The organism is Fructilactobacillus lindneri DSM 20690 = JCM 11027 (genome assembly GCF_002907375.1).
GTDB lineage: Bacteria > Bacillota > Bacilli > Lactobacillales > Lactobacillaceae > Fructilactobacillus > Fructilactobacillus lindneri.
Window position 1 is genome coordinate 1 of the sequence record NZ_MIYK01000010.1, and the last position, 230,686, is coordinate 230,686.

The window sequence follows — 230,686 nt, forward strand, 5'->3', positions numbered from 1 at the left end:
TCTCCTTTGTATCTTGGTTTTGGTCGACTAAAGTATACAACGCAGGAGAGCTTGCGTTTATTTTTTTGCCAAAAAAGCCAATAACCACACGCCTTTGGCGTGATTATTAGCTTTCAAGTTTCAGTTATTTAAAATAATAAAAATTGTAAATTGAGGTTGGTTTTTATGAGGTTCAATGATATGATATTAAAAATTAACTTTTAGTTAATAAAAATTTAAGGAGATGAAGTTCAATGTGTAAATCCAAGTTAAAAACTGTCATGCAGTTTATGTTGTTAGTCGTTGTTGCGTTATGTGTAGGTAGTATTGCATCTCGACCAGCACATGCTGAGGATCAATCATTGAATCGAGTCAAACAGAAGGGGACTCTGGTCGTCGCAATCTCGCCCGACTATCCTCCTTATGAATTTCAAGTTAATCAGAATGGTAAACAGGTCGATCAGGGAATTGATGTCGATCTGGCTAAACAGATGGCTAAAGATTTACATGTAAAGCCAGTCTTTAAGAACATGAGTTTTGATTCTGTTTTAGTAGCCGTACAGACAGGTAAAGCCGATATGGCAATTGGAGGAATTAATCCGACTCCGGCACGTCGGCAGAATGCTGATTTTTCTAAAATTTATTATAATGGTGGTCAAGATTTTTTAGTTAACAAAAAAGATGCTGGGAAAATCAAAGATAAAAATAGTCTCAAAGGCCAAAAATTAGGAGTTCAGTCGGGAACACTACAAGCTCAATTAGCTAAGAAAAACATTCATGGTGCCCAAATTACTCAAATGTCCAAAACTCCTGATTTAGTTTTAGCGCTTAAAACTAATAAAGTTGATGCAGTTGGGTAGAAAAACCAGTTGCGGAAGCCTACGTAGCAAATGATAAAGATTTAGTAGCAGTTAAATCTGGTTATAAGTTAAGCAAAAATGAAACCGGTTCGGCAATTGCCTTTCAAAAGGGTAATAGTTCATTAGCAAAAGCAGCCAACCAAACGATTGATAAAGTTCATCGAGATGGTTTGATTAAGCAGTACATTAAAAATGCTGGAAAGTATATGAAAGTTAACGTCCAAAATACTTCCATGTTGCATTACTGGAAATACTTTGCCGACGGATTGAAATATACCTTGATTATTTCAATTGTCGGATCAATCATTGGGATTATTTTAGGAGTCTTACTTGCTTTAATGAGAATCAGCAAATTTAAACCATTTAGTTGGTTCTCAATTAGCTACACCGAGGTAGTGCGTGGTACACCAATGATGGTTCAAGTCTTGTTAGTCTACTTTGGACTAGGAGTATTAGTTAATATTCCTGCACTGACAGCTGGAATTATCGCAGTTTCACTGAATAGTGGTGCATATGTGAGTGAAATCATCCGAGGCGGAATTGCTTCCGTAGACAAAGGACAGTCTGAAGCAGCTAAAAGTTTAGGACTTTCGAAGAAAGATGCTATGGTATCTGTCATCTTGCCACAAGCCTTTAAAAACATCTGGCCAGCTTTAGGAAATGAATTTATTACCATCATCAAGGAAAGCTCAATCGTTTCAATCATCGGGGTTACTGATATCGTTTACGAACTGAATATCGTTCGAGCCGATACGTATCGGGGAGTTTCTCCAATCGTAGTCGCAATGGTAATGTACTTTGTACTCTCGTTTACGCTGACTAGAGTATTAAACTACTTTGAAAGGAAGATGAACCATGACTAAAACTGATGATAAAGTAATGATTCAAGTTAAAGACCTAAAGAAAAGTTTTGGCGATAACGAAGTTTTAAAAGGAATTGATGGAACAGTTAAATCCGGTCAGGTGATTTGTGTGATTGGTCCTTCAGGATCTGGAAAGAGTACCTTTCTTCGTTGTTTAAACTTATTAGAAAATCCCACTAGTGGAGAAGTTTTATTTGATGGCAAAGATATGACCAAGTTAACGCATAGTGAAATTGCTGGTTTGGGTGCTAGAATGGGAATGGTATTTCAGAATTTTAATCTCTTCCCTAATATGACAGTTTTAGAAAATTTGAAATTATCGCCTAAAAAAGTTAAACATCTAAGTGATGAAGATGCCACTAAAATTTCACTTGATTTGTTAGATCGGGTTGGTTTAAAAAACAAAGCAGATGTTTATCCTTCCAGTTTATCAGGTGGACAAGCACAACGGGTTGCAATGGCACGAGCATTAGCGATGAATCCTGAAGTCATGTTGTTTGATGAACCAACCAGTGCTTTGGATCCTGAAATGGTTGGAGAAGTTCTTAGCGTAATGCAAGAGCTGGCTAATGAGGGAATGACAATGGTAGTTGTGACACATGAAATGGGATTTGCTAAAAAAGTTGCCGATCAAGTGTGGTTTATGGCTGACGGTTATATTCAAGAAAAAAGTGATCCGGAAACGATGTTTGAAAATCCACAAACAGAACGGGCTCAAGACTTCATTAATAAAATTATTACAGATTAAAACCAAAAAAGCTCAATCACTATTTTTAAAGTGATTGAGTTTTTTTAATATTATGTAGAGGTATGATTTAAGTTAGCTTGAATTCACTTCTTTGAGAGTAGATAATTAAAGTTGAGTGTAAAAGTGGAGGTTAATCAATGTTTACATTAACTAATATTATTATTTTAGTGGTAACCAGTATCATTGCTGGAACTCTCAATGGAGTTGTTGGTATGGCAACTCTAGCATTGTATCCAGCCATGTTATATGTTGGAATTGAGCCAATTACAGCGAATGTGACCATTACGGTTGGATTATTATTTAGCGATGCTAGTGCTGTTTTGTCATCGCGTAAAGAGTTAAAAGCCGATGTTCCTGAAACGATTAAAGTTTCAGCCTTAGTAACGTTTGGATCGTTATTTGGATCGATTATTTTATTATATAGTTCCACAGAAAGTTTTAAAAAAGTTGTGCCTATTATTATTTTATTCTCGGGAATTTTAATGGCACTTCCTAAAAAACATAGTTCCGCAGGCAAAGTTAAAACCTGGGTGAAACTTGTCTCAATCATTGCATTGGCAGCTGTGGGAGTTTATGAAGGTTACTTTGGTGCTGGAACTGGAGTTTTATTGACAGCGGTATTATCTAGAATTACGACTGCTCCATATGCCGAATATAATGCAACCCGAAATATGGCAGCCTTATGTGCTGATATTTTATCGGTCATTATCTTTATTTTCACTATTCCAATTGATTGGTTAGTAGTACCAATTATTGCGGTTGGTTTGTTTTTGGGAGGGTATTTAGGACCGATAGTGGTTCGTTTTATTCCTTCCAAGGTAATGCAATACGGGATAAGTATTTTCGCTATTATTGTATCGTTATATTTAGGATATCAAGCTTTTTTCTAGGAATAAATAAAGAAACAATCACAGTTTAATTGTGATTGTTTTTTGTTAAAGAAAAATAATTGCAACGATAATGATGGCTAAAACTAAAATGATGGTTAAAAAGCATGGAACTAAATTTAAAATTTTTGTCATAAAGTGCTACCTCCGTTTAATCGTAATCGCCGTCATCATCATCGTCGCCAAAATCAAAGGAAATATGATTATTATTATGCGTATATGCTTTTTCAAAGCCTTTCATCTGACCGCCGCCATAGTACCCAGTTAATCCAATTGCTAACCCAAAAACTGTCAAAAGTAGACCAGTAATGAGGGTAATCTTCATAAATTTAACCATTGTTATCACTCCTAGTAGTTGATTTTTCTAGTTGGTTGCGTTTGAAAATTCGTTTTAATAGAGCTGATAAACCTTGAATGATAAAACGAATAATAAAGTAACAAAGCGGAATCAATGTAACGATAACCCCAATAATTAAAATTCCTAATCCTAAAGCTGCAAAGGCAATTAGTCCCTTTGAAGCAATGGTAGTAATTCCCATAGTGATTAACATTCCAGCAGATAACAAACTGAAGAAAAGTAAGATGCTAATTCCGAAAATTGCCATAACAATAAAGAACAGTAATCCAAGTGCAGCTGTTAGTAAAACAGGGGAAGCCAAGGCTAATAGAATAGTGACAATTAATTTAATATTTTGATTAACGCTTTTATGTTTAGCAACCGTTTGATTGGTTTCTTTTTCATCTTGAGAGATGGAATAATTAGCGGTAATTTGGCGTGCTAATTGACGCGGCGTTCCTAGATTATTAACGATTTTTTTATAGTCAGACAGGTTTCCATCTTCTAAGTATTCAGTATAATAATTTGTTGCTTCATCACGTTCCTTATTAGGTACGTTTTTTAAATAATATTTGAGCTCGGTGATATATTGTTGACTGTCGTTTGGCATCTTATTCACCTTCCTGTTTAGTATCGAAAATTTGATCTACGATTTTTTTATGTTCAATCCATTCGGCTTTAATCTGATTTAGCTGGGTTAATCCGGAATTTGTGATTTTGTAATACCGACGATTTCGTCCATCGAAGGGTCGATCATAAGTAGTAACCCAATCTTCTTTTTTTAATCTTCTTAAAATTGGATATAATGTCGAATTTGAAATTGGTATAAAATATTTAACGTCCTGAGTTAGAGAATAACCATAATAGTCTTGATGCGATAATAAGGCTAAGACCATTCCTTCCAAAACTTCAGAGCTAATTTGAATTGCAATAATAACCCACCCCTTTGCTTATATTAATATTATACAACGTATAATATAGATTTCAACATCAAATTAAAGCTGATTACTACTTTAGTTTGAATTTAATTAACGATTTTTTGGAAGCAAAAAGCCCGTAAAAATTATTTTTACGGACTTAATCGGCATTTATTTAAGTAAATTAGCATAGTGGGCAATATTAACTACTACATTTTTAATTGCTCTAGCATAATAATCTTGTTCTTTACGACTTAAATCATCTTTAAATTCTCCATTAGTTTCAAAGACATTTTGCACGCTTTTAATATGAAGATTATGGGGCAAGGTGATTAAGTTTAAGGCTTGATACACTGGAAGGAGAGCCATTGATGCTAACAAGCCGCCAAATCCACCCATTGAATAACTAATGCTTTGAATTGGTTTATTATTTACTCCGGAACCGAGATAATCTAAAGCATTTTTTAATGCTCCCGGAATGGAAAAATCATATTCTGGCAACAATAATAACAATCCATCTGCATTATAAACATCCGTTACCCATTTTTTGGCATTTTCAGGTAATGTATTGACATAATCAGGAGTATTAAATGGTGGTAATGGCTGATTATAGGCAGCTAAATGATAATCGGAAATGCGAATAAAGTTTAGATGAGCTTCACATTGCAGCTCTAATTCGTCTTGATGGTTTTCAAGATAAGTTAAAATTCTATTTCCCATAGATGGTTCGCGAACACTACCTAAAATTACATTAATTGTCGTCATAATTATTCTCCTTATTGTTATAGTAGTTAGTTTAGCACTAATTATTTGTAAGCGTAAGTAAGAATAAATTTATTTTTTTATTAGATATTGATGCAGATAGTAAACTGGGATTCCTGCTAGAGTGATTGCCAAACCAACCATTGCTAATTCTGTTTCATTAATTACCGTGGTTATTACGATAAACAGTGCACCAATAATAGCAATGATAGGTACTACTGGATACCACAACACACGGTAAGGACGTTCTAATTCGGGTTCTTTTTTACGCAGTACGAAGAGGGCAATAAAGAGTAAACAGTTAAAAATCCACATTACAAAGACCAGCATATCGGTCAAAAGATCAAAACTTCCTAATAAAATCATGATGATAGCAATAGTTAAAATAAACAGACTAGCGACATAGGGAGCTGCTGCTTTGTTTAATTTTTTAAATTGTTTACTAAATGGCAATAGATTTTTACTTGCTAAAGCATAAGGAATCCTAGCCCCAGTCATAGTATAACCATTTACAGTTCCAAATACTGACACTAAAATACCGATGGTAACTAGCTTACCGCCAAATTCACCAAATAATTTACCGGCGACTTCGGCAGCGGTATTGGTATTGCCAGCGATAGCATTGATTGGCATGTTTTTCAAAAAGATCCAGTTCACTAATACATAGATAACCATGATAAAAGTTAATCCTAATACCACAGCTTTAGGGATATCTTTTTTGGATTTTTCATTTCTCCAGCGATATCGCCAATATTAATCCAGCCTTCATAGGCAAACATAGTGGCTAATAAGCCTCCTGAAAAGGCTGTTAGAAGGTTAGCGTGGTTGGTAGGTGCGATTGGTACAAAAGTTACATCAACGTGACCAGGAATGATTAAACCCACTACTACAATTAAAAAAATTGGAATTAATTTAAAGATTAAACTGATTGATTGAACTGTTCCGCCAACTTTGGCACCCATGGTATTTAAAGCAGTAATAAATATGACAACTGCAATTGCAATTGGAACGGCTAATGCCATGTTTAAGTGGAGTAAAGTTGTGACTTGGGTTCCAAAAATGATAGCTAAGGCGGCCATATTAGCGGGAACATAGATTAACATTTCTGCCCAGCCTAGTAGAAATCCACTGAGCGGTCCGTAGGTATGTCGCATATATTGTACACTTCCTCCGGTTTCTGGGATTGCAGCTCCTAGTTCGGCTACGGTTAATCCTCCGCAAATAGTTAAAACTCCAGCTACTACCCAGGCTAGTAAGGTTAAACTAACTGAATGCGTTGCGTTTACAACACTAGCGGTTTTGAAAAAGACTCCGCCTCCAATTACAGTTCCCATTACTAATGCTAAAGCACTAAACGGTCCAATAGTTCGTTTTAATTTTTGTTCAGCCATTTTTCTATCCCCTTAATTTCAATTTTCTATTTTGTAAAAAAAGAGCCTAGTTAGTTTAACTAACTAGGCTCTTTTACTTAATTTGATAATCGTAGAATATAAACGAACATCAGATGACCTAGTTAGCAACTCAACGAGTATCTAACTAGGCGTCCCAAACTAACCATACTTAGATACATACTTACCAAGTAGAGTTAGAGGAGGAGTTGTTTTGTGTCATCATTTGTTTGTTCATTGTTATATCCCTTTCTGTCTTCGTTACTTATGATTAAACCATCAAAATTAAGGGAAGTCAATCTTTTTTTAGAGAAACTTAAAATTTAAACGAGTTATGCTTGAGTTTGGAGTTTTGTTACCCACTTTTGATAGGCAGATTCTTCATCAGTTGGCTGATAATCTGCCTTTGCAAAGTCATGATTTAGTAAGTCGGATTCATTGATGTTTAAATGACCTAAATTAGTAGCATTTGCAATTAATTGCAGATGATATTCGCCATTTTCACTCGTTACTTTGACTTTTACCATGCCGCCGGGATTATAGACGGTGATTGTTTTTGCAAAATCACCCTGATAATGGTTAAGGGCATAGGCAAGGCTGGTCGATGACATCCCGGTTCCACAAGCATTTGTAAAACCAACTCCGCGTTCAAAAGTTCGAACAAATAATGTATCAGGTCCGATAATTTGAGCGAAGTTAACGTTAACGCCATCTGTGAAATAAGGGTTTTCTCCGTTTAAATAAGTTCCTAAATCCTTGAGTTTGTCAGATTTTAAAACTGCTTTCGAAACAAAACTAATCAAGTGGGGATTAGGTACGGCAATTGCAGTAAATTTTAAATCTGGATCTAATTCGGGAACTTTTTGATCTCTAATCTGATCTGTTTTTAGATTAGAAAAGGGAAAATCTTGTTGATTGAAACGGATAGGGGAAATGGTAACCCCAAAACTCGGAACTTGGTCAGCTAAATCAGGATATTTTTCTACTGCTAAATCAGCGTCTCTCGTTTCCACTTTGAATTTAGTTTGACCATATTTATTGGCTAAATACCTTGAGACGGTTCGCAATCCATTGCCACACATGGAAGCAATGCTGCCATCAGCATTGACGACGGTCATTTTGCCCAAACAGTCAGCATGATCAGATTTATCAACCACTAAAATCCCGTCGATATTATTTAAATTTTTATAATCAGATTGTTTTAAAGCAACCGTTAAAGCAGAAATTTCGTTTAGTGTTGGTTTTTTAGAAAATTGAGTAACATCTAGAATGAAAAAGGTGTTTTCGGATCCGTGTATTTTCAGTAGTTTTATCATGGTAGTCCTTTCAATTTACGATACGATTATTATCAAAGAAGTGCTGATAAATTAGTTTAACCGATTTTTCAGCATCCGCGTCATCAGTTCCCAGCATTAAAGCAATCTTAGAAGCCCCTTGGTTAATCATATGGATTTTAATATCGTGGTCGGTGAGTGGACGAATAATATTTTCGATGGTAGCCGAACTTTTTTGCATCCCTTCACCGACTATCATGATAATAGCATAATTATCAATCCATTCCAGCTGGTCGGGATGTAAAGCAGCATTAATTTCAGCACAAATTTTTTCTTTTTTGGCAGGTGTAAGTTGCTTGTTGTCAAAAATAATGGTTAAATCGTCGATTCCAGAAGGCATATGTTCATATGAAACATCATATTTGTATAAGATCTGGAGAATTTTGAGTGTAAATCCGACTTCCTTATTTAACAGATATCGATGTAAATATAATGCCGAGAATCCTTTGGAACTGGCAACTCCAGTGATTAAGTTGGTCGGTTCGAACTCATTTTCAGGAATAATCATGGTACCTGGTAGCTCCGGATGACTGGTATTTTTAACGTTAATGGGGATTTTGGCTTCGATAGCCGGAATAATAGCTTCATCATGAAATACGGAAAAACCGGCATATGATAATTCACGCATTTCGCGATACGTCATCACGTGAATACTAGTTGGATCTTTAACAATGTGCGGGTCAACTGAATAAATTGCATTTACATCGGTAAAGTTTTCATACACGGATGCATTCAATCCCTTGGCCACAATTGATCCTGTAATGTCAGATCCACCACGAGAGAAGGTCGCAATCTGATTATCTTTCGTAATTCCAAAAAAGCCGGGGAAAATTAAATGAATATCGGTATTGGGGTATTTTTCCAAGTTATCGTATGTATCAGGTAAGACATGAGCATCTTGGGCTTTGTCGCTTACTAAGAAACCAATTTTTCGCGGATCCATAAATTTTGTTTTAATTCCGATTTGATTTAAAACTTGACTTAAAGTGTAGGCATTTAAATATTCGCCTTGGGCTTTAAAACCAGCCATCAAATAATCATCATTGGGATAATTTTGGAATGGTAGTTGTTTAATTGTTTGCGTAATTTTTGCTAAAATGCTGGAATCTAATTGAAAATGTTCCGTAATGTTTTGATAACGAGCAATAATTGCTTGTTGTAATTCTTGATAATCTTCGTTGGCTAACACGGCGTTAGCATATTGAATCAATAAATCAGTAACTTTTATATCACCTTTAAATCGAGTTCCTGGTGCTGAAACAACCACGGCTTTTCGTTCGGGATCAGCTTTGATAATTTTAATAATTTGTTCGAAATGGTTGCCATCAGCCAGGGAACTTCCACCAAATTTAACTACTTTCATTGTTAGTACCTCACGGAATTTTGTTAGTGTGAAATTACCACCATTTAATTAAATAAGCAAATAAAATTTAGTAAGAAAACGACACTTTTAATTACGATTATTATATAGTAATAATTAAATTTTCATTTGATATCTGTTGACTTATTAGTTTTTATTAGTTATGATTTTAACAAATCAAATAGAGGTCGCAAATAACAAAATTAGTTAGCGGAGTTTTCCATTCAGCAAAGAAACTAACGAAAGGGTTGTTTGCCGAAGTGCCAAGTAATGGAGCTTGGTTAACTGGGACATAACTTAAAAGGTTATGGACTGTCGGAATTTATTCCGGGGAGCTATGTATAATCGATTCTAAAAGTAATTAAGGGTCTTTTTTGACGGAGCTACCGGGCAAAAAGGACTCTTTTTTTATACAAAATTTGATTTTAATAAAACTACGGAGGAAACAAAATGCACGATGATATTGAAGTTCAAGATAACCAGTTAATGATTGGCGGAGTCCCCGCTACTAAATTAGCTGATGAATATGGGACGAACCTGCAGGTGTATGACGTCAGTAAAATTAGAGATCAAATTCGTGCATTCAAACGTGTTTTTGAAAAAAATAATCTCGAATATGCAGTAAGTTATGCTAGTAAAGCTTTTGCTTGTATCGCAATGTATCAAGTTTTGAAACAAGAGGATGCACATGCTGACATTGTTTCTGGCGGAGAACTTTACACGGCAATCAAAGCTGGATTTCCTATGGATCATGTTAGTTTTCATGGGAATAATAAGTCACGCGCAGAATTAGAAATGGCAGTTGATCATCATGTGGGGATGATCATTTTAGATAATTTCTATGAAATCCAATTATTAAATGAAGTTTTAGAAGCTAAAGATGCCACAGCAGATGTAATGCTTCGTGTTTCTCCAGCAGTTTCAGCTCATACTCATGAATTTATTCAAACTGGACAACAAGACAGTAAATTCGGCTTTGATATTTTAACTGGACAAGCTGATGAAGCTTTACAGCAAGTTTTGAATAGCGAGCGTATGAATCTCAAGGGAGTCCATTCCCATATCGGTTCGCAAATCTTTGAAACAAGCGGGTTTAAAATTGAAACTGAAAAATTAGTAAGATTGATGAAACATTGGCAAGATGAATTTGACTATACCCCTGAGATTGTCAATGTGGGTGGCGGCTTTGGAATTAAGTACACTGATGACGATCATCCTATCCGACCCGAAGATTTTGTACAGCAAATCATTACCACCATGCAGGAAGAAACCGAAAAGCTGGGAGTGAAAACTCCTGCAGTTTGGATTGAGCCTGGTCGTTCTATTTCTGGACCTGCCGGAGTTAGCTTATATCGAGCTGGTTCTAGCAAAACCATCCCCAATATTCGAAAATATGTCGCAGTTGATGGCGGTATGGGCGATAATATCCGTCCTGCCTTGTATGGGGCCAAGTATGATGCCGTAGTTGCCAATGATGTGGTTGATGATGAAACTGAACTGGTTACGTTAGCTGGTAAATATTGTGAATCCGGCGACATTTTGATTAAAGATATTGAGTTGCCAAAGATTAAGCCGGGCGATGTGATTGCGATTTTAGCAACCGGAGCTTATGGATATTCGATGGCATCTAATTATAATCGTAATCCACGACCCGCAGTGATTTTTGTTGAAGACGGTAAATCACAAGTAGCAATTAAGCGAGAAACTTTTGCAGACTTGGTTCATTTAGATCAAAACTTAGACATTTAAAGGAGAAAATCAGATGGCTGAATTAAACGCACAAGAAATTATTCAATATATTAGTAATGCAGAAAAGAAAACTAACGTAAAAGTTTATTTAAAAGGTGATTTAGCAAACGTTGAATTTCCCAAAGGGGTTAAAACTTTCATTAATGGCAACACTGGGGTCATTTTTGGTGACTGGGGAGTGATTCAACCATTATTAGAAAAATATCAGGAAGAAATTAGTGATTATGAAGTTGAAAATGATGGGCGTAATTCAGCAGTTCCATTATTGAACACTAAAAACATTGCAGCCCGGATTGAACCAGGAGCAATCATTCGTGACCAAGTTAAAATTGGTAAGGATGCTGTGATTATGATGGGGGCTTTGATTAATATCGGTGCTGAAATTGGTGATGAATCTATGATTGATATGGGTGCCGTTTTAGGTGGCCGTGCAATTGTAGGAAAACATTCTCATATTGGTGCCGGCGCTGTATTAGCCGGAGTAATTGAACCAGCGAGCGCACAACCGGTACGAATTGACGATGATGTTTTAGTCGGAGCTAATGCGGTTGTAATTGAAGGCGTTCACGTTGGTAAGGGAGCGGTAGTAGCCGCCGGAGCGGTAGTAACAGAAGATGTAGCTCCTTACACAGTCGTAGCCGGAATGCCAGCCCAAAAAATTAAAGACGTGAACCAAAAGACACTTGATAAAACTAAATTGGAAGATGATTTAAGAGGTTAAACATGGGAGAAGCTAAGACCGATTTATTAAAGATTTATCGAAATTTACATCAAATTCCAGAATTAGCACTTCATGAATTTCAGACTCATGACTATTTAATGAAGCAAATTAAACAAGATACGGCTGCGATTGATTATGCAGAAATTCAAGTTCCTAATGAATTACCAACTGCAATCTTGGTGTTATTACACGGAACCCAACCCAAACGGACTATCGGTTATCGGACTGATATCGATGCATTACCAGTTGCGGAAGATACCGGATTGGATTTCTCCTCAAAACACGATGGAGTGATGCATGCTTGCGGGCATGACATTCATATGACAGTTGCTTTAGGAGTTTTACAATATTTCACGCAACATCAGCCAACTGATAATTTGTTATTTTTCTTCCAACCAGCTGAAGAAAGCGAAAATGGCGGCAAGCTAGCTTATGAAGACGGCATTTTTACGGGGAAATGGAAACCTGATGAATTTTATGGGCTACACGATAATCCCCAACTTTCCGCTGGTGCGATTGGATGTCGGATGGGAACTTTATTTGCCGGAACAACCGAAGTAGATGTTGATTTTACGGGAACACAGGGACATGCAGCCTATCCGCAATTTGCTAACGATATGATTGTGGCAGCTAGTCAATTTATTAATCAGGTTCAGACGATTGTATCGCGAAGTGTTGATCCAATTGAAGGTGGTGTGATTACCTTTGGCCAATTCAATGCTGGCACTATTAGAAATGTGATCTCCGGCTCAGCTCATTTAAAAGGGACGATTCGCGGACTGACGCAGAAGATGATTGAACATATTGATGAACGGCTTCAAGCCGTCGCCAAAGGAATTGAAACTAGTTATGACTGCCAGGTTGATTTGAAATTGAATCAGGGTGGTTATCTGCCAGTTGAAAATAATGATAAACTAACAGCTGACTTTATTAATTATATGGAAGAAAATCCAAAAGTTGATTATGTAGAAACTGAACCTGCTATGACGGGGGAAGATTTTGGCTATTTGTTAGCTAAATTTCCCGGAACCATGTTTTGGTTGGGAATCGGCGACCCCAAGAATCAGTTGCATTCTAGTAAGCTGGTTCCTGATACTAACGCGATTCAGCCTGGGATTGATGCAATTACCGGATTCTTGCAACATCGAATGTTAGAAAAAGATTAGGAGAAAATATGTTTGAAAATACTGATATTATTACAGCTTTAGTCACTCCGTTTGATTGTCATAACCAGATTAATTATGATGCTTTACAAAAATTAGTTGATCGTTTATTACGCGAAGGTGGTAACGGATTTTTGATTGGGGGCACAACTGGGGAAACTCCAACTTTAACTCATGATGAAAAGATTAATCTTTACCAACACTTTGTCAAAATTGTGGCTGGACGAGCACCAATTATTGCTGGAACAGGTAGTAACAGTACGGCTGCTACAATTGAGTTTACTCAAGAAGTTAGCAAGATTGATGGGATTGATGCCGCTTTGGTCGTAGTTCCTTACTATAACAAGCCAGATCAAGTCGGGATGAAAGCTCACTTTAAAGCAGTTGCTGATGCTTCTGATTTACCCATCATTATGTACAATATACCCGGTCGAACCGGTGTAACGATGGACGTTGAAACCATTGTTGAATTGAGTCAATATCCTAATATTGTTGGAGTTAAACAATGTGGCACGATGCCAGAGTTTGAAGAATTAGTGGAAAAAACTCCGACTGATTTTCTGGTTTACACTGGTGAAGATCCACAAGCATTATTTACGCGAACAGTTGGTGGTAGTGGAGTTATTTCAGTTGCGTCTCATTTATATATGCCTGAAATGCGGGAAATGTTTGATGCAATGGGGCATTATTTAACTCGTGCTGGACAATTACAACGTTATTTAACGCCAAAAATGCAGGCCTTGTTCATGTACCCATCTCCATCCCCAGTTAAATTTATGCTGTCGCGAAATGGTTTGAATGTCGGTGGGTGTCGTTTACCAATCACTAATTTAAATGAATCAGAACAACATAAGTTATTGCAAGCACTTGGAGAAAAGGAGTTAATCAATGATTAAAGTATTAGTTTCCGGGTTTCGCGGGGCAATGGGCGCAAAAGCCGTTAAAATGATTACCGCTGATCCTGATTTAAAGTTAGTTAGTGTTTACAGTCCAAATGTTGATCCCCAAGATGGTGCTAAATATGATTTACCTAGTGATTGTAAAATTTTTAATCATTTAGATGAAATTGAACCGGATGCACAAGTCTGGGTTGATTTTTCTACTCCGGACGGAGCATTTGAAAATGCTAAATTTGCGTTAGAACATCATATGGTTCCTATTATTGGAACTAGTGGTTTAAGCGATCAAGCAGTGAGCGAATTACAAAAAATTGCCCAACAAAATCAGATGAATGGTTTAATTGTGCCAAACTTTGGCTTGTCAGCAGTTTTATTGATGCAATTTGCTAAACAAGCTGCCAAGTATTTCCCTGATGCAGAAATTATCGAAATGCATCATGCCGATAAAGCCGATTCACCTTCTGGAACGGCCATTAATACTGCTAAGCTGATTGTTGAGGGACGTGAAGCAGACGGTCAAAAAAACGAAAAAGAAATTGAAACAATGCCAGATGCACGTGGAGCTGATTATGAAGGAGTTCATATTCATGCAGTTCGGCTGCCAGGTTACGTTGCGCATGAGCAAGTATTATTTGGGGGAGCTGGCGAAGCCTTAACTATTCGTCAGGATTCATTTGATCGAGAATCGTTTATGCATGGTTTAAACATTGCCATTAAAAATGTTGATAAATTAGATGGTTTTGCAGTTGGTCTTGAAAACGTTTTATAAAAGAGGATAGTAATGAAAAAATATAATGTAGCAATTTTAGGTGCCACTGGTGCCGTTGGAACAAGAATGATTGAACAATTGGAACAATCTTCAATTCCAGTCAACCAAGTAAAATTATTGGCTTCGAAACGTTCGAGCGGTAAAGTTTTACAATATAATGGGAAAGATATTGTTGTTGAAGAAACCACTCCAGAATCTTTTGATGATGTTGATATCGTACTTGCATCTGCTGGTGGTGCTGTTTCAAAGAAATTCTTGCCCGAAGCAGTTAAACGTGGAGCTGTGGCCGTTGATAATACTAGTGCCTTTCGAATGGATCCCGAAGTTCCGTTAGTTGTTCCTGAAGTTAACGAACAAGCAGTTTACGATCATAAAGGAATTATTGCTAATCCTAACTGTTCTACCATTCAGATGGTAGTTGCGTTGCAGCCAATCAAGGAAGCAGCTGGATTAAAACAAGTTATTGTATCTACATATCAAGCTGGTTCTGGTGCTGGTCAAACTGCTATTCAGGAATTGGATGATGAAGCACAACAACATCTAGACGGTGAAAAAATGACCGCTGATATTTTCCCTGTCAAAGGCGAAAAGCATCATTATCCTTTAGCTTTTAATTTGTTACCACAAATTGATGTGTTTGAAGAAGATGGTTCAACGCATGAAGAATGGAAAATGGTGCATGAAACCAAGAAGATTATGGCAGGCGATATGAACTCTGATGCTATCAAAGTTAATGCAACCTGTGTGCGAGTTCCAGTTGTGATTGGTCATGGTGAATCAGTTTTCTTTGAAGTGGAAGATAATAGCAAATTAGACACTGCTAAAGTTCAAGAATTAATCAAGAATGGAGATGGATTAGTTTTACAAGACGATCCAGCCCAGCAATTATATCCACAACCAATTAACGCTGAAGGTCATACTGAAACTTTTGTGGGTCGAGTACGTGAAGATCCAGAAAATCGTGGTAGTTATAACATGTGGGTGGTTGCCGATAACTTGCTAAAGGGTGCAGCTGCTAATACGGTGCAAATTGCGGAAAAATTAGTAGAACATGATTTGGTTCGTGTACCTGAAGATTATTATGGTAAAGAATAAGTATATTTTTGACGTCATGATAGTATATATATAAACAATTAAAACTTTATCTATTTAATTACCCATAAAAGTAGATAAGGTTTTGCTTTTGATTTTTAAGCAACTATGTATATAAAATGTGTGAATTAGTTCGTTTTTTGTTGATTTTATAACATTTGTTTATGAATTTAGTTCATCACGTTCCGAATGATTTGTCTAAAAATTCAATTTAAAGGTTGACAAACCTCTGATTTCAATTTAGTATACAAATCAAAGATATGAACGAAAGAGTAACCGAATGCTGAATGCACAGAAAGTCACGAGAGTTGAAAAGTGACCATTCACTGAGGCGAACCACACTCGTGATGATCCAGTATATTCTAGAAAATACTCGGTTTGCTCCGTTAAGAGCTGTACCTTACTAATTAGTAAGGTACCTGAGTAGATAGTAGTAATGCTATCTAAAATAGAGGTGGAATCGCGAACGAATCGTCCTCAAGTTGTCATTTAATTGATAACTTGGGGACTTTTTTGTTTGATCCTAAAATAAAATTGAATTAAAAGGAGCTAATTATGGATTATATTTATCAAGTTTTACCGAGTCTGTTAGATGGACTCAAGATGACGCTAGGTGTATTTATTTTAACTTTACTTTTTTCTTTACCATTAGGAATAGTGGTTGCAATTTTACAAAAGTCTTCCTTACGAATTATTCGTTGGATTGTTGATGTTTACATCACGATTATGCGAGGTACCCCTTTATTACTACAAATTGTGTTTGTGTACTATGGGTTGAGTTTGGCGAACATTGTGACCTTACCCCGTTTTGAAGCAGCTGTTTTTACTTTCGTGTTAAATTATGCGGCTTACTTTGCCGAAATCTTTCGTGGCGGAATGCAGTCGGTTGCACAAGGACAATATGATGGTGCTAAAGTTTTGGGATTTAATCGCCTGCAGACCTTGCGTTACATCACCCTTCCCCAAGTAGTTAAAACCGTTATGCCATCCGTTGGAAACGAAGTAATTAATTTGGTAAAAGATACTTCTTTAGTTTACGTGATTGGACTTGGCGATATGATGCGTGCCGGCAACATTGCAGTGGCACGAGATGTTACCTTGATTCCATATCTGTTAGTTGGAGCAATGTATCTATTATTTACGATTATGTTAACTGTTGGAATGCGGTCCATCGAAAAACGACTCAACTATTATCGTTAGGAGGGAAAATCATGTTAACAATTAAAAATTTAAAGAAAACTTATAATCAGAAAACTATCTTTAAAAATTTGAATCTAACGGTTCCAAATGGGGGTATTTTAACTGTAGTCGGACCGTCTGGAATTGGTAAAACGACTTTTTTAAATATTTTAGCTGGTTTAACATCGGCCGATGCCGGTAAAATAATTTTAGATGGCAAGCAGTTAGAACTAGATCCGCGACGGAAAAGTACCGACGTGGGAGTTATTTTTCAGGATTTTAATCTTTTCCTCCAATATACAGTGACAGAAAATGTCACTTTGGCTCCCAAAGTTGTTAAAAAGGAGCGACCATCTCAATATCAAAAACAAAGTGATCAGTTACTTGCCGAACTGGATTTGAGTGATAAAAAAGATTCATATCCGTTTCAGCTTTCTGGAGGACAAAAACAACGAGTATCCATTGCTAGAGCATTAGCTATGAATCCAGGTATATTAGCTTATGACGAACCCACTTCCGGATTAGACAAAAAGGCGACGGAACGAGTAACCGAAGTCATTCAAAAACTCCAACAGCGCGGCGTAACTCAGATTGTAGTTACCCATGATTTACCTTTTGCCAAAAGTTTGACTGGAGAAGTTTTAGATTTTGGGAAAGACGTGGAGCGTTAGAAAGGAAACTTTGATGACTTCAAAACGAAAAAAATTACTTGGTAATCTTTTGGTTCTTGTTTTACTAGTATTAGTGGCTGGAACAATTTGGTATCGTTTTAATCATCGTACTGATAGTTGGAGCAGCCTGAAACATGAAAAAACGCTTAAGATTGGGATTGACGATACCTTTGTGCCGATGGGATTTCGGGATAAACATAACAAGTTGGTTGGTTATGATGTTGAAATGGCACAAGCAGCCTGTAAAAAGTTAGGCTTAAAACCAGAATTTCAGGTTATTGATTGGTCAATGAAGGAAACAGAATTAAATACTCACCATATTGATGCAATTTGGAATGGTTATACCGTTACGCCCGAGAGAAAGCAGCACGTTGCTTTTACAAATGGGTATCATCGTACAGGACAAGTCTTATTGACACGAGCTGATTCCGGAGTAAACAAATCAGAAGACATGCGCGGCAAACACCTGGGAGTTCAATCTGGATCATCAGGAGTCACTTTATTTCAACAAGATCCCAAGGTTTTGAAACAATATTTAACCAGTAAGCCAGTTCAGTATGATACTTTTGACAAGGCAATTAATGATGTCAAAGTTAAACGCTTGGGAGCAGTTCTGATTGACGAAGATTATGCTCGGTATTATCTAGCACACAACCAGCAAACGATTCCGTTAAAAATTGTGGAAACAACTTTTCCACCTGATGAAATGGCAGTTGGGGTTCGAAAAGAAGATAAGACCTTACGCCACAAATTAAATTGGGCAATCGCTGAACTTCGTCAGGATGGAACTGAACAACGCTTGGCACGGAAATATTTTGGAAAAACTGATTAATTTAACTATTAGAAAATTTAAGTAAAGAAAATCAACCATTGTTAGACTTATTTTATTTAAAGATGATTCACTAGAAATTTGAAATAGTTGGTTGAAATTTTACCTCAATAAAATAAGTAAGCGTATTATATTTCAAAAATGAAATATTTTACTATGATAATTAATCCTCATGTGGTATATTTAATTGTGCGCAATAATGTTTTACAAAATACATGTATTTTGGTTATTATCTATTAATTTATGAAAGAGGTATCTTTATGTTTAAACACACAAGAAAACTACAATACAATGCCAAACCTGATCGCCCAGACCCAATCATGGCAAGACGTTTGCAAGAAGCTCTTGGTGGACAATGGGGCGAAACAACCGGTATGTTATCTTATCTTTCTCAAGGTTGGGCATCAACTGGTGATGAAAAGTATAAAGATTTACTTTTAGATACTGGAACTGAAGAACTTGCCCACATTGAAATGATATCAACGATGATTGGTTATCCATTAGAAGATGCTCCATTTTATAAAAATGAAGAAACATTGAAAAAAGATCCTTCATTAGCTGCTACAATGGCTGGAATGGATCCAGAACATGCATTAGTTCACGGATTAAATGCTAGTTTAAATAATCCTAATGGAGTTGCTTGGAATGCTGGATACACTACTTCAAGCGGTAATTTGGTTGCTGATATGAGATTTAACGTAGTTCGAGAATCAGAAGCAAGATTACAAGTAAGTCGTCTTTATTCCATGACTGAAGATGAAGGTGTTCGTGATATGCTTAAATTTTTACTTGCTCGTGAAACTCAACATCAATTACAATTTATGAAAGCACAAGAAGAACTTGAGGAAAAATATGGCGTAGTTGTTCCTGGTGACATGAAAGATATTGAGCATAGTGAGTTTAGCCACGTTCTAATGAATTTCTCTGATGGAGATGGATCACGTGCTTTTGAAGGTCAAGTTGCTAAAGATGGTGAAAAATTCACTTATCAGGAAAATCCTGAAGCAATGGGTGGAATCCCTGAGGTTAAGCCTGCTGATCCACAATTACACAATGATCAAGGATAATTAATAAGAAAAATTATTTATCGTGATTTTATTATAATAAAACACCTTTTTAGAAAATTTCTAAGAAGGTGTTTTTGTTTTACAAATGTGATAATGAAAAATCAAATCTAGTAATTACATTTTTAAAAAACATCTTTAAATGAAACTTCCTTTTAATCGCTTACTCAACATAGTAATGATAATAAAATTGGCTAAAAGAAACACTTAGAAAAAGAATAAGAAATGCATTAAATTTATTATGTTATGTTACGATTGTTACGTAAAAAATAAATGATTATAAAGGAGATTCTAAGATGGCTTATAAATCAATTAATCCATTTAATAATAAAGTACTTGGTGAATATGATTTTGCTACCCAAGATCAATTAGATTTAGCATTGGAAGCAGCTAACGATTCATTTAAAGATATGAAAAAGCAAGATATTGAAGCACGTAGTAAAATTTTACAGAATGTTTCTAAAGTTTTAATAAAACATGAAGATGAACTTGCTGAAACATGTACGATGGAAATGGGAAAATTAATCATTGAATCACGAGGAGAAGTTGAATTATGTGCCCTAATCGCTGATTGGTTTTCTAAACACAGTAAAGAATTATTAAAACCAGATAGTATAGATACGATTGCTCCTGGTAAAGCCAAAGTTTATAAACGGGCATTAGGGGCTTTGATGATGGTTGAGCCTTGGAATTTCCCTTATTATCAAATAATGAGAGTATTTGCACCTAACTTTATGGTTGGAAATTCTATGATCTTAAAGCACGCTTCTAATACCCCGGCTTCTGCAGAACTATTTATAAAGATTATGCGAGAAGCTGGGGTACCTGAAGGTGCGATTACTAATATGTTTTTAACCTATGATCAAGTGACAAAAGCAATTGAAAGTCCAATTGTTCAAGGAGTTACATTAACAGGATCAATGCGTGGTGGTTCAGCAGTTGCAAGTGTTGCAGGTAAAAATGTAAAGAAGAGTACCATGGAATTAGGTGGAACAGATCCATTCATTGTATTGAGCGATGCCAATCTTGATGATGTAAAAAGTATTGCTGGTCGCAGTCGTTTATATGGTGCTGGACAAGTTTGTGCTTCTCCAAAACGTTTTATTGTAATGGATAATGTATATGATGATTTTATTGATGGATTAATTAGTAGTTTTAGTAAAGTTAAACCAGGGGACCCTTTAAATCCTAAAACTACCTTAGCTCCATTGCACAGTGAAAAGGCAAAAGAGAAGTTACAACAGCAAGTAAATGAAGCAATCGAACACGGTGCTAAAGTAATTTATGGTAATAAGGAAATTGATTTGCCTGGTCAATTCTTTATGCCAACTATTTTAACCAATATTTCAAAAGATAATCCAGCTTATGATACTGAATTTTTTGGTCCAGTCGCTGAAGTATATAAAGTTCATAGTGAACAAGAAGCAATTGACTTAGCCAATGATTCTTCATATGGTTTAGGTGGAGTTGTATTTTCTGGAAATGAAGATCATGGTGCTGAAGTTGCTGCTAAACTTGAAACCGGGATGGTATTTGTTAATAATGGATTAACTACTTTGCCAGAATTGCCATTTGGTGGAGTAAAAGGTTCTGGTTATGGCCGTGAATTAAGCAAATTGGGACAATTGGCTTTTGTTAATGAACAATTAATTGTAAAATCTGAAAAACCTGATTTGGATAATCCAGCTAGTGCTTTACTTGGACCTAATCCAGATGAAAAATAAAAGATTAGAATTAAATAAATTTGCTTAGTATTAATGGAATGTTCTATAAGTTAGTTAAAACTCTAATTTATGGAGCATTTTTTAGCAAAGTATTGAATTATAATTGAGCTTAAAAAATATAAATTTAGGAGTGTAATATAATGTATACGATTTCTGATTATTTATTAGATGTTTTGTATTACTTAAATGTTAAGGATATTTTAGGTGTTCCAGGAGACTACAATTTGTCTTTTTTGGATCATATTACTAAAAGAAATGATATGAAGTGGCGAGGAAATTCGAATGAATTAAATGCAGCTTATATGGCAGATGGATATGCTCGTCAAAATGGTTTTGCTGCTTTTGTAACTACTTTTGGAGTCGGTGAACTTAGCGCTATTAATGGTATTACTGGAAGTAAAGTTGAAAGAGTTCCAGTATTAGAAATTGTAGGTAGTCCTAGTACTCAAGTTCAAAATAATCATAAGTTAATGCACCATAGCTTGGGAGATGGTACATTTAATCATTTTAGAAAAGTACATCAAGATTTGGGAATTAAAACTGGTTATCTGACTAAAGATAATGCAGTAAGTACCATTAATGATGTTATTAAATATGTAATTGATAATAAACGACCTGCATATTTAAATTTTCCAAGTAATCTCGCAGATATGCCACTTAATCCAATTTTTAAAAAGATAATTCCACAACTTTTTGAAGATAAAAGTAATAGTAGTAATCAGGTGGATAATCAAACCGTTATTAATGAAATTAAAAACGCTAAAAGTCCTATTATAATTGTAGGTGAAGATATTGAACGATTTGGTCTATCAAGTGAAGTAAAAAAGTTAATTATTGATAACCAAATTCCTTTTGCGGATTTAATTGAAAGTAAAGGCACGATTGATGAATCTTTAGACCAATTTATTGGAACTTACAATGGTAAGTTGTCTAGTCCAGAAACAAATAAATTAATAGAAAATGCAGATTTAGTTTTATTATTAGGAACAGTGATTTTTGACACTAATATAGGTGGATTTGATCAGATTTTTAATAACCAGAATACAATTGATATTAATTCAAGTAGAATTGATTTTTATTCTGAAATATTTACATATTATCATGAAAATAGCTTTATAAAAGTAATTAAAGAAATTAGTAAATTAAAATTAGAAAATGTTAATCATAAAAAAATAAAATTTATTAATAAAATTTCCCAAATAAATTCTAAAGATCAATTATTGACTCAGAATTTTTATATAAATGCAATGCAAGACTTTATAAAATCAGGGGATACAGTGGTGGTTGACCAGGGGACCTCTACTTTTGGATTATCATTAGTCAAACTTCCAGCAGATGTTACTTTTATTTGTCAGCCTAGTTGGTCTTCAATCGGGTATTCATTTCCAGCAACCCTAGGGAGTGAACCAGCTGCTCCTAAGAGAAGAACAGTATTATCAGTTGGCGAAGGATCATTACTACTCACGATTCAAGAAATGGCATTTGCAATTAAAAACAATTTGAAACCCATCATTTTTATCTTGGATAATCGTGGTTATACAGTTGAAAGGGTAATTCATGGCATGACTGAACCATATAATGATGTTCCCCAATTAGATTACGCAGTAATTCCTCAGGCTTTTGGAGCATCAAAAGATCAGTATGAGTATTTTGATGTAAAAACTGAGAACGAATTAGTAGCTGCCATGAAAAAAATAAATTTAAGTGAAGAAAAATTGACTATTGTTAGAGTTTGTCTAGCAAAAGATGACGCTCCATCAAATTTAAAACAATTGGGTGAAACTTTATCTCAACAAAATAAGTAAATGAATGATATTAATACAATACTGAAAAGGTTAGATAACAAGTAAAGTTTTTTTAGGGTATTTCAGTGTCTTTTCTAAATTAGCGAATATTTTGTTATTTTCAAAGTCCTTAAAAGATATAGTTAGGTTGTGAAGCATATCAAATCTATTTCTGATAATAATAATATTTTATTAATATTTTTATTTTTCATAATTAATAGTTCATCCTTGTTAGTTTGTAATTATATAAATAATTCAAATAGAAAAATAAAAAGCCTACTGATTAATTTCAGTAGGTTTATCAATATAATTTGTATTTTTAAAAATTGAGTATCAGTAGCCCCGAAATCTTTTCCTAATATTATTAATTTATCTTACTAGACTATGTGAATATGTACTTGATAAATTTATTGATTTTAAATTAATTTACTGGACTGAAACTTCTTTTATTGTATTTATGAGATTTTTTTCTTCATCATTTAATTTATGTTTTTGTGGATAAATAATTGATAAAACAAAACTTGGTAATTCATTATTTTTAACTTTCAATGCAATTAATCCATTTTTAATGTCTTTTGTTAACCATTGGTTTAATGAAAATGAATAACCAATGTCTTTTTGGACTAATTGATTAATTAAATTAGGATCACCTGAACAAGAGATAACAGAAATAGAAGTTTCATATTTTTGTTCAAAATACTTAAATAAGTATTCTTTTAAACATTTATTTTGTGTTGTGATAAAGGGCATTTGTTTTAAATCGTTAAAATCAATATAAGCTTTAGAAGCCAAACTATTATTTTTACTTACAATGATATTAATTTGATCGGTTTCAACAATTTCAGCTTTAATTCCAGGTTCTCTAATAGGAGTGGTTGATTCAACTAATGCTAAATCTAAATCTCCAAGCTTCAAAGCTTTCAATAATTTTTTTTATCATTTTCGATTAAATTAATTTTTTCACTATTTAATTTATTTAATAAACTTGGAAAATAGCCATCACTAATCAAATGAGAAATTCCTAAATTGAGATCTTGTAAACTTCTATTTTCAATGCCAGTTTCAAGTTTTTCCCATTGTTGTAGAATTACTTTTGCATGTTTGTGTAAGTCTTTTCCGGCTTTAGTTAATTTTATATTACCAGTAGTTGGATTAATGATAAATAGTTGATCATTAAATTCAGATTGTAACCTTTTAATGTTCATTGAAACTGATGGTTGAGTAATGCCATAATACTTTGCTACTTCGCTATAATTTTTTAGTTCAATTAATTTTTCAAAATATTGTAAACTAGTTAATTTCATTATTATTACCTGCTTAAGTTTAAAAAAGTACTTATCACTATTATATAACTATAAACTATTTGATTAAATATAATGTTACACAACTTGCGATTTGTAATTACTAACTTTTATGAAAATGGTTTTATGAAATCATTAAAAATGATATATCAATTATAACCCAATTATCTCACAATACATTGAAGCTTTAAGCTTTTAATTGTGCAATAATGTTAATATTTTAAATAATTTTAGGGTTAAGTTTTAAATTTTTAATTGTTATGTTGAGAAGTATGCCTTGTTCATAACGAAAAATTATGACAGTAATAATGAAAAATGATATAGTTATAATAAGTTTTACAAAATCATGTTTTATTATAATTTGCACAACATGATGTTTAAAAATAGTATGATGATTATCTTTGACTTAATTTTTATAATAATTGCAAAAAAATGATAAAATGAGCAATTAAAATTTTACACTTTCAATAAGTGTCTACTATATAAAGATATAAATTTATTTTAGATAACCTAAAGAAAGTTGAATGATTTAAAATAGGAGATTAGAATGAATCTACAAAGTTTACAATACTTTGAAAAATTAATTGAACTACAAAATTACAGTAGTGTGGCTGATTATTTTAACGTCTATCAATCTACAGTTTCAATGGGAATTAAAAGACTAGAAAAAGATTTAGGGTGTCGTTTAGTTATTCATAATTTCAAACGTAATGAACTAATTTTAACCTCAGCTGGGAAAGCACTGCATAAATATGCCAAAGTGATGGTTGGTCAGTTACCATTAATTAATAATGATCTTAAAAAGTATCAGCAGCAATTAAATCTTGAATTAGGAATGCCACCAATGGTTGATAATACTTATTTTCCTAAAGTAGCTATGAATTTAAGCAATAGTATGTTGTTGAATTTAAAAATTGTTGATAGAACTTCCAAAGAATTATTAAGATTATTAAAAAGAGATGAACTTAATATGGCAGTTGTTGCATCAGTAAAGCCAATCAAATTAAAGGATTTTCATTCTGAAATTTTAGCTAAAGATAAGTTTAAATTAATAGTAAGTAAACAAAGTTCTTTAGTAAATAAGAAGAAAATTGAATTAAAGGATTTAGATTCCCAAAAAGTTATTCAAATGGACGATGGCTTTATTCAAGCAGATGTAATTAATGAAATTAAGAAAAAATATCCCGACGCTCTTGACGTTATTTATCGAACTAAAGATCCAGAGTTGATTAAGGAGTTAGTTTCTGCAAATGTTGGGATATCTATGATACTTGGTGAAGAGATAGATGAAAAAGATGATTTATTAACAATTGATTTGGATTGTTATAATATTCCTGATGTATACATATCATTAATTTGGCGTACAAGTCGTAAAATAAATGAACGAACACAGAAATTGATAAATACTGTCGTTGATTCAATTAAAGTAAGTTAATTTTTAAAATTGGTGATAATAAGTGTGTCTTAAAATTCACTAATATTAAATTATGTGAAAAGTGGATAGAATAAGCTTTGGAAAAACAGAACTTATGCAATGTAAGGTCTGTTTTTATTTTTAATTAATGAAATTTTTATGTATGTTAGTTAACAAACTTTTTTAGAAAAACTTACCATACTCGCATTTATAACTATATGGATAATATTCGTCAAAGTGACATGTATATTATATAATATAGTGTTACACGATTATATAATGAAAAAGAGATGACTTAGAATGAGATTACAAAGCTTACAATACTTTGAAAAATTAATTGAACTAAAAAATTATAGTAATGTGGCAGAGGCTTTTCATGTTTACAAATCAACTATTTCGAGAGAAATTAAACGTTTAGAAAACGAAGCTGGTTGTCGTTTAGTTGTTCATAACCCTAAACCGAATGAATTAATTTTAACATCTGCTGGGGAAAAGATGCATAAATATTCAAAAATAATTGTTGATCAATTGTCTATCCTTAATAATGAAACTAAAGAATGCCAAAAACGCTTAAAAATTAACTTAGGTATGCCACCAATGATTAATAACACTTATTTTCCTAAAGTTGCTGTACATTTAAATGATAAGACATTGATAAACCTAAATATTGTAGATGACAACTCGGTGGAATTGATAAAAATGTTAAAACGCGGAGATCTTAATATAACAATATTAGCTTCAATTGAGCCCATTAATTAAATGGATTTCAGTCTGAGATTTTAACCAAAGATAATTTTGAATTGATAGTAAACAAGCAAAATCATTTAGCCAATAAAAAGTTTGTCAATTTACAAGATTTAGATTCAGAAAAAGTCATTCAAATGACTGATGGCTTTATTCAAGCAAATGTGATTGATAATATTAAAAATAAACAGTTTAAAAAGCTTAATGTAGTTTATCGGACTAGAGATCCAGAGTTAATTGAGGAACTTGTTCAAAAGAATATTGGGATTTCTTTGTTACTTAGTAATGCTATTAAATTAAGGGATAAGATAGTTCCAATTAAATTAAATGATGATAAAATCCCTCAAGTATATATTTCATTAGTTTGGCGTAATGGGTATGAATTAAATACTAGATTGAACAATTTATTAGAAACAATAATAAATTCTATTAAAGTTAGTTGTTAAAAAATAATTTTACATCTCAAGTTATAATCTCTTTCCTTACAAAATTTTATAATTATTTACTTTATATTTAATTTTAGAAATAATAAAAAACCTTAAGTTAGACGACAAATCTAACTTAAGGTTTTTTGCCCTTGTAATTTTTGTTTATTTTAAAGCATCTTTTCGTTTATTCTTACGAATCTTAATCAAGTACAAGGCTCCAATCCAGATTAATGAACCAATCAAGGCAATCAAAGAACTTGTTTTAAAGAGTAATACAATTGCGACAAAGATTAGGAATGCTAAAACTAAGTAACTTGAGAAAGGATAAAGCGGCATTTTGAAAATCAATTTATCAGCTTTGCCAGCTTTATCAACTTGTTTCCGATATTTCATTTGCGCCAGAATAATCAATGACCACATGAATAAGAAGAGGGTGGTTGATATACTGGCGATAAACACGAACACTCCTTTTGGAATAATCACATTTAATAATGTAGCAATTCCAACTACCAAAATCGAAAAGGTAATTGCATTTTGCGGAATGCGACGTTTAGAAAGAGTTCCTAGTTTGTTAGCGAATTTGTTATTACTTCCATTAGTTAAGGAAAATAGCATCCGTCCCGTCGTATAAATTGAAGAGTTACAAGCAGATGTAGCGGCAGTTAGAACTACAAAGTTAACGATTCCAGCAGCGCCAGTAATTCCAATGTTTTTAAAGACTGCTACGAAAGGACTAGCATCTGGAGAAATGGATTGCCAAGGAATTACACACATGATGGCAGCTAAAGCCCCGATATAGAATAAAATGATTCTGAAAGGAACCGCATCAATAGCTTTAGGAATGACGTGGACCGGGTCTTTGGTTTCTCCAGCAGTCATTCCAATCATCTCAACTCCTGTCAATGAGAAAACTACCATTTGAAATGATAGGGCAAACCCTTGCCAGCCATGTCCAAAGAACTTGTGACTGTATAAGTTGCTGACGGAGGCGTGACCAGTAGGAGTTTTGTAGTTGATTAATACTAAAACTACCCCAATTGCAATAATGGCGATGATTGCCAGCACTTTAATTAAAGCAAACCAGAATTCGTTTTCCCCATACGCTGCCACGTTAATCGTGTTGAGAGCATAGATTAAACATAGAATTACTAACCCAGTTAGCCAAGACGGAATATTTGGAAACCAAAAATTAATATAGATCCCCGCCGCAGTTACTTCAGCAATTGCTCCAATAATCCAACACATCCAATACGTCCAACCGGCAACAAAGCCAGTAGTCGTTCCTAGAAAGTGAGCAATTGGTTCAATAAATGAATTTGCTTCTAAATCAGATAATAATAAAGTACCTAAAGCTCGCATGATTAAGAAACAAATTACTCCGGTGATGGTATACGCTAATAAAATAGAAGGTCCGGTTAAACTGATAGATTCACCAGACCCTAAGAACAGTCCGGTTCCAATGGTACCACCGAGGGCAATCAACTGAATATGTCGATTTTTTAATCCCCGTACCATTTTACGATCATTTTTTTGTGCCATACTTGTTCCCCTTTAAATATTCATAAAATTATATTTGGCTTTTTATTATACTTTTAATTTTATCATGCACCGATATTTTATGTTAGATATTCTGAAACTAAAGCAAAAAAAGTTGCTCTCAACTTTGATTGAGAACAACTTTAATAATTAATTTATTAACACATATCCATGCCCATCTTTTTGTATGATTCCATACTTTTAATAACAAGTTGGTCGGGAAGACAATGACGTTCTTCAGCGAGAGCATCTAATAAAGTCTTCATATCCATTAATTTGTATTTCTTATGTGGATCATCTTTAGTCCAAACTTGCATTTGGGCCATCATCCCGCCATCTTCATGTTCGATGATATGACAGTGATACATAAAGATTCCAGGATAGTTAAATCGCATTTTAACTCGAACAGTTTCACCGGCATTCACGCCAATCGTATCTTTATAACCATGTTCATTTGGATAAGGAGCTTTTCCATTACGAGAAATCACCTTAAATTGACCGCCGTGAGTATGGTAAGGATGAATCATTCCACCACAACAATCGTTAGTGTTAGTAATATCCCAATATTCTGTTTTGCCAAGTTCTTGACGATCATCGATTCTCATCATACCGAATTTTTTACCATTAATTTCGACTTCTTCATCTGTTCCAGACATTACCACTTGGTGAACCGGAGCAGATGGATCAACTTCAGGATAATCAATCTTGGTTAGTTGGTCTGGAATTTCGGTATTGTCAGGAGCAAATGCATGAATTTTGAATTTTAAAATTGGAGTATCGTCTGAATAAAGGGTAACTTCATCTCCAGGTTTATATTTACCGAAGTCTAAGATAACTTCAGCACGTTCAGCACAAGTAATCATGAGTTTAGTCATGTAGACTGGTTCTGGTAAAATACCGCCATCAGATGCTACTTGAGTCATCACGAGGTCGTCACTTAAATGTAAGCGCCATTCACGACGGTTAGAACCGTCTAAGAAACGAAGTCGAACTTTTTGGGTTGTAACATCAAAGTAGGGGTTGACCGTTCCATTAATTAGAGCGGTTTTTCCTTCAGTTCCATCAGGATCGTAATCCTTATCGTAATTCCATTGATTATTTTCATCAAAGGTTCGATCTTGTAAAATCACAGGAATATCATCCACTCCATAATTACGTGGCAATGGTAACTTGGCTTCTTCCTGATCTTTAACAATTACAGGAGCAGCTAATCCATGCCAAACATCCCATCCAGTTAATGGACATGGGTGAGCATGTAACCATAAAGTAGCAGCGGGTTGGTCGACTTTAAAGTTGATTTCACTAGGTTTGCCTGGGAAGACGGGAGCATGACAGCCACCGTCAACGTAAGGACCTGGAACATCAAGACCATGCCAGTGAAAAGTAGTTAATTCAGGCAAAGTATTTTTTAAAGTAACGTGGTAGTTTTTGCCACTTTCATAAATAATGGTTTTACCTAAGAGACTTTGATTATAGCCCCAAGTTTTAGTTTTTTTACCAGGTAGAATTTGAGTTTCACCCGGTTGTGCTTCAACTGTATACCAAATATCGGTATCAGTTTCCTTATCAGGTTTTAGCACTTCAGGAATGTTTAATTTGCTTTCTGGTGCGTCGGATACTTCTAATGGAATATAGCCGCCATCATGATAATCATAAGCGGATTCATTAAAGAAATAGTTATTGTAAACTTTATGCTCTTTGTCAGTCATTGGTTTGACTTCTCTTCTTATTTACTACTTTTAGTTTACTACAATTATAATGTACGCTGAAAAATTTGACTTGTAAATAGGGAATACTTAATCATTCGTATATATTAAAGAAGGGAGAAACGGACATTGTTTTTTTGTGTTACAATGTAATACAAAAGAGAGGAGCTGTTGTTAATGGCTACAATTACTGTGAGAGTATCCACTGAAGAAAAGGAATGGTTACAAGAAATGGCTGATTTTTATGGAATTTCATTATCAGAACTAGTTAAAAATTATTCAATTGAACAAATTGAAGATGAATATGATCGACAAACGGCAGTGACGGCTCACAAATTATGGTTGAAAGATAATAAAAAATCAGAACCAATTGAAAAAGTCATGAGGGATTTAGATTTGTTAGACAAATAAATTATTTTTTTACTTACCTATATTATTAGTGAGATCAAACAAAGGTAGGTTAATAATCAATGGAAAGAAAGCATTATAAATTAAGAATTTCATCAGTTTCAAAAAAGCAGTTAAAAAAGATGGATAAACATCAAGCTAAATTAATTTTACAATGGCTGCTTAACAATGTTGATGGTATTGATAATCCACGTCGAATTGGCAAGGGATTGACTAGTAATCAAAGTTGGAAATGGCGTTATCGGATTGGAAATTATCGAGCAATTTGCGAAATTGAAGATCAATATTTAGTTGTTACGGCAATCAATATTGGTCATCGCCGAACGATGTATGATTAATATTTAAACTAATATAATTACTAAGACTATTAATCATTGCAACTTTTATTTTAATTATACGAGGTGTAAAAATGTTTACTGATTCTGACTTTTTGGTTTTTACTGATCCAACTTTATCGGGGCGAATGGAAAAGATTAGAGCAACTATTGATCCTAAATTTGAAAAAATGGCAGTACCAATGTTAAGAGTTCTGGAAGCAGCAACTGGTGAAGCGTGGTTTGATCACGTTGCCAAACATCGGATGCGGACAACCAATGCCCCTGACACTACCTGGGTTGCCTTTTCAACTAATAAGCGAGGATATAAAATGCTTCCTCATTTTGAGCTTGGATTTTGGCATGATAATCTTTATTTATATTTAGCGGTGGAAAGTAATATGAAACCTAAGCAAACGGATGTAATTTATCCTAAATTGAAAGCCCTAGGAAAACTAGTTGAACAATTACCTAGTTACTTTGTCCTTAGTCAAAATCATATGGTTAATCAAACGCTGCCATTATCCGAATATTCTCAGGTTGTAGAACAATTTAAGAAAGTAAAAGCACTCGACGTTTTAATCGGTATTAAAATTGAACGCGGTGATAAGCGTTTTGGAACCAGTGCACTTGATGATGATTTAGAACAAACTTTAAAGACATTGCTGCCACTATATGAAAAGTTGGTATAATAATTATCCTAAATAAAAAAGAATCGACATATGTCGATTCTTTTTTATATTCTTGATAGAATAATTTCTACTGTTCTTCGTACCATGGGTAATGGAAGTTACCTGGACGGTCAGTACGTTCATAAGTGTGAGCACCGAAGTAATCACGTTGAGCTTGTAATAAGTTAGCGGGAAGAACTTCTGCACGATATGAATCAAAGTATGAAACAGCAGCTGCCAATGAAGGAACTGGAATACCGTATTCAGTAGCAAAGGCTACGATACGACGAGCTGAGTCTTGGTACTTGTTAGCAATGTCACCAAAGAATGGATCCATTAACAAGTTCTTAAGATCAGGGTTCTTTTCAAAGGCTTTAGTAATTTCGTCTAAGAATTGAGCACGGATGATACATCCTTCACGCCAGATTTGAGCTAATTCACCATACTTAAGGTTCCAGTCATAGTTATCTGAAGCCATACGCATTTGTTCAAAACCTTGAGCGTAACTCATGATTTTACCGAAGTATAATGCTTGACGCATATCTTCAACAATATCATCGCTACCAAACTTAGGTTTCTTAGCTGGGCCATGAAGTACTTTAGAAGCAGCAACACGTTCGTCTTTTAACATTGAAACGAAACGTGCGTAAACTGATTCAGTAATAACTGATTGAGGAGCACCTTCGTCAAGAGCATCTTCTGAAGACCATTTACCAGTACCTTTGTTAGCACCACGGTCAAGAATAGCATCAACGATAGGTTTGTTCTTGTCATCGCCAAGATCATCTTTTCTAGTTAAGATGTCAGCAGTGATTTCGATTAAGTAACTGTTAAGTTCGCCTTTGTTCCAATCTTTGAAGATTTTAGCAAGGTCGTCAACTGAGTAGCCAGCAGCATTTCTAAGAATGTTGTAACTTTCGTCGATTAACTCTTCGTCACCATATTCGATACCGTTATGAACCATTTTTACATAGTGACCAGCACCGTTAGGGCCGATGTAGACAACACATGGTTTGCCATCTTCAGCTTTTGCAGCAATCTTTTCCAAGATAGGTGCAACACGATCATAAGCTTCTTTTTGACCACCAGGCATAAGTGAAGGACCTTGTAAGGCACCAAGTTCACCACCAGATACACCCATTCCGATGAAGTTAACACCAGATTTAGCAAGTTCTTCGTTTCTTGCCATGGTGTCATGGAAGTTAGTGTTACCACCATCAATAAGAGTATCACCCTTATCAAGAAGTGGGAGAATTTCGTTAATAACTGCATCAGTTGGTTTACCAGCTTTAACCATCATTAAGATAGTACGTGGTTTTTCAATTGATTCAACAAAATCTTTAAGATTATATGCAGGAAGCAAGTGCTTGTCAGCATGATCCTTCATTACTTGTTCAGTCTTTGATGCGCTACGGTTGTAGATAGCTACGGTGTAACCGCGGCTTTCAATGTTAAGGGCAAGGTTTTTACCCATAACAGCCATACCAACAACTCCGATGTTTGCTTTTTTGTCAGCCATAATATACCTTCCTTTTTGTATACATGTTTTGTATTTCTGCTACACACATAGTTTATCATTACATTTTAAAATTGTGAAATAGATTTACCCATTTTTTGAAAACGCTTTATTATCTTACGTTAGGGTAATACCAAGAGTTTCCATCACGTGCCAAGAGATCATCGGCCGCTTTAGGACCCATTGAACCTGGTTTGTAGTTAGGGAAGTCTGGTTGAGTAGCATCCCAAAGATGTTGAATAGGGTCAACGAACTTCCAAGCAGCAGCGACTTCTGGCCAGCTAGCAAAGTAAGTTCCGTCGCCATTTAAGATGTCATGGAAAAGACGTTCATATGGAAGAGGAACTTCAGCAGCCCGTTCTGGAGATTGAACGTAATCTAAATCAACGGTTTCAGTATGGAAACCTTGTTCAGAGTTTTTGGTATTGATGTTCAAAACAATCCCGACTTTAGGATCAATCAATAATGATAAGACATTTGATTGTAATTCTTGGGGTTGTTTAGTTCCCTTGGCAAAAATATCAACTAACGGTTTCTTGAACTCAATATCAATTCGACCTTGTTTAGCAGCTAATTTTTTACCAGAGCGAACGTAGAAAGGTGTTTTACCCCAGCGTGGATTGTTGAAAACAATCTTCCCGGCAGCGTACGTATCATTGTTAGAATCCTTTGGAACGCCTGGTTCGTCACGATAGGCTGGAGAGCCATCACCTGCGCCATATTGACCACGGACAAAGTTTTGTTTAACACCTTCAGCATCATAAATCTCCATGCTTTCTAATGCTTTAACTTTTTCTTTCCGAATCTCTGTATCAACAAAAGTATTAGGTTCGTCCATTGCTAAATAACTAACAATTTGGAGGGCATGGTTTTGAATCATGTCGCGAAGGGCACCAGCTGTATCATAATATCCAGCTCGATCTTCGACACCTAAACTTTCAGCAAGAGTTACCTGAACATTTTTAATGAAGTTTTGGTTCCAAACTGATTCAATGATTGGATTGCCAAAACGAATCACAGGAATTGCCTGAGTTGTTTCTTTACCTAAATAATGATCAATTCGGTAAATTTGGTTTTCATTAAAAGCACTCGTTAATTCATCGTTTAATTTTTTAGCTGATTCGTAATCGCGACCAAATGGTTTTTCGATTACTAAACGGTTGAAACCGCCGTTTTCAGATAAAACATGCTGATCCTTTAAATTCTTGGCAACAATACCAAAAAATTGTGGGGCCATGGAAACGTAGAAAACACGATTTCCTTCAAGTTCGTATTTTTTATCAAGTTCATCAGCAATTGTGCGTAATTCTGCATAATGACCAAGGTTATTTACATCGTGTGACTTCCAGTAGAAGTGACTTGCAAATTCTTCAGCTTGTGCTTTGTCATCGGTTTCGGATGCAATGGAATCAATAATTTTTGCTCTGAATTCGTCATCGGTTAATTCTTTTCGAGAGAGACCTACTAGTGCAAAATGCTTGCTCAAACTACCCTTTTTATAAAGGTTAAAGATAGCAGGGTATAACTTTCGCAAAGCAAGATCACCGGTACCACCGAAAAGCATAAATAATGCTCGTGTTGGTGTTTCAGTTGCCATAACATTCACTCCTTTTATAAAATTCTATACATACTAAAGAATATACCAAATTCTAACATAATAAAAGGGGTTTGTTCCCTTGAAGTGTCTAAATGTAACCGCTATCTTATATGGTGATAAAATGAGGGCAAAAACAACTGCTTAATTTTAAGTGATGGCTATTTTTCATTAAAATTGCAGTTGTTTTTTGTTAAAATGATAATCTAACTAAATTATCACAAATAAAGGAGGTCAACATGTCAAAGCAATATGAAACAAACTTTCAAGCTATACCAGAGGATAATAAGTATTGGTGGAAGGATGAAGTGATTTACCAAATTTATCCACGTTCATTTCAAGATTCAAATGGCGATGGGATTGGTGATATTCAGGGAATTATTTCTCGTTTGGATTATATTCAGAACTTAGGAGTAACAGCGATTTGGATTTCACCAATCTATAAATCACCGATGGTTGATATGGGATACGATATTACTGATTATCAACAAATCGACCCTGTTTTTGGGACTATGGATGATGTTGATGAATTAATCAGAAAGGCTCGTGACCGAGGAATTAAGATTATTATGGATTTGGTTGCCAACCATACCTCTGATCAAAATGAATGGTTTCAGAAGGCTTTGCATGATCCTCAAAGTAAATATCGTGATTATTACATTTTTAAACATACAGATGATGGCAAAGCGCCGAATAATTGGCGGGGGACATTTGGTGGTTCAACATGGACTCCAGTTCCAGGAGAACCAGGAACATATTATTTCCATACTTTTGCAGCTGAACAACCTGATTTAAATTGGGAAAATCCTAAATTACGCCAAGATATGTACAAAATTATCAACTGGTGGTTGGAAAAAGGGATTGCTGGATTCCGATTGGATGCCATTACCCAACTGAAAAAAGACTTAGACTGGGCTAGTCTGCCAGCTGATGGGCGTGACGGTTTAGTTAATGTAGAACGTAAAGGACTTAATCGTCCAGGTCTTGGTAAATTTTTACGTGAACTACGTGATGAAACTTTTGCAAAGTATAATGCAGTTACAATCGGGGAAGCGTACGGGGTTAAACCAGAAGATTTGTCTGAGTTTGTTGGACCAAATGGTTATTTCTCGATGATTTTTGATTTTAGTTATTTGAATATTGATGTGGCTGATCCGAATGAATGGTATCGGAAAAATGATTGGCAAGTAGCTGATTTAGCGCATACAATGTTTTCAAGTCAACAATCAATCAAGGAAGCAAATGGTAATTTTGCAAATGTGATTGAAAATCATGATCAAAATCGGGCATTGACAAAATTCATTCAAGATCCAAACAGTAGAACCCCAGCAGCTGCTAAAGCTTTGGCAGCAATGTATTTCTTTTTACCTGGTGTTCCAATCATTTATCAAGGTCAAGAATTGGGAATGAAGAATTTTGAACGGACTAGTATTGATCAATTTAATGATGTTTCTTCATTAAATAACTATCAACGTGCATTAAATAACGGGTATTCTGAAAAGGAAGCACTTAAATTTGTTAATTGGCGTTCACGAGATAATGCCAGAGTACCAATGCAATGGGATGATAGTGAGACTGCCGGATTTTCAACCCATAAACCTTGGCTTAATCCAGGGAATCATCGTGCTGGAATCAATGTATTTAATGAAGAAACTGATCCAAAATCTATTTTGAACTTTTACAAGAGGATTTTGCAGATTCGGCAAGACCCACAATATAAGTCTTTATTTATAGAAGGGAATTTACAACCACTTCCATTAGCTGATAAGGATATCATTGGATATCAGCGTGAGTATCAAGAACAAAAGATCACTATTTTAGTTAATTTAAATAATCAATTAGTTGATTTAGGACATCAATTCATAGGAGAAGTGATTGTTGATTCTCTTTATAACCATGATGATCATCAAGTGAATGTTGATAAATTAGCACCGTTTCAAGCAGTAGTATTAAAATCAGAATAAGATAAATTGCGTGTTTAGGTTCTTGAAATGAATCTAAGCACGTTTTTTTGTTGCAAAATTCAGCTTAATCATGAGTTAAGTTACAAAATGTGTACGCTGTATTACATAATTACAAAAAACCGTTTTTTTTTAAACTGTCTGTAATCTGTTTGTAATGTGGAGTCTTTAACATGGGTATTGTTGATTGATTGACGAAATCAACATCAAACAAAAAAATAAAATAATTAAGAAGAAAACAAAAAGGAGAGTAATATATATATGAAGTCAAAAGGTCTTAAGTCTATCGTTGCATTAAGTGCTGTATCACTAGGTGTTTTATTTGCTGGAGCAAACAGTGCTAACGCTTCTACTAAAGTAACTGTTCAATCAGGTGACACTCTTTCAAAGATTGCCAAAACTTACAATGTTTCAATCCAAAGCTTGCAAGAAGCTAACAAAATTCAAGACATTAACAGAATTTATGCTGGTGAAACATTTATCATTGGTAACGATGGCGATGTTCAAGTAGCTGCTTCAAGTGCTCAAACTGCACCTACTACTGTTAAGGCACCAGTTGCAGCACCTGCACAACAAACACAACCAGTTCAAGCACAACAAGCTGCAAAACCAGCAACAACAACTCCTGCAGCACAACCAGCTAAACCAGCTCAAGTTGCAGCACCTGCACAACAAACACAACCAGCTGCAAAACCTGCAGCACAACCAGTTCAAACTGTAAAACCAGCTGCTACTCAACAGCCAGTACAAAAACAACAAACAACTCAAGCAGTTGCACAACCAGCCCAAGCAGCTGCTCCTGCTAAAGCAACTACTACTAACAATTCAGCTGCTACAAACAACGATGGCTCATTAGATTCAATTGCTGCCGTTGAATCAGGTAACAACTACAAAGCTCGTAATGGACAATACATTGGTAAATACCAATTATTATCATCATACTTAAATGGTGATTACTCACCAGCTAACCAGGAAGCCGTTGCACGTCAATACGCAATTAGTCGTTATGGTTCAGTTGCTAATGCCGTAGCTTACCGTAGCTCACATAATTACTGGTAGGATTAAGTTTTAAACAATAAAGTTTAATAATAGAAAGGCCGAGATGGATTTTATTCATCTCGGCCTTTTTGTATTTAATAATTTTTTGAACCTTATTCAAATTTTTTGAACTAAAATTATCGCTATAAATATGACAATGGTTTTATGACTGTATTATCTAACGAGATATTATAAATGTTGAAATATTATATTTTTTGGATGTTGTAGTTGAACTAATACCATCAAAGCAATCTTTTATAACTATTGATTTATTTCATATTTAATTTTAGATATAAGAAAAACCCCTCAAGCTAGATTTATTTTCCAACCCCAAGTGGTTCATATCATTTAAATCATATTATATTGTTTTTATTATTTACGTGATTAAAAATTAAGTTTTGTGAAAATCAAATTTAAATAAAATTTTGAAAATAAAATATGTAAAAAATTAGTTTTGAAAGTGATGTAATTTTATATAATTATAAAATTGGTATTTATGAATATCGTAATGATGTAAAACCATGTCACCAATCTATTACTTACTAGAAAAATCAGCTATCTAATTAAAGTCACTGAATACGATGTTTAGTGTTTAAAGTAATTAATTTAGTTTCGTTTTATTATTTTGTATAAAAGATATTTATGATTTTATTCTACAAAAGTGATGATTATCATTGCTGTGACAACGTTTAAGGTCTTCAGAGATGTAAACAATATTTATTTACATCACAAATATTGATGATATAATTATATATATGGCCTAATTATAATTTTTTTAATTAATATTAATGATTAATTATTGTGGGAAGAAGCATTATTCCAATCAAAATAATTGCAATTAAACCAATAGTAATTTTTAAGATAATATCTCTAATATTTGTTTTTTCAGGCTTTGGATGTTGTCTATCTAATTTTTTGAAACGTTTTTCCAAATCTTTATCAAGTAATTTTTTGTTTTTTTTCATAATGTTTTTATTATATATCTTATAAAAATAATAATCAATTAATAGTATTTATTTGGAAAGGCGGTGATTTTTATCAGCTTATTGCAAAAACAAAAATATCAACAGACAGTTAAAAAGATTCAATCATTAGCTCCTAAATATCATCAAATGAATGATGATGAGTTACAACAACAAACTCAACAATTACGCAAAGTTGTTCGTGATAATCCCCAAAAATTAAAAAGTATTCTGCCTCAGGCATATGCAGTTGTATGTGAAGCTTGTGAGCGCGTTTTAGGAATGCGACCCTTTCCAGTTCAGATATTAGGAGCTGTTGACATGGAAGATGGCAATATTGTTGAAATGAAGACTGGTGAAGGAAAAACTTTGACTGCTACTATGCCAATGTATCTCCATGGATTATTAGGATCAGGTAATTTTTTAATTACAGCCAATGAATATTTAGCTGATCGAGATGCTAAAGATATGGGAAAAGTATATCGTTGGCTGGGTCTAACTGTGGGCCAGTGCAGTACCAGAACTTGGCAGCAAGCCAGAAGATCGTGATTTAGATGAAATTTATGGGTCTGATATTGTTTATACCACGAATAGTACTTTGGGATTTGACTATTTATTCGACAACCTTGCTAAGTCGATTAGTGATCAGCATTTACGTGATTTGAATTTTGCCTTAATTGATGAAGCTGATTCAGTATTATTAGATACTGCTCAGACCCCATTAGTCATTTCTGGAGTTCCAAGAGTTCAGTCAAATTACTATCAAACTGCCGATCAGGTCGTGAGATTATTAAAAAAAGACACTGATTATGAAACTAGTGATGACTTAAAGAATGCCTGGTTTACTCCTGTTGGAATTGTAAAGATGGAGCAATACTTAGATGTCGACAATCTACTTTCAAAAGAATGGAAAGATCTTTATCGACATTTGGTCTTAGCTTTAAGGGCTAATTATATACAGAATCGAGATCAAAATTACATTGTTAAAGATAATGAAATAGTTTTAATTGATGCAGAAAACGGACGTGAACTCCCAGGAATGAAAATGCAGGCGGGGATGCATCAAGCTTTGGAAGCTAAAGAACAATTACCAATTTCAGTTGAACAACGAACCATGGCTACAATTACATATCAAAATTTGTTTCGCATGTTTCATCAATTGGCTGGAATGACAGGGACTGCTGCTACTGATAAAAAGGAATTTTTGGAAGTTTATAATTTATCAGTTTTTAAAGTTCCAACTAACAAACCTAATATTAGAAAAGATTTACCCGACCACCTATTTATTGGGAATCGAGCTAAATTAATGGCAACTTTAGATGTGGTTAAAAAGGCTCATGAACAGGGACGACCTGTTTTGGTTGAAACGGGATCATTAGAACTATCGGTTCTTTATTCTAATTTATTGTTAAAAGAGCGAATTCCTCATAGCTTGTTGAATGCTAGAAGCGAGGTTAAAGAAGCTGACATTATTAAACATGCTGGTGAACTTGGTGCTGTAACTGTAGCAACTTCAATGGCTGGTCGAGGAACTGACATTCAAATTGATAAAGAAGTTGAAAAATTAGGTGGATTGTTGGTTTTAGGAACCGAACGGATGCAGAATCGTAGAATTGATAATCAATTGCGAGGAAGGGCTGGACGACAAGGAGCACCTGGTGAGAGTGTTTTCTACGTTTCACTAGAAGATAAAGTTGTCACAGAAAATGCTTCTAAACACGTTCGTAAGTTTGCATATCGAAACGCTGATAATAAAAAACAGGAATTAAATAATAAGGGACGTTTTCGTAATGCCATTGATGCTTCTCAAAAGAATTTGACTAACCAGGAACGGAACGCTAGATTTGATACGCTGCAATATGGTGAAATCTCTCGTTTACAGCGTGATAGTGTTTATCGAGAACGAAACTTAATTATGCAATCTCAAAATTTAGCTCCAGTAGTTGAACTTTGTTTTAAAAAGGTTGCACATCAGTTTGCTTATGAAAAAGAGAAATTACCTAATCCTGACAGTTCACTTTTAGAGTTTATTTATCAAAATATTGATTCTGCATTTCATGCAGATCAAGATTTAAACAGTTTGTCTAATAAAGAACAAGAAAATTTACTGTTTCAGGTGATGCACAATCGGGTAAAAGCAATGCACAAAAAGCTGCCACATAAAGATCAATGGTTATACTTTGAAAGACTGGCAACTTTGCGATCGGTTGATCAAGGATGGGTAGATCAAGTAGATCAGCTTTACATGTTAATGCGGGTTACTAAGAGCCGTTCAATTGCACAGGTTAATCCGATTTTTGAGTTCCAAAAGGAAGCACAAAAATCTTATCAAGGAATGCGAGATGCAATTTTTCTGCAAGTAGTGAAAAATATCACTAATTCTGATGTAATTCCCCAAGACGATGGAACTGTAGATATTGAATTTCCATAAAGAAAAGGAAGTTACCAATTAAAATGAAATTTTTGCGAACACATACATTACTATCACGAACGCTCTGGATGCTATTTTTCTTGACTATTCTTTTGTTAGGACAAGCAGTTACATTGCCTGGAATTGATCCAACGGTTGCTCACGTAGCTTTAGAGAAACAAACTTATTTACAATTTTTAGGAGTAGCAGTAGGTGGACAATTAAGTGTGCCGACCCTTTTCTCACTTGGATTGGGTCCATATATGACTGGGTTAATCGTTTGGCAGGCGGTGACATCATTAGATTTAGAGTCGGTTAATCGTATGTCAATTAATCAAGCAGGATATATTCAAAAATTCATTACTTTGATTATTGCGTTTTTGCAAGGATATCCGGTTTTACAATACGTTCAACCAGCTCTTGAACCGATTTATATAGGGAACACACAGGTACCAACTTCAATAATTAGTTTTGGCGCTGTTTTAGTATTAGTCGCAGGAGCTATGTTTACAGTGTTTTTAGGTAATCTAAACAATGATAAAGGTTTGGGCGGTATTTCGATGATGATTTTGCCAGGAGTGCTGATGGGATTGCCCAAAACTTTACAAGTTGGTTGGGGGTCATTTGATTATAAGTTAACTGCAATTAATTTAATAATTGCTGGAATTGTGATGATTCTAGTCATTATAATTTTAGTTATGTTGTTGCAAATCGAACTTCGTATTCCACTACAAAAGCCATTAATGGAAGGAAGTGGCAGCAAATCCTATCTTCCATTTAAATTGTTAATCGCTGTTGCAATGCCATTTATGTTTTCATCTACATTATTTATGTTGCCTAGAAACTTAGTTCAAGGTAATTACGATTTTAGTCAGACTGGATTAGGAAAATTTATTTTGCTTATGACAAATCAGCAAACAGGATTAGGAATTGTTAATTATGGGATTATTATCATGTTGTTGACGTATGCATTCGGTTTTATTACAGTACAGCCATTACGTTTGACTAAACAAATGAAAGAAAATAATGAATACATTTTTGGCGTTTTCTCAGGTTCAGATAATAGTAAATATTTGTTAGATCGTTTTTTCACGATGGCAACCTTCGGAGGATTATGTTTTGTTATTATGGCAGTCATTCCTTTGATAATTGGTCTGAAATATCCAGGGATTGCCAATTACACTCTCTATATCGGAAGCGTAGCTATCTTGGTTACTTTAATTCAGGTTTTGTGGGATCAAATTCGCGCACTTTACAGTAAGAATCATTATCGTATTTTTTAAGGAGGGACGTAATTGAGCTTAATTATTCCAAACTTTAAAGATTGTCAGGATAAAGCACTGGCTGATTTGCCAGAAGTAGTTTTGGCACAAATGTTGCAAAGTGATCATAACCAACATGTTCAATTGGCTTTTTTACAGCAGTCTTATACCTTGAATCGTGATTTGCAGGAGACGGGATTACAAAATGTCCCTTATTGGAATGCGTTTGATGATATACAACAAGTAAAGGATCGAAACGGATTGCCACTTACTATTTATGATTTTTCGCTTTCAGATGGTACGGAACCAATTTTTAACAATGGTAATAATCAAATATGGTTATATCAAAATAACAAGTTAAAAATGGAAGTACAACTTCATAATCAAATTGAAATTGAACAAGTGACTCACTTTTTAGACGATGGTTGTATTCGAATTGATAATTACGATGATCGAGGTTTTCTTAGCACATCTAAATGGCTTACACATGAAAAAGAAATGAGCAAAATGAAATGGTTTACTCCATTTCATGAAGCAGTAGCAGAAATGAATGCTAAAAATAAGGTAACAATTAGCACTCATTTTCGAAAGTTTTTTAAAAAAATAGCTATGCTGATGTTAATCAATTAATAGAAGAGATTTATAGGAAAAGATTCAAACTTCCTTCAGTTGCAATTGCGGCATTTCGTTCGGGGGCTGATCTGCAAAATCAATTTTACTTACAACTCCCTGCCGTTCGTAAAATTGCTTTATTAGATCAGGATGTTTCATTAGCTAAAGTTAGAGATAAAGTTTCATCTAATCAAAAAGTAAAATGGATTTTTCCTAGTCAAATTTTAGAGAAGCAATTTACAAAAAGTGAAACTAGTCATCATAAAAAACTTGATACTACTGCAATCGAGCCTTATCCGACTGATTTTAATTTAGGTGCTAGTAATGAATTTGAAGATCAAATTGTTTATTGGCAGTTTAAACAGCAGTCTAACGAAACGATCGAAAAAAGCTTGACGAACATCCTTCCTATGGTGTTAAAAAATGAAAAAATAATTTTATTGATGGATGCGCCAACAGCGCAACAAAATTTGATTAAATCTTTAGCAAAACAATGGATAAAAAGTATCACAACCGTTGATCCCGATGGTAGTGATTATCAAAAATATTTTGAGATTGGGAAACCACAATCATTTAGTACAGAAGCTGAATGGATAGATTATTTAGATGAACATTTAGAAGACGAGCCAGAATTTCTGGGGAGTGAACAAATTCATCAGTTTTATCGTGTTGGTAATTTTCTTTCTAGGATTAAGTTTGTAACTGAGAAGGACGATATCAATGAAATTTTTAGTAAAATTCGACTTTTTATTGATCAAGGGGTTCAGGCGGATTTGCGTAAACAAATTTTAGCAATCTCGACAGGAGTTCCAATTATAAGTTTTGCTGTAACTGATTTGGTTAATCAAGGTGGTAATGGATTCCAAAAAACCACTAGTGGTCAATTGCTTGAACAGGTTAATTATTTTTTACAGGATTTACATCATTGGAATCAGGGATTAGTTGATAGTGTTAGTTTAATAGAAGAATATGAACCAGATAAACTATTAAAGCGCTGGAAGGTGGTGATGACGGATGGCTAAACCAAAGATTATAACCCCAGTAATTCAATTTGGTGATCGAGATTGGACGACTTATTCTGATTATTTAAGTGACGATTTTCAATACTATCAATCAGATCAGCCAGACCTTCATCAACAATTTGTGGCCAACAAACCGTTATTTAAAACGAACGGGAAGTTAAATTCTGCATATCGAAATGCAGTGTTTATTCTAGATGAAGGATTTCCTTGGTTCGAAGATTTAGATATTTTAAAAAAATTACCGGCTAATGAGTTGTTAGTTAATTCAGCTGTAAAGTTAAGCGATGAAAGTAAACATATTTTAGAGCTTAAGGGAGCATTTTTTTTTGATGCTGATACCAAACCACAACAAATGATGAGTGACATTCAACATTATTTTTACTATGATCCAGATGGTTATCGATTAGATGCACGTGGATGGCACATTAATAAAAAGTCAGTTAAATCGATATCGCAGCGTGGAGAGGTTTATCGCGAATTAGAGTTAAAACCAAGTGATGATTGGAAACTATTGATGACTCCCAATAATTCTACTTATATTCCTGAAAAGATGGGCGATAAGATTTCCCTTGATTATCAAGAAGGAGAACAAAGTAGTATTGGAATGAAAATCACAAAAATTGATGCTAAGACTCATGAATTAATTCAATCCGTTTTTTTACAAGGTAAACAACTCCAAAAAAGTTTTGCCATTTCTAGCGATGAGAGATCAACTTTTTTTCAAATTTTAATTTATGGGAAAGGTCAAGGAACTGTTAAAGTTGGGGACCTTCACGTTCGGCGTTCTCGAGGACCATATGGTGAAATGATGCCAAATGATCAAGTGATTTCAGATGAAAATTTACATGGGAATGTCGGTATTTATTTTGATGCTGGTGACTTAAAGCCGCCACTTAATGTTTATTTTGCTGGATATAGAACTAAAGAGGGCTATGAAGGACGCCGGATGATGCAAAATTTTGGGGCACCATTTCTTTTGATTTCTGATTGGCGTTTGGAAGGTGGAGCTTTTTATCTTGGCGATGATGCATTTGAAAAGCAAATCATTCAAGTTATCAAGGACACCTTAAAAAAATTACATTTTAAAGATAACGATTTAATCTTATCTGGGATGTCAATGGGAACCTTTGGAGCTTTGTATTATGGTGCCAAACTAAATCCTAGTGGAATCGTAGTTGGGAAGCCGTTAGCGGAAATAGGAACAATTGCTCAAAATGGACGAGTTAAACGACCAAATGATTTTCGCACTAGTGAAGATATACAGCTTTATTTTGAAAACGATTTGTCTGAAAATTCGAGTCAAAAATTAGATTATCGATTTTGGTCTAATTTAGAAAATGGCTCATTGAGTCAGACTACGTTAGCAATCGCCTATATGTTTCAAGATGACTATAATCGTGATGCTTATCAAGGAATCCGTAAACGTTTTGAAATTTTAAATCCAACTGGAAAGCTATTAGCAAAAGGATTTGAAGGTCGTCATAATGACCAGACTGGTCAGGTGGTTGCTTGGTTTCAGCGTCATTATTGGCATCTACTAGAACAATATGGTCGAAAACGCCCTCCCAAGAAAAAGAAGAGGAAGAAAAAATAAATGGAAACAATGTACGTTTTGCATTGGGACTCAGATGATACCAATACTGATACTTATGGTTCGCAGATTAATTATCAAAATAATGGAACTGTTCACTATCAAAATGAACTTCAGCCGGCTGGGAAAAAAATTCATTGGTGGGAAACACATTATTATGGTGATCCGGATCCACTTAATGATACTCGGTATGGAAGTAAAAGATTGCCACAACTGCCAAGAAATCAAACATTTTCGCTTTCTTTTAGTGGATCAGCAGAGCCTGAAAACTCAGTTGGTCTAACTGTAATGAGTTTTGATGAAAGTGGACAGCTGTTAAATCAAAAGATGACGTTAGAATCGGAACTTAATTTTGATTTGGATGATGACGAAAAAGAATATGAAATTGCGCTGGTAAAATTTAATAATACTAAACTTCTTTTCCGAGGATTATTAACGATTCCTGAATCTATGTTGGAAAATTATCAGATTAAATCTCATTTAGAACAGGGATTTATTGATTTTATTCCACGAAATACGGATAAAACAGATACTGTTGAAATCATGGTACGTACTTTTCATCGAATAATAGATGCCATTGAACTTCCAGAGAGGAAGCTAAATGTTCCTGTTCGAGTAGTTTTGATTAATGACAGCTGGAATTCAAAACAGCTACAACATGTTGGTAATGATTTTCAAAAACAATTTCAACAGAAACGAGTTAAATGGATGGCCAATGATTTAAAGGCTCAAAATCTGCTTAACTCTGTAGATATGAATTTGAAAAGAAAGTAGGGATTTTATGAATTTTTTCATCAATCAAGCAATGGGAATGGGAAACTCCGGAGTTGAACATGCAGAATTCTATCGAGCACGACGTTTTAAACAAGAAAGTATCCCATATAGATTTTTATTTTTAAATTTAGTTCCTGAATTACATCAAGCTATGGACCGCTGGGGATTGAAAGACAATGAGGTCTTAAATATATGGGAATATTTTGTTTTAGGCGGTAATTATCTAAAAACAGGGCTTGTTAATAGAATCAATCCTAATAAAGGTACTATGATAGTTGATTCTACGAATACTAACCGGAAGCGTGAATTTGTTACTGATTCTGGTATGCGGGTTGTGCAACATTTTTATAAAGGCCCAGACAAACAACATCCCGATAACAAAGTTTTACAAGTTGGGATCTCACGGGTTGAATTGTTTAAGTCATCAACCGGAGAACGCAAAGTGATGTATGAAATTGAAAATGATACACACCGCGGCGCAAACATCGTTAACATTCATCTTTTTGATGAAAATGGACAACATATGTTTTTCCGTAATCTGCATGGATTACATCGTTATTTCTTTGAACAAGTTGATAAAGCATACGGTGGTAACAGTAATTTTATTATTGATCGGGGAGAGTTTGCAGATGATGTTTTGATGCGGAATCGAATTCCTAACTCAAAGATTATTTACATCGTGCATGCTGACCAATTGTCTAATCGGGATGATAAAAAGTATCCATTATGGAACGACCATTATGAGTTCTTATTGGAGGATTTACATAAGGCTGACAAAGTCATTACTGCAACTAAATTACAACGTGAGGATATGCTGGTTGATGATCCAACTGCCGACGATATTGTAACTGCTATACCTGTTGGTGGTGTGCGAGATGGTATTGCTAAGCAGAAGAATCGTAATCCACACAAACCATTCCGTTTTATTACAGCATCACGTTTAGCAGCTGAAAAACATATTGATATTGCAATTAAGGCCATCGCAAATCTTCATAATCAAGGTATTGAAGTTATGTTTGATATTTATGGTCAAGGAGAAGAACAAAACAAATTGGAACAAACCATTAAAGATGTTCATGCAGAGAATTATATTCATCTCAAGGGCCTTTCAAATGATTTAGAGCATGTTTACCCTGAATATGATGCATTTGTTTCAACTTCATTTTCAGAAGGATTTGGGCTGACTTATATTGAAGCTTTGAATTCTGGCTTGCCAGTCATTACTTTTAATGCTCGTTTTGGAGCACAAGAATTAGTTCATGATGGTGTAAATGGCTATCTTGCAGATTTACATCGTGGTGATGACAAATACAATGTAAAACAAATTGAGACTGCTATGAATAAACTGTTATCTGGTAATTATCATAAGATACAAGATTATACTGCTGAGTCAGTAGCTGATTTCCAAGATCATATTATCGCTAAGAAATGGAGGATGCTGTTGGATGGATTACGTACTAGTAAATAACGTTGTTTCTGATAATCAATGGAAAAAAATCAAATCTGAGTTTAAAGATGGTGAGAATCCAAATGTCATTTCATTGGTTTCTGCACCTAAAATTGGAGCGTATTTTGGTGAAGCAAATGTTAATGGATATAACGTTTTGGATCATTTGACGCATCGAAAATATCATTTTGGAAAATATCGGTTCTTTAATGATGTTCCAGTTCCTTCCTGGTCAAAGATTTTTGTAAATCGAGATGGTAGTATTTCGATTTTAGATCGTTGCGAAGAGATTGGAAAAGAATATTTGTATCCGAATACTAGACGAGCAGTTCAAGATGTTCGTTATTCTAATGAAGATGGCAGTCTAGATTATATTGAAGAATATGCTTTCGATGGAACATTATTTAGTAATCTTTTCTATGCTGAAAACGAGATGTTGGAAATGGTCTTTTATGATCAAAAACAACGACCCGTTGTTCGCTATTACCTTTATGAGGGGGTGATTAATTACATTACGGTTGAAGATCCAAAAACACAAGAAGTTATCGAACATTACGATAATTTGCCAGACTTTTACAATGATCAGGTTAAGCGTATGGTAACTGATCAAGATACAGTGATTATTTATTATATGGGAGTTGAATTGTCTTCTTTGCGTGGAACAAAGTCGCATAATGTTTTACGTTTAAGTGAAAGCCCATTAGATGATAATCAAAAAGTAAGAGCTAATCTTGTAAATATATTGTATGACCGTATATCTACTATTCAAACTGTACAAGTTACACAAGTTGATTATGATACTTTGAAAATGAAGCATATGCCTCTTGAAAAAGTAGAAATAATTGATATTTAAGTTATTTCACTTGTTTATTTTTATTTAGTGAGATAGCTGACAATAGATTATATATAAAAAAGGAGGGATTTTATGAGTAGATTTAATGAAAAAAGGCGTGAAGCACTTTTTGAAAACAACAAAAAAGTTCGTTATCGAATGTATAAGGCCGGGAAACAATGGCTTGTTTCTGGAACAGCAACTGTTACTGGAATTGTTGCCAGTTTATTTTTAGGTGCTCCGACCACATTAGCAGATGCCACGCAACAAATTGCAAAACAAGCAGAGAATCAAAATAATTTATTGGTAAATAAGCAACAAGAAACGATTCCTGCCACCTCTGAATCAACTAGTTCTCAGTCAACTAGTGATTCATCTACAAGTACCGATTCACACTCTTCAGATGAAGATAAAGTCGCTCCTTCTAAAAGTACGTCAGTCTCACAATCTCAAAGTTTTAGTGAACACGATAATGGGAAATCAACTAATGATTTACAAACAGATAACAATGTTGAAGAGAGCAAATTTGTTAAATCAAATTTAGATAGTGAATCTTTTAATGACTCGGATGCTCCTGACAGAAATACGTCATTTCGTAAATCAAGTATCGATAAAATTGATACAGCAGTTAAACAACCAATTTCAACTAATCAAAGTGTTTCTAGTGCTGATAGTGATAATTTAAGTGATGATAATAACAGTACTTCTGCTAAATCAAATCAAGATAGTCACTCAGATTCAGTAATTGAAAATCGTTTGTTTGCTCAATCTAATAATGAATCAAATACTCAAAGTGATTCCAATGCTGATAGAAATGCTTCAATTAGTGAAAGTAGTAGTCAATTAGCAGACAGTCAATTGCAAGTATCACAACAATCTTCAATGTCTGAACAAATACAACAAAGTCTTTCAGCACAACAATCAACTTCAATTAGTGAAGATTCACAAAATCAATTGGAAAATGCTGTTACTAATTTTGCGGCTCAACCTCAACAATTTAACTCTGATCCTAATGTTGATCCTGAAACTGGAGAAACACTCATCAATAAGGATAATTTTTTAGATTATTTTAACCTTAATGGTAGTGCTAAATATGACCCTGATACTGGGACGGTCACTATTACTGAAGCTGAAAATGGTCAAGTTGGAAGCTTTTCATTAAAAACTGCTATTAATGTTAATCAAAGTTTTACATTAGATGGAGAAGTTTATTTTGGTTTAGGAGCAGATGGAATGGGATTTGCATTCCATCCCGGCAATATTGATGAACTTGGAGACAGTGGTCAAGGACTTGGGATTGCAGGTCTTTTAGATGCTTTTGGGTTTAAGTTGGATGGATATTACAATGGTGCAGATAAACCTGATGAACCACCTGCTGATGCGAATGGAAACCCAATAGGATATGGAACCATTAATAAACCTTATGGTGGATTTGTAAATACTAATTCTAAAGGTGATCCTACTCTTGATCAAAATAGTGTTCAATGGTTAAACAAACCATGGCAAACATTACCGTTTCATCTTGCTTATAATGTAACAAATCGAGAAATGACGATTGAATATAATGGACTTACATGGAGTAAAATAGTTGATACTTCTTTATCAGTCTTTAGCATTTTCAGTAAGTGCTTCTGAAGGCAGTGTTTCAACTAGTATTTCAAATTCTGACGAATCAGATAGTGCTAGTGAAAGTACTTCAAATAGTACCTCAAGTAGTATATCTAATTCTGACGCTTCTACTAGTTCTAGTGAGAGTACCTCAACTAGTTCATCTATAAGTGCTTCAACGAATAAAAGTGAAAGTGACTCAATCTCTGAAAGTGGATCTGGAACAAACTCACAAAGTACTTCTCAATCAGCTTCAACAAGTACAAGTGAAAGTGATTCAAGCAATAGCGAATCAAGTTCTGTCAGCGATAGTGACTCAGCCTCCACAAGTGCATCTGAGAGTGCATCAGCATCAGATAGTACTAGCAATTCAGCAGCGAAATCGGAAAGTAACTCGGCAGCTAGCGATAGTGAATCAACGAGTGCTTCAAGTTCTAATGCTTCTACAAGTGCTAGTGATAGTGCTTCAACGAGTGATTCAACTAGCACCTCAACCAGTACTTCAAGCTCCAATGCCTCGAAGAGTGCGAGCGACAGTGCTTCCATAAGTACCTCTATCAGTGATTCTACCAAGAAGAGTGATAGTGACTCAGCTTCTATGAGTGGCTCAGGTACAGATTCAGAAAGTGCCAGCAAGTCAGCTTCCACGAGTGCGAGTGCTAGTGATTCTGCAGCCAAGAGTACAAGTGATTCAGTAAGTACTTCAGCATCTGGAAAAGACAGTAATGGCTCAACTAGTTCATCAGCTTCAGCCTCAACGAGTTCATCTGAAGCCAAGAGTACAAGTGATAGTGAATCCACTGTAAATAGTGGATCAGAATCAGCAAGTACTTCAGCTTCAAGCTCTGACAGTGCTTCAAGCAGTAAGTCAGCATCAGACCATGGGTCTGAATCAACGACTGAATCGGCTAGTGCTTCAACCAGTATTTCAGATAGCGAAAGTACTTCGAAGAGTGAATCAGCAAGTGCTTCAACTAGTAGAGCATCACAGTCAGATAGTGAATCACAAGCTAGTGAAAGTGATACAAGCAGCAGTGAATCAAGTTCTGTCAGCGATAGTGCGTCAGCTTCCACAAGTGTATCTGATAGTGCATCAGCATCAGATAGTACTAGCAATTCGGCAGCAAAATCGGAAAGTAACTCCGAAGCTAGTGATAGTGCTTCAACGAGTGCTTCTAGTTCCAATGCATCGAAGAGTGCCAGCGTTTCAACTAGTTTCTCAGCTTCAACTTCCACGAGTGCTAGTGCCTCAGCTTCTATGAGTTTATCTAATAGTGAATTAATGAGTACTTCAAGTTCTAATGATTCAACTTCAATTATTGTTTCTGATAGTGCTTCCACTAGTAATTTAAGTTCAAATACTACTAGTACAAACACTAACGAATCAGAATCAAAATCTTCTGCAACTATTGCTAGTAGTGGAGTAGTAAATACTTCTGCAACTCAATCAGCTCAAAATTCATCAGCAAATGGTAATGAATTGAACTCAACAAGTTCTAACAAGTCTGCTAAGAATCAAAAGACTAATTTACCACAAACTGGACAAGATTCATCAACTGGATTTATGAGTTCTATTGGTTCTATGATTATTTCAATCATGGCTCTCTTAGGCCTAGGAAGACTAAGAAAGAAAAAGGAAGATAAATAATATTGATAAATAAGTAGTATTTTATTGATTTACAAAAGCGTCTGAATTCTTTATGAATTCAGACGCTTTTTGCTTTATATATTTTAAATAATTTATATTTGTACAGTTATATTGTTATAAATGTAAAATGATATTTCATTTAATTATGCTTTAATTTTAAACCAATTAAAAATAGATCGAATTCATTTCTGAATTCGATCTATTTATTTTGTTATTAACTTACAAAAATAGAATTTAATTCTATTTTTATTCGTAAATAATTGCAAATCCACCAGGACCAACATGGGTCATAATAATTGGACTGGTTAAACGAACTAGAACTTGAATATCTGGACGTTCTTTATTAATTTTAGCAGCAATTTCTTTCACATCTTTATCTGAATCAACATAGGATAAACCAACACGTTTGACTGATTTGTCAGCAATTAATTGATCAGTAATCTCATCTATAAATTTAGTTAGTTTTTTTGAACCACGACATTTAGCTGCAAAAACTAATTTATCATCTTTCATTTGTAAAACTGGTTTCAGTTTGATTAAAGATGAAATAAAACCTACTGCACGATTGGCACGCCCACCTTTCACTAAATAGTCTAGACTGTTAACAAAGACGTAGAGAGTAATTTGTGGAATAAATGCTTTTACATCTTCTTCAACTTCATCCAAGTTTTTACCAGCTTTAATTAATTCTCCAGCTTTTAAAATTTCAAAAGCTAGTCCACGGTCAGTTGATTGACTATCAATAACTCGAATATCTCCTTCAACTTGTTGGGCAGCTGTATTAGCTGTTTCAACGGTTCCGCTCAAAATATGAGAAAGATGAATTGAGATAATCGATCCGTTTGGATCATCTTTTAAAATATCTTCGTAGGTTTTGATAAATTGTCCTAAAGAAGGCTGACTAGTTTGGGGAAATTCGGTTTCATCATCACTTAACATTTCAGAAAATTGTTGTCTAGTAATATCAACGTTGTCTTTGTAAGTCTTTCCTTCAAAAGTGATTTGAAGTGGGACAATATGAACGTCATTTTCTTTGATTTCTTCTGGAGTTAATTGCGCGGTTGAATCTGTAACAATATGAATCATAATTTGGGTCCTTTCAGTTAATTAAGTTAGTCGATTATGTATACATTGATTATAGTAGAAACTGACTGAGATTAATACTAATGGTTGACACAATTATCTTTTTAAAAGGGATTAATTGTGCGAAAATGAAAGTATCGAAGTATATTACTTTAGGAGATGATTGATTGAAATTGAAAAAACGTTCGGAAATCAGTTTGACTGCGGTTTTAGTATATTCACTATTACTAAATTCCGGAGCATCGCTGATGTGGCCGTTAACAACTGTCTACATGCATGATACTTTACATGAGTCACTAACAGTTGCAGGAATTGTGTTATTTATCATGTCGTGTTTTATGGTTTTAGGAAACTATCTTGGCGGGATTTTATTTGATCGTTGGTCTCCGTATAAAACAGCACTGATTAGTATCTTTATTTCGCTAATAGCTTTAGTGGTTTTAATATTTTCACATGGCTGGCCGATATTTGCCATCATGCTCTTTATTTACGGATTAGGAGAGGGATCTAGTCTGACCTTGTTGAATTCATATGCTTCCAAAGTTCAGTCTACTAGCACTCGTCATGTCTTTAATTCTCTTTATATTGGTATCAATTTGGGAGTTGTGATTGGAACAGCAGCAGTGGGCTATTTGTTAAAATTTGGAATTTCCACAGTTTTCACAGTTGCCACATCATTTTACGTTATTCTATTAATAATGACTATTTTTGAGTTTAATGTAGATTTTCAAAAATCACAATCTACGATTAACCAAAATAGTCAGAGCGATGTAGATATGGGCCCGCAAAAGCCTGCCAATCCAAAGCTGATCTGGTTAATCTGTACCATGGTATTTTTTATTTATATGAGTTACACATTGTGGGAAAGTGTAATGCCAGTTCATATGGGACAGCTCTATATTTCTTTTGAAAAATATAGTATGATTTGGCCTATCAATGGGTTGTTGATTGTCTTTGGACAGCCAATCATTAATCGAATTGGGACCAATTTTAAAATGGTACGGCAGATTAGTTTTGGAGTTGTTGTGTTTGCCTTGACCTTTTTTATGTTGATTTGGGCCAAACAATATGTATCATTTATTATTATTATGGTGATTTTAACTTTTGGCGAGATGAATGGTTTGCCAGCAATTCCTGCCTGGATTGATAGTTTGGCTGATGCCAAGCAAAAGGGTAAATATCAAGGAATGTTCAATATTTTTATGTCGTTTGGCCGAGCAGTTGGACCATTATTTGGTGGTATTATGGTTGAATGGTTTAACTATCCGATTTTATTTGCAGTTTCCGGTTCTTTAATCCTTCTTTCCATGGCAGCAGTAATGATTGAGAATCGCAAGAAATTTTTGGCACAGGATTAGCAAGGAGTTTTTAAAATGGAAGATAATTATTATCGCAATCAGATTGAAGTCGCAGATGCACACCAAAATAACTTGAAACACGTGGACATCAAATTACCCAAACATGAAATCACCGTTTTTTTAGGTGAATCAGGTTCTGGTAAATCATCATTGGTATTCGATACAATTGCAGCTATGTCACGACGGGAACTAAATGAAACCTTCCCTAGTTTTAGTCAGCAGTACTTACCTAAATACGGTCAGCCGGATGTGGGCGATATTAAAAATCTCCCAGTTGCCATCGCGATTGAACAAAAGCAGCTGATTGGAAATTCTCGGTCAACGCTTGCAACATATACTGGAGTTTATTCGCTGCTGCGATTGCTTTTTTCACGAATTGGGGATCGTTTCGTTGGATATTCTGAAGTTTTTTCATTTAATTTACCCCAAGGAATGTGTCCGCATTGTCAAGGTTTAGGCTATGTAGATGACATTGATGAAAGTAAATTAGTTGATCCTAATAAATCATTAAATACCGGAGCCTTAACCTTTGTTAGTTTCAAACCAAAAAGCTGGCGTTGGCGTAGATATGGAGATTCTGGCTTATTTGATAATGACAAGTTAATTAAAGATTATACCCCGGAAGAATATGAATTATTGATGCATGCTCCCAAACAACCATTTCCACATTCACCAAAAGAATTTAAGAGTTCTGATTATGAAGGAGTAGTTACACGAATTGTTCGTTCAATTTTGCATAGTTCTGAAGGAAAACATCATAAAGCAGCCATTGAAGAAGTTTTTTCACAACGTGAATGTCCCGTTTGTCACGGTGCCCGTCTTAACCAACGTGCTTTAAGTGTCAAAATCAAGGATGTTAATATTGATCAAGCTTCGAAGATGAACCTAGTTCAATTTTTAGATTTCTTAGAGTCCATTACTGACAGATTAGGTGATGAGATTGTTCGAAGTTTGGAAACTAAGATTCAGCCATTAGTTGACATTGGTTTAGGCTATTTGACTTTGGATCGAACAACCAGCACGTTATCTGGGGGAGAAGTGCAACGAATTAAGATTGCCAAGCATTTAACGAATGCATTGTCAGACATTTTGTATGTCTTTGACGAACCCAGTGTGGGACTACATCCTCATGATATTCAATTAATCAAAAAAGCTTTGATTAGTTTAAAAGAAAAAGGAAATACTATTTTTGTGGTTGATCATAATCCTGAAATCTTTTCAATTGCCGACCATGTGGTAGAAGTTGGTCCCAAATCTGGTTCTGAGGGTGGTAAAATCACTTTCCAAGGTACTTTCCCCGCACTAAAGGATTCTGATACGTTAACTGGTGAATGGCTGCGTAAAAAGCATTTCTTTGCTAAACCTAAGCAACCTAAGAAATTTATCTCGTTGGAACACGTTAACCTGCATAATATTCAAGATGTAAGTGTTAAAGTTCCAATGGGAATTATGACGGTCTTTTCCGGAGTTGCTGGTTCCGGTAAAAGTTCGCTAGCAACAGCTTTGAAAAACAAGATGAATGGTAATTATGTTGATTTGACACAAAAACAGGCTGGGATTAGCATCCGATCTACTCCAGTCACATATTTGGGTATTTTAAATCCAATTCGTCGTTTATTTGCAAAGCAAAACGATGTTTCAACGCAGCTCTTCAGTTATAATGGCAAAGGTGCCTGTCCTCGTTGTAAAGGAAAGGGTGTCACGATTACTGATATGGCTTTCATGGATCCGGTTGAACAAGTTTGTGAGCTGTGTGGTGGTAAACGCTATAGTCAAGAAGCTTTGCAGTATAAATATAATGGCAAGGATATTGCTGATGTGTTGGCACTTTCAGTCGATGACGCTCAAAAATTCTTCTCAGACGAACCTGATATTGCTCAACCATTAGAACGGATGCGCGAAGTTGGATTAGGTTATTTAGGTCTAGACCAAGCATTAACTACGGTTTCTGGTGGTGAATTGCAACGACTTCGACTAGCACAAACGTTAGGCGAAAAGTCGCAGACTTATTTCTTAGATGAACCGACGGCCGGATTGCATATGAAAGATACGCAGCGGTTAGTTGATTTGTTCCACCGAATGGTTAAGAACGGTGATAGTTTGATTTTGGTTGAACATAATCTTGAGGTCATTAGCCAGTCAGACTGGTTAATTGATATGGGACCAGGTGCTGGAATCTACGGTGGAAATGTCTTATATAGTGGTGTTCCTGAAGGATCTGAAAAAGAGCTCGATTCCTTTACTGGGCGCGCTTTAATTGATTACATGAAAGAAAATCGTTGAAAATAATTATAAAAATGTCGTTTCCAACTGGAAACGGCATTTTTTAGATAATTAATATTTACAAAATATATGAATAATAGTATCATTCCTTATATACGAACGTATGTTTGGTAACGGAGATGATACGCATGGATTATTCAAATGAACCGCACGGAGTGTATTTCTTTATTGATAATAAGTCGTTTTATGCTAGTTGTGAGAGCGTTGAACGCAAATTAAATCCACTGAAGTCAATTTTAGTGGTGATGTCGCAACAAGCTAATACAGGCGGGGGATTAGTTTTGGCATCCTCGCCGCGAGCTAAAGAGTTATTTGGAATTAGTAATGTTACTCGTCAATATGATTTACCAAAAGATAAACGCTTGCTGATTGTCCCACCCCGGATGAATTTATACATAAAACGCAATTTACAGATTAATCAAATTTTTGCTGAATTTGCAGCTGAAAAAGATATTCTGCCCTATTCAATTGATGAATCGTTGATTGATATGACCCATTCGTGGAAGCTATTTGGGAAGTCGGTTCGGGAAGTTGCTCGAAAAATTCAGCTAACTGTACGAAATCGCCTTGGATTATATACAACTGTCGGAATTGGGGATAATCCGATGCAGGCGAAGTTAGCCTTAGATATTTATGCAAAGCACAATCACGAACTAATGGGCGAGATTCATTACGATTCAGTGCCGCAAAAAATCTGGTCGATTAAACATTTAACTGATATTTGTGGGATTGGAAAACACATGGAATTACGACTGAACTCGTTAGGAATTTATACAGTTAATGATATAGCCCATGCTAATCCATATTTATTGAAGGATAAATTAGGCGTGATTGGAACTCAGATATTTGCGACTGCTTGGGGAATTGATCGTAGTAACATGAAACAGCAGTTAAAACCACAAGAACGTAGTTACAGCAACGGGCAAGTGCTACCACGCGATTATTTTAAGCAGGCAGAGAGTGAAGTCATGATTAAAGAAATGGCTGAACAAGTGGCATTGCGGATTCGTTTTCATGGATTGCAAACGTCATGGATTAGTTTGGCGATTGGTTTTTCCTTTGCTCAAAAAGAAAAAAGCGGTGCACGTGGATTTGCTCATTCCATGAAGATAGAAGCTACAGATGATGGATTATTGATTGCTAATCGATTGGTAAAAATGTTTCGTGAATATTGGCATGGTGAAACGATTCGAAACGTGATGATTGATTATGGGAAGTTACGTCCCAAGTGTGGCAACCAGTTGAATTTATTCGTGGATAATAAAGCCATTATCAAACGTAATCGGCTGAACCAAGTCAAAGATCAGATTATCCAGAAGTTCGGAACAACATCATTAGTTTACGCTGATAGTTTAGAGAGTGGTGCAACTGCCATCCAGAGGGCCGGATTAGTTGGTGGTCATCGAGGTGGAAATAGTTATGAATAGTGATTAGCAAAGAAGGGATTTTGTTGGAAGAGAAAGCTGTGGCAGCATTTTTTAAACATGATTATCATGATCGGGGATTAAAAAAGTGGCAGGGATATTTTTTGTCGGATCATACGCAACGGATTAATGTAATTAGAAAACGACGCCACGAAAATAAAACTCGGCAGTTACATGAACAAATGAATGCGACAGCAATTAGTGAGGTAGTCAGTCGGGCAATGACTAAACAACAGCAGGTTTGCGTGCAAATTTGTGAATATCGCGATGGGGAGTTGAAAATTAATGATTTAGTAGGCAAGATTACTGGACTAGATGGCAATTTTTTGCGACTTGACAATCGTTTGCTATTAACTTCTATGATTGTCAGTGTTGCATTAGTCGATAAAAAAAGCCGCCCAATTTGAACAAATAATGTTCAAATGTGACGACTTAATTGATAAATTTAGAATCCTTGAAAGAAAGCTTGAATTCGTGCAGTAATCATACTGAAACCATCTTGAATGGCAGCAGTGATTTGTTGCAGCATATTGCTATTATTTTGGTCAATATGTTGTTCAATTTGTTGTTTAGCATTGTCAATGGCATGTTGTGCTTGTTGATTATCCGAATTATTACTATTGCTATCGTTATTACCATTACTAGAATTACTATTGCCATTATTATTACTAGGTTTAGTATTATAGTTTTTCACAACAACTGGATTTTGTTTAACTTGTTGTTGCGCATTTTTACCAGCGTTATATAATCCCCAGACACTCAAGATGATAATTATTAAAAGAATGATAACGATCCAACGAAACCAGTGATGTTTTTGTTTACGAGGAGCAGCGGCAGCTTGGTATTGAGTTTGTTGTTGTTGGACAGGATTAGGATTAATCGGCTGTGCTTGGACATAAGGAGCATAAACTAGATTATAAGTTAATGTTCCTCTGCCAAATGTTCCAGCAGCGGTACCGTTAGGAGATACTGCAACTACACTTCCCAAATTAGCTGGGTAACTGACATTTCTTTTAAAAGAAGCATCAGTTAGATAACTAAGCGTGGTTGAATCGCCACTTAATCCTTGAACTATGTATCCATTTAAATCAGGAACATCAATGTAAAAAGCAGTTCCTGGCATTCCCTGATATTCTTCTGGTGGAGTTAATATTTGACCGTTTTTATCAACCACGTTGACGATTACTTTACCGACATTATTTCCAGTTCGGCTTCCAACTGTTTCGTTGTTCATTTATTAGTGCTCCTTTAATTAATTTATGTGTTAGATATATATAATAACATTATCTCTCACATGTTGAAAACTTTCATTAAATGACGAACATAAATCGATAATTTTTATATTATTATAAGAAAATCAGGGTATAATTTTTTATTAATGAATTAACCAAAAGAAATGGAGATATTTTATGACAGAGATTAAAGCAGCTGTGGTAACTGATTTTAATCATTATCCAAAACTAACTAATTTCACAGCACCAACACCAGCAGCTAATGAAAAATTAATTAATGTTGAAGCTACAGCTGTTTATAACTTGGTTCGGGGACGGGCAAACGGATCACACTATTCTAGTACAACTAAGTTTCCCTTTATTCCAGGTGTCGATGGAGTTGGTCGTTTGACTGATGGCAACCCAGTCTACTTTTTTAATTTTGACGGTAAACACGGTTCTATTGCCGAGCAAACTGCAGCACCTACTAATCAAATTGTAGCATTGCCTAGTAATATTACACATCAGCAGATGGTTAAAGTAGCAGCTGGAATGAATCCAGCAATGTCGTCATGGATGGCATTAGTTTTACGAGTTGGTGATTTAACCGGTAAAGATGTTCTAATTATGGGTGTAACTGGCGAAGCAGGTAAGATGGCGGTACAAATTGCTAAGCATTTAGGTTCCAAGCAAATTATTGGAGTAGGGAGAAATCGAGAAAAATTAGCAGATGTTAAAAAGCTTGGTGCTACAAAAGTTATTTCTTTATTGGACGATCCCGAAATATTAAAGCCTGCATTATTAAAAACAGCTAATGTCGATGTAGTTTTAGATTATTTGTGGGGTGATGTTACCCAAAATTATTTGCAAAATATTTTGCCAGCACGATTTGATCATAGTAAAGAGTTAACTTGGATTGAGATTGGAAATATGGCAGGACGCAGTTTAGATTTGCCAGGAGCGGTTTTACGTTCGATTAATCTTTTGTTAGTTGGAAGTGGCTTAGGCAGTTTTTCAAACACAGCTTATGCAACCCAATTTAAAAAATTAGCTGAGTTGATTGCTCATGGTGAATTAACCATCAAGCCTAAAGAGGTTCCATTAAGTGAATTGAACGAAAAAAATTGGCTAGATAATTCGCAAAGAACCGTTTATACCATGAAAAAATAAGCTAATAAATTGCGTCCTACTTTTGAAAAGAGCTATAATTATATACTAACTTTAAATAAGTAAATAGAAAGTGTGGAGTTATGGTTAAAATTGATATTTGGTCAGATGTAATTTGTCCTTTTTGTTATCTTGGTGCAGCACGTTTAGAAGCCGCGATTAAAAAGACGCATCACGAACAGGATGTTGAGTTACATTTGCATTCCTTTGAACTAGATCCTAATGCTCCTAAGTATCAGCCTGGAGATGATACTCTGGTACAAATGGTAGCACATAAGTATCATGTTCCGGAAGAACAAGCAGCAGCGAGTCAAGAAAAATTGGCAGCTAGTTTAAAACAAGTCGGTTTGAATTTTGACTGGAAACAAGCTAAACCTACGAATACCTTTATGGCGCATCGCTTAATTCATTATGCTCAGAAGTTTAATCTTGATTTGGCATTGGATAAGAATCTAAAGACTGCTTATTTAAGCGAAGGTGAAGATGTGTCTGATCCAGATGTTTTAAAACGTCATGCACAAGCAGTCGGACTTACTAATACAGATGAGATTGATAAGGTATTGAGTTCTGATGAATATGGCGATGCAGTTCGAGCAGACGAAGCAAGAGCACACCAACTTGGTATTACTGGAGTTCCTTTTTATCTAATTAATGATAAATATACGATTTCAGGTGCTCAGCCAGTTGAATTATTTGAACAAGCCCTTAACCAAGTTTATGATGAACAGCAAAATATTAAACCTCAACCTTTAGATCAAGCTGGTCAAGGTAAGAGCTGCGATGGCGATGGTTGTTCGATTTAGATTTATAGTTGCATTAATTTTCACTAGATAATCATGATATAACATAAAATCCTTAACTACCACCAGTAGTTAAGGATTTTTTTAGGTTCATTATTTATTACTTACTTACTGTTACTTTTCCAATCATATGGCCATCTTCGACTAATGCAGTAGCTTTCCGTAAGTTTTCAGCATTTATAGGAGTGAATGATTTGGTTAATGTATTTTTTAATTTTCCTTCATCAAGTAAATTACTGATTTTATCAAGAATTTCGTGTTGTGTAATCATATTAGGTGTTTCAAAATATGATTTGGCAAACATCCATTCCCAAGCAAATATGACTGCTTTTTGTTTCAATGGGGCAAAATTCATATCTTTACCACTGCCAGTGATAGAAGCAATGTGACCAAAAGGAGCAATTAATTTTGTAATAATTGACCAGTAAGCATCCAAATTTTTTAAATCTAAGATATAATCAACAGTTTCAAAACCAAGCTGATGAATTTGTTTGATTAAATCATGATGATAATCAACTACGTGTTTAGCACCATGTTCCAGTTCCCATTTCTTTGATTTTTCATTTCCAGCGGTAGCGATGACTTGTAAACCCGCTAGGTTAGCTAGTTGGGTAGCAACTGAACCAACACCACCGGAGCCGTTGATAATTAAAATACTTTTAGATTGATTATTTTGATAAGCATTAAAATCAATTTCAAGCTGTTCAAAAAGACATTCCCAGGCAGTTAAACTAGTGAGCGGCATTGCTGCACTTTCTTTGGGAGTAAGACTTTTTGGAGCATGTCCCACAATTCGTTCGTCGACTAATTGGTATTCACTATCGCTGCCGGGACGAATATATGATCCAGCATAAAAAACACGATCTCCTTTTTGAAACAGACTGGTTTCTGTACCAACTGCTTCAACGGTTCCACAAGCATCATAGCCGATTACCTTTGGTTCGGGTAAAGTTGTTTTTTGACTGCGACGAGTAAAAATATCAACGGGATTAACTGAAACTGCTTCGACTTTCACAACTAAATCATGTGGTTGCGGTGTTTTTAATTCCGTTTCGAAACTAAATAAACTTTTTGCGTCTGAGATAGGTAAGTATTTTGTGTAACCAATAGCATTCATTTTTTGTGACATAATCTAATCTCCCTTGTTATTTGATTAACTAAACTATAAGCCGTTTTGACAATCATAAATGTGTCTATTATTCATTTTGATATTTCCTTACATAAAGTAATTATATTAACTCTAGTATAGTAGAAGTTTACTTTAATGGATAGAAAACCGTTTATGTGATTGGTATAATGATGAAATGAATTAGGGGGATTGTGATGTTATATTTAACCGCTAGTATTTTCGGCTTTATTATCGGTGTTTTTATCATGTGGTTTTTGTATCGAAAAAAAGCAACTGGGGTTTTTCCAGTCACTTTTGTGATTACTTTTGCTATTTTTTTAGCTGTCATTTTATTAGTTACCTTGTTTTTATGGTTTGAGTTGCCTAATGAATCAGATTGGATTGATTATGCGGGCGAAATTATTGGAGCAGTTACTGGATCTTTGATTGCTGCTTCAATTTCTTATTATGTAACGGTTGGCACGCAAACTAATTTGGACCGACAAAAAGCAATTAATCACTATATTTTGGATTGGCAACTGAATAATAAAAAAGATCTTTATAATGATTTTAAAAGTTCGGAAGCAACAGTGAGTGCGATTACGGATGCTGGTAATCAGTTAGGAGCTTTATTTAGTGAAAATAATGGTGATACTCGGATTGCAGCTGCGCAAATCAAAGCCATTAATTTGAGCTTAAAAACTAATCTTACTAACTTTAAAAATCAGTTGAATTATATTGATGACAAATATAAACCAACTTTTGATTTTGTAACCAAGATGAGTTATAAAGGAACGTCAATTCAGGATTGTTTAAACGTTATTAATCAGGATTTAGATGGTTTATCGTCATTTGAAACATCGTTAACAAATTTATTGCAGACTTATCAAAATGATGATGCAAGTCAGACAGCTAACTTGTATCATCAAGCACAACTTGACTTTGTAAACGCAAAAAATAGTTTTCAGCTAGAAAAACCATTTTCTGAAATGCTGAATATCTTAATTGAATTTCCAAATTAAACAAGCCAGTTCTCAATGTTTGAGAGCTGACTTGTTTTTGTTTTATTTCAATTTTTTAATAATATAATATGCTACAAACGCTAAGATAGCAAAAGTTATAATGACATAAATAAATCTCATTAAATATCCTTGTGCAGGGAATAAAATAATTAAAATCATAACGAAAACGCAAATTATTAATGCAGTTTTTTTCTTATCCATCATTTTCTCCTTTTTTGTTTATTTATCTTAAAATTATTGTATTGTAGAATAAATAACAAGCTATGATATTAAGACATTACGAAATTTTTGTCGTAAAATCTTTACCAAGTAGTTAAGAACGTTATTATTATGAGGATATTATGAACTTATCAAATCAATTAAAAAAATATAGACAAAAGCAAAAAATAACGCAAGAAATGTTGTCTAACCATTTACATGTTTCGAGAAAAACAATTTCTAACTGGGAAACGGGAAGAAGTACTCCAGATTATGAAACCTTATTAGCTGTCAGTGATTTTTTTAATGTTAGTATCGATGAATTATTGGGGAATGATATTAAGCAAACTGATGAGTTTAATTTTACATCACAAAATCGCAAAAATTTATTTTGGTTTTCCTATTATTTAAACATAATTTTATTAGGATTAAGTTATTTAAACTTTCTTCGTTTATTTATATTTCCGCTCATTTCTCTTGTTTTAGTGGTTAATCTTATTTTTCTGCTTTTATTGGGGGGAAAAGTAAAGTTACATTTTAAACAAAAGTCACATTTGCTTAATTTATTTATATTAGTGGGAGTTCATACTTTTGTTAATATATTATTATTAAATGTTGTTAGAAATTTTAAAGCTATTTTTGCTTTTCATACTTTGATTTATAATATTGGCTCAATTACTGGTAACATAGTCTTATTAACTATCATGGGAACAAGTTTTTTGTTGACATTATTGATGTTTAATAAGTAATTATTATAATTACAGTTATTACGGAATCAAAAGTTGAATAACACTATTTTTATACTTAATGCAAAAGAATAATTATCATAATACTGAAACTTACCAGATAACAAAAAAGGATTCATTCGATTAAATATCGGAATGAATCCTTAGAAAACGTATATTTTTAATTAGAATCTAGATGATTTTCATTTAGAGATTATCTATTTTAAATAGTTATAAACTTCTTTGGGTTGTCCCAAACTTAAATCTGCAACGATATCGGTACCACCAACAATTTCTTTTACTGGTAAATCTGCTACTGGTGCATGTACATGTTCAAATAATTGTAAACGAACAGGACTATTCCAAGCTGACTTAACTTTAATGTCATTAATTGTACTTTCAGTTAATTCGCAGATTCGTAAAGAACCATCATAATTGCGCATAATATTTAAACGATAACTAGGCTGTGTAATGATATCAGTTGCTTTTTGTAAATTCATTGGTTGATAACGATATCCCATTGTTCCTTGAGCTACCCGTAAAGAACCATAATCAAGTTTTCCTACGATTGTATCTCCATCGACATAGACTTCAGGTTTCGCTAATTTTTTAGGGAAAGATGCCATTTCACGTCCAGAAGCAATCGCTCCAAAATTATCAACATACATGGCTAACGTAAATTCACCAACTTTTCCATTAAAAGTACATGGGATTACCTGACCAGCTTCAGTATAATTACCTAATCCTGTTGCGTCTGGCATCTTAATAAATTCAAATTTAACCTGATTGTCAATTGGCTCCAATGGTTCTGGAAGAAGCTTTCTCAAGGCTTTTCCATCTGTTTTGTAGACAAAATTTACAAATTCACGATTATAAAATTTAACTTTTGCAGGTGGAAATGCGGGATCATTAATTGGAGTTGTCACTTGTTTTAATAGGTCTTCTTTTTTCATGATTAATTACCTCTTTAGTTTTCTTTAGTTAATAGTGCAGAAAATTTTTGCATAGTATCATTAAATTCAGGTAATTTACCCGTATTTTGTGATTTGGTAACAATTTCAATTACTAAATCATTAAATGGGGTAGGGATATCATGCTTTTTGCCAGTTTCAGCAATAATGCCATTAATATCATTAATTTCAGTTTGTCTTCCTTTTTCTAAGTCTTGTAACATACTAGCTTTTAAGTTTTTACTATTTTGCATGATCTTATTTAAAAATACTAACTGCTTTTTTTCATCATTTTGAGAGTTAATTGCAAAAGAATTCAAATCTAAACTACTCATCTTAGCAAACACAACTCCATCAGCTTTGCCAGCTTTTAGTCCTTCGTTGATAATGTTCAAAGCACTTTCAATTCCAACTTTATCATCAGCAATTTGTCCAAAAGTAGCATTGCTAGCAGCTGATAATCCGCTAAACGAAGCATTAATTAACAACTTAGACCACTTCGTTCCAAGTAAATTGTCAGAAATTTCAGTACCACCAACATTACTTAAAACTTCTTTGATTTTTTTAATTCTTGGAGTAGTTTTACCATCTAATTCGCCAATTTGGAATGCTAATTTGTTAAATAATGGTAGTTCTGTAGTTAATTCCGATTCAACATTATTTAATAAAGTCCCACCAAATTCTACTGATCCTGCGACAACGTTTTTAGGATTAATTTGTTTAATTATTTTGACCTCTGGAACTCCATTTTGTAATGATACCAAAGTTCCATCTGGCTTTAGAATTTTTTTAATTTTCTTTAAAACCTCATTATTATGTGTCTGTTTTGTCAAAAGTAAAACAATATCATAATCTTGATTTTTCAATTCTTCTGGAGTTTTTGCTGAAACGGGGACAGAAAAGTCGACTGAACCAGTCACATGAGCTCCTTTATCATTTAAATCTTGAATATGTTGTTTTCCATGTGCAATTAAATCAACACTGTTCTTACCATATTCTTTAGTTAAGTATGCCCCAATAATTGTTCCTAAAGAACCTGCACCATATACTGCAATTTTCATTAAAATACCTACTTTCTAATTTTAAAAACCAATAATAATCAATAGGAAACTATAGTCTTTGAAAAATAAAAAAGCAAAATATCTGATTAGTTTATTGTTATTATTTGATAAATAACTGATAATTTTAAATATTAAAATAGCCTTAACTTATTTTAATAAGTTAAGGCTACAAGATTATTCCTAGTTAAATTTTGGATTGTAACAGTTTTCGACGTATCTTTCCGTTATTCGTTTTTGGTAATTCATCTATTAAAATAAACTGTTTTGGAACTTTATATTTAGCCATTTTAGAGGTTAAATAATCGGAAAGTTGTTGTAAATTGATAACTTTATTTGTGACTATAAACGCTACTGGGACGGAACCCCACGTTGAATTTTGTTTACCAATAACCGCTGATTCAACTATTCCGGGAAATTGATTAATTACGTTTTCTACTTCACGAGGATAGATATTTTCTCCACCAGAAATGATTAATTCTGATAAACGACTTTTAAGATAGAGAAAGCCATCTGAATCCAAGTAACCCAAATCACCTGTCTTAAACCAGCCTTCAGAAGTAAATTGATTGTGGTTAGTTTCATTGAGATAACCAGGTGAAATATTAGCGGCTTTTAATAAGACTTGACCAACTTGATTTAGAGCTATACTATCAGCAATTTTTAAACTAACCGGAAATAAGGGCTTCCCAACGGAACCGATTTTATTGATAGCATCGATTGGATTTAACGCTACTACTTGCGAAGCAGTTTCCGTCATTCCATATGATTGAATAACATTGATTTGTTCATCACGACAAGCTTGTAAAGTTGCAATGTCAATCTCTCCACCACCAAGCAGCATATAAGAAAAGTAAGAACTATATGGTTCGCTTTTTTTTGACAATAATTTTTTGAGCATATAAGGGACAACTGAGATAATGGTTCCAACTCCTGTAATTAAGTCATGGTTAATTGATTCCTCATCAAAATGATCATAAAGGCGAACACTCATACCGTAAATTAAGCTACGCATCATAATTGAAAATCCACTAATGTGAAATAACGGAACGGCACAAATCCAGGTATCTTTCGCCGTTACTGGTAAATTCAAATTAGCACCAATTGCGCTAGACCAATGATTACGATAAGTTTGTAAAACACCTTTGGGCTTGCCAGTTGTTCCAGACGTGTACATAATGCTAGTAACTTGGTTTAAATCAAATTCCGATTTAATAAAGTCAGCTGCATCACTGGTTTTTGCTCTCATTAAATTATTTAATGATATTAAAGTTACTGAGGCTAATTTTTGTAGTTTGTTTTGAAACTCATCTGCATAAATTAATAAACTGATTTGAGCGTCTTGAAGCTGATAATGAATTTCAGGCAGTGCCAAATTTTTATTAATAAAAACAATCTCGATGCCCAATTGTTGCAGAGCTAAAATGGTGAAATAAAGTTGAGGAGTGTTATTTCCTAAAATAGCTACTCGTTGTAATTTTTGGATGTTACTTCCTACTAAATGGTTACAAACCTTAATAACTTGTTGTTTTAATTCTGTAAAATTCCAGCTTTGTTGTTTAAAAGAAAGTGCCATTCGTTTTGGGGTTAATAAAGCTCGTTTTTGCAGCCAATTATCCATTTAACAAACCTTCTTTAAGGAAACTTAGGGAATTGATCGAAGTTAGGATCACGTTTTTCCATGAAAGCATCTCGGCCTTCTTTGGCTTCATCACTGGTGTAGTAAAGTAAGGTAGAATCACCGGCTAATTGTTGAATTCCAGCTAAACCATCGGTAGCGGCATTCATAGAAGCTTTGATTAAACGAAGCGACATTGGCGAACGTTTCAACATTGTATCGCACCATTCCAATGTTTCTTTTTCAACATCAGCTAAAGGAACGACTTTATTAATCCAGCCCATATCATAAGCTTCTTTGGCAGTATAAGTTTTACACATAAACCAGACTTCTTTAGCTCGTTTCATACCAATGGTATCCGCTAATAAACCAGCCCCGTAACCCCCATCAAAACTACCAACTTTAGGACCGGACTGTGCAAATTTACCATTGTCAGCCGAAATTGTGATGTCACAAACTAGCTGCAACACGTTTCCGCCACCAACTGACCAGCCACGAACCATCGCAATCACTGGCTTAGGAATGATACGAATTAAGTGTTGTAAATCAAGTACATTTAAGCGGGGAATGCGGTCTTTACCAACGTAACCACCATTGCCACGAACGCCTTGGTCGCCACCGGAACAAAAGGCAAGGTCTCCTTGTCCAGTTAAAATAATTGCACCAATAGTCGAATCATCACGACAACGTGCAAAGGCATCAATCATTTCTTCCACTGCCACGGGCGTGAAAGCATTTCTGACTTCCGGACGATTGATGGTGATTTTGGCAATTTTTCCAGTTCTTTCAAATAAAATATCTTGGTAATCGTTTTTGATTGTTTCCCATTTTCTAGTCATAATGACCTCCAAATTGATTGTGATAATATGCTTAGTATAAGATTAATTAAAAAAGATTGTTAGCGGAAGGGATTAACTTGTGAATTTAATCGATTTATTTAACATAAAAACTGAACTATTAACTCCAGCAAAAGTAATTTTAACGATGGAAATCAAATCAGAACATCAGCAACCGTATGGTTTAATGCATGGCGGCATTAGTTGTGTTCTAGCTGAAACTGCAGCTAGTTTAGGTGCTAATCAGAATCTTGATTCTAGCAAACAAGTGGCAGTTGGACTGGATATTCAGACTACACATTTAAGACCAATGAAGCTGGGACAACTCAACGTCACAGCTATCCCAGTGAAAATTGGACAACAAGTTCAAACTTGGCAGGTTAAAATTTTCCATCATGATCGACAAATAAGTGAATCAAATGTAAATCTTTTTAATCAAATGATTTAAACTAATCATGCATTACTAATTATAACGATATATTTAATTGAAATATGAAAAAAGTCTTAACTTATTTGATAAGTTAAGACTAAAAGTTAATAATTATTGATTTGTTCCAGTTAAAGTTATAAATATCTAATCTTCAGTCAAATTCAATCAATATTCTCCCGTTTTTGCCATGATCTGCTAAATGTTTTTGCGCAGTTTTGATATTTTTAAAATTATAAATAAATTATTTCTTATTTAATTTCAAAATGATTTTAAAGTATAATATGATTAAAAGTTATTGACTAATATTTTATAACATGTTTAAATATTATTAACATTTAATTAAGAGAGGAGGAAGAATTAATGACTACTTTTATGAACGCTTATCAATCAAACTGCTGCTGTACTTGTTGCATGATATAGGGAGCGTTCGTAAACTTGTTTGGATACGGATGTTGCCACATCTGTATCTAAGTGGAGTAGTTGTCATATCCGGTTAGATACAACTTGATTGTTAGTCTAGCTGGGATTGTATGTTAAAAGTGTTTTTAACATACTTTAATTCTTTTTCTGAATTACGTTTAGAAAATAAAAAGCCAGTTAGACTAATGATTGTTAGTTTAACTGGCTTTTTTGTTTTCTTGAATTTAATAATCAGATTGGAGTAGAAAAAATGAAGAAAAAATTACCATTAATTTTAATGCTGGGTTTGATCACATTGGTTTTAGCTGCTTGTGGGAATCAAAACTCAGAGACTAAAGAAAAAGGAACTTTAACGATTGGATTAGAAGGAACATATCCTCCATATGCTTATCGCCAAAATGGAAAATTAACTGGTTTTGAAGTTGAATTGGCAAAAGACACTGCTAAAAAAATGGGTCTAAAACCTAAGTTTGTGACGACTGGCTGGGATTCTTTAATTCAAGGAATCAACTCACAAAGTTACGATGTAGTTTTTAATAATTTGGCAGAAAATCCAAAACGTAAAAAGCAGTTTAGATTTTCAAAACCATATGCATATTCTAAAGCAATTATTATTACTAAAAAAGATTCGCCAATTAAAAATTATAAAGACCTAAAGGGTAAAAAAGTAGCCGAGGGAACTGGAACTGATAATTGGAATAACGCTGTTAAACTAGGAGCTAAGCCGGTTGCTTCACCAGAGTTTCAAACTTCGATGGATATGATTGATGATGGACGGGTTCAAGCAGCAGTTAATTCCAAAGAAGATTTTGTTTATTGGCAAAAAAATCATCCCAAAACTGATTTAACTTATCAAGTAATTCCTAGTAATGTGATTACTCCTGCTGCAATTGCTCCAATGATGAATAAAAATTCGAAAGAATTAAACCAAAAAATGAATAAAGCATTAGATGAAGAACGACGCGATGGAACTATGAAACGTTTGTCAATCAAGTACTTTGGAACTGACATTACGAACAAGTAGGATTCAAAGGAGATAAAAAATGAAAAAATTTTGGAAATGGGCTGCTGGGATTGTAGTGGTTTTAGCAATCGGATTTGGTTTTTATCACACATTTATTGGTAATCACCAAGAAAATAATAGTTCTAAAACCATTACGATTGGTTCTTATGGTCCAGATACTGAAGTTTGGGAACACATTGCTAAATTACCAGAAACGAAAAAAGCTGGTCTTAATTTAAAAGTACAAGATTTTTCTGATGGAGTTTCACTAAATAAAGCTACATTGAATGGGGAAGTTGACGTAAATGCCTTTCAAATGTATGGATATTTGAAATATTTTAACAATGAAAGTAAAAATGGCAAACTTGCTCCTTTAGGAACCACTTATCTAGAACCAATGGGAATTTATTCTAAGCGTTACAAATCTGTAAAAGATCTGCCAAAAGGTGCAACAATTGCGATTTCTAGTAATCCTGCCAACACTTCACGAAGCTTAAAATTATTACAAAGTGCTGGTTTGATTAAGTTAAAAGGCAAGCCAAACGGTGGTTTGTATAAGCCGGAAAATGTTGCTGATAATCATAAAGATTTGAAATTTCAAGAAGTTGATGATCACACTGGACCACGTTTGTTAAATGATAAAAATGTAGCCGCTGTGGTGATTGGTAATACGATGGCCTTACAAAGTCATTTGAACGTTAAACACGATTCGATTTATCATGAAAAGATGGATCAATCTACTAAGAACAACATTAACGTCTTAGCAACCAACGAGAAAAATAAGAATAATCCGCAATACAAAAAACTAGTTAAGCTCTATCATAGTAAAGCCGCACAAGATTACATCAATAAGAAATTTAAAGGAACTAAGATTGATGTTGATAAGCCAGTTAGTTATTTGGAAAATTAAACAATAAGGGATGATAAAAATGAAGATTGGGATTACGGCTAATGTGAATCTAAAAAATCCAGATGATATCAATTTGAATTTTTCTAATTACACGGCGCGTGTTTTTTTACAATTGTTAACAGCACATGAGATAATGCCGCTTATTATTCCAGTGGTGCCATCGTCCTTAATAAAAGAATATGTTGATTTGGTTGATGGAGTTTTAATTCCAGGCGGGCAAGACGTTGATCCAGAATTATTTCATGAAAAACCAATTTCAGAATTAGGAAAAACTTATCAGCCTCATGATCAACTGGAAATGCAGGTATTACAAGAAGCAATCAGACAACACAAACCAGTCTTCGGAATTTGTCGCGGGTATCAAGTAATTAATGTCGCTTTGGGCGGAATTTTGTATCAGGATTTAACCACTCAAATAACTAGTAAAACCTTAAAACACAATCAGCCAGAAGAGATTGCAACAGCAACTCATACAGTTCAAGTAGCCGAGAATAGCAACTTAGCAAAAGCGGTTGGAGTCCGCCCAACCGTTAATTCCAAGCATCACCAAGGAATTAAGCAGGTTGCTCCGGGATTACGAGCAGTTGCACGAGCAGATGATGGAGTGATTGAAGCGATTGAAAATGAAGACGCCAGTGTAGCAGGGGTGCAATGGCATCCAGAATATTTGTGGCAGCATGATGCCATTCAAGAACAGTTATTTTTAGATTTCTTTCAACGAGTAAAAAATGGTTAAAATAAAATCAGCAGTGAATTGAGAAATTCACTGCTGATTTTTTTAATTATTTCTAGTTTGGACTTTATCTAAAATCATTCTTGCAATTGGTCCGACAATAATTAATTGCAGGGGCAATGCTAAAATGAAATTTCTAATCCAGGTAATTCCAAAGTTACCCAAAGTAGGACTAGAAAATCCATTTTCAATTACGATTCCAAATACAGACATACAAGTTACCATCCCTAATACCATTAATGTTGAAATACCAAGGGCAATCAAATAAGGTTTTTCTTCCATCTTAGGATTAAATATTAATTTGAAAAATATTCCTTTGGCAATGGGACCAACTAATAATAAATCAAATAAAGCTGCGACTAAGAGAGCTAATGGATAGCCCATAATCACTTTTAGAAAAAGTGATCCATTGACACCAGTGCTAATCGCAATATTATATGTTTCCATTACTAGAACCATCATTCCGGCCATTAAGCCAGTAAATAATAATTCTTCTTTAAAATTATTGGGCAAATTTACATCTCCTTTTCATAAGTATTGATTAATTTAACACAAAAAAATTTTTTTCGTAAGTTTTATTATTTTAAGCTTGAATAGGGTTATTTGTTTTCCAATCTTCATTAATATCCATTGTAATTAATTTATCTGATTGAGAGTTTAAGGTTACCTTAGTTAACGTTAAACAAGTGGGGATTTGTAAGTACAAAGTCCGATTTTTAATGTCATATCCAGACCAATATTGAGTGTAATCCGTTAGATTATGATTATTAGGATATCTACCCATTCCCTTTGGAATCATAACTGGTTTAAAGACATTATATAAAGTTGGGATGGCTTCTTCATCTGAAAAATCATTAATGTTATTGGCAATATACATGGAACGAACAAATCTAGATGGTGAAGTATAATCGCCTGGCAATCCGAATAAGCCATATCCAGTTCCTTTTTCAATTGGTTCTAAGGGAAGTTTTCCACCGATATTACCACTAGTAATGTTCATATCATTTAAAGAAATATAATTGCGAATGTTATTCGTATGATATGAATATTCTGGACTGTTGGTCATAACTCCAACACTGTCATAGATTTTAAAAGCACCATTGTCGGTTGGCTCTAAAACAACGGCTGCCCCAGATTCTTCCATAAAAGTATAATGGGGGCTTAATGAAAGTTCATGATTTTTTAAATGATATTTTTGATCTAAAAGTCCTAGTTTACTTGTTAGTTCTTTTACTTCAGTAATATTTTTGCATTGCGATAAAATATATGTGAAAAATTCTTCGCCTAAAACGGGCTTTAAATTACGAGATTCTAAGGAGTCCAAAGAAGCATGAGTTGCTTCCGTTAAAATCTGAATATCTCCTACCAATCCTTTCTCGTTAATTCCATCGTATAAAATTTCAGAGTTTTTAAGACCTACTCCCATAATTGCATACTTGCTTTTCCAATTTTCTAATTCAGAGTGAATTTCATAATTAGCAGGAATGTTGATAATTTGCGATGGAATTATAGCAGGTTCATTAGGAGTATCAAAAAATTGAGGAACAAAATCCATTGTTCTTCCCCAATATGGATTTCCTGATTTTGATTTAATAATAATTGAAGTACACATAAAAAGTCTCCTTAAATAAAATATCTTCTGTGGTAGTTGTCAGTTATAATGGTTACGTAAAATTTACTATAATTATATACCTTGTTTATTAATCTTAAAAAATATTCAGTAACTAACTTAATGTAAGCGATATGTTATAATTAGTATAAATGTACCTGCCATCATTGTTACAACAATAATAAAAATAAATAGTTAGTTAAAAGGGGATATTCTTATGGATAAAATGAAAGCAGCAGAATTTATTAAACCTGGAGAAGTTCAAACAGTTGAGGTACCGAAACCAAAGATTGAACAACCAGGAGACGCAATTATTAAAATTGTACGTGCTAGTGTTTGTGGCTCGGATTTATGGTGGTTCAGAGGTTTATCAGACCGTCCTGCTCATTCACGAATTGGTCATGAAGCGATTGGGATTGTAGAAGAAGTAGGCTCGGATGTTACTGATGTAAAACCAGGTGATTTTGTAATTGCTCCATTTACGCACGGATGTGGTCATTGTGCTGCATGTCTAGCTGGATTTGACGGAAACTGTTTTAACAAAGAAACTGGTGGTAATACTGGTTATCAAGCTGAATACCTTCGTTTTTACAATGCTAATTGGGCTTTGGTAAAAATTCCCGGCAATCCAGAAGATTATTCAGATGAAATGTTGAATTCTTTTGTTACTTTATCTGACGTTATGGCAACGGGTTATCATGCCGCTGCTAGTGCCGAAGTAAAACCTGGTGATACTGTTGTAGTAATGGGTGATGGTGCTGTAGGACTTAGTGGAGTAATTGCGGCAAAATTACGCGGTGCTAAACGAATTATTGCTATGAGTCGTCATGAAGATCGGCAAAAGTTAGCTAAAGAGTTTGGCGCTACTGATATTGTACCGGAACGTGGTGATGAAGCAGTTAAACATGTGATGGAATTAACTGATAATGCTGGGGCTGATGCTATTCTTGAATGCGTTGGAACGGAACAATCAGTTGATACAGCTACTAAGGTTGCTCGTCCTGGTGCTATTATCGGTCGGGTTGGAATTCCGCAAAAGGCAGAAATGAATACAAACCAACTTTTCTTTAATAACACTGGTTTACGCGGTGGAATCGCGTCAGTTACCACTTATGATAAAAAAGAATTACTTCAAGCTGTCTTGGATGGTAAGATTAATCCCGGTAAAGTATTCACAAAACAATTTGACCTTGATCATATTCAAGATGCATATGAAGCAATGGATAAACGTGAAGCAATTAAATCGCTTTTAATTATGGATAAGTAAAAATATAACTCAAAAAGGGAGAATATTAATTTTTCTCCCTTTTTAACTAGTTTGATAAATATTTCTAATTTAATTTTGGTTATTTCTGTTCTGTGAATTTGATGATAGAATACCAATTCTAAACTGAAGTGTAAATGAAATCGATTAATGATAAGATAGGATAGTCAAATGAAATTGCAAAATTTACAGTATTTTGAAAAACTGATTGAACTTAAAAATTATAGTGATGTAGCAAATTATTTTAATGTTGGGCAGTCAACAGTTTCTATGGGTATCAAGCGATTGGAACAAGATATTGGCTATAATCTAATTGTCCATAAATCAAAATATAATGAGGTGATATTGATGCCAGCTGGAAAAGAATTTCATAAACATTCAAAAGAAATCGTGGTACATGTTGCTTTACTTGAAAAAGAAGTTGAAAGACAGTTACAACAGTTAATTTAAAAGGTTTCCAATTTTGATCAAAGACAAATTTAAATTAATAGTAATTAAATAAAATGATTTAGTTGACATTAATCTTGATTGCAATAATATTCCAGATGTATATATTTCGCTGGTTTGGCGTAAAAATTATGAAACAAATGAGCGAGAAGAAAATTTAGTAAATACCATTATAAACTCAATTAAATAAAGTTATTTTAATAATTAGCATCTTTTGCCAAAAATAGACTGAATAGATTAATTAATCTATTCAGTCTATTTTTGTTTTTATTTTTTGGGATCATGTTCTTGATGCCAGGCATTAATTTGGTCTAAACGTTTAGCGAAAATACTTTCTTTTCCTTGATCAGAAGGGTAGTAATATCGATGTCCTTTTAAATTTTCGGGCATCGTATTCATTGTAGTTAATTTATCTTTTTCTCTTTGCGCAAATTTATACCCTTTTCCATAATGCAAATCTTTCATGAGTTTGGTTGGAGCATTTCGAATCTGCAAGGGTACTGGTTCATTACGAGAATTTTTAACATCATGACTAGCCTTTTGTTCTGCTTTATCAATCGCATTAGATTTAGGTGCAAGTGCTAAGTAAGCAGTTGCTTCAATTACAGCATCGGCACAGTCAGGCATTCCCACAAATTTACAGGCTTCAGTAGCATTGATAGTTACATTTAAAGCATTTGGATCAGCCAATCCAACATCTTCGCTGGCAAAACGAACCAGACGACGCATGATATATAAAGGATCTTCACCGCTATCAAGCATGCGAGAAACCCAATAAATTGCGGCATCAACATCACTATTCCGCATTGATTTGTGAACAGCCGAGATTAAATTGTAATGTTCTTCACCATTTTTATCATATAAAAGTGATTTACGTGTGACAAGCTGTTTTAAATCATTTAAAGGAATTTCGACTGTATCGCCTTTCTTTTTGCCATTGGCAACAGCACTTTCTAAAATATTGAGAGCCACTCTCGCATCACCATTGGCAAATTCGGCAATGGAACGTAAATTTTCAGTGGTAATTTTTACTTTTAACTTACCAAAACCGTTGGGATTTTTGATTGCATTTTCTAGTAATTTAACAATGTCATCGGTGCCTAAAGCTTTTAAAACAAAGACTTTACTTCTAGATAACAACGCTGAATTAATTTCAAACGAAGGATTTTCAGTAGTTGCACCAACTAAAATGATACTGCCATCTTCAACATAAGGTAAAAAAGCATCTTGTTGAGCTTTATTAAAACGGTGTATTTCATCGACAAAGACAATTGTTTTTAAACCCATTTTGCGATTGGCAGCGGCATTTTCCATAATTTTTCGTACTTTAGTAATACTAGTATTAACGGCACTGACGGTAATGAATTCAGCTTGGGTCATTTGGGCAATGATTCTAGCCAAAGTAGTTTTTCCGGTTCCAGGGGGACCCCAAAGAATCAATGATGAGATTTGATCATGTTCAATCAGGCCACGCAAAATTTTTCCTTGACCGACTAATTGTTCTTGTCCTACAAATTCTTCTAAGGTTTGAGGACGAACACGTTCTGCTAAAGGTGTGTTATTTGCATTGCTTTTTGCATTAAACAACGATTCTTGTTTCATAGTTAACCTCCTTATTAAATATTTATCTGAATTTTTTATAAAATCGTGTGTTTCTATACGTTAGTGATTTTACCACAATTATTTATTGTGCTGATACTTAGCGTTTTTAAATGAAAATGGAACAAACTCAAAATGAGTTTGTTCCATAAAAGTAAAAGTAATTTAGTTATTTAGTTTCTTTTTTATTTTTGAAACCATTTAATCCAAAGATTCCGAAAACTGAAAGTAAGATTGCACCAATTATACTTAATAAACGATTATCTTTGCTTTGACCAGTTTGTGGTAAAGTAGTTGTTTTATTAGTTTTATGCGTTGCTGTTTCATTTACTGAACTTGTAGAGGTAGAAATAATAGTTTCAGTTACAGTCTTTGGTAAATTATTATTACTAGTAGTTACAGTTTTATTAGTTTGACCATCATGGTCTGATGAAAGGACGTGATGCATATTTCCATCAGTTTCTGTAGTTTCAGGTGTTACTTCACTAGTTTGATTATGAGATTTAGTTGAAGTACTAGTTCCTTTACTATCAGTCGAAGTCTTTGGTTCAGAGGGAGTCTGCGAACCATGTTCTTCATTGTTGGTTGGTTTTGTAGGTTCATAAGGCGTCTGTGAACTATTACCATCGTTATTTGTAGGAGTGGTTGGCTCGGAAGGAGTCGAATTCTTACTATAAACGATTTGAATTGTCTTAGTTCCTGGTTCAAAAATGCCACTTACCATAATTTGCTTTGCCGTGTATCCTGCAACTATCGGGCTGACAATATTGTACTGACTGTTAATGTCTCCACTTTCTATTGCGGAATCAGCTAGTTTATTTCCATTCTCGTCAACGTAGTTAATTATTACTTGACCAGTCTTAACAGGAGTTTCGTCTTTAGCAATAATAACAGTAACGATTTGATTCATATTAGCGTTAAAAGTATAACTTTCAGGACCAGTTACATAGTGATAACCATTAGGAACACTAGCTAGAGTATTTCTTTGATTGCCATATTTACCATTAATTTGTGTACTTGAAATAATAAGTCCATCACTTGTTGTGTAATTTATGGTAGCTGTTTCATCATTAGCAGTATAAGTAACAATTTTATCGTTATTCTTGCCAGCAGTAAGATTGTCAGTGACGATTTGTTCGTCAGCAGTATAACCTGTAATTGATGGTGAATCAATGCTTACGTTAATAGTTGCTGGAGACCAATCATTCCAGGCAACATTTCCAGTTACTTGATCTTTAGTTCCACTTCTAGAGAAATCAACTTGCTTAGTAACTGTATCAGCAGTAGCTTTTCCATCATCGTATTGATAATGGACAGTTAACGATCCAGTTGTTGAATCATTTACTTGTTCGGTAGCGTGCTTAAAGCGAACTGAATAAGTTGGTATTTCGCCATCAAAGTCAAAGATATTAGGGACATTTGAACTTACATATTGATAACCTTGATTTTCTAAGTTTTTGATTTCAGCAGCAACTGTCGATTTATCAACTGCTTGGCCATATTTACCGGTTAAGGCAGTATCAGCTACACCATCAATTGTTTTTCCAGTTGTATCATCAATGTACTGAACTTTGGCTGTTTCATCATTGGCGGTGTAAATAACAATAATTGTTTCGTTTTGTCCCGCTGTTAGAGAAGTGGAAACAGTTTGTGGGTTAGGTTTATATCCTTTAATGATAGGAGAATTGACACTAACGCTTGTTGTTGCTGGAGACCATTCACCATAGCTAATTACAGCTCCAGTTGTATCGTCAACAACATTAGTACGTTGAAAAGTTGCGGATTTGGTTACAGTAGTTGCTGCAGTCGTGCCATCTGAATATTGATATTCAACGTTAACTAATCCAGTCCCGGTTTCGGTAACAGTTTTAGTTCCTTTAACAGTTACTACACAAGTAAAGGTTTTATAATACCATTTGTTACCTTGATAAGCATAATTGGGACTACCGTACCAGTTATAAATAACGTTGTATTTACCTGGTGTAGTTCTCAAGATATCTTCATTAACTTGTTTTCCATTTTCAGTTTCATATTGAACTGTTAATATTCCGTCTGAAATGGCTTGTTGGATTTGTTCTTTATTTATCGTTTGAGAACCATCTGGATTGGTTAATGATTTAATTTCATCTTCAGGAGTCCAATTCTTAGCTTTTTCAGAATTGGCATACCAAGCATCAGTGGGTTTTCCATCTATTGCAATTAAATCAACTGCCCAAACCCAAGTTCCTGCATGAGACTGTCTGTCCGTTAAAGTATAAGCGTTTAAACTTTGACCATTAGGGGAATAGTTATCACTATATGTGATATATGGGGCACTAGGCAACTCACCTGTACCAAGTTCTTGCCATAAACCAGAAGCAGTCAAATCAATTGTTGGTGGGATAAGTGTTCCAGTCACAATGTCAGTTAAACCAACTGTATTATTTAATATTGTATCTTTACCTAAAATTAGTTGCCATAATCCAAAGCTAACAATATTTTGGTTGTCATCATAAGTTAATACAACTGTGTTCCCTAGCATATTGGTCATATCAGTTACGTTACGAGTATTAAAATTACTTAAATTTAGAGAATTTAATAAATTATCAGTAAAAAACATCTCTTTCATATTAGTAACTTTATCGGTATTAAAATTTTCCAAATTTAAATTAGGAACATAAACAAATTTAAACATAGCTTCCATATTAATAACGTTTTCTGTATTGAAATTACTTACATTTAAATTATCTAATAACTGGTCTCCATTAAACATAAATGACATATCAGTAACATTATGGGTATCCAGTTCTTCAATTCCTGTAATTTTTGTAAGTCCTATACGTGGGATATTAGGACCATCAAAGGGACTTCCGGAAGTAAATAAACCACAAAACATATAACTCATATTTGTAACATTGCCAGTATTTTTGCCAAACTTTCCGCCTACGTTTAAATATTCCAAACTACCACAACTTTGAAAAATTCTGCTCATACTGGTGACCTTACTAGTATCCCAGTTGCTAACATCTAGATTTGTAAGTTTATAATCGTTATAGAACATAGCATTCATATTTGTGACAGCACTTGAATCAAATTTATCCAAACCATTAATAGAAGTTAAGACAGGTAATGTCGTAAACAAATTAGAACTATCTGATGGCAATTTTATTTGTGCGTTAACGTCAATTTCTTTAACATTTTGCACAATTTTTTGATTGGTAAATGGACTACCTGTTTCATCTCTTGTTCCAAGAGTACCAGAAGTATTGAGACTTAATTTATTGTTTTCATTATCGTATGACCAGTTGACAGTTCCCCAGGTTCCAGTTAAAGCATCAGTATTATTAGGGTTTTCAGCTGCCAAAAATACATTTTTATTTCTTTGGTCGTCAGCACTCACATCAGTATTAGCAATGTTGATATTTGTTGGTGTAGTAATCTTTAAAGCATCATTAGGAAGATTATTATCATTTTCAACCGCAGTTGCATCAGCTTCTGGTTGGCTATTAGTTGTACTTTTAGTAGTCTGGTCACTATTGTTACGTTGATTGTTTTCAGTTGAGGTAGTAATTGGAGCATTGGGAATTACATTTGCTTGGTCATTATTAGTTATAACTGGAGTTGGATTAACAGGAACTTGTTTAGAAGTCTCACCCGTTTGATTAGAAGCAGTAGTGTCAGTAGTTGCTTTAGCAGATTGGCTGCTTTCTGCTTGCACTTTGTCATTTGGTAAATTATTTTTTGAATCTTTATTTACGTCAGGAGTGTTAATTGGCTGTTTTTGATTATTTTGATTTGACTCATAAGCTTTAACTTGCTGATCATTTGAAATTTCGCTAGGTTGAGTAACCTCTTTATTTTCAGTATCATCCTGCGAATTGGATTGTTTAGTAGTAATACTTGAGTCGGGATTGGTTAACTTATTATTTTCAGAAGCATCAGGATCAGGTGTAGTTGTAGCAACATCCTTTTGATTTAATTCAGTTATTTTATTATTGTTTGAGTTTTGCGGTTTGTCATTGTTATTAGCTTCATCATTTTTAATCGTTGTAGTTGATTGATCGGTTGTATTATTGCTGGTAGTTTGTAGTTTATCATTACTATTTTGATTATCGGCAGCGACTATAGTATTATCACTAGCACTTACATTTGGACTTATGATTAAACCAGTTCCGACTGCTAAAGTAGCAATTGAAGAAAAAAACCAGAATTTGCCAGCTTTATACATTTTGTAATGTAATCTAGTTTCATCCTTTTTTTGTTTTCTTAACATAATTCCTCCTTTTTAAACTTTACATTATTATACTAACTTTAAGGTTTTATTATAGATGGTATTTTAAGGTAGTCAAGAATTAAGAATAATAAAAAAGGAAGCTGGAGATTAAATCAGCAGTTTCCCATTAATTATTCATTTTCATTCTTATAGTCATTTAACAGAATTGTTTCTTCATAATTTACATTTTGTCTCAAGCGTAATCCCATACTTTTTGGAATATGATGATTATCAATTAAAGTATCAATTGCTTTTCGTTCTGCTTCAAGTGCCTGAGTTTTTAATTCTAAGACTTGAGCTTCATATTGCTGTTCTTCAAGCTCCGAGTCACCGAATGATTTAGCTTCTTGAATTTGATTTTGGTAGTAGACAATCAAGAAATGGACAGTTTGAGCAGAAAAGTCTTTTTTATTGATATCGTCTCTGTTAAGAAATTTTTTGATGGCGTCAATTGCAGCTTGTGAACCAACTTTTTGAATCAGGCGTAAATCAGCTTTTGTCTTTTTACTCTCGGATTCATTCCATTGCCAAATCTTGATTAAGCGAATCAAACGATCAATCAAGTTTAAATGCGGCATATTTCTTTGGGTTTGTTTGTCGCCATTGATTTGTGAAATTTTGTATTCAGTATGATTTAAGCGGCGACTGGCAATCCAAAAGGCGTCTTTATTAATCAGCTTTTGCTTGTAGAGGTTGTTAATAGCATCCCGTTTTCCGTTTAAAGCAACCCGTTGTAAAGCTAGTGTTTCATTCATTTTTTTATTAAAGGTAGCTTTATCATGAAAACGACGCTGATATTTGCGAATTGCCACTTCATAATCCATGATTATATCAAAAACTGCTCGTTGATTAGCTTCTGTTCGATTGGATTCGAGATAAGCAATTGCTGAATTCATCATGTAAAGACGGGCAACGTCAAAACTAACATAATGATGTTCTTCATCGGGTTCGTCTTCATCGTCGTCAGATTCTTCGTCCTGAATTAAAGTAGCTCGCGTTTGCACGGTTCCCTGTCCAGGAGCAATTAATGGTAATGTAATGGAAGCTGCTAATAAACTGATGATAATGACACAGGCTGCGATGAACAGCATCAAGGAACGATCAGGGAAGGGTGCTCCATTTCCAACGAATGCTGGGACTGATAAGACTCCGGCCATCGTAATTGCTCCACGAACTCCAGACAAGCCGGCCGACAAAGCCACACTAAATTTAGGCTTTTTAGTTTCTTTCTTAGTAATATAGTAGGAAAAAGATTGATAACCTAAAATCCAGATAATCCGAATCACTAAAATCATGAACCAAATCACAAATGCATACCAGATGGATTTAATGGTTCCGTATCGGGTGCTCTTAAAGACAGCAGTCATTGCTACTGGTAGTTCAATTCCTAAAATTAAGAAAACAACTCCATTTAGACAGTAGACAATTACATCCCATGTTCGATTAGTTAATAAAGTAATCTCAGGTGTCTGTCCAGCAACTCGTTTAGTTTGCACGTGATCTAAAATCCCAGCCGTTACTACGGCAATTACACCCGAAGCGTGTAGAAAGTCTTCGGCAACGACATACACTAAAAATGGGGTCAAAATTTGGAGTACCACATTAAAAATGGCATCGTGAAAATGTACGTTATACAACTGATTTCTAACCCAGATTAACAGATACATAATCACGGCTCCAACTAAAAAGCCGACAATCGACATGTAAACAAAATCTCCAGCTGCTTTTGAAATTGAAAAGTAGCCAGTCACAACCGCAGCAACCGCATATTTAAAGGCAATCAAACCACTGGCATCATTGATTAGACTTTCACCGCTAACCAGATGCAGAATGCTTTTAGGTAAATTAACTCGTTTGGAAATTGATTGTACAGCGACCGGATCGGTAGGCGACAGAATCGCAATTAAGGCGAAACTAACAGCCAACGGCATCGTAGGAACTAGCCAATTAACAAAGAATCCGCCAATAATAGTGGTAATAAAGACCAGCAGAATGGCATTTTCAAAAATTGGTCCACGTAGTTCCCACAGTTCTTTTTTGGGGAAGTCTCGTCCGTCATTGAATAACAGCGGGGCAATGAATAGTAATAAGAACCAGGTTGTATCTAGTTCGATTTTAAATTTAAAAAAGACGGCAATTAAGACACCCAGGGCGACCTGAATTAAACTTACCGGCACAATCTTAATATAATGACTTGCCACATTTGAAACTAAAACTAAGCCAAGCAAGACTAACACAGCTTCTAAAATGGTCATCGATGAGTTCCTCCTAATTATTGGTTAGTTTAATTATACCGAAAAAAATTGGTTTTATAAAATTTTGTTTAGAATAAAAAAGAGAGACCCAAAAGTCTCTCTTAATTTTTAATATTTTAAAGGTTTTCTTCAATCTCATCATCACTAGGAGAATCAATATCAGAGTTAGCATGTTTCATTCCGTAAGCAAAGTAGATGATGACACCAATTAAGAACCAAACTGCTGAATAAATCTTAGCTTGAACATCAAGTCCCATGAAGATGGTAAATGAACCAATGAAACCAAGGGCAGGCAAGATTGGATAAAATGGTTCTTTGTAAGCAGCTTTAGGCAATGATTTACCTTCACGTTTCCGCAATGGGTACATTGCTAGTGAAACAGCCATAAAGGCAATCAAAGTTCCAGCAGAGATTAGTTGTGCCAAGAAAGTGAAGGGGAAGATAGCTCCCAAAACAACTCCGGCAATGGTAATCATCCAAAGTGCATTGCTAGGAATTTTCTTTTTGTTCAATTTACCAACGGATTTTGGTAACATTTTGTCACGACCGAATGAGTAAATCAAACGAGAACCAGCCATCATCATTCCAATCAAAGCTACCAACATTCCGGCAACAGCAACAGCTTGAACTACACTGGCAATGATAACATGGCCGCCTTGACGCAATGCCCAGCCAACTGGTTCAGCATTGTTAGCGTACATTGTGTATTTGAACATTCCAACCATTACAAGGGAAACACAAACGAAGAAAATGGTTGCGATAACTAGTGAGCCAATGATTCCACGAGGCATGGTTTTTTGGGGATTTTTAGCTTCGGCAGAGTTAGAAGCAATTGAATCAAATCCAATATATGAAAGGAAGATTGTTGAGATACCAGCATAGATCCCTTGCCAGCCACCGAAAGTAGTTCCGTCGGCATTAGGATGACTCTTAGGGAAAAATGGTACATAGTTTTGCATTTTGATGGCTGTGGCACCAACCACGATAAAGGTAATGATAGCAAGCAGTTTCAAAACAACCAAAATATTTGAAATTTTAGTGGTCTGACGATCACCGCGCAAGAGGATGTAGGTAACTAATGCAACCACAATCACTGCAATAATATCAATTACCCCACCATTAGTTCCTAGCGGCGAAGCAATTGCTTTTGGCAGGGCGATTCCTAGCGGCGAAATCAATCCTTGTACATTCGAGGAAAGACCGGCAGCAACGAATGCTACCGCAATCAGATATTCGGCTAAGAGAGCCCATCCAACAATCCATCCCCAGAATTTACCGAAAAGAACGGAAATCCAAGAATAAGCTGATCCGGCAAACGGTAGTACGGATGCCATTTCAGCATGGTTCATGGCAACTAGTCCAGCAACCACAGCTGCTAGAATAAATGAAACAACAACCGCAGGACCAGTGTATTTTGCAGCTACAATCCCAGGTAAAGTAAAAATGGAAGTTGACAGAATCGTTCCGAGACCAAGAGCCAAGAAATCTTTTACGGTCATGGTTTTTTCCAAGCTTTTATCCTTGGACATGTAAAAATGAAAATCCACTTTTTCATTCATTTTTTTGAAAATATTTTTCATTGTTTTAAAACTCCTTTATTTTACCAACCCATGTTGGTAGGGGATTTAGTTAACTTTCCTTCGTTTAATTCCTGCATTGCTTGTTCAATCATTGCAAATGCTTTTTTTAAATCAGATTCTTTGATAACGAGCGGTGGCTGAAACCGCAAAATGTTGCCGCGAACTGTAATCATTAGAGCACCAAGTTCGAAGATGCGACAGATAAGTTTGGTAGCAGCCTCACTATCCGGCTTGCCAGTTTCTGGATTCACAATATCAATTCCACCGTTTAAACCATAAATGCGGACGTCACCAACAAAAGAAAACTTATTTTTCATTTTATCAAAAAATTGGTGTGCCTGCTTGCCTAATTTTGCACTTCGCTGAACTAAATTTTCATCTTCAATGACATCAAGAGTGGCGTTGGCAGCAGCAGTCGTTACTGGATTACCAGCAGTAGTGTAGACATTACCAGGTGCATCAAGCGCATCCAGAACTTCTTTGCGACCTAAAACGGCACTCAGCGGTAAACCTGAAGCAATTGATTTGCCTACCGCAACCAGGTCGGGATGGACATCTGGGAAGTGATCAATCGACCACATCTTGCCGCTCCGACCCAAACCTTGATTAACTTCATCAATCGCAAATAAAATTCCATGTGCTTGGGCAAATTGATAAACTTGGTTTAAAAATTTTTCAGGTGCTTTGACAAAACCACCATCGCCTTGAATGGCTTCAATCTCAATCACCGCAGTTTCATCGGCAGGGAGATAAGTTTCAAATGGTAATTTAAATGCAGCAAACATTCGATCGCTAAAGTCGTCATCGCTTTCATGAGGAAGTTTGTACCAAGGGCTAGGGAATGGGACTTTAACTACTCCTGGTAATAATGGTCCAATCTTACGGGTCATATTGAGACTGACTCCCGAAGTACTAATGGAGCCATAAGTTGAACCATGGTAGGCACCAGTAAAACTTACGATGTACTGACGACCAGTGTACGCTCTGGCAAATTTGATAATTGCATCGTTAGCATCAGACCCCGAGTTTCCAAATGCCACTTTGACTGGTCCTTCAATCGGTGCTAATGCAGCTACACGCGGAGTTAACTCGGCTTCAGGTGTTGTGGCAAAGTAGGCAGGCGTGTATTGAATCAGCTGATTTGCCTGATCTTGAATCGCTTTAACCACGTGGGGATGAGAATGACCAGTGTTGGTTGATGAGGCACTTGATAATAAATCAATGTACTTATTGTCATCTTCATCTGTTAAAATAGCGCCTTTCCCAGATTTGATTACGATATCAAAATATTTAATTCGAGCGGCTTTGGCATAATGCTGCTGTTCTTTATCCAGCATTTTCTGATTAGACATTTGAAACACTCCTTTAATTTAATAAATCTAATTGCTGGCAATCACTCCTTTAGGTAATAAAAAAGTCCTCCAGTTTGTTTAAACTGCAGGACGGAAACTTTCCCCCACAGCTTAAGTTGAGAAAACTGCGAGGATTATAAGAAGAAATTAGCTTTGACGAAAAAGCATCTTATTATCCACACAATTTTTAATAATTAATGCGACTAACACGACTAATAAAATGCTAATAATGTAAAATGCTACATTTGTCATTGCTAAAAACTTCCTTTCTTTAATATTTTTTTAAATTATAAATTAAAAAAAGAGGTTTGTCAATGCCTTTTTTAATAAAATCTTAATGAAATGCAAAATAAAAGCTGTAATCGTGGTTTAATCACGAAGTTACAGCTTTTATTTTTGTGTTATTTAAATGATTTACGAACTATTCGTAAGTTGATAAAAATTATACATTACCTATGGTTTGGTTTTAGAATTGTATAAGATTTTCCTACAAAATTTTAAACTTTTGGGGAATCTGTCAAAATACAATTTTAAAATCAAAATAACCAATCATTAAACTTTATACTTTAATAATTATTATTTTTATAAAATATTCCTGTTTTATAATCTATTGTAAATCCTGGTTGATTATTATAAATAAAACAATCTTTTTCTACCATTGGGATGTCGTTGTACATTACTTGTATAAAAATCCCTTTAGCAACTAAATCATTTTTACACTGATAATAAAGATTAACGCTATATATAATTTTATTGTTATTTTCAAGTTCCTTAGTAATTCCATCTTCTATATGTTTCATTACATTCAAATTGCTGTTGGATGTTTGAGTAAAAATGTTTTTACGATTATCCCACGTACCCGTTTTTCCATTTTCATAATTACCATTATCATTAATGTTATTTAGAAAATGAAATGCAATTATATGACCTCTATTATAAAATTTTTGTTTATAATTTATGTGTCCATTTTGCCATCCAGATGGCTTATATTTTGAAGTTCTTCTTTTTTTATAAAGTAAATTATCTTTTGTTAAATAGGCTGTGGCACCTCTGGGTCGATTAAATTTATCTAATTCTTTAAAATCTACGTATCCCTTTTTTAAGTTTTTACATTTTAAATGCGTATACAAGTTTTCTTTTTTCATCAAATCAACAAAATCCATTTTGAACCTCAATTCTAGTTAAAATAAGAATCAAATTATGATTTTCCACTTTATATAACAATAACCAATCTGATTGAATATGCAACTCATAATATTCTTTTAAATTACCACTTAACTTATGGGCTTTTAATTGCTTTAATTTATTATTATCTTGTTTAGTAATAGCTGTAATTGCAATCTGAAACTTTTCCATATCAAAATGTTTTCGCTTGATTTTCTTTAAGTCTCTTTCAAATTGTTTTGTAACTTTTACTTTCAAAGGTTATCTACCCATTCCATAACTTCATCAACACTATTACCAATATATTTAGTTGTACCTTCTCTAACATCACTATTTGCTTGATCTGTTTTAATTTTATTAATAGACGTTTCAACATGTAAGGAATTAGTCATAACAGATTGTTGCAAAAACATATTAATAGCTGTACTCATATCTAATCCTAAAGCATTATAAATATGGTTAGCTTTTTCTTTTATTTTAGGATCAACTCTAACTGCAATAGTAGCTGTTTTTGCTCCCATATCATTTACCCTTTTTTAACGTTTGTATAACTTATTGTGTACAAAGTATAACAAAATTTCATAATATCAACATAAATATTTATAGTACAAAAAAACAGTTGAAATATAAAAAAATTCAACTGCTTTTGCCTTATAAAGGTCCACTTAAACTAATTTACTTAACTTAATGCCTATGTAAATGCTTTAAAAGCGCTGTATTCTAGGGAATGTATTTATTAGTTACTATCCATATTCAATCGTTGCTGGTGATTTAAAAATAGCTCGAAATAAACTTACAATCTGTCATATTTTAAAATAACAATTATAATCTTTTTAATATTTTAATTTTCGATGTTTCACAGATATCTATATTATTAGATAATGCTAAAAATTCTACGGCTTTACGATGAGTTTTCATTTTATATTGTAATGTATACATATATTTATTATTTGAAAAATCATATAAATTTATTAAATCAGGAACAGAATCATATGTTAAAACCCAATTAGTTTTTAATTTATTTATTTTTTTTGCTATAATTTCATGTTCTTTCATTGATTTAATGGGTAAATACAATCTTTTACCTTGATTAACATATGGGGGATCAATAAATATTAATGTTTCTTTATCTGTGAAATTTTCAATTAAATTTAGAAAGGTTTTTTTAGAACTTATAATATCGATATTTTTAACAGAAATTTCATTAGAATATTTTCCAATTTCTTCTATTAAAGGACGCAGTCTGCTTTTATTATATTCATAATTAATTTTCCATTTTCCATTTTGTTTCATTCCACCAACAGGTGTTGCTCCTCTTAGTATGCCTGAAAAATTTGTTCTATTTAAAAAAAATGTTGAAAAACCTAAGTCTAATAGTTCAAAGTCATTTAGGTTATGTTTATTTTCAAGGTTATTGAATATATCTTTTTGCTTTTTCCATTCATTTATGTTTATTTCTGTATTGTCAAATTTTTTTAAAAATTTTTTATTATATTTGGTAATTGAAATCCAAAATGAATATATTGCCAAATCTAAATCATTTAGTGTAATATGTTTTACTTTTTTATTTAGTAATAAATATATACCAATTCCTGCTCCACCTGCAAATGGTTCAACATAGTTATTAATATTATATTTAGAAACAATATCTTCAATAAGTGGTGCTAATTTTAGTTTTCCTCCTGGGTATCGTAAAGGAGATCTCCATGGACTCAAAACTTCACCCCCTGATTTTAAGTTAATTATGTTGTTTTTCTTTTACTTTTTTAATTTCTTCAATTAAGTCATCGGAAAAGTATTTTTTAGATGTAAGTTCATTAGAATTAATATTACTTCCAGCTACTTTATCAATTATATCAATCATTTTTTGCATTAAATTTTTACATCTTTCATTATCCCATAAAATCTTATTAATCTTATTACATTCACGTTCGGTTTCTTTTGAAGAAGAAGGTTTTTTGATATTTCCAGTTATATAAAAGTTAATCATGAACAGTATAAAATATTTAAATTTTGCATATTTTCTTTCAAAAATTGAATTTCGAATATAAAAATTATACTTATAAAGTGCGTAAGAAGATGTGTAAAAAGCAATTTTAGGATTTTTAATATCAAAGACTTTTTCAGAAAAGTCTTTATAGAGTCTTCCATAGTATCTACTTGCATAGTGAGGAATTCCTAGGAACATTGAACTATAAGAACGTAAGGCAATAGCCATTGGGACAATTCTCACCTTTTCAAGGCCTTCACTGGAATTATATTGATTTGATCTACGCTCATAAAATAATCTTTTATTTTTATCATCTTTAAAAGTATTAAAGTATGACTCTAACTCTTTTTGTACCTCTGTTAAAGCAAGTAATGATTCCTCTTTAACAGCAGTTTGTCTATTATTACTAATTGTTATTTTTGTAGAAATAGATGGACTAGTTGGTACAATAATCTTTACAGGAACGTATATATTAGAATTTTCATTTATTTTATCTCTATTTTGATACATAACGTAAGATGTTTGACAACCATTGACAATCTGGTAGTTTTCAAGTACTAAATCACTTCGAACAGTTTTTGCATTATCTGCAACAATGGTTATTCCATTATTTAAAATAGACATGTCTTCAGGGTTATCAGAATTTATTGTTTCCTTAATCGCATTGTTTGTTTTTGTTTCTCCTTGGAAGTCTCTAACATTATCGTAAAAAAGTGATCGACGTAAATCTCCATTATCATCAACAATTAGTTTAATTAATTCTTTACCATTTAAAAATCCAAGCCAACCGTCTTTAACACCTGATACATCTGGTATTACTACTTTTTTATCAAAATTTATTTGTTTTTTTACTTTTGAATTAGATTCCTTAAAATATTCTCTTAGTTGTGATGCGTCGATAGGTTTAAATTCGAAATTGTCAAAAACATTTAAATTATCGATTTCACTTTTTATATTAGAAATTTTAGATTTTAAATTTTTATCCTCTTGGAACCATTTTCCTGTAGTTACATAATATGCTCGTCCTTTAAATTCATTGACTGAAGAACTAAAATTATTTATTATTTCATTTGTCATTTCCCATTTTTCTTTAAGTTCGTTATTTTGAATTAGGGATGGTTTTTCTTTTAGAATATCAGATATACCATCGCCAAAAGTTCTCATTTTGCTTCCTTCAAACTTTGGGCTTATCTTAGATTGTATTAAAATCATAAGTATATTTAGCTTTTGATTTTTGTTAGCTAAAATATCATCTAATTCTTGTTTGTTATTAATGAATTCACCATTTATTAGGAAACCTACAGTATCTATACCGCCATCGTTTCCACCATCAATTATCATGTTATCGATATCATCATAACTAAAATCATTATCCATTAGTTTAGAAATTATACAATACGTTGAAAATGATTCAAATAATGACTCTTCACTCAAAGAATTTTTTAATTCCATTTTTTCTTTAAATTGGTTCATTAAGCTTTTAATTATTCTATTATTCAAAAAGACCTCCAATAATAATCACTATTTTTAAAGTTTATTCGTATTCAATCGTTGCTGGTGGCTTACCAGTAATATCATATAATACCCGGTTAACTCCAGCGACTTCATCAACAATTCGTTTGGAAACCTTACCTAAAACTTCCCAAGGAACTTCTGCATATTCAGCAGTCATTCCATCGACAGAGGTTACGGCACGAATCGTGATGGCTTCGTCATAAGTTCGTTCGTCACCCATGACTCCAACACTGCGAATCCCGGGAAGGGCAGTGAAGTATTGCCAAATTGTTTTATCTAGGCCAGCTTTGGCAAATTCATCACGCAAGATAGCATCCGAATCACGTACCATGCGTAAACGTTCGGGAGTTACTTCCCCAATAATTCTGATTGCTAAACCAGGACCAGGGAAGGGCTGACGCCAAACGAGTTCTTTAGGCATGCCAAGTTTTTCTCCCAGTTCTCTAACTTCGTCTTTAAAGAGTTTGTTTAAAGGTTCGATTAGTTTAAATTGTAAGTCGTCGGGTAATCCGCCAACGTTATGATGCGATTTGATTGTTTGGGCAGTGTCGGTTCCTGATTCAATTACATCAGTATAGAGCGTTCCTTGTGCAAGAAAGTCAACATCATCGAATTTACGGGCTTCTTCTGAGAAAGTATCAATAAATTCTTTACCAATGATTTTTCGTTTCTTTTCAGGATCGGTAACGTCTTTTAGTTTGCCTAAGAATAACTTGCCAGCATCAACAAAATCAATATTTAAACCAAAGTCATCACCTAGCGAATGCAAAACTTGTTGTGCTTCGTCTTTTCGCAACAAACCATGATCTACAAAGACTGAGACTAATTGATCACCAATAGCACGATGCAGTAAAACAGCGACAACTGAGGAATCAACTCCACCGGATAATCCTAGTAAGACGCGCTTGTCGCCTACTTTTTCACGAATGGTTTCAATTGCATCATTAATAAAGTCTTCCATGGACCAGTTGGCTTCAGCACCCGCAATATCGAAGACAAAGTGGCGGAGCATCTCGCGACCTTCGTCAGTTAAGTTAACTTCAGGGTGGAATTGAACAGCATAAAAACCGCGTTCTGGATCAGCCATTGCTGAGATTGGACATGAACCGCTGGTTGCGGTAATTTCAAAGCCATCTGGAACTTTGGTAACAAAATCACCATGACTCATTAAGACAGTTTGGTCGGGTTTCAAATCCTGGAAAATTTTAGATTTTTTATCAGTAATTTCAATTTTAGCCTGACCATATTCACTATTGTCAGCGGTAGTAGTTTCACCACCTGGCAGGTCATGTGCCATTAATTGCATTCCATAACAGATTCCTAAAATGGGAATCCCAAGTTTAAAAATTTCTGGATCAACATCTAATGCATTTTCTCCGTTAACACTATTAGGACCACCGGAAAAGATAATGGCTTTCGGGTTCATGTCTTTAATCTGAGCGGCAGTGATAGTGTGTGGTTTTAATTCTGAATAAACACCCATTTCACGAATGCGGCGGGTGATTAGCTGATTATATTGACTCCCGAAGTCTAAAACGACTACGGAATCATAATCACGAATGGTTTTTGCCATTAGTATTCCTCCTATTTTTGATAATTAGGTGCGCTCTTAGTGATGAGAACATCATGAGGATGAGATTCGCGTAATCCGGCATTAGAAATGCGGACAAACTGAGCGTTGTGTAAATCATCAATGGTACGCGAACCGGTGTAGCCCATTCCTGCTCGTAAACCACCCATCATTTGATAGATAATGTCGGAAACGTCGCCTTTGTAAGCAGTTTTTCCTTCGATACCTTCGGGAACTAGTTTCTTTTCAGCTTTGACTTTTCCTTGGAAGTAACGATCTGATGAACCATTTTCCATAGCAGGAATTGACCCCATGCCACGATAGACTTTAAATTGTTTGCCATCGGCACTTTCTAAGATTTTACCTGGAGCTTCGGTAGTACCAGCAAGCATACTACCAAGCATTACAGCATTTCCTCCGGCAGCAAGGGCTTTGGCGATATCACCAGAGTATTGCAAACCACCATCAACGATGATTTGTTTGCCGTATTGTTCGGCAACTGCAGCACAGTCAAAAGCAGCTGTGATTTGTGGAACTCCGACACCGGCAACCACTCGCGTAGTACAAATTGAACCAGGACCAATTCCAACTTTCACAACATCTGCGCCAGCTTCAAAAAGATCTTTGGTAGCAGCGGCAGTAGCCACATTTCCAGCAATTAAAGTTTTATCTGGAAATTTAGCTCTGATTTCAGTAATTTTATCAAGGACGCCTTTAGAATGTCCATGAGCAGAGTCAAGCACGATGGCATCTGCACCAGCATCGAAGAGACTCTTAGCGCGGATGAAAGTTTCTTCATTAATTCCCACTGCAGCAGCTACAAGGTAGCGACCATTTTCGTCAACGGCGGCTAAGTCGCCTTCAACAGCGGCATTTTTAACGTTTTCAACTTCTGCGGCTTGTTGTTCCGGCGACATATTTTTATGTACTACACCAAGTCCGCCGTTTTTAGCCATTTCGATAGCCATTGGTGCTTCTGTGACAGTATCCATTGCGGCACTTAAGACCGGAATGTTTAAGAGAAGATTATTGCCTAATTTTGTTTTTAAGCTGACTTGGTAGGGAAGCACATCACTTGCTGCCGGAACCAAAAGTACATCATCATAGGTTAATGCTTGATGTTTGCCAAACTTGTTTTCCCAATTATCCATTATAATTCTCCTATTATTAAGTTGTAGTTGTTAATATAATAGATTAGCAGATATTTTCGTTAAAATCAACGCTAATAACGAACACTAATGAAAGAAAAAGAAAATAACGTACGTAACCGAATTATTGCTGAATAAATTAAATTAATGGTCGGAAATCAGTGCTGATTTCAAAAAAATGCAGCTTAATTTAAGTGAATTTACTAACTTGATTTAATTGGTACAATCTCTGCTAATAATGGTAAAATTTAAGTAAATTGAGTAATAAGAAAGTTGGGTTTAAAATGGACGAAAAATTTAAAAGTGTACGAGGAATGGAAGACATTCTTCCCGGAACAACCAGCGTTTGGCAACGGATTGAAGGAACTGCTCGTGAAGTATTTGCCCGTTATAACTATGCTGAAATGAGAACGCCAATGGTCGAAAAGACAGACGTTTTTAGTCGCACATCGGGAGATTCATCAGATATTGTAACGAAACAAATGTATACCTTTGAAGATAAAGGTGATCGAAGTATTACGCTCCGTCCAGAAGGAACTGCCGGAATTGTACGTTCTTTTGTAGAAAACAAATTATTTGGACCAGAACATCCAAAGCCGGTCAAAGTTTACTACATGGGACCAATGTTTCGTTATGAACGTCCAGGTGCTACGCATAACCGCCAGTTTTATCAAATTGGGTGTGAATCAATCGGAGCAGTTAGTCCGCAAATTGATGCCGAAGTTATCAAATTAGCTCTCGATATTTTCCATGGCTTAGATATTGATGATTTACGCGTTGAATTAAATACCCTTGGTGATGACGAGAGTCGAAATGCTTATCGAGAAACATTAGTAGAATACTTTGCACAATTCAAAGATGAGTTAAGTTCTGATTCACAACGTCGTTTGGAACAAAACCCCCTACGGATTTTAGATAGTAAGGATCGTGGCGACCAAAAAATTGTGGCTAATGCACCTAAATTAGAAGATAGTCTCAATGATCGTTCGAAAAAGTATTTCCACGATTTATTACAAGCCCTTGATATTTTAGGCGTTGACTATGTAATTGATGACCGTTTGGTTCGTGGACTGGATTATTACACCGACACTGTCTTTGAAATTCAAGCTAAGGCACCCGAGTTTGGCGACGACTATACCACTATTTGTGCTGGTGGTCGTTACAATAATATGGTACAAGAATTTGGCGGTCCTGAAATGGGTGGAGTTGGGTTTGCCTTTGGGGAAGATCGGTTGGCCACAGTGGTTCAATCTGAAGAAACTGAAGATGTACTGGATTACTTTATTTGTACTGATACTAAAGGTAAATCAGAAGATGAAATTAACACTATCTTTGACCAAGCTTTGAAGAAAGCAGAGGAACTTCGTGATCAAGGCAATTCAGTGGAAGTTAATTTCCAACCACGTAGTATGAAGAGCCAAAAGAAAGAGGCCTTTAAACTTAACAGTCAAAATACGATTGTAATTGAATAATAATTTCCAGATAAAAACCGCTCATCGAAATGATGAACGGCTTTTTTATTCATGAGTAGTTAAATCTTTTAACTGTTGATAAATATAACCAAAATTATTTTTATGAACCAGCACAATCAGAATGTCGCCAGGATGAATCTTAGTCGTCGGCTGGGGAATGATAGTTAAATTTCCGCGTTTAATCGTAATTAAAAGAGAATGCCCCGGCCAATCAACGTCTTTGACAAATTCATGAGCAATTGGACTGAATTCAAACACAGGGACTTTGACTAAATCAGTTGCCTCTCTTGAATCAAGATAACGCTTGACCTTCGTTAAGCGTTCGGCAAGAGCTTGATAAATTGGCTGACTGCCTAATGAATCAGCAACTAGGTAAGAAACTAGTACGACAATCGCTAACGACATAAAATTATGCGTGTTTCCCACTAGTTCGGTAATTAGAATCATCGAAGTAAATGGAGCTTTGCTGACCGCCGTAAAGTAGCCGGCCATCCCAAAAATCAAGAAGTTATTGAGCAGACCGTTATTAACCAAGCCTAATTTAGTGGATACGTCTCCATAGACTGCTCCAATTAATGCACCAACTGCCAAAATCGGCATAAAGAATCCACCGGGAATGCCGGCTCCATATGAGATTAGCCCGAATACCATTCGTAAGATTAAAAAGAGAATCAGCATTTGCAACGGAAAACTTTTCGTAGAGGCCAGCATAATGATTTTGCTTCCGCCGCCAATAGTATCAGGAAAGAAAATTCCAATTGGAATTACGAGAATGATAGGAATGATACACATAAAATACCAGGGAATAAATTTGATTTTAGCAAACCACAGCGGTAAATCTAGTAATCCAGCATTATAAACGTATCCCAAGACTCCTAAAATAATGCCAAAGGGAATTAATTGCCAATAACTAGATGGTTGTAAATCGTGACTGTAAAAAATGGGCAAGACAGGTTGCAGTCCAAAGACATTGATCGAAACAAAATTGGCGGTGATGGCTCCAGTTAAAGACGAAAGCCAGATTAATGGTTGGAAATTGCGATAAATTCCTTCCATTACAAAGAAAGTTCCAGCTAATGGGGCACTAAAGGTTGCAGACAAACCAGCAGCTGCCCCTGTCGCAATTAGAAGTCGGCGTTTTGATCCATACATATTTAGTCCATAAGCAACTCCTTGACCAACTGCACCACCTAGTTGAATCGATGGACCTTCACGACCCATGTAAACTCCAGTTCCATCGGTTAAGACGCCAGCAATAAATTTGCGCCATAGCACGGAAAACCAGTTCATCTCCAAGTTTCCGGCTAGTTGAGCTTCGACTTGGGGAATTCCCGAACCACGGATGCTGGGGTTACCTTTCATTAGCAATCCTACAACTATTGCAATCAAAATAAATACTGGAATAATGATCCACAAAACGTTGATATTATGCCAGACTGCTTGATAGGCATTTAAACTATATTGAATGCCGTTTTCAATTAGAATTCGAAACGCAGAAATAACAATCCCCGTTAGAGTTCCAATAATGGCACTGATTCCCACAAATTTTAAATTAGTAAAATCAAATGGAAGTTTTTTACTCACAATTTTCATCTCCAAATTAATGTTTTAATTATATCATTTTCCAAAAAAATGCACATTTTATGGTAAAATGATACAAATATAACAACGAAAAAGGAGTAATATATGAATTCAAACGCTTTATTATCGAAGGTTAACACGTTATACTTAATTACGTTGATTGCAGCTATTATTGAATCAGTTTTGCTGATTCCGGTCATTGGCGGAGTAATTGTCGTGTCAACACTTTGGTTTCCTTTAATTGCTTTGATTGGATTATATATTGCCGGTTTGGTGATAGTTAGTCAGGCAGAAACCACTGGTGGATCTGATCGGTATGCAACAGAATTATCAACTGCAAAAACCAAGTATATTGTTGGAATTGCTTGTGCTGCGATTGCTTTCATCCCCTTCATCGGCTGGATTTTGCACATTGTGATGGCTGTGATGATGTGGTTGCAGTTTGTAACTTGGACCAATATCAAAGAAAAATTAAGCAAAGATAACATCATTGCTGACGTAAAAGCCGAAGACGTAAAATCTGATGATGACAAAGAAGCTAAATAATTTATAATTTCTGAGATGTCCATAGCAATTGGGCATTTTTTTATTCGATTTGAGATGATGATAATGAAAAAGAAGCGAACGGAACAAAAAACAAAACAGAAAAAACAAAAAGAAAAACGAGTCTGGACGAGAGTGATTTTAAGCCTGCTGGTGATTTTAATCATTGTCGGCGGCTTTGTCATGTACTTATTATTTAACTACGCGTTTGAACGTGGTGGTTTCAGCACGCAGCTGGGAACAAATGTTAATACTGAGTGGTATGATAATACGCCATCGCAAACCTGGACACAGAAGACTAAGGACGGCTTGACGCTAAAAGCTCACTATATCCCTGCCAAGGAGCCAACGAATAAAACGGTTTTGGTAGTGCATGGTTATGGGGGATCTGCGCAACGCATGAGTACTTATATTCGGATGCTTCATAAAGATGGTTACAATGTGCTGGCTCCTGATAATCGGGCCTTTGGTCAAAGTGGCGGTAAGTACATCGGTTACGGTTGGAAGGATCGAACTGATTTGACGAACTGGATGCATCAGATTAATGAATATAATCCACATTCCGAGATTGGAATGTATGGGATTAGTATGGGTGCTTCCGCTGTCATGTTTACATTGCCAAAAGCACCCCATAATGTGAAGTGGGCAATTGCTGATTGTGGTTATTCGAGTATTTATGAAGAATTAAAATATGAGTTAAAAAACTTATTCCATCTGCCTGCTAATCCAATTTTGCCAATTGCGACGGTTTATTCCAAAGTGTTAGCTGGTTATAACTTTGAAGATGGGGATACGAAGCAGACCTTGAAACATAACGAGATTCCATTGTTTATTATTCATGGGGATGCTGATACCTTTGTTCCAACGAAATTTGCCTATGAGAATTATCGGAATAATCATGGAAAAGAAAAACAGCTGTGTATTGTCAAAGGGGCTTCGCATGCTCATTCTAAACATGTTGAACCTGAACAATATCAAGAAAAAACAGCTGCTTTTGCTAGTAAATATTTTAATTAAAATAAATCCATCACGTAAAGTGGTGGATTTTTTAGTTTAAATTCAAAATAATATTGTAAAATTTAGTCAAAAATGGGTTAATAAAATAATAAGGATATTTTTAGAGAGACTTAATCTGGGATTGGAGTATTTGCTATGAAGCACAATGGTTTAACATTTTTGACCAAATGGTTTAATAAGACGATTATCATACTTTTTACCGGGTGGATGCCTTTGATATTATTGGGGGCTTTGAATGATCAAAATTTGAATCCATGGGGATTAACTCCACTAATCTTGAAGTTGGTGATTACTGGAATCATTATGTATTTAGTGATTTTTAAAACACCATTGAAACATTGGGTGGTACGTTATCGCTTCTGGCTAGTAAGTTTATTAACTATTACAGCCATTATTTGGCAATTTATGCTGGTATTTAACATATCCGCGCCAATTGGATTTGATGTTGGAACAATTCATCAATCTTTAGTGAATCATAAAGTTGCCAGTGGATATTTGTCGCTTAATCCAAATAATTTTTTCTTATTCTATTTTCAACATACAATTTTAAATTTATTTAATTTAAGTCCGAGTTGGATCAACGTTAATTTGCTTAACCTAGTGTGTTTAGACTTGTCATTGGGGTTAAATGCAGTGAGTATTTATGTACTTAATCATCGAGCTTTGCTGCCATTATTAATTTTACAAGATATATTGATGTTGTTATTGGTTCAAGTAATCGTGCCATATTCTGATGTGATGGTACTGCCGTTTGTTTCATTGATGATTTTGGGCTTTGTGATTGCTGAAAAAGGTAAAAATACTTTTTTAAAATATTATGGAGTGGTGGTTTGTGCAATTGGAGCATTATCAACGTATCTCATGAAGCCGTCTTCCATCATTTTTATACTAGCTGTGTTGTTATGGATGTTGTTTAATTTTTCTGCTGTTGCAATGACACGAAAAAAAGTAATGAACTACGTCATAGCGGCGGGATTGTTTGGAATCATCTTTTTCGGTGGAGTTAGTAGTTTTAAGCATTTTGAGTATCATGACAAATTAGTTAATGTGACTAAAGACCAGGGTGAGCCCGCTACGCATTTTATGGCGATGGGGGTTTCTGATCGAGGCGGCTGGAATGCTGAACAGGTTGCTAAAACACAGGCGATGAAAACCAATAAAGAACGATCCGACTATTCGCAAAAAATTATTCAGCAACGATTTAAAGAGTACGGAATAATTGGCTTTATACAGTTTTTTATTAATAAGAATTACGCTAATACTTCAGATGGAACGTTTGGCTGGTATCACGGTGATGAACCCTACATTGTTAAACCCGCTAAAACTAAACTTCAAAGTATTTTTTATGAACAAGGAACTCATTTTCACGATTATCAATTTTTAGCACAGATTTTTTGGATTATGAATATCTTATTGTTAGGACTTGGTTTTGCAATGGTTGATAAATATACGCAAATTTTTCGGTTAGCAATCATGGGTGGATTATTATTCCTATTATTATTTGAAGGTGGTCGAAGTCGTTATTTGATTCAGTTTTTACCTTTAATGCTAATGCTGAATGCTTTAACGTTTGCTGCAGCTAAGGAAAAATTAAAGCAACTGAAGATGGTGTTTAGTTCTCAATAAAACTAAAAAAGTTATCTTAATTAAAATTTAATTGAGATAACTTTTTTTATTCAAATAAATCAGATAAAGCTATTTTAGCTTCTTTAAGAGCTTTTTTTATCTAATGTTTCGCTTATTGTCCCATTTCGTGCAAAAAAATCGTAACCTAGAATTTGAGCGACGGCATATCCTTTTATTTTAGGCGTATTAATTTTTATTGATGGAGAAAATTTTGGTTCTTTGTGAGTTATTGGGAATCCTGCTATCATTCCAGTTCCTAAATTATAGTAATTTCCACTAAGTACTAGAAATGGTCTTCTAATATTTTTGTTAATTTCATTGTGACCGCCATATTCATGTCCAGAATGAGGTTCTGCATCTATAAAAATGATGTCACCTTGTTTTGGTCTATTAATCCCAGACATTTTCTTTTCCTACAGTATGAAAATTATCATTAAGACTTAACTTTTGTCTTTCGTTTTGAATTTCAGATGGATTACAATTTTCATAAATATTTTGATGAGCTGGTTTAAAAGAAATAACCCCATCTTTACTTACTTCAGGTGTATATTCCATATTTTCTTTAATTCCTAAACTAGATGGAATAGTTATCATTATTGAATTACCTTGCTTTCGAGTTTTAACCACCATTAATATCACCTCATAAATTTTTTGTTTTATAGTAATTATATATGTAATTACAAATATTGCAAATTTAAGCATTAATATTCTCAATAAAAATAAAAAAGACTTCAAGCAGTTAATTCAAACTGATTGAAGTCTTTTCAATTATAATTTTAAAGTTTAACCATTACCGTTTTGGAATGAAGGGTAAAGAGTCATTCCACCATCAATGTAAAGTGAGATTCCAGTAACATAACTTGCTTGATCAGATGCTAACCAAGCAGCACCGGCAGCTACTTCAGAAGGTTTACCAATCCGACCCATTGGAACCATTGAAACAGTTTCTTCGTAAGTCTTTGGATCAGAAAATTTCTTAGCATTGATAGGAGTGTTAATGGCACCTGGACAAATTTGGTTAATCCGGATGTTCTTCTTAGCGTATTCCATTGCAGTGGTTTCAGAGAATAGCTTAACGCCACCTTTACTTGATGCATAACTTGCAAAAGTAGGCCATGGAATTTGTTGGTGAACTGAAGAAGTATTAACAATTACACCTTTTTTATTGTTAGCAATCCAGTAATCTAAGGCAGCTTTAGTACCTAGAAAAGTACCAGTTAAATTAACTGAAATAACAGCATTCCATTGATCTAAAGTTACTTGATCAGTAGGACATTTCTTTTCTAAACCAGCATTGTTGTAGAAGACATCTAAACCGCCAAATGAATCAACAGCAGTTTGAACCAATCTATTAGCGCTAGCTTCGTCACTAATATCTCCTTGTTCAATAACAGCTTTTCCACCATTTTTTTCAACAATGGCTTTTGTTTCATTAGCAGAATCGACATTTTTGTGATAATTAATAACAACGTTCATGTGTTCTTCACCTAAACGCGCTGCGATAGCAGCTCCAATACCAGAATCACCACCAGTGATTACGGCAGTTTTTCCTTCAAGATCTTTGTACATAACCATAATATTACCTCTTTCTTATCATTTACATTGCACTATAAGAATAACATAATCATAAATTATACAATAGGATAATGTCTGTTTAAGTTGTGTACAATATTATTGCATTATAAAAAAGGGCATGTTATGATAAGTCTGTAAGTTATATATGAGGAGGAATAAATCATGGAACTAACAATTACAGATCCAGCAATGGACTATATTAAAAAGAGATTACCAAACGCTAAATATTATTTATTAGCTACTGATGATGGTTCAAACCAATACTCTAAAGGTGGCGGATCATGTACCGTTGGCGATACTTTCCAAGTAGTAGGGGTTAATAAATTAGCTGCACCTTACGACATTAAAATGGAAAATAATCAGGATGTTCCTTTCTATACGAGTAAAAATGATGAATCATTCTTTGATAAGGGAATGAAGATTGATTTTAAGAATAACTGGTTACAATTGAAAAATGATGGTGAACTAATGGATGGTCAAATGACTACCAACGACGCTACTAAAGGCGTTGAAGATAATGGCATGGATGGCGTTATTGGTTGCTAATTAAATATTAATGAAAAGAGTACGTAAACATTTCGTTTACGTACTCTTTTTGAGTTAAATTTTTATTTATTTCATAAAAAAAGAACCCACCATAGTGAGTTCTTTTTTAGATTACCATCTTAAGATAGCAGCAACTTTTTTGTCAGTTGGCATGTCAGAAGCAGGAAGCATAGTAACGTCACCATCAAGACCTAATACAGTAAGTGCTAAAGTATTAAGTTCGTTAGCAGGACGTGATCCTTCGGTGTTAACTTCAACAGTTTCACCGTTGTCTTTGCTTTCAACGTAAGCGTCATCTTGAATAATCAAGTTAGCAATACGATCTTCTTCAGCAGCTTTCATGATAGTATCGAAGTCGTCAGTAGCTTTCTTAGCTCCATCGGCTTTATCATATTCGCCTTTGATAGCTTTTTTACCATCAGCAACGAATTGGTCATGAATAGTTTGAGCAATATCTTGGGCATTTTCACCAGCGTTTTTAACAGCACCGTCAATTTCAACAGATTTATCAGTAACGAGGTAAGGGTTATGCGAAGCTTTTTTGAAACGACCTTCATCTTCGGCGTTAGCAACAAGTACTAATGGGTTATGGTCTTTGTCTGAGTAACGTTTTTGTACGTACTTATCAACCATTTCGAAGTATTTGTGTGTATCCCATTCGGCATCGTTAGTCTTAGGGTTTTTGATAGTTTCTGTTTCAGTCTTGTCGCTATCAAATGGATCTTGGGTATCATTATCAGGTTGAGTAACGTCAAGATCTTTAACGTTGTCTAACTTGTATGAATCACGTTGCAAGAACAACATATCAAAGTCGGGAACAAACTCTAATTGTTTTACGATTGGGAAAATTTGAAGTTTGTCGCTGAATGAGAATGCTGGTTCTGGAGCATAATTTAATTTAACGGCTTTTAATGAGTCGTTAGTTACATAAAGAACTACACCTTTAGCGATTGAAGCGTTAGGTTTTAAAGTCTTCAAGTAGTTCTTAATGTGAAATTCGTAAGCGTTCCAAAGATCTGGTTTGTAGATTTTTTGGAATGCATCCTTAGCTGAATCAATTAAACTGTCAGTTTGGATTTTATCTAATCTAGTATCATCTAGTTTAGGATTCAATGGAATAGTAATAGTTACGACTGGGCCGTTTTCGGCTTCCAAGTCAAGTAAGTCTTTAATTTGACCTTTTTGATCATGTTTAGACATGTAAAAAAACCTCCGTTTTATTGAGTACTACTTATATTTTAACATTTTACGAGTAAATTAACACGTTATATTTTATCTGTAACTAGCATTTTTAGCAACCAATTTGCGGCGAATAAGAATAAAACAATGATGATTAATAAAATAATCACTTGCAATAGGCTACCTTTTAAGATGGTATTTCCACCTAAGGCATAGATTAATGCTACTGGGAAAGTACCTAAGACGGCAGTTAGCATTACGATTTTGGGACTATACTTCTTTTCTTCAGCAGCGGCTTCCAGACTGACTAGATAGGAAGGAATCATGGGGATAGAATAACCAACGAGCAATTGAGTCAGGGGATTCTTAATTCTTTTAAGATGTCTGCTGTATTTATTGTTTTTATACTTTTTTTCAGCATCTTTTTTAAAGAAAGAAATGAGCTTAATCGAAGCAATGTTTCCCGCTCCAATTGAAATCACGTTGATTAAGGTTCCCCAGAAAACGCCAAAACAAAGTCCTGAAAGGACAGCAATCGGCATGACAGGGATTCCTGGTACTGAGGTACCAATGTACAGTAACAACATTAAAAGTACTACATCGACTAAACCTTGGCTTCTAATGGCATGGATAGCAGCAGGTCGTTCTTTAGGATTAAACAACATCTCAATTTGTGGCTGGTAATCCTTAAAAAGAATGTAAAGCAGTAGGACTCCAATTAAGGCAGCTGCAATTTTGAAAATAGTAATGCGATGAGTTTTAATAAAATTCATGAATACAATCCTTAATTATTTATTAGCGTTCTTTAAAACATTTTGCGCAATAAATGAAGCGTATTTTGGTGCTCCTTCAGTGTTATGGTGAGCTTGATCAGAGTAAAGCCATTCAGGATGCTTTTCAACATAGCCGTTCCAATCAATTATGTGGAGATTTTTGTATTTTCCAGCAGCCTTGTTAAGGGTGTCATTAACTTGATTTTGCCATGGCTGCGTAGGTACATGGGCATTAATCCAAAAGGCTTGCCGCTTGGAGCCGACAGTACTCATAATCTGCTTGACCGTCTCAGGAGAAACGTTTCCGTTGGTTCCTAATCCAATAATGACATTGTTACCAAGGAGACCTTTTTTATCAAGACTACGGATTTCTGGAACAGCTGAGGCAGATTGGCGAGAAACTTGGGCGTCAATGTAGAGACGAGGAAAAATCTTTTGTAGGTCATCACGTCCAGCTAGCATGACAGAATCACCCACTGCGCTTCCAGAAAGGTTTTGCGCTTCTTTCAGTTGAGCAGCTGACAGACCATCTTTTTTAATCTGAGCTTCATCTTTGGCAGACCGTTTGACCTTTTTGCCGCTTTTAATATTTTTAGCTAAGTTTTTGTTATAGCTTTTAGCTTCTTTGGCATTTTCCTGAATATGATTAGCTAATTTAGTATGGTTAGCCTGCTTGGGATTAATAATAGTAGACTGGAAAATACCTAAAGTTCCAAGTAACATGATTAAACCAAAGATGATACCACGAAGTCGAATCTTTGAAAGAAGAGATAATATCTTTGAAAAAATCGATTTGTAATTATACTTGGCAAAAGGATTACCGACAAAACGATAAGAAAGTTCTGAAATGACTACAATCAAAATGATTTCAATGATTCCGTATAAAAGTTGATGATCAGCTACATCTTTGAATTTATCGCCGAAAAAGACAAAAACAGGTAATTGATAAACATAGATTTCGTAACTACGTGAACCGATCCAATCAAACACAGGGTTGGTCATAAGGTTATTCCAATGACTAGCATTAGAAACGATGGCCCACATGGCTAAGACTGTAAAACAGGAAAATAAAAACATACCGCCATGGTAGAGAAAGGTTGATTGAGCCCCAACAGTGAAGACAATCACTAGCATTCCAATCATTCCCAACAAACCAGTGATATCAAAAAAACGTGTCTGGTTTTGGTTGGGACGTTTGATAACACGATTACTTGGCCAAATAACAGCTAAAGCAGCTCCAAGTAAAATAGAAAACATTCGAGTATCTGTTCCATAGTAAACACGACTAGGATCAGCACCTGGTTTGAAAAGAACTGCCATCAAAATCACTGAAAGCAGCGAAAGTCCAATAGCAACGTAAAAAACACTGCGCTTATTTAGGGATCCATGTTTTCGTTTGTTAAAGATACTCAATAATAATACTGTGATTAATGGCCAAATGAGGTAAAATTGACCTTCAATTGCCAATGTCCATAAATGTGTAAAGGGTGACATGGAGCCAGCAAAGTTTTGAAAATATGATTGACCGTTGGCAATTTCGTACCAGTTATAAACATATGTAAGGTTAGTAACGACACTTTGCCATAAATTAGCCAATAAATTGCGTTGAAATAACGTGATATATGCTGCAGTTACAAATAACATCACAATCAGCGTTGGGTAAAGACGTTTTAAACGTTTATACCAAAAGTGACCATAGGAAAAATTTCCAGTGGCACTATATTCACTAATTAAATGATCAGTAACTAAATATCCTGAAAGAGTCAGGAAAACTGGAACTCCTAAATAGCCCCCGCTAAAAAGGTTAGGATTAAAGTGATAGAGAATTACACAAATGACTGCTAAGGCTCTAAGACCTGTGAATCCGGTAATGAATCGATGCTTTGTTGGCTGACTAACCATAATCGTTCCCTCTTAGTTTTTTAAATTTTTTACCAGTCTTAATAGTACAACTGAAAAGGGCTGTGATACAACCGAAAGCAATAAAAAATTGCAGAATTAAATTTTAATCCTGCAATTTAAAAATAATTCATTAGATTCATTTAAAATCCAAGTAAAAAATTTTAATAAACAAAAAATAGAACCCATCCAAAGCGGATGAGTTCTATTAATTTAAATTGAATTATTTAGCAGCTTTTTTATCAGCAGCCTTATCTTTGTTTTCTTCAATTACAATTGTACCGTCCTTAAGAACAGCCTTAAGATTTTTAACATCTTGGTGATCTAAGTAGTACATAGCAATCTTGTCACGTAATTGTTGTTCAATTACACGACGGAGTGGACGAGCACCCATTGCTTCGTCATAACCTTGTTCCATCAACCAGTCTTTAACATCTTGGGGAATGGTAATAGTCATGTCTTTTCTAGCTAAGGTATAGTTCAAGTTTTGAATCATCAAATCAACAATCTCGCTTAAGTCTTCCTTAGTCAAGTGAGTAAATTCAACAATTGCATTGAAACGGTTCAAAAATTCAGGTCTGAAGAATGGTGCCAAACGGTCCATAATCTTCATATCTTCTTTTTGGTTCTTAGTCATTTGGTTGTCACCGAATCCGGCATTTGAAGTAGCAATGATAATAGTGTTCTTAAAGTTAACCACGTTACCTTGTCCATCAGTCAAACGACCATCATCCATAACTTGAAGTAATAAAGTAACCACTTGTGGATTAGCTTTTTCAATTTCATCAAGTAATACGATTGAGTAAGGATTTCTTCTTACACGTTCAGTTAAGGTGTTACCGTTATCGTTGTAACCAACATATCCGGCAGTAGCACCGATCATCTTAGAAACAGCAGTTTCATCTTGGTATTCTGACATATCAAGTCTGATGATTGAATCTTCATCGTTAAACATGTCTTTAGCTAATTGTTTAACTAATTCAGTTTTACCAACACCAGTAGGTCCAACGAATAAGAATGAACCGATAGGACGGTTACCTTCGTCAAATCCGGCACGGTTACGACGAATGGCATCAACAACAGCGTCAACAGCTTCGTCTTGACCAATGATATGTGATTTAAGACGTGAACCCATGCCTTTCAATCTTTCCATATCGTTAGTACTCATCTTAGCAACTGGAATACCAGTTAAACGTTCAACTGATTCTGCGATGTCTTCAGGCTTAGCAACTGGTTCTTCAGATTTGTCTGATTGGTTGTTAAGTTTCTTTTCGATTTCAGCAATCTTAGCTTTATCTTTAGCAGCTTCTTCGAATTTTTCAGCTTTAGCATTTGCAGCTTTTTGAGCTTTAGCAGCTTTAAGGTCTTTTTCAAGACTAACCTTGTCAGTAACAGGGTGTTTAGCAGCTAAATGAGCAGCAGTCATATCTACAAGGTCAATAGCCTTATCAGGTAATGATCTTTGTGGAATGTATTGATCTGAATATTCAACAGCTGCTTTTAAAACATCGTCAGGTAATTTAACTTGGTGATGTTTTTCGTAAGCGCCACGAATCCCTTGTAAAATCTTCAAAGTAGTTTCTTTACTTGGAGCATTTACAGTAACATCATTGAAACGACGTGCTAAAGCAGCATCTTTCATAATAGTGTTACGGTATTCATCTTGAGTAGTAGCACCAATGATTGAGATTTCACCACGTGAAAGAGCAGGTTTCAAGATATCTGATAAACCTTTTCCACCAGTTTCGTCACCAGAAGCACCGGCACCAACGATTTGATGAATTTCATCAAAGAAGATAATAACGTTTTTACGTTCTTCAACTTCTTTAACTAATTTTTGAATATTCTTTTCATATGAACCACGGTATTGAGTACCGGCTTCAAGAGAAGATAAATCAATTGAAATAATTTGTTTGTCTTTAATAGTTGCAGGAACGTCACCATTGACAATCTTTTGTGCTAAGCCTTCAACGATGGCTGTTTTACCAACACCAGCGTCACCAACTAAGATAGGATTGTTTTTGATACGGCGACTCAAGATTTCTGCTGTTTCTTGGATTTCTTTATCACGGCCGATAACTGGATCAAGAAAACCTTGCTTAGCTTCATCAGTTAAATTACGACCAACTTTGTCTAAATAACTTTCAGCTTGTTGCTGTTGTTGACCATTTTGTGCGCCACCAGCAGCATTATGACTGCCTTGTTGGCCAGGAATTTGTCCTGTTCTTCTCATTTCAGCAACTTGTTCAGGAGTTAACTCATGTCCGTTAACCATGTAACGTGCATTTGCGTCTCCATTTCCCATGTTGCCAAATAAACTACCGAAAATGTCATCCATTCCGCTTCCGCCGAATGGGTCGTTTCCAAAACCATTGTTTGCCATAAATAATCCTTCTTTCTATAAAATAGAGGCAAAGTTGTTCCTAACTTTTGCTTACATTATAAACATTTATTAAGAATTATTACAGTATTTTGCTCAAAAAATACAAAAAAGGTTAAAAATAGTCAAAATTAAATAAATTTTTGAATTAATTGCTTAACTTTAACTATAATTTTTCATTTCATTTATTATGTCTTTCTTAAAAAAAGTTTAAAAATAACTTTTCTTTTGATAAACTGGTATTATTGTGGTTGATTGAATTATAAACAAAATAAAAAGGGGAATAAAGATGGACGAAAGTCGTATGCAAAAAGACGAACCTGAAAAAAAGTCACATAAAACCCGCAATAGTATTATTGTAGTGATTTTACTTATCTTGTTGGCTGCCGTTGGTTTTGGTTCATATAAATATATGTCGATAAAAAACGCTGTTGACAAGTCTTATAAAAGTGCCGGTATACATAAAGAAAGAGATACAGCAAAACTTCTAAAAGATAAAAAACCAATCTCAATCTTGTTAATGGGAACTGATACAGGTGAATTAGGTCGTGATTATAAAGGTCGTACCGATACAATGATGGTCGTTACTATTAACCCTCGGACTAATAAAACGTTGGTTACTAGTATCCCTCGAGATACAGCTGTTAATATTCCTGGTTATGCTAGTGATTCTCCAGCAAAAATCAATGCTGCCTACGCATATGGTAGCGCTAAGACGTCAATTGAAACCGTTCAACAAATGTTGAATATTCCAATTGATTACTACGCAGTTATTAATATGCATGGTTTAGAACAGATTGTTAACCAAGTTGGCGGAGTAACAATTAAACCAGAATTAACGTTTGATTATGAGGGCTACCATTTTGAAAAAGGCAAATCAACACAAATGAATGGTAAAAAGTCCTTGGCATATTCCCGAATGAGATACAGCGATCCTCGTGGTGATTTTGGTCGTGAACAACGTCAGCGTCAGTTGTTAGAAGCAGTTGTCCAAAAGAGTGGATCAGTTTCTTCATTATTAAATAAAGGCTTTATTGATTCAATTTCTAAATCAACTCAAACTGATATGAATTTTTCTGATTTGACATCAATTGCCGAACATTATCTTGGCGCTCGTAAAAACATGGAAAATACTTACTTACAAGGTCAACAAGGCGAAATGATTGATGGACAAAGTATGGAAGTTACACCAAAATCAGAATTACAAAAGACAACTAATAATATTAGAACTAGTCTAGATCTCCCTTATAAAGAAACAGGAAGCATTGCATTACATTAGACGACACATTGAAAAAGGAGTTTTGAAAATTGGAATATACGAAACTTAATTATTTGTTATTTAAGATGGGTAATTTATTTAATAGTAAATTGTTTATGATTGTTGTTGCGTTGGTAATTATAATTGGTGTTACATTGTTTTTTGTTTATGATTATAAAAATGATGGACCTGTTTTATCACGCCCTAATGATCATAACGAACAAAAGGGTAAGCATTCCAAAAAAAGAAATGGGAAAACTGAAATTTGGTTGGCAGTAATTCCAGTTATCATTTTGCTTGTTTTGTTTGGAACAAGAATGGCACTTTCTCATGCTTCTGCTCCAGATACTATTGTTCCTAGTAAAACAGAGAAAAAGGTAGCTACTGGTAAAGTTGTTTGGGTAAATAACAGTACTGGTAAAGTTGGGATAACAACTAAAGATCGTAAAGATGATAATCCAATTGTTGCTAGAGTAAACAACATTCCTGTAACCCCTGACACACCACTAATCTCTTCTTATGCGGGAACAAGTATTAGTAATAAGCAGTTTTTAAGCTTGACCGTTGGGGATAATGTGAAAATTAACGTACATCCATATGAATGGCTATATAAAAATCATGATGAATATGGTAACGATGAACATGCTTCACATGTTATTAGTATGTTAAATCAAGCTAAAGTAAATGGAGAAGTCATCAAAATTAAAGCTGATTCACATACTAAAAAAAATTCAAACAAAAATTTAAAATTAAATCGAGCTAAAGCACAAAATGCAACTTATTCAAGTGGGTTAGGATATTAAAATTAGTTTTCAATAAATTTTTAAGTATAGAAACGATTTGAGGAAGTTAATTAATGATAAATAATTATATAAAAATGTTGAATAATGATTCATTTCAAAACATTAGAAGTAAATTAGTATGTACATTTTTTGGGGTTTATACTTTCTTGATGTTTTCTACTCTGCTTTATGCTTATTGGCTACCCCAATATGGAATATTTTTTGGTGTAATTCAAAAAGTTGCATCTTTAGTACTTATTTTGGGTTGCATCGAAAGTTTGGTTTTAAGGAAACCTAATTCATCATACCTAATTTATGTTTTATTAATTATATTAGGGGTTATCGTTAAACATTCCTCTACTATTGCTTTTCCACTTTGGTTTTTTGTTGTTTTATTTATGATAAGTGGGATTGATTTCAGAAAAATTGTTAAGATATTTTTCTATATAACTGGAATTTTGACTTTTATAACAGTTTTTTTAGGATTTTTAGGATTAATTCCCACTTTTTCAGCACCACGTGGGACATCTCCAGATGGAAGTGTATTATTACGTCAGGCACTTGGGTTTAATTGGGTAACGCTGTCTTCTCAATTATTTTTCTATTTAGTACTTTGTTATATTTTTTTGAAAAAAGGAAAGATAACCTTAAAACCATTAATCATTATTTTTATTATCAGTGTTTTTCTTTACGAAGAAACTAATACAAGAAATGCTTTTATTCTTGAAATTCTTTTAGTTTTAATTTTTGGACTAATGAATACAAATTTAAAAGAAGTTGTTTTAAGAATAGTTGAAAGCAAATTTATTGGTGCATTATCCATCATAATTTTTCCAGTCGCCACATTTATTTCTATGCTATCGGCATTTTTAGGTAATAATAGTTCGTTCATGACCAAACTTGATGTATTGATGTCAGGAAGAATAAATTTATCCCATATTGGATTAGAAAGATATGGTTTAAGCATGTTTGGAACCAAAATAACCTATAATACTTTTAATACTAGGTATGGTTTAAAAGGAATATATTTTTATTTGGATAATTCTTATATACAATATTGGTTAAATTTTGGGACTATTTTTATCTTAGTACTAATCACTCTTATAACTATTACGTTAATTTGGGAATATAAGCAAAAGCGTTGGTATATTTCTCTTATATTTATATTTATTGCACTTCATAGTTTGGGTGATCCACAGCTTATTTATTTACAGTATTCGCCATTTGTTTTAATTGTTGACCAAATGATTGATAAATTTCGTATAAATAAACTTTTTTTAAAATGAGGGATAATTATAAATGGACATTAAAATATTAGTTGCATCTCATAAAGATTCTCCAATGCCTAAAGATAAGATGTACCTACCTGTTTTAGTTGGAGCAGATAAAAATTATAATGGTCAAAAAGGATTTCAACCTGATAATCAGGGAAATGACATTTCTTCAAAAAACCCCAATTACAATGAGTTAACTGCTATTTATTGGGCATGGAAAAATTTACACAATGTAGATGCTATTGGTCTTGTACATTATCGTCGCTTATTTAGTAAAGGGCATGCTCGATTATTAGAAAATGTTTTGACGGAAAACCAAGTTATCAAAATGTTAGAAAAAGCACCTGTTATTTTGCCACGAAAACGTCATTATTTTGTAGAAACTATTAAGTCACATTATATTCATTCACATTATCAAGAACCCCTTGATGTCACACGAGAAGTTATAAAAAAAGACTTTCCAGATTATTTATGTTCTTTTGATAATGTCATGAAAAGCCGTTCAGCACATATGTTTAATATGTTTATTATGAAAACAGATTATTTCGATGACTATTGTGAATGGTTGTTTTCAATTTTAAACAAAGTAGAAAGTAAAATTGATATTTCGGAATATTCAGTTCAAGAAGCAAGAGTTTTTGGCTATCTTTCTGAACTATTAATGGATGTTTGGATTCAAAAAAACAATGTTAAATATACTGAATGTAATTGGATTCAAATTGGTGATCGTCATTTGATAAAAAAAGCATTTGGATTTATTAAACGTAAATTATCAAGTAATGTTGGCAAGGATGAAACTCATTATTAATTAAGAAAGGACATTTTCAAAATGAAAGATTATGACATTAGTGTGATAATGCCAAGCTACAATTCTGAAAAAACAATTGGTAGCGCAATTGATTCTATTCTTAATCAAGAAACAGAATATAATTTTGAAATCTTGATAATTGATGATGGGTCTTCTGATAAAACTATTGATATAGTAAAGAGACGAATGGCTGTTAATGATAACATTCGTCTCTTTTTTCAAGAACATAAATTTCAAGCTGAAGCACGTAATAAAGGTATAAAAAATTCAAATAGTAAGTATATTATGTTTTCTGATGATGATGATTTGTATAAACCGGATTTTATTGAAAATATGGGGAAATCAATTCAAACTAAAAAATTAGTAATAGCTGGTATTGAAAAGCGATTTTCTGATAATCATATAGAAATTGAAGATCACTCAATTCTTGAAACTGCACAAGACGATTCTCAATTAATCGGTAATTATCTAACTAAGAATCAAGAAATGGATGTAGGTTTATGGAACAAGATTTTTGTTAAAAAAGTTATTGATGATAATGAGATAAAAATGAGCAATGAAAATTTTTTCGAAGATAGTTTATTCGTACTGCAATATCTTATGTCCATTAACATTAATGAAATATTTTATATACATAAACCTATGTATATCTTAAATAAGCATAGAGGCTCTACTACGAATTCATACGATTCAAATTTGCTAAACAAATGTAATAAATATATAAATGAAGTTGAAAATGTGCTTAAATCTAACCAAAATTTAAATAAATATGCTGATTCATTTCGAGCAAGAATTTATTTATTTTATGTACATCGTAGTATCTTGAATGATAAATTATGGAATAAGCAAAAACAAAAACATATTTTGAAAACATGTTTGTCATTTAGTACTTTTAAATATTTAAATTATAAATATAATTTAGCAATTTTAATGGCTTACTTTTTTCCTAATACATACATTAGGTTATATTCAAAAAAATAAAAAAAATAATATGAAAGGATTTTTAGATGAAAATTAAATCTTTTTTTTATAAAGCTATAAATGACATTGTATATATACCAATATATTATTTATTATATCGCAATGAATTTCAGTCAATTGACATTAAAACAATTGAGGAAACAATTGATAGTGTCACTGAAAAGGGCATTTCAATTAGTCGTTTTGGAGATGGTGAATTTAAATGGATAGATATGACTGGTCAAAAATCTTTTGAGAAAGACTCTAAAGAATTAAGCAGTAAACTTTTAGAAGTTCTTAATTCTGATGATAAGCAGGTAGCAATTGCTTTACCACAAGCATTTAAGGATCCGTCAATATTAACGGCTAATAAATATTGGGAAAGAGAAATGGGGAAATATGGTAAGCAATGGTTAAATGATATAAATTTGAATTCACATTATTATAACGTTAACATTACTAGACCATATATGGACCTTAGAGATAAGAAAATAGCTAACTATGTTTTTGATAAATTTAAAGAATTTATGGAAAACAAAGATATTTTAATTATAGAAGGAACCGAAACGCATTTTGGCGAGGGTAATGATTTATTAAAAAATGTTAATTCTATAAAAAGAGTTGAATGTCCAGCACATAATGCTTTTGAAAGTTATGATAATATCTATAATCAATCAGTTGATGCTATTAATAAATGGAACCCAGATGTAGTATTAACTGCTTTGGGGCCAACTGCTACGGTTCTGACATTTGATTTAACCAAAAAAACTAAAAAACAGGTTATTGATATTGGTCATTTTGATATTGAATATGAATGGTATCTAAAAAAGGATAACAAAAGAGAACCTATTTCTGGTAAAGCGGTTAATGAAATAAAAGATAAATAATATATTAAGTGTAAGTATTCGGAGAAATAAAATTGAAGAAAAAAGTTACAGTTATTAGTAATGGTCTTAGTGGTAAGGGTGGGACTGAAACAGTACTTTCTCACCTTGGTAACAGTGAATCAATTAATGCTGTTTTTGAATTGGATCTTTTTATATTTAGTAAGGTTAGATATTCAAAATGGTTAAAAAGTTGTGGATATAATCGTGTATATTCAACAAAAATGAATAGTAAAATTTTACGTTTAATTAAACTAATTTTATTTTTGATTAAATTTAATGGTGAAGCTCTGATAGTGACTGATCAAAAAATATTACCTGTTACTAGTATTATTAAGTCAGTATTTCATAAAAAATATGAAGTTATTTTTTGGAGTCATTATGCTCTAGATAATGATACTCTTAAAGATAATGAAAATGGAGTATATATTGATTTTGGAAAAATAAAAAAAGCGGATTATTTTTTTGCCATTTCAACTGGGATAAAAAGAGAGTTGATTGCTGCCGGTGTATCTCCAAATAAAATAAAAGTCATATATAATCCAATTAGTAAGAAACAAAAAACTATATTTCCTGATAAAAATGAATGTAAATTTATATATATAGCAAGGATACAATTAAAAGGACAAAAAAATTTTGGTGGTCTACTAGATTGCTTAAAAAAATTACCTGGAAATTGGAGTTTAGATGTTTATGGTGCAGGTGATGATTTGTTTAAAGCTGAAAAATTTGTTGAAAGTAACGATAATCTAAGAAATAAAGTTAATTTCAAAGGATGGATTGACAATCCTTGGCCAAAAATCAAAGAAGCTAACGCACTTTTACTTAATTCAGAATTTGAAGGATTACCAATGGTTTTAGCCGAAGCACTTAGTTATGGTATTCCCGTAGTGTCAAGTGATTGTCCTACAGGTCCAGAAGATTTAGTTAAATCTGGGGAAAATGGATATCTATATAAGGTACGAGATTATCAAGAACTATTAGTAATTCTTGAAAAATTTGTCGATAAAAATATTTCTTTTAATATTGATACTATTAAAAACTCGGTTAGTTTTATGTATAATTCAAATTATGATAAAAGATTTATTGAAAATATAAATGATATAATTAAATAATTTATAAACTTATTTGAAAGGTGACTATTTATGACCGACAAAACAGTAGCGTTGATTATGGTTACATATAATCGATTAGAGTTGCTCAAAGGAGCAATGGATACTATTTTTAATCAAACAAATAAATTAGATGGAATATTTATCATCAACAATAATAGCACCGATGAAACTGAAAAATATTTGGATACTATAACTAAGTCGCATTCTAATGTTCATGTTAAAAATCTCAAGAAAAATATTGGTGGTGCTGGAGGATTTAATGAGGGCATCAAATTTGCCTATCAATTTAACGACTATGATTTTTATTGGTTAATGGATGATGATACTTATCCTAAGGAAGATGCTTTAAACAATTTGTTGAAAGCTGATTTAAATATAGATAATTTAGGATTTCTTTCAAGTAATGTTTTGTGGACGGATGGGAATCCTGTGGTTATGAATGTTCCAACTGTTAGTGCAGTTTGGAATTCTAAAGTTAAAGATGGACTAGTTGGGTTAAGTTCAGCGTCATTTGTCTCAATGTTAATCAGTAAAGAAGCAATACATAAGTGTGGTCTTCCAATCAAAGAATTTTTCATTTGGGGCGATGATGTAGAGTATTCTAATAGAATTTCAAAGATATTTTCTTGTTATTTTGTTTCTGAAAGTACAGTTATTCATCATATGAAAGCTAATAGTGGTGTTGATATTTTAACTGAAAATGGAGACAGAGTTAGTCGTCATTATTATGACACTAGAAATAGATTTTATATGGCAAAGCAAGAAGGAACTAAGGCGTCACTTAAATATGTCTTGAATAGAATATCTATGATGTTTAAGATATTATTCTCTGACAGTCAGAATAAATTTAAAAAGATTAAGGTTATGATTCATGGATTATGGTCAGGAATGTTTTTTAATCCAAATGTTGAATATTTGAAAAATACAGACCAAAATTAATTTAATTAGGAAATAATATTTATGAAACCAAAAGTCGAATTTGTTGGATCAGTTGCTGGACGTGGTGGAATAGAAACTGTTTTAACGCACGTTCTTAATAGTAAGATTATTAATGATAATTTAGATGTTTCTCTTTTTTTAGTAAGGAAACCTAAATATAATGACTTTTATAAAAGTCTTAATGATAATGTTATTGTTAGTAAAACAAATTATTTAAATAATTTTAAATGTTTAATTAGATTTGTTAATTTTTTAGTTAGTTATGATGGTGATGCATTAATCATAATGGGATCTAAAGAAGTGTTAATTGCTCATTTTATAAAAAGAATGTTTTTTAAAAAGTATAAAGTGATTTCTTGGATGCATAACTCTAAAGAAGATAGGACTCTTAATTTTTCCTTATTAAGGTATGCAGATGCTAATTTAGCAATTTCAAACGAAATCAAAGATGATATTGTTGAAGAAGGAGTTAATCCAGAAAAAATAAAAGTTGTTTATAATCCAATTAAGAAAAAAAGTAAGGTTATATCTCCAAACAAGGAAAAATGTACTTTTATTTATGTTAGTAGAATTATTCTTGATGGACAAAAGAATTTTAGAGGACTTTTGAAAAGTTTGAAAGATCTTAGTGGAAATTGGGAATTAAATGTTTATGGTGCTGGGCAAGATTTTGAGAAAGCAAAAAAGATTGCTTCTGAAAATGAAAATCTAAGAAAAAAAATTAATTTTAAAGGCTGGGTAAATAATCCTTGGGATGAAATGAAAAAAGCTAATGCTCTAATTTTGAATTCTAACTACGAGGGATTTGGAATGGTTATTGCAGAGGCAATGAGTTATGGAATCCCTGGAATTTCTTCAAATTGTAAGGCTGGTCCAAGTGATATAATTAAACAAGGTGAAAACGGATATCTCTATCCAGTAGGAGATTATCATTTATTAAATGAGTATTTGCAAAATTTTATTGAAAATAAAAATGTATTTAATCCAAATTTAATAAAAGAATCTATAAACTTTTTGTATGATGATGAATATGATAAAAGGCTAGTAAATGACATTAAGTATTTTATTGAAAAATAAATTATTAAATATTTAAAATATAGGGAGATTATATTAATGACTGATTATTTAGTAGTTGGTTCAGGTTTATTTGGATCAACATTTGCACATGAAGCAGCCAAACGTGGTCATCACGTAGAAGTTATTGAAAAACGTGATCATGTTGCTGGTAATATTTACACCAAAGAAGTTGAAGGAATTCAAGTTCATGAGTTTGGTGCTCACATTTTTCATACAAAAATGAAAAATATTTGGGACTATGTTCAACAATTTGCTAAATTTAATAACTACATAAATAGCCCAATTGCTAATTACAATGGTGAGATTTATAATTTACCATTTAATATGAACACATTTAACAAACTTTGGGGCGTTGTAACTCCTGAAGAAGCCAAAACAAAAATTGAGGAACAAAAAGAAACTGCAGATGTTCCTGAAAAACCAACTAACTTGGAAGAACAAGCTATTTCGTTAGTTGGACCTGACATTTATCAAAAATTAATTAAAGGTTATACAGAAAAACAATGGGGAAGAAAAGCAACTGACCTTCCTGCCTTTATTATTAGAAGAATCCCAGTTCGTTTTATTTACGATAATAACTACTTCAGTGATCCATACCAAGGTATTCCAATTGGTGGATACACACAAATCATTGAGAAAATGTTAGATAATGATTTGATTGATGTAAAACTTAATACTGATTTCTTTGATCACAAGGATGAATATTTGAATTCTGGGAAACGTATTATATTTACTGGGATGATTGACCAATTCTTTGATTACAAACTAGGTGAATTAGAATATCGTAGTCTTCGATTTGAAAGTGAAATTAAAGATGTTGATAACTACCAAGGTAATGCTGTTGTTAACTACACAGATGATAAAACACCATATACTCGGGTAATTGAGCATAAACATTTTGAATTTGGTAAAGGTAATAAAAACAAAACTGTTATTACACATGAATATCCTAAAAATTGGAGTCGTGGTGATGAACCCTACTATCCAATTGAGGATAAGAAAAACCGTTCATTATACAAAGAATATACAGAACTAGCCGATAAGGATGCTAAAAATGTTGTATTTGGTGGACGTTTAGGACAGTATCGTTATTACAATATGGATCAAACAATTATGTCAGCATTACGTTTGGTTAAAAGCGAATTCGGTGAATAATAAATGAAAGTTGTTAAAAACTATTTATATAATGCATCTTATCAAATTTTCATTTTATTAGTTCCACTGATTACTACTCCTTATTTGTCAAGAGTGCTTGGACCAAAAGGAATAGGAATTAATGGTTTTACTAATGCCAATATGCAGTATTTTATTATTTTTGGAAGTATTGGTGTAGCATTATATGGTAATAGGCAAATTGCTTATGTAAGAAATAATAAAGAAAAATTAACTGATACTTTTTATGAGATTTTTTTCATGCGTATTATAACGATTGGTATAGCATATATAGCATTTTTTATTTTTTTGGCTGTAATACATCGTTATCAGACATATTATCTTGCACAATCATTTTCTTTATTAGCTGCTGCTTTTGATATTTCTTGGTTTTTTCAAGGTGTTGAGAATTTTGGAGTAACAGTTCTTAGAAACTTTGTTGTTAAAATCATTACTTTAATTAGTATTTTTGCTTTCGTTAAATCTTATGATGATTTAGGTCTTTATATTTTGATTCTTTCCTTATCACTCCTGTTTGGTAATTTAACTCTTTTTCCTAGTCTACGAAGATATATAGGCAAACCAAATTGGAAAGATTTCCATTTATTTCAACATTTTTTGCCGTCCATGGTACTATTTATTCCTGAAATAGCAACTCAAATTTATTTATATGTAAATAAAACAATGTTAGGTCTAATGACAAATATGAATCAATCAGGTTATTTTGATCAATCTGATAAAATAATTAAAATGTCATTAGCTGTAGTAACAGCTACAGGAATGGTAATGTTACCCCACGTTGCTAATGCTTTTAAAAATGGTGAAAATGAAAAAGTTAGAAAGTATTTATATACTACCTTTGAATTTGTTACTGCAATTTCAATACCACTAATGTTTGGGATTGCTGCTGTAGCTCATACGTTTGTACCATTATTTTTCTCTCCAAAATTTACTCCAGTAATTCCCTTGATGATGCTTGAATCAGTTGTAGTTCTTTTAATTGCTTGGAGTAATGCAATTGGAGTGCAATATTTAGTCCCAACTGGACAAAATAAATCTTATAATTATTCGGTAATTATTGGAGCGGTAGTTAATATTTTTGCAAATATTCCTTTAATCCTGCTGTGGGGTGCAGTTGGTACTGCACTTGCAACAGTTTTATCTGAAGCATTTGTAACAATATATCAAATTTATTCGATTAGAAAACAAATTAGTTTAAAACAAATGTTTGCTGGGTACTATAAATATTTGTTTGCAGGAATAGTAATGTTTTTTGTAGTGTTTGGATTAAACCTATATCTTCGTATTTCATGGTCAATGTTAATTATTGAAGTTTTTGCTGGAATGATTTCTTATGCATTTATGTTATTAATTTTGCGTCCAAATTTAATTAAAGATTCATTAAAAAAATTGAAAATAAAATTTTCTAAGCAAAATTAAAAAAGAATCATAATTAATATGATTCTTTTTTAATTTAAATTATGAATAATATAATTAACCAATTTTTGAAATTGCTGATTTCTTTGGTATAATACTCTTAGTTTGCATTTTAAGTTTTATAAAAAATGATTATTTAATAAAGAGTAGGTGATTGAAATTGACAAGTACTACTTCCGGAAAAGAGGTATGGCTTAATCCCAAAAGTGTTCAAAATAGACCCGTTTATTTTGCAATAAAAAGAATTACAGATGTTCTTTTTAGTTCATTGGGTTTAATTGTTCTTAGTCCTCTCTTTTTAACATTGAGTTTATTAGTAAAATTTGATGGCTCTCGTGGTAACGTGTTTTATGTACAGGAACGTGTTGGTAAAAATGGAAAGCACTTCAATATGTATAAATTTAGATCAATGATTCCTAACGCTGATGCAGAACTTGATAAATTAAAAAGTTATAATGAAGTTGATGGTGCCATGTTTAAAATGAAAGATGACCCTCGTATTACTAAAATAGGTAAATTCATTAGAAAATACAGTCTTGATGAACTGCCGCAATTAATTAATGTGATTGCTGGTCAAATGTCTTTAGTTGGTCCCCGCCCTCCAATCCCAAGTGAAGTTGCTGAATATACTAAATATGATATGCAAAGATTATTAGTAGTTCCTGGGTGTACGGGATTATGGCAAGTTACAGATCGTAACAATACTGATTTTAATGGCGCAGTTAAGTTGGATATTAAATATATTCAAAAAAGCTGTTTTACTTATGATATGAAGATAATGTTTGAAACTGTGTTAGTTATGATAAAGCCTAATGCTGCCTATTAATAATTTGCTGGAAGTGAATTAAATCTCAATTGCATATTTTTATGTATGCTTATGAGTTAGTTCGCTTTTTTATTTTTAAAAGAAAACGGAAGGTCGTTGTTTAATGAAAAAAAGATTAACTTATGTTGATTTAATTAATGTTCTAGCGATAATTTTTGTTTTAATTATTCATTCATCGTGGGATGAGTCTAGCACGGCATTAGGAATTTATGATTCAATTATTAGAGCGATTTGTGCTCCAGCTGTATTTTTATTTTTAATGAATTCGGGCGCTACTTTAATTGGCTATCGACGAAAATACACTACTAAGACGTTTTTGAATAAACGTATAAATCGAGTAGTATTTCCACTTATATTATGGAGCATTATTTATTATATTGTAGATTCTTTTGTAAAGAAACCATTACCAGATGTAACATTCAAAATAGATAATCCAAGTATTGGTAATTTTTTTGTTTCTTTTTTATCAGGTAATATTAATGGTGCTTTTTGGTTTTTCTATTGTGTGATTGCACTTTATCTTATTACGCCAATTATTTCTGTTTTAGTTAAAAATCATAAAAACATATTATTTTACATAGTGATTTTAGATTTCTTTTTTAGTTTTATAGTTATATATTTTAATAATAATTTGTTTCATTTAGAGTTGAGTCCATATTTAATTCCAATGTCCGGAACATGTTATATTGGTTTTTTTGTGATGGGATATTTAATTAAAGTTGGATATTTTACCAAAAAAGGTCTTAACGTAATTAAAATATTGGGAATTATTTCATTTATAGCTGCCATTTTAATTCCAGCCTTTAAATTTAAAATTTCTCTTCCTGTTATTCAAAATTTAATTGAATATGGCGGGCCACTTAACTTTTTATATACGATTGGTCTATATGTATTTATTAAGCAACTGGTTGAAGATGACACATTATTTCAAAATGTTAAAATGCAAAAATGCTTGGCTGTTTTAGCTTCTCTTAGTTTAGGAATTTATATTCTTCATCCATTTTTCTTGAAAATATTTATGAAGATGACTGGAACTGAATTTTCAAGTTGGCTTGATATTTTAGTAATGCCAATTTTTGTTTATATTACTTGTGGATTAACTGTTTATATTCTGAAAAGAATTCCATTTGTAAATAAGATATTGCCATAAATTTTCCAAAGACTACGCAGCCTACAAACTGTGTAGTCTTTTTCTAATTTCTTGCCAATTTCTCTGAAAATCCTTTATAATTAAAATATCGAGCTAAATAGGAGAATGAATATGTTTAAAATAACAATTTACAGTGTACGTAAAGTGGAACGTCCGCTTTTTGAAAAATTAAATAAATATGATTTTGATTTAAACTTAGTTTCAGAACGACTTACGATTGATAATGTTGACAAAGCTGAGGGATCAGATGCAGTTTTAATCAGTGGGTTTGATGACTGTGATGGTGAAATCATCAAAAAACTACACGAATTTGGGATTAATTATGTTTATACTCGAGTTGTGGGTGTTGATAATATTGATTTTACTGCGATTGACGGTTACGGCATGCAGGTTGCCAATGCTCCGGGATATTCGCCACGAGCAGTTGCTGAATTAGCTTTCATTTTAGGGATGACGTTATTCCGTCACGTTTCTCCAGCCACTTACAACACGCACATGGCTAACTTCGCTTTATTACCATCTTACTTTGCCAATGAGATTCACAATGCCACCATTGGAATTGTAGGAGCTGGAACGTTAGGAACTGCTGAAGCCAAGTTATATGGTGCTCTTGGTGCTAAAGTTTTAGCTTACCAGCGTCACCCTGACCCAGAAAACAAAGCGGTTGAATTTACCGATATGGATACTTTATTAAAGGAATCTGATATTGTTTCCATGCACATTCCTTACATTCCAGGTAAGACTGGCAACTTCATCGGTAAAGAAGAAATCGATAAGATGAAAGACGGGGCTATCCTAGTTAACACTGCCAGAGGACCAGTTGTTGATAATCAAGCCGTTTCTTATGCTGTTCGCAACTTTAAACTTGGTGGTTACGGAACTGATGTGTTGCTTGATGAAGATAAAATCATGGGAAAACAATTTGATTCGCTTGATGACCTGCCAAACGATATTGACAAAGATTTGATGTTAAATTACCCCAACGTGATTGTGACACCGCACATGGGCTTTTACACTGAAAAAGCTGTTGAAGATATGATTAATATCAGTTTTGAAAACTTCGATAGTATGTTAAAGACTGGTAAACCAACTCACTTAGTAAATAAATAAGAGGTATTATTGTGGCTAAAATTACAATTTATAATGTAAAAGATTATGAGAAACCTTTTTACGAAGATTTAAATAAATATGACTTCGATTTGAACTTTGTAACTGGGCCCTTAACAGCTGAAAATACTAACATGGCTGAAGGTTCAGTTGGAGTTTTGATTGATGGATCCACCAATGCAGACGCTGATATTTTTGCTGCTATGAAGAATTTAGGGGTTAAATATGTCTTCACACGTTTTGTTGGTTATAACAACATCGATTTAAAGGCTGCGAGTGCTCGTGATATTACGGTTGCCCGCGTTCCTAGTTATTCACCTTATTCAGTTGCTGAATTAGCACTGACCATGGGAGTTACTTTAACTCGCCACGTTGCTCAGGCAACTACCAATACTCACTTAGGAAATTTCATGATTTTGCCAAGTTATTTTGCAAAAGAAATTGATCAGTTAACGGTTGGTATCATTGGTGTTGGGCACATGGGAGCTGCCGAAGCTAAACTTTATCATAACTTAGGAGCTAAAGTCCTTGGTTACCAGCGTCATCCCAATGATAATCCGGATGTTTCTTTTGTTGATGAAACAGAATTATTGGCCAGTTCCGACATTGTTTCTATCCATGTGCCTTATTTCCCTGGTGAAAATGACATGATGATTGGGGCAACCGAGATTGGTTCTATGAAAGATGACGCTATCTTAGTCAATACTGCTCGTGGAGAATTAGTTAATACTGGGGCAGTTACGGCCGCCTTAGATGACGGAACTTTAGGTGGTTATGCAGCTGATGTGGTTCCAGATGAAAATCAAATCTTTGGCAAACAATTCGACAGTTTGGATGATTTACCGGATCAGGAACTTTTGGATTTGATGAAGAAATATCCCAATGTTATTATTACACCACACATGGGCTACGATACTGAACCAGCCTTAGAAGATATGATTAAAGTTAGTTACGAAAACTTTCATGATGTCTTAACTAAGGGCGAAACAGAAAATCAGATTAAGTAAGAGGTCATTATGGATACACAATTATTAGATTTAATGAAAAAACGTCGGACAATTTATGCCTTGGGCAAGAACGTTTCCATTCCACAAGACGAATTGTACAAATACATTAAAGAAGTCGTTAAATATACACCGTCGGCTTTTAACAGCCAGCCGGTTCGTGCGGTTGTTTTGTTTAATGAACAACATGATAAGTTATGGGATATGGTTTCAGACGCCTTACAGGACAATATTGCGCCTGATGCATTCTTAAGAACAAAAGCCAAGATTAGTACTTTTAAAAATGCTTTTGGCTCAGTTCTATTTTATACTGATATGGACGTTGTGAAAGCTTATGCTGACAATCCTAAGCTGGCTACGTACCAGTATCAAGAATACAATTGGTCTGAAGAGGCTCAGGGAAATGCTCAATTTGCTGTGTGGACTGGATTAGAAGAAAATGGGTTAGGAGTAAATATTCAACACTATGATCCGCTAATTGATCCTTTGGTAAATTCTGAATTTAAGATTCCTGCTAGCTGGCAATTACGGGCTGAAATGAACTTTGGCTCAATTGAAAACCCAGCAGGTGACAAAGATTTTATGGATGATGCAAAACGATTTAAGCTATATAAATAATTTAATGAAGGGAATGCTGCCTAATGAATGAAAAAGAAATTATTGATAGGAAATTGCTAAAGCTACGCCGTTTCGCTAATTTCATTATCACGCCGCTGTGTGTGGCGTTAATTTGTGCTTATTTTATTCAGAAAAGTGTTACCCCATTAGTTATTATTTTAGCTTTGTTAGTAGTTTTTACCTATCTTCCTTATGGTTGTGTCGTGCTATACTATGCGGTTAAACGACGTAAACTAACCAAAAATAATCAATAAAAAAAATTAGCGCTTACTCTAAATTAATGGAGTTAAGCGCTATTTTATTGTACAATGGTTAATGTTGCTTAATAATGAACAAGGGGGAAGTTTGAATTGAAACAGGCTTTAAAAGACAAACGTAATCTAGTATCTTTAGCGGTGATTTTTGCCGCTATTTTGATGATGCTATCGCTCCAATTTTTTTCTAAAAATGTGATTATTGGATACGATACCTTTTTTCATTTTAATCGGATTTATGATGCTGCAATGCAGATTCAGCATCATAACTTTAGTTATTTTATGTCTAACTATGGTTATCACCAGTCCGGTCAGATTGTTAGTGCGGTGTATGGTCCATATATGACTTATGCTCTCGGTTTTATTTTATTTCTGACTCACAGCTGGTTCTGGTTTGAAATGATTGTTGATTTTATCATTTTAACGGTATCTGCTCTTGGTGCCTACATGTTATTTCGTTGGCTTAAAATTAATCACACTTTAGCAGTTTCTGGTGCGATTATCTATATGTCGCAAAATTTCATTACATACTGGATTACCAGTTCCGCTTTTTTGGACTGGGGGGCCATGATTCTACCATACTCAGTGATGGTAGCGCTTGATTTGCTATATGGTTCACCAAAAAAAGTTCATTACACGTTAGCGATTGTGGTTGCGTTACTACTAGAAATGCACGTTTTGAGTGCTGTGATTACGATTGTAATGTTTCTACCGTTTTTCTTGATTGGATTTACTCGTTCGCACGAAAAACTAAAATATTTTATTAAGGTATGTTTAAATGCAGTGTTAGCTACGATTTTAAGTGCAAATTACTTTGCTGCATTTTATGATGTCTTTTTACATAATAAATTAATCCCGCCATTTAGTATTGAAAACTTAAGTCGGGGAGCGATGAAGTTTGTTAGACCGAACTTGACCCAGAGTGAAGTGGGTGTGGTCTTTATGATTATTATTGTCGCTCAGGTAGCATTTATCATTTTCAACTTTAAACGGTCTCGTTTAAACCTTGGAATTACAATGATTGGATTATTGTTCTTTATTTTATCCTCTCAGTATTTCCCTTGGGATCAAGCTGGACATATTTTTCCTTTCTTTCAAGATTTCTTGCAGTTTCCATCGCGGTTCTTCTCATTTGCTGCCATGTTAATACTGACTGGTTTCTTGATGTCGTTAAATCAGTTTATTGATTCAACTAATTATCATCCGCTTAAGTATTCATATTATGCATTTGTAGTTCTTTTAGCGATTATGGCTTTGATGCTCGGGATGAAAAACATTAAGATTCAGATGGTTAACGATTGGGAACTAAATAACCAACCGCCCCAAGTCGGAGTATATGCCGGACATCTGCGTCCTTATGGCTATTATCCGGAAGGAGTAACCCAGACGAAGCTGAAGGATGATTTCAAGAGTCGTGATTTATCGAAGCCGTTGAATGATGTCATTCGTTCTGTCACAGATTATTTACCTAATGAAAGCGGCGGTCCAACTCCAGGTCACTTACAACATAAATATCGTCATCAGATTACTTACAATAATCATCGTTATCATAAACAGGTCTTGGATAACGGAAGTGTTGATGTTACTTGGAATAGTCGTCAAGCGGTAACAGCTCGAATCCCGATGTTTGCCTATAATGACACTGTCTTAAAACTAAATGGTAAAACTTTACAAAAATCAGATGATTCCACGATTAAAAAACATGTTCTTCATCATGGAAAATATCAAGTATCAGATATTGGTGGAATTTACGTTCCAGCTAAGCAGGGGAACAACAAATTAAACGTTAGTTATCAAGCACCATGGTACTTTACGCTGTCGCTGATTTGCTCTGTGATTGCATGGATTGCAGTTCTTGGTTACGAACTGGTTCGAAAAGTCAGAAAAACATTTTTTTCATAGAATTTAACCAAAAACGAACGTAGGTGTAAATTTACGTTCGTTTTAGTTTTTAAGCTAGATTATATGGTAAAATACTGACAATGGTTTAACGAAACGAGGATAATTGTATGGAACGACTATATTGGGATGCGATTAATGTATATGATCGTAAAATATTTTATACCGTAACAGAAAAAGGATTAAATTTTGTGGGATCGCCTGAACATGGAGTTTCCCAGGTTTTGGATTTTTATGATAATGATCAGTTTGAATATGTACATGCTCATAGTCAGACTGATCATTATCGAAAATCATTAAAACGTTATCTAAAAGGTAAAAGAGATCATCTAGAGTTTAAGGTTGATTATTTAGTTGATGGAACCCCACAACAAGAAACAGTCTGGCGAAAAATTACAACGATTCCTTATGGAGAAACTCGAAGTTTAGCTACTTTAGCAGCTGAATTGGACTTAGGTTCTGACGAGGTGCTTGATGCCATGAAAAAATGCCCGGTTTGGATTGCAATTCCATTACATCGAGTGGTTGATCGCGGCGAAACTAATGGATTTCGTACCGATGTCAGGATGCAGCAATACTTACGCGAGATTGAGCAAAAGCCTAAATCTGATTTAAAAGAATTATTGTGATTTTATTTGTCGGTAATTTTAATTAAGAAACACTTGAAGGGAACATTAATCTATGAAAAAACGTCAACTAACGCCATTATCATTGGTCCTGATGGTTTTCACCTCCATCTTTAACTTTGTTAATATTCCACGAGCTTTTTATTTGATGGGATATGCAGCGATTCCTTGGTATATTTTAGCAGCTGTTTGTTTCTTTTTACCTTTTGCATTTATGGTTGCCGAATTTGGTTCAGCCTATCCGGATGCACAGGGGGGAATTTATACGTGGATGGCTGAGTCAGTCAATCCACGCTTTGCTTTTATTGGCATTATCATGTGGTATTCATCTTTTATCACATGGATGTTAAATACGAGTTCAATTATTTGGATTCCAATTTCAACGGCAATTTTTGGAGTTGATAAAACCCAATCATGGCACTTGTTTGGACTAAGTGATGTGCAAACGCTAGGAATTTTAGCTGCTATTCTAGTAATTGTGATTACGTTTGTAGCCAGTCGAGGATTGGGTCGTTTTAAGCTGATTACTTCGATTGGTGGCTCTGCCATGTTATTGGCTAGCTTTATTTTGATTGTTGGCGGATCAATTATTTTGCTGTTAAATGGTCATCCATTACAACCGCTTAGTTTTTTAAGTTTAATTAAATCACCTAATCCGCAATACGCTACGGGGATTTCAGTTTTGAGTTTCTCGGTCTATGCAATCTTTGCCTTTGGCGGGATTGAGATTATTAGTGGATTAGTGGATCAAACGAAGAATCCAAAGAAAACTTTTCCGCGTGGAGTAGCCATTAGTGCTATCTTGATTACACTGGTTTACGCTCTAGGAATTTTTGTAACCGGGATGTTTACAAACTGGGACAAAGTCTTTAATGTAGCCGATGGTTCTAAAGTTAACTTGGGAAATGAAGCATTTATTGCCATGAATAACTTTGGGTATCAACTAGGTCTGGCATTACATTTTTCCCATGGGGTTGCGACTCAGATGGGACTTTGGACGGGACGCTATATTGGAATTTCGATGTTTTTGGCTCTGATTGGAGCCTTTACAACGGTAGTCTTTTCGCCAGTAAAGCAGTTGGTAGAAGGAACTCCTAAAGAAATATGGCCTAAATATCTACGTAAGATTAAAAATGATTTACCTGTCAATGCGATGAAAGTACAAGTTTTGCTAGTAATTTTGTTTATTTTATTAGTTGCATTTGGAGGTCAAAATGCCAAAATTTTCTTCCAAGTTGTAATTTCAATGACTAACGTGGCCATGTCATTGCCATACTTGTTTATTGCTTATGCATTTTGGCAATTCCGCAAAAAAGGTAAGATTAAACAATCATTTACATTCTATAAGGGTTATAGTTCGGCTCGCTTAGCTGCCATTGTTGTGTTATTGACGGTTGGTCTAGCCAATGTCTTTACCTTAATTTCGCCTGTCTTGCAGGGACAATGGATGACAACGGTTTGGATGATCGTTGGTCCGATTGTATTTGCTGTAATTGGTTTAGTCTTATATAGAAGATATGAGAAAAAAATTTAAAATAAAAGTAGGCAGCAATTTAATTTGCTGCCTACTTTTTTAATAGATTATTTATAGTGTCCTTTGACAGAAAAGATAGTTACTAATTTTTCTTCTGAATTAATTTTATATACAATTCTATCTTGAATATTTATTCGACGTGAATAATAACCATCGCCAGGTGGCATTAATTTTTCAAAAGAATTGGTTGGTTCATATGGATTATTATGAATTGTTTTTAGAATTTCATTAATAGTATTTACATAAGGAGTCCCACGATATTTTTTTAAGTCTTTTTTAGCTTGTTTTATTAAAATGATTTTATAACTCATAAATCATCCCAATTGATTCCATTTGTAATGTCAATAAAATCTTCTTTTTTGGCATTTTTAGATCTATCTAATGATTCTTGCAATTGTCCATTATTAATTACGTGCATTGTTTCAAGCATACGTTTGTAGTCATTCTTACTCATTATAACCATATCTTGATTTGGTTTTCTAACATTATTTACACTTATAACATTATGATTGTTGTTCACATCGGAAGCAATTTTAAATAAATTTTTTCGTGCTTGAGTGGGAGTACAATTGTCCATTTTAAATAATCCTCCTAGCTTATCCTAATTTGTTATGTACATTATAACGTACATATGAAAAAACACAATAAAAAAATTTAATTAATAAATTTCTCTTATTGTGTTAAAAAAATACGTTAAATATACTTTATATGTTCCCCTAAAACTTAATTACTTCTGGTTCCCCTTGAAATGATTCAATTAAAGCCGATTTCAAAGTGATAGTTAAGACGCATTGACCTTCCAAAGTAGGATTGTATTGTGTCATTGCTGGATAAGGTTTGGCAATTTCCTGCATGGTTTTTACATCAGTAGTGATGGTTGCAAAAGCTTCATTTGAAGTTAATCGGTCGCCATTTTTGTGATCATACCAAGTTGCGATTGCAACTTGAGGATGATTGGCAATATCTAAAGCTCTTTTGGAAGCAGGATCAGTTACTACGTAAAAAACATTTGGCTGATCCTTATCCTGGTTAGCTGTGATAATTGAGCCAGCGAGTTCTCGTTCTTCATTACAAGTAGCCAGAAAAATATTATTCTCGTTTTCATTTAAAACTGTTTGATATCTTTTTAAACTTGCTTCATCTGCCATAGTAATCTCTCCTTTGTTTTCTATACCGTTATCTTACACCATATATAGGGTAGTTTCTTGTACTTGGTACTTAAAAGATGTTTGTGATTTAATTTTAGTTGTTTTAAATAAATAACTATTTGGAACTTTGGTTTAAAGATTAATAAGAAACTAAAAGGCCACTGCCAATATAATTTGTAAAGATACTGGCAGTAGCTTTTTAGTTATTTTTAAAATCTTGGCAAACTTAGTAAATTGTCATCTAAAGTTCCGTCATGCATGGTACGGATGTAAGGCATTTTTCCTTCAGGACGAACAACTTCAACATCAGCAATTGCTTTTGAAGCAGTTGTGTAGAAAAATTTGGTACCAGAATCAATGTAAGAAATGATTAACTCAATCGAAACAACTCCGCCATTAAGCAATTGAACCGATGTGATATCACTTTCCTTGTCTGAATCCGGATTGTCTAAATGAACTTTAATAATTTCATCATTCATGATAATCACCACCTTTAAAGTCAGTATAACAACATATAGTTAATAAAAGTATGATTTAGTAGTTAACACGAAAAATAATGTAGTTTATTAACCAATGAAATGGGAAATTGTACCATTTTGCACTAAATCAGAAATCCCTAAATAAAGATAAATCACTGCTGCTAAATAATGCCCATAGCGGTTAAGTAATTGTTCAATTTTTTTATTATGACCAATTGCAATTGATCCTGCAAAAAAACTGAGTGCCATTAACATCATTATCATATAGCTAACTAGTAGTTCAAGATTCGTTTTATGAATGAAAATGGGGATATAAACGGCAATATTGTCAGCACCACAGCCTGTAATAGTCAAAATAGTGGTATTGAAAATGATTTTGAGACTTGAATTTAAGTTAGGTTCTGTTTCATTAATGGCAGGGGTTTTATTTGGAAATAAAGCTTTAATCCCAAAGAAAATTGGAAAAATCCCCAGTAACCCGATTAGCCACATTTTTGGCACTTCTCCTAATAACTTGGCAATTATCATAGGTAAGATGATTAAAACGGATGTACCAATTAAATCCCCGATTAAAATTAGCCTTGGTCGTCGATAAGTTCCTAATAATAAAACTAGTAGGAGAATATAATCTAAATTAGTTGAAAAGTAGGCGATGATTGAAGTAATTATAATTTCAATCATTGGGTTGCTCCTCCTTACGGCTTTATTTTAAAAATAAGTTTCAAAAAAGCGCTTGAATTAGATAAAATGCTAATTCAAGCGTTTTTGTATAATTGGTTAAATCAAATATTTAGGCTTCTTGGTAAGCAAATCTTTGACTTGGTCTGACAAGCTGGGTAACGGCTGACCTAATACATTTTCTAAAGCATTTTCATTTTCGGTGTTATTTTTTAGAATTTCTTCGTGTGACATTCCAAATTTAACTGCACTTTTTCCAATTCGTTCGTTTAAAGCACCAGAACGAATCAATTTTTGAATTGCAACTTTAAAAGCAATTACATCAGCAGGGAGCTTTTCTTGTTCCAAATCCGCTTGATATTCAGCTAAATCAACTGATTTAACCGGGAAATCTTTTCCAGTCACTTCATGGATTGCTTTAGCAAGTTCGTGATAAGTATGTTGTGCACCGTGAAATTCATAAACTTCTAAAGGAGTGGTTTCAATCATTGAAAGAACACGGGCAGCCCCTTCAGCATAGTAAATTTCTTCTGCCCAACCGACCGTTTCGTCTCCGGAAGCATCAATCAACGGGCTACCATTAACAACTTGCTTGATTAAATCCATTTCATTTTCCAAATACCAGTTATTGCGTAAAAAAGCATGAGGCAAACGAGCGTCAATAATCATTTTTTCAGTTTTCCGATGGTCTTGAGCTAGTGGTGCTTCACTGACATTGGCATGCGGGAAGCTCGTATAAGCTATGAACTTAACACCAGCTTTAGCCGCAGCTGTAACAACCTTTTGGTGTTGATCAAGTCGTGGATGTTTAGGATCTGGTTGTGAGGAAACGAATAAAACTCGATCAATGTCTTTAAACGCTTTTTCCATTGATTTTTCATCATTATAGTCTCCCTGACGAATCTCCAGACCAGCAGGAAACATTTTTTTGGCTTTTTCAGTGTCGCGTGCAATCACGACAATGTCATAAAATGGAACTAGAGTCACTAATTTCAAAATGGCTCGTTCACCAAAGCGACCTGTTCCAGCAGTAACTGCATATTTCATAATTTAAGGACTCCTTTGCTAACATTTTAGCATAAAAAAAGAACATGGAAAGATTCCATGTTCTGAATTGTTTTACTTAGAATGAACGAACAATTAATAAAATACCGAAGAACATGAAGTAGAAGGCTACTAAGAATAGACCAACACTAACTGCCATGCCAGGGCTGAATAAAAGGATAAATCCTAAGATAACACCTAAGACACCAAGAATCACGTCAAACCAAAAGTAACCCTTGTGTTGTTTACTAATGAAACGACTTGCCCAGAGTTCAAAGAATGAATCAAATATGAACCAAAGTGCAAGGACGATCCAAATGTAAACTGTTCCAAGTTCGGGTTTGATAAAAATCATAACACCCAAAATCAAATCGATTACGGCACTAAAAATCAACCAGCCAGAACTCATTCCTAAGGTTTTATCAATCATTGAAGTATCAGCTAGTTTGATAACTCCTTCAACAACTAATGCAATCGCAATTACATAAATCAATACTTTTAATGAGCCAAGCGGATTTCTTAAGATTACCATTGACATAATTGCAAATAAGACTCCAAGTACTAATGTAAATGGATCAAATTTTCTTTCTGAACTAAACATAATATTTTCCTCCTTCGATTTCTTTATACAATCTTAATTATATCACAGATTAGTTTTTTTATTATCGCTTGCTAGTGAAATCAAGTGTTTTATAGTAAACTTAAAAAGAAAATGTCGGGTGTTAACTTACGAAAAGAGTTGTTGATTCAACATGAAAAAATTTTTACACACCGCTAAATATTATTTAGCAGCGTTTATCATTCCAATAATTGTGATTTTGGTGGCATTTGCCTTTCGTGGTATTGAACCATTTGGGAGTCATAATTTATTGGTGAGCGATTTGGCGACGCAATATCTGCCTTTTTTTGACTTTTTGCGCAGTCAGTTAGTGCATCATACTTTTAGTACTTATTCATTCATGTTATCGCTGGGTGATAACGCCATTCCTATTTATACTTACTATTTGATGAGTCCATTGAATTTGTTAGTAGTATTTGTAAAAGCTGCGAACGTTCCGTTATTAATGGAAGCCATCATTGTGATGAAGATTGGCTTGATTAGTTTATCAATGGAATTTTTCCTGAATGTTAAGTATCATCGTCAGGATATTCAACAAGTATTAGCTGCCATTGCCTATGGATTATGCGGCTTTGTGGCGATGTATTTTTATGATTTTATGTGGCTAGAAGCTTTAATGCTGCTTCCTTTGGTAACATTGAGTCTAGAACGTTTATTTACTAAAGGAAAATGGGGCTGTTATGTTGTTACCCTAGCAGTTGCTATTATTTTGAATTATTACATGGGTTACATGATGTGCATTTATTCGGTCATTTACTTCATCTATTTAGTATTATTGCACCGACCTGCAGGAACTAAATTTTGGCATTATTTGCGTGAACACGGGGAAATGACTTGTAAGTATGTAATTAGTTCAATTTTAGCTGCGATGCTGTCATGTTTCATGTTGATTCCCACGATTGTTGGAATGCTTTCAACAGGAAAGGGAAGTCTTAGTTTGGTTAGTTTCTTACCTACGTTGCGGTTTTTGCCTTCAGCATTTGTGAGTTTAGGCGTTGGGGCAACCAACTTTGTAGGAAGATTGAATCACGAACCGTCTTTCTTTATCGGGTCGTTATTTGAAATTGGTCTCTTTGTTTTCTGGTTATCCAAACGAGTTAGTAAAAAAGAAAAACATGCTTCTTATTGGTTAGTAGGAGCAATTTTTTTTGGAATGTTGATTTCAACTTTTGATACAATTTGGCACATGTTTCAAATGCCGGCTGGATTTCCTTTCCGAGAAGTTTATATGCTGAGTTTTGTGGTAATTATGCTTGGGTATGAAGCTTATCTAAAAGGAGCGTTTCAAAATAATCAAATAGTCGTTAAAGCTGGAGTAATTGTAGCTGCACTGGTATCTTTGGGTTATGTTTCAGCTGTTATCGAATATTTCATAGCAGGCAAGTTCGGCTGGTCGACTCCATTTTACGTTGCAAGTTATTGGCATTTGGTTTGGGCCTTATTATTTATTTTGGCAACTATCCTAATGCTGATCGCTATTAACCGATATGGAAATAAGCTTTGGTGGTTAATGTTGGCATTAGTGGCTTTAGAAATGGGTACAAATGCTTGGATGTCACTAGGCGGAACGCATGAGTATGGCAGCCAGAGCAAGTTTGCTCATGCCTTTGAGCAGTCGACCAAAATTATTAAGACACAGCAAACCGGTAAGCATCAATTTGGGCGTTCTAACATCAATAATCAACTTTATGGTAAGAGTTTTAACATTAACTACAATCAATACAATGATTCGCTTTTGTATAATTTCTTTGGTGTTAATAGTTATACGTCTTCCCTAAATGTTCATACGCATGATTCGTTGTCTAAACTAGGTTTATACAGTCGTAATGAACGACGAATTAGCGTTAATGGCTCGATGCCGGTCACTAATCAATTATTAAACATTGATAATCATGTTCAGATTAACCGGCATGGGAAATATCATACCCATCGTGATTATCGCTTTAGCGGACTGGGTTATGCTGTTTCTGATAAGATTAACGGATTACACCTGGATTCAAATAATGTGTTTAAAAACTTGAATTCATTGGTTCAAAAAGAAGCGGGGAACCAGACAAATTATTTTGTGGCGAACCAAATCAACCATGTTCAAGTTAAAGAACATCGTCATGGTTATCAATATAAAGTTAAAACTACCCCGCAAATGAATGGTATTCAATACTTTGATTCACCAACGACTAGTCCTAATCAATTTTTGCAGATTAAGGTTGATGGGAAACCTTTAAAAACTGCTTATCATCAGCTTGGAGCAGAGATTATCAGAGTGGGACGTTATCAAAAAGGTCAATCATACACGATTACTTTTAATTCAAATCAGAAAATTAAGCATTTAAATCGTGATTTAGCAGGATTTGATGAAAATAAATTCAATCAATTTGTAAAAGATACTCAGCCATATAGGCTACAAGTTAAAAATCCACAAAACTTGAAATTTAAGGGAAATCATTTTGTCGGTTTTGTTAGAACTACTAAACAACGTCCACAATTATTGATTAGTATTCCTTATGATAAGGGATGGCAGGTTACCGATAATGGAAAACCTGTTAAACTTAAGAAAGTAATTAATGGATTAACTGGAATTAAGTTAAAACCCGGAAAGCATAAATTAGAATTCACATACCATATTCCCGGTTTGGTAGCAGGTATTATTTTAACAGTGCTTGGAATAGTTGGAATTGGCGGTGAACTAATTTACTTTAGAAGAAAAGACAAAAATAGGGGGAAATAAAATGGGAGTTACAGCTTATTTAGTTCGTCACGGACAAACATACTTAAACCTTTATAACAAAGTTCAAGGTTGGATTGATTCACCTTTGACTCAAAAAGGAATTAACGATGCCAAAGAAGCGGGGCGTCGTTTATCTGTTCTTCCTTTTGATGCTGCTTTTACCAGTGATTCTGGTCGAGCAGTTGAAACTGGACGTCAAATTTTAAAAGAAAATCCGAATGGATTAAACATTATTACTTACCAATATCCTGAATTACGAGAACAGTTCCACGGTTATTTTGAAGGCGATAACTTGGAACAAATGTGGCAGTTTGTTGGAGAACAAGTTAAAATCACTAATGAAAAAGGTGTTTTAGAACACTTTGGACTGGAACGTGCTCGTGATTTGATTGCCAAAGCTGATTTATATCATGATGCTGAAGACAATCAACAATTTTGGACGCGGATTGATCGTGGCTTTGATCGTATTCGAGAGAATACTAAAGATGGTGAAGTAATCTTGATTGTATCGCACGGAATGACGATTCGTTCGATTGTTGATCGTTACGCTCCTGAACTTGATCAGGGTCAACCAGCCAAAAATGGTAGTATTACAAAGTTAAATATTCTTCCTGACACGATTAAGGTTGAATATTACAATAAACTGGATGATAACATCTAATTTAACCCTAAAATAGGGTAATTATGCTAAACTAAAAGCAATCAAATAAGAAGTTGGGGTGCCTTGAGCTGAGATTATACCCATTGAACCTGATATAGTTCGGACTATCGCAGGAAACTTATCTTAATTTATGCAGGACAATTTGTCTTTTAAATTAAACAACTTTTTCGAGTTCTCAGCTCAGCGCTGAGGACTTTTTATTTTGGATTAAATTATGAAACGAGGAGTGTGGTTTATATGAAACAACAATTTTCAGAAGCATTAACGATTGCTGGAACTGATTCTGGCGGTGGAGCCGGGATTGAAGCTGACATTAAAACTATGCAGGCTTGTCAAACCTTTAGCACCAATGTAGTAGTTGGAGTAACAGCTCAGAATACGCTAGGGGTACAAGGACAGTATCCGTTGCCACGCGGAATTGTGAACGAGCAGTTTAAATCAGTTTTGGCTAATTTTGCGATTAAGGCCGCTAAAACAGGAGCATTGTTTGATGCCGAACATGTATCCATGGTGGCAGATAACTTAGCACATTATCAGTTACAGAATGTAGTGGTTGATCCGGTAATGGTAGCCAAAGGCGGTGCTCATTTATTAACCGAGCAGGGAATTAAAACTCTCAAAGAAAAATTATTACCGCAAGCTGATGTAGTAACCCCTAACTTGCCGGAAGCAGAAATTTTAGCTGGACAAAAAATTAATAGTGAGTCAGATGTAAAACAGGCTGCTATAAAGATTCAGCAGCTTGGGAGTCCGAATGTAATTATTAAAGGCGGGCATGCTCAGGACGCAACCGTTTCTGATTACGTTAGATTAGCAGATGGAACTGATTATTGGCTGACAAGTCCCCGCATTAATACTGAAAGAACGCATGGAACTGGCGATACTTTATCAGCAGCCATAGTAGCATATTTAGCTCAAGGTGCTGATCTTAAAACGGCCATTAATAAAGCGCATAAATATTTAGCTGATATTATTCAACATCCCTTGTACATTGGGAATGGTCACGGACCGTTGAATCATGGCAGCTGGAAGGATGATAATGATGAAATTTAATCCACAGATGCTACAGGTTTATTTAGTAATTGGCACGCAAAATACCAATAATGATCCCCAACGTTTGTTGAAAATTGTCAAAGAAGCACTTGCTGCAGGAGTAACAGCGGTGCAGTATCGTGAAAAAGACGGAACAACTTTAACAAAAGCTGAAAAAGTTGCTTTAGGACGGCAGTTACATCAAATTACTCAAGCAAAACAAGTTCCGTTATTTGTCGATGATGACTATGAATTAGCTCGTACAATTGGTGCAGAAGGAATCCATGTTGGACAAAGTGACACGCGAGCTGACGTAATTCACCAGCTAGCACCTGATTTAATGATGGGATTGTCAGTTCATAACTTAGAAGAACTAGAACGCAGCCGGTCTTTATTGCCAGTTGTTGATTATCTTGGAGTTGGACCGATTTTTGCAACCGCTAGCAAAATTAAGGTTAAAGATCCGATTGGGATGCAAGGATTAGACGATGTAATAACACAAACTAGCAAACCAGTCGTTGCTATCGGTGGAATTCATGAAAACAATGTAACTGATTTTAAAACTGAAAAAGTTACAGGTGTTGCTGTGATATCAGCGATTACTAAAAGTTCAGATATTAAAAATACCGTTCAAATTTTAAAACAGCGAGGAAAATAACATGAAACAAAATTTTATTCAGCAAATTAGAGCTAAAAGTCCGATTGTCTTAAACATTGCCAACTTTATTACTCCCCAACATGTTGCAGATGGAATTAACTATGTGGGCGGTTCTCCGATGATGGTAGCTGACCCGCTTGAAGTTAAAGACTTAGCAAAGCTAGCTAACGCCGTTACTATCAACATTGGCTCAACTAATCCAGCTGCACAACTCTGTGCTTTAAGTGCAGGAGAACAAGCTAATACGATGGACACTCCGGTAATCTTAGATCCAGTAGCGGTTGGTGCGACTGCTTTGCGAAAAGAACGAGTGCAGCAGATTTTGCAAAATGTAAAGATTGATACCATTCGCGGAAATATTGGCGAGATTGCAGCATTGTCAGGCATAAATTGGCAAAGTCATGGGATTGATGCTGGAAGCGGAGCTGGTGATTCAATTGAAATTGCCAAAAAGGCCGCACAAACATTACAAACTAAAATTGTGATTTCTGGATCTACTGATATTGTGACAGATGGAAAGACTGTTTATCTGATAAACAATAACGCCCCCATGTTAAAAACAAATGTGGGGATGGGAGACGTTTTAGATGGTATTTTAGGAACTGGTCTGAGTCTAGATAATTCATTAGAAACGCTTGCTTATACGACCGGAATTCTACCAGTGGCAGCAGAATTAGCTACTGTAGATAATAAAAATGCAGCAACCTTTTTACAACATACGTATGATAATTTAGCTAGTTTAGACGATGAAACTTTTTTTAAACGCCTTAAAATTGAAAAAAGATAAAAACAAAAATCCATCTCATAATGAGGTGGATTTTTTGTAACTTTAAAATTATTTTTAACTGTTGAAATTATCCTTAAAAGGGTTAACATATATTTTAGTTGTTTTAAATTTTAGAGAGTTTGAACGATTTTAAAGATGAGGTGAACTAGGATGGATCATAAAATGACAGATGACGATTACGCACAACTCCCTGTTGCCGAACTAGTGAAGGATTTAGGTTCATCAGTTACTGATGGATTAACCAACACTGAGGTTCAGCAAAAGCTGAAGACTGTGGGGAAGAATGTCATTGAAAAGGGACAGAAAGAAAATGGATTCTGGAATTTTATTAAGAATTTTACTTCCTTGATGGCTTGTCTCTTGTGGGTTTCAGGTGTGATTGCTATTTTGGCAGGAACTCCTGAACTTGGGATTGCGATTTGGGCGGTTAACATCATCAACGGGTTGTTTTCTTATTGGGAAGAACACGCTGCTAAAAAAGCCACGGATGCTTTAAGTAAAATGTTACCTACATATGTAAGTGTGATTCGAGATGGAAAAAAGATTCAGGTTATAGCTGAAGATTTAGTTCCTGGAGACTTAGTGGTCTTGCAAGCAGGAGATGCAATTCCAGCTGATGCGAGAGTTTTAAGCTCATCTTCGCTGCAAGTTGATGAATCAGCTTTAACCGGTGAATCTGTCCCTGTCGATAAATTTGCCGATTATAAACATGGCGATGGAAAATTTGCAATTGATAATATTGTTTTCGCTGGAACGGTTGTTACTAGTGGAACTGCTACCGTAATGGTAGTCGAAACGGGTATGAATACTGAATTTGGTCAAATTGCCAAGTTGACACAAAATCAAAAAGGAACCGTATCGCCTTTAACTAAAGAATTAAACCGACTTACACGTCAGCTTTCTGTACTTGCTTTAGTAATTGGACTTGGATTCTTTGTGTTAGCTATTTTCTTTGTGCATTATCCAATTGCCAAATCATTTATTTTTGCATTAGGAATGATTGTGGCCTTTATTCCTGAAGGACTGTTGCCAACAGTTACTTTGTCATTGGCACATGGAACGAAAGTTATGGCTAAAAAACATGCGTTATTGAAAAACTTGGATAGTGTGGAAACATTGGGTGAAACTAACGTGATTTGTTCTGATAAAACAGGAACGTTAACGCAAAACCAAATGACGGTTAATCACATTTGGTTGCCTGATAAGGAATACACGGTTACCGGAACAGGTTATTTTAACAATGGAAAAATCCAGTTTAATCAACAAGATGTTAATTTAAAAAATGAAAAAGACTTATCTCTGCTGCTAGATATTGCACTTTTAAATAATGATACGAAAGTTCAAGGCGGCGAAGAAGGTAAAACCGCACCTAAAATTTTAGGAACGCCGACTGAAGCCGGCTTAAACATTTTAACAGCAAAAGGCGGGTTGGATTTAGACCAACGCATGCAAGCTACTCCTCGTTTGAAAGAATTACCATTTGATTCGACTAGAAGACGGATGACAACTTTGCAGCAAGAATCCGACGGCAAAGTTGCTGTGTATGTCAAAGGGGCTTTATCGAATATGATGCAGGTCTGTGACCGAATTTTAATTAATGGCGAAGTCCGTCCTATGACCAATGCTGATAAAACTAAAATCGATCAAGCTAATCAAGATTATGCAGCCCAAGGATTACGCTCATTGGCTTTTGCTTACAATACAATTGCAGCCGACGATGTTTCTAGTGCTATGATTGAAAATACAGAACAGCATCTGATTTTTGTGGGATTAGCTGTTATGCAGGATCCGCCTCGAGAAGAAATTTATGATGCTGTGAAAAAGTGTCATAGTGCTGATATTAAAATCATTATGGTAACTGGAGATAGTTCTTTAACCGCTAAAAGTATTGCAGTTAAGATTGGGATTGTTTCTGACAAAGCCCGTGTAATTACTGGTGCCGAATTAAATCAGATGAGTGATGATGAATTACGTCAAGCAGTCAAAGGCGAAGTGATTTTTGCACGAGTTGCTCCAGAAGATAAATATCGAATTGTGTCAATGTGTCAGGCTAATGGTGAGATTGTCGCAGCCACTGGTGATGGAGTAAATGATGCACCGGCCTTGAAAAAAGCTAACATTGGGATTGCCATGGGAGTAACAGGTACTGATGTTGCTAAAGAAGCTGCCGATATGATTTTAACTGATGATAATTTTGCTTCAATCGTATCCGCAATTGAAGAAGGACGAACGGTTTACAGTAATATCCAGAAATTTTTGGTATATATCTTTAACAGTAATTTGTCTGAAGCATTTCCATCCTTACTATTTATTATTTCAGGCGGTTTAATTCCGCTTGCCTTAACGGTAATGCAGATTTTAACCGTTGATTTAGGAACTGATATGTTGCCAGCTCTAGGTTTAGGAGCTGAAAAAAGTGAACCGGGGATTATGGATCGACCACCACGCAAACGGGATGCCCATTTGCTAAATAAAGGAATTTTATTAAAGAGTTTCTGTTATTATGGGTTGATTGGATCGCTGGTTTCAGCAGATGCGTACTTCTTTGTCAACTGGCAATATGGTTGGCCAAGTGTATCATTAGCTCATGGCGGTTATGTATATGCGGCTGCTACTACTATGACTTTGGCAGCAATTGTCTTTTGTCAGGTAGCTACTGTGTTAAATTGTCGAACGGAAACCACATCATTGTTTAAGATTGGAATTTTTTCTAATCATCGAATTATGTGGGGAATCGTCTTTGAAATTTGTTTGTTGACATTTTTAATCTACGTGCCTTTTGTCCACGGACTTTTTGGAACTGCCCCAATTAATTTGCTAGATTGGATTTATTTATTATGTATTCCGGTTCCACTGATTTTAATTGATGAAGCACGTAAATGGTTTATCAGAAAATATATGAATAAGAAAAAAGCAGCATAACAATACAAAAAAGTCCAAGTAATTAAATTTTTAATTACTTGGACTTTTTGCATGTAATATTTTAATTATTAAGAACCATTGGCTTTATTAACTGCTTGGTTAACGGCATTTCTAAAACCGTTTTGATCTAAGGCAACGACACCCTTAATCGTTGAACCGCCAGGAGAAGTTACCTGATCTTTTAAGATGGCTGGATTAGTTTTGGTATCAAGAGCTAACTTAGCACTACCAAACACCATGCTGGAAGCCACTTCATATGAAGTTTCACGATCTAAGCCATTTTGCACGGCTGCATCAGAGAGGGCACTTAAAAAGACATCTACAAATGCTGGACCGCATCCTGCGACTGTTCCTACAATACCAAGATCTTTTTCTGCAACAGGAACCAATGTACCAAGTGATTTCAAGATGGAATCAGCAGTTTCCTGATCTTTTTCAGTCGCAGTGTCAGATTTAGCCATGGCAATACAACCAGCATTAACTGCAACTGGAATATTAGGAACGATTGCAACTACTGAATTATCTGGAAAGACTTCTTTAAGTGAATCAGGAGAAACACCTTGAGCAGCTGAAATAATGATTGTAGAAGGTTTTAACTTCACACTGTCCAAGATGTTGATGGTAATAGCAGCTGGAGTGGTAATGAACAACACATCCAAATTACTTAAATCGTCGTTTTTTGAAATTTGGAAACCGATTTCTTTTTGGAAATTTAAGAGACGTTCGTTTACATGGTGACCTTTTACAAAAATATTATTTACATCATATTTGTTGGCTAAGCCGCGAATGATGGCACTGCCCATGTGTCCAGCACCTAAGATACCAATATTCATAAATAAAACTCCTTTTGATTAATATTATTTTCCCAAGTATAACATGCACAATGCAATTTTTTGAAGGAATTACGAATTGAATCAGTTAGTAGGGGTTGTTGCTAAAGCCTGATCAAGATCGTCATTAGTAATGTTAGTTAAATCTTCAGTGCTAGGTTCGTCTTTTTGAAATGCAACTCGACGAGCCTGTGCTTGCAACATTGCTTGATAGACATTTCTGGCCCAGCGAGCATTTCCAGTTGGCTGATGTTTTTCAATAAAGTTTTTAATTGTTTCTTGGAAATATTTTTCGTCACTTAGTTTGACAATTTCGTCATGAGTAATCATTTTAAATAGGATTTGGACTAATTCGTCAGTAGAATAATCAGCAAAGAAAATTCGATTAGGAATTCGGGATCTTAATCCGGGATTATCGTTTAGGAATTCTTCCATTTCATTGGTATAACCAGCGAGAATTACGATTAAATCTTTTCGGTGATTTTCCATTCCAATAATCAACTGATCAATGGCTTCATGACCAAAATCAGTTGGGCTATCGGGATGGGAAAGCTGATAGGCTTCATCAATGAAAAGAACACCACCAAGCGAACTTTGAATGACCTTTTTAGTCCGATCAGCAGTAGTTCCGGTATAGTGGCCGACTAAATCGGAACGGTCTGTATTAACGAACTTGCTATCCTTGATGATGCCATTTTGATAGAGAATGGTTGCAAACAACTTTGCAACCGTTGTTTTACCAGTCCCGGGATCTCCGACAAAGACCATATGTTTACTAATGCCGGCAGGAACTTTGAGACCGTGTTTTTCCCGAAGATTGTTTACTTTAGCAATCGCAATCATATCAGTGATTTGTTTTTTGGCACTCTCTAGCCCAGTTAAATTTTCTAATTCTTTTAAGGCATCGATGGAAGTATCTAATTTCTCGATGTTAAGGTTTAAATCATCACTGGATTGCTCGTTATTGTCACTATTAGAATCGGTGGTTTTGTTTTTAATATCAGTTAAATTAGATAAGTCTAAATCAGCAAGCGGCTGATTATCGTAGAGTCCGGCAGCGTATTCATAACGATCGTTGAATTTCGAAATATCGACTGTGGCAATATTGGAACTATCATCTTGTTCTAAACTGATTAGATCAACGAGGGGCAAAGCCTGATTTAGTTTTTCAGCAGTGGTTTTTTGTTTTAAAGGAAAGTACAAATACATTTCACGTTTTTTAAAGTTAAAATTATAGCCGAAAGTATCTCCAATCACTGGACTAAGCAAGTTGTATAAAGTGACCATATTGTCAGTCCAGTCGGTAAAACCACCTTCATCATTTTGTACATGTTGATTGGACTTGATGTTTTTTATTTTAAAAGTTTTGGTTTCTAGATTACTGTCTAATTTATAGTTAGAGCGGTAAAACAACTGACCATATTCTTTTAATTCTTCAAAAGTCATAAATACACTCCCTTACTTATATGTCTAACCTATTTATTTTATAAGTAAGCGGGCAAAAAGTAAACAAAAATAAAAGACGATTGCTCGTCTTTTTTGGAAACTTATTTATTTTTGTAATAATTCGTTGTCAATTGCTTTGACATAACTTTGTAAACGTTGTTTGGCAGCTTCAGCTGTATCAGCTTTTATTCCGACATAAAATTTAATTTTAGGTTCGGTTCCAGAAGGTCTGATTGCCAACCAGGTTCCATCTGCTAACCAGTATTTCAAAACGTTGGATTGAGGTAAATTGATTTTGGTTTGATGTCCATCTGCATCCGTTTTTTCAGAAGTTTGAAAATCTTCTAAGGCGGTTACTTTCACGCCATTAAATGAAGTTAATGGATGATTTCTGAAGTTCTTCATCAAATCAGCCATTTTCTTTTGACCATCAACTCCGTCAAATTCTTCTGAAATAGTTTTTTCTTCAAAATAGCCATATTCTTTGTATAATTCTTGCAAACCGTCATACAATGTCATACCGCGCTTTTTGTAATAAGCGGCAACCTCTGCCAATAACATGGTAGACTGAATGGCATCTTTATCACGGACGAATGGTTTAATTAAGTAACCAAAACTTTCTTCAAAACCAAAGAGGAAGGTGTGATCGTGATTTTCTTCAAAGTTTTTAATTTGTTCGGCAATAAATTTAAAACCAGTCAAAACGTTTCGCATTTCAATGCCATAACTTTTAGCAATATCAGTAGCTAATTCGGTTGAAACAATTGATTTAACTACCATTCCGTCAGCAGGAAGTGTTCCAGCATCTTTTTTAGCTTGTAAAATGTAGTGCAATAATACGCTGGCGATTTGATTACCGCTCATTAAAGTGTATTCGCCATCAGGCTGACGTACTGCTGCCCCGAGCCGATCAGCATCAGGGTCGGTGGCGATTAAAACATCGGCATTTTCTTTTTTGCCTAATTTGATAGCTAAATCAAACGTTTGGGCAAATTCTGGATTAGGGAATGGGGTAGTTGGGAATTCTGGATCAGCAATAGTTTGTTCAATCACTGCATCGTAATTTTTGAAACCAGCATCTGATAATGCTCGTCTAGCAATGATTTTTCCTGTTCCATGTAAAGGTGTGTATATAAATTTTAAGTCTTTCCCGACTTCTTTGATTAAATCATGATTGACATTGACAGTTTTCGCTTCTTTCAAGTAATCAACATCAACATTTTCACCGACGATACTCATTAATTTTTCGTGACGCAGTTCTTTTTCATCTGCAACCGGAATTGCAAAGAGATCGTCAACTTTACGAACATATGAAGTCATCAAGTCTGATTCTTTAGGTGGCATTTGTCCACCATCGGCACCATAAATTTTATAACCGTTGTATTGTTTAGGGTTATGGCTGGCAGTAATCATAATACCAGCATAGGTATGTAAATTGCGGACAGCAAATGAAAGTTCAGGTGTGGGGCGAATGTCATCAAAAACAAAAGTTTTGATACCATGAGCACCCAGTACGCGGGCAGCTTCATGTGCAAATAATTGAGAATTATAACGGGGATCAAAACTAATGGCAACCCCGCGATCCCTTTCGGCTGGATCAAGTGTTTCCATTAGCTTAGCGAGTCCTTCGGTGGCTTGTCGAACCGTATAAATGTTCATTCGGTTAGTCCCAGCACCTAGCAACCCACGCATTCCAGCGGTTCCAAATGACAATGAAGTACTAAAAGCATCTTCTTTAGCAGCGTCATCGTCTTTAATTTTTTCTAAATCTCTTTTTAGTTCAGCTGGCATGTCTGCTGCATTTATCCACGCGTTATATTTTTGATCAATTTCTGTTTTGTTCATTAAATAGTCTCCTATAAAATTGTTCCATAAGTATTAATGCTATGCCAAATTATAGTTATTAATCTTAGTTACGTCAATTAAACTCGGATTTATTAGGATGATTTGGTACCTTATCTAGTTATGTTACAATATATATAAATTGAGTGGGGTGACTAAAGATGAAATTTGATTTTGAACCCGGACGTTTTTATGCAAATGACGAACAAGGAAATTTGGTTGCAGAAGTTAGTTTTACGGTTGAGGATGAGACTATTTTTATTAACCATACTTTTGTAAATCCTGATTACCGTGGTCGAGGATTAGCTGGTAAATTAATGTTGGTGATGATTGATTATGCTGAAAAGCAACATCAGCAGATTGTTCCGGTTTGTTCTTTTGCACAGACGTTTTTTGCACGCAATACCAAATATAATCATTTATTAAGGAGAAATTAAAATGGCAGTTTTAGTTGCTGGAGGGGCTGGATACATCGGCTCTCACATGGTAGATCGATTAGTTAATGAAGGTTATGACGTCGTTGTAGCTGATAACTTATCAACTGGTCATAAAAAAGCCATCAATCCTAAAGCTAAGTTTTATGAAGGCGATACTCGGGATGGCGAATTTTTAGACAATTTATTTGCAAATGAAGATATTGATACAGTGATTCATATGGATGCTTTTTCATTAGTATCAGAATCAATGAAAAATCCATTAAAATACTTTGATAATAACGTAGTGGGTATGATTGTACTTTTAGAAGCAATGAAAAAGGCAGGCGTTAAAAACATTGTCTTTTCTTCAACGGCCGCTACTTACGGTAATCCAGAACGGATTCCCATTCACGAAAAAGATCATAAAGAACCAATCAACCCTTATGGTGAAAGTAAGCTAATCATGGAACACATCATGAAATGGGTTGATAAAGCTGATGGAATTCACTCCGTCGCTTTACGTTACTTTAATGCTGCTGGTGCTAAACAAGATGGATCAATTGGAGAAGACCATCATCCAGAAACTCACTTGATTCCAATTGTGTTAAAGGTGGCTGCTGGTCAGCAAGATAAACTAAAAATCTTTGGTGATGATTATGATACTCCAGATGGAACTAACGTTCGTGATTACGTTCATATCTTAGACTTGGCGGATGCCCATATCCTAGCAATGGAATATCTTAAAAAAGGTAATCCTAGCAATGTCTTTAATTTAGGTTCATCAACTGGATTCTCAAACAAGGAAATTGTGGAAGCTGCTAGAAAAGTTACTGGTAAAAAAATTCCAGCTGAAGTTGCTACTCGTCGTGGCGGTGATCCCGATACTTTAGTAGCTGATAGTACTAAGGCTCGTGAAGTTTTAGGCTGGAAGCCAAAATTTGATAACATCGAAGATATCATTAGTACCGCTTGGACTTGGAAACAAAAACATCCAAATGGTTATGAAGACCAACAAGGCTAGTCAATGAAGAAAAATAAAACTTATTTAGGAGTTATCTTGGCAATCTCTGGAGCACTTATGTGGGGAATTCAAGGACCGGTTTCTCAATTTCTGTTTCAAGATAAGAGTTTTTCAACTGAATGGTTAATGGGAATTAAGATGTCGATAGCCGGCATCTTAATTTTGCTTTTTACCAAGTTTGTGCAAAAAAACTCTTTAATCACGATTTGGAAACAGAAAACCGCTTGGCTACGTTTGCTTTGTTATGCTGTTTTTGGTTTAGCCGGCGTCCAGTATTTTTTCCTGCTAACGGTCCGTGCTAGTAATTCAGCAACTGCTACGATTATGCAAAGTCTTGGAACTGTGATGATTGTGATTTTAACTGCGCTTATTTATCATCAATTACCATCCAAACCACAAGGAATAGCGGTATTGGTTGCTTTAGTTGGAACGTGGCTGTTAGTTACCAAAGGTGATTTGACCACCATTGCAATTGGTCCTAGGGCATTTGGATTAGGGTTAACCGTTGCTCTTGCTGGAGCTTTGCAAACCATGTTACCGGTAAAGTTAATTAAGAAGTTTAGTACGTTTGTCGTTGTGGGCTGGGCGATGGTAATTGGCGGATTGATTTTCACTTGTATTCATCCTTTTTGGATGAACGCTCCTCATTTATCGCTGGCTGGAATATTTGGAGTAGCTTTTATTGTAATTTTTGGAACAATGTTGTCGTTTCTCTGTTTTACTTCCAGCCTTCATTATATTTCTCCTACTACCGCTGGTTTATTAGATACTTTTGAGCCTTTATCGGCAACAATTGGGACAGTTGTCTTTTTTAACACTAGTTTTAATATATATGAAATAATTGGTGGAATTTTAGTCCTTAGTACGGTCTTTATTCTAGCAATCAAACCTAAAAAACAATCCTAAGTGATTGTTTTTTTATTAATCTAATTGAACACCATGTTGACTTAATAATAAAATAGATTAAAATAAAACTAAGAAAAAAAGAGGTGGAAAAATTGGTAAAGCAACTGCGAAAAACAAATACCGTTGCCGAGATAAAAAATGCTTTTGTGGACTTAATTTATTCCAAAGGTTTTCGGTCTATGAATGTAACAGACATTACCCGAGCTGCGGGAATCGGTAGAGGAACATTTTATACTCATTACACTGATAAGTATGATCTTTTAGAAAAGATTGAAGATGAGTTGCTTGATCAATTGCAGTCTGATTTAAAAAACGTGATGCCAAATGCGATGCAATGGCTGATTGTGGATAAAAACGCTGCAACACCAGCACCATTTATTTTGGAAACGTTAAATAATTTTTATCAAAATCGGCGTTTGATTGCAGCATTATTGAGTGAAAAGGGAGATCCACATTTTATTGGCAAAGTAAAAAAAATTATTTTTGCTGATTTAGATAGTTCTTTAACGAAACTTGATAAGCAAGTTACGGTTGCTGATAAAATACCCGAAGATTATGCCCGCGAGTTTACGATTGATGAAGTTATGGGTGTAATTGTATATTGGATTTCCAAAGCTCATCCGGAAGAACCAGCTGAAGTTGCTCAAATTATTACTAAGTTACAAAATGAAGCACCAATGCAATTATTTTCCATGAAAAAGGATAAAGAAAGGAAGTCCAAGCATGAATAAATTTGTGAAAAAGTATACAGTGGTTGCCATTTTATGGATAGTAGCAGTAATAGCAGCTATTTTATTCTTACCTAACATTAACAACTTGGAAGCACAAAAGGGTCAAACTAAAATCCCTAGTGATATGCAGAGTCAAGTGGCAGAAAATATGCAAAAACACTGGGGTCATCATATTAGCAACACACGTCAAGTAGTGTTGGTCTATCATAATGACAAAAAGATTAATGCTAGCGATCAAGCTAAAATTAATCATCAGCTTCATCAATTAACTAAAAAGTCCGATTATTATGGGATTAAAGGGGTTACTTCTGTTCAAAATACCCCAGTTGCAAAAAAACAACTGATATCAAAAGATAAGACAACTGAATTAGTGCAGTTAAATATTTCTAAGCAGGATTCAGTTGAAACAATTAATAATAAATTACAAAAGGGTGCCCGAATTAACGGACTTCAATCATATGTCACTGGTTCAGACATTTTGAATAATGATATGCGGGTATCGATGGTAGATGGGATTAAAAAAACAGAAATTATTGCGACTGTCTTTATTCTGATTGTCTTGATTATTGTTTTCAGATCGCCAATTGTGCCGTTGATTTCCATTTTGACGGTCGGAGTTTCGTTTATTACGTCGCTGAGTTTAGTCATGAATTTGGTAAAATACTTTAATTTTCCACTTTCAAACTTTACCCAAGTCTTTATGGTAGTAGTTCTTTTTGGAATCGGGACCGATTACAACATTTTACTGTATGATCAGTTTAAGGATGATTTGGCAGATGGAATGGATAAAGTGGCAGCTACCATGCATGCCCGTAAGCTAGCTGGAAAAACAATTCTTGATAGTGGAATCTCAGTTTTAATCGGATTCGCTGCATTAGGGTTAGCTAATTTCTCAATTTATCGTTCTGGAGTTGCAGTCGCTATCGGGGTAATTTTATTACTTTTGGTATTGTTAACGTTAAATCCATTTTTTATGTTGACTTTAGGCGGAAAGATGTTTTGGCCAGTCAAACGGTTGGAAACACAAAAGCAACGTAGCAGATTATGGGGGTTTCTTTCATCAAAAGCAGTTCAATTTTCAGTGCCAGCTATTTTACTAGTTCTAGTAGTTGTGCTGCCATTGGTAGTGATGGGTCATGGCAAATTGAACTATGATGATGCTGTTGAATTAAATAATAAAATTCCTTCTAAACAAGGGTTAAATATTGTACAAAAACACTTTTCTAAAGGAACTGCTGAGCCAGCTACCATTTACATTAAAGCAAATCATAGCTTAAATAATGAAAAGAGTTTGATGACAATCGATCGGATTACGCGACAACTAGCTAAAAGAAACGATGTGAAGACCGTTGCTTCAGTTACGGAACCAAGCGGACAGCCCATCAAACAATTATATTTAAATGATCAATTAAAAACACTGACTGGTAAAATGAGTCAAGCTAATAGCGGACTAAGTAAAATTCAAGCTGGTGCTGCTAATCAGTCGTTTAATGGCAGCCAATTAAAGGCAATTGGTGAATCCGCTCAATCCATCGGACAACATTTACAAAATATTCAAAGTACAGCTGGCGGAAGTAATATGACTGCAGGACAACAGGTAGTGGCCTTGATTCAACAAAAAGCAACCGCAATGGGTTCTCCATTGAATCAAGCTCAATTACAAGTTGTAACTGGTGCATTACAACAAGCCGGTGCACAAGCTCAGGCTAAACAAAGTGGTATGAGTAATGATTTAAATGGGATAGCAAGTGATACACAAAATATTGGAAATAATACGCAGTCCATGGCTAATCAATTACAAGCTCTGCAAGGACAACTAGCTGCTGCTAACGAGGGACTCGGTAAAATTTCACAAGGAAGCGCTGCAGCTAATGATTATCTGAGTGCCTTGCAAAGTTCTGCTGTTTCTAACGATACTTTCTATATTCCTAATCAAGTTCTGCAAAGCAAGGAATTTAAACAAGCATTAAATAATTATCTTTCAGAAAATCAAAAAATTACCAAGCTTACAGTAGTATTGAAAGATAATCCTTCAAGTTCTCAAGCAATGAAGTCGATTAATAACATTCAATCTCAAGTAAAACAAAACATTGGCGGAACCAGTTTAAATGGATCCACTGTTGCTATTAGTGGTCAAACGGCTACTATGTCTGATACACATGAGATTGCTACTAAAGATTTCTTACGAACTGCCATTATTATGTTAATTGGGATTTTGTTGGCTTTGATGTTTGTGACAAAATCAATCTTACAACCACTTTATATTGAAGGAACCTTGCTGTTGGCTTATCTTTCTTCATTAACGATTACTAAACTAATTAGTACTGTCATTTTGGGGCAAAAAATGCTGACTTGGAATACGCCATTCTTTGCTTTTATTATGATTATTGCTTTAGGAGTCGATTACAGCATTTTCTTGATGCGTAAATATCAAACGATTGATCCTGAAGCGGAACCAGCCGAGCGAATTGTAGAGGCATCGAAGTTCATAGGGGTGGTTGTGTTATCATCTGCCTTGATTTTAGGCGGAACCTTTGCTGCTTTGATTCCATCTGGTGTCTTAACACTGATTCAAGTTGCAATTGCGGTGGTAGTTGGATTATTGATTTTGATTATCATCTTGCCAATTCTACTTTCAGCTGCTATTAATTTAACGTATGGTGATCAGCGAAACTCAGAACGCAAACGAAGAATTAAATAAACAATTAAAAAAGTCTAGAGTCTTTCTAGGCTTTTTTGATTAGTTAAAATATTTTAAGTTTAAGATTATTTACGCTATCGTTTGTATAAGAGTATTATTAAACTGTTGAGAAAAATTTAAAATTATTTTTGAGGTGAATTGTATGGGTGCCACGAAAAAGGGAATACACGGAAATATTATGAAAGGAATTTTATGGGCAGCTTTGGCGTCTGCCTTTTGGGGTGTTTCTGGAACAATTCTTCAATTTGTTTCACAAAATGCTAAAATTCCAGCTGGCTGGTTTTTATCAGTTCGGACTTTATTTTCTGGGATTATTTTATTAGTGATTAGTGCAATTATATATAAAGGTAATATTTTTAATGTTTTCAAAACTTGGAAATCGATTTTGTTAATTTTTGGGTATGCAATTTTAGGCTTAGGTGCTAATTTACTATCATTCTTCTTAAGTGTACAGACTGGTAATGCAGCTTCTGCAACTATTTTGCAATATTTGGCGCCTTTATTTATTTTATTGGGAAGCTTTATCTTTATGCATAAAAAACCAAATAAAATTGATTTGATTGTTTTTTTAATTGCTCTTGTCGGAGTTGTTCTTTCTATTACGAAGGGTGATATTAGTCAGCTTTCAATTCCACCAATTTCATTATTTTGGGGAATTATTTCCGGGATTACGGCTGCATTTTACGTAGTCATTCCGAGACCTTTAATGCAGGATAACTCACCACTCACAGTTTTAGGCTGGGGAACTTTGATTGCTGGATTCTTCTTTAATATTCATCAACCGGTATGGGTTGGGGTACCACAACTGACATCTGGAGGGACAATTGGAATTGGCGCCATTATCATTTTTGGAACAGTTCTTCCATTTGCTTGTTTATTACATAGTATGCATTTTGCGAGTTCAGAGGATGTTAGTTTGGTCGATGCAGTTCAGCCGGTAATGACATTTGTTTTGAGTGTGATATTTTTACACACGCAAATTAGTTTTATGGAGATTGTGGGTTCAGCTCTGGTAATTTTAGCAATTTATATTTTGCAAAATTATAAACGAAAAGTAGTTGAAACTGAAATTGATAAAATGAAACTTTGATGGTGAACTATGACAGAAAAATATGAAGTATTGAGGTTTATTGGAGTGCCTGTTGAACAAGATGATTCTGGCAACTATCAAATTAAGTTGGATGCCAACGGTGATTTCAAATTGCATGAATGGAGAATCGGGAAACATACCAAAGGTAAATTTCGAAATATCGGACAGGTTTTTTTGACTGAGAATCAGATGCGGGTTGCAATTATAGCTTCTTTTAAGGTATCCTTTAAAAAACGCCATCACTTTACCCCAATGGCACGATTCTTGAGCGATGATGTCGACTCGGAGGTTGTGAAACGAGCTAAGGTTAAGCTAACAGGCGATAAATGAGGAGTTAAAATAATGTTTGAAAGAATCAAAAATATGAGTAATACCGCTAAAGGAATTATTCTTGCGGGATCAGCTTCTGTTTCTTGGGGAATTGCTGGGGTTATTACTCAATTTGTTTCACAAAATGAATCAATTCCAGCTTCCTGGTTTTTATCTGCCAGAACTTCTGGAGCAGGGTTAATCTTGTTAGCAGTTAGTGCTTTAGTTTATCGTGGTCGAATTTTTAATATTTTCAAAAGTTGGAAATCAATTATGATTTTGATTGCTTATGGATTATTTGGATTAGCTGCAAATATGGGTAGTTTCTATGTAAGTATCCAAAATGGTAATGCAGCTGCAACTACAATTTTGCAATACTTAGCACCACTATTCATTGTGTTAGGAAGTTTTATTTTTCAACATAAAAAACCAGTGAAAATGGATTTGGTGGTTTTCGTAATTGCCATTGTGGGAGTTTTCTTGTCAATTACGAAAGGCGATATTAGTCAATTATCAATTCCAATGGATTCATTTATTTGGGGGTTGATTTCAGGGGTAACTGCTGCTTTGTACGTTGTTCTTCCTCGTTCTTTAGGAAAAGATAATCCGCCAATTGTGGTCATGGGTTGGGGAACTTTAATTGCAAGTATTGCCTTTAACCTTAACCATCCGGTTTGGACTAATGTACCGCATCTTACTAGCGGAGCAATTTTGGGTGTTTTAGGAATTATTTTCTTTGGGACTTTATTAACTTTTTCAACTTTAATTTATGCTTCCCGTTTTACTTCTTCTGAAGTTATTAGTTTAATGGATGCATTACAGCCAGTTTCAACTTTTATCTTAAGTGTTATTTTCTTTCATGCAGCTTTGAGCTTGGCAGAAGTAGTTGGAGCAATCTTAGTTATTCTGGCGATTTATCTCTTACAGTATTCGCAACGCAATGATCCAACTAAATTAAATTTATAAAAGTAAACTAAAGTAAAGACCTTCACGGCTTAGTGAAGGTCTTTATTATCGTTTTTAAATAGGAGTTTGAAACTAATAATGGAAAGGATGAATTGATAATAATGAATAATAACAAAGGGGTATCGCTGCTAGGTCTTACGATGCTGGTGATTAGTGCATCGATTGGAGCTGGAATTTATAATGCCAGTGAACAATTAGCCGCGGTCTCGACTCCTGGTCCTGCCCTTTTATCGTGGTTAATTACAGGGATTGGAATTTTTGGATTAGCACTGAGTTTAAAATCACTGAGTGAAACCAATCCAGATTTAAATGGAATGGCTGAATATGCTCAAGCAGGTTTTGGTAACTTTGTTGGTTTTATATCAGGCTGGGGTTATTGGTTATCGTCGTGGGTTGGGAGCGTAGCATTTGCGACCATGATGATGTCAGCCGTTGGTTATTTTTTGCCAGCTTTTCGGTCGGGAAATTCAATTCCAGCGATTGTGGTAGCATCGATTATTTCATGGTTATTAACGTTTTTGGTAATTAATGGAGTTGAAAATGCAGCATTTATCAATGTTTTTATTACCGTAATTAAGTTAATTCCATTAGCGGCCTTTGTATTGTTAGGGATTGTGATGTTTAAAGCCCATGTTTTTACAGCTCATTTTTGGCAAAATTTCACAACTAATTTTACATATACTAAAGCAACCCCAAAAGGGATTTTTGACCAAATCAAAGGATGCTTAATTACCATGATGTGGGTTTTTGTTGGGATTGAAGGAGCTACGATGATGGCTGGCAGAGCACGTAAACGGTCAGATGCGAGTCGTGCTACTATCATTAGCTTTATATCATTGTTGATTATTAATGTTGTCATTTCAATGCTGCCATATGGATATTTAGATCAAGCCCAGTTAGCACATGTTAGTAATCCCGCTTTGACATATGTAGTTGAAGATATGATTGGGCCAATTGGAGGAACATTGGTCAGCATTTCATTAATTATTACTATTTTTGGATCGTGGCTATCATGGACGATGCCGCCTGTAATTGCGACATCGCAAATGGCAGAAAAAGGGATGTTGCCACATTGGTTTGGTCATTTGAACCACAAAAATTCACCTTCACATTCACTTTTTTTAACTCAAATTTTGTTGCAGTTGTTTTTAATTTCGTTAGCATTTTCTGATCAGGCTTATAATTTTGCAATTTCATTGTGTACAGCAGCCATGGTAATTTGTTATTCGCTAGTAGCAGCTTATCAAATCAAGGTTGGGCATCATCATCATTCTTTTAAAATGATGTTACCGGGAATAATTGCTCTCGTTTTTGAAGTTGTAGGGATTACATTTGCTGGACTCCAATATCTTTGGTTATGCTCAATTGCTTACGTTTTAGGGTTTGTTTTTTACATTAAGGCTGCTAAAGAAAATCAACGTCCCATTAACAAAAAAGAATGGTTGTTGATGATTTTAGTAACCGTGATTGCAATCATGGCAGTCGTTGAGCTAGCACTGGGGAAAATCAGTTTGTCTTAGTAAGTTTTTAGCTCTAAATGAAAAAAGTGCTGTATACTTGATAACAATAAATTGTTAAGGATGCTTTTATCATGAAAACAAACAAGAAATATCGGAAATGGATTATTGCGGCACTTATAAATTTGTTGTTGATAGGTTTATTAATTCTATTTGGTTTTAATTTATATAGTTTAAATAAAAATCAGCAAAAATTGAGTAATGTACAAACTAAATATAGTATGTTAAAAGATTCATACGATGGGATGAACACTAATGATGTGACCTACCAAGAAAATTTAACTTATCAAAATATGAAAACAATTGCTAAAACCAACAATGATTCATTAACTGATAGTATGAAAATTATTTTTGGTAATTATCCGACGGTTGCTAAGAACGAAGCAGCCGTTACTAAATTGACTAAAAATTATATGACAAAAGCTGATGCGCAAGCCTTGATTGGTTCAGTAAATCACTATACACGGTTACATGACATTAAAATTTATAACTATAGTGATGAAATGTCACAAAAGGAACATTATTATTACTCCAATGTCACGGTTACTTATTATGAGAGACGAGGGAATCATCTTCATACCAACCATTATCTCTTTAAGGTTACTTTGAATCATCAAGATTTGAATTCTGATAAGATTTGGTTCCACTTAATTAGAAGTTTTAGAGGTGATCGACATGCTAGATAAAATTAAAATTATATTAAAAAAAAATAATTTAATTATTACCATTCCAATTATTCTGATTGTTATTTTAACAGTTGGGAATGGCTATTTAATCTACCAAAACAATCAAGTTACCCAAAAAATCACTATGCAAAACAAGGCAATTGCTAAGACAAGTAAAGATTTTACTAAAAAGTATAAAAAAGTTGCTAAAAATGCAAAACAAGAATTTAAAGCAAAGCATACTAACCCGTTAAATCAATAAAGTTTGTACAAATTATAAATTTATATTATAATTTTAACAATTAATTGGTTCAGAGAATCCAAATTGAATTAAATATGAATTTAATTGAAATGGATCATTCTCTAGAGCAGGGGATGGTTCATTTTTTAATAAGTAATTAATATACGGAGGTAATAATGGAAAAACCGCTGATGATTGCATTAGATTTTCCTGATTTAGATCAAGTGCGCCAATTTTTAGCTCAATTTGAGCAGACAGATCAATTAACTGTCAAAATTGGAATGGAATTGTTTTATCATTATGGACCAGCTGTGGTAACTACCATCAAACAAGCCGACTGTGATATTTTTTTGGATTTAAAATTATTTGATATTCCTCATACTGTTGAAAAAGCAATGGAACAATTAGGTGCATTAGGAGTTGATTATGTAACCGTACATACTTTGGGTGGTTTTCAAATGCTGCAGGCAGCTAAAAAAGGTTTATCTGATGGAGCTAAGCGTGCCGGTTTGCCTAAACCACATTTATTAGGTGTCACTGAATTAACTTCAATTTCAGAACAAGTTTTAAAAGAGCAGCAAAATTGTCGTTTAGATATGAATAATCAGGTCGTTTCCTTAGCTAAATTAGCCAAAGATTCCGGTTGCGACGGTGTGATTACTTCTGCTTTAGAGTTATCGGATTTAGTGAAAAGTGTGGGAACTGATTTTGAATATGTAGTTCCAGGAATTCGAATGCACCAGGATGCAGCCGGTGACCAGAATCGAGTTGCTACTCCAAAAGATGCTCGAAAAGACGGAGCTTCTGCCATTGTAGTGGGACGCCCGATTACTCAGAGCAATGATCCAGAGCATACTTATCAACGTTACTTAAAGAGTTGGACACTGAAATAAAATCAAGGAGTAAAAAATGAATAAGATAGAAAGTCAAATCTTACACCAATTAGTTGAAAATCAAATCGTCAAGTTAAATTCTAAACAAAACTTTCAATTTGCTAGTGGCATTAAGTCACCCATTTATACTGATTTACGTTTGACAGTTTCATATCCAAAATTGCGGACGATGATTGCTAAGGCGCTTACAGAATTAATTAAACAAAAGTATCCAGATGCAACCGTGATTGGTGGAGTTGCCACTGCTGGAATACCTCACGCAACGTTAGTTGCAAATAATCTGGAGCTTCCAATGGTCTATGTCAGATCGAAGCCAAAGGACCACGGAACTGGGAAACAAATTGAGGGAATTATTAATTCAACTGATAAAGTAGTTTTAATTGATGATTTGATTTCAACTGGTGGTAGCGTGATTCAAGCAGCTCAAGCGGTCCAAAAAGAAGGATTTAATGTTGCTGGAATTGTTTCAATTTTTTCTTATGGATTTAGGGATGCGGATAACAATTTTAAACAAGCCGAATTGCAGTTTGAACCACTTTTAACTTATGCTAAATTAATCAAAGAATTATTAGATTCAGATGTAATTAATCAAGAAAAATATGATTATTTAAGTAATTGGCATCAAGATCCGTGGGCTTGGAAATAGATTGTCATTTGACAATTTATTAAAGTAAAAAGAAAAATTGTCAAGATGTTGCTATTTTGTAAACTAGATGTAACAATCTTGTGCTATTATAAAGGTGTTTAAAACTTAAAAAATGATTAAATTTTGAATTTCTATAATTCTATAAAAAGGGGATTTTAATATATGAACAAGTTTACTAAAGCGCATAATAAAATGGCTCTAGCAACTGGCGAAACTAAAACCAGAACCAAATTGACAAAGTCAAAACATGGCTGGCTTAAAATCGCAATGGGGATTACATTTGCTTCAACTTCATTATTTGCAGTTGGACATACTACCCATGCTGAAACACAACCAAGTGTTCAAGCTAATGTTGCTAGTACCACAACTAATAATAATGACAATAAAACTGTAGATGCACCTAAGACTAATACTATTCAAGATACAGCAGATCAAGCAACTGATGCTTCAGCTGTAAAGGATGATGCAGTAAAAACTACTGACGCTAATAAAGCTAATGATAGTCAAACAGCTCCTGTTAAGACTGACGATAATCAAGTAAACACAGATGCAGCAAAGACTGTTACTAGTGATAGTGCAGCAGATAAAATTGCTGATGCAGCTAAACCAGCAGAAACCAATCAATCGGCAGCCTCTGTTCAAACTGACCAATCAAGTCAATCTGTTGACAGTCCTGCTAAGACAGATGCACCTGTTAAAACTACTGACGATAGTCAAGATGTTGCTCCAGTAGCACAAACTACTGATCCAGCTTCTAAAGCAGCAATTCAAACTACCGATGCAAAGGCTGACGATAGCGACAAAGTTTCATCAGACAAACAAACATCTGAAACTAAAGCAGCTAAAGTTAGTGATGATGTAGCAACTGATAAGGCTGCTGACAACACTAAAGCAGATGACAGTCAAAAATCAGATGTTAAAGCTACAGATACCAAAGCTGACGATAGCGACAAAGTTTCATCAGACAAACAAACGGCTGAAACTAAAGCAGCTAAAGCTAGCGATGATGTAGCAACTGACAAGACTGCTGATAACACTAAAGCAGATGACAGTCAAAAATCAGATGTTAAAGCTACAGATACGAAGACTGACGATAGCGATAAGGTTTCATCAGACAAACAAACAGTAGATGACATTAAAGCAGATGATGTAGCAACTGACAAGACTGCTGACGCTACTAAAGCAGACGACAGTCAAAAATCAGATGATCAAAGTAATGACAATGCAGATGATAATGATGAATATCAAATTACTGATCGTCTCGGTGATGAATCAGACGAAGATAATTCTGCTGCAATGGCATCAGCTCAAGCTGCACTTGCAAGTTTGAAGAGCCAAAGTCCATTTATGGTATTGGTTGCAAACAACAGTAATACTGCTGGTATGACTCCCGCTTCCGGTACATATACGCTTTCAGGGACTCAAAATGTTCGTGACGGTGCAGGAACTAATTACAATATTACTGGACAATTAAATGCTGGCGATTCTATCAATTATGATGGAACTAAAAATGCTGATGGGTATACATGGGTTCATTACCAAAACTACGAAGGTTTAGACCGTTGGGTAGCTCAAATTGCTAGTGCAAATACTAGTCATCAGGCTTTTATTAGTTCACTTTCTGCCGGAGCAATCGAAACTTGGAAAAAGTATGGTGTACTTCCAAGTGTTTCAATCGCACAAGCTATCGTTGAAAGTGCTTGGGGTCAATCTGCTCCCGGTAACAACTTATTTGGTATTAAGGGGAGTTACCAAGGACAATCAACTACACAAAAAACACAAGAATATCTTAATGGACATTATGTAACTATTTATGATCAATTTAGAGCATATCCTAGTTATACTGAAAGTATCCTTGATCATGGTAGTTTTTTAGCCGTTAATTCACGTTATGCTAACTTGATTGGTAGCCGTGATTATGCACAAGTATGTTCAATGCTTCAAAGTGATGGATATGCAACATCACCAACTTATGCTAGTACATTAATTAGTGTGATTAGATCAAATAATTTGAGTCAATATGACCAAAATCTTGATAATCCAACTCAAGGAGCAAACAATCCTGATAATGGAAGTACTAATGTTGTTCCAGCCAATGGTACTTGGACATTTAGTACTGATACCAATGTAAGAACAGCTCCAAGTCTTTCCGGATCTGTAGTTGGTATGGAAAATACTGGTACTAAAATTACTTATGATGGATTAGCTGATAATAACGGCTACACTTGGATGCGCTTTAAGGATGGTTCTGGTGCAGAACGTTATGCGGCACAAATTGGTGCAAATGCTGATGTTCCTGCAACTCCAGCTCCAGAGACACCAACTGCCCCTGCAGCAAATAATAATGGCGGCGCAACAACTAACAATAGTGGTTCATATACACTGCCAAATACTCAAAATGTTCGTAATGATGCTAGTTTAAATGCTGGAATTACTGGACAATTAGAACCAGGTTACACAGTAAATTATGATGGAACAAAAGATGCTGACGGTTACACATGGTTGCACTATAACAACTATGCAGGCGCTGATCGTTGGGTAGCTAATATGGGAAGTACTGCACCTGCAGCAACTCCAGCTCCAGAAACACCAACTGCACCTGTAGTAAATAATAATGACGGTGCAACAACTAATAATAGCGGTTCATACACACTTGCAGGAACACAAAATGTTCGTGACGGCGCTAGCTTGAATGCTGGAATTACTGGACAATTAGAACCAGGTTACACAGTAAACTATGATGGAACCAAAGAAGCAGATGGATACACATGGTTACACTACACAAACTATGCTGGTGCAACTCGCTGGGTAGCACAAATCGGAGCATCAACTGCTGCTCCTGCAGCACCTGTAGCAACAACTAACAATAGCGGTTCATACACACTTGCAGGTGACCAAAATGTCCGTGATGGTGCTAGTTTAAATGCTGGGGTTACCGGTCAATTACATGCTGGTGATACAGTAAACTATGATGGCACTAAAGAAGCAGATGGATACATATGGTTACACTACACAAACTATGCTGGTGCAACTCGCTGGGTAGCTCAAATTAATGCTACTCCTGCTGCAACTCCAGCCCCCGCTGCTACAGTAAATAACCAGGGTGGAAATTACACACTTAGTGGTGACCAAAATGTTCGTAGTAGTGCTAATGTTGGTAATAATGTAACCGGTCAATTACATGCCGGTGACACAATTGCTTACGATAAAACACAACAATCCGATGGATACACATGGTTACATTACAATAATTATGCTGGACAAGATCGTTGGATTGCCCAAATGGACAGTATTCCTGCCACAACTGAATTAGCAGTTTCTAATGGTTCTGTTTCACAACAAGCTCTTAAGATTGCTACTTCATTAGCTGGGACTAAGTATGTTTATGGTGGAAGTAATCCACAAACTGGTTTTGATTGTTCTGGATTGATTTACTATGCTTATCAAAAAGCTGGTAAGACTTTGCCTAGACATGCAGCTGGTCAATATGGAGCAACTACTCGTATTAGCAAAGCCCAAGCTCGACCTGGCGATTTAGTATTTTTCCAAGATGGTTCAGGAATTTATCATGATGGATTCTACCTTGGAAATGATAAAATGTTAGACGCCCAAAACAGAGGTGTCGTATATAACGACTTACTTTCATACTTCAGTGGTAGTGTTTACTTCGGTCGTGTAAACTAAAATTAAATTAAAAATTATATTTTAATTGAAAAAGGGAGAATCTACTTAAATTGGCGACAATTTGAGTGGATTCTTTTTTTGAAAATAATTTTAACAAGGGATAAAACATCGGTATAATGGAAATATAAACTTTTCGATGGAAGGATCTAGAATGAAAGAATCCGATTATCATATTGATATACCAACTAAAGTAGTTGAATATTTGAATTTAAAACCCAATGAACCAATGAATTTAATTGTAGAAAAAGATGGCATATCTTTGGAAAAGGCTGATACTGCTCAATCAATGAGTTGGGATTTTTCTAGTTTATGGAGTATTGTTCCAACAATTTTGACTAGTATTATCTTTTTTATTTATTTTTCATTGGAAAAAAGAAGTTCAATAAAACTAACTGGAAACCATTCAATTGCTACTGCTACAATTGTCCTAGGTCTTATTTCCGGAACTATTTTATTTACAATTTTTTTAATTAAAGCTCGCAAAAGTTCTGTAAATCTTACCTATCGGAATATTTATTGGCGTAATTTTCCAACAATTATTATTTCTTTTGCAGCGATTCTGTTAATTTTCCTGCTAGGTATTTTTTGGGTATTTGTAAGAGTATTCATGGGAGTTACTTTTGGAATTTATACTTCTACAATGATTTTTTTAATTTTTGATTTAATTATTAATACTTTTATGATTAATATTGCAGATAATATTACACCAACAGTATTGGTAGATTTATTGGCAGTAACTATTATTGGTGGGTTGATTATTTCAATGCTTGCTAATAGTAATCGACATTGGTGGCGTCATAACATTAGTTTTTTGGGAACTGCTAAGGCAACTGATAGCTGGCAGTTTAATTTAACTTTTATTTTTGCAGCGTTGTTAATGGTAGCGTTGGTTGATTATCTTTTTGTATCGATTAAGCCGCTGCATCGTCCTAAAGTGCCAACCTTTATCTTACGAGTTTTATTAACCTTGATGGCGCTTGATGCACTTGGAGTTGGATTAATTGCTAATAATCGTAAAATCCCTTGGATGCATGTATGGCATGATCGTTTTGCGTGGGCAATGGCTTTTGATATTATTATTTTAATTTTTAGTATTAAATGGCTTTGGCCAGGGATTTCTCGTCGATTTTTGCGAGCTTCCAACTTAATGGGGATAATGATTATTATAGCGAGCGTGTTATTTAAAAACATTCATTACTTCTCTTTGACTGCTTATGAGATTTTTGCTTCGGCTTTAGCATTTTCCTGGATTATGATGTTATTTCAGTATATTTTAAAAGAGATTAATCAAGGAACACATCAATTTATTGTAAAAGTAAAAATTAATAAACCAATCAAATGAAATTAAATGGCACAAGATTTATAATACAGTTGGAGGTGTTACTATGAGTCTTAATGTAAAATCAACTGTAAAATTAAATAATGGTGTAGATATGCCACGTTTTGGACTTGGCGTTTGGAAGAGCGATAACGCTACTGCTACTCAATCTGTTCGCTGGGCTTTAGCCCATGGATACAAGGCAATTGATACTGCTAAACAGTATGGGAATGAAGCAGGAGTTGGCGAAGGACTTACCAAAGGTTTAGCTGAAAATGGACTAAAACGTGAGGATGTCTTTTTAACTACTAAAATTTTTAATGGTGATGAGGGTTATCAATCAACATTAGATGCTTTTGAAGGACAACTAAAACGACTCCAAACAGACTATGTTGACTTAGTGTTAATTCACTGGCCTGTTACTGATAAATATAATGAAACTTGGCGTGCATTAGAAAAAATTTATCGTGAAGGTAAAGCTCGTGCCATCGGGGTTTCGAACTTTGATATTAACCGTTTGCGTGATTTGATGAAACATGCTTCAATTAAACCGGTTTTAAATCAAATGGAATTTAATCCATTAGAACAAGAAACGGATATTCGTGCATTTTGTTCTAAACATAATATTGAATTAGAGGCTTGGTCTCCACTTGGTCATGGTGAAGCTTTAACTAATCCTCAAATTGAAAACTTGGCCAAGAAATATAATAAATCAACTGCTCAAGTTATTATTCGTTGGGAATTACAAAGTGGTATTATTACGATTCCTAAGTCGACTCATGAACAATATATTATTGAAAATGCCGATGTTTATGATTTCGAACTATCTGATGATGATATTGCTTTAATTAATGGATTGAATCTTGATAAACGTTCAATCTGGTATGGAGATTTTCAATGGAATGGTAATCATGATGGTAATGTAGATGCTGTTGATCAATGGGATAACTAATTTTTATGAAATGAAGAGTGCTTCAATTATGAAGTGCTTTTTCTTTTAGTTTAATAGTGATTAAATTTTTGTTAAAATTGAAAAGAATGGTTTATATCGCAGAAGGAGGAATGTTTTATGATAATGAAAGCGTTAAAAGATGGCTACGAAAGCGTTAAAAAGCATTTTGGCGTAATTTTAGGAATGTGGCTACCAGTTTTAATTGTTTCGTTGTTTGGTGAAGGATTATTAAATTCAGCTGGTAGTGGATTTCTCTCTATGACTAATCCTGGTTTTTATCTTTTTTTAACTTGTGTCACTTTGATTTTGGGAACTTTGTTTACAGTTTCATTTCAATATGGTTTGCTTAAGAGTGATCAAGACGGAAAGTTTGAATTTAAGCGTGCTTTTGTGGCATTTGATGGTTTAACTTGGATTGGAATTATTGTGATTTCATTCTTAGTAGGTCTGATCGGCTTTTTATTTATCTTTTTCTTTGGATTACTAGCTGGGGGCTTTCTTTTCTCAGCAGTTACTGAAATGAATTATGCCATGATTGCTGTAGCAGCTGTGATTACCATCATTGGTGGATTAGCATATCTTTTCATTGCGTTAAGTCTTTACTTTGTTTTCTTTACGTACTTTACTGATACCAAAGGAACTGACGATGGAATTTTCAAAGCTTTTCCAAAAACTTGGAAGTTAATGAAAGGACACAGATGGCAATTACTTGGTTTATTAGTAATTGAATGGTTAATTGAACTAGTGGTTGCAATTGTGTTGGCAATGTTATCCGCAATTGTCATTTGGCTGGTATTAATGATTACTTCCTTTGGAATTAAAGTAGCAGTTGGAGCCATTTTAGGCTTAGTTGTCTTTGTAATCGGACTTGTTGCTTTTGTTTCTTTGACATTATGGTTCAGTATGACAAGTGTTAAATTTTTCGAAGCATTGAATAAATGAACCTCAAAACTTACCTAATGGGTAAGTTTTTTTGATTTTAGTAGTAAGATTATAATGTTAAGATTATTGATAATGTGATAAAATTAACTGGTATTGTATTGATTATTAATTTATGGAGTGATAAAAATGGCTGAAAAAGCAAACAAAGAACAAATTTTAACAGAAATCAAAGAAATTGTGGAAGATCAAACAGATATTGATCCTAACAAAATAACTTTAGATGCTAGTTTTAAGGATAACTTAGAATTAGATAGTTTAGATATTTTTGAAATTGTAGATGCTCTTGAAGACAAATATGATATCGAAATCGATGGCGATGAAAACATGCAAACTGTTCAAGATTTAGTTGATTTTGTTGCCCAAAAGATTGATGAAAATTAGTTTTATTTGATTGGAGGAGTCACACTTGCTTAAATTTAAGAGTGGAAGACTCACTGATTTACAATATCAGCCATATTATCAAGCACGTGGGATTGAAGATCAACCTAAGAAACAGCAGACAATTGTTGGGAAGATGCTACTCGCTAAGTTATTAGAGTTACCGATTGAACAAGTACTTGAAAATGATGGTATTGATTTTGGGAAACATGGGAAACCATATTTTAAAGATCAAAATATTTATTTTAATATTTCTCATTCTAATAATTTAGTTTTGGTTGCCATTTCGGATCAACCATTAGGCATTGATTTAGAAAAAATCAAACCACTTTCTTTAGATCGATTGAGTAATGCGTTTACTGTTGGTGAACTTGCTTATCTTAATAAATTCAAAGAGCCACGAAAGTCAGAACAAATTTTGCGGCTTTGGACGATAAAAGAAGCAGTTTTAAAAGATTTAGGGATAGGTTTATCTGGGAAACCCAAATCAATCGCTGTTACTGTCCCAAGAATGGATGTGGCAGAACGTGATGGTCAGCAATTTAAAATTGATTTTTTAGGTGTTGATCCGCAATACATTGGCACGATGGCTAGTAAAATTTAATCAAATTAAAAGAGACTTTCAAAATTCATTTGAGAGTCTCTTTTTCGTTTAATTATCTTTTGTGGGTTTGTTCGCGATCAGGTCCAACAGAATACCAGTCAATTGGAACGTTAACTAATTTTTCTACCGTTTTAATGTAGTTTTGAGCATTTTGAGGAAGTTGTTCAAAAATTGTACATTCTGTGGTACTTACTTTCCACCCAGGCAATTCTTGGTAAATTGGTTTACATTGATCTAAGACATCTAAATTAGCAGGATAGTAATCAATAATTTTACCGTTTAGTTCATATCCAGTACAAACTTTGATAGTATCAAGCTCATCTAATACGTCGACACAATTCATAGCCAAACTGGTTAATCCCGAAACACGTGCAGCATGACGTAAAGCTACTGTATCAAGCCACCCAATTCGACGGGGACGTTTAGTAACCGTTCCGTATTCATGAGCAGTATCACGAATATGATTTCCAATTTCATTTAATAACTCAGTTGGGAAGGGACCTTCACCAACTCGAGATGTATAGGCTTTACAAACTCCGATTACATCTGTGATTTTAGTCGGTCCGATTCCAGCACCAACTGCAGCACCGCCAGCAACTGGATTAGAAGAAGTAACGTATGGATAAGTTCCATGATCAATATCTAGCATAATTCCTTGGGCGCCTTCAAATAAGACGTTTTTATTATCAGCCATCTCATTGATAATCATTGAAGTATCAGTGACATATTTTTTCATTTGCTGACCGTAATTTTTATATTCTTCGTACATTGTTTCAAAATCAAGTGGTTTTACACCATATAACTTGGTTAATAGTTGGTTTTTTTGTCTTAAGGTTTCTGACAGAATTTTTTTCAAACTCTCAGGATGAATTAAATCTGCAACTCGAATTCCTACTCGAGCAATTTTATCCATATAAGCGGGACCGATTCCTTTTTTAGTTGTCCCAATTTTATTAGTTCGATCTTTTTCACTTAGTTCATCTAATAAAATATGATATGGCATAATTACTTGAGCTCGAGAAGAAATGCGAAGATTATCAGTTGTGACCCCATTATCGTTTAAATATTTCATTTCTTTAAATAAAGATTTGGGATTTAAAACAACACCATTTCCGATTATTGCTAATTTATCAGAATAGAAAATACCAGAAGGTAAAAGCTGCAGACTAAATTTGTGGTCATTGAAAACAATAGTATGACCAGCATTATCGCCACCTTGGTATCTTGCAATTACATCTGAATCTTTACTGAGGTAATCAACAATTTTTCCTTTGCCTTCATCACCCCATTGACTACCAACTACAACTGTTACTGACATATATGCACCTCGTTAATTTTTTTTACCACATGCAAGTTTAACAATCTTATGCACTTAAATCAAGAACTTAAGTAAATTTATTTTAAACAAAGTTCGTGTTTTGAGAATTAGTATTTTAACCTGTTTCTAATGTTAGATTTATTGACAAAAAACCCGAACGGTCGGTAAAATAAGAGTTAATTGACTAGTAAAATCAAAAAATGGGTGGATGAAATGTTGTTAATTAAACAAGTACATATCGAAAATAATGTAACTAAAAAGGATATTTTAGTTGCAGATGGTAAAATCAAAGCAATTTCTGAACATATTGATGAAAAACAGGCCGATGATGTCTTAGATTTGGATGGCAAATTGGTTATTCCACCATTTGTTGATTCGCATGTACATTTAGATTCTACATTGACGGCTGGAGAACCAGAATGGAATGAATCTGGTACTTTATTTGATGGAATTAACATTTGGTCTAAAAGAAAGCAAATGCTGACGCAAGCAGATGTTAAAAATCGTGCCATTAAAACTTTGAAAAAGCAGGCAAGTCATGGAATTCAGTTTGTTAGAAGTCACGTGGATGTGACTGATCCGACTTTTACAGCTCTAAAAGCTTTACTAGAAGTACGAGCAGAAGTTGCTGATTTTATTGATTTACAGTTAGTTGCTTTTCCTCAAGAGGGAATTTTATCTTTTCCAAATGGTAAAGAGTTAATGGAAGAAGCAGCTAAAATGGGTGTGGATGCAATTATTACGGTCGTGATTCTTTAACTTTTTTAATGAATCTGGCAAAAAAATATAATAAATTAGTCGATGTTCATTGTGATGAAATAGATGATCCAAATGCACGTAATTTAGAAGTTTTGGCTACCTTGGCATATGAATCAGGAATGAAAGATAAAGTAACTGCTAGTCATACCGTGTCGTTAGCTAGTGTTAATGATGCCTATGCGTACAAATTAATGCGGTTGCTAGAAATGTCTCAGATTAACATGGTAGCTAATCCATTAGTTAACATGCACTTAGGCGGTCGCTTTGATACTTATCCGAAACGACGCGGCTTAACTCGAGTAAAAGAATTATTAGAAAACCACGTTAATGTTTCCTTTGGTGAAGATGATGTGAAAGATCCGTGGTATCCAATGGGAAATGGTAACATGCTGGATGTATTATATGTTGGTATTTTAGCAAGCGGATTAATGGGATATCATCAAATTTTAGACTCTTATCAACTGATTGGGGCTAATGGGGCTAAAACGCTGCATGTGAATGATAAATACGGAATTGAAGTGGGAAAACCAGCTAGTTTTTTGGTGTTTGATACCGATAATTTCTATAATGAATTAAATGAACGTAAAACAATGTTATATTCCATTAAAGATGGAAAAGTACTAGTTAAAAACCATCCAGAAATGGCTGAAACTCATTTAAAATTAAAGTAATAATTTAAGTTTCTTATTTGAAAAGGAGACACACTATGACAAACGATTATCGAATTGAAAGCGATACGCTGGGAGAAGTGAAAGTTCCTAAAAAGGCTTTGTGGGGTCCACAAACCGAACGGAGTCGTCATAATTTTCCAACTGGTCATTGATACCGGAATTATTAATTAGAGCGCTTATCAGCATTAAAAGCTGTGCGGCACATGTGAATGCTGAAGAGGGAATACTTGATCCAGCAAAAGCAAAATTAATTGAAAAAGCCGCTCAATATTTATTAGATTTGCCAACTTCACAACTAATGAAAGACTTTCCTTTACATGTTTATCAAACGGGTTCTGGTACGCAGACTAACATGAATGTTAATGAAGTAATTTCTCATGTTGCACATCAAATAAACGATAAGATTACGATTATTCCAAATGATGATGTTAATGAATCGCAAAGTTCAAACGATACATTTCCAACGGCGATGAACATTGCAGGAATTGAAGCCATTAACCAGTTAATCCCAGAGTTAAATCATTTGATTCAGGTATTAGAAAAATTAGAAAAGAAATATTGGGATGTGGTTAAAATTGGGAGAACGCATCTCCAAGATGCAACGCCGATTACTTTTGGCCAAGAAATGTCTGGATGGGTTAGTACCATTAAACATGATCTAGAGTTTATTCAGTTAAATGCTAAAGGACTCTTAGAACTTCCAATTGGTGGTACCGCAGTCGGGACGGGATTGAATACACACCCAGGTTTTGATCAGGAAATGGTAACCGCTTTAAGTGAAAAGTATGACTGTGATTTTAAAGTAGAAAATAAGTTTTATGGATTAGCATCTCATTCTGCGCTAGTGGTCACACATGGAGCAATTCGAACGTTAGCGACTGATTTAATGAAAATTTCAAATGATATCCGCTTTTTAGCTAGCGATCCGCGAGCTGGATATGGTGAAATCACGATTCCGGCTAATGAACCTGGTTCTTCGATCATGCCTGGAAAAGTTAATCCAACGCAAACTGAGGCAATGACAATGGCAGATGCTAAAATTATGGGAAATGACACCACTATTGAGATTGCAAATAGCCAAGGTAATTTTGAGATGAATGTTTATAAGCCACTAATTATTAGTACCTTTTTAGAATCAGTCGAATTATTAACAGGTTTATTGCCAAATTATACTGATAAAATGATTAGTGGAATCAAAGTAAATCAACAGGAGATGAAAAAAACTAGTTGATGAATCATTAATGACAGTGACGGCTTTATCGCCACACATTGGCTATCATAATTCGGCTAAAATTGCGCAACAAGCGTTAAAAAATAAAACTGATTTACGAACTGCTGCGATTAAATCCGGTTACTTAACTGGTACTGAATTTGATGAATGGGTCGATCCTTTGAAAATGACTAATAATCAACAAAATTAAAAAATAAACTACCGAATTACTTCGGTAGTTTATTTTTTGCTTATTATTTATTTATCATTATTATGGATGTCTTCAGATGATTTATCGAGTTGGCCACGTTTGTCACGTTTAACCATTTCAGCAACTAACATCCGATAACGAGTACGATACATATTGTATTCTTTTTGTGATCTTTGCATGTTATGTTCAGTATCTTGAATTTGTTTAATTAATTCTTTGTTAGTATAACCAGCCAAATGCATTTGAAAATCCAAGGTGGAATTATAAGCGTTGGATAACGATTGATATCCGTGTTTAGTAGCCTTAGTAACTCCACTAGCAAGATTTTTGAATGATGGGTGATCACTAAGTTCACTAATGTAATCCATTAATGGATTACTAATGGTACGGTTCCAGTATGAAATTAGAGGACCATCAAAGAAAGCTACCACAATAGAAGCAATACCAACGGGTCCATGAACAATTACTGCTAAGATTAAGAAACACATATCCTGAGCTACCCGGGCAGTTTTGTACTTACAGTGTAAACGAGTGGAAGCAATTGGAGCAATTGCATCATAAGGTGCAACTCCTAAATCGGGTGCCATATAAAGCGAACTACCGGCTGTAAATAAAAGTAATCCAATAATTAAATTGGCAATTAAAACAATCGCAGTTGCTTTTCCAGGGAAAAGTTGATGGTAGATTGTAGAAAACCATTGAATTTCAAATCCAACCAGTACCATGTTCATAATGGTTCCAATCCCAATCTTTTTTCGGTCTAAAAAGAAAATAAAAACGAAAATTACAAAGTTGGCTGCTAATTGATAAAGACCAAGTGACGTATGTAAAATAGCAGCCATTCCAACGTTAACAGCTGTAAAGGGATCAAGTCCTAAAATAGGAGAAGTTTTTAAAGCTGCTGCTCCCATTGATAGGATAGCAATTCCTAAAAACGACATCAGTGTTCGTAACGAAATGTTAACTGTCTTACCTAATAGCGAAAGATTTTGTGGTTGCTGTGCTGTCTGGTTATCAGTATCATTTTGTTGTTTATCCATAATTAATAATTCCTTTCGATAAAGTTACATCAATGCTTTATATTATATCATAATATAAAGCGAAATTTATTTTATACTAATATCAGTTTTTAATTATTTTATGCATAATAAAAACATCTCCGACTTTAATTTATTCGTTTAGGAAAAATTATCGAAGGTGCTTTTACGTTGTAATTGAATTTGAAAGTTAATTATTTCCAGTCTTTTTTAGTAGAAGTCATTCCAATCCCAGGATTAAAAGTATTGGTAGGATCATTTTCTTTATAATGATTAACGAGACTAGCGGGAGCGTGGTATAAATGTCCAACATTATGTTCGGCTGGATAAAGAGCACCTCTCTTATCAAGATTTTTAAGCATTTCTGTTTTTAATTTATGTGCATCAACGCCCTTTTTTAAAATATAGTCTTGATGCATTACGTGGTCTAAAAAGTGTCCATAATATAATTTATATTGAATTTGATCATCAATTGATTTGGGGAGTTTTTCAAACCAATTGGTTTCATTTCTTGGTAGGGCAATGTCTAGTGGCAGAATTTGAATATTATCTTTAGGATGCGTTTTTTGATAACGAATTGGAACAGCGGCTGCTACATAACGATGAGTAGCTGCAACTTTAGCTTCTTTTGGGGTACATTCAAAATAGATTCCCTCATTTTTGGAATCTTGAAAAAACTTTTTGAGATATTGACGTGTTTCATTAATGCCTTGATCAGCTACTTTTAACTGTAAATAATGGGCATATTGATTACGAAATCTTTCCATTCGTTTTGGTAATTGATCAGGAAAGATTCTACTGATATTTTGCAACATTCGATCAGTAAAATTAGGTTTGAAAGTGGGAACGTGATGCAAAATACGTTCGGTAACAGCTTGAGTATGAAATAAAAATGGTAAGGGTTTAGTACCAAGAGTATCAATTACCATGAGTGAATCTTTACCATATTTTTTAGCTAAATCATAGGCTTCTCGATGCATATATTCTCCAGAAACTGGTAAATATTTAAATTCAGTTAAAATATGTCTTCTTAAATGTTCTAGTACTGAAGGATCATTAGTTCCAATGTAAAAAACTTTTTCCTCCTTGGGTTTTGGATAAGTATTTAAACGAACTGCAAAAGCTACCAGTTTACCGGCTGACCCTGAAACTTCATATAATTCCTGCGGATCGGCATTATATCGGGTTGGAGAATCTGCGTTTACATCCCTAACTCGTTTTTCATAATCACGATTATGTCCGACTCGGTTGTTATCATAATTAATATCTTTATCTGAATAATTATGGTTTTCTAAATTGGTTAGTATTTCTTCAGGAGTCTTACCTAAATCAATTCCTAAATGATTAACTAAATGTAAATCGTTATTTTTATCGATTTGAGCGTAAAGCGATAATTCTGTGTAAGCTGGTCCCCTTTGAATTAAAGCACCACCTGAATTATTGTTAATTCCTCCAATAACAGTTGCCCCAATATTAGAAGATCCAATTACAGAATGAGGATCACGATCAACTTTGTCTAAGCGACCTTCTAATTCATGAAGGGTAGTTCCCGGAAATGTAATAACTTGTTGATTATCGTCAATTAATTGAATTCCTTTTATTCGCATGGTGTTAATCACAATTACGTTGCGGTCATAGCCGCTGGCAGTTGGCACTGATCCCTCAGTTAGACCAGTATTAGCTGCTTGCATGATTACGATCAAATTATTTTTATGAATAATTTTTATTATCTGCCATAGTTCCAGTAATGTTTTAGGCCTAACAACTGCTAAAGCATTTCCGTGTCCAGATCGATATCCTTCACGATATGGTTCAGATCTTTCTTTTGAGGTAATGACATTGTTTGCGCCAACGATATTTTTTAAATCTTTTACAACTGACATAAATGTGACCTTCTTTTCTATATAATGAGAAACTATAGATTAATGATTAAGATTATTATAGCATTTTTGAAAACGCTTTCAATAAAGAGGACGCGATTTATTTATTTTAAAAAATATATTAAAAAAATAAGAAATTAATTAGTGAATAGTTAGGTCTTTTATATTATAATTTTAACTAGCTGAATAGTTGCTATTAAAATGTTAGTTAAATGGAGGCTCTTTGTGGAATTAAATCAGTTAACTCAAAAAGATATTTTAGCTCTTAAAAAGTGGCGTTCTCATGAAAAGAAAATGAATTATGTCCACGAGTTAATTCATCTTGGTAAAATCAGTACTTTGAAATTAACCGAAAAACAAATTTTTGCTTTTATGCAGATTAAATTAAAATATTAATTTGAAGGAGCGAAGCGGTTCTTTAACCGACTTCGTTTTTTCTATTTATATAAGATTAGTGTTACTCATTATCTTATTTGTAACTACTAGATTAATTATCGCTAAAAGTTGTCAACTAGGCATTTGAATTACTAAATTAGTACTTTGTTTCTGACAACAAATTGAAAATAATCAGTTTTTTTATGAAAATGAATGGTGAAGAAAAATGAACTAATATTTGTTTATAGGAGTGAATACTATGGCTGTAATGAATGCAAAAGAAATTATGGATTTAATTCCAAATCGTTACCCAATATTGTTTATTGACCGGGTTGACGAAATGGAACCAGGCAAGTCAATTGTGGCTACTAAAAATGTCACAATCAATGAAGAATATTTCCAAGGGCATTTTCCTGGAAATCCAGTTATGCCTGGCGTTTTGATTATTGAATCAATGGCTCAAGTAGCATCTATCTTAATTTTGAGTTCACCAGAATTTGAAAACAAAACCGCATACTTAGGCAGCATTAAGAATGCTAAGTTTAGAAAAATGGTTGAACCAGGTGATGTTTTAACATTTAAGGTAACAATGGACAAAATTAGAGATCATGCTGGTTTGGTTTCATGTGTGGCTTATGTTGGTGATGAAAAAGCTTGTGAAACTAAATTAACGTTTATCGTTGATGAAAAAGAAAGAAAATAAAAAATGGGTAGTTTTGCGATTAAAGCGGTTGCTAAATCCGTTCCGCAAAAAATTGTTACGAATGATGATTTAACTAAAGTACTCGATACTTCTGATGAATGGATCAAGCGGCGCACCGGAATTTCACAACGACATATTGCAGTAAATGAAAGTAATACTGAGATGGGTGTCAAAGTTGCCAACCAATTGCTTGAAAAATCCGGGATAGATGCTGATGAATTAAATTTTATTATTGTGGCTACTATGTCTTCTGATTACCAAACACCATCCACAGCTGCTAGTATTCAGGGAATAATTGGCGCACAAAATGCGATGGCCTTTGATATTAATGCTGCCTGTTCTGGGTTTGTTTATGGGTCAACGGTGTTGAATGCTTTGCTAGCTGGGAATCCTGGTGGTAAAGGGATTATTATCGGTGAAGAAAAACTGAGCAAGTTAGTTGATTGGCATGATCGTTCAACGGCAGTTCTTTTTGGTGATGGAGCCGCGGGGATGCTAGTTGAAAATGATGGAAGTTCTTCGCAGATTTTAGCGGAAGATTTAAAAACCTATGGTCAATTAGGTTCATCGTTAACAGCGGGACATTTTCCAGAAGACACGCCCTTTGGAAGCAATGAAAAACAAGTGTCCCAGTATTTTAAAATGGACGGACATTTAGTTTATAATTTTGCGACCACTAAAGCACCAGCTTCGATTCAGAGGGCTCTTGATCAAGCAGGATTACAAGCGGATCAAATTAAATTTTTTGTAATGCATCAAGCTAATGAAAGAATTGTGAAACGGGTGGCAAAAAAGTTATCATTATCAATGGATAAGTTTCCATTGAATATTAGCGATTATGGAAATACCGCTGCGGCTAGCGAGCCGTTACTATTAAGCGAACTAGTAGACAAAGGAAAAATCAAACGCGGCGATTATCTGGCTTTAACTGGTTTTGGCGGTGGATTAACCGTTGGGACTATGATTATTAGATATTAAATTACACTACATTTATAGGAGATATTATTATGACTGAAAATAACCAAACTGAAATTTTAAATAAGATTAAGGAAATTGTTGCTGATCAAACTGATGACGTTAACGTTGATGATATTAAAATGGATACCAATCTTAAAGACGGTTTGGATCTAGATAGTTTAGACATTTTTGAAATTATTGATGCACTTGAAGATGAATATGATATCGAAGTTGATAGCGACGAAGGCATTGAAACGGTTCAACAATTAGTTGAATATGTTCAAAACAAAGTTAACGAAAAATAATCTGGTTAGAGGTGGATAAATGGCAAAAATAGGTTATTTATTTAGCGGTCAGGGAAGTCAGTTTCCAGGAATGGGATCTGACTTATATCAAGCAGAGCCTAAATACCAACAAGTAATTGACACTGCCTCAGAAGTTTTAAATATTGATTTAAGCGATTTATCAGTAATAGACGATCCGAATAACGTACAAGTTGCAATTTTAGCAATGAGTTATGGGATTTACCAAACGATTGTTGATGATTTTCCAATGGCACAGGGAATGATTGGACTTAGTTTGGGCGAATATAGCGCCTTAACTGCTAGTCAATCTTTAGACTTTTCACAAGGAATTTCTTTAGTACATGATCGTTCTCACTATATGGACGAAGCTGGGCAACAAAATCCAGGTGCGATGGCTGCAGTATTAAAAATTAATCCCCAAAAAGTGATTGAGATTTGTAATGAAGTTACAGGGGCTTATCCAGCTAATTTTAATACAACTGCTCAAACAGTTATTGGCGGCACTAAATCAGGCGTTAAAACAGCTAGTGAAGAATTAAAAGCTGCTGGTGCCAAACGCGTTGTACCTTTAAAAGTGGCAGTTGCTTCGCACACTCCACTGATGCAACCGGCTAGTGATCAGCTTGCTAAAAGATTACAAACAGTTGAGTTTAATAATCCGGTGGTTCCAGTGATTAGTAATACCACCACTAAACCGTTTACGGCTGCCAATGTTAAAGCAACTTTACGTGATCAATTGATTAAACCAACTCATTTTAGTGCTGATTTAGAAGAATTAAGAAAATTAAAAGGTTTTGACACCTTAATTGAGATTGGACCGGGCGAAACATTGAGTCGGTTTGCTAAAAAGACCCTTCAAGGAATTAAAACTTATCATATTGATAGTGTTGCGTCTTTACAGCAGGTTCGAGAAGAGCTGAAAACGGAGGATTAATGAATGACAGAAGATAAAAAAATTGTATTAGTAACTGGCGGAACCAAAGGAATTGGATTAGCAACTTCACAACGGCTTGCCAGAGATGCTTCTAATCAAGTCGTAATTAATTCACATCGTGAGTTAGCAGATGACGAAAAGGAAGCCTTATTAGCATCATTTGCCAATCCGGTCGAAGTTGTGACTGGTGATGTCTCAAAGGAAGAAGATGCCAAACGCATGATTGATGATTTGGTATCTGAATATGGTCATATCGATGTGTTAGTTAACAATGCCGGTATGACACAAGATAAATTAATGACACGGATGACTGAAACATCTTTCAAAGACGTTTTAAATACCAATTTGGTAGGGACATTTAACATGTCTAAATATGCTTTGAAAGCAATGCAGAAAAAACGTTTTGGAGTCATTATTAACATGTCAAGTATTGCTGGAATTCATGGAAATATGGGACAGGCAAACTACTCTGCCAGCAAAGCCGGTATTATTGGTTTGACGAAAACAACAGCTCAAGAGGGTTCATTACGTGGAGTTCGTTGCAATGCCATAGCTCCTGGAATGATTAAAACCGCAATGACTGATAAATTGAGTGATAAAATTATCAAGCAATGGACGGAACAAATTCCATTACATCGTTTTGGTAATCCTGACAATATTGCTGAAACAGTTGAATTTTTGATTAAAAATGATTACATCACAGGGCAAGTAATTACAGTAGACGGTGGCCTTACAATGTAAGGTCCTGTTTTCTGAAGGAGGAAGCAATAATTGAGTAATAGAGTTGTAGTAACAGGTATGGGAGCAGTATCTCCAGTTGGAAACGACGCTGATGAATTTGTAAAAAATATTTTAGATTCTAAGGTAGGGGTCGCTCCTATCACTGATTTTGATGCTTCAGATACAGGAATTACAGTTGCAGCTGAAGTGAAAGATTTTGATCCAGGCAAACGGTTAACTAAACGTGATTATAAACGGTTAGATAAATATGCACAGTATGCTTTGTACACGGCTAAGGAAGCTATGGAACAAGCTGGATTAAAAGATGGCGAAAATTACCAGCCAGAAGATTTAGGTGTGATCTACGGTACAGGAATTGGTGGTATTCAAACTATTCAGGAACAAACTGAAAAAGCTTATACCAAAGGTCCTAAACGTGTTTCACCTTTATTTGTGCCCAAATCAATTTCTAACATGGCAGCTGGGAATGTTTCAATGTATTTTGATGCAAGAAACACGTCTCAAACAATTGTTAATGCTTGTGCTTCAGGTACCAATGCCATTGGGAATGCTTATGAATATATCAAAGCTGGCAAAGCCAAAGTAATGATTGCTGGAGGAACAGAAGCAGCCGTAACCAAAATGGGAATTGCTGGCTTCGCTTCATTAACTGCACTTTCAACTGCTACAGATCCTAAAGATGCTTCATTGCCATTTGACAAAGATCGTAATGGTTTTGTAATGGGTGACGGTGCTGGAACCTTAATTCTTGAAGATTATGATCATGCCAAGGCTCGTGGTGCCAAAATTTTGGCAGAAGTAGTTGGTTATGGAACTACCAGTGATGCCTATCATTTAACTGCTCCTGATCCAGAAGGAAAAGGTGCGATTGCAGCAATGAAACAAGCAATTGATGAAGGTGGAATCAAACCTGAAGAACTAGATTATGTAAATGCGCATGGAACTGCTACTCACGCAAATGATGTGTCAGAAGCAGGAGCTATTGGGAAATTATTTAAAGATAATGATCACCTTAAAACAAGTTCAATTAAAGGAATGATCGGTCATTCACTTGGAGCTGCTGGTGGCCTAGAAGCAGTTGCCGTAGTTGGAGCACTTGAAAATGACCAAATGCCCGTTAATGTTGGAATGAAAAATAAGGATCCAGAAATTAAAATTGATTTAGTTAATGATCAAAATAAAAATGATTCAATTAAGACGGCAATTAGTAATTCATTTGGATTTGGTGGTCATAATGCAGTGATTGCATTAAGAAAGTGGGAAGAAAACTAATGAATGAAGCAGACATTGAACGTTTACTGAGTAAATTCGATAATTCTGGGTTACAGGAATTAAAAATTAATGGTAATGGCGTTGACGTCTATTTCAGTAAATTAGAAGATAAACAGCCTACTACTGTCACACAAAATAATAAGAAATCGACTACCAGTAACGAATGGCAACCATCTGTTAAAACTGGCAATTATAAATTAAAAGCACCAATGGTAGGATTGATTTATTTTGCCCCTAGTCCTGACAAACCAGCTTATAAAGAAGTTGGTAGTCACGTTAAAAAGGGTGAAGTAATTTGTGCGGTTGAAGCAATGAAATTAATTAATGAAGTCAAAAGTCCTGTTAGTGGTACGATTAAAAAACGATTGGTAGATGATGGTGACATGATTGAATACAATCAGCCATTATTTGAAATCAAGGAGGATTAAGATGAGTTTTGATGTTAGCAAGTATATTCCTCAGCGTTATCCTTTTGAAATGATTGATAAGATTGTGGCAGTTCAACCAGCTAAATCAGCAGAATCTATCAAAAACGTCTCTATTAACGAATGGTTTTTTGCAAATGGTAATCAATTAACGTTACCGCATCCAATTATCATTGAATCATTGGCACAAACTGGAGTTGTAGCAATTTTGTCAATGCCTGAAAATGCTGGGAAAAATGTTTTTTTTGGTGGTATTAAGCGGGCCGAATTTCAAGATGAAATGCGTCCAGGTGATGTGTTGCATTTAAAAGTTGAACTTACTAAATTAAAAAAGAATATCGGTGTTGGACATGGTGAAGTCGTTCGTGATGGTAAAGTGATTGTAGATGCCGATTTGATGTTTGCAATTGAATCATAAGGTGGGAAAAAGATGAAAAAAGTATTGATTGCGAATCGTGGTGAAATTGCGGTTCAGACAATCAGAGCTCTTCATGAATTAAACATGGAAGCAGTAGCGGTTTATTCTACTGCCGATGCAGATGGATTGTTTGTCAAAATGGCAGATGAAGCTATTTGTATTGGAAGCGGTCTGCCTACTGACTCTTATTTGAATATGGGTGCGGTACTTGATGCGGCAGTTCTGACAGGTTCTGATGCCATTTTTCCAGGTTATGGTTTTCTTTCGGAAAATAGTGATTTCGCTGAATTATGTAAAGAATATGGCCTTAAGTTTATTGGTCCAAGTGCTGAAGTGATTGATTTAATGGGAAACAAATCTAATGCGAAGGCTGCTATGCAAAAACTTGGCGTTCCAACGATTCCTGGTTCTGATGGTTTTGTGAAAGACGTTGCCAGTGCTGTAAAAGTAGCTGAAAAAATCGGTTATCCAGTGATGTTAAAAGCAGCAGCTGGTGGCGGAGGTAAAGGAATTCGTAAGGTTAACAATCAGTCTGAATTAAAAAAAGCATTTGTTGATACGAAGCGAGAAAGTAAACTTTCATATGGTGATGATCGCCTTTATCTTGAAAAAGATCTTTCAGATGCCAAACATATTGAAATGCAGGCGATTGCAGATCAACAAGGTCATGTCGTTTTTTTCCCAGAACGAGACTGTTCTTTGCAAAGAAATCATCAAAAAATAATTGAAGAATCGCCATGCTCGGTGATTTCTCCAGCAGAGCGAGCTCATATGGGTGAAGTAGTGGTAAAAGCCATGAAAGGAATTCACTATGAAAATACCGGCACCTTTGAATTTTTAATGGATCGCGAGCATCGGTTTTATTTCATGGAAATGAATACCAGACTCCAGGTTGAACATACGATTACTGAAGAAGTTGCAGGAGTAGAATTAATTAAAGCTATGATTATAGTGGCTGCTGGCAATAACTTACCTTTTACACAATTAGATTGTGGTGTAAAAGGATACGCCTTGGAATGTCGAATTAATGCTGAAGATCCTGCTAATAATTTTCAGCCAACTCCAGGAACAATTAAATCAGTTCATTTTCCTTTTGGAACTAAAGGGGTTCGAATTGATTCAGGGGTCGAAACTGGCAGTAAAATCTCACCATTTTATGATTCAATGATTGCTAAAATCATTGTTCACATGCCAACTAAAAAAACAGCAGTACAAAAGATGCTGCGTGCTTTAAAAGAATTTGAGATTAGTGGAGTAAAAACTAATCGTGAATTTTTAGTTGATCTTTTACAAGATAAACATTTTTTGGCAGGAGATTTTAATAATCGATATATCGAAGATGTTTTTTTAAAAGATTGGGTGAGTCAGCATGAAGAAAAATAAAAGACAAAAATTAAGTTCGCAAGAGTTGCATAAACGGATGGATAAAGTTCCTGATGTGTGGGTTAAATGTCCTTTCTGTGGCAAAACAATTTATAAAAAGCAATTAGGTAAATATCTTGAATGTCCAGATTGTCACTATGCTTTCCGAATTGGAGCAAAACAGCGAATTGAATTATTATGCGATAATTTTGAACCATTTAATTTAGAGTTGAAAGCCAATCCTAAGTATCAAGATCCTAAATACCTTGCTAAATTAGAAAAAGCTCGGGAAACTACCGGATTAAATGAAGGAGTTTTGACGGGAATTGGTACCATTAATGGACATCGAACTGCTATTGGAGTAATGGACTGGCGGTTCATTATGGGCAGTTTAGGAACTGCAACTGGAGAACTGCTAGCAAGACTTTTTGAACGGGCTACTCAAGAAAAATTACCAGTGATTGTTTTTACTGCGTCAGGAGGCGCCCGGATGCAGGAAGGAATTGAATCCTTAATGCAAATGGCCAAAGTTTCAGAAGCAGTTTCAGAGCATAGTAAGGCTGGATTAGTTTATATTAGTTATCTGTGTGATCCGACAACTGGTGGAGTTACTGCTAGTTTTGCGATGCAGGGAGATTTATTATTATCCGAACCGCATGCTTTGATTGGTTTTGCAGGACGACGAGTTATTGAAAGAACTATTCAACAAATTCCACCAAAGGATTTTCAACGGGCCGAAACATTGCTACATAACGGATTTTTGGATGCTATTGTTAAACGAAACGAAATGAAAACAACGTTAAGTCATATTTTAGCAATTCATGAAGGCGGTGATAAAAATGAGTAAAGATACTGCCTTTAATCGGGTTTTACAAGCTCGCTCAAAAGATAAGATTAGCATTAAAGCCCTGATAGATGGAATTACTGATGATTTTATCGAATTACATGGTGATCGAGCTTATGGTGATGATCCAGCTGTATATGCTGGGATTGGTTCAATGAATGATAAACCAGTTACAATCGTAGGTATTCGAAAAGGTGACGATGACCAAACGGATGCCGAAGTACACTTTGGTTCTGCTGAACCTGATGGTTATCGTAAAGCTTTGCGTTTAATGAAGCAAGCTGAAAAATTCAAGCGTCCGATTATTACCTTAATTAATACTCCTGGTGCTTATCCGGATGTTGAAGCAGAATATCACGGACAGGGGTATATGATTTCACAGTTAATTATGCAGGGAATGCAGTTAAAAGTTCCATATATTGCCGTGATTGTAGGAGAAGGCGGTAGTGGTGGTGCTTTAGCTTTGGCAGTTGGAGATTGCGTCTGGGCCTTTGAAGAAAGTATTTACTCCATTTTATCTCCAGAAGGTTATGCTACAATTCTTTGGAAAGATTCAAGCCGAGCTCGTGAAGCTGCCGAAGTAATGAAATTGACCCCAGAAGATTTAATTAAACAAGGGATTATTGACCGAATCATTCCTGAAATTAGAAATAATGATGAATTGAAACGGTTTAAAGCTGATTTATTTGGTAAAATAGAAGAGTTAAGTGCGATGCCGACTGCAGAAATGTTAAATCAACGTTTTGCACGTTATCGTAATTTTTAATTATAAGCTAACTAATGAATGTTCTATTTGTTGGTTAGTTTTGTGTTTCTTAGACATTTTAAATTGAGAGGATGATTAGTATGGCTACTAATTTATTAAATGGAAAAAAGATTGTTGTCATGGGTGTTGCCAATAAAAAAAGTATTGCCTGGGGAGTAACCCGTGCAATTAATGAACTTGGCGGCGAAGTGATTTTAACTTATCAAAATGAACGAATGAAGAAGAGTATTGAACGATTCGTGCCAGAAGATACTCCAATGTTTGAGTGTGATGTTGCAGAAGATAGTAATGTTGAAAAAACTTTTGCTGAAATTCATGATAAATTTGGTAATATTGATGGGGTAGTTCATGCAATTGCATATGCTGATCCAAAGACATTAAAAGGTGGAGTAATCAATACTACTAAAGCTGGATATAATTTAGCCGAAGATGTTAGTGCCTATTCATTAATCTCAGTGACTCGTTATGCTAGCAAAATTATGAATAACCCAGGAAGTATCGTGACACTCACATACATGGGATCTACATATGCAATTCCAAATTACAACATGATGGGAATTGCTAAAGCTTCGCTTGAATCAGCTATGCGTTACCTAGCAGTTGAATTAGGTGATATGGGGATTCGAATGAATGCTGTCTCAGCAGGGGCCGTTAGAACTCTTGCAGTTACTGGAGTTAAAGGACATGGTGATTTATTAAAGACTTCAGAATCTTTGACTACTGATGGTAAAAGCGTAACTAAATTAGAAATCGGAAATGCAGTAAGTTTCTTATTAAGTGATTTAGCAAGCGGAATCACTGGTGATGTCGTTTACGTTGATAAAGGAGTTCATTTATTCTAGGGAAACCACTAGTTTAGATGATATGTTATAGTGAAATTAGATCAGCAAAAAATTTTAAAATTAACTAATTTAACTGCTAAGCATGTTTTTATTTTTAACCAAATCGATTCAACTATGATATACGCACAACAGCATTCTTTTGACGGTATTAATTTAATATTGGCTAGTCAACAAACTGCCGGTAAAGGACAGCGTGGTCATTCTTTTAACTCCCCAACCACAGGCCTTTATGCGACTATTATCGTTCCAGCCAAAGATGAATTTTTAAAAAGCCCGGGAATGCTAACGGTTGGTGTTGGGGTAGCGGTACAGCAAGCAATTAAGCAGGTACTTGGTATTGAAACTCAGTTAAAATGGGTGAATGATATCTATGTTCGTCAGCAAAAATGCGGTGGTGTCTTAGTCGAAGTAAAAAGTAATAATCAAAATGTTGTTGAAAGCTTTATTATTGGCATTGGACTCAATTTAACGTATCATGAATCATTGAAGAGCGTAAAGGCGACAGGATTAACTGACACTGATGAAAAAAAGAATGAACTGATTGCGGCAATCTATAATTTAGTGGTTAAAATGTATCAGCATCCTCAACCAAATCAAATTGGGAAAGCTTATCAAAATCACTTGATTTGGCAAAATCAGTTAGTATCAGTTAATTATCGTGGTCTAAAAATGATTGGAAAAATTGATGGGGTAACACCTGATTTTAAGTTAAGGTTAATAGATAAGGTTGGACAGCATCATTTATTAACGGCTGCTGAATCAGAACATATTCGAGAAATTTAAGTAGTCAGTTGGAGTTAATATGTATGAAGAAAAAGTTTGATGATAAGAAAATTACAACTAAACAACAAATTATCTTTGGACTCTTCGAAATGATGATGGAAAAGCCATATGCAGATATTACAGTTAAAAGTATTTGTGAAAAAGCTGAAGTATCACGGATGACATTTTATCGTAATTTTCATACTAAAGAAGATGTGATTACTGGTCAGATTGATATGGTCTATTCAACTTTTATTCAACGTTTGATTATTCAAAATCGTTTTACTTTTTATGATGTGGCAACGACTTTTTTTACCATCATCAAAGAAAATCAATTGATGATGGAAGCGATTGTCAAAAATGACTTATCTAATATCTTATTGAGTGTTTTGAGTGAATATATTAAGCAGTTAATTGATAATGAAATTTTAAAAACAAGGGAAAATTCTTCAGAGATGTTAGTAGCTTTGATTTCTGGCGGATTAACCGAAGTGATTATTACATGGACTAAGAACGGAATGAAACAGCCTGTTGATGAATTAGTTATTTTTGCTTCAAAATATATGCACTTTAAAATTAATTAAAAAGAGACTGGAAAAAATTTCCAGTCTCTTTTTGAATAAATATGTATAAAAAAAGATCCCAACCGAAGTTGAGATCTTTTTAAAAGTTGATTATTCTTCAACTGGAGTAACGTTAGCAGCTTGTGGGCCACGATCGCCATCTTCAACATCCAAAGTAACTTTTTCGCCTTCATCAAGAGTCTTGAATCCGTCTTTGTTAATAGCTGAGAAGTGAACGAATACGTCACCATCGTCAGTTGTAATAAAACCGTAACCCTTGTCAGCGTTAAACCATTTAACAGTACCTTGCTTCATAATATGAAACCTCCATAAAAAAATTTTATTAATGTTGCTTTAGTTTGAATCTAATAAGGAAGTCATTCTATAATAAAACAAAACAAGAAACCTTAAAAACTCGAAACCTATCACACATCTACTTAACTATAACATGGTTTCATAATATGTCAATACAAAACACTAATAAATGTTAAAATAAATTAATTAACTAGAAAGAATGGGGAAAGTTCATTGAAAACACTAATTATAGTGTCGCATCCAAAGTATCAGGGGTCTGGAACTCAAGCATTTTTAAAAAAGTCATTGACATCATTTTCAGATGTTACCTGGCATTGTTTAGATGAAGAATATCCTGATCAAATTATTGATGTGGAAAAAGAAAAAAAACTACTTCAAACACATGATAGAATTATTTTTCAATTTCCAATGTATTGGTACAGCGCTCCGGCATCTTTAAAAAAGTGGGAAGACGAAGTTTTAACACGATCTTTTACTTATGCCAATGAGATTGGAGCATTAAAAGGGAAACAATTAGGAATTGTCACATCGCTTGGCTATCCAGCAAAAGAATTTCAAGCTGGAAGAGCGGAAGGATTTAGCATTTCAGAAATTATGATTCCATATCGTGCTTTGGCGCATCGAGCGGGGATGCAATTTATGAGTCCCTTGATAATTGATCAGTTTGCTTATATGACCGAAACTCAGAAGGCAAAACTTTTAATTAATTATCAAGAATATATTACAGCTCCATATCCGTTTGATTTTACAGTGCAACAAAAATGGATTTCAACTCAGTTAAACAAATTAGCAGCAAATATTTCTCCAAAACAAGAAGTAACTTTACGACTAATTATTGAGCAGTTGGAACAAAATCAAGATGATTTAGATAGTTTGAAGTGGCAAGTAAAATTAATGCGACAAGAGGAGGAAAATTAATTTGGAAAATGAACAATGGTTATTAAATCAAATTACTGATTTAGAAAAAAATCAAACCTCATTTGATGTTAAGGCGCTTTTAGAAGCTACAAAACGAACCGTTATAGAACAAACTAATCGAATTGAACAAACACAAGCTGAATTAGACGGCCGAGCTTGGAGTCCAAATAATTGGTAAGAAAAAAAGCCATAGCGGCTTTTTTCTTGCTTATATAATAATTTATGCCCAATGGTTAATTGGTCCAAATTGATGTCCGACATTAATACCATCTTTAATACACTTATCTACGTAATCTTTAGCAGAACGAATAGCATTTTCTACTGATGCGCCTTTAGCTAATTCAGCAGTAATGGCAGCAGACAAGGTATCACCTGTTCCATTTTTGTGTGTAGTATCAAAGTAAGGTCCAGTCATTTCAAATGAACTTCCGTCTTCTAATAATACGTAATCAGTTACTTCTGTTTGGGAAAAATCATCATGACGTCCTTTTACCATGATATTTTTAGCACCAAGTTGTTGCAATTTATGGGCAGCTTTGGACTGAAAATCGGGATCATTTTCATTAATTCCACTTAATTTAACCGCTTCAAAGAAGTTGGGAGTCAAAACATCGGCTAATGGGATTAGTTTTTTCACAAAAGTGGAATAGGCTTCATTTTCTAACAACATATCACCATGTTTAGTAATAATTACCGGATCAATAACTAAAGGACCAAAAACGTATTTTTTGAGATTGTCAGCTACTGTATTGATAATTTCAACATCTGCCAACATTCCGGTCTTAGCAGCTTTAATTTTGAAATCGTCGGATAAATCCTTAAATTCCTGATTAATAAAAGAAGTCGGCATATTTACTGCATCGTGAATCCCGAATGAATTACCAGCTACACATGCTGTTACAATTGATGCTCCGTAAACTTTTTTTGCAAAAAATGTCAATAAATCAGCCTGCATCCCTGCACTACCATCACTATCGCTACCTGCAATTGTTACTACTTGAGGATAATCGTTAATCATTTTAGTCACCGCGCTTTCTTTTTCCCATGAATTTAATTTGATTTTTACTTGTTTGGTGTATTATAATACAAGAAGCTGTTATTTTGAAGTTAAAAAGTAAAGGAGTTCTTAATCATGAGAATTTGTCATCCAAATGGCGTTCAAGGTCGTCGTCCGATTGACCAAAAGAAACGTAAAAAAGAACAAAAAAGAGTAGCAGATTTACAAAAGTTAATGAAAGAAAAACCTGCTAAATAATCTAAAAGTTGCTTTAGCGACATTTTGTTTTTAAAAAAGAGTTATAAGTTCATTCGAACTTATAACTCTTTTTATTATTGTTTTGGTTTTTTAGCTTTAGTAGCTTTATTGATGTCTTTCTTCTTAGGTTTTGACAATGCTCGTAATTGATCTTTAAGAGCATTGATTTCATCTGTATGGCTTTCTTTCCATTTTGCAAATGAATTCTTAGAATCAGAATCAGCCGGCTTTAAACCGGTATTAAGCCAAAACATAGCTTCAGACAAGCTAGTGAAGTTATGCAACCATAGTGTCTGACCGTTTTCTGAATCAAAAGCGACATATGATCTTGGTTTTTTCTTTAAGAAAGTATGACGTCTGATTTTGAATGCTTCTCTTTTTCTAGTTAAAAAGTAGTCTGGTAAAATATAACTACCTGGAGAGATAAGCTCAGGAAAACGTTCATTACGTTTGGCGTGACGATCTCGTAACATTTTCATCGCTTGGTCAGCTGTAATTAATTTAATATTCATATCGGCCATTATTTTTGTCTCCTCCTGCTACTATTATTTTTACATAAAAAAGGGAACATGCAAAGGATTTCAGGGAAATCCTTATAAATTATTAATATTTTTTTGAAAAGGGAGAGATTAGCTTGACAAAACCTAAAAAATTTTATGCTGTCCGTAAAGGGAAGCATCCGGGAATTTATCAAACTTGGGATGAAACTAAACAACAAGTAGACGGTTTTTCAGGTGCTGAATATAAAAGCTTTTTAACTCATCAGGAAGCCAGTGATTATTTGAAAGCAACATCTATAAAAAAAGCGGGAAAAGTAACTAAAAAAGACACTGCAAATGACTTGGGAAAAACATCTCCTGAAATAATTGTGTTTACTGATGGCGGTTCGCGGAATCATGGAAATGTTGCTGGAGGACATGTACGTAAAGACGATAAAGCAGCTTGGGCATATTTGATTGATTATCATGGCAAACAGCATTCTGATTCAGCTGGAGAATTTGGCGTTACTAACAATAAAATGGAAATCACAGCTTTATTAAAAGCGTTACAATGGATGAGTGAAAATCATTTAAATGAAAAAAATATTGGAATTGTTTCTGATTCACGATATGTGCTGAATGCCATTCAAAAGGGTTGGTTACAAGGTTGGAAACGCCGGGGGTGGAAACGAAGCGCCGGTCCATTGAAAAATAGTGAACTTTGGCAGGCTTTAGATCATCAACTGCAACAATTCCCCAGAATCCAATTTGCTTGGACGAAAGGGCATGCTTCAAATAAAGGCAACATATTTGTCGATGAATTGTTAAATAAAACAATGGACAACATGTAAGGAGAAAAAATGACAACTGAAAGAGAAAAAATGACTGCTGGGAAACCGTTTGAACAATTTGATCACGAATTGATTAAACGTCGAATCTTAGTACGCGAGATGCTGCAAAAAATTAATAATACTCCTAATAATGAAGAACGAAATACAATGATTAAAGGTTTATTTGCAGAAACTGGCGATGAATTTTTTGTCGAAACGGATTTACAATTTGATTATGGATTTAATATTCACATTGGGAATAACTTTTTTGGTAATTATCGCTTAACTTTGATGGATTCTTGTCCAATTACTTTTGGGAAAAATTGTTATATTGGGCCTAATTGTGGTTTATATACTAATATTCATCCGCTGAATGCTAAAGAACGTATTAACGATGTTGAATTAGGAGCTCCAATTACAATTGGAGATAATGCTTGGTTTGGTGGAGATGTAACTATTCTCCCAGGTGTAACACTAGGAGATAACGTTGTAGTGGGCGCAGGAGCGGTTGTAACGAAATCTTTTGGTGATAATGTTGTAATTGCTGGTAATCCAGCAAAAGTGCTTAAAACCATTGATAATGGACAAGATGATAATTAGACCAATTGCTAGTAAGTGTTATAATAATGGCATAAACTAATCATTTGGTATTGGTTAAGGCATACCTAATGGTTCGATATTCGATCCATTAGGTATTTTTTTGTGCAATAACTTATTAATCTAATAGCTTATATTAATCTGAGGGGGATTATTATTTTTAAACGTTTTAATATTGATAAATATGTCTTTATTCCTACCATCTTAATCTTTGCTGTAGCGTCGATTATTTTAATTACTGGCGGATCCGGATTACAAGGAGTCCTTACTGATGCTTTAACTTGGATTACAAAACAAATGGGCTGGGCATATATGATGGTGTATATTGTCAACTTTATTTTTTTATGTGGCTGATTTTTAGTAAATATGGTTCAATTCGATTAGGAGATCCGCATTCTAAGCCTGAATATAGTAGCTTACAGTGGGGGAGCATGGTGTTTGCCACTGCTATTGATGCTAGTATCTTGATGCTTAGTATGGTAGATCCAATTCGATATGTTTCACAACCACCATTTGGAATTAAGCCTTTTTCTCAAGATGCTTATAATACTGCCCACATGCTTGGTCAGTTTGACTGGGGACCAATGGCATGGATGATGTTTGCACCTGCTGCAATTGCGATTGGCTACCTTTTATTTGTAAAGAAAGCTAAAGTACAGCGACTGAGTAAAGCAATTGGATTCATTCAAGGTGATGAAAAGTGGAAATATGCTTGTCGTCAGTTGGTTGATTTTATGGTCGTTTTTGGGATTATGGGTGGAGTAGATTCATCAGTTGGAATGGAAATTCCAATTATTTCCAATGTTTTGAGTAGTTTAACTGGAATTCCAGATAATTTAGAATTAAAAATTGCTTTGTTTGCGATTTTGTTTGTGATTTTTGCTTGGACAGTATGGCATGGATTAAATGGTGGAATTGATAAACTTAGTGATATGCATATTTGGACTGCTATCTTATTTTTAGCGTTTGTGTTGTTTGTTGGTCCCACTATCTATATTTTGAGTTCAGAAACCAACAGTTTAGGTTTGCTGGCAAGTAAGTTTGTTACTTTGAGTACTAATACCGTTCCAAATGGAACACCAGATATTGCTAATTCAGAAACTATCTTTTATTGGGGCTGATGGTTATCATATATGCCAGTCATGGGATTGTTTATTGCCAGAATTTCAAAAGGACGAACGATTCGTCAGGTCTTGCTTGGAATGCTAGCTTACGGTTCAGTTGGTTGTTTGAGTTTTTATGCAATTTTAGGTGGATATTCACTTTGGTTACAAAAAAATGGGGTTATCAATCTAGTACATATCTTGAATACTAAAGGACAAGCTGCTGTAATTACAGCTGTCTTATCAACTTTGCCGTTTAAAGTAATTGTATTTGCAGTTTATTGTATTTCATGTTTTATTTTCTTAGCCACTACGATTTCTTCATCGGCTTATATCGTTTCTTCGTTCACTAGTTTGAAGCTAAAAGATGATCAAGATCCCAGTCAGGTTAACCGAATGACCTGGGTTGTTATTTTTGTTTTATTTGCTTTTGGAATTGTTGTAGTGGGAGGATTTAATACAATCCAAACTTTCTGTGCTATTGCTGGTTTCCCACTGATGTTTGTCTGTATCATGGTCCTTGTTTCTATTTATCATATGGTTAAAAATGATGAAGGAATCCTTTTGAAGGCACAAGGAATGGATGATATGAGAATTGAAAAGAAAAAGGAAAAGATGCTGCGGTTACGTGCTAAGCATATGACAGAAAAATTAAACCAAAAAAATGATTCTGATGACTAATTAAAATTTAAACTAAAAGCATTATGACAGAATAATATCTGAAATAATGCTTTTTTAATTAGATAAAATAAATTTTTGATAATAAACAGGCAAAAAATTAAATATTCGTGCTATGATATTGATAATAGTAGGTGACAATATGACAAAATTAGTAGAACCAATGGTTTTTAAAAGAATTTTATTGACGATTGATGCAGATGATCCAGAAGCTAATGAAAGAGCATTGCGGTATGCGGTAACACAAGCCAAAGAATTTGATGCGGAACTTGGGATCTGTTCGGTATTAGAGGGTAGCGATATTAATATTTACGATTCTTTAACACCGAAGAAATTAGACAAGAAACGTGAAGCACTTAACGAAGTGATTAATAAATACGTTGAGATGGCTGAAGATTTTGGTGTAAAAAACGTTACAGCAATGACCAGTGAAGGTGGAGATATCGACGATGAGATCTTAGATACCATCATTCCTGATTTTAATCCCGATTTATTGGTCTGTGGGGCTGATAAAGATGGAGAGCACCGCTTTTATAGTATTAGCATTAAATTAGCTAAGAAGGCTAAAATTTCAGTAATCGTAATTCGTTAAAGGTAGGTAATAAAAAAGTGTCGGATAAATTAAGAAAATTTTTTAGTGAGGGAACGACTGATGAAATCACTAAAAAGTTGTTGGGGAAATTATTAGTTTATAATTCCCCACAAGGACTGATGAGCGGGTATATTACTGAAGCAGAAGCTTATTTAGGAGCCAAAGATTCCGCTGCTCATGCTTATCAAGGTAAACGTACTCCTTCAAATGAGGCTCTCTATGGTTATCCCGGCACAGTTTATATCTACTCAATTCATTCACGACTATGCCTTGATATTGCGACTCAGGCTAAGGATACTCCGGAGGGAATTTTGATTCGTGGAATTGAACCTTATCAGGGTATCAAATGGATGGAAAGAAATCGATCCAAACATGGTTATAATCTTACTAATGGACCTGGGAAGCTAATGCAGGCACTTGGGATTGAAGACAAAAAAATGAATTTATTAGAGTTCGGTGAAACTGATTTAGATATTAAATTAGATGATGGTAAAATTCCTGAAAAAATTGAATCTAGTGGACGTATCGGAGTTAGTGATCGAGGTAAATGGACGGAAAAACCATATCGTTTTTATGTTGCTGGCAACCCTTATGTGTCTAAAATGGCAAAACGCGATATGAATTTAGAAACTTACGGTTGGAAATGAAAAGACTCATGATTGGTTTATATCAATCATGAGTCTTTTTTATTTTATTTTTTTAAAAGATATTTAGCATCAATCTCAGGATCTTGGGAGGTCAAAATCTTAGGACCATCATTAGTAATTACCAAAGTATGTTCGTATTGAGCAGATAAAGAACCATCTTGAGTTACATAATAAGTCCAATCATCCTTTTCATCATAGCGATCTTTAATTTTCCAAGTTCCAAGGGTTACCATTGGTTCAATGGTAATTGTCATCCCAGGACGAAGGCGTAAACCGCGTCCTTTTTCACCATAGGCTGGAACAGCAGGATCTTCATGAATTGAAGGTTGGATTCCATGTCCAATTAATTCGCGAACATCACCCATGTGATTTTCGTCTTCGACGTATTCTTGAATGGCAGCACCAATATCACCGATTCGGTTTCCAACTTGGGCTTGATCAATTCCTTTATAAAGCGCTTCTTTAGTAACATCCATCAATTTTTGGGCTTTTGGATCAACTTCGCCAACAGCATATGTCCAACAAGAATCGCTTTCAAAACCATCCTTGTTAACACACATATCTACTTTGACGATATCGCCTTTTTTTAGTTTGAGACCCTTACGTGGAATACCGTGTGCAACCTCATCATTAATGGAAATGCAAGTTCCAAATTTGTAACCGTCAAATCCTTTTTCAGAAGGGGTAGCGCCATGTTCAGTAATATATTTATCTGCAAATTCTTCAATTTCCCAAGTATCTAAACCTGGTTTAATAAGTTTCCGCAATCCTTTGTGGACACCAGCTAAAACAGCACCGGATTCAGCCATTTTTTCAATTTCACGATCTGATTTTAAAGTAATCAAGTGAATTTCTCCTTTGTAACTAATTAATTAAACTCTGGTTGTAACGCCTCATCTCTAATATAGCACTATTTTACCGTGATAATCTAATGGAAAGTTCGTGCTATGGGATAATTAGCTTAATATTTATCGTTATAAGTAATTGCAAATCCTTCAGGACCAGCATGAGGCATTAAAGAAGGACTGGTATAGTTAAGAACAATGTTAATGTCAGGGCGTTTAGCCAAAATAGCATCGCGAATCTGTTTGGATTCAAGATCATCATCTACAAATGGTAACCCAACATCTTTAATGTTAGGATTACCAATGATCTCTTGAATTACTTTTTGAACAATTTTTTCCATTTGTTTTTTGCCCCGACATTTGTGGGCAAAATTTAATTGGTTATTTTGAACGGTTACCACTGGCTTTAGTTTAATTAAAGATGAAATAAAACCGGTTGCTTTACTTGCACGTCCACCTTTTACTAAATAATCCATGTTATTAATAAATAGATAAAATTTTGTATTAGGAATCATTGCAGTTACTTCTTTTTCAATGTCATCTAAAGTGAATCCAGTTTGAAGCATTTGTCCGGCTTTTAAAACGAGATAGCTGGTTCCGCGATCAGCAGTACCACCGTCGACAATTCGAATATCATTGTCAAATTGTTGGGCTGCCATTTGAGCTGTGTTGGCAGTTCCGCTAAGAACAGTACCAATGTGGATTGAAATAATTTGTGCATCCGGATCATCATCAATGATTTTTTGATAAGTTGCCACAAAATCGCCCAGTGATGGTTGACTAGTAGTTGGGAATTCTTGGTCACTTGCTAAAATATCAGAAAATTCTTTGGAAGTAATATCAATCTGATCTTTGTAAGTTTTGCCGTTGGCAATCGCACGTAATGAAACTAAGTTAATACGATATTTTTCTATTTCTGCAGGAGTTAATTGAGAAGTGGTATCAGTTACAATATGAATCATTTTTTCTCCCTTTGTGGTTTTAATTTATTAACCAAGTATAAAGAATGTTTGTAAAATCTGCTAATTAAAATGAAATAAATAAGTAAAAATCAAAGATTAAGGTTGACAGCATGCTATTTTGATTTTGATACAAAATTGGTTGATTGTAAATCAATTAAGTTTCAATGTTAGCCTTAATTATTAAAGAAATTATTAATTAAAATATGGAGAAAGCCGACTTACGTATGATAGTATATAAGTTGATGGATTTCATTTAATTATGAAGTGTATTTTATGAATGGTTAGATTAATAAAAATTAAAAAGGTGATTACTTGAATAAAATATTTAACAAAAGAGATTTGTTTGTATTGATTGTTGAAGTAGCCACAATTATTTTTGGGTTCTTTTATATTCAATTTGGAGCTGGTGGAGATAAAGATAATGTGGCACCAACGCAACAACCAATTATTTTTGTTTCGGATCAAAATCGGGCATCAGCGGCTGCTAAACATTTGGTAACGACTACTAGTCGTTCTGGTGGAGATGTTGCCATGCATATTGATGTTTATGGTAATGGTAAGATTAAGTATCATGCTAATAAAAACGTAAGATCAAAGCAGCCGATTATCGAAGTTAATTTTGGTGATCGGGCTAAAACTACCAAAGCTCAATCAGAAAAATTAAACGAAATTTTTAAGTACCTTAATCAAAAGTATAATTATAAACAATATGATGCAATTGGTTATGGAGCAGGATGTTTAGCGGTTTATGATAATGCGGTTACCTATGGGACCAAACAAAATAAGATGGGATTGAGTCATTTTATTTCAATTGCTGGTCCATATCAAGGAGTGATGCCGATTCGAGTTCCAGCTGATAATCAAAGAAATATTCCACGTTCGGGGCCACATCATAATCTGGCACATCATCAGGATATAATTCGCCAACAATCAATCGCTCAACAGCAGAATATTAACCAACGTTTCCCTAGTTATAAAGAATTAAAAGCAAAATCTAAAAACTTGGATAGTAATACTAGGGTTCTTAATATTTATGGAGTATTAGGAGAACATGATCTTTCTGACGGTAGAGTTTCGGAAGCATCAGCAAGTTCATTGAAGGGATTAGTAAAATCTGATAATTATCAGGCTCTTCGTTTGACTGGTCCGGATGCTGAACATGCTCGAATTTTAGATAATCAGATTGCCGAAAGATTGGTAAATCGCTTCTTATTTAGTGAATAACATAAAAAGCAGCTAACTTTTAAAGTTAACTGCTTTTTTGCTTAGCTTTTTTAGAGATTTGAAATGAGACCACTTTCGACAGCTTTATTAATGCGATGTAATTCGTCGATTTTAGCATCAAATAAAAACTTTGTCTTTTCATCCGAATTTTCGGTTGCTTGATTAGCTTCTGATTCTAAAAATTTAATTTGTTTTTCTAAATATTCTTTTAAATTCATCATTGTTCTCCTTTTTTACCAAATTTGTACTCGGTCAGCAGGGTCTAAGTACATCTTGTCTGTGTCAGTCACATCGAATGTCGAATAAAAATCATCCAAATTTTTAACTTGTACGGATGCTCTAAGTGCAGCAGGGGCATGTACATCAATTGACAATAATAATTGTTGATATTCCATACGTGCTTTCATACGCCAAATGCGAGTCCAATTAATGAAAAATTCATTTAAATCAGCGTCGGGTTCTTGTTTGGCAGCTGCTTCAGCACAACTAAGACCACCTGCATCAGCGATATTTTCTGACACCGTTAGTTTACCATTAACTTTTCCGCCAGCAAAAGGAATTCCATCGAATTCTTTAATCATTTTTTGGGCTAATTCAGTAAAATGCTGATGATCTTCTTTACTCCACCAGTTATTTAAGTTACCAAATTCATCAAATAAGGATCCATTATTATCGAAAGCATGTGAAATTTCATGAGCGATTACTGCACCAATCCCGCCATAGTTAGCACTTGATGATTGGTTAAGACTGTAAAATGGTGCTTGTAAGATGGCTGCTGGGAAAACAATAATATTTTTAAATGGATGATAGTAAGCGTTGACTGTATTTGCACTCATTTCCCAACGTTCACGTTCCACAGGTTTATTCCACTTAGAAAACATGTCTTGGTTAGCAATCTTACTAAAGTTGAGCAGGTTTGCTAAAATCGATTCATTTTCATTGGTTTTAAATTTACTGTAAATTGGAGTAATCTTTTCTGGATATCCGACTTGAATTCCAAGGGTGCTTAATTTTTTGATTGCCATTTTTTTAGTATCAGGACTTAGCCATTCGTTTTGAGAAAGTCGATCTTTATAAACGCCAATCATTTTTTCAACCATGTGATGGACATCAGCTTTAGCTTTTTCTCCAAAGTATTTTTTACCATAGTAATCGCCTACAACTTGGTCAAAAGTTCCAGAAGCTAGATAAAATGCTGCTTTTTCAGGTTTCATAGCCTCTTCTTTACCTGACAAGGCGCGACTATAAGTGTCCCCAACTTGTCTAAAATCTTCTGATAAGGTTCCGCTGAAGCGATTAACAACCTTAACTAACATCCAATCTTTCATTAATTGAAAATTATTAGCTGATAATAATTCAGCTAAATGTTGGAAATATTGTGGTTCGGTTACAATTATTTTATCAGGTACCGCACCAACTAACTGATTAATAGCAGCCTTTAAATTAAGAACGGACGTTGAACTAGCGAGTTCATCGGTTGTTTCTGGATTATACATTTTACTGTAATCAGCAGCTTCTTCAGCAGATTTAACGTTTGGAGCAATTAATTGATCAAATTTTTTAGCATTTACAACAATTTTGTTGGCATCATTCTCATTATAACCGACCATTTGTAGTAATTTACTACTCATCTCAGTAAAAATTGGCATCAACTGCTGAAAAGCTTGATTTCCTTTTTCATAATAGGTTTTATCTGGCATGAAAAGGGAAGGTCCGCTAGCAAAAAGTGCATTTACTTTAGCGTTCTTCATATCTGGATCAAGATCTAATGAAAATGGAGTTGGTAGCCCAGAAAGAATCCAATCTGGCAACTGATCATTAAGATCATTAAAGTCTTTTAAGTTGATAATCCGTTCAATGATTGGCTTTACAGAAGCAGCACCTTCTGAGTCACGTTTTTTGAAGTTATTAGCCATTTTATAAAATTTGACGTATTCCTTTAACTCTGGAGTATTTGCTTCTAACGTTCCGTTTTTAAGCTCTTCAGAGTCTTTCATTAGAGTTTTTTCAATGTCGTCAACTAAATCCATAAACCCACCAACTGAAGAATGATCAGCAGGAATAGTAGCTTGTTTAGTCCAAGCACCATTGACAGCATCGTAGATATTATCTTTAATTTCATCTGTATTAATTGGAAATTGTTTATTTGTCATATGATTTTCCTTTCTAAATTAAGTTCATAGTTAAATGGTATCAAAAAAGCCTCGTAAAAGTAACTTTTACGAAGCTTAATTGTTATTTATTTCTGAGATCTTCAATTGAGTTAACATTCTTCATGTATTTTGGAACTGCTAATCCAACTTTGGCACCAGGACAGTTTGTGGTCACAATCTCAACTTTATTTTTAAATTTCTTGTAAAGTGGACCAGAGGTAACTGGTAACCATGCAGAGGTGGTTACATCTGCTGATCCTCTAGCAATGGAAGACCAAGCTGGTTGTGCTTCCATTGCACTAGTAGTGACGTTATAGCCTTTATCTTTTAAAATTTGGGAAGTTACATTAGTTGAGGCAATTGCATCATCCCAAGTTACATAAGTCATTCGAACTTGTTTACCATGACCGTCGGGAACCCCTTTAGTCCATTCTTTAACTTGTTTAGGATGGTCTTTGATAAATTCTCTAGCGGTCTTTTGTGGATTTTCACCTTTAAAGTTCTTATACATAATGTCGCTCATCATGTCGGAATTCCAGTGGAATTGCTTAAAGAATTTGTAAGCTCCTGGATTTTCTTTGGCAAAACCTTTGCGAGCAACAGTATCAATCTTTTCTGATTTACCATAAACATTTTTAGGATCTTTTAAAAATTTAATTGGATATTTTTTAAACATCCAATGTGGCTGCCAAGCAGTTATCACAATCGGCTGTTTATATTTGATTGATTTCTGCAATTGACTACACATTGCAGCTGTAGAACTAGCTTGGAGTTGCCAATTTTCCTGTTTTAATCCATAAGCAGGGAGTACTTTTTGCGTTGAAGCCATAATACCAGCTCCGGCATCAATTCCTGTAATCGTGTAATGAACCTGGGGTCCAACACTTTTGTTAGGACTGTACTTTTGGGGAGTTACGCTACAAGCTGACAAGGTAATTGCCAAGACGCCTAAAGTTAAGATTCCTACAATATATTTAGTAAATTTATTTTTCATAAATGTAGAACCCCCTTAGTTGTCTTTTTTGTTTTGATTACTGCCGCTTAGTCCTTCAGAGAGACGATCAAGAATGATTGCTAAGATAACGATGGCAATTCCGGCTGCAAAACCAGCTCCGGCATCATTTCTACCTACGGCAAAGTAAACTAATGAACCAAGTCCCATTGTACCAATCATAGAAGCAATAACTACCATTGAAAGCGCAAGCATCATTCCTTGGTTAATTCCAGAAATGATAGTTGCTTTAGCAAGTGGCAACTCAACCTTGAATAATTTTTGCCAAGTAGTACAACCAAATGAAACTGCGGCTTCATTTAAGTCAGCAGGGACTTGTTGAATCCCTAAACAGGTCATACTTACAATTGGGGGAAGGGAAAAGATTACAGAAGCAACTACTCCTGGTACCATTCCAATTCCAAATAAAGCAACTGCAGGAATTAAATAGACGAAGGCTGGCATCGTCTGCATGAAGGAAAGAATTGGTCTAATAATCACGTTAACAGTGTGGCTTTTAGCCATCCAAATTCCAAGGGGAACACCGATTACAATAATAATTAAACTAGTTGCTAATACTAAAGTAAGCGTTTGAGTCATATCGTGCCAGTAGCCTTGATTCCAAATTAAAGCTAAACCAAGAAGTTCAAATAACATGGAGCCCCAGTGTTTAGTTTTACGTAGAATAAACCAAGTTAAAATTAAAATCAGAATGATAAATAACCAAGCAGGGAATAAGTCTAATACCCATTGAATGGCATCTAAAATGGCACCAATTCCGGCAGTTAAAGCATTGAAAAAGCCAGCAAAACCAGTTAACCATGCTACAAATGAATTAATCCACTTAGCAAGCGGAATAGCGGGAATCCCGCTTAAGATTGCAAATAAGTTATTCATTATCATTGCCTCCTTCACTAGTATTAGAAGAAATTGCTTCTAATAAAGTACTTCTCAGGATAATTCCTTCTAAGTGTTTTTCATCATCGATTACTGCAAATGGAACTGGAGATTTTGAAATTTGAGCGAATAATTCAGCGATGGCAGTATCGGAGCTAGTGGTAGGAACATTAGTATTAAGGATTTTGTGCAAATCTCTTTCATTGTTTTTAATCAAATCGCTAACATCATCGGCATCAATTAAGCCCAAGAAATGTTTATCATTATCAACGACGAAAATACTTGATATTTGATCTTGATTCATGCGACGTAATGCTAATTTAGGTCCATCCTTTTCAATGTTAATTGTGTTAGGTTTGACCATTATATTACCAGCGGTAAGAATCTTAGAACGATCAACATTTTCAATAAATTTCTTAACATAATCATTTTTAGGATGTGTTAGTAAATCTTCTGGAGTAGCAATTTGAACTACATCTCCATCATGCATCATTAGAATTCGATCACCAATTCTCAATGCTTCGTTTAAATCATGACTAATAAAAATGATGGTTTTATGTAATTTATGTTGTAATTCAAGAAGTTCATTTTGCATTTCACGTCGATTAAGTGGATCAAGGGCTGAGAAAGCTTCATCCATTAACAAAATATCTGGATCATTGGTAATGGCACGAGCTAATCCAACTCGTTGTTGCATTCCTCCAGATAATTCATTTGGATAACTATTGTCATATCCCTTTAAACCAACCATTTCGAGTGATTCATGTGCTTTTTTATCACGTTCTGTTTTGGCAACCCCTTGAACTTCAAGTCCAAAAGCTGCATTTTCAATAATTGTACGATTAGGTAAGAGGGCAAAGTCTTGAAAAACCATGCTCATCTTTTTTCTTCGTAACTCAAGCAACCCTTTTTTATCAAGTTGCATAATGTTTTCACCATCTACAAAAATCGTTCCTGAAGTTGGTTCGATTAAACGGTTAAACATTCTCAAAAGGGTTGACTTACCAGATCCCGAGAGACCCATGATAACGAAAATTTCATTATCATTAATGGTAAAGTTGGCATCGTCAACTCCAACATTACTCCCTGTTTGAGCAAGAATTTCGGCTTTACTTTTTCCTTCAGATAAGAGCTCTTGTGCTTTGTTGATTTGTGAGCCAAATATTTTAGTTAAATGGTCCACTTTAATCTTTTCATTCTTTTCAGTCACAGAACTTCTCCTTTCATTTTCGGGTAAATTGTAAAAAAATAAAAAACCCACTATAACAACATAACAAGATATAGTCGCTTTTGTCAAACAACTTAAACCTTATAAAACACGTCATACGGGGTTTTATAGTTGTAAATGCCTATGGTATATAGGTTTTTCACAATTAATATTTATTAAATTTTAGTTAATTAATTTAGAAATAATGACCGAAAATAATTCCGACGAAGTAGTGAATAAACATCGTTAAAATTCCAACAATCACGTTTCTAATAATTGCAACTTTGACCATTCCGTTTCCAAGTTTGGCACTTAAAAATCCGGTTAATGCAACGGCAATGATAACAGCTACAATTGTGCCACTCCATTTTAATTCAGCAGGCAACAATGTCATTGCCAGCAAGGGAAGGGTTCCACCAGCAGCGGCAGACACTAGTGAAGAAAAAGCTGCGCTCCAGGGACTCATGTATTTGCCTATCTCTAAATCATATTTAACTGATACCATGGTTTGTAATGGATTTTTTGTTAATAAGTCGTCCGCAATTTCAGTTGAGGTTTCTTGAGAAATTCCTCGTTTCATATAATAATCAATGACATCTTGACGTTCACCGGAAAAGTCAGTTTTTAAAAGTTGCGCTTCTCTAGCCACTGCTGATTCTTCAGTATCGCGTTGGGAACTAACAGAAGCATATTTACCACCAGCCATTGAAAAAGCACAGGCTAGTAAGTCGGATAAACCGGCAATGAAAATGGTGAAGGGGTTCGTAGTAGCAACTCCAACGGAAAATAATACTCCAACAACAGTTAAAATTCCGTCATTAGATCCAAGCACACCAGCTCGCAAATTATTTAATTTTTCATCTAAAGTCTGTTTTTTATGTTTTTTAAAAATCATTTTTTCTCTCCTAAGCAACCATTCCAATTAAAAATCCAATGAGGTAAGTTACTGACATAGTAACGATTCCAGAAATCACATTTCGTAATACTGCCCGAACTCGGTTAGCCTGACTAAGGATGGCAGCCAGATAACCAGTGATTGCTAAAGCAATAATCACAGCGATAAAAGTCGTAATAATATGTAGACTTTGTGGTCCGACAAAGATTGAAACGAGTGGTAATAATGATCCGAGTGGAAATGAGATCATTGAGGCAATTGCTGCCGCATAAGGACTGGTAAATTTACTGGGATCAAATGAATAACGTTCTCGAACAGTAGTAGTTAAAGCATTTTCACCCATCATTTCAGTGGTAGCTTTATGAGCTAATTTAGGGTTCATTCCAGTTGCCACGTATTTATTTTGAACAAAATCAAATTCTTTTTGATAATTTGTTTTTAATTGTTCTTTAACAGTTTCGATGGCCTGATTTTCAGAGTCTTTTTGACTACTAACCGAAACGTATTCTCCCATTGCCATGGAAACCGTTCCGGCAAGCATTCCAGCTAATCCAGAAACCAAGATTGCCCAATGACTGGTCGAAGCTCCGGCAACCCCTAATACTATCCCTGCGATTGAGAGAATACCATCATTTGCGCCCATGACACTTGCCCGCAGAACATTTATTTTTTGAGCTAACGAAAATTTATGTTTTTTTTGCATAATAATCGAGCCTTCCTTATCTATAATTATTATAAAATCGTAACAGTTATATTTTACCCAAAAATATAACGAAAGTAAATAGTTAATTAGATTAAATTTAATTTATAGTAAAAAAATACCCCATAAAAATTAGATTTTTGTCTAATCTTTATGAGGCAGTATAGAATATGAACAGTTCTTATCTTTTAAATTTTCGAAGAATTCTAGATTTCATGGGATATTTAACTACATTTAGTTTTCCGTTGTTTAGTTGAGCTAAATAAACATCCGGAATGATAGTATGCTGTTTTTTAAGCATTTCAACTAGTTGTGGTTCAGTGATTCCAGCTCGTTCCATCACCAATTTGTTAATTTGACCATCGGCAATAATTGGATAATTAATCGCTTGATCTTTAAAAGTAGTAACAGTCAGCTGACCATTTTGTTCTAGAGTTGCATTTTTAACATCGCGAAAATTACTAACTCCATCAGTTCTAAGCTTAAAAGCTAGCTCATTAGCATTTACGCCGGTATTTAAAGCACGAGTTACATTTACTTTCCCATCCAAAATTAAAACTTGCGGTGTCCCGTTGATCAATTTATTAATCGAATTACTCTGACCGGTTAAAAATTTGATTGTAAAGACAATTACGGACCAAATCAAAAGAATGACAACAAATTGCAGAACGGTAATTTGTGAATTATAAATAATTCCTCCGATTATTCCACCAAGAATATAATTCTGAAGTTGGTCAAGTGCATTGGAAGGAGCTAGATTACCTTTCCCGGATAAATTAATTTGTAATACTACCATAATTAATCCGACAATAAATTTCAGAGCAATCGAACCATAATCGACGCCATTACTATCTGTTCCGCCAAACCCAAAGTTAAATTGAGCCTTATTAACATGCTTAGGGGGATTTACTAACTGAGTTTCTTTTAGATTGTAATTTGATTGATCATTATTGAAATTAACTACATAATATTTTTTGCCAATCTGAACTGTCATTCCGTCATTTAAAGCGTTACTACTGGCATATACATCATCTACCGAAACGTGCTTTTGATCAGCAATCTTTTTTAGTACCTGCACAGTCTGACCAGTTTGAATGGCAATCACTAACGCCCCGGAAAGAGATACTAGGATAAAAAGATTTCTAAAGCGGGGGTTATTACGATTTCGATAGTAAAATAAACCAACCACGATGATAATAAAGAAAATTAAGGCCATTAAACCTATAAAAAGCTGGTTAGTAATGTTGTAATTGTGTTTTAAATAATCATATGAATATAAATTCAAGATATACACCTCAATATTAAGATTGAATTTTGTATGTAATCAAAAAATACCCACAACTAAAACATTGGTTGCGAGTATTTTTTGTTTATTTGGCTTCTTTTTCTTGACATTCTTTACAAATCCCATGGACTTCAACACTAGTAACAGTCGGTTTAAACCCATCTTTACTAGCAGCTTCTTGTAAATGTTTATCAATTTCTGGAAATTCGGGATCATCAACATCAATAATCTTATTACAATTATCGCAGGTAGCATGAAAATGAGGATGATCGTAAAAATCATAACGATAACCACCATCAACGCTAGGCATTTCAATGATAAGATTTAACTTTTTGAATAATCTCAAATTGTTGTAAACAGTTGCCATGCTTAAGTTAGGAAATGTTTTTTCCAAAATATGAAAGATAGTTTCAACGGAAGGATGTTCATCAGTTTCAATCATATATTTTAAGATAATTTGACGTTGTGGTGTAATCCGAACATTGTTTTCTTTCAAACGGTTCATTGCATTTTCATAACGTTTGTCTGTCATAATGACACCTCTATTCTAAACGTATTTTTTAAATCACAATTCACTATAGTACAACCTATTAGTATATTACAGTATATTCCTATATAGGCATAAATTTCAAATAATAAACACTATGAATCTGATTTCCAGAAATTTTTGATTTCATTTTGAAGTTCGGTGAGATTGTGTGCAATTTGATAATTGCGCCAAGTTGGAGGAAATAATTCGGTATAACGTCGTTGTGTAAATCTTCGATCCATTAGTAAAATGATCCCTTGATCCTGATATCCACGAATTAAACGTCCTGCAGCTTGAAAGACATTATTTAATCCAGGTAACTGATAGGCATATTCAAAACCATGACCATTATCTGCATCAAAATAATCTCGAATTAAATTAGTTTCTGTGTTTAAGCCAGGCAAACCAACGCCAACAATGCCAACGCCGATTAATTTATCACCAACTAAATCAATTCCTTCCGAAAAAAGTCCTCCAAGCAATGCGAATCCAACGACTGGTTGTTGTTGTGGTTGATTAAATGTTTGTAGAAACTTAGTTCGTTGTTCGTCATCCATATTGGGTTTTTGACAAATAGTATTTATTTCCGGAAATTTAGTTTTAAAAGCATCATAAACCATTTCTAAGTATACATTTGATGGTGCAAAAATTAAATAATTACCTTTTTTTTCTTTAATGAGGTCATAGATTGAACTAATGATTTTATCGAGACTTTGTTCACGATTATTATATGTTGTATCAATGTAGGAAGTAATGATGATTTTTTGGTGCTTAGTATCAAATGGTGATGGTAATTGATATTTCAAACTTTCTGGCTCGTCACCTAATACTTTTGTGTAGTATTTCATAGGCGATAGGGTAGCAGAAAATAAAACGGCACCGCCACCTAAATTAAGAGTATCGGCAATAAAAGGACTGGGATCCATACAGAATAAGCGAACAGTAATTTGATTCTTATTAAGTAACACTCTGAATTTAAAATTAGGACCAAAATATTCATCAATTTTTAAATAAGTTGTACATTGAAAGAAAAAATCAAGTATTTTGTCGGTAACATCACCTGGAGTCTGTTTTGCGAGCCATTTCCGCAAAACTTGAACTAAATTTGTGATTGACTTAGTGAATTTTTCGTCCGTTTCCAAATAATCGCGTTCGGTTTGTTGTTCCTCCAGAAGTGGTTTTGCAATTCTTTTGAAATTTCTTTGAAGACTGCGCAGTTTAGTGATTACTGGTTGATCGTTTTCATTGTCTTTATGTAACAAAGATAGCAAGTCGGTAATTGCAGAATTAGATAAGTTAGCAGAATACATCTCTCGTGAACGATCTACTAGGTTATGTGCTTCATCAATTAAATAAAAATTTTCCTTATTTTCAATTTCAAAAAAACGTTGTAAGTGGACCTTTGGATCAAATAAATGATTATAATCGCCAATGATGATATCACAAAATAAACTAGCATCTAATGAAAATTCAAATGGATCAAGGGTATATTGGCGTGCATATTTTTCAATTACAGCGCGATTAATTTGATGATTATTTAACAAAAGATCTTTTAAGGCTGGCTTTAACCGATCATAATATCCAATCATATAAGGATTTTCTTCTGGAGCAACCTCTTGTTCTTCTGGAAATTTGATTTTATCTTTGGCAGTTAACGTGATACTTCGAATTTTTAAACCATTATTGCTCATGAGACCAATTGCTTCTTCGGCTACCCGTCGCGTACTTTGCTTAGCAGTTAGATAGAAAATCCGTTTAATTTTTTCAGTTGCTAATACTTTGACTGCAGGAAATAGAGTAGAAATGGTTTTTCCCGTTCCAGTAGGAGCTTCTGCAAACAGGTGTTTGTTAAGTAAGGCTGATTTGTAAACCGCGGCAGCTAATTCATGTTGCCCAGCTCGATATTTTCCAAAAGGAAAGGTTAGTTGAGTAGTTGAAGTAACTTTTTCCGCATTTAACTGATCTTGCAACTGGAGCCACTCTTCATAATCACTAACTAATTGATTAAAAAATTTTGTAGCTTCAGTCTTACTGATTGTTTTTTCAGTTTTCGTAACAATTTCATCAGGAGTTTGAACATAAGTTAGATGTAATTTAACTTCATCTAATTCTGGATGGCTGTTCATTAGTAAATAAGCATAGGTTTGTGCTTGACCCCAGTACAGGGTTAATTTATTTTCAGGAATATCTTTGAATTCGATATCAGATGTTTTAATTTCTTCAATTGTAGCGGTTTGGTCTCTAAGAATTACTCCATCAGCACGACCGTGGATTAAAAATTCATGACCATTAATTTGGGCCGCTTTTTCTAAATAAAATTCTGCCTGATAGTCGCTTGACTGCTTCCTTTGTAGTTTTCGATGAATACGAGAACCAGTTTGAGCTGTGTTCATACTACTAAGACTGGTAGCCAAATCACCACTTCGCAAAATGAAGCCGACTAGGTCGCACACTCCTATCTTGTTCACTATTTACACCTCCTTGATTAATGACAAAGAAAAAAAGCAACTCAGAAAGTTGCTTTACTCTTCAGCCCATTGATTGAATTTGTTGGCATTTTTTCCTAGATAATTAATTGCTTCTCTAGCTAGTTCTGCTTTTTCTTGTTGCCCGTCTTCAGGTTCGATATGATAAAAATCGCAAATAAAACCTTGAGCTAAGTTTTCATACTGATTTTTACGACCATAACCATCATCTTCTAATAATTTATCAAGACCAGTTAAATCATTTTTTCCGGCTTCATAAAGTTGTTGGGCTAAATCGGGTTTGGGGCCTAGGATTGATTCAGCATACTTAATTAAGAAATCATTCATGTCAATCGCAATTTTTTCACGTTCTTGGCGTTCCAGCTTTTTTTTAGACATTCGTTTCACCTCATGATTATTTTAAAATATTTTGGATCTAAATGATAGCACTAATGACGACTACTACGAAGGTTATGGTTGCCTTTGACTTTGATGCTGTGTCGTTTATACCTTAACTTCTCGTCGTTGCTGACAAAGTGAAAATGTTTCATTTTACCATTATATGGTTTTCCAGCTAATCTAAGTTTGAGCCATTCTTACATAGTAGTAATAATACTTCGTGCAGATGTTACTCGGCTAGGAATCTTTTCTTGCTCAGCAGCAGGTAAAATGTTAGTTTTGACTTGATTTTGTAATTTTAAATGGTACTGAACTAATTCATTATTAAGCGGTTCATTACAATACAGATTGAACAACTTTTGAACTTCCCGCATGGCATCTTTTGAATCTGTGGGCTGATAGTATCTTTTTTCATTATTAGACATGATTTAAATACCTCGTATTAGTAGTATAGGCGAGATGGATAATAAATGAAACCAATTTAGCGTAAAAGCATTATCTCAATGGCGGATGTGATACCATAGAATATGACTATTTTACGAGTTTAGGAGCAACAAGATACTATGAAAAATATTTTAGCAATTCATACAGGCGGTACTATTTCGATGTCACAAGATGAAGGTGGTGCAGTCGTTCCCAACGCACAGAACCCAATTAGCAATGAAATTTCGGGATTAACGAATATTAATGTAATTAATGAAGAATTATTTAATTTACCATCACCTCATATGACGCCGCAAATTATGCTACAAGTAAAAAATCGCATTCAAAAGGCAATTGAAGATGGCATTGATGGAGTGGTAGTGACCCACGGGACTGATTCATTGGAGGAAACTGCTTACTTTCTTGATTTAACACTTCCTAGTGATATTCCAGTGGTAGTAACAGGAGCAATGCGGTCTTCAAATGAAATCGGATCAGATGGATTTTTTAATTTTAAGTCTGCTATTCAAGTGGCAGCTTCAGACAAGTCTAAACATAAAGGTGTATTAGTAGTTTTTAACGCTGCAATTTATGCAGCACGTTATGTTACTAAAACTCACACTACCAGTGTAGATACGTTTAAAGCACCCGTTTATGGGGCTTTAGGAACAGTTGAACACGGTCGGGTAAATTTCGTCCAAGAACTAATTGGATCGGCAACAACTGATATCGACCATGTGATTGAGCCAGTTTACCTTTTAAAAACTTATACTGGAATGACTGAGACATTCTTTAAAGCGATTGATAACTATGATACTAAAGGAGTTGTGATTGAAGCGATGGGAGCTGGGAATTTACCGCCAAAGACAGTTCCAGCCATTGAAAAGATGCTTCAGCACAAGATTCCTGTGATTTTGGTATCACGTTGTTTTATGGGATATGCCCAACCAGTCTATGCTTACGAAGGTGGAGGAGTCAGACTTCAACAAATGGGGATTACCTTTAGTGAAAATTTGAATGGTCCGAAAGCACGAATCAAATTAATTGTTGGACTTAGTGCAGGTAAAACCGGCAACCAGTTAAAGGAATATATGTCCAACGCAATTTCCTAATAGAATCGGGGGAAATAAATAATAATGAATAATTATCAAAGTAGTGAACTAATTAAAAATTTACATGATTCGCTCCAAAATCATACTTTAGTTAATGTGATTCAGGGTAATTCGTCAATTTTTTACACCGGAATGGTGATTGCACTTGATAATCAGGGCGTGATTTTAACTACGTATACTGAGGACGGATTAGCCAATGGGTTGGCATATTTAACTTTTGAAGATATTTCTGATGTTGATTTTTATAGTGAAGATATCACTAAAATGGAAGCTCGAATTGGAGCTGCCCAAAAGTTAGATTTAATTGGAACTAAGCCAGCTGAAATTAAATTAAACCAAAAAGTAGACTTGTTAACGCAGGTTTTAGGGAATGCGTTTGTCTATCAGCAACCTATTTTATTGATTAAGAATAACGGAACGATGATGGAGGGATTCGTAACTTCGCTAGGCAAGCGTCAGGTGCAGTTGTCAACTTTTGATAAATTTGATAGCAGTAATGGAGGACACGCGGATGTTTTAAAATCTGAAGTTCGTTCTATTGAATTTTTAGGTTTGGAATTAAATCTGCTGAGCAAGTCTAAAAAGCTTTTGCTTACTAATCACATTAAAACGGTTGAGGTTAACGAACAGTTGCAGATTTATGCTAGCTTGCAAAGAGCGATGGAAAGCGGACGTCGTATTATAATGATTCCTAAAATTAATCCAGAACTTTTTTTCATTGGTCAAGTTAAAGCGGTAAATGCAGAGGCTGTTATTTTTTCTGTCGTTGATATGAACGGTCAGTTTGGCGGTTATGAGTTAATCCGACTTGATGAAATTGGCGAGTTGGTGCTTAAAAGCGATTATCTACGACTTATTAATCATTTTGTCTCGCTTAATTTAGCCAACAATACTTATAAACAACCGATTTTAAATGATGAGCGCAGTTTTGATGATTCTGTTAATATGTTTGAAGCTTTGTTAAACCAAGCAATGGTTTTTAAACGTTTTTTACGGATTAAAACCAAAGATGGAGAAAGTTATTTTGGCGTTCCATTTAAGATTGGATCAGATCGTATTTCGCTTCGGTATATTGATAAAAATAATCCATATGCCACAAAACGGAAGCGGATGAATATTAGCGAGATTGATGAAATTGCGTTTGATTATTTGGAAGCAGTCTTAGCAAGAAAACGTATCATGGGAATTAATTAGTGAGTTTAATTATTTAAAAAAAGTGAAAAATTCTGAATTATTTCAGAATTTTTCACTTTTTATTTGTTATGAATTAAAAATTCTTTGATGAACTTAACTTCATCAGGGTTCGGTTTATCCCACATGCTTTTAATTGCGTGATAACGTTCGACTGTCATGTGTAAATTAACTGCCATTTGGTTATCATCAATATCGTGTTTTTCTTCGTACTTGATTAAATCAGTAGCAATTTTACTGAAATCTTCGTCGATATAAGCCATTCTTTTCCTCCTAAACACTCTTTGATTTCATTATAACGTAAATTAACTTCATTTTTATAAACTTATTTTAGAATTTGATGAGTAATGATGTCAGAAACAGCAAAATTATGATCATCAGATAAAGCATGTGGAAGACTGGTAGTTAGCCATTCTAGTCCCTGCAATGGAACTCCCCAGATGAATAACTGTGGTTCTATTTTACCGATTTTGTTAATGGCCTGATAAGTCATTAAATCGACATCCACGGCCGAGCTAGCAGTTTGTTGACCGTCAGACAAATGAAATAAATGAGCGGTTATCAATCCCTGATTTCGTAAGTCAATTAGCAACGGATTGGTAGTTTTTTCAAGATTAGGTTTTGGAACTCGTGCTTCAATTAAAGCATTACATTGAAAAATTTCCTTTGGATATAATTTAGACCGCGCAATAAACTTTTGATTGGCTCCAATAACTTGTAATTGTGGCCCTAAAATTGTAACAATATTTGCTTTCATCAGGGCTTGTAATTGCCGATAACGTAACAAGGGAGGACCAGCAGTGAGAAAACCAGAAAATGAATTAAATAGTTGTAAGAATTTAGTAACATACTCATCATCAGTCAATAAATGTTGGGTAACTATTTTTTGAATGGTAGTACGTAAATCAACTATTTTTGACAAAGCACCAGTTACAGGAGCCGTTTTTGTGCCCAACTTGGCATCATTGATAATTAGTTCCATCCATTGCAAAATAATTTTTTGATAGCTTTCAATTGTTGAAATCGAAACGCCAGCAACGGGATTTAAAATGAGATTCCAGTCCAAAATATCTTCATTTTTAAAGTGATAGTTACCGATGAAAGTAGCTCGGTCATCTGATTTTAAAAATCCACTGGCAAATGCTTCAGCATTATCTTGTGGATATTTTTCGATAATTAATAAGGGATAATATAAATATTCGATTTCTGCTTTTAATAATTCAACAAATTTTTTAAACGGTAACTTTCCATTGATCATATATTGTTGAATTGTATTTTGATTTAAAAAGACATTGGGACGATTTTCTCCCACTTTTTGCTGGTTAAGTGCCTTGGGATAATAAGGAACTCCACGTCGCGAGCCCGCATAAATTTGTGGCTCACGGCCAGATGGATGGTATGTTAAAGAGCCATCATGATTTTCAGTATAACTTCCGCCTCTTTCGATGGTTAATTCAGTTAAATAATAAAAAAATGATAATCCCATTCCGCGAATGATTACTTTTTCACGTGGCCGAATTTTTGTAAAGTTAGCTTCAGCAGGATAAGTGGGTATAAAATATTGTAATTTATTTTTTTGTGCATAATTTTTTAATGAAATTTCATCTTTTGAAAGTTGATTAGTAGAATTACCAGTGCTTAAAACTAATGAATCAGTTGTAACCGTATTTGTTTCGGTAGTAAGTTTAAATTTGCCATCAATTTTTTGAACACCGATTACTTTTTCATGATGAAAATTAAGTTTAATATTTTGAGGAAGATTATCTTTTAACTGATTGTAAAACCATTGAGCATAAACGCCAAAAAGAGCCCGCGGAGCATAATCATTTGGTTTTAAATTTTTAATAGCTGCTAGAAAATCATTTTCATAATCATGATTTTTTATAAATTCAACCGCAGCTTTGCTTTGCGACCATTCATAAAAAGTTGGACCAGTTAAACTGGTTTGACCGAAGTCATTAAATAATGTAATAAGTTGAGCTGACGAGTTCATAATCAGCGCTAATGACTGATTTGTTTGCCAAACTCGTCCGCCGATTGGATATGGATCATAAAGATCAATTTGAAGTTTGTTAGTTGTATGAGCTTTTTGAATAAGATTAGCAGCGATAATTAAGCCGCGAGGTCCAGCTCCAATAATACTAATATTCATGTTTAAGACTTCCTTTCTAGTCCACTGTAGCATAGTGGCAAACGAATCTCACTTATGTTTATAATGGAGATGAAAATTTTATGGTGTGGGAGGGATATAGATGGGAACGGGAATTCCTGAAACAATGGAACAAGTTCATGTTTTATTGGCCGAAATGCAGCAAAAAGGCCATCAAATAACTGAGGATGAGTTAATTTATCAAACTGTTCAAGATTTATTGCAAACTTATCTTGATGCTGCTGAAGAAGGACATTACGATTCAGTCAAAGCTGTTAATCAGCAAACGCTCGAAATTGTTAGTATTACTGGTAAGCATTTGGGAACATATCAAACTAAAGCAACTAGCTTGGTAGATGAATTTAAGAATAATGCTTTTAAAATGACGCTTGACTTAGAATACGTTGCTAATAAAGTGGTTGGCGGTAGATAGTAGTTGTAATTAGATAGAATATTTATTAAAGTTAATAGTAACAGGCGCCCTTAGTGTAATGGATAGCACATGAGATTTCGGTCCTCATGATCTCGGTTCGATTCCGAGGGGGCGCATAAGTAGTGAGTCGATTTAACGAAAGGGAAAAGTTGTGAATCATACATTTAATGAAAACGATAAAAGACAACTTAGTTCTGTTTTTAAAGCATTATCTGATCCATTGCGGATAGATATTATTAAATATTTAAAGGAAATTAAGGCAGAAATAACTTGTGGAGAAATTGGGAAAGTGATGAAGATTAGTAAAACCTCTGGATCTTATCATTTTAAGATTTTGGAAAAAGCTGGTTTGATTACGACCCGTAAGGATGCTAGAGAAAAATATATCAAATTAAATCCAGATACTTTTGAAAAATATGTTACTAATTTTTGGAATAATTTGTGAAAATATAAAGTTAGAAACTAACTTTTAGTTTCATTTTTATAATTATTGTCTTTTTTGCATTTGAAAAATCAAGTTTAATATTGTTATGTAACTATCAAAGGAGCCAACATATGAAAAAAGCATTATTCATTATTTTAAATGACTATGCTGATTGGGAAGGTGCTTATCTTTCTAGTCAATTAAATCAAGATAGTAATTGGCAAGTTAAAAATGCATCTGTGAATAAAACAGTAAAATCTATTGGTGGTTTTACAACATTAGTGGATATGTCAATTGACCAAATTCTTCCTAATTTTGATTTATTAATTTTAATTGGGGGAAATTCTTGGAATTTAAAAAATGATAAATTAGTAGATATCATCAAAAAGGCATTGTCTGATAATGTTATCGTTGGTGCAATTTGTGGAGCTGTTGATTTTTTAGCCAAAAATGGTCTTCTAACAAATTATAAACATACTGGAAATGCTCAGTTTTTTTGGAACGATTATAAAAATTATATTAATTCTAACGATTTTTATGAAAAACAAGTTATAAAAGACCGTAATTTAGTAACTGCCAATGGTACTGCACCATTAGATTTTACTGAATTGGTTTTACAAGCTGTTAAATTTAATACTCCAGAAAAAATTCATGAAAGCGTAGAATTATATCGATTAGGATTTTATGAATATTGTGAAAAATACGGTAATCCATATAAATAATTAAATTAAGTTGGTATAAAAAAATCATATCAGAGCAATTAAACGTTAATATGCTCTGATATGATTTTTGTTTTGCTTTAACTATTATTCTAAATTGAAGTTAGCGTGTGGTCTAAGATAGTGTTAATTAATGCAATGACTAAATAAATAATACCTAGTGTTTTTGAAATGAATAAATACGTTAATATTCCAGTACCACCGAAAATAACTAATTCACTACAAATTCTTCCAAAGTCATTTAATCGATGTTCTGATTTTGGGGCCATTAACATACCCCAGTAAATAAAAATCACTACTGGTAAAATTAGGCCAATACTTAAAGAATGAATATTTATTCCAACTTTTACAATCAAGCAAATTGTAAATAATTCACAAAATAAAAATCTAACAATATCATTTAAATTTTTTATTATCATTGTCTACCTAACCTTAAAAATAATATGAGCAAATTGAGAACATGCAATTATAAAGATAATTCCAATTATTTTTATCCATAACTCACGGTGTCCGTATATAATCCATAAACAAATACATACTAATTCCCATAAAAAAATAAAATATTTCATGTATGGCACCTCTATTTTTATAATGATAATAACATAGTTAAATATAAAAGTTATGAAAGATAAAATTATAGCAAAAATATATATTCAATCTTTTTATTTTCTTGTTAATTTTAAAATACCGTGTTAGTCTAAAATAGTACAAAAACATTTGAACTATCTTGCTGCTGAATATTTTAAAAAGGGGAAATAATGACAAAGAGAAAATATAATCCAAAATGGATTTTAATTTTAACTTCACTGGGCTTCTTTATGTCCATGATGGATTCCATGATTGTTACTACTGCTTCCACTGCAATTAGAAGTGATTTCCATATTTCAGTTGATATGCTGCAGTGGGCGCTAAATGCTTACAATATTACAATCGCAGCGGTACTGTTAGTGGGAGTTGCGCTTGGAGAAAAGTATGGTAGAAGAAAGATATATAATTTAGGGATTTTGGTGTTTACTATTGGATCAGTATTATGTGCGTTATCCCCCAATATTGGTATGTTAATTACCGCTAGAATTATTCAAGGTGTTGGTGCTTCGGTAATGACCCCGATGTCAATGGCGATTTTAACTAATTCAATTCCTGATGCAGAAAGAGGGAAAGCTCTAGGAATTTGGAGTGGAATCGGTGGATTGGCATTAATTATTGGTCCATCATTAGGTGGCTTGATTGTTTCTCAATTATCTTGGCAATGGATTTTTTGGATTAATGTTCCTATTGGAATTGTAACAATCTTTTTATCAAATAAATTTCTACCTGAGAGCAAAGGTTCAAGTAGTCCAATTAAGCCTTTAGATGCTTTATTAGTAATTATTAGTTTTGCTACGATGATTTTATCTTTAACTGAAATCACGACCTCTAAAAATATCATGCTTCCTTTAGCAATTGGTGCGTTCAGTATTTTAATTGGGATTTGGTTTATCATCAGACAACACCATGAAAAATATCCCATGATTCCTTTGAATTTATTTAAATCTAGGATTTTTTCAGGTGGTAATATTGCAACCTTTATGTTGTATGCTTCAATGTATGGAGTCGTATTTTTCCTACCCCAGTTTTTACAAACCGTTGCTCATAACAATGCTTTAGGAGCAGGATTGAAGATATTACCCTGGACTGGGACTTTGGTAGTAGTAGCTCCCTTTGCTGGTAAAGCAGTTGATAGATTTGGTGAGAAAATTATTGCCATTTTGGGTTTGTTATTACAGGGATTAGGATATCTCTTATTAGCAATTTTTGTTACAGCACAAACATCTTACGCGGTAATGGTAATTCCATTAATAATTTCTGGAGCAGGGCTATCAATGGCTGGTCCTGCTTTACAAAAGGCAGTTCTTGATGCTGTTAATAAACAAGAAATCGGGAAAGCATCTGGAATTTATAATGTGTTTCGTCTTTTAGGTGGAGCAGTCGGTACTGCAATTGCAGTAATTGTGTTCTATAAATTTGGGGGAATCATTTCAACATTATTGTTTGCTAACGGATTTAAAGCAGCTATGTTAAGTTCGGCAATTGTTTCATTTATTGGAATGTTTTTCTGTATTCGTTTTAAAAGATGACAGTTTCTAGATGTAAATTGATTTATTAAATTATTCATTGAGAGAACGACAGAATTGTTGCTCTCTTTTTGTTTTTTCATTATACTTAATCACATTACTCAATTCGATAAATAATCAGAGCCCCTAGGCTAATTCTAGGGGCTCTTAATGACCTGAAAGGAATGATAAGATGACGATTTTAAAAAATGCCAGTAAGAAGTTTCATGTTTCAATTATATTTGCAGTGCTGGCAGCGGCTTTGATGGTGTTAGCCACTCTTTGGCAGCCAAAGTTATTGCAAAGTATTATTAATGCGATTATGAAGCAAGAATCCAACAAAATTATGGGAATTGGCTTCTGGTTAATTACGATTGCTGTGATTGGTTTAATTGCAGGTGTTATTAATACGATTATGTCGGCTAAGGTTGCACAAGGAATGGCAGCTGAGATTCGGGAAGCGGCGTTTCGTAAAATTCAAACATTTTCTTTTGGTAACATCGAACAATTTTCCAGTGGAAATTTAGTGGTGCGATTAACTAATGATATTAATCAAATTCAAAACTTGATTATGATTTTATTACAATCTTTGGTTCGAATTCCGTTATTATTTATTGGTAGTTTTATTTTAGCAATGGTTACGATTCCCCAATTGTGGTGGGTCATTATCTTGCTGGTCATCATTATTGGCTGTATTACGTTCTTTTCTTTTGGGGTAATGGGAAAGCACTTTAAAAAGATTCAGCGTCTAATCGATAAAGTTAATGAATTAGCTAAAGAAAATTTGATGGGCATTCGGGTAGTAAAGTCATTCGTTCAAGAAAAAAGACAGACGCAAGGATTTGCGAATACGAGCGATCAATTAATGCATGAAAACATCTTAGTAGGAAATGTTTTTTCAATGTTAATGCCATTGTTTATGTTAGTAGCTAATATGGCAATTGTTGTATCCATTTATTTTGCGGGTGATTTGGTGCGTGCTAATCCTTATGTAGTAGGTGCCATTACCTCGTTTACCAATTATTTAATGCAGATTATGATGGCTTTGATTATTGGCGGTATGATGTCAATGATGGCCAGCCGGGCTGTTGTTTCTTTAGGTAGAATTAAAGAAATTATGGATACTAACCCAATGTTAAAATACCCTGATAAACCAATTCAAAAACTTGATGGAGCAGTAGAGTTTGACAATGTTTCGTTTGTATATCCTGATGAAACAAAACCAACCCTTAAAAATATTTCTTTTCAGGTAAATCCAGGTGAAAGGATTGGAATAGTTGGAGCAACTGGTTCTGGAAAAACCACGCTCGCCCAGTTAATTCCGAGAATTTTCGATGCAACTAAGGGAATTGTCAAAGTCGGTGGAGTTAATGTACAGGACGTTAACGAAACTAGTTTACGTAATGCAGTGGCCTATGTTTTACAGCGTCCGATTTTGTTTTCAGGTACGATTGCAGATAATTTACGGCAGGGAAAACGCGATGCTAATGAAACAGAAATGAAACGTGCTAGTGATATTGCCCAAGCTAGTGAATTTATTGATACTCGGGAACAAGGTTTTGCAGCTCCAGTGGAAGAACGTAGTAGTAACTTTTCAGGAGGACAGAAACAACGATTATCGATTACGCGGGGTGTGATTGGAAATCCGAGTGTGCTAATTTTGGATGATTCGACTAGTGCCTTGGATGCCAAATCAGAAAAACTAGTTAAAGAAGCATTAGATAAAAAAATGAATCATACGACCACGTTTATTATTTCAGAAAAAATTTCTTCTGTAATTAACGCAGATCGAATTCTAGTATTGGATAAAGGAAAGTTAGTTGGGTTTGGAACTCATCAAGAATTATTAGCTAATAATTCAATCTATCAAGAAATTTATCAAACGCAAAAAGGAAAACAAGAGAAAGGAGATCAGTAATGCAGGATTTTAAAACAGCAGTTAAATTTTTCTATCATTATTTAAAACCATACAAGCTTTTCTTCTTTTTGAGTGTTATCTTAGTGATTTTTGCGACTGCGATGCAGGTGATTGCCCCATTATATATGGGAAAAGCGATTTCTGAATTAGCTAATTATGCCATTGAACTTAATAAAGGAGTTAACGATAAAAGTAAATTTGTACATGTTGTAACTTTGTTAGGAATTTTCTTTTTTCTTTCAACCTGTGCTACCTTTTCATATAACTGGTTGTTAAACCGTGTGACGGGATATGCGACCAATAAAATGAGAATTAGTCTGTTTGCTAAACTACAAACTTTGCCAATCAGATTTTTTGATACGCATTCTGACGGTGACATTTTAAGTCGTTTTACTTCTGATATTGATAATATTACGAATGCCATGAATGAGGCTATGGGCTCAATTATGGCAAATATTATTTTATTTTTTGCAATCATTTTTATGATGTTTAAAGAAAGTGTTCCAATGGCATTGGTAACGATGTCAACGGTCCCAATTTCACTGTTGTTGATTACTTATTTTATTAAAAAGCACGTTACTATGTTAATTTACAACAAGCCGAAGTTGGCAAACTAAATGGGTATATTAATGAAAAAATCAATGGTCAAAAAATAATTATCACGAATGGACTTCAAGATGAAACGATTGCCGGGTTTGTAGACGAAAATAATAAAGTTAAAGAAGCGACTTATAAAGGGCAAGTCTTTTCAGGAATTTTATTTCCATTGTTACAGGGAATGTCGTTAATTAATACAGCCGTGGTAATCTTTTTTGGTGGGTGGTTAGCTTTGCACTCTGGTGGTAATCGAGTAGTTGCTTTAGGATTGATTGTGGTATTTGTGCAATATTCATCCCAATTTTATCAACCAATTACACAAATTTCATCACAGTATAATATGTTGCAGCTTGCAATGACAGGAGCTAAACGGATTAATTCATTGTTAACCCAACAATCTGAAATTAGTCCCAAAGATGGTAAAAAGATAACTGGGATCAAACACGATGTTGCATTTAATAACGTTCACTTTGGTTATAATCAAGATCATGAAATTTTGCATGGAATTTCAATGAAAGCGACAAAAGGAAAAATGGTAGCATTGGTAGGTCCGACTGGTTCGGGAAAAACAACCACCATTAATTTGTTGAATCGTTTTTATGATGTAGATTCCGGATCAGTTACGTTTGATGGAACGGATGTTCGAAAGTTGGATTTAGCTAGTTTGCGTAAACAAGTTGGAGTCGTCCTACAAGAAGCAGTTTTATTTTCTGGTACAATTCGTGATAACATAAAATTTGGGAGGCCAGCAGCTTCTGATGATGAGATGATTGATGCGGCTAAGCAGGCCAATATTCATGATTATATTATGAGTTTGCCTGACGGTTATGATACTAAGATTGATAATGATAATTCTATTTTTAGCACGGGTCAGAAACAGTTGGTTAGTATTGACCGAACTATTCTAACGAATCCATCATTACTAGTTTTAGACGAAGCGACATCTAACGTTGATACGGTGACCGAACAAAAGTTACAGAAAGCAATGGATAATGTGATTGATGGACGAACCAGTTTTGTGATTGCCCATCGTCTAAAAACAATTTTAAACGCAGATGAGATTGTGGTACTTAAGGATGGAAAGATTATTGAACGTGGAAACCATGCAGAATTATTAAAAAATAATGGCTTTTATGCTCAGTTATATCGAGATCAATTTTCAATTTAATAGACAAAAAAGAGGATTCTGGCGTACAGAATCCTCTTTTTTGTCTATTAAATTATTTAGCTTCCATTTCGTTTTGACTTAACCATTTGTGGTTAATGTATTCTTTACCACCATTAGTTGGGGTAAAAGTAACAGCATAAGCGGGGCCTTTGCAAACCTGGACAATTGTGCCTTTAGCACCTTTCATACCTTTCATATGGTTTGCTTCTACAGTTACTTTATCACCTTTTTTAAAGTTTTTTTTGTCACCTTTAAGTTCGGTTTTAACGACATATTTGTGATTTTTAACTTCTTTGCCGCCGTTTGTAGGAGTGTAATCAATTACATAAAGTGGGCTATCGTATGCCCCAGTTACTTTAGCAGTCGCATCTTTCATCCCATTCATATGATCAGCAGTTAATTCTACACTTGATCCAACTTTATATTTGGGATCCGTTGCTTTCTTTAAATCAGTTGGCAATGAATTTTTATGTTTCATTTTCATATCCATATTCATATTATCCATTGAGTCGTTCTTTGAACCATCCTTAGACATTTCACTATTCATGTTATTATTAGATTTATTAGTTGCAGCATTTGCGCTGATTCCGACCCCAGTTAACGCAATAGGTAATCCAGCAACGGTCGTTAAAGCAGTTAAAGTTTTTTTCATTGATAGAGCTTCCTTTCAATTAAAGCATCATTATATTTTGCATAACCAAGTTTATTGTAACTCAATTTACATAGATGTATTAATAAATAGCTTGAATTTATTAAAATAATCAAATCTAAGTTGACAACTAAATTCAAATAATTTAACATAAAAACAACTTGAAAGTAGTAATTCTTTTTATTGCGTATAGCGAGTATTCAAATTAGTGAAATGGAATACCGTGATGAGGAATGAAGGCAGTCAAGATTGATTAAATAAATTAAATGTTCTTAACTAAGATTAAGACACTAAGGTATTAAGTGTGAGCTTAATATAAAATAAGGTGGAACAGTGTTGTAAACGCCCTTGTACGAAAGTACGAGAGCGTTTTTTGTCTTTACTTTTATATTTTTTGAGGAGGAAATCAGTATGTATGATTTTTCAAAGCAGGACCCGACCATTTGGAACGCGGTCCAAAAAGAAGAACAACGACAAGAAGATGTCATTGAACTAATTGCATCCGAAAATTTGGCATCAAAGGCTGTTCGAGCAGTTCAAGGATCAGTTTTGACTAATAAATATGCAGTTGGTTATCCAGAAAGTCGAGTTTATACTGGAAATGAAGCAATTGATGTGATTGACAACGCTGCTCGCAATCGAGCTAAAAAACTTTTCAATGCTGAATACGCTAATGTTTTTCCTCATTCAGGAACTCAAGCTAATCAAGCAGTTTATTCTGCCTTTTTACAACCAGGCGATAAAATTTTATCAATGAGCGAACATGCTGGAGGACATTTTACCCATGGACAAAAGCATAATTTCTCAGGAAAACTATATGATTCGTATTTTTATGGAGTCAATCCACAAACTGAGTTATTAGACTATGATGAAATTGCTCGAATTGCTCATGAAGTACAACCAAAATTAATTATTGCCGGAGCATCAGCTTATAGTCACGTGATTGATTGGTGGAAATTTAGAGATATCGCAGATGAAGTGGGTGCTTATTTAATGGTTGATATGGCATACATTGCCGGTTTAGTAGCTGGTGGAGTTCATCCTAATCCAGTTGACGTTGCTGATGTAGTAACGTCAACTACGCATAAAACATTGCGCGGACCACGAGGTGGAATGATTTTAGCAAAACGGCAGTATGCTAAAAAATTAGACCAGGCGGTTTTCCCAGTTTCGCAAAGTGGGACGTTGGAGCAAGTGGTGGCAGCTAAGGCAATTGCTTATAAAGAAGATCTGCAGCCGGAATTTAGAGAATATACTAAGCAAGTTATTAAAAATGCTCAAGCAATGGCAGCTGTTTTTAAACAAGCAGATCAGATTCGATTGGTTTCAGGTGGGACTGAAAATCATGAAATGACTTTAGACTTGAATGCCACTAACCTAACTGGGGCACAGGCGGCTGACTTATTATACTCAGTTGGCATTGCAACAAATAAAGAATTATTGCCTCTTGAAACTGATGATACGATGGAAGGAATTCGTGTTGGAACGCCAACAATCACTAGTCGTGGTTTTGATGAAACTGATGCGGCCACAGTGGCTGAATTAATTGTAAAAGTTTTGAATCATCCCAATGATAAAACTCAATTAAATGAAGCTAAAATGATAGTGACTGAATTAACCAATCATCATCCAGCTACTAGATAAAAATAAAACTCATTTCCGACTGATTGCGGAAATGAGTTTTTTAATGCTTTATTTGTTAACAGGAACATCTTGAACGATTTGAACAATTAATTCCACTGCTTTTTGCATGGTTTGTAATGAAACATATTCAAAACGACCATGCATGTTTTCAGGTCCGGCAAAAATATTTGGCGTTGGGGTACCTAAAAATGAAATCTTTGAACCATCAGTCCCACCACGAACGGGGAAAACATGAGGTGTGATGCCAACTTGTTTCATTGCTGTTTCGACTAAGTTAACTGGAGTTAAGTCTTTCTTTAAGACATCTGCCATATTGTAATATTGATCATAAATATTGATTTCAACCCGATTTTTACCATATTTTTGATTGAACTTGTCAGCTAAATCTTTAATAACAGTTTTTCGCTTTTCAAATTGATCACGATCAAAGTCTCTAATAATATAATTTAATGTAGCATTGTCGATAGTGCCTTTCATATCAGTTAATAGATAGAAACCTTCGCGTCCTTCAGTATTTTCTGGGCGCTCATCATCAGGTAGTTGTTCGTGAAGATCCATCGCTAATTGTGATGCGTTTACCATTACGTCTTTTGCTTCTGCAGGGTGAACGTTAGTACCATTAAATTTGATGTCAGCAGCAGCAGCATTAAAAGTTTCATATTCTAGGTCTCCTAGAGGACCACCATCAACTGTGTATGCATATTTAGCTCCAAAGTCTTTAACATTAAAATGATCAGCCCCAGTTCCAATTTCTTCATCAGGGCCAAAAGCAATCACAATATCACCATGTTTAATCTCTGGATGGTCAATCAAATACTGCATAGCATCCATAATTTCAGCAACTCCTGATTTGTCATCAGCACCTAAAAGGGTTGAACCATCAGTCGTGATAAGCGTCTGACCGGCATGATTTTTTAGACTTGGAAAGACACTAGGATCTAGTTGATATTGGCCTTTTTGGTCTAAATCAATTACCGAATGACCGTCATAGTCTTCGATAATTTGTGGCTGAATATTTTCTGAGTTAAAATCAGCACTGTCAACATGGGCAATGAAACCAATTTTGTCACGATTTTGGTTGTCGTTTGCTGGTAATTCTACAAAAACATAACCGTCTTTAGGATTAGTCCGAACCTTTTGTAAACCCATCTTGATAGCTTCCTGTTTTAATTGATTTAAGAAAGCAACTTCTTTAGGATCGGATGGGATGGTTTTAGAGTTCGGATTAGAGCGGGTGTTGGTTTTAACGTAACGTAAAAAACGCTCTAATAAATTTTCTGTTGTCATAACGATATCTCCTCTATTAATTTAACTAACATCATAGTATAAATTTAACACGGATTGTTATTATTTTGCTTTTTTTGCTGAATTAATTTTAAAATTGGCTATAATTAAAGTGAAACCTAAGAGGGAGAGATTACGATGGATGTTGATATTGAAGTAAGCGAGGGTCATATTAATGTAATTGGTCCGTTTTATTTGAATTCAAAAGCTGGTAACGAAGAGTTTGTGCGTTTTTGGAACCAATTTATTACTCAGCAGGTTCGATTGATTATGGATGAATTAGGTGATAAAAAATTTGCAACGATTGTCCAGAAGTCAAATGAAATTGAAATTAATGCCATTCCTGATCCATTAAAGATTCAAATTAAGTTAACAGCAGAGCCGGATAAAGTTGATAAAACTCAAACTCGTTTGTCAGTTGTAGGAGTATCTTTTAGTCCTGATTTAAGTGATGAAAAAGTGTTATTTATTTTAGGTTATATTAACGCTGCTATTACAGGTGCATAAAAAACGATTAGGAATCTGAAGAGTGGTAAATTCAGATTCCTAATCGCTTTTTTATTTTCATAGTTGAGACTAAAAAAATCCCGAACTCCAATTGGAATTCAGGATTTTTGTTTAACGATCTGTTGGTGTTAGTACTACTTCATCAGCATAATTCATGTTGGTATTTTCAGGGAAGTAAACACCATACCAGAGAATGAAAGTATAAATGGTAAAAATCTTTTGCATACTTGATTTACCATCAGCATGTTGTTTAAGGATGTAGTCCAAATTGTCAACATTGAAGAATTTTTGGGCAATATCAGAATGAAAGGCTTTTACAATTCGTTCATGATATTTTGGATCATTAATCCATTGTGCAATTGGTGATGGGAATCCAAGTTTTTCTTTTTCAGCTACAACTTTTGGCACTTGGGAAGCAGCTGCTTTTCTAAATGAAACTTTGGTAACCGGTTTGCCATCCTCAAAGGTAATTCGAGTTTTAGTTGGCATTGTAGCTGCGAAGTTAGCAACCACTTTATCAACTAAGGGAGTTCTAACTTCTAAACTATTTGCCATGCTCATTCGATCAGCCTTATGCAAGATATCAAATGGCAACCAAGTATTAATATCGAAGTATTGTTCTTGTGTTACTTCATCCTGGTTAGCGACATCATCGAAAATATGTTTAGTATATTCAGCAGTATCACGATTCAATGCCGGATTCTTCAAGACTTTAGCACGATCAACTTCATCAAAGACGTAGTTAACTCGGTAGTAACGACGCCACAATGGTTCAGCACCACGGATTAAGAAACGACGTCCATGGAAGCGAGGGAACTTAGCGGCAATTTTACCCAAAGCACTACGAATAAATCCAGGAACTAATTTTTGATAACGTTCAAAAGTAAATGCTTCTAGGTAAGTGTTATAACCTCCGAAGAATTCATCTGCACCTTCACCGGAAAGACTAACAGGAACATCTTTTCTAGCTCCTTGGGAAAGATAAAAGAGTTGTGGTGCAGATGGATTAGAAAGTGGTTCATCCATGTAGTACATCATTGTTGGTAAGAAATCAAAATAATCATCACCAGTCATGGTTAAAGCAGTATTAGGCTGGTCGAGTTCTTTGGCAAATTTAGTTGACCAGGATAGTTCACTAAATTTAGAGTCATTGAATCCGATTGAGAAAGAATGAATTGGCTGCAGTTTAGCGGCTTCAGTAAAGACATAACTAGAATCAACTCCACTAGATAAGAAACTACCTACAGGAACATCTGCAATCATATGTGCTTTTACAGAATCGGCAACTAAACCTTCAATTTTTTTTGCATCTTCGTCAATCGTTTGATTATGATCAATGTGGTCGTAATTATATTTGTAGTAAGTATCAGTAGTTACATTACCATCTTTGTAAACAAAATATTGACCAGGCATTACTTTATACACATTTTTAAACATTGTTTCCTTAGAAGGAATAAATTCAAAACTAAGTTGGATTGCCAATAAATCTTCGTTTAATTGTTTGTTAAAGTTGGGATTAGGTAAAAATGCTTTGATTTCTGATCCCCACATAAAGTTTTTACCATCATCATAATAGTAAAGAGGTTTGATACCGAAGTGGTCGCGAGCACCAAAAACTTGGTGTTTCTTTTGGTCATAAATTACAAAGGCAAACATACCACGAAGTTTGCTAAGTAACTTTTTAGGACCCCAGGCTTCATAACCGCGAATTAATACTTCAGAATCACAATCAGTTTTAAAGGTTTGTCCAGCTTCAATTAATTCTTTTTGTAAATCTTTATAATTATAAATTTCACCATTAAAGGTTAAAACATCGGTTTTGTCATCACCATACATTGGTTGAGCTCCGTGAGCTAAATCAATAATTGATAAACGACGAAATCCCATCGAAACGTCTTCATTTTGAAAATATCCGCTATCATCAGGACCACGATGTTTAATCTTATCAGCCATATTTTTGATGGTCTCTTTATTAGCGATGCCATCTTGATTAATATATCCAGTAAATCCACACATATTATTTGCTCCTTTACTTAATTAAATCAGAATTTAAAATTGCTCTACTATCTATTTTACGTGAAATCCTATTTTTTTCCAGCTAAAACCGGTTAACATTTGTCTAAGAAAGGGTTACATTACCGATTAGCTAGGCTTTAGACAAACGTTACATAGTCATTTTACTGTGAGTCGTTTAAGTGGGAAAATAATGGCCATTAAGATACTAGCTGTCATAGTGATTGTTAAAATTACTAGTCCAATTAAATTTATTGGATTATGAATTAAAGCTAAATTGTGATAAATATAAACATTTAAAATATACCCAGTTGCAACCACCACAAGAAAGATTAGGGGAACAACAATCATTAATTTTCGCATCAAAGGTTGATTATCAGTAATTGTTTTCCAATGACTTTCGTAGAGAAAAATAATTGATAAATCAATAATTAAAAGTGGGGTAATCCAGAGATTTTTAAGTGAAAATGGAGTTAATAAAATCACTAAACTAGCTAAAATTAAAATTAAGTCAAAATAATAAGCATATTTACTAATATAACCCCAACGCTTATAACGAATTAATTTGGTACGATAACTTATTTTAGCTTCTTGATTTGATTGTTCGCCATCGCTAATTAATTGACTAGTAGGGATGTGATATAAATCGGCTAGCTTGTTAACGAGTTCAAAGTTCGGAAGACTACGCCCAGTTTCCCAGCTGAAAATAGTTTTTCGCGAAACATTTAATTGTTTAGCAACTTCTGATTGGGTTAAATTTTGCTGCTGGCGAGCCTGCTTTAATTTTTCCGCAAGATTCAATGGTCTTTCCTCTTTCATTAATTTTAGGCAATAAAAAAGCTTACTGAATTCCTCCAGTAGGCATTCTTATGCTAAAAGCTTATTTTTTAGGTAATAACTTATTATCTAATCCGGTTCTTACAATTAAAACGTCACAAGGGGCATGACTATTAACGAAGCTGGCAACTGAACCTTCAAAGATTCTTTCAGCAGCATTTTTGCCAGTTGCTCCCATCATAATTAAGTCGGTATCGTAATCATGAGTGAAGTCATAAGTAATAATATTTTTAGGACTACCAAAGCGAACGTGCATATGAATATCAGTAATTCCAGTTTTTTCTTTAGTAGTTTTAACTAAATCTTTTAGATAAGAGATTTGATCGTCAACCATTTGAGTAATGGCATCACTATCAATCACTCCATAACTAAATCCAAAACTAGTGGTATTTAGCACATTTAAAACATCGACACGGGCTTGATTACGCATAGCCACTTCAGCAGCTTTGAGTAAGGTATCTTCAGAAAGTTTAGAACCATCAACAGGAACTAAGATACGTTTGTATTCATTTAACATAATGATCCTCCAATTAATTTTTAACCGGTAGCACTTGTTCAGCAACAGCTAAAAGATGCTGATTTATTTTTTGTTGTAATTCATTTAGCCAAAACCCATCTTGTAGATCTAAGATTTGATCTAACGCATAAACATATAAATGATAATTATGTGGTTGATCAGGAGGGGTAGGACCAGTGTAATGTTCGTTTAAAACTGGATTTTGCTCATTAATCAAACCGCCGGCAAGACTATTTTTTCCTAAAGTCATTTTAATACTATCGTCTTGACTACTATTTTCTGGTATTTGAGTTGTTTTTGGATCAATATTAGCCGCTACCCAATGAATAAAAGTAAAACCACAAACTGGAATAGCATCGTCATCTAACAAAACAATGGCTAAAGAAGCCGTTTTCTCTGGTACTGATGCAATTTTAATTGGAAAAGAAACAATTGGATTAGTACCAATTTTATCTTTAGCAGGCGCATGTTTAGTGTATTTATCGGGTAAATATCCATTTACTAGTGGAACATTAATTTTCATAATCAATTCCTCCTATTTTTATTATAACTTAAAAATAAATGAATATAAAAAATAAGGAGTCCGAAAACTCCTTATTTAACGAAAGTCAGAACATAAAATCCTTGTCCATTTTGGGTAATTGTGTAGTTATTATAACCAGCAGCAAGCCATTGACTTTGTGTTGTTTTAGCCCAATTTTTGGCATCTTCAACTGAGTTAAAGGTGCGTGATTGACTAAATCCTGAGTCTGTAGTTTGCGAGCTTGTTTTTGCTGTTGATTTTGGAGCAGTTGTAACAGTGTTCGTATTGTTCTGAATGCTGTTAGACGAAGTTGCTGATTTGGAATCTATGGATTTAGATTCCATTTTGTTAGAATTTGTTTCATTTGAATTCTTAGTAGCGGCTGGCTTAGATTTTTTATGTTCAGATTTTGAATCTTTATTTGTAGTTGACTTTTGGCTTGATGCAACTTTTGCAGTTGTAGGTTTATTTGCTTTAGAACTTGTATGTTTGTTGATTTCATGACGAATACCAAATGCCAATGCTAAAACGATGATAACCATGCCTAAAATCCAGGGCCAAATCAATGCTTTTTTACGCGTTCTTCGTTTTTGACCATCAACATTAAAATCGTAACGCTGGTATCTTGAGTCTGGATCTTGATTTTTCATAATTTCCTCCATCCATTCCAAGAGACTAATAATGACATGGTCTAAAAAGACGCATGTCATTATTAATGTTATCTATTAATTTTTAATCTTATCATTAACAGCCTTTGCATTATTCATTTCTTTAGTATTTTGGTAACTGTTAACACCCCAATAGAAGAAAAATAATGCAGCAAAAATAATAACAATAAAGTCGTAAGGATAGTGAATCCAGTTTTGTCCACCAAATGGTGTGGAACCAATATATGAAAAAGCAGACATGAAAGCTAGATAAATTAGCATCCATAGACTTCCTCTGAATTTTTTACGCCAGTTTTTCCAATTTAGCTTTACTTCATAGAAGAAGTAGAATGGCAAACCTAAGACGATTACTAAAATAACTTCGACAGTAGTAGGCCACATTGCCCAGTAAATTGCTAAACTAGCAAGAACGAATGAGAATGGGGCAACAATATTTGGAATATTAATAGTAACCGGACGTTTGAATTGTGGAGCATGTTTCCGTAATGCGATCAATGTAACCGGTCCAGTCACATAAGCAATCAAAGTAGAAGTGGAAATAACACTAGCTAAGATAGCCCAGTTTTTGAAGATTGAAACTAAGATACAACTAATAATCCAGTTGGCAATCATGGCAACACGAGGAGTTCCCCATTTTTTGTCGATTTTTCCAAGAATTTTTGGCATATGACCATTTTGAGTCATGGCAGCCAAAGTACGACTGGTTGATGCTACGAAAGAAACTCCAGTATCAAATGGTGATACGAAAGCATCTAAGTACAATAGAATAACCAACCAGTTAATGTTTAACATAATTGCTAAGTCAGCGAATGGAGATTCAAAGTTGATCCCGTGCCAACCATATTTGGCAATCATTGATGGTTTCAAAGCTCCAATGAAAGTGAATTGTAACATTACATAAATCACAATACTAATAAGAAGAGCAATTACAATCCCACGCCAGATATTTTTCTTAGGATTAGTGATTTCATCTCCAACGTTAATAACAGTTTGAAAGGCATTGTAAGAGAAAATAATCCCAGAAACAGTTGTTGCAGCAAAGATAGGGGCAGTTCCATATGGTAAGAATCCGCCAAAATGTGGATTGTTAAAGTTACCAGTATGGAAACCAGAAATGATCAACATAACGATAGTAACAGTTGGAACTACTAATTTGAAAATAGAAGTTAAACTTGTGAAACGAGTCAATAAGTTAACTGACCAGTAATTTAATAGCGTGAAAACTAAAATAAAAATGAAAACTACCATTAAACCAAGAGTAGTAACGGTTCCATTGGCAACAAAACCGTGAGTCCAACTTGCCCAAGACCAAGGTCATGAGCTCATGTATTGAACTGCAGCAACTGCTTCAATTGGAAGTAATGTTACTAATGAAACCCAGTTAGCCCAAGAGGCAATGAAACCAAGTAGCGGACCATGGGTATAGCCGGCATACTTACTCATTCCTCCACTTTCTGGGAACATAGTACCAAGTTCGATATAAATATAAGCAATGGCACCAATTACGATGGCCCCGATAATCCAGGAAATGATGGCAGCCGGACCGGAAATTTTTGCAGCTTCCCATGATCCAAATAACCACCCTGAACCAATAATTGAACTTAAAGCTAACATTACGACACTAAACAAAGACATTTTTGGCTTTGCTACACCGTTGTTGTTATTTTTAGTCATATATAAAATTAAATTCCTTTCTTAAAATCTATAAGGTTTATTTTTCGTATTCTCTAATTTCAATCAAGTTGCCAGCAGGGTCGTTAATATAAAGCGAAACAGCAGTTTTGTTTTTTAGAGTGCTTTTCACCGGTCCCTTTATAATTTCAATAAAATAATTTGCTAAATGCTGTTGAATTGTATGAAGAGAATCCTTTGCAAGAATACTGAATGTTGTCGAACCAACTGTTGGATGATCAGCTGTGAGATCTTCATTTTCAGGAGTTCGACACACTAATTTTTGTTTACCTAATTGAAAAATCATTTTAGTATTTCCTTCATAGATAATTGAAAGGTCGAGAACCTCATGGTAAAAACGGGTTGCTTGTTCCAAGTCGTCAACCGTTAATTCAATATAATCTATGTCTTGTACTCTCAAATATCTCAACTCCTTTTCAAAAAGATACATACTAGTATAACATTAATCCTAAATTGACTCCAATTTAATTCGCATGTTACTGTTATAGTTAGGTATTGAAAGGAATTCGGGTGAAATAAATGGCGCTATTAGATGTAACAGATTTAAGTATGAGTTTTGCAGATAAAAAACTATATTCCAATGCTAGCTTTCAATTAAATAAAGGCGAACATATGGGTGTGGTCGGTCAAAACGGAGTAGGTAAATCTACTTTAATTAAAATTTTGACTGGAAAAGAATTACCAGAGTCAGGCTCGATTAAGTGGCAAAAAGGAACTAAAGTTGGATACTTGGATCAATATGTTGATATTCCAGATGGAATGACACTAATTGATTTTTTGCATACCGCTTTTGCTGATTTATATGAAAAAAATGAGCGGATGACTCAGTTATACAATGAGTATGCTGAAACAATGGATGATGACTTAATGGAAAAAGCCGGACGGATTTCAGAACAACTGGAAGCGGACGATTTTTATGACATTGAAACAAAAGTCGAACAAGTAATTACAGGGTTAGGTCTTGATGATATTGGTCGAGATCATGAGATTGCTAACATGAGTGGAGGACAACGTTCTAAGATTATTTTGGCCAAGCTGATTTTAGAAAATCCAGATGTACTCTTGTTGGATGAACCAACTAACTATTTAGATACATCACATATTGAGTGGTTAAAAGATTATCTGAATAGTTTTTCAGGAGCAGCAATCATCATTTCTCATGATTATGATTTTTTGGAACCCGTTACAAATTGTATTGTAAATGTAGCGTTTGGCAAAATTACCAAATATCGAGGTGATTTTAAGTCTGCAATGCGTCAAAAGGATGAAAAAATCAAAACCCAGCAACGTGAATACGAAAAACAACAAGTTGAGATTGGCAAAGCTAAAAAATTCATTCAGAAGTTTAAGGCCGGTAGTCGATCAACTTTAGCTAAATCACGAGAAAAGATGCTTGATCGAATGGATGTGGTTGAGCCGCCTAAAAGTAATATTAAAGCAGAATTTAACTTTCCGTATGAAGAAACTGGTTCTCAAAACGCTTTGGTGGTCAATGAGTTATCCGTTGGCTATGACAAACCATTGTTAAGTCCAGTGACTTTCTCGGTTGATACTGATCAAAAGGTTGGTTTGCAAGGGTTTAATGGGGTTGGTAAATCAACTTTAATTAAAAGTATTTTAGGAATTATCAAGCCCTTAGGGGGAACTGCTACTTTTTCACCATCTGTTAAAATTAATTATTTTAGTCAGGACTTG

Annotated in this window: 213 protein-coding genes, 1 tRNA gene, 8 pseudogenes and 2 riboswitches (1 of these 224 cut by a window edge); of the genes and pseudogenes, 136 read left to right on the plus strand and 86 right to left on the minus strand. The window is 34.4% G+C overall.

Annotated features, from left to right (window positions below):
- Positions 1–233: 233 nt before the first annotated feature.
- The 3 genes and pseudogenes from BHU33_RS02945 to BHU33_RS02955 all read left to right on the plus strand — a co-directional run bounded on the left by BHU33_RS02945 (position 234) and on the right by BHU33_RS02955 (position 3,340).
- Positions 234–1,702: pseudogene (locus BHU33_RS02945) on the plus strand (ABC transporter substrate-binding protein/permease).
- Positions 1,695–2,450: an amino acid ABC transporter ATP-binding protein gene (locus BHU33_RS02950; RefSeq protein ID WP_054646780.1), complete on the plus strand. Its 756-nt coding sequence runs from the start codon at positions 1,695–1,697 to the stop codon at positions 2,448–2,450. Before BHU33_RS02945 ends, BHU33_RS02950 begins: the two are co-directional and overlap by 8 nt.
- A gap of 137 nt (positions 2,451–2,587) precedes the next feature.
- Complete coding sequence (locus BHU33_RS02955; RefSeq protein ID WP_054646779.1) at positions 2,588–3,340, plus strand: sulfite exporter TauE/SafE family protein; 753 nt, start codon at positions 2,588–2,590, stop codon at positions 3,338–3,340.
- A gap of 148 nt (positions 3,341–3,488) precedes the next feature.
- On the opposite strand, the gene BHU33_RS02960 is transcribed toward BHU33_RS02955, so the two are convergent.
- The 7 genes and pseudogenes from BHU33_RS02960 to BHU33_RS02990 all read right to left on the minus strand — a co-directional run bounded on the left by BHU33_RS02960 (position 3,489) and on the right by BHU33_RS02990 (position 9,438).
- Positions 3,489–3,674 (minus strand): hypothetical protein, encoded by a 186-nt coding sequence (locus BHU33_RS02960; RefSeq protein WP_054646778.1) that lies wholly within the window; start codon positions 3,672–3,674, stop codon positions 3,489–3,491.
- Positions 3,667–4,284, minus strand: a complete 618-nt coding sequence (locus tag BHU33_RS02965) for a DUF1700 domain-containing protein (protein WP_054646777.1) — start codon at positions 4,282–4,284, stop codon at positions 3,667–3,669. Before BHU33_RS02965 ends, BHU33_RS02960 begins: the two co-directional genes overlap by 8 nt.
- Position 4,285: 1 nt before the next feature.
- Entirely contained in the window at positions 4,286–4,606 is a 321-nt protein-coding gene (locus BHU33_RS02970) for a PadR family transcriptional regulator (RefSeq protein ID WP_054646776.1), read from the minus strand.
- A 156-nt stretch (positions 4,607–4,762) separates the two neighbouring features.
- Entirely contained in the window at positions 4,763–5,356 is a 594-nt protein-coding gene (locus BHU33_RS02975) for an NADPH-dependent FMN reductase (protein ID WP_054646775.1), read from the minus strand.
- A gap of 69 nt (positions 5,357–5,425) precedes the next feature.
- Positions 5,426–6,744, minus strand: a pseudogene (locus BHU33_RS02980) (APC family permease).
- Between the two features lie 329 nt (positions 6,745–7,073).
- Entirely contained in the window at positions 7,074–8,057 is a 984-nt protein-coding gene (gene dapF / locus BHU33_RS02985) for a diaminopimelate epimerase (RefSeq protein WP_054646774.1), read from the minus strand.
- 10 nt (positions 8,058–8,067) lie between these two features.
- Positions 8,068–9,438 (minus strand): aspartate kinase, encoded by a 1,371-nt coding sequence (locus BHU33_RS02990; protein ID WP_054646773.1) that lies wholly within the window; start codon positions 9,436–9,438, stop codon positions 8,068–8,070.
- Positions 9,439–9,609: 171 nt separating this feature from the next.
- A riboswitch (Lysine riboswitch) is annotated at positions 9,610–9,781 on the plus strand.
- 104 nt (positions 9,782–9,885) lie between these two features.
- On the opposite strand from BHU33_RS02990, the gene lysA reads away from it, so the two are divergent.
- From lysA to BHU33_RS03050, 12 genes are all read left to right on the plus strand, one after another.
- Entirely contained in the window at positions 9,886–11,184 is a 1,299-nt protein-coding gene (lysA, locus tag BHU33_RS02995; RefSeq protein ID WP_054646772.1) for a diaminopimelate decarboxylase, read from the plus strand.
- Positions 11,185–11,197: 13 nt separating this feature from the next.
- Positions 11,198–11,905, plus strand: a complete 708-nt coding sequence (gene dapD, locus BHU33_RS03000; RefSeq protein WP_054646771.1) for a 2,3,4,5-tetrahydropyridine-2,6-dicarboxylate N-acetyltransferase — start codon at positions 11,198–11,200, stop codon at positions 11,903–11,905.
- Between the two features lie 2 nt (positions 11,906–11,907).
- Entirely contained in the window at positions 11,908–13,071 is a 1,164-nt protein-coding gene (locus tag BHU33_RS03005; protein ID WP_054646770.1) for an N-acetyldiaminopimelate deacetylase, read from the plus strand.
- A gap of 8 nt (positions 13,072–13,079) precedes the next feature.
- Positions 13,080–13,964 carry a 4-hydroxy-tetrahydrodipicolinate synthase gene (gene dapA, locus BHU33_RS03010; protein WP_054646769.1) on the plus strand — a complete coding sequence of 295 codons (885 nt, stop codon included), beginning with the start codon at positions 13,080–13,082 and terminating at the stop codon, positions 13,962–13,964.
- Positions 13,957–14,736, plus strand: a complete 780-nt coding sequence (gene dapB, locus BHU33_RS03015) for a 4-hydroxy-tetrahydrodipicolinate reductase (protein ID WP_054646768.1) — start codon at positions 13,957–13,959, stop codon at positions 14,734–14,736. Before dapA ends, dapB begins: the two co-directional genes overlap by 8 nt.
- Positions 14,737–14,748: 12 nt before the next feature.
- Positions 14,749–15,831, plus strand: a complete 1,083-nt coding sequence (locus tag BHU33_RS03020; protein WP_056997737.1) for an aspartate-semialdehyde dehydrogenase — start codon at positions 14,749–14,751, stop codon at positions 15,829–15,831.
- 552 nt (positions 15,832–16,383) lie between these two features.
- Positions 16,384–17,028, plus strand: a complete 645-nt coding sequence (locus tag BHU33_RS03025; protein WP_054646766.1) for an amino acid ABC transporter permease — start codon at positions 16,384–16,386, stop codon at positions 17,026–17,028.
- Positions 17,029–17,039: 11 nt separating this feature from the next.
- Positions 17,040–17,678: an amino acid ABC transporter ATP-binding protein gene (locus BHU33_RS03030; RefSeq protein WP_054646765.1), complete on the plus strand. Its 639-nt coding sequence runs from the start codon at positions 17,040–17,042 to the stop codon at positions 17,676–17,678.
- Between the two features lie 13 nt (positions 17,679–17,691).
- Entirely contained in the window at positions 17,692–18,510 is an 819-nt protein-coding gene (locus tag BHU33_RS03035) for an amino acid ABC transporter substrate-binding protein (RefSeq protein ID WP_056997738.1), read from the plus strand.
- Positions 18,511–18,767: 257 nt separating this feature from the next.
- Positions 18,768–19,574, plus strand: coding sequence for a manganese catalase family protein (locus BHU33_RS03040; RefSeq protein ID WP_054646764.1), 807 nt, complete (start codon positions 18,768–18,770; stop codon positions 19,572–19,574).
- A 293-nt stretch (positions 19,575–19,867) separates the two neighbouring features.
- On the plus strand, positions 19,868–21,295 hold the full coding sequence (locus tag BHU33_RS03045) for an NAD-dependent succinate-semialdehyde dehydrogenase (protein ID WP_054646763.1): 1,428 nt from the start codon (positions 19,868–19,870) through the stop codon (positions 21,293–21,295).
- A 140-nt stretch (positions 21,296–21,435) separates the two neighbouring features.
- Positions 21,436–23,100, plus strand: a complete 1,665-nt coding sequence (locus BHU33_RS03050; protein WP_054646762.1) for an alpha-keto acid decarboxylase family protein — start codon at positions 21,436–21,438, stop codon at positions 23,098–23,100.
- A 405-nt stretch (positions 23,101–23,505) separates the two neighbouring features.
- Here BHU33_RS03050 and BHU33_RS03055 read toward each other — a convergent pair whose 3' ends face one another.
- Together BHU33_RS03055 and BHU33_RS03060 are read right to left on the minus strand one after the other, a co-directional pair.
- Positions 23,506–24,003: a LysR substrate-binding domain-containing protein gene (locus BHU33_RS03055; protein ID WP_054646761.1), complete on the minus strand. Its 498-nt coding sequence runs from the start codon at positions 24,001–24,003 to the stop codon at positions 23,506–23,508.
- Positions 24,000–24,383 carry a LysR family transcriptional regulator gene (locus BHU33_RS03060; RefSeq protein WP_054646760.1) on the minus strand — a complete coding sequence of 128 codons (384 nt, stop codon included), beginning with the start codon at positions 24,381–24,383 and terminating at the stop codon, positions 24,000–24,002. The genes BHU33_RS03055 and BHU33_RS03060 overlap by 4 nt, the downstream gene beginning before the upstream one ends.
- Positions 24,384–24,927: 544 nt before the next feature.
- On the opposite strand from BHU33_RS03060, the gene BHU33_RS03065 reads away from it, so the two are divergent.
- The 3 genes and pseudogenes from BHU33_RS03065 to BHU33_RS03075 all read left to right on the plus strand — a co-directional run.
- Positions 24,928–25,815, plus strand: coding sequence for a LysR family transcriptional regulator (locus BHU33_RS03065; protein WP_054646759.1), 888 nt, complete (start codon positions 24,928–24,930; stop codon positions 25,813–25,815).
- 279 nt (positions 25,816–26,094) lie between these two features.
- Complete coding sequence (locus tag BHU33_RS03070) at positions 26,095–26,553, plus strand: LysR family transcriptional regulator (RefSeq protein WP_054646758.1); 459 nt, start codon at positions 26,095–26,097, stop codon at positions 26,551–26,553.
- Between the two features lie 14 nt (positions 26,554–26,567).
- Positions 26,568–26,984 (plus strand): annotated as a pseudogene (locus BHU33_RS03075) (LysR substrate-binding domain-containing protein); the annotation flags it as partial.
- A gap of 144 nt (positions 26,985–27,128) precedes the next feature.
- Here BHU33_RS03075 and BHU33_RS03080 read toward each other — a convergent pair.
- Positions 27,129–28,505, minus strand: coding sequence for an amino acid permease (locus tag BHU33_RS03080; RefSeq protein ID WP_056997739.1), 1,377 nt, complete (start codon positions 28,503–28,505; stop codon positions 27,129–27,131).
- Positions 28,506–28,660: 155 nt separating this feature from the next.
- The gene (locus BHU33_RS03085) at positions 28,661–30,211 is read right to left on the minus strand and encodes a multicopper oxidase family protein (protein WP_054646756.1); all 1,551 of its coding nucleotides are present in this window, start codon (positions 30,209–30,211) and stop codon (positions 28,661–28,663) included.
- A 174-nt stretch (positions 30,212–30,385) separates the two neighbouring features.
- Here BHU33_RS03085 and relB point away from each other — a divergent pair, with 174 nt between their 5' ends.
- From relB to BHU33_RS03100, 3 genes are all read left to right on the plus strand, one after another.
- Entirely contained in the window at positions 30,386–30,619 is a 234-nt protein-coding gene (relB, locus tag BHU33_RS03090; protein WP_054646755.1) for a type II toxin-antitoxin system RelB family antitoxin, read from the plus strand.
- Between the two features lie 59 nt (positions 30,620–30,678).
- Complete coding sequence (locus tag BHU33_RS03095; protein WP_054646754.1) at positions 30,679–30,954, plus strand: type II toxin-antitoxin system RelE family toxin; 276 nt, start codon at positions 30,679–30,681, stop codon at positions 30,952–30,954.
- A gap of 71 nt (positions 30,955–31,025) precedes the next feature.
- On the plus strand, positions 31,026–31,622 hold the full coding sequence (locus tag BHU33_RS03100; RefSeq protein ID WP_054646753.1) for a DUF1054 family protein: 597 nt from the start codon (positions 31,026–31,028) through the stop codon (positions 31,620–31,622).
- 67 nt (positions 31,623–31,689) lie between these two features.
- Here the strand turns inward: BHU33_RS03100 and gndA are convergent, their stop codons facing one another.
- Complete coding sequence (gene gndA / locus BHU33_RS03105) at positions 31,690–33,120, minus strand: NADP-dependent phosphogluconate dehydrogenase (RefSeq protein WP_054646752.1); 1,431 nt, start codon at positions 33,118–33,120, stop codon at positions 31,690–31,692.
- Positions 33,121–33,229: 109 nt separating this feature from the next.
- On the minus strand, positions 33,230–34,714 hold the full coding sequence (gene zwf / locus BHU33_RS03110; protein WP_056997740.1) for a glucose-6-phosphate dehydrogenase: 1,485 nt from the start codon (positions 34,712–34,714) through the stop codon (positions 33,230–33,232).
- Positions 34,715–34,950: 236 nt separating this feature from the next.
- Here zwf and BHU33_RS03115 point away from each other — a divergent pair, with 236 nt between their 5' ends.
- Entirely contained in the window at positions 34,951–36,675 is a 1,725-nt protein-coding gene (locus BHU33_RS03115) for an alpha-glucosidase (protein WP_054646751.1), read from the plus strand.
- A gap of 258 nt (positions 36,676–36,933) precedes the next feature.
- Positions 36,934–37,731, plus strand: coding sequence for a LysM peptidoglycan-binding domain-containing protein (locus BHU33_RS03120; protein WP_103433993.1), 798 nt, complete (start codon positions 36,934–36,936; stop codon positions 37,729–37,731).
- 764 nt (positions 37,732–38,495) lie between these two features.
- Here the strand turns inward: BHU33_RS03120 and BHU33_RS03125 are convergent.
- Positions 38,496–38,675, minus strand: coding sequence for a hypothetical protein (locus tag BHU33_RS03125; RefSeq protein ID WP_054646078.1), 180 nt, complete (start codon positions 38,673–38,675; stop codon positions 38,496–38,498).
- 63 nt (positions 38,676–38,738) lie between these two features.
- Here BHU33_RS03125 and BHU33_RS07745 point away from each other — a divergent pair, with 63 nt between their 5' ends.
- From BHU33_RS07745 to BHU33_RS03175, 11 genes are all read left to right on the plus strand, one after another.
- Positions 38,739–39,221, plus strand: a complete 483-nt coding sequence (locus tag BHU33_RS07745; RefSeq protein WP_318529181.1) for a hypothetical protein — start codon at positions 38,739–38,741, stop codon at positions 39,219–39,221.
- Positions 39,222–39,270: 49 nt separating this feature from the next.
- The gene (locus tag BHU33_RS03130) at positions 39,271–41,103 is read left to right on the plus strand and encodes a preprotein translocase subunit SecA (protein ID WP_318529182.1); all 1,833 of its coding nucleotides are present in this window, start codon (positions 39,271–39,273) and stop codon (positions 41,101–41,103) included.
- Between the two features lie 23 nt (positions 41,104–41,126).
- The gene (locus tag BHU33_RS03135) at positions 41,127–42,365 is read left to right on the plus strand and encodes a hypothetical protein (RefSeq protein ID WP_054646077.1); all 1,239 of its coding nucleotides are present in this window, start codon (positions 41,127–41,129) and stop codon (positions 42,363–42,365) included.
- A gap of 12 nt (positions 42,366–42,377) precedes the next feature.
- Positions 42,378–42,974, plus strand: coding sequence for an accessory Sec system glycosyltransferase Asp1 (gene asp1 / locus BHU33_RS03140; RefSeq protein ID WP_054646076.1), 597 nt, complete (start codon positions 42,378–42,380; stop codon positions 42,972–42,974).
- A gap of 8 nt (positions 42,975–42,982) precedes the next feature.
- Positions 42,983–43,978 carry an accessory Sec system glycosyltransferase Asp1 gene (gene asp1, locus BHU33_RS03145; protein WP_318529184.1) on the plus strand — a complete coding sequence of 332 codons (996 nt, stop codon included), beginning with the start codon at positions 42,983–42,985 and terminating at the stop codon, positions 43,976–43,978.
- Positions 43,971–45,572, plus strand: coding sequence for an accessory Sec system protein Asp2 (gene asp2, locus BHU33_RS03150; RefSeq protein ID WP_054646074.1), 1,602 nt, complete (start codon positions 43,971–43,973; stop codon positions 45,570–45,572). Before asp1 (BHU33_RS03145) ends, asp2 begins: the two co-directional genes overlap by 8 nt.
- Complete coding sequence (locus BHU33_RS03155; RefSeq protein ID WP_054646073.1) at positions 45,573–46,343, plus strand: accessory Sec system protein Asp3; 771 nt, start codon at positions 45,573–45,575, stop codon at positions 46,341–46,343. It abuts the gene before it with no gap.
- 7 nt (positions 46,344–46,350) lie between these two features.
- Positions 46,351–47,811, plus strand: a complete 1,461-nt coding sequence (locus BHU33_RS03160) for a glycosyltransferase (protein ID WP_054646072.1) — start codon at positions 46,351–46,353, stop codon at positions 47,809–47,811.
- Positions 47,789–48,643 (plus strand): hypothetical protein, encoded by an 855-nt coding sequence (locus BHU33_RS03165; RefSeq protein WP_054646071.1) that lies wholly within the window; start codon positions 47,789–47,791, stop codon positions 48,641–48,643. Before BHU33_RS03160 ends, BHU33_RS03165 begins: the two co-directional genes overlap by 23 nt.
- A gap of 72 nt (positions 48,644–48,715) precedes the next feature.
- Positions 48,716–50,257, plus strand: coding sequence for a lectin-like domain-containing protein (locus tag BHU33_RS03170; protein WP_054646070.1), 1,542 nt, complete (start codon positions 48,716–48,718; stop codon positions 50,255–50,257).
- The gene (locus BHU33_RS03175) at positions 50,211–51,878 is read left to right on the plus strand and encodes an LPXTG cell wall anchor domain-containing protein (RefSeq protein ID WP_082383545.1); all 1,668 of its coding nucleotides are present in this window, start codon (positions 50,211–50,213) and stop codon (positions 51,876–51,878) included. The genes BHU33_RS03170 and BHU33_RS03175 overlap by 47 nt, the downstream gene beginning before the upstream one ends.
- Positions 51,879–52,124: 246 nt before the next feature.
- On the opposite strand, the gene BHU33_RS03180 is transcribed toward BHU33_RS03175, so the two are convergent.
- The gene (locus BHU33_RS03180; RefSeq protein ID WP_054646067.1) at positions 52,125–52,964 is read right to left on the minus strand and encodes a DegV family protein; all 840 of its coding nucleotides are present in this window, start codon (positions 52,962–52,964) and stop codon (positions 52,125–52,127) included.
- Positions 52,965–53,128: 164 nt separating this feature from the next.
- Here BHU33_RS03180 and BHU33_RS03185 point away from each other — a divergent pair, with 164 nt between their 5' ends.
- From BHU33_RS03185 to BHU33_RS03200, 4 genes are all read left to right on the plus strand, one after another.
- A complete protein-coding gene (locus BHU33_RS03185; protein ID WP_056997735.1) occupies positions 53,129–54,319 on the plus strand; it encodes an MDR family MFS transporter in 1,191 nt (396 codons plus the stop codon).
- Between the two features lie 15 nt (positions 54,320–54,334).
- Positions 54,335–56,602: an ATP-binding cassette domain-containing protein gene (locus BHU33_RS03190; protein ID WP_056997734.1), complete on the plus strand. Its 2,268-nt coding sequence runs from the start codon at positions 54,335–54,337 to the stop codon at positions 56,600–56,602.
- A 128-nt stretch (positions 56,603–56,730) separates the two neighbouring features.
- The gene (locus BHU33_RS03195) at positions 56,731–58,029 is read left to right on the plus strand and encodes a Y-family DNA polymerase (protein ID WP_054646066.1); all 1,299 of its coding nucleotides are present in this window, start codon (positions 56,731–56,733) and stop codon (positions 58,027–58,029) included.
- A 23-nt stretch (positions 58,030–58,052) separates the two neighbouring features.
- Positions 58,053–58,433, plus strand: a complete 381-nt coding sequence (locus tag BHU33_RS03200; RefSeq protein ID WP_065868668.1) for a hypothetical protein — start codon at positions 58,053–58,055, stop codon at positions 58,431–58,433.
- A 38-nt stretch (positions 58,434–58,471) separates the two neighbouring features.
- On the opposite strand, the gene BHU33_RS03205 is transcribed toward BHU33_RS03200, so the two are convergent.
- Positions 58,472–59,260, minus strand: a complete 789-nt coding sequence (locus BHU33_RS03205; RefSeq protein ID WP_054646064.1) for a hypothetical protein — start codon at positions 59,258–59,260, stop codon at positions 58,472–58,474.
- Between the two features lie 175 nt (positions 59,261–59,435).
- Between BHU33_RS03205 and BHU33_RS03210 the strand changes: the two genes are divergently transcribed.
- Both BHU33_RS03210 and BHU33_RS03215 read left to right on the plus strand, forming a co-directional pair.
- The gene (locus BHU33_RS03210; protein ID WP_225355257.1) at positions 59,436–60,407 is read left to right on the plus strand and encodes a quinone oxidoreductase family protein; all 972 of its coding nucleotides are present in this window, start codon (positions 59,436–59,438) and stop codon (positions 60,405–60,407) included.
- An 80-nt stretch (positions 60,408–60,487) separates the two neighbouring features.
- Positions 60,488–61,207: a DsbA family oxidoreductase gene (locus tag BHU33_RS03215; protein ID WP_054646063.1), complete on the plus strand. Its 720-nt coding sequence runs from the start codon at positions 60,488–60,490 to the stop codon at positions 61,205–61,207.
- A 97-nt stretch (positions 61,208–61,304) separates the two neighbouring features.
- Here BHU33_RS03215 and BHU33_RS03220 read toward each other — a convergent pair whose 3' ends face one another.
- On the minus strand, positions 61,305–62,333 hold the full coding sequence (locus BHU33_RS03220) for a zinc-binding alcohol dehydrogenase family protein (RefSeq protein ID WP_054646062.1): 1,029 nt from the start codon (positions 62,331–62,333) through the stop codon (positions 61,305–61,307).
- A gap of 194 nt (positions 62,334–62,527) precedes the next feature.
- On the opposite strand from BHU33_RS03220, the gene BHU33_RS03225 reads away from it, so the two are divergent.
- On the plus strand, positions 62,528–63,334 hold the full coding sequence (locus BHU33_RS03225) for a hypothetical protein (protein ID WP_054646061.1): 807 nt from the start codon (positions 62,528–62,530) through the stop codon (positions 63,332–63,334).
- Between the two features lie 42 nt (positions 63,335–63,376).
- Here the strand turns inward: BHU33_RS03225 and BHU33_RS07515 are convergent, their stop codons facing one another.
- A complete protein-coding gene (locus BHU33_RS07515; protein ID WP_156405628.1) occupies positions 63,377–63,535 on the minus strand; it encodes a hypothetical protein in 159 nt (52 codons plus the stop codon).
- A 140-nt stretch (positions 63,536–63,675) separates the two neighbouring features.
- Here BHU33_RS07515 and BHU33_RS03230 point away from each other — a divergent pair, with 140 nt between their 5' ends.
- Positions 63,676–64,281: a helix-turn-helix domain-containing protein gene (locus tag BHU33_RS03230; RefSeq protein ID WP_054646060.1), complete on the plus strand. Its 606-nt coding sequence runs from the start codon at positions 63,676–63,678 to the stop codon at positions 64,279–64,281.
- 194 nt (positions 64,282–64,475) lie between these two features.
- Here the strand turns inward: BHU33_RS03230 and BHU33_RS03235 are convergent, their stop codons facing one another.
- The 4 genes from BHU33_RS03235 to menB form a co-directional block, all read right to left on the minus strand.
- Entirely contained in the window at positions 64,476–65,210 is a 735-nt protein-coding gene (locus BHU33_RS03235; protein ID WP_054646059.1) for an acetoacetate decarboxylase, read from the minus strand.
- 14 nt (positions 65,211–65,224) lie between these two features.
- Positions 65,225–66,268 carry a ketopantoate reductase family protein gene (locus tag BHU33_RS03240; RefSeq protein ID WP_054646058.1) on the minus strand — a complete coding sequence of 348 codons (1,044 nt, stop codon included), beginning with the start codon at positions 66,266–66,268 and terminating at the stop codon, positions 65,225–65,227.
- A gap of 184 nt (positions 66,269–66,452) precedes the next feature.
- A complete protein-coding gene (locus tag BHU33_RS03245; RefSeq protein ID WP_056997733.1) occupies positions 66,453–67,886 on the minus strand; it encodes an o-succinylbenzoate--CoA ligase in 1,434 nt (477 codons plus the stop codon).
- A gap of 14 nt (positions 67,887–67,900) precedes the next feature.
- Positions 67,901–68,722 (minus strand): 1,4-dihydroxy-2-naphthoyl-CoA synthase, encoded by an 822-nt coding sequence (menB, locus tag BHU33_RS03250; protein ID WP_054646055.1) that lies wholly within the window; start codon positions 68,720–68,722, stop codon positions 67,901–67,903.
- Between the two features lie 79 nt (positions 68,723–68,801).
- Here menB and BHU33_RS03255 point away from each other — a divergent pair, with 79 nt between their 5' ends.
- The 4 genes from BHU33_RS03255 to BHU33_RS03270 all read left to right on the plus strand — a co-directional run bounded on the left by BHU33_RS03255 (position 68,802) and on the right by BHU33_RS03270 (position 72,218).
- Complete coding sequence (locus tag BHU33_RS03255; protein WP_054646054.1) at positions 68,802–69,167, plus strand: PaaI family thioesterase; 366 nt, start codon at positions 68,802–68,804, stop codon at positions 69,165–69,167.
- A gap of 652 nt (positions 69,168–69,819) precedes the next feature.
- On the plus strand, positions 69,820–70,593 hold the full coding sequence (locus BHU33_RS03260; protein WP_054646053.1) for a transporter substrate-binding domain-containing protein: 774 nt from the start codon (positions 69,820–69,822) through the stop codon (positions 70,591–70,593).
- A 19-nt stretch (positions 70,594–70,612) separates the two neighbouring features.
- Positions 70,613–71,482, plus strand: coding sequence for a MetQ/NlpA family ABC transporter substrate-binding protein (locus tag BHU33_RS03265; protein WP_054646052.1), 870 nt, complete (start codon positions 70,613–70,615; stop codon positions 71,480–71,482).
- Positions 71,483–71,501: 19 nt separating this feature from the next.
- Positions 71,502–72,218, plus strand: coding sequence for a gamma-glutamyl-gamma-aminobutyrate hydrolase family protein (locus BHU33_RS03270; RefSeq protein ID WP_054646051.1), 717 nt, complete (start codon positions 71,502–71,504; stop codon positions 72,216–72,218).
- Positions 72,219–72,260: 42 nt separating this feature from the next.
- Here the strand turns inward: BHU33_RS03270 and BHU33_RS03275 are convergent, their stop codons facing one another.
- Both BHU33_RS03275 and BHU33_RS03280 read right to left on the minus strand, forming a co-directional pair.
- Positions 72,261–72,728: a DUF2798 domain-containing protein gene (locus BHU33_RS03275; RefSeq protein ID WP_054646050.1), complete on the minus strand. Its 468-nt coding sequence runs from the start codon at positions 72,726–72,728 to the stop codon at positions 72,261–72,263.
- Between the two features lie 70 nt (positions 72,729–72,798).
- The gene (locus BHU33_RS03280) at positions 72,799–73,827 is read right to left on the minus strand and encodes a linear amide C-N hydrolase (RefSeq protein ID WP_078775166.1); all 1,029 of its coding nucleotides are present in this window, start codon (positions 73,825–73,827) and stop codon (positions 72,799–72,801) included.
- Between the two features lie 223 nt (positions 73,828–74,050).
- Here BHU33_RS03280 and BHU33_RS03285 point away from each other — a divergent pair, with 223 nt between their 5' ends.
- Positions 74,051–75,091 carry a zinc-dependent alcohol dehydrogenase family protein gene (locus BHU33_RS03285; RefSeq protein ID WP_054646092.1) on the plus strand — a complete coding sequence of 347 codons (1,041 nt, stop codon included), beginning with the start codon at positions 74,051–74,053 and terminating at the stop codon, positions 75,089–75,091.
- A gap of 168 nt (positions 75,092–75,259) precedes the next feature.
- A complete protein-coding gene (locus BHU33_RS03290; protein WP_054646049.1) occupies positions 75,260–75,538 on the plus strand; it encodes a LysR family transcriptional regulator in 279 nt (92 codons plus the stop codon).
- Positions 75,539–75,802: 264 nt separating this feature from the next.
- On the opposite strand, the gene BHU33_RS03295 is transcribed toward BHU33_RS03290, so the two are convergent.
- From BHU33_RS03295 to guaB, 12 genes are all read right to left on the minus strand, one after another.
- Positions 75,803–77,137, minus strand: coding sequence for a replication-associated recombination protein A (locus BHU33_RS03295; RefSeq protein ID WP_056997732.1), 1,335 nt, complete (start codon positions 77,135–77,137; stop codon positions 75,803–75,805).
- 166 nt (positions 77,138–77,303) lie between these two features.
- On the minus strand, positions 77,304–81,386 hold the full coding sequence (locus BHU33_RS03300; RefSeq protein ID WP_056997731.1) for a BspA family leucine-rich repeat surface protein: 4,083 nt from the start codon (positions 81,384–81,386) through the stop codon (positions 77,304–77,306).
- A gap of 131 nt (positions 81,387–81,517) precedes the next feature.
- Positions 81,518–83,641: a cation:proton antiporter gene (locus BHU33_RS03305; RefSeq protein ID WP_056997730.1), complete on the minus strand. Its 2,124-nt coding sequence runs from the start codon at positions 83,639–83,641 to the stop codon at positions 81,518–81,520.
- A gap of 116 nt (positions 83,642–83,757) precedes the next feature.
- A complete protein-coding gene (locus BHU33_RS03310; RefSeq protein ID WP_054646047.1) occupies positions 83,758–85,221 on the minus strand; it encodes an APC family permease in 1,464 nt (487 codons plus the stop codon).
- 20 nt (positions 85,222–85,241) lie between these two features.
- A complete protein-coding gene (locus BHU33_RS03315; protein WP_054646046.1) occupies positions 85,242–86,573 on the minus strand; it encodes an aspartate aminotransferase family protein in 1,332 nt (443 codons plus the stop codon).
- Positions 86,574–87,139: 566 nt separating this feature from the next.
- Positions 87,140–87,736 carry a DNA/RNA non-specific endonuclease gene (locus tag BHU33_RS03320; RefSeq protein ID WP_054646045.1) on the minus strand — a complete coding sequence of 199 codons (597 nt, stop codon included), beginning with the start codon at positions 87,734–87,736 and terminating at the stop codon, positions 87,140–87,142.
- Complete coding sequence (locus BHU33_RS03325; protein WP_054646044.1) at positions 87,723–87,995, minus strand: type II toxin-antitoxin system RelE/ParE family toxin; 273 nt, start codon at positions 87,993–87,995, stop codon at positions 87,723–87,725. Before BHU33_RS03325 ends, BHU33_RS03320 begins: the two co-directional genes overlap by 14 nt.
- Positions 87,992–88,258 carry a type II toxin-antitoxin system RelB/DinJ family antitoxin gene (locus BHU33_RS03330; RefSeq protein ID WP_054646043.1) on the minus strand — a complete coding sequence of 89 codons (267 nt, stop codon included), beginning with the start codon at positions 88,256–88,258 and terminating at the stop codon, positions 87,992–87,994. Before BHU33_RS03330 ends, BHU33_RS03325 begins: the two co-directional genes overlap by 4 nt.
- 301 nt (positions 88,259–88,559) lie before the next feature.
- Entirely contained in the window at positions 88,560–89,453 is an 894-nt protein-coding gene (locus tag BHU33_RS03335; protein WP_054646042.1) for a DNA adenine methylase, read from the minus strand.
- A gap of 22 nt (positions 89,454–89,475) precedes the next feature.
- Positions 89,476–91,227, minus strand: a complete 1,752-nt coding sequence (locus tag BHU33_RS03340) for an AIPR family protein (RefSeq protein WP_054646041.1) — start codon at positions 91,225–91,227, stop codon at positions 89,476–89,478.
- A gap of 34 nt (positions 91,228–91,261) precedes the next feature.
- Positions 91,262–92,815 carry a glutamine-hydrolyzing GMP synthase gene (gene guaA / locus BHU33_RS03345; protein ID WP_056997729.1) on the minus strand — a complete coding sequence of 518 codons (1,554 nt, stop codon included), beginning with the start codon at positions 92,813–92,815 and terminating at the stop codon, positions 91,262–91,264.
- Positions 92,816–92,826: 11 nt separating this feature from the next.
- Positions 92,827–93,963 (minus strand): IMP dehydrogenase, encoded by a 1,137-nt coding sequence (guaB, locus tag BHU33_RS03350; protein ID WP_056997728.1) that lies wholly within the window; start codon positions 93,961–93,963, stop codon positions 92,827–92,829.
- Between the two features lie 281 nt (positions 93,964–94,244).
- Here guaB and hisS point away from each other — a divergent pair, with 281 nt between their 5' ends.
- On the plus strand, positions 94,245–95,432 hold the full coding sequence (gene hisS, locus BHU33_RS03355; protein WP_054646040.1) for a histidine--tRNA ligase: 1,188 nt from the start codon (positions 94,245–94,247) through the stop codon (positions 95,430–95,432).
- Between the two features lie 45 nt (positions 95,433–95,477).
- Here the strand turns inward: hisS and BHU33_RS03360 are convergent, their stop codons facing one another.
- Positions 95,478–97,025 (minus strand): ClC family H(+)/Cl(-) exchange transporter, encoded by a 1,548-nt coding sequence (locus BHU33_RS03360; protein WP_054646039.1) that lies wholly within the window; start codon positions 97,023–97,025, stop codon positions 95,478–95,480.
- Between the two features lie 93 nt (positions 97,026–97,118).
- Between BHU33_RS03360 and BHU33_RS03365 the strand changes: the two genes are divergently transcribed.
- The 3 genes from BHU33_RS03365 (at position 97,119) to BHU33_RS03375 (ending at position 100,199) form a co-directional block, all read left to right on the plus strand.
- Positions 97,119–97,559, plus strand: coding sequence for a hypothetical protein (locus BHU33_RS03365; RefSeq protein ID WP_054646038.1), 441 nt, complete (start codon positions 97,119–97,121; stop codon positions 97,557–97,559).
- Positions 97,560–97,622: 63 nt separating this feature from the next.
- On the plus strand, positions 97,623–98,573 hold the full coding sequence (locus BHU33_RS03370) for an alpha/beta hydrolase (RefSeq protein ID WP_056997727.1): 951 nt from the start codon (positions 97,623–97,625) through the stop codon (positions 98,571–98,573).
- Positions 98,574–98,786: 213 nt separating this feature from the next.
- Positions 98,787–100,199 carry a glycosyltransferase family protein gene (locus tag BHU33_RS03375; protein WP_162260371.1) on the plus strand — a complete coding sequence of 471 codons (1,413 nt, stop codon included), beginning with the start codon at positions 98,787–98,789 and terminating at the stop codon, positions 100,197–100,199.
- Between the two features lie 83 nt (positions 100,200–100,282).
- Here the strand turns inward: BHU33_RS03375 and BHU33_RS03380 are convergent, their stop codons facing one another.
- From BHU33_RS03380 to BHU33_RS03390, 3 genes are all read right to left on the minus strand, one after another.
- On the minus strand, positions 100,283–100,603 hold the full coding sequence (locus BHU33_RS03380; protein ID WP_065866164.1) for a type II toxin-antitoxin system PemK/MazF family toxin: 321 nt from the start codon (positions 100,601–100,603) through the stop codon (positions 100,283–100,285).
- Positions 100,590–100,829, minus strand: coding sequence for a type II toxin-antitoxin system PemI/MazE family antitoxin (gene mazE, locus BHU33_RS03385; RefSeq protein ID WP_054646035.1), 240 nt, complete (start codon positions 100,827–100,829; stop codon positions 100,590–100,592). Before mazE ends, BHU33_RS03380 begins: the two co-directional genes overlap by 14 nt.
- Positions 100,830–100,982: 153 nt before the next feature.
- On the minus strand, positions 100,983–101,768 hold the full coding sequence (locus BHU33_RS03390) for a glucose 1-dehydrogenase (protein ID WP_054646091.1): 786 nt from the start codon (positions 101,766–101,768) through the stop codon (positions 100,983–100,985).
- Between the two features lie 168 nt (positions 101,769–101,936).
- Between BHU33_RS03390 and BHU33_RS03395 the strand changes: the two genes are divergently transcribed.
- Positions 101,937–102,320: an iron-sulfur cluster biosynthesis family protein gene (locus BHU33_RS03395; protein WP_054646034.1), complete on the plus strand. Its 384-nt coding sequence runs from the start codon at positions 101,937–101,939 to the stop codon at positions 102,318–102,320.
- A gap of 111 nt (positions 102,321–102,431) precedes the next feature.
- Here BHU33_RS03395 and BHU33_RS03400 read toward each other — a convergent pair whose 3' ends face one another.
- The 4 genes from BHU33_RS03400 to BHU33_RS03415 all read right to left on the minus strand — a co-directional run bounded on the left by BHU33_RS03400 (position 102,432) and on the right by BHU33_RS03415 (position 108,554).
- Positions 102,432–103,520: a baeRF3 domain-containing protein gene (locus BHU33_RS03400; protein ID WP_054646033.1), complete on the minus strand. Its 1,089-nt coding sequence runs from the start codon at positions 103,518–103,520 to the stop codon at positions 102,432–102,434.
- A gap of 65 nt (positions 103,521–103,585) precedes the next feature.
- The gene (locus tag BHU33_RS03405) at positions 103,586–104,272 is read right to left on the minus strand and encodes a VTT domain-containing protein (RefSeq protein ID WP_054646032.1); all 687 of its coding nucleotides are present in this window, start codon (positions 104,270–104,272) and stop codon (positions 103,586–103,588) included.
- A 15-nt stretch (positions 104,273–104,287) separates the two neighbouring features.
- Positions 104,288–106,174 carry an acyltransferase family protein gene (locus BHU33_RS03410; RefSeq protein WP_054646031.1) on the minus strand — a complete coding sequence of 629 codons (1,887 nt, stop codon included), beginning with the start codon at positions 106,172–106,174 and terminating at the stop codon, positions 104,288–104,290.
- A gap of 220 nt (positions 106,175–106,394) precedes the next feature.
- Entirely contained in the window at positions 106,395–108,554 is a 2,160-nt protein-coding gene (locus tag BHU33_RS03415) for an AAA family ATPase (protein ID WP_054646030.1), read from the minus strand.
- A gap of 286 nt (positions 108,555–108,840) precedes the next feature.
- Between BHU33_RS03415 and BHU33_RS03420 the strand changes: the two genes are divergently transcribed.
- The 20 genes from BHU33_RS03420 to yjeM all read left to right on the plus strand — a co-directional run bounded on the left by BHU33_RS03420 (position 108,841) and on the right by yjeM (position 129,255).
- On the plus strand, positions 108,841–109,830 hold the full coding sequence (locus tag BHU33_RS03420) for an LCP family protein (protein ID WP_054646029.1): 990 nt from the start codon (positions 108,841–108,843) through the stop codon (positions 109,828–109,830).
- A gap of 29 nt (positions 109,831–109,859) precedes the next feature.
- The gene (locus tag BHU33_RS03425; RefSeq protein ID WP_056997726.1) at positions 109,860–110,612 is read left to right on the plus strand and encodes a cytochrome c oxidase subunit II; all 753 of its coding nucleotides are present in this window, start codon (positions 109,860–109,862) and stop codon (positions 110,610–110,612) included.
- Positions 110,613–110,665: 53 nt separating this feature from the next.
- Complete coding sequence (locus tag BHU33_RS03430) at positions 110,666–111,877, plus strand: hypothetical protein (RefSeq protein ID WP_056997725.1); 1,212 nt, start codon at positions 110,666–110,668, stop codon at positions 111,875–111,877.
- Between the two features lie 13 nt (positions 111,878–111,890).
- Positions 111,891–112,673: a DUF4422 domain-containing protein gene (locus BHU33_RS03435; protein WP_054646025.1), complete on the plus strand. Its 783-nt coding sequence runs from the start codon at positions 111,891–111,893 to the stop codon at positions 112,671–112,673.
- Positions 112,674–112,694: 21 nt separating this feature from the next.
- Positions 112,695–113,654, plus strand: coding sequence for a glycosyltransferase family 2 protein (locus BHU33_RS03440; RefSeq protein WP_054646024.1), 960 nt, complete (start codon positions 112,695–112,697; stop codon positions 113,652–113,654).
- Positions 113,655–113,680: 26 nt separating this feature from the next.
- Positions 113,681–114,520 carry a GT-D fold domain-containing glycosyltransferase gene (locus BHU33_RS03445; RefSeq protein ID WP_054646023.1) on the plus strand — a complete coding sequence of 280 codons (840 nt, stop codon included), beginning with the start codon at positions 113,681–113,683 and terminating at the stop codon, positions 114,518–114,520.
- 32 nt (positions 114,521–114,552) lie between these two features.
- A complete protein-coding gene (locus tag BHU33_RS03450; RefSeq protein WP_056997724.1) occupies positions 114,553–115,632 on the plus strand; it encodes a glycosyltransferase in 1,080 nt (359 codons plus the stop codon).
- Between the two features lie 30 nt (positions 115,633–115,662).
- Entirely contained in the window at positions 115,663–116,571 is a 909-nt protein-coding gene (locus BHU33_RS03455; protein ID WP_054646020.1) for a glycosyltransferase family 2 protein, read from the plus strand.
- A gap of 21 nt (positions 116,572–116,592) precedes the next feature.
- A complete protein-coding gene (locus tag BHU33_RS03460) occupies positions 116,593–117,648 on the plus strand; it encodes a glycosyltransferase (RefSeq protein ID WP_056997723.1) in 1,056 nt (351 codons plus the stop codon).
- Positions 117,649–117,684: 36 nt separating this feature from the next.
- Complete coding sequence (gene glf, locus BHU33_RS03465; RefSeq protein WP_056997722.1) at positions 117,685–118,803, plus strand: UDP-galactopyranose mutase; 1,119 nt, start codon at positions 117,685–117,687, stop codon at positions 118,801–118,803.
- A 3-nt stretch (positions 118,804–118,806) separates the two neighbouring features.
- Entirely contained in the window at positions 118,807–120,240 is a 1,434-nt protein-coding gene (locus BHU33_RS03470) for an oligosaccharide flippase family protein (RefSeq protein ID WP_054646017.1), read from the plus strand.
- Between the two features lie 157 nt (positions 120,241–120,397).
- Positions 120,398–121,063, plus strand: a complete 666-nt coding sequence (locus BHU33_RS03475; RefSeq protein WP_054646016.1) for a sugar transferase — start codon at positions 120,398–120,400, stop codon at positions 121,061–121,063.
- Between the two features lie 103 nt (positions 121,064–121,166).
- On the plus strand, positions 121,167–122,213 hold the full coding sequence (locus BHU33_RS03480) for an acyltransferase (RefSeq protein WP_054646015.1): 1,047 nt from the start codon (positions 121,167–121,169) through the stop codon (positions 122,211–122,213).
- 111 nt (positions 122,214–122,324) lie between these two features.
- Complete coding sequence (locus tag BHU33_RS03485) at positions 122,325–123,323, plus strand: NAD(P)-dependent oxidoreductase (protein WP_054646014.1); 999 nt, start codon at positions 122,325–122,327, stop codon at positions 123,321–123,323.
- A gap of 11 nt (positions 123,324–123,334) precedes the next feature.
- Positions 123,335–124,327 (plus strand): NAD(P)-dependent oxidoreductase, encoded by a 993-nt coding sequence (locus BHU33_RS03490; RefSeq protein ID WP_054646013.1) that lies wholly within the window; start codon positions 123,335–123,337, stop codon positions 124,325–124,327.
- A 9-nt stretch (positions 124,328–124,336) separates the two neighbouring features.
- On the plus strand, positions 124,337–124,942 hold the full coding sequence (locus BHU33_RS03495; protein ID WP_054646012.1) for a nitroreductase family protein: 606 nt from the start codon (positions 124,337–124,339) through the stop codon (positions 124,940–124,942).
- Positions 124,943–124,965: 23 nt separating this feature from the next.
- The gene (locus tag BHU33_RS03500) at positions 124,966–125,196 is read left to right on the plus strand and encodes a hypothetical protein (RefSeq protein ID WP_054646011.1); all 231 of its coding nucleotides are present in this window, start codon (positions 124,966–124,968) and stop codon (positions 125,194–125,196) included.
- Positions 125,197–125,292: 96 nt separating this feature from the next.
- Positions 125,293–127,098, plus strand: a complete 1,806-nt coding sequence (locus tag BHU33_RS03505; protein ID WP_054646010.1) for a hypothetical protein — start codon at positions 125,293–125,295, stop codon at positions 127,096–127,098.
- A 107-nt stretch (positions 127,099–127,205) separates the two neighbouring features.
- Positions 127,206–127,724, plus strand: a complete 519-nt coding sequence (locus BHU33_RS03510) for a methylated-DNA--[protein]-cysteine S-methyltransferase (protein WP_054646009.1) — start codon at positions 127,206–127,208, stop codon at positions 127,722–127,724.
- Positions 127,725–127,776: 52 nt separating this feature from the next.
- Complete coding sequence (yjeM, locus tag BHU33_RS03515) at positions 127,777–129,255, plus strand: glutamate/gamma-aminobutyrate family transporter YjeM (protein WP_054646008.1); 1,479 nt, start codon at positions 127,777–127,779, stop codon at positions 129,253–129,255.
- A gap of 47 nt (positions 129,256–129,302) precedes the next feature.
- Here the strand turns inward: yjeM and BHU33_RS03520 are convergent, their stop codons facing one another.
- From BHU33_RS03520 to BHU33_RS03550, 7 genes are all read right to left on the minus strand, one after another.
- Entirely contained in the window at positions 129,303–129,566 is a 264-nt protein-coding gene (locus tag BHU33_RS03520; RefSeq protein ID WP_054646007.1) for a Txe/YoeB family addiction module toxin, read from the minus strand.
- Complete coding sequence (locus BHU33_RS03525; RefSeq protein WP_054646006.1) at positions 129,563–129,832, minus strand: type II toxin-antitoxin system Phd/YefM family antitoxin; 270 nt, start codon at positions 129,830–129,832, stop codon at positions 129,563–129,565. The genes BHU33_RS03520 and BHU33_RS03525 overlap by 4 nt, the downstream gene beginning before the upstream one ends.
- Positions 129,833–129,971: 139 nt before the next feature.
- Positions 129,972–130,403: a pyridoxamine 5'-phosphate oxidase family protein gene (locus tag BHU33_RS03530; protein ID WP_054646005.1), complete on the minus strand. Its 432-nt coding sequence runs from the start codon at positions 130,401–130,403 to the stop codon at positions 129,972–129,974.
- 209 nt (positions 130,404–130,612) lie between these two features.
- A complete protein-coding gene (locus BHU33_RS03535; RefSeq protein WP_054646004.1) occupies positions 130,613–130,882 on the minus strand; it encodes a DUF3892 domain-containing protein in 270 nt (89 codons plus the stop codon).
- 87 nt (positions 130,883–130,969) lie between these two features.
- Positions 130,970–131,563 carry a cadmium resistance transporter gene (locus BHU33_RS03540; RefSeq protein ID WP_056997721.1) on the minus strand — a complete coding sequence of 198 codons (594 nt, stop codon included), beginning with the start codon at positions 131,561–131,563 and terminating at the stop codon, positions 130,970–130,972.
- Between the two features lie 96 nt (positions 131,564–131,659).
- The gene (locus tag BHU33_RS03545) at positions 131,660–132,607 is read right to left on the minus strand and encodes an NAD(P)H-binding protein (protein ID WP_054646002.1); all 948 of its coding nucleotides are present in this window, start codon (positions 132,605–132,607) and stop codon (positions 131,660–131,662) included.
- A 76-nt stretch (positions 132,608–132,683) separates the two neighbouring features.
- Positions 132,684–133,205 (minus strand): HdeD family acid-resistance protein, encoded by a 522-nt coding sequence (locus tag BHU33_RS03550; RefSeq protein ID WP_054646001.1) that lies wholly within the window; start codon positions 133,203–133,205, stop codon positions 132,684–132,686.
- Positions 133,206–133,356: 151 nt separating this feature from the next.
- Between BHU33_RS03550 and BHU33_RS03555 the strand changes: the two genes are divergently transcribed.
- The 6 genes from BHU33_RS03555 to BHU33_RS03580 all read left to right on the plus strand — a co-directional run bounded on the left by BHU33_RS03555 (position 133,357) and on the right by BHU33_RS03580 (position 142,011).
- Positions 133,357–135,951, plus strand: a complete 2,595-nt coding sequence (locus tag BHU33_RS03555) for a YfhO family protein (protein ID WP_056997720.1) — start codon at positions 133,357–133,359, stop codon at positions 135,949–135,951.
- A 1-nt stretch (position 135,952) separates the two neighbouring features.
- On the plus strand, positions 135,953–136,612 hold the full coding sequence (locus tag BHU33_RS03560) for a histidine phosphatase family protein (protein WP_054646000.1): 660 nt from the start codon (positions 135,953–135,955) through the stop codon (positions 136,610–136,612).
- 44 nt (positions 136,613–136,656) lie between these two features.
- A riboswitch (TPP riboswitch) is annotated at positions 136,657–136,745 on the plus strand.
- Positions 136,746–136,849: 104 nt separating this feature from the next.
- Positions 136,850–137,665 (plus strand): bifunctional hydroxymethylpyrimidine kinase/phosphomethylpyrimidine kinase, encoded by an 816-nt coding sequence (thiD, locus tag BHU33_RS03565; RefSeq protein WP_056997719.1) that lies wholly within the window; start codon positions 136,850–136,852, stop codon positions 137,663–137,665.
- Positions 137,652–138,302: a thiamine phosphate synthase gene (gene thiE / locus BHU33_RS03570; RefSeq protein WP_054645999.1), complete on the plus strand. Its 651-nt coding sequence runs from the start codon at positions 137,652–137,654 to the stop codon at positions 138,300–138,302. The genes thiD (BHU33_RS03565) and thiE overlap by 14 nt, the downstream gene beginning before the upstream one ends.
- Position 138,303: 1 nt before the next feature.
- Positions 138,304–139,089, plus strand: coding sequence for a hydroxyethylthiazole kinase (gene thiM / locus BHU33_RS03575; RefSeq protein ID WP_054645998.1), 786 nt, complete (start codon positions 138,304–138,306; stop codon positions 139,087–139,089).
- A gap of 150 nt (positions 139,090–139,239) precedes the next feature.
- Positions 139,240–142,011 (plus strand): cation-translocating P-type ATPase, encoded by a 2,772-nt coding sequence (locus tag BHU33_RS03580; protein WP_054645997.1) that lies wholly within the window; start codon positions 139,240–139,242, stop codon positions 142,009–142,011.
- A 68-nt stretch (positions 142,012–142,079) separates the two neighbouring features.
- On the opposite strand, the gene proC is transcribed toward BHU33_RS03580, so the two are convergent.
- From proC to BHU33_RS03595, 3 genes are all read right to left on the minus strand, one after another.
- The gene (gene proC, locus BHU33_RS03585; RefSeq protein ID WP_054645996.1) at positions 142,080–142,844 is read right to left on the minus strand and encodes a pyrroline-5-carboxylate reductase; all 765 of its coding nucleotides are present in this window, start codon (positions 142,842–142,844) and stop codon (positions 142,080–142,082) included.
- 81 nt (positions 142,845–142,925) lie between these two features.
- Positions 142,926–144,287 carry an AAA family ATPase gene (locus tag BHU33_RS03590; RefSeq protein WP_054645995.1) on the minus strand — a complete coding sequence of 454 codons (1,362 nt, stop codon included), beginning with the start codon at positions 144,285–144,287 and terminating at the stop codon, positions 142,926–142,928.
- Between the two features lie 105 nt (positions 144,288–144,392).
- Positions 144,393–146,078 (minus strand): phospho-sugar mutase, encoded by a 1,686-nt coding sequence (locus tag BHU33_RS03595; protein ID WP_404825440.1) that lies wholly within the window; start codon positions 146,076–146,078, stop codon positions 144,393–144,395.
- Between the two features lie 212 nt (positions 146,079–146,290).
- Between BHU33_RS03595 and BHU33_RS03600 the strand changes: the two genes are divergently transcribed.
- The 19 genes from BHU33_RS03600 to BHU33_RS03690 all read left to right on the plus strand — a co-directional run bounded on the left by BHU33_RS03600 (position 146,291) and on the right by BHU33_RS03690 (position 166,109).
- A complete protein-coding gene (locus tag BHU33_RS03600; protein WP_054645993.1) occupies positions 146,291–146,566 on the plus strand; it encodes a GNAT family N-acetyltransferase in 276 nt (91 codons plus the stop codon).
- 1 nt (position 146,567) lies between these two features.
- Positions 146,568–147,566 carry a UDP-glucose 4-epimerase GalE gene (galE, locus tag BHU33_RS03605; protein WP_056997718.1) on the plus strand — a complete coding sequence of 333 codons (999 nt, stop codon included), beginning with the start codon at positions 146,568–146,570 and terminating at the stop codon, positions 147,564–147,566.
- 3 nt (positions 147,567–147,569) lie between these two features.
- Positions 147,570–148,472, plus strand: a complete 903-nt coding sequence (locus BHU33_RS03610; RefSeq protein ID WP_054645992.1) for a DMT family transporter — start codon at positions 147,570–147,572, stop codon at positions 148,470–148,472.
- Between the two features lie 92 nt (positions 148,473–148,564).
- Positions 148,565–149,203 (plus strand): TetR/AcrR family transcriptional regulator, encoded by a 639-nt coding sequence (locus tag BHU33_RS03615; RefSeq protein WP_054645991.1) that lies wholly within the window; start codon positions 148,565–148,567, stop codon positions 149,201–149,203.
- Positions 149,196–151,904 (plus strand): MMPL family transporter, encoded by a 2,709-nt coding sequence (locus BHU33_RS03620; protein ID WP_054645990.1) that lies wholly within the window; start codon positions 149,196–149,198, stop codon positions 151,902–151,904. Before BHU33_RS03615 ends, BHU33_RS03620 begins: the two co-directional genes overlap by 8 nt.
- A gap of 178 nt (positions 151,905–152,082) precedes the next feature.
- On the plus strand, positions 152,083–152,994 hold the full coding sequence (locus tag BHU33_RS03625) for a DMT family transporter (RefSeq protein ID WP_225354803.1): 912 nt from the start codon (positions 152,083–152,085) through the stop codon (positions 152,992–152,994).
- A gap of 9 nt (positions 152,995–153,003) precedes the next feature.
- Positions 153,004–153,324 carry a DUF7671 family protein gene (locus BHU33_RS03630; RefSeq protein WP_054645989.1) on the plus strand — a complete coding sequence of 107 codons (321 nt, stop codon included), beginning with the start codon at positions 153,004–153,006 and terminating at the stop codon, positions 153,322–153,324.
- Between the two features lie 12 nt (positions 153,325–153,336).
- Positions 153,337–154,269: a DMT family transporter gene (locus BHU33_RS03635; protein WP_056997716.1), complete on the plus strand. Its 933-nt coding sequence runs from the start codon at positions 153,337–153,339 to the stop codon at positions 154,267–154,269.
- Between the two features lie 101 nt (positions 154,270–154,370).
- Complete coding sequence (locus tag BHU33_RS03640) at positions 154,371–155,789, plus strand: basic amino acid/polyamine antiporter (protein ID WP_054645988.1); 1,419 nt, start codon at positions 154,371–154,373, stop codon at positions 155,787–155,789.
- A 71-nt stretch (positions 155,790–155,860) separates the two neighbouring features.
- Positions 155,861–156,472, plus strand: coding sequence for a hypothetical protein (locus tag BHU33_RS03645; protein WP_054645987.1), 612 nt, complete (start codon positions 155,861–155,863; stop codon positions 156,470–156,472).
- Positions 156,462–156,713 (plus strand): hypothetical protein, encoded by a 252-nt coding sequence (locus BHU33_RS03650; protein ID WP_054645986.1) that lies wholly within the window; start codon positions 156,462–156,464, stop codon positions 156,711–156,713. Before BHU33_RS03645 ends, BHU33_RS03650 begins: the two co-directional genes overlap by 11 nt.
- 155 nt (positions 156,714–156,868) lie before the next feature.
- Positions 156,869–157,585, plus strand: coding sequence for an orotidine-5'-phosphate decarboxylase (gene pyrF / locus BHU33_RS03655; RefSeq protein ID WP_054645985.1), 717 nt, complete (start codon positions 156,869–156,871; stop codon positions 157,583–157,585).
- Positions 157,586–157,601: 16 nt separating this feature from the next.
- Positions 157,602–158,231, plus strand: coding sequence for an orotate phosphoribosyltransferase (pyrE, locus tag BHU33_RS03660; RefSeq protein WP_054645984.1), 630 nt, complete (start codon positions 157,602–157,604; stop codon positions 158,229–158,231).
- A gap of 162 nt (positions 158,232–158,393) precedes the next feature.
- A complete protein-coding gene (locus BHU33_RS03665; protein ID WP_056997715.1) occupies positions 158,394–161,915 on the plus strand; it encodes an SH3 domain-containing protein in 3,522 nt (1,173 codons plus the stop codon).
- A gap of 151 nt (positions 161,916–162,066) precedes the next feature.
- Entirely contained in the window at positions 162,067–163,257 is a 1,191-nt protein-coding gene (locus tag BHU33_RS03670) for an AbrB/MazE/SpoVT family DNA-binding domain-containing protein (RefSeq protein WP_054645981.1), read from the plus strand.
- A 43-nt stretch (positions 163,258–163,300) separates the two neighbouring features.
- A complete protein-coding gene (locus BHU33_RS03675) occupies positions 163,301–164,185 on the plus strand; it encodes an aldo/keto reductase (protein WP_054645980.1) in 885 nt (294 codons plus the stop codon).
- A 117-nt stretch (positions 164,186–164,302) separates the two neighbouring features.
- Positions 164,303–165,127 carry a DUF975 family protein gene (locus tag BHU33_RS03680; protein ID WP_054645979.1) on the plus strand — a complete coding sequence of 275 codons (825 nt, stop codon included), beginning with the start codon at positions 164,303–164,305 and terminating at the stop codon, positions 165,125–165,127.
- 126 nt (positions 165,128–165,253) lie between these two features.
- Entirely contained in the window at positions 165,254–165,508 is a 255-nt protein-coding gene (locus tag BHU33_RS03685) for an acyl carrier protein (RefSeq protein WP_054645978.1), read from the plus strand.
- Between the two features lie 25 nt (positions 165,509–165,533).
- The gene (locus BHU33_RS03690; protein WP_054645977.1) at positions 165,534–166,109 is read left to right on the plus strand and encodes a 4'-phosphopantetheinyl transferase family protein; all 576 of its coding nucleotides are present in this window, start codon (positions 165,534–165,536) and stop codon (positions 166,107–166,109) included.
- A 52-nt stretch (positions 166,110–166,161) separates the two neighbouring features.
- Here the strand turns inward: BHU33_RS03690 and BHU33_RS03695 are convergent, their stop codons facing one another.
- Positions 166,162–167,427 carry an adenylosuccinate synthase gene (locus BHU33_RS03695; protein WP_054645976.1) on the minus strand — a complete coding sequence of 422 codons (1,266 nt, stop codon included), beginning with the start codon at positions 167,425–167,427 and terminating at the stop codon, positions 166,162–166,164.
- A 216-nt stretch (positions 167,428–167,643) separates the two neighbouring features.
- Between BHU33_RS03695 and codA the strand changes: the two are divergent.
- Both codA and BHU33_RS03705 read left to right on the plus strand, forming a co-directional pair.
- Positions 167,644–168,857: pseudogene (codA, locus tag BHU33_RS03700) on the plus strand (cytosine deaminase).
- A 35-nt stretch (positions 168,858–168,892) separates the two neighbouring features.
- Positions 168,893–170,278 (plus strand): annotated as a pseudogene (locus tag BHU33_RS03705) (class II fumarate hydratase).
- Positions 170,279–170,325: 47 nt separating this feature from the next.
- Here the strand turns inward: BHU33_RS03705 and BHU33_RS03710 are convergent.
- Positions 170,326–171,318, minus strand: coding sequence for a YczE/YyaS/YitT family protein (locus tag BHU33_RS03710; RefSeq protein ID WP_065866175.1), 993 nt, complete (start codon positions 171,316–171,318; stop codon positions 170,326–170,328).
- A gap of 191 nt (positions 171,319–171,509) precedes the next feature.
- Positions 171,510–173,198, minus strand: coding sequence for a D-lactate dehydrogenase (gene dld / locus BHU33_RS03715; RefSeq protein WP_054645975.1), 1,689 nt, complete (start codon positions 173,196–173,198; stop codon positions 171,510–171,512).
- 222 nt (positions 173,199–173,420) lie between these two features.
- Here dld and BHU33_RS07520 point away from each other — a divergent pair, with 222 nt between their 5' ends.
- The 15 genes from BHU33_RS07520 (at position 173,421) to BHU33_RS03785 (ending at position 184,485) form a co-directional block, all read left to right on the plus strand.
- Positions 173,421–173,591 (plus strand): hypothetical protein, encoded by a 171-nt coding sequence (locus BHU33_RS07520; RefSeq protein ID WP_156405627.1) that lies wholly within the window; start codon positions 173,421–173,423, stop codon positions 173,589–173,591.
- Positions 173,592–173,829: 238 nt separating this feature from the next.
- Positions 173,830–174,273 (plus strand): 3-hydroxyacyl-ACP dehydratase FabZ, encoded by a 444-nt coding sequence (gene fabZ / locus BHU33_RS03720; protein WP_054645974.1) that lies wholly within the window; start codon positions 173,830–173,832, stop codon positions 174,271–174,273.
- Positions 174,274–174,276: 3 nt separating this feature from the next.
- Complete coding sequence (locus BHU33_RS03725; protein ID WP_056997714.1) at positions 174,277–175,251, plus strand: beta-ketoacyl-ACP synthase III; 975 nt, start codon at positions 174,277–174,279, stop codon at positions 175,249–175,251.
- A 29-nt stretch (positions 175,252–175,280) separates the two neighbouring features.
- Positions 175,281–175,535 carry an acyl carrier protein gene (locus BHU33_RS03730; protein ID WP_054645972.1) on the plus strand — a complete coding sequence of 85 codons (255 nt, stop codon included), beginning with the start codon at positions 175,281–175,283 and terminating at the stop codon, positions 175,533–175,535.
- Between the two features lie 19 nt (positions 175,536–175,554).
- Positions 175,555–176,469 carry an ACP S-malonyltransferase gene (locus BHU33_RS03735; RefSeq protein WP_054645971.1) on the plus strand — a complete coding sequence of 305 codons (915 nt, stop codon included), beginning with the start codon at positions 175,555–175,557 and terminating at the stop codon, positions 176,467–176,469.
- A 3-nt stretch (positions 176,470–176,472) separates the two neighbouring features.
- Entirely contained in the window at positions 176,473–177,210 is a 738-nt protein-coding gene (gene fabG / locus BHU33_RS03740; protein ID WP_054645970.1) for a 3-oxoacyl-ACP reductase FabG, read from the plus strand.
- Between the two features lie 30 nt (positions 177,211–177,240).
- Positions 177,241–178,482, plus strand: a complete 1,242-nt coding sequence (gene fabF / locus BHU33_RS03745; protein ID WP_078775170.1) for a beta-ketoacyl-ACP synthase II — start codon at positions 177,241–177,243, stop codon at positions 178,480–178,482.
- Positions 178,482–178,910, plus strand: a complete 429-nt coding sequence (locus BHU33_RS03750) for an acetyl-CoA carboxylase biotin carboxyl carrier protein (protein ID WP_054645969.1) — start codon at positions 178,482–178,484, stop codon at positions 178,908–178,910. The genes fabF and BHU33_RS03750 overlap by 1 nt, the downstream gene beginning before the upstream one ends.
- Before the next feature lies 1 nt (position 178,911).
- On the plus strand, positions 178,912–179,325 hold the full coding sequence (locus tag BHU33_RS03755; protein ID WP_054645968.1) for a 3-hydroxyacyl-ACP dehydratase FabZ family protein: 414 nt from the start codon (positions 178,912–178,914) through the stop codon (positions 179,323–179,325).
- A gap of 12 nt (positions 179,326–179,337) precedes the next feature.
- On the plus strand, positions 179,338–180,708 hold the full coding sequence (locus tag BHU33_RS03760) for an acetyl-CoA carboxylase biotin carboxylase subunit (protein WP_054645967.1): 1,371 nt from the start codon (positions 179,338–179,340) through the stop codon (positions 180,706–180,708).
- Positions 180,695–181,534 carry an acetyl-CoA carboxylase carboxyltransferase subunit beta gene (locus BHU33_RS03765; RefSeq protein ID WP_056997713.1) on the plus strand — a complete coding sequence of 280 codons (840 nt, stop codon included), beginning with the start codon at positions 180,695–180,697 and terminating at the stop codon, positions 181,532–181,534. The genes BHU33_RS03760 and BHU33_RS03765 overlap by 14 nt, the downstream gene beginning before the upstream one ends.
- Positions 181,527–182,297: a carboxyltransferase subunit alpha gene (gene accA, locus BHU33_RS03770; protein ID WP_056997712.1), complete on the plus strand. Its 771-nt coding sequence runs from the start codon at positions 181,527–181,529 to the stop codon at positions 182,295–182,297. Before BHU33_RS03765 ends, accA begins: the two co-directional genes overlap by 8 nt.
- An 80-nt stretch (positions 182,298–182,377) precedes the next feature.
- On the plus strand, positions 182,378–183,139 hold the full coding sequence (fabI, locus tag BHU33_RS03775) for an enoyl-ACP reductase FabI (protein ID WP_054645965.1): 762 nt from the start codon (positions 182,378–182,380) through the stop codon (positions 183,137–183,139).
- A 30-nt stretch (positions 183,140–183,169) separates the two neighbouring features.
- Positions 183,170–183,922, plus strand: coding sequence for a biotin--[acetyl-CoA-carboxylase] ligase (locus BHU33_RS03780; protein WP_054645964.1), 753 nt, complete (start codon positions 183,170–183,172; stop codon positions 183,920–183,922).
- Between the two features lie 23 nt (positions 183,923–183,945).
- Entirely contained in the window at positions 183,946–184,485 is a 540-nt protein-coding gene (locus tag BHU33_RS03785) for a TetR/AcrR family transcriptional regulator (RefSeq protein ID WP_054645963.1), read from the plus strand.
- 90 nt (positions 184,486–184,575) lie between these two features.
- Here the strand turns inward: BHU33_RS03785 and BHU33_RS03790 are convergent, their stop codons facing one another.
- Positions 184,576–184,779: a cold-shock protein gene (locus BHU33_RS03790; protein WP_054645962.1), complete on the minus strand. Its 204-nt coding sequence runs from the start codon at positions 184,777–184,779 to the stop codon at positions 184,576–184,578.
- Positions 184,780–184,992: 213 nt separating this feature from the next.
- Between BHU33_RS03790 and BHU33_RS03795 the strand changes: the two genes are divergently transcribed.
- Both BHU33_RS03795 and BHU33_RS07525 read left to right on the plus strand, forming a co-directional pair.
- On the plus strand, positions 184,993–185,697 hold the full coding sequence (locus tag BHU33_RS03795; protein WP_054645961.1) for an NAD(P)H-dependent oxidoreductase: 705 nt from the start codon (positions 184,993–184,995) through the stop codon (positions 185,695–185,697).
- Position 185,698: 1 nt separating this feature from the next.
- A complete protein-coding gene (locus BHU33_RS07525; RefSeq protein ID WP_167550921.1) occupies positions 185,699–185,875 on the plus strand; it encodes a hypothetical protein in 177 nt (58 codons plus the stop codon).
- Between the two features lie 42 nt (positions 185,876–185,917).
- On the opposite strand, the gene thiD (BHU33_RS03800) is transcribed toward BHU33_RS07525, so the two are convergent.
- Positions 185,918–186,715, minus strand: coding sequence for a bifunctional hydroxymethylpyrimidine kinase/phosphomethylpyrimidine kinase (gene thiD, locus BHU33_RS03800; RefSeq protein WP_056997711.1), 798 nt, complete (start codon positions 186,713–186,715; stop codon positions 185,918–185,920).
- 114 nt (positions 186,716–186,829) lie between these two features.
- Between thiD (BHU33_RS03800) and BHU33_RS07700 the strand changes: the two genes are divergently transcribed.
- Complete coding sequence (locus BHU33_RS07700; RefSeq protein ID WP_263850448.1) at positions 186,830–186,952, plus strand: hypothetical protein; 123 nt, start codon at positions 186,830–186,832, stop codon at positions 186,950–186,952.
- A 74-nt stretch (positions 186,953–187,026) separates the two neighbouring features.
- Here the strand turns inward: BHU33_RS07700 and BHU33_RS03805 are convergent, their stop codons facing one another.
- Positions 187,027–187,473, minus strand: a complete 447-nt coding sequence (locus BHU33_RS03805; protein ID WP_054645960.1) for a hypothetical protein — start codon at positions 187,471–187,473, stop codon at positions 187,027–187,029.
- A 113-nt stretch (positions 187,474–187,586) separates the two neighbouring features.
- On the opposite strand from BHU33_RS03805, the gene BHU33_RS03810 reads away from it, so the two are divergent.
- The 5 genes and pseudogenes from BHU33_RS03810 to BHU33_RS03830 all read left to right on the plus strand — a co-directional run bounded on the left by BHU33_RS03810 (position 187,587) and on the right by BHU33_RS03830 (position 191,878).
- Positions 187,587–188,282: a ribonuclease H family protein gene (locus BHU33_RS03810; protein ID WP_054645959.1), complete on the plus strand. Its 696-nt coding sequence runs from the start codon at positions 187,587–187,589 to the stop codon at positions 188,280–188,282.
- 9 nt (positions 188,283–188,291) lie between these two features.
- Positions 188,292–188,861, plus strand: a complete 570-nt coding sequence (locus tag BHU33_RS03815) for a sugar O-acetyltransferase (protein WP_054645958.1) — start codon at positions 188,292–188,294, stop codon at positions 188,859–188,861.
- Between the two features lie 189 nt (positions 188,862–189,050).
- A pseudogene (locus tag BHU33_RS03820) lies at positions 189,051–190,642 on the plus strand (BCCT family transporter).
- A gap of 139 nt (positions 190,643–190,781) precedes the next feature.
- A complete protein-coding gene (locus BHU33_RS03825; RefSeq protein ID WP_056997710.1) occupies positions 190,782–191,231 on the plus strand; it encodes a universal stress protein in 450 nt (149 codons plus the stop codon).
- A 17-nt stretch (positions 191,232–191,248) separates the two neighbouring features.
- Positions 191,249–191,878 (plus strand): DNA-3-methyladenine glycosylase, encoded by a 630-nt coding sequence (locus tag BHU33_RS03830; RefSeq protein WP_056997709.1) that lies wholly within the window; start codon positions 191,249–191,251, stop codon positions 191,876–191,878.
- Between the two features lie 44 nt (positions 191,879–191,922).
- On the opposite strand, the gene map is transcribed toward BHU33_RS03830, so the two are convergent.
- Together map and BHU33_RS03840 are read right to left on the minus strand one after the other, a co-directional pair.
- Positions 191,923–192,723 (minus strand): type I methionyl aminopeptidase, encoded by an 801-nt coding sequence (gene map / locus BHU33_RS03835; RefSeq protein ID WP_054645957.1) that lies wholly within the window; start codon positions 192,721–192,723, stop codon positions 191,923–191,925.
- 116 nt (positions 192,724–192,839) lie between these two features.
- Positions 192,840–193,685 (minus strand): DegV family protein, encoded by an 846-nt coding sequence (locus tag BHU33_RS03840; protein WP_056997708.1) that lies wholly within the window; start codon positions 193,683–193,685, stop codon positions 192,840–192,842.
- Between the two features lie 312 nt (positions 193,686–193,997).
- On the opposite strand from BHU33_RS03840, the gene BHU33_RS03845 reads away from it, so the two are divergent.
- Positions 193,998–194,909 carry an alpha/beta hydrolase gene (locus BHU33_RS03845; protein ID WP_225354804.1) on the plus strand — a complete coding sequence of 304 codons (912 nt, stop codon included), beginning with the start codon at positions 193,998–194,000 and terminating at the stop codon, positions 194,907–194,909.
- Positions 194,910–194,959: 50 nt separating this feature from the next.
- Here the strand turns inward: BHU33_RS03845 and BHU33_RS07530 are convergent, their stop codons facing one another.
- From BHU33_RS07530 to BHU33_RS07750, 12 genes are all read right to left on the minus strand, one after another.
- Entirely contained in the window at positions 194,960–195,130 is a 171-nt protein-coding gene (locus BHU33_RS07530) for a hypothetical protein (RefSeq protein ID WP_156764598.1), read from the minus strand.
- Between the two features lie 12 nt (positions 195,131–195,142).
- Positions 195,143–197,062, minus strand: a complete 1,920-nt coding sequence (locus BHU33_RS03850; RefSeq protein WP_054645954.1) for a M13 family metallopeptidase — start codon at positions 197,060–197,062, stop codon at positions 195,143–195,145.
- 82 nt (positions 197,063–197,144) lie between these two features.
- Complete coding sequence (locus tag BHU33_RS03855; protein WP_054645953.1) at positions 197,145–198,056, minus strand: glycine betaine ABC transporter substrate-binding protein; 912 nt, start codon at positions 198,054–198,056, stop codon at positions 197,145–197,147.
- A gap of 15 nt (positions 198,057–198,071) precedes the next feature.
- On the minus strand, positions 198,072–198,950 hold the full coding sequence (locus BHU33_RS03860; RefSeq protein WP_054645952.1) for an ABC transporter permease: 879 nt from the start codon (positions 198,948–198,950) through the stop codon (positions 198,072–198,074).
- Complete coding sequence (locus BHU33_RS03865; RefSeq protein WP_054645951.1) at positions 198,943–200,160, minus strand: quaternary amine ABC transporter ATP-binding protein; 1,218 nt, start codon at positions 200,158–200,160, stop codon at positions 198,943–198,945. The genes BHU33_RS03860 and BHU33_RS03865 overlap by 8 nt, the downstream gene beginning before the upstream one ends.
- A gap of 193 nt (positions 200,161–200,353) precedes the next feature.
- Entirely contained in the window at positions 200,354–201,052 is a 699-nt protein-coding gene (locus tag BHU33_RS03870) for a VIT1/CCC1 transporter family protein (RefSeq protein WP_054645950.1), read from the minus strand.
- 10 nt (positions 201,053–201,062) lie between these two features.
- Complete coding sequence (locus BHU33_RS03875; RefSeq protein ID WP_054645949.1) at positions 201,063–201,755, minus strand: VIT1/CCC1 transporter family protein; 693 nt, start codon at positions 201,753–201,755, stop codon at positions 201,063–201,065.
- Between the two features lie 178 nt (positions 201,756–201,933).
- Positions 201,934–203,037, minus strand: coding sequence for a DUF3290 family protein (locus BHU33_RS03880; RefSeq protein ID WP_054645948.1), 1,104 nt, complete (start codon positions 203,035–203,037; stop codon positions 201,934–201,936).
- 85 nt (positions 203,038–203,122) lie between these two features.
- Complete coding sequence (locus BHU33_RS03885; protein ID WP_054645947.1) at positions 203,123–203,569, minus strand: Fur family transcriptional regulator; 447 nt, start codon at positions 203,567–203,569, stop codon at positions 203,123–203,125.
- Positions 203,570–203,679: 110 nt separating this feature from the next.
- Entirely contained in the window at positions 203,680–206,037 is a 2,358-nt protein-coding gene (locus tag BHU33_RS03890) for an ATP-dependent DNA helicase (protein WP_054645946.1), read from the minus strand.
- A 51-nt stretch (positions 206,038–206,088) separates the two neighbouring features.
- Entirely contained in the window at positions 206,089–206,430 is a 342-nt protein-coding gene (locus tag BHU33_RS03895) for a hypothetical protein (RefSeq protein WP_054645945.1), read from the minus strand.
- A 197-nt stretch (positions 206,431–206,627) separates the two neighbouring features.
- Positions 206,628–206,855 carry a hypothetical protein gene (locus BHU33_RS07750; RefSeq protein WP_318529183.1) on the minus strand — a complete coding sequence of 76 codons (228 nt, stop codon included), beginning with the start codon at positions 206,853–206,855 and terminating at the stop codon, positions 206,628–206,630.
- A 138-nt stretch (positions 206,856–206,993) separates the two neighbouring features.
- Between BHU33_RS07750 and BHU33_RS03905 the strand changes: the two genes are divergently transcribed.
- Together BHU33_RS03905 and BHU33_RS03910 are read left to right on the plus strand one after the other, a co-directional pair.
- A complete protein-coding gene (locus BHU33_RS03905) occupies positions 206,994–207,965 on the plus strand; it encodes an asparaginase (protein ID WP_054645944.1) in 972 nt (323 codons plus the stop codon).
- A 24-nt stretch (positions 207,966–207,989) separates the two neighbouring features.
- On the plus strand, positions 207,990–209,159 hold the full coding sequence (locus BHU33_RS03910) for a hypothetical protein (RefSeq protein WP_054645943.1): 1,170 nt from the start codon (positions 207,990–207,992) through the stop codon (positions 209,157–209,159).
- 59 nt (positions 209,160–209,218) lie between these two features.
- On the opposite strand, the gene BHU33_RS03915 is transcribed toward BHU33_RS03910, so the two are convergent.
- Together BHU33_RS03915 and BHU33_RS03920 are read right to left on the minus strand one after the other, a co-directional pair.
- Entirely contained in the window at positions 209,219–209,419 is a 201-nt protein-coding gene (locus tag BHU33_RS03915; RefSeq protein ID WP_054645942.1) for an LBP_cg2779 family protein, read from the minus strand.
- A gap of 62 nt (positions 209,420–209,481) precedes the next feature.
- A complete protein-coding gene (locus BHU33_RS03920) occupies positions 209,482–211,308 on the minus strand; it encodes an FAD/NAD(P)-binding protein (RefSeq protein ID WP_056997706.1) in 1,827 nt (608 codons plus the stop codon).
- Between the two features lie 100 nt (positions 211,309–211,408).
- On the opposite strand from BHU33_RS03920, the gene BHU33_RS03925 reads away from it, so the two are divergent.
- The 4 genes from BHU33_RS03925 to BHU33_RS03940 all read left to right on the plus strand — a co-directional run bounded on the left by BHU33_RS03925 (position 211,409) and on the right by BHU33_RS03940 (position 212,884).
- Positions 211,409–211,738, plus strand: coding sequence for a hypothetical protein (locus BHU33_RS03925; protein ID WP_054645939.1), 330 nt, complete (start codon positions 211,409–211,411; stop codon positions 211,736–211,738).
- A 44-nt stretch (positions 211,739–211,782) separates the two neighbouring features.
- Positions 211,783–211,854, plus strand: a tRNA-Arg gene (locus BHU33_RS03930).
- Positions 211,855–211,889: 35 nt separating this feature from the next.
- The gene (locus tag BHU33_RS03935) at positions 211,890–212,183 is read left to right on the plus strand and encodes an ArsR/SmtB family transcription factor (protein ID WP_054645938.1); all 294 of its coding nucleotides are present in this window, start codon (positions 211,890–211,892) and stop codon (positions 212,181–212,183) included.
- A gap of 110 nt (positions 212,184–212,293) precedes the next feature.
- Positions 212,294–212,884: a type 1 glutamine amidotransferase family protein gene (locus tag BHU33_RS03940; protein ID WP_054645937.1), complete on the plus strand. Its 591-nt coding sequence runs from the start codon at positions 212,294–212,296 to the stop codon at positions 212,882–212,884.
- An 89-nt stretch (positions 212,885–212,973) separates the two neighbouring features.
- Here the strand turns inward: BHU33_RS03940 and BHU33_RS03945 are convergent, their stop codons facing one another.
- Positions 212,974–213,300, minus strand: a complete 327-nt coding sequence (locus tag BHU33_RS03945; RefSeq protein ID WP_054645936.1) for a YrdB family protein — start codon at positions 213,298–213,300, stop codon at positions 212,974–212,976.
- 339 nt (positions 213,301–213,639) lie between these two features.
- Between BHU33_RS03945 and BHU33_RS03950 the strand changes: the two genes are divergently transcribed.
- The 3 genes and pseudogenes from BHU33_RS03950 (at position 213,640) to BHU33_RS03960 (ending at position 218,657) form a co-directional block, all read left to right on the plus strand.
- Complete coding sequence (locus tag BHU33_RS03950) at positions 213,640–214,998, plus strand: MFS transporter (protein ID WP_054645935.1); 1,359 nt, start codon at positions 213,640–213,642, stop codon at positions 214,996–214,998.
- A gap of 169 nt (positions 214,999–215,167) precedes the next feature.
- Complete coding sequence (locus BHU33_RS03955; RefSeq protein WP_054645934.1) at positions 215,168–216,892, plus strand: ABC transporter ATP-binding protein; 1,725 nt, start codon at positions 215,168–215,170, stop codon at positions 216,890–216,892.
- Positions 216,892–218,657, plus strand: a pseudogene (locus BHU33_RS03960) (ABC transporter ATP-binding protein). Before BHU33_RS03955 ends, BHU33_RS03960 begins: the two are co-directional and overlap by 1 nt.
- Before the next feature lie 52 nt (positions 218,658–218,709).
- Here the strand turns inward: BHU33_RS03960 and BHU33_RS03965 are convergent.
- Positions 218,710–219,309: a DUF1541 domain-containing protein gene (locus tag BHU33_RS03965; RefSeq protein ID WP_078775173.1), complete on the minus strand. Its 600-nt coding sequence runs from the start codon at positions 219,307–219,309 to the stop codon at positions 218,710–218,712.
- A 408-nt stretch (positions 219,310–219,717) separates the two neighbouring features.
- Between BHU33_RS03965 and BHU33_RS03970 the strand changes: the two genes are divergently transcribed.
- Positions 219,718–220,950 carry a serine hydroxymethyltransferase gene (locus BHU33_RS03970; protein ID WP_054645933.1) on the plus strand — a complete coding sequence of 411 codons (1,233 nt, stop codon included), beginning with the start codon at positions 219,718–219,720 and terminating at the stop codon, positions 220,948–220,950.
- A 48-nt stretch (positions 220,951–220,998) separates the two neighbouring features.
- Here the strand turns inward: BHU33_RS03970 and pepT are convergent, their stop codons facing one another.
- A complete protein-coding gene (pepT, locus tag BHU33_RS03975) occupies positions 220,999–222,237 on the minus strand; it encodes a peptidase T (RefSeq protein WP_056997705.1) in 1,239 nt (412 codons plus the stop codon).
- A gap of 135 nt (positions 222,238–222,372) precedes the next feature.
- Between pepT and BHU33_RS03980 the strand changes: the two genes are divergently transcribed.
- A complete protein-coding gene (locus BHU33_RS03980; protein ID WP_054645932.1) occupies positions 222,373–222,741 on the plus strand; it encodes a hypothetical protein in 369 nt (122 codons plus the stop codon).
- 111 nt (positions 222,742–222,852) lie between these two features.
- Here the strand turns inward: BHU33_RS03980 and asnB are convergent, their stop codons facing one another.
- The 7 genes and pseudogenes from asnB to BHU33_RS04015 all read right to left on the minus strand — a co-directional run bounded on the left by asnB (position 222,853) and on the right by BHU33_RS04015 (position 229,391).
- Entirely contained in the window at positions 222,853–224,757 is a 1,905-nt protein-coding gene (gene asnB / locus BHU33_RS03985; protein WP_054645931.1) for an asparagine synthase (glutamine-hydrolyzing), read from the minus strand.
- A 156-nt stretch (positions 224,758–224,913) separates the two neighbouring features.
- Positions 224,914–225,555, minus strand: coding sequence for a helix-turn-helix domain-containing protein (locus BHU33_RS03990; RefSeq protein WP_065868674.1), 642 nt, complete (start codon positions 225,553–225,555; stop codon positions 224,914–224,916).
- A 79-nt stretch (positions 225,556–225,634) separates the two neighbouring features.
- Entirely contained in the window at positions 225,635–226,108 is a 474-nt protein-coding gene (locus BHU33_RS03995) for a universal stress protein (RefSeq protein ID WP_056997704.1), read from the minus strand.
- A 13-nt stretch (positions 226,109–226,121) separates the two neighbouring features.
- On the minus strand, positions 226,122–226,631 hold the full coding sequence (locus BHU33_RS04000) for a YbhB/YbcL family Raf kinase inhibitor-like protein (protein ID WP_054645928.1): 510 nt from the start codon (positions 226,629–226,631) through the stop codon (positions 226,122–226,124).
- Between the two features lie 71 nt (positions 226,632–226,702).
- Complete coding sequence (locus tag BHU33_RS04005) at positions 226,703–227,281, minus strand: hypothetical protein (RefSeq protein ID WP_054645927.1); 579 nt, start codon at positions 227,279–227,281, stop codon at positions 226,703–226,705.
- Positions 227,282–227,356: 75 nt separating this feature from the next.
- Positions 227,357–228,973: pseudogene (locus tag BHU33_RS04010) on the minus strand (APC family permease).
- A gap of 37 nt (positions 228,974–229,010) precedes the next feature.
- On the minus strand, positions 229,011–229,391 hold the full coding sequence (locus tag BHU33_RS04015; RefSeq protein WP_054645926.1) for a VOC family protein: 381 nt from the start codon (positions 229,389–229,391) through the stop codon (positions 229,011–229,013).
- A 119-nt stretch (positions 229,392–229,510) separates the two neighbouring features.
- On the opposite strand from BHU33_RS04015, the gene BHU33_RS04020 reads away from it, so the two are divergent.
- Positions 229,511–230,686, plus strand: the 5' portion of a protein-coding gene (locus tag BHU33_RS04020) for an ABC-F family ATP-binding cassette domain-containing protein (protein WP_056997703.1). 366 nt of this gene lie beyond the right edge of the window; the window shows 1,176 of its 1,542 coding nt (coding positions 1–1,176); the start codon lies at positions 229,511–229,513; its stop codon lies beyond the right edge, outside the window.

What these genes read in the sequence shown, in the direction of transcription:
- BHU33_RS02950 (WP_054646780.1), top strand. Translation starts at nt 1,695, where the DNA reads ATGACTAAAACTGATGATAAAGTAATGATTCAAGTTAAAGACCTAAAG.
- BHU33_RS02955 (WP_054646779.1), top strand. Translation starts at nt 2,588, where the DNA reads ATGTTTACATTAACTAATATTATTATTTTAGTGGTAACCAGTATCATT.
- BHU33_RS02960 (WP_054646778.1), bottom strand. Translation starts at nt 3,674, where the DNA reads ATGGTTAAATTTATGAAGATTACCCTCATTACTGGTCTACTTTTGACA.
- BHU33_RS02965 (WP_054646777.1), bottom strand. Translation starts at nt 4,284, where the DNA reads ATGCCAAACGACAGTCAACAATATATCACCGAGCTCAAATATTATTTA.
- BHU33_RS02975 (WP_054646775.1), bottom strand. Translation starts at nt 5,356, where the DNA reads ATGACGACAATTAATGTAATTTTAGGTAGTGTTCGCGAACCATCTATG.
- dapF (WP_054646774.1), bottom strand. Translation starts at nt 8,057, where the DNA reads ATGATAAAACTACTGAAAATACACGGATCCGAAAACACCTTTTTCATT.
- BHU33_RS02990 (WP_054646773.1), bottom strand. Translation starts at nt 9,438, where the DNA reads ATGAAAGTAGTTAAATTTGGTGGAAGTTCCCTGGCTGATGGCAACCAT.
- lysA (WP_054646772.1), top strand. Translation starts at nt 9,886, where the DNA reads ATGCACGATGATATTGAAGTTCAAGATAACCAGTTAATGATTGGCGGA.
- dapD (WP_054646771.1), top strand. Translation starts at nt 11,198, where the DNA reads ATGGCTGAATTAAACGCACAAGAAATTATTCAATATATTAGTAATGCA.
- BHU33_RS03005 (WP_054646770.1), top strand. Translation starts at nt 11,908, where the DNA reads ATGGGAGAAGCTAAGACCGATTTATTAAAGATTTATCGAAATTTACAT.
- dapA (WP_054646769.1), top strand. Translation starts at nt 13,080, where the DNA reads ATGTTTGAAAATACTGATATTATTACAGCTTTAGTCACTCCGTTTGAT.
- dapB (WP_054646768.1), top strand. Translation starts at nt 13,957, where the DNA reads ATGATTAAAGTATTAGTTTCCGGGTTTCGCGGGGCAATGGGCGCAAAA.
- BHU33_RS03020 (WP_056997737.1), top strand. Translation starts at nt 14,749, where the DNA reads ATGAAAAAATATAATGTAGCAATTTTAGGTGCCACTGGTGCCGTTGGA.
- BHU33_RS03025 (WP_054646766.1), top strand. Translation starts at nt 16,384, where the DNA reads ATGGATTATATTTATCAAGTTTTACCGAGTCTGTTAGATGGACTCAAG.
- BHU33_RS03030 (WP_054646765.1), top strand. Translation starts at nt 17,040, where the DNA reads ATGTTAACAATTAAAAATTTAAAGAAAACTTATAATCAGAAAACTATC.
- BHU33_RS03035 (WP_056997738.1), top strand. Translation starts at nt 17,692, where the DNA reads ATGACTTCAAAACGAAAAAAATTACTTGGTAATCTTTTGGTTCTTGTT.
- BHU33_RS03040 (WP_054646764.1), top strand. Translation starts at nt 18,768, where the DNA reads ATGTTTAAACACACAAGAAAACTACAATACAATGCCAAACCTGATCGC.
- BHU33_RS03045 (WP_054646763.1), top strand. Translation starts at nt 19,868, where the DNA reads ATGGCTTATAAATCAATTAATCCATTTAATAATAAAGTACTTGGTGAA.
- BHU33_RS03050 (WP_054646762.1), top strand. Translation starts at nt 21,436, where the DNA reads ATGTATACGATTTCTGATTATTTATTAGATGTTTTGTATTACTTAAAT.
- BHU33_RS03060 (WP_054646760.1), bottom strand. Translation starts at nt 24,383, where the DNA reads ATGAAATTAACTAGTTTACAATATTTTGAAAAATTAATTGAACTAAAA.
- BHU33_RS03065 (WP_054646759.1), top strand. Translation starts at nt 24,928, where the DNA reads ATGAATCTACAAAGTTTACAATACTTTGAAAAATTAATTGAACTACAA.
- BHU33_RS03070 (WP_054646758.1), top strand. Translation starts at nt 26,095, where the DNA reads ATGAGATTACAAAGCTTACAATACTTTGAAAAATTAATTGAACTAAAA.
- BHU33_RS03080 (WP_056997739.1), bottom strand. Translation starts at nt 28,505, where the DNA reads ATGGCACAAAAAAATGATCGTAAAATGGTACGGGGATTAAAAAATCGA.
- BHU33_RS03085 (WP_054646756.1), bottom strand. Translation starts at nt 30,211, where the DNA reads ATGACTGACAAAGAGCATAAAGTTTACAATAACTATTTCTTTAATGAA.
- relB (WP_054646755.1), top strand. Translation starts at nt 30,386, where the DNA reads ATGGCTACAATTACTGTGAGAGTATCCACTGAAGAAAAGGAATGGTTA.
- BHU33_RS03095 (WP_054646754.1), top strand. Translation starts at nt 30,679, where the DNA reads ATGGAAAGAAAGCATTATAAATTAAGAATTTCATCAGTTTCAAAAAAG.
- BHU33_RS03100 (WP_054646753.1), top strand. Translation starts at nt 31,026, where the DNA reads ATGTTTACTGATTCTGACTTTTTGGTTTTTACTGATCCAACTTTATCG.
- gndA (WP_054646752.1), bottom strand. Translation starts at nt 33,120, where the DNA reads ATGGCTGACAAAAAAGCAAACATCGGAGTTGTTGGTATGGCTGTTATG.
- zwf (WP_056997740.1), bottom strand. Translation starts at nt 34,714, where the DNA reads ATGGCAACTGAAACACCAACACGAGCATTATTTATGCTTTTCGGTGGT.
- BHU33_RS03115 (WP_054646751.1), top strand. Translation starts at nt 34,951, where the DNA reads ATGTCAAAGCAATATGAAACAAACTTTCAAGCTATACCAGAGGATAAT.
- BHU33_RS03120 (WP_103433993.1), top strand. Translation starts at nt 36,934, where the DNA reads ATGAAGTCAAAAGGTCTTAAGTCTATCGTTGCATTAAGTGCTGTATCA.
- BHU33_RS03125 (WP_054646078.1), bottom strand. Translation starts at nt 38,675, where the DNA reads ATGAAAAAAAACAAAAAATTACTTGATAAAGATTTGGAAAAACGTTTC.
- BHU33_RS03135 (WP_054646077.1), top strand. Translation starts at nt 41,127, where the DNA reads ATGAAATTTTTGCGAACACATACATTACTATCACGAACGCTCTGGATG.
- asp2 (WP_054646074.1), top strand. Translation starts at nt 43,971, where the DNA reads ATGGCTAAACCAAAGATTATAACCCCAGTAATTCAATTTGGTGATCGA.
- BHU33_RS03155 (WP_054646073.1), top strand. Translation starts at nt 45,573, where the DNA reads ATGGAAACAATGTACGTTTTGCATTGGGACTCAGATGATACCAATACT.
- BHU33_RS03160 (WP_054646072.1), top strand. Translation starts at nt 46,351, where the DNA reads ATGAATTTTTTCATCAATCAAGCAATGGGAATGGGAAACTCCGGAGTT.
- BHU33_RS03165 (WP_054646071.1), top strand. Translation starts at nt 47,789, where the DNA reads ATGGATTACGTACTAGTAAATAACGTTGTTTCTGATAATCAATGGAAA.
- BHU33_RS03170 (WP_054646070.1), top strand. Translation starts at nt 48,716, where the DNA reads ATGAGTAGATTTAATGAAAAAAGGCGTGAAGCACTTTTTGAAAACAAC.
- BHU33_RS03180 (WP_054646067.1), bottom strand. Translation starts at nt 52,964, where the DNA reads ATGATTCATATTGTTACAGATTCAACCGCGCAATTAACTCCAGAAGAA.
- BHU33_RS03190 (WP_056997734.1), top strand. Translation starts at nt 54,335, where the DNA reads ATGGAAGATAATTATTATCGCAATCAGATTGAAGTCGCAGATGCACAC.
- BHU33_RS03195 (WP_054646066.1), top strand. Translation starts at nt 56,731, where the DNA reads ATGGATTATTCAAATGAACCGCACGGAGTGTATTTCTTTATTGATAAT.
- BHU33_RS03205 (WP_054646064.1), bottom strand. Translation starts at nt 59,260, where the DNA reads ATGAACAACGAAACAGTTGGAAGCCGAACTGGAAATAATGTCGGTAAA.
- BHU33_RS03210 (WP_225355257.1), top strand. Translation starts at nt 59,436, where the DNA reads ATGACAGAGATTAAAGCAGCTGTGGTAACTGATTTTAATCATTATCCA.
- BHU33_RS03215 (WP_054646063.1), top strand. Translation starts at nt 60,488, where the DNA reads ATGGTTAAAATTGATATTTGGTCAGATGTAATTTGTCCTTTTTGTTAT.
- BHU33_RS03220 (WP_054646062.1), bottom strand. Translation starts at nt 62,333, where the DNA reads ATGTCACAAAAAATGAATGCTATTGGTTACACAAAATACTTACCTATC.
- BHU33_RS03225 (WP_054646061.1), top strand. Translation starts at nt 62,528, where the DNA reads ATGTTATATTTAACCGCTAGTATTTTCGGCTTTATTATCGGTGTTTTT.
- BHU33_RS07515 (WP_156405628.1), bottom strand. Translation starts at nt 63,535, where the DNA reads ATGGATAAGAAAAAAACTGCATTAATAATTTGCGTTTTCGTTATGATT.
- BHU33_RS03230 (WP_054646060.1), top strand. Translation starts at nt 63,676, where the DNA reads ATGAACTTATCAAATCAATTAAAAAAATATAGACAAAAGCAAAAAATA.
- BHU33_RS03235 (WP_054646059.1), bottom strand. Translation starts at nt 65,210, where the DNA reads ATGAAAAAAGAAGACCTATTAAAACAAGTGACAACTCCAATTAATGAT.
- BHU33_RS03240 (WP_054646058.1), bottom strand. Translation starts at nt 66,268, where the DNA reads ATGAAAATTGCAGTATATGGTGCAGGTTCTTTAGGAACAATTATTGGG.
- BHU33_RS03245 (WP_056997733.1), bottom strand. Translation starts at nt 67,886, where the DNA reads ATGGATAATTGGCTGCAAAAACGAGCTTTATTAACCCCAAAACGAATG.
- menB (WP_054646055.1), bottom strand. Translation starts at nt 68,722, where the DNA reads ATGACTAGAAAATGGGAAACAATCAAAAACGATTACCAAGATATTTTA.
- BHU33_RS03260 (WP_054646053.1), top strand. Translation starts at nt 69,820, where the DNA reads ATGAAGAAAAAATTACCATTAATTTTAATGCTGGGTTTGATCACATTG.
- BHU33_RS03265 (WP_054646052.1), top strand. Translation starts at nt 70,613, where the DNA reads ATGAAAAAATTTTGGAAATGGGCTGCTGGGATTGTAGTGGTTTTAGCA.
- BHU33_RS03270 (WP_054646051.1), top strand. Translation starts at nt 71,502, where the DNA reads ATGAAGATTGGGATTACGGCTAATGTGAATCTAAAAAATCCAGATGAT.
- BHU33_RS03280 (WP_078775166.1), bottom strand. Translation starts at nt 73,827, where the DNA reads ATGTGTACTTCAATTATTATTAAATCAAAATCAGGAAATCCATATTGG.
- BHU33_RS03285 (WP_054646092.1), top strand. Translation starts at nt 74,051, where the DNA reads ATGAAAGCAGCAGAATTTATTAAACCTGGAGAAGTTCAAACAGTTGAG.
- BHU33_RS03290 (WP_054646049.1), top strand. Translation starts at nt 75,260, where the DNA reads ATGAAATTGCAAAATTTACAGTATTTTGAAAAACTGATTGAACTTAAA.
- BHU33_RS03295 (WP_056997732.1), bottom strand. Translation starts at nt 77,137, where the DNA reads ATGAAACAAGAATCGTTGTTTAATGCAAAAAGCAATGCAAATAACACA.
- BHU33_RS03300 (WP_056997731.1), bottom strand. Translation starts at nt 81,386, where the DNA reads ATGTTAAGAAAACAAAAAAAGGATGAAACTAGATTACATTACAAAATG.
- BHU33_RS03305 (WP_056997730.1), bottom strand. Translation starts at nt 83,641, where the DNA reads ATGACCATTTTAGAAGCTGTGTTAGTCTTGCTTGGCTTAGTTTTAGTT.
- BHU33_RS03310 (WP_054646047.1), bottom strand. Translation starts at nt 85,221, where the DNA reads ATGAAAAATATTTTCAAAAAAATGAATGAAAAAGTGGATTTTCATTTT.
- BHU33_RS03315 (WP_054646046.1), bottom strand. Translation starts at nt 86,573, where the DNA reads ATGTCTAATCAGAAAATGCTGGATAAAGAACAGCAGCATTATGCCAAA.
- BHU33_RS03320 (WP_054646045.1), bottom strand. Translation starts at nt 87,736, where the DNA reads ATGGATTTTGTTGATTTGATGAAAAAAGAAAACTTGTATACGCATTTA.
- BHU33_RS03330 (WP_054646043.1), bottom strand. Translation starts at nt 88,258, where the DNA reads ATGGGAGCAAAAACAGCTACTATTGCAGTTAGAGTTGATCCTAAAATA.
- guaA (WP_056997729.1), bottom strand. Translation starts at nt 92,815, where the DNA reads ATGGCAAAAACCATTCGTGATTATGATTCCGTAGTCGTTTTAGACTTC.
- guaB (WP_056997728.1), bottom strand. Translation starts at nt 93,963, where the DNA reads ATGGATAATTGGGAAAACAAGTTTGGCAAACATCAAGCATTAACCTAT.
- hisS (WP_054646040.1), top strand. Translation starts at nt 94,245, where the DNA reads ATGGACGAAAAATTTAAAAGTGTACGAGGAATGGAAGACATTCTTCCC.
- BHU33_RS03360 (WP_054646039.1), bottom strand. Translation starts at nt 97,025, where the DNA reads ATGAAAATTGTGAGTAAAAAACTTCCATTTGATTTTACTAATTTAAAA.
- BHU33_RS03365 (WP_054646038.1), top strand. Translation starts at nt 97,119, where the DNA reads ATGAATTCAAACGCTTTATTATCGAAGGTTAACACGTTATACTTAATT.
- BHU33_RS03370 (WP_056997727.1), top strand. Translation starts at nt 97,623, where the DNA reads ATGAAAAAGAAGCGAACGGAACAAAAAACAAAACAGAAAAAACAAAAA.
- BHU33_RS03380 (WP_065866164.1), bottom strand. Translation starts at nt 100,603, where the DNA reads ATGTCTGGGATTAATAGACCAAAACAAGGTGACATCATTTTTATAGAT.
- mazE (WP_054646035.1), bottom strand. Translation starts at nt 100,829, where the DNA reads ATGGTGGTTAAAACTCGAAAGCAAGGTAATTCAATAATGATAACTATT.
- BHU33_RS03390 (WP_054646091.1), bottom strand. Translation starts at nt 101,768, where the DNA reads ATGTACAAAGATCTTGAAGGAAAAACTGCCGTAATCACTGGTGGTGAT.
- BHU33_RS03395 (WP_054646034.1), top strand. Translation starts at nt 101,937, where the DNA reads ATGGAACTAACAATTACAGATCCAGCAATGGACTATATTAAAAAGAGA.
- BHU33_RS03400 (WP_054646033.1), bottom strand. Translation starts at nt 103,520, where the DNA reads ATGTCTAAACATGATCAAAAAGGTCAAATTAAAGACTTACTTGACTTG.
- BHU33_RS03405 (WP_054646032.1), bottom strand. Translation starts at nt 104,272, where the DNA reads ATGAATTTTATTAAAACTCATCGCATTACTATTTTCAAAATTGCAGCT.
- BHU33_RS03410 (WP_054646031.1), bottom strand. Translation starts at nt 106,174, where the DNA reads ATGGTTAGTCAGCCAACAAAGCATCGATTCATTACCGGATTCACAGGT.
- BHU33_RS03415 (WP_054646030.1), bottom strand. Translation starts at nt 108,554, where the DNA reads ATGGCAAACAATGGTTTTGGAAACGACCCATTCGGCGGAAGCGGAATG.
- BHU33_RS03420 (WP_054646029.1), top strand. Translation starts at nt 108,841, where the DNA reads ATGGACGAAAGTCGTATGCAAAAAGACGAACCTGAAAAAAAGTCACAT.
- BHU33_RS03430 (WP_056997725.1), top strand. Translation starts at nt 110,666, where the DNA reads ATGATAAATAATTATATAAAAATGTTGAATAATGATTCATTTCAAAAC.
- BHU33_RS03435 (WP_054646025.1), top strand. Translation starts at nt 111,891, where the DNA reads ATGGACATTAAAATATTAGTTGCATCTCATAAAGATTCTCCAATGCCT.
- BHU33_RS03440 (WP_054646024.1), top strand. Translation starts at nt 112,695, where the DNA reads ATGAAAGATTATGACATTAGTGTGATAATGCCAAGCTACAATTCTGAA.
- BHU33_RS03445 (WP_054646023.1), top strand. Translation starts at nt 113,681, where the DNA reads ATGAAAATTAAATCTTTTTTTTATAAAGCTATAAATGACATTGTATAT.
- BHU33_RS03455 (WP_054646020.1), top strand. Translation starts at nt 115,663, where the DNA reads ATGACCGACAAAACAGTAGCGTTGATTATGGTTACATATAATCGATTA.
- BHU33_RS03460 (WP_056997723.1), top strand. Translation starts at nt 116,593, where the DNA reads ATGAAACCAAAAGTCGAATTTGTTGGATCAGTTGCTGGACGTGGTGGA.
- glf (WP_056997722.1), top strand. Translation starts at nt 117,685, where the DNA reads ATGACTGATTATTTAGTAGTTGGTTCAGGTTTATTTGGATCAACATTT.
- BHU33_RS03470 (WP_054646017.1), top strand. Translation starts at nt 118,807, where the DNA reads ATGAAAGTTGTTAAAAACTATTTATATAATGCATCTTATCAAATTTTC.
- BHU33_RS03480 (WP_054646015.1), top strand. Translation starts at nt 121,167, where the DNA reads ATGAAAAAAAGATTAACTTATGTTGATTTAATTAATGTTCTAGCGATA.
- BHU33_RS03485 (WP_054646014.1), top strand. Translation starts at nt 122,325, where the DNA reads ATGTTTAAAATAACAATTTACAGTGTACGTAAAGTGGAACGTCCGCTT.
- BHU33_RS03495 (WP_054646012.1), top strand. Translation starts at nt 124,337, where the DNA reads ATGGATACACAATTATTAGATTTAATGAAAAAACGTCGGACAATTTAT.
- BHU33_RS03500 (WP_054646011.1), top strand. Translation starts at nt 124,966, where the DNA reads ATGAATGAAAAAGAAATTATTGATAGGAAATTGCTAAAGCTACGCCGT.
- BHU33_RS03510 (WP_054646009.1), top strand. Translation starts at nt 127,206, where the DNA reads ATGGAACGACTATATTGGGATGCGATTAATGTATATGATCGTAAAATA.
- yjeM (WP_054646008.1), top strand. Translation starts at nt 127,777, where the DNA reads ATGAAAAAACGTCAACTAACGCCATTATCATTGGTCCTGATGGTTTTC.
- BHU33_RS03520 (WP_054646007.1), bottom strand. Translation starts at nt 129,566, where the DNA reads ATGAGTTATAAAATCATTTTAATAAAACAAGCTAAAAAAGACTTAAAA.
- BHU33_RS03525 (WP_054646006.1), bottom strand. Translation starts at nt 129,832, where the DNA reads ATGGACAATTGTACTCCCACTCAAGCACGAAAAAATTTATTTAAAATT.
- BHU33_RS03530 (WP_054646005.1), bottom strand. Translation starts at nt 130,403, where the DNA reads ATGGCAGATGAAGCAAGTTTAAAAAGATATCAAACAGTTTTAAATGAA.
- BHU33_RS03535 (WP_054646004.1), bottom strand. Translation starts at nt 130,882, where the DNA reads ATGAATGATGAAATTATTAAAGTTCATTTAGACAATCCGGATTCAGAC.
- BHU33_RS03540 (WP_056997721.1), bottom strand. Translation starts at nt 131,563, where the DNA reads ATGATTGAAATTATAATTACTTCAATCATCGCCTACTTTTCAACTAAT.
- BHU33_RS03545 (WP_054646002.1), bottom strand. Translation starts at nt 132,607, where the DNA reads ATGAAATATGCAGTTACTGCTGGAACAGGTCGCTTTGGTGAACGAGCC.
- BHU33_RS03550 (WP_054646001.1), bottom strand. Translation starts at nt 133,205, where the DNA reads ATGTTTAGTTCAGAAAGAAAATTTGATCCATTTACATTAGTACTTGGA.
- BHU33_RS03555 (WP_056997720.1), top strand. Translation starts at nt 133,357, where the DNA reads ATGAAAAAATTTTTACACACCGCTAAATATTATTTAGCAGCGTTTATC.
- BHU33_RS03560 (WP_054646000.1), top strand. Translation starts at nt 135,953, where the DNA reads ATGGGAGTTACAGCTTATTTAGTTCGTCACGGACAAACATACTTAAAC.
- thiD (WP_056997719.1), top strand. Translation starts at nt 136,850, where the DNA reads ATGAAACAACAATTTTCAGAAGCATTAACGATTGCTGGAACTGATTCT.
- thiE (WP_054645999.1), top strand. Translation starts at nt 137,652, where the DNA reads ATGATGAAATTTAATCCACAGATGCTACAGGTTTATTTAGTAATTGGC.
- thiM (WP_054645998.1), top strand. Translation starts at nt 138,304, where the DNA reads ATGAAACAAAATTTTATTCAGCAAATTAGAGCTAAAAGTCCGATTGTC.
- BHU33_RS03580 (WP_054645997.1), top strand. Translation starts at nt 139,240, where the DNA reads ATGGATCATAAAATGACAGATGACGATTACGCACAACTCCCTGTTGCC.
- proC (WP_054645996.1), bottom strand. Translation starts at nt 142,844, where the DNA reads ATGAATATTGGTATCTTAGGTGCTGGACACATGGGCAGTGCCATCATT.
- BHU33_RS03590 (WP_054645995.1), bottom strand. Translation starts at nt 144,287, where the DNA reads ATGACTTTTGAAGAATTAAAAGAATATGGTCAGTTGTTTTACCGCTCT.
- BHU33_RS03595 (WP_404825440.1), bottom strand. Translation starts at nt 146,078, where the DNA reads ATGCCAGCTGAACTAAAAAGAGATTTAGAAAAAATTAAAGACGATGAC.
- BHU33_RS03600 (WP_054645993.1), top strand. Translation starts at nt 146,291, where the DNA reads ATGAAATTTGATTTTGAACCCGGACGTTTTTATGCAAATGACGAACAA.
- galE (WP_056997718.1), top strand. Translation starts at nt 146,568, where the DNA reads ATGGCAGTTTTAGTTGCTGGAGGGGCTGGATACATCGGCTCTCACATG.
- BHU33_RS03610 (WP_054645992.1), top strand. Translation starts at nt 147,570, where the DNA reads ATGAAGAAAAATAAAACTTATTTAGGAGTTATCTTGGCAATCTCTGGA.
- BHU33_RS03620 (WP_054645990.1), top strand. Translation starts at nt 149,196, where the DNA reads ATGAATAAATTTGTGAAAAAGTATACAGTGGTTGCCATTTTATGGATA.
- BHU33_RS03625 (WP_225354803.1), top strand. Translation starts at nt 152,083, where the DNA reads ATGAAAGGAATTTTATGGGCAGCTTTGGCGTCTGCCTTTTGGGGTGTT.
- BHU33_RS03630 (WP_054645989.1), top strand. Translation starts at nt 153,004, where the DNA reads ATGACAGAAAAATATGAAGTATTGAGGTTTATTGGAGTGCCTGTTGAA.
- BHU33_RS03635 (WP_056997716.1), top strand. Translation starts at nt 153,337, where the DNA reads ATGTTTGAAAGAATCAAAAATATGAGTAATACCGCTAAAGGAATTATT.
- BHU33_RS03640 (WP_054645988.1), top strand. Translation starts at nt 154,371, where the DNA reads ATGAATAATAACAAAGGGGTATCGCTGCTAGGTCTTACGATGCTGGTG.
- BHU33_RS03645 (WP_054645987.1), top strand. Translation starts at nt 155,861, where the DNA reads ATGAAAACAAACAAGAAATATCGGAAATGGATTATTGCGGCACTTATA.
- BHU33_RS03650 (WP_054645986.1), top strand. Translation starts at nt 156,462, where the DNA reads ATGCTAGATAAAATTAAAATTATATTAAAAAAAAATAATTTAATTATT.
- pyrF (WP_054645985.1), top strand. Translation starts at nt 156,869, where the DNA reads ATGGAAAAACCGCTGATGATTGCATTAGATTTTCCTGATTTAGATCAA.
- pyrE (WP_054645984.1), top strand. Translation starts at nt 157,602, where the DNA reads ATGAATAAGATAGAAAGTCAAATCTTACACCAATTAGTTGAAAATCAA.
- BHU33_RS03665 (WP_056997715.1), top strand. Translation starts at nt 158,394, where the DNA reads ATGAACAAGTTTACTAAAGCGCATAATAAAATGGCTCTAGCAACTGGC.
- BHU33_RS03670 (WP_054645981.1), top strand. Translation starts at nt 162,067, where the DNA reads ATGAAAGAATCCGATTATCATATTGATATACCAACTAAAGTAGTTGAA.
- BHU33_RS03675 (WP_054645980.1), top strand. Translation starts at nt 163,301, where the DNA reads ATGAGTCTTAATGTAAAATCAACTGTAAAATTAAATAATGGTGTAGAT.
- BHU33_RS03680 (WP_054645979.1), top strand. Translation starts at nt 164,303, where the DNA reads ATGATAATGAAAGCGTTAAAAGATGGCTACGAAAGCGTTAAAAAGCAT.
- BHU33_RS03685 (WP_054645978.1), top strand. Translation starts at nt 165,254, where the DNA reads ATGGCTGAAAAAGCAAACAAAGAACAAATTTTAACAGAAATCAAAGAA.
- BHU33_RS03695 (WP_054645976.1), bottom strand. Translation starts at nt 167,427, where the DNA reads ATGTCAGTAACAGTTGTAGTTGGTAGTCAATGGGGTGATGAAGGCAAA.
- BHU33_RS03710 (WP_065866175.1), bottom strand. Translation starts at nt 171,318, where the DNA reads ATGGATAAACAACAAAATGATACTGATAACCAGACAGCACAGCAACCA.
- dld (WP_054645975.1), bottom strand. Translation starts at nt 173,198, where the DNA reads ATGTCAGTTGTAAAAGATTTAAAAAATATCGTTGGCGCAAACAATGTC.
- fabZ (WP_054645974.1), top strand. Translation starts at nt 173,830, where the DNA reads ATGGCTGTAATGAATGCAAAAGAAATTATGGATTTAATTCCAAATCGT.
- BHU33_RS03725 (WP_056997714.1), top strand. Translation starts at nt 174,277, where the DNA reads ATGGGTAGTTTTGCGATTAAAGCGGTTGCTAAATCCGTTCCGCAAAAA.
- BHU33_RS03730 (WP_054645972.1), top strand. Translation starts at nt 175,281, where the DNA reads ATGACTGAAAATAACCAAACTGAAATTTTAAATAAGATTAAGGAAATT.
- BHU33_RS03735 (WP_054645971.1), top strand. Translation starts at nt 175,555, where the DNA reads ATGGCAAAAATAGGTTATTTATTTAGCGGTCAGGGAAGTCAGTTTCCA.
- fabG (WP_054645970.1), top strand. Translation starts at nt 176,473, where the DNA reads ATGACAGAAGATAAAAAAATTGTATTAGTAACTGGCGGAACCAAAGGA.
- BHU33_RS03750 (WP_054645969.1), top strand. Translation starts at nt 178,482, where the DNA reads ATGAATGAAGCAGACATTGAACGTTTACTGAGTAAATTCGATAATTCT.
- BHU33_RS03755 (WP_054645968.1), top strand. Translation starts at nt 178,912, where the DNA reads ATGAGTTTTGATGTTAGCAAGTATATTCCTCAGCGTTATCCTTTTGAA.
- BHU33_RS03760 (WP_054645967.1), top strand. Translation starts at nt 179,338, where the DNA reads ATGAAAAAAGTATTGATTGCGAATCGTGGTGAAATTGCGGTTCAGACA.
- BHU33_RS03765 (WP_056997713.1), top strand. Translation starts at nt 180,695, where the DNA reads ATGAAGAAAAATAAAAGACAAAAATTAAGTTCGCAAGAGTTGCATAAA.
- accA (WP_056997712.1), top strand. Translation starts at nt 181,527, where the DNA reads ATGAGTAAAGATACTGCCTTTAATCGGGTTTTACAAGCTCGCTCAAAA.
- fabI (WP_054645965.1), top strand. Translation starts at nt 182,378, where the DNA reads ATGGCTACTAATTTATTAAATGGAAAAAAGATTGTTGTCATGGGTGTT.
- BHU33_RS03785 (WP_054645963.1), top strand. Translation starts at nt 183,946, where the DNA reads ATGAAGAAAAAGTTTGATGATAAGAAAATTACAACTAAACAACAAATT.
- BHU33_RS03790 (WP_054645962.1), bottom strand. Translation starts at nt 184,779, where the DNA reads ATGAAGCAAGGTACTGTTAAATGGTTTAACGCTGACAAGGGTTACGGT.
- thiD (WP_056997711.1), bottom strand. Translation starts at nt 186,715, where the DNA reads ATGATTAACGATTATCCTCAAGTAGTAACAATTGCAGGTAGCGATAGT.
- BHU33_RS07700 (WP_263850448.1), top strand. Translation starts at nt 186,830, where the DNA reads ATGAGAATTTGTCATCCAAATGGCGTTCAAGGTCGTCGTCCGATTGAC.
- BHU33_RS03805 (WP_054645960.1), bottom strand. Translation starts at nt 187,473, where the DNA reads ATGGCCGATATGAATATTAAATTAATTACAGCTGACCAAGCGATGAAA.
- BHU33_RS03815 (WP_054645958.1), top strand. Translation starts at nt 188,292, where the DNA reads ATGACAACTGAAAGAGAAAAAATGACTGCTGGGAAACCGTTTGAACAA.
- BHU33_RS03825 (WP_056997710.1), top strand. Translation starts at nt 190,782, where the DNA reads ATGACAAAATTAGTAGAACCAATGGTTTTTAAAAGAATTTTATTGACG.
- BHU33_RS03840 (WP_056997708.1), bottom strand. Translation starts at nt 193,685, where the DNA reads ATGATTCATATTGTAACTGATACCACTTCTCAATTAACTCCTGCAGAA.
- BHU33_RS07530 (WP_156764598.1), bottom strand. Translation starts at nt 195,130, where the DNA reads ATGATGAATTTAAAAGAATATTTAGAAAAACAAATTAAATTTTTAGAA.
- BHU33_RS03850 (WP_054645954.1), bottom strand. Translation starts at nt 197,062, where the DNA reads ATGACAAATAAACAATTTCCAATTAATACAGATGAAATTAAAGATAAT.
- BHU33_RS03855 (WP_054645953.1), bottom strand. Translation starts at nt 198,056, where the DNA reads ATGAAAAATAAATTTACTAAATATATTGTAGGAATCTTAACTTTAGGC.
- BHU33_RS03860 (WP_054645952.1), bottom strand. Translation starts at nt 198,950, where the DNA reads ATGAATAACTTATTTGCAATCTTAAGCGGGATTCCCGCTATTCCGCTT.
- BHU33_RS03870 (WP_054645950.1), bottom strand. Translation starts at nt 201,052, where the DNA reads ATGATTTTTAAAAAACATAAAAAACAGACTTTAGATGAAAAATTAAAT.
- BHU33_RS03875 (WP_054645949.1), bottom strand. Translation starts at nt 201,755, where the DNA reads ATGCAAAAAAAACATAAATTTTCGTTAGCTCAAAAAATAAATGTTCTG.
- BHU33_RS03885 (WP_054645947.1), bottom strand. Translation starts at nt 203,569, where the DNA reads ATGACAGACAAACGTTATGAAAATGCAATGAACCGTTTGAAAGAAAAC.
- BHU33_RS03895 (WP_054645945.1), bottom strand. Translation starts at nt 206,430, where the DNA reads ATGTCTAAAAAAAAGCTGGAACGCCAAGAACGTGAAAAAATTGCGATT.
- BHU33_RS07750 (WP_318529183.1), bottom strand. Translation starts at nt 206,855, where the DNA reads ATGTCTAATAATGAAAAAAGATACTATCAGCCCACAGATTCAAAAGAT.
- BHU33_RS03905 (WP_054645944.1), top strand. Translation starts at nt 206,994, where the DNA reads ATGAAAAATATTTTAGCAATTCATACAGGCGGTACTATTTCGATGTCA.
- BHU33_RS03910 (WP_054645943.1), top strand. Translation starts at nt 207,990, where the DNA reads ATGAATAATTATCAAAGTAGTGAACTAATTAAAAATTTACATGATTCG.
- BHU33_RS03915 (WP_054645942.1), bottom strand. Translation starts at nt 209,419, where the DNA reads ATGGCTTATATCGACGAAGATTTCAGTAAAATTGCTACTGATTTAATC.
- BHU33_RS03920 (WP_056997706.1), bottom strand. Translation starts at nt 211,308, where the DNA reads ATGAATATTAGTATTATTGGAGCTGGACCTCGCGGCTTAATTATCGCT.
- BHU33_RS03925 (WP_054645939.1), top strand. Translation starts at nt 211,409, where the DNA reads ATGGGAACGGGAATTCCTGAAACAATGGAACAAGTTCATGTTTTATTG.
- BHU33_RS03940 (WP_054645937.1), top strand. Translation starts at nt 212,294, where the DNA reads ATGAAAAAAGCATTATTCATTATTTTAAATGACTATGCTGATTGGGAA.
- BHU33_RS03945 (WP_054645936.1), bottom strand. Translation starts at nt 213,300, where the DNA reads ATGATAATAAAAAATTTAAATGATATTGTTAGATTTTTATTTTGTGAA.
- BHU33_RS03950 (WP_054645935.1), top strand. Translation starts at nt 213,640, where the DNA reads ATGACAAAGAGAAAATATAATCCAAAATGGATTTTAATTTTAACTTCA.
- BHU33_RS03955 (WP_054645934.1), top strand. Translation starts at nt 215,168, where the DNA reads ATGACGATTTTAAAAAATGCCAGTAAGAAGTTTCATGTTTCAATTATA.
- BHU33_RS03965 (WP_078775173.1), bottom strand. Translation starts at nt 219,309, where the DNA reads ATGAAAAAAACTTTAACTGCTTTAACGACCGTTGCTGGATTACCTATT.
- BHU33_RS03970 (WP_054645933.1), top strand. Translation starts at nt 219,718, where the DNA reads ATGTATGATTTTTCAAAGCAGGACCCGACCATTTGGAACGCGGTCCAA.
- pepT (WP_056997705.1), bottom strand. Translation starts at nt 222,237, where the DNA reads ATGACAACAGAAAATTTATTAGAGCGTTTTTTACGTTACGTTAAAACC.
- BHU33_RS03980 (WP_054645932.1), top strand. Translation starts at nt 222,373, where the DNA reads ATGGATGTTGATATTGAAGTAAGCGAGGGTCATATTAATGTAATTGGT.
- asnB (WP_054645931.1), bottom strand. Translation starts at nt 224,757, where the DNA reads ATGTGTGGATTTACTGGATATATTAATCAAGATGGCATCGCTAATAAA.
- BHU33_RS03995 (WP_056997704.1), bottom strand. Translation starts at nt 226,108, where the DNA reads ATGTTAAATGAATACAAACGTATCTTAGTTCCTGTTGATGGTTCTAAA.
- BHU33_RS04000 (WP_054645928.1), bottom strand. Translation starts at nt 226,631, where the DNA reads ATGAAAATTAATGTTCCACTAGTAAATGGATATTTACCCGATAAATAC.
- BHU33_RS04005 (WP_054645927.1), bottom strand. Translation starts at nt 227,281, where the DNA reads ATGAAAAATCAAGATCCAGACTCAAGATACCAGCGTTACGATTTTAAT.